At 57.8% G+C, this 230,686-nt stretch carries 199 protein-coding genes and 6 tRNA genes (2 of these 205 running past the window's edge); 127 read left to right on the forward strand and 78 right to left on the reverse strand.

The genetic code is table 11. The features are described from left to right. The 3 genes in view from EOI86_RS08495 to EOI86_RS08505 are tightly spaced (at most 39 nt apart) and all read left to right on the forward strand, a layout consistent with a single transcriptional unit that may run on beyond the window. Positions 1-140: the 3' end of a LysE family translocator gene (locus EOI86_RS08495; RefSeq protein ID WP_127764638.1), read on the forward strand. 472 nt of this gene lie to the left of the window's left edge; 140 of the gene's 612 nt are visible here — the last part of the coding sequence; its start codon lies beyond the left edge, outside the window; the stop codon is at positions 138-140. A gap of 39 nt (positions 141-179) precedes the next feature. Further along, positions 180-443, forward strand: a complete 264-nt coding sequence (locus EOI86_RS08500) for a hypothetical protein (protein WP_127764639.1) — start codon at positions 180-182, stop codon at positions 441-443. Then, positions 443-835 (forward strand): hypothetical protein, encoded by a 393-nt coding sequence (locus tag EOI86_RS08505; RefSeq protein WP_127764640.1) that lies wholly within the window; start codon positions 443-445, stop codon positions 833-835. The genes EOI86_RS08500 and EOI86_RS08505 overlap by 1 nt, the downstream gene beginning before the upstream one ends. 15 nt (positions 836-850) lie before the next feature. Here the strand turns inward: EOI86_RS08505 and parE are convergent, their stop codons facing one another. Then, positions 851-2,851, reverse strand: a complete 2,001-nt coding sequence (gene parE, locus EOI86_RS08510; RefSeq protein WP_127764641.1) for a DNA topoisomerase IV subunit B — start codon at positions 2,849-2,851, stop codon at positions 851-853. Between the two features lie 109 nt (positions 2,852-2,960). Here parE and yciA point away from each other — a divergent pair, with 109 nt between their 5' ends. The 3 genes from yciA (at position 2,961) to EOI86_RS08525 (ending at position 5,153) form a co-directional block, all read left to right on the forward strand. After that, on the forward strand, positions 2,961-3,350 hold the full coding sequence (gene yciA, locus EOI86_RS08515) for an acyl-CoA thioester hydrolase YciA (RefSeq protein ID WP_127764642.1): 390 nt from the start codon (positions 2,961-2,963) through the stop codon (positions 3,348-3,350). Positions 3,351-3,393: 43 nt separating this feature from the next. After that, on the forward strand, positions 3,394-3,759 hold the full coding sequence (locus tag EOI86_RS08520) for a hypothetical protein (protein WP_127764643.1): 366 nt from the start codon (positions 3,394-3,396) through the stop codon (positions 3,757-3,759). Positions 3,760-3,875: 116 nt separating this feature from the next. After that, the gene (locus EOI86_RS08525) at positions 3,876-5,153 is read left to right on the forward strand and encodes a M20 family metallo-hydrolase (protein WP_127764644.1); all 1,278 of its coding nucleotides are present in this window, start codon (positions 3,876-3,878) and stop codon (positions 5,151-5,153) included. A 50-nt stretch (positions 5,154-5,203) separates the two neighbouring features. Here EOI86_RS08525 and EOI86_RS08530 read toward each other — a convergent pair whose 3' ends face one another. The 6 genes from EOI86_RS08530 to EOI86_RS08555 form a co-directional block, all read right to left on the reverse strand. After that, positions 5,204-5,683, reverse strand: a complete 480-nt coding sequence (locus EOI86_RS08530) for a BLUF domain-containing protein (RefSeq protein WP_127764645.1) — start codon at positions 5,681-5,683, stop codon at positions 5,204-5,206. A gap of 81 nt (positions 5,684-5,764) precedes the next feature. After that, positions 5,765-6,244: a BLUF domain-containing protein gene (locus tag EOI86_RS08535; protein ID WP_127764646.1), complete on the reverse strand. Its 480-nt coding sequence runs from the start codon at positions 6,242-6,244 to the stop codon at positions 5,765-5,767. A gap of 273 nt (positions 6,245-6,517) precedes the next feature. Next, a complete protein-coding gene (glnA, locus tag EOI86_RS08540) occupies positions 6,518-7,927 on the reverse strand; it encodes a type I glutamate--ammonia ligase (protein WP_127764647.1) in 1,410 nt (469 codons plus the stop codon). 97 nt (positions 7,928-8,024) lie between these two features. After that, complete coding sequence (locus EOI86_RS08545; RefSeq protein ID WP_127764648.1) at positions 8,025-8,363, reverse strand: P-II family nitrogen regulator; 339 nt, start codon at positions 8,361-8,363, stop codon at positions 8,025-8,027. A gap of 292 nt (positions 8,364-8,655) precedes the next feature. Then, positions 8,656-9,831, reverse strand: coding sequence for a pyridoxal phosphate-dependent aminotransferase (locus tag EOI86_RS08550; RefSeq protein ID WP_127764649.1), 1,176 nt, complete (start codon positions 9,829-9,831; stop codon positions 8,656-8,658). A 147-nt stretch (positions 9,832-9,978) separates the two neighbouring features. After that, positions 9,979-11,211: a GGDEF domain-containing protein gene (locus EOI86_RS08555; RefSeq protein WP_161973750.1), complete on the reverse strand. Its 1,233-nt coding sequence runs from the start codon at positions 11,209-11,211 to the stop codon at positions 9,979-9,981. Positions 11,212-11,405: 194 nt separating this feature from the next. Between EOI86_RS08555 and EOI86_RS08560 the strand changes: the two genes are divergently transcribed. Beyond that, positions 11,406-11,482: transfer RNA gene (locus EOI86_RS08560), tRNA-His, on the forward strand. A 427-nt stretch (positions 11,483-11,909) separates the two neighbouring features. After that, on the forward strand, positions 11,910-14,132 hold the full coding sequence (locus EOI86_RS08565) for a hybrid sensor histidine kinase/response regulator (protein WP_127764651.1): 2,223 nt from the start codon (positions 11,910-11,912) through the stop codon (positions 14,130-14,132). Positions 14,133-14,506: 374 nt separating this feature from the next. Here EOI86_RS08565 and EOI86_RS08570 read toward each other — a convergent pair whose 3' ends face one another. Then, the gene (locus EOI86_RS08570) at positions 14,507-15,043 is read right to left on the reverse strand and encodes a hypothetical protein (RefSeq protein WP_127764652.1); all 537 of its coding nucleotides are present in this window, start codon (positions 15,041-15,043) and stop codon (positions 14,507-14,509) included. 212 nt (positions 15,044-15,255) lie between these two features. Between EOI86_RS08570 and EOI86_RS08575 the strand changes: the two genes are divergently transcribed. From EOI86_RS08575 to EOI86_RS08615, 9 genes are all read left to right on the forward strand, one after another. Continuing rightward, a complete protein-coding gene (locus EOI86_RS08575) occupies positions 15,256-16,731 on the forward strand; it encodes an NAD(P)H-hydrate dehydratase (RefSeq protein WP_127764653.1) in 1,476 nt (491 codons plus the stop codon). A 297-nt stretch (positions 16,732-17,028) separates the two neighbouring features. Then, positions 17,029-17,355, forward strand: a complete 327-nt coding sequence (locus EOI86_RS08580; RefSeq protein ID WP_127764654.1) for a hypothetical protein — start codon at positions 17,029-17,031, stop codon at positions 17,353-17,355. Positions 17,356-17,546: 191 nt separating this feature from the next. After that, positions 17,547-17,631 (forward strand) — tRNA-Leu (locus EOI86_RS08585). A 100-nt stretch (positions 17,632-17,731) separates the two neighbouring features. After that, complete coding sequence (gene tig, locus EOI86_RS08590) at positions 17,732-19,174, forward strand: trigger factor (RefSeq protein WP_127764655.1); 1,443 nt, start codon at positions 17,732-17,734, stop codon at positions 19,172-19,174. A gap of 154 nt (positions 19,175-19,328) precedes the next feature. Then, positions 19,329-19,970: an ATP-dependent Clp endopeptidase proteolytic subunit ClpP gene (gene clpP, locus EOI86_RS08595; RefSeq protein ID WP_127764656.1), complete on the forward strand. Its 642-nt coding sequence runs from the start codon at positions 19,329-19,331 to the stop codon at positions 19,968-19,970. Positions 19,971-20,320: 350 nt separating this feature from the next. Beyond that, positions 20,321-21,589 (forward strand): ATP-dependent Clp protease ATP-binding subunit ClpX, encoded by a 1,269-nt coding sequence (gene clpX, locus EOI86_RS08600; protein ID WP_127764657.1) that lies wholly within the window; start codon positions 20,321-20,323, stop codon positions 21,587-21,589. 252 nt (positions 21,590-21,841) lie between these two features. Next, positions 21,842-24,262, forward strand: coding sequence for an endopeptidase La (gene lon, locus EOI86_RS08605; protein WP_127764658.1), 2,421 nt, complete (start codon positions 21,842-21,844; stop codon positions 24,260-24,262). Positions 24,263-24,576: 314 nt separating this feature from the next. Next, entirely contained in the window at positions 24,577-24,849 is a 273-nt protein-coding gene (locus EOI86_RS08610) for an HU family DNA-binding protein (protein ID WP_127764659.1), read from the forward strand. 230 nt (positions 24,850-25,079) lie between these two features. Further along, positions 25,080-25,155: transfer RNA gene (locus EOI86_RS08615), tRNA-Val, on the forward strand. 14 nt (positions 25,156-25,169) lie between these two features. Here EOI86_RS08615 and EOI86_RS08620 read toward each other — a convergent pair. Next, positions 25,170-26,519, reverse strand: coding sequence for a globin-coupled sensor protein (locus EOI86_RS08620; RefSeq protein ID WP_127764660.1), 1,350 nt, complete (start codon positions 26,517-26,519; stop codon positions 25,170-25,172). A gap of 304 nt (positions 26,520-26,823) precedes the next feature. On the opposite strand from EOI86_RS08620, the gene EOI86_RS08625 reads away from it, so the two are divergent. From EOI86_RS08625 to EOI86_RS08750, 26 genes are all read left to right on the forward strand, one after another. Then, a tRNA-Asp gene (locus EOI86_RS08625) sits at positions 26,824-26,900 on the forward strand. 264 nt (positions 26,901-27,164) lie between these two features. After that, a complete protein-coding gene (locus tag EOI86_RS08630) occupies positions 27,165-27,530 on the forward strand; it encodes an NADH-quinone oxidoreductase subunit A (RefSeq protein WP_127764661.1) in 366 nt (121 codons plus the stop codon). A gap of 65 nt (positions 27,531-27,595) precedes the next feature. Next, positions 27,596-28,138: a NuoB/complex I 20 kDa subunit family protein gene (locus EOI86_RS08635; RefSeq protein WP_193555772.1), complete on the forward strand. Its 543-nt coding sequence runs from the start codon at positions 27,596-27,598 to the stop codon at positions 28,136-28,138. 54 nt (positions 28,139-28,192) lie between these two features. Then, a complete protein-coding gene (locus EOI86_RS08640; protein ID WP_127764663.1) occupies positions 28,193-28,822 on the forward strand; it encodes an NADH-quinone oxidoreductase subunit C in 630 nt (209 codons plus the stop codon). Next, positions 28,819-30,036 carry an NADH-quinone oxidoreductase subunit D gene (locus EOI86_RS08645; RefSeq protein WP_127764664.1) on the forward strand — a complete coding sequence of 406 codons (1,218 nt, stop codon included), beginning with the start codon at positions 28,819-28,821 and terminating at the stop codon, positions 30,034-30,036. Before EOI86_RS08640 ends, EOI86_RS08645 begins: the two co-directional genes overlap by 4 nt. Further along, on the forward strand, positions 30,033-30,671 hold the full coding sequence (gene nuoE, locus EOI86_RS08650; RefSeq protein ID WP_127764665.1) for an NADH-quinone oxidoreductase subunit NuoE: 639 nt from the start codon (positions 30,033-30,035) through the stop codon (positions 30,669-30,671). Before EOI86_RS08645 ends, nuoE begins: the two co-directional genes overlap by 4 nt. 11 nt (positions 30,672-30,682) lie before the next feature. Beyond that, on the forward strand, positions 30,683-31,978 hold the full coding sequence (gene nuoF / locus EOI86_RS08655; protein ID WP_127765193.1) for an NADH-quinone oxidoreductase subunit NuoF: 1,296 nt from the start codon (positions 30,683-30,685) through the stop codon (positions 31,976-31,978). 40 nt (positions 31,979-32,018) lie between these two features. Then, the gene (nuoG, locus tag EOI86_RS08660; RefSeq protein ID WP_127764666.1) at positions 32,019-34,088 is read left to right on the forward strand and encodes an NADH-quinone oxidoreductase subunit NuoG; all 2,070 of its coding nucleotides are present in this window, start codon (positions 32,019-32,021) and stop codon (positions 34,086-34,088) included. Beyond that, positions 34,081-35,115, forward strand: coding sequence for an NADH-quinone oxidoreductase subunit NuoH (gene nuoH, locus EOI86_RS08665; RefSeq protein ID WP_127764667.1), 1,035 nt, complete (start codon positions 34,081-34,083; stop codon positions 35,113-35,115). The genes nuoG and nuoH overlap by 8 nt, the downstream gene beginning before the upstream one ends. Before the next feature lie 53 nt (positions 35,116-35,168). Continuing rightward, positions 35,169-35,657, forward strand: a complete 489-nt coding sequence (gene nuoI / locus EOI86_RS08670) for an NADH-quinone oxidoreductase subunit NuoI (protein WP_127764668.1) — start codon at positions 35,169-35,171, stop codon at positions 35,655-35,657. A gap of 120 nt (positions 35,658-35,777) precedes the next feature. After that, positions 35,778-36,392 (forward strand): NADH-quinone oxidoreductase subunit J, encoded by a 615-nt coding sequence (locus tag EOI86_RS08675; protein ID WP_127764669.1) that lies wholly within the window; start codon positions 35,778-35,780, stop codon positions 36,390-36,392. Next, positions 36,392-36,703, forward strand: a complete 312-nt coding sequence (gene nuoK / locus EOI86_RS08680) for an NADH-quinone oxidoreductase subunit NuoK (protein WP_127764670.1) — start codon at positions 36,392-36,394, stop codon at positions 36,701-36,703. The genes EOI86_RS08675 and nuoK overlap by 1 nt, the downstream gene beginning before the upstream one ends. Positions 36,704-36,799: 96 nt before the next feature. Beyond that, positions 36,800-38,743: an NADH-quinone oxidoreductase subunit L gene (gene nuoL, locus EOI86_RS08685; RefSeq protein ID WP_127764671.1), complete on the forward strand. Its 1,944-nt coding sequence runs from the start codon at positions 36,800-36,802 to the stop codon at positions 38,741-38,743. 24 nt (positions 38,744-38,767) lie between these two features. Beyond that, positions 38,768-40,312, forward strand: a complete 1,545-nt coding sequence (locus EOI86_RS08690) for an NADH-quinone oxidoreductase subunit M (protein WP_127764672.1) — start codon at positions 38,768-38,770, stop codon at positions 40,310-40,312. A gap of 79 nt (positions 40,313-40,391) precedes the next feature. Next, complete coding sequence (gene nuoN, locus EOI86_RS08695) at positions 40,392-41,837, forward strand: NADH-quinone oxidoreductase subunit NuoN (RefSeq protein ID WP_127764673.1); 1,446 nt, start codon at positions 40,392-40,394, stop codon at positions 41,835-41,837. A gap of 37 nt (positions 41,838-41,874) precedes the next feature. Next, a complete protein-coding gene (locus tag EOI86_RS08700) occupies positions 41,875-42,645 on the forward strand; it encodes a biotin--[acetyl-CoA-carboxylase] ligase (protein WP_127764674.1) in 771 nt (256 codons plus the stop codon). 60 nt (positions 42,646-42,705) lie between these two features. After that, entirely contained in the window at positions 42,706-43,476 is a 771-nt protein-coding gene (locus tag EOI86_RS08705) for a type III pantothenate kinase (RefSeq protein ID WP_127764675.1), read from the forward strand. Positions 43,477-43,531: 55 nt separating this feature from the next. Then, positions 43,532-45,211: a ribonuclease J gene (locus tag EOI86_RS08710; RefSeq protein WP_127764676.1), complete on the forward strand. Its 1,680-nt coding sequence runs from the start codon at positions 43,532-43,534 to the stop codon at positions 45,209-45,211. Positions 45,212-45,243: 32 nt separating this feature from the next. Then, positions 45,244-45,648 carry a methylmalonyl-CoA epimerase gene (mce, locus tag EOI86_RS08715; RefSeq protein WP_127764677.1) on the forward strand — a complete coding sequence of 135 codons (405 nt, stop codon included), beginning with the start codon at positions 45,244-45,246 and terminating at the stop codon, positions 45,646-45,648. A 12-nt stretch (positions 45,649-45,660) separates the two neighbouring features. Further along, the gene (locus EOI86_RS08720) at positions 45,661-45,918 is read left to right on the forward strand and encodes a DUF1467 family protein (protein ID WP_127764678.1); all 258 of its coding nucleotides are present in this window, start codon (positions 45,661-45,663) and stop codon (positions 45,916-45,918) included. A 9-nt stretch (positions 45,919-45,927) separates the two neighbouring features. Beyond that, positions 45,928-46,485 carry a DNA-3-methyladenine glycosylase I gene (locus tag EOI86_RS08725; protein ID WP_127764679.1) on the forward strand — a complete coding sequence of 186 codons (558 nt, stop codon included), beginning with the start codon at positions 45,928-45,930 and terminating at the stop codon, positions 46,483-46,485. Positions 46,486-46,905: 420 nt separating this feature from the next. Beyond that, positions 46,906-47,472, forward strand: coding sequence for a hypothetical protein (locus EOI86_RS08730; protein ID WP_127764680.1), 567 nt, complete (start codon positions 46,906-46,908; stop codon positions 47,470-47,472). Beyond that, positions 47,472-47,963, forward strand: coding sequence for a GNAT family N-acetyltransferase (locus tag EOI86_RS08735; protein ID WP_161973751.1), 492 nt, complete (start codon positions 47,472-47,474; stop codon positions 47,961-47,963). Before EOI86_RS08730 ends, EOI86_RS08735 begins: the two co-directional genes overlap by 1 nt. Positions 47,964-48,116: 153 nt before the next feature. Beyond that, on the forward strand, positions 48,117-49,460 hold the full coding sequence (proS, locus tag EOI86_RS08740; RefSeq protein ID WP_127764682.1) for a proline--tRNA ligase: 1,344 nt from the start codon (positions 48,117-48,119) through the stop codon (positions 49,458-49,460). 5 nt (positions 49,461-49,465) lie between these two features. Further along, positions 49,466-50,713, forward strand: coding sequence for a lipoprotein-releasing ABC transporter permease subunit (locus EOI86_RS08745; protein WP_127764683.1), 1,248 nt, complete (start codon positions 49,466-49,468; stop codon positions 50,711-50,713). Then, positions 50,706-51,386 (forward strand): ABC transporter ATP-binding protein, encoded by a 681-nt coding sequence (locus EOI86_RS08750; RefSeq protein WP_127764684.1) that lies wholly within the window; start codon positions 50,706-50,708, stop codon positions 51,384-51,386. Before EOI86_RS08745 ends, EOI86_RS08750 begins: the two co-directional genes overlap by 8 nt. 6 nt (positions 51,387-51,392) lie before the next feature. On the opposite strand, the gene EOI86_RS08755 is transcribed toward EOI86_RS08750, so the two are convergent. After that, positions 51,393-53,996: a KAP family P-loop NTPase fold protein gene (locus tag EOI86_RS08755; protein WP_127764685.1), complete on the reverse strand. Its 2,604-nt coding sequence runs from the start codon at positions 53,994-53,996 to the stop codon at positions 51,393-51,395. A 196-nt stretch (positions 53,997-54,192) separates the two neighbouring features. On the opposite strand from EOI86_RS08755, the gene dnaE reads away from it, so the two are divergent. From dnaE to lpxB, 18 genes are all read left to right on the forward strand, one after another. Further along, a complete protein-coding gene (dnaE, locus tag EOI86_RS08760) occupies positions 54,193-57,684 on the forward strand; it encodes a DNA polymerase III subunit alpha (RefSeq protein WP_193555773.1) in 3,492 nt (1,163 codons plus the stop codon). 139 nt (positions 57,685-57,823) lie between these two features. After that, positions 57,824-59,086 (forward strand): acyltransferase family protein, encoded by a 1,263-nt coding sequence (locus EOI86_RS08765; RefSeq protein WP_127764687.1) that lies wholly within the window; start codon positions 57,824-57,826, stop codon positions 59,084-59,086. Positions 59,087-59,199: 113 nt separating this feature from the next. Continuing rightward, positions 59,200-60,420, forward strand: coding sequence for a YqiA/YcfP family alpha/beta fold hydrolase (locus tag EOI86_RS08770; RefSeq protein WP_127764688.1), 1,221 nt, complete (start codon positions 59,200-59,202; stop codon positions 60,418-60,420). 198 nt (positions 60,421-60,618) lie between these two features. Continuing rightward, a complete protein-coding gene (gene rpsB, locus EOI86_RS08775; RefSeq protein WP_127764689.1) occupies positions 60,619-61,479 on the forward strand; it encodes a 30S ribosomal protein S2 in 861 nt (286 codons plus the stop codon). Between the two features lie 218 nt (positions 61,480-61,697). After that, positions 61,698-62,624: a translation elongation factor Ts gene (tsf, locus tag EOI86_RS08780; RefSeq protein WP_127764690.1), complete on the forward strand. Its 927-nt coding sequence runs from the start codon at positions 61,698-61,700 to the stop codon at positions 62,622-62,624. A 97-nt stretch (positions 62,625-62,721) separates the two neighbouring features. Further along, positions 62,722-63,504 carry a UMP kinase gene (gene pyrH / locus EOI86_RS08785; RefSeq protein WP_127764691.1) on the forward strand — a complete coding sequence of 261 codons (783 nt, stop codon included), beginning with the start codon at positions 62,722-62,724 and terminating at the stop codon, positions 63,502-63,504. A 115-nt stretch (positions 63,505-63,619) separates the two neighbouring features. After that, positions 63,620-64,177: a ribosome recycling factor gene (gene frr / locus EOI86_RS08790; protein WP_127764692.1), complete on the forward strand. Its 558-nt coding sequence runs from the start codon at positions 63,620-63,622 to the stop codon at positions 64,175-64,177. A gap of 38 nt (positions 64,178-64,215) precedes the next feature. Continuing rightward, positions 64,216-64,944 (forward strand): isoprenyl transferase, encoded by a 729-nt coding sequence (locus tag EOI86_RS08795; RefSeq protein WP_127764693.1) that lies wholly within the window; start codon positions 64,216-64,218, stop codon positions 64,942-64,944. Further along, positions 64,898-65,740, forward strand: a complete 843-nt coding sequence (locus EOI86_RS08800) for a phosphatidate cytidylyltransferase (RefSeq protein ID WP_127764694.1) — start codon at positions 64,898-64,900, stop codon at positions 65,738-65,740. Before EOI86_RS08795 ends, EOI86_RS08800 begins: the two co-directional genes overlap by 47 nt. Positions 65,741-65,771: 31 nt before the next feature. Next, entirely contained in the window at positions 65,772-66,965 is a 1,194-nt protein-coding gene (locus tag EOI86_RS08805) for a 1-deoxy-D-xylulose-5-phosphate reductoisomerase (protein WP_127764695.1), read from the forward strand. Positions 66,966-66,996: 31 nt separating this feature from the next. Then, positions 66,997-68,112, forward strand: a complete 1,116-nt coding sequence (rseP, locus tag EOI86_RS08810; protein WP_127764696.1) for an RIP metalloprotease RseP — start codon at positions 66,997-66,999, stop codon at positions 68,110-68,112. A gap of 80 nt (positions 68,113-68,192) precedes the next feature. Beyond that, a complete protein-coding gene (gene bamA / locus EOI86_RS08815) occupies positions 68,193-70,562 on the forward strand; it encodes an outer membrane protein assembly factor BamA (RefSeq protein WP_240035597.1) in 2,370 nt (789 codons plus the stop codon). A gap of 101 nt (positions 70,563-70,663) precedes the next feature. Then, the gene (locus EOI86_RS08820; RefSeq protein WP_161973752.1) at positions 70,664-71,149 is read left to right on the forward strand and encodes an OmpH/Skp family outer membrane protein; all 486 of its coding nucleotides are present in this window, start codon (positions 70,664-70,666) and stop codon (positions 71,147-71,149) included. 9 nt (positions 71,150-71,158) lie between these two features. Then, positions 71,159-72,178 carry a UDP-3-O-(3-hydroxymyristoyl)glucosamine N-acyltransferase gene (lpxD, locus tag EOI86_RS08825; protein WP_127764698.1) on the forward strand — a complete coding sequence of 340 codons (1,020 nt, stop codon included), beginning with the start codon at positions 71,159-71,161 and terminating at the stop codon, positions 72,176-72,178. A gap of 6 nt (positions 72,179-72,184) precedes the next feature. Further along, positions 72,185-72,652, forward strand: a complete 468-nt coding sequence (gene fabZ, locus EOI86_RS08830; protein ID WP_127764699.1) for a 3-hydroxyacyl-ACP dehydratase FabZ — start codon at positions 72,185-72,187, stop codon at positions 72,650-72,652. Then, positions 72,649-73,452, forward strand: coding sequence for an acyl-ACP--UDP-N-acetylglucosamine O-acyltransferase (gene lpxA / locus EOI86_RS08835; protein ID WP_127764700.1), 804 nt, complete (start codon positions 72,649-72,651; stop codon positions 73,450-73,452). The genes fabZ and lpxA overlap by 4 nt, the downstream gene beginning before the upstream one ends. Beyond that, the gene (locus EOI86_RS08840; RefSeq protein WP_127764701.1) at positions 73,442-74,260 is read left to right on the forward strand and encodes an LpxI family protein; all 819 of its coding nucleotides are present in this window, start codon (positions 73,442-73,444) and stop codon (positions 74,258-74,260) included. Before lpxA ends, EOI86_RS08840 begins: the two co-directional genes overlap by 11 nt. An 8-nt stretch (positions 74,261-74,268) precedes the next feature. Continuing rightward, positions 74,269-75,435: a lipid-A-disaccharide synthase gene (gene lpxB / locus EOI86_RS08845; RefSeq protein ID WP_127764702.1), complete on the forward strand. Its 1,167-nt coding sequence runs from the start codon at positions 74,269-74,271 to the stop codon at positions 75,433-75,435. 80 nt (positions 75,436-75,515) lie between these two features. On the opposite strand, the gene EOI86_RS08850 is transcribed toward lpxB, so the two are convergent. Then, positions 75,516-76,814, reverse strand: coding sequence for a citrate synthase (locus tag EOI86_RS08850; protein WP_127764703.1), 1,299 nt, complete (start codon positions 76,812-76,814; stop codon positions 75,516-75,518). A gap of 180 nt (positions 76,815-76,994) precedes the next feature. Continuing rightward, positions 76,995-78,389, reverse strand: a complete 1,395-nt coding sequence (gene gltX, locus EOI86_RS08855; RefSeq protein ID WP_127764704.1) for a glutamate--tRNA ligase — start codon at positions 78,387-78,389, stop codon at positions 76,995-76,997. 170 nt (positions 78,390-78,559) lie between these two features. On the opposite strand from gltX, the gene EOI86_RS08860 reads away from it, so the two are divergent. Continuing rightward, on the forward strand, positions 78,560-80,671 hold the full coding sequence (locus tag EOI86_RS08860) for a ComEC/Rec2 family competence protein (protein WP_127764705.1): 2,112 nt from the start codon (positions 78,560-78,562) through the stop codon (positions 80,669-80,671). A gap of 29 nt (positions 80,672-80,700) precedes the next feature. On the opposite strand, the gene lexA is transcribed toward EOI86_RS08860, so the two are convergent. From lexA to EOI86_RS08890, 6 genes are all read right to left on the reverse strand, one after another. Then, positions 80,701-81,396 carry a transcriptional repressor LexA gene (gene lexA, locus EOI86_RS08865; protein WP_127764706.1) on the reverse strand — a complete coding sequence of 232 codons (696 nt, stop codon included), beginning with the start codon at positions 81,394-81,396 and terminating at the stop codon, positions 80,701-80,703. A gap of 166 nt (positions 81,397-81,562) precedes the next feature. After that, the gene (locus EOI86_RS08870; protein ID WP_127764707.1) at positions 81,563-82,780 is read right to left on the reverse strand and encodes a molybdopterin molybdotransferase MoeA; all 1,218 of its coding nucleotides are present in this window, start codon (positions 82,778-82,780) and stop codon (positions 81,563-81,565) included. Further along, entirely contained in the window at positions 82,777-83,304 is a 528-nt protein-coding gene (gene moaC, locus EOI86_RS08875) for a cyclic pyranopterin monophosphate synthase MoaC (protein WP_127764708.1), read from the reverse strand. The genes EOI86_RS08870 and moaC overlap by 4 nt, the downstream gene beginning before the upstream one ends. 85 nt (positions 83,305-83,389) lie before the next feature. Beyond that, on the reverse strand, positions 83,390-84,205 hold the full coding sequence (gene trpC / locus EOI86_RS08880) for an indole-3-glycerol phosphate synthase TrpC (RefSeq protein WP_127764709.1): 816 nt from the start codon (positions 84,203-84,205) through the stop codon (positions 83,390-83,392). Next, a complete protein-coding gene (gene trpD, locus EOI86_RS08885; protein WP_205032106.1) occupies positions 84,202-85,242 on the reverse strand; it encodes an anthranilate phosphoribosyltransferase in 1,041 nt (346 codons plus the stop codon). The genes trpC and trpD overlap by 4 nt, the downstream gene beginning before the upstream one ends. A gap of 132 nt (positions 85,243-85,374) precedes the next feature. Then, on the reverse strand, positions 85,375-85,974 hold the full coding sequence (locus EOI86_RS08890) for an anthranilate synthase component II (protein WP_127764710.1): 600 nt from the start codon (positions 85,972-85,974) through the stop codon (positions 85,375-85,377). Positions 85,975-86,224: 250 nt separating this feature from the next. On the opposite strand from EOI86_RS08890, the gene EOI86_RS08895 reads away from it, so the two are divergent. Then, on the forward strand, positions 86,225-87,400 hold the full coding sequence (locus EOI86_RS08895) for a divergent polysaccharide deacetylase family protein (RefSeq protein WP_161973753.1): 1,176 nt from the start codon (positions 86,225-86,227) through the stop codon (positions 87,398-87,400). Here EOI86_RS08895 and EOI86_RS08900 read toward each other — a convergent pair. The 3 genes from EOI86_RS08900 to EOI86_RS08910 form a co-directional block, all read right to left on the reverse strand. Further along, entirely contained in the window at positions 87,397-87,930 is a 534-nt protein-coding gene (locus EOI86_RS08900) for a GNAT family N-acetyltransferase (RefSeq protein ID WP_127764712.1), read from the reverse strand. The two genes, EOI86_RS08895 and EOI86_RS08900, sit on opposite strands and share 4 nt — an antisense overlap. A 60-nt stretch (positions 87,931-87,990) precedes the next feature. After that, complete coding sequence (gene trpE / locus EOI86_RS08905; protein WP_127764713.1) at positions 87,991-89,514, reverse strand: anthranilate synthase component I; 1,524 nt, start codon at positions 89,512-89,514, stop codon at positions 87,991-87,993. A 76-nt stretch (positions 89,515-89,590) separates the two neighbouring features. Beyond that, the gene (locus tag EOI86_RS08910; protein WP_127764714.1) at positions 89,591-91,492 is read right to left on the reverse strand and encodes a SurA N-terminal domain-containing protein; all 1,902 of its coding nucleotides are present in this window, start codon (positions 91,490-91,492) and stop codon (positions 89,591-89,593) included. A gap of 371 nt (positions 91,493-91,863) precedes the next feature. Here EOI86_RS08910 and tpiA point away from each other — a divergent pair, with 371 nt between their 5' ends. The 4 genes from tpiA (at position 91,864) to kdsA (ending at position 95,851) form a co-directional block, all read left to right on the forward strand. Beyond that, positions 91,864-92,628, forward strand: coding sequence for a triose-phosphate isomerase (gene tpiA, locus EOI86_RS08915; RefSeq protein ID WP_193555774.1), 765 nt, complete (start codon positions 91,864-91,866; stop codon positions 92,626-92,628). A 187-nt stretch (positions 92,629-92,815) separates the two neighbouring features. Then, positions 92,816-93,160: a preprotein translocase subunit SecG gene (secG, locus tag EOI86_RS08920; RefSeq protein WP_127764716.1), complete on the forward strand. Its 345-nt coding sequence runs from the start codon at positions 92,816-92,818 to the stop codon at positions 93,158-93,160. A gap of 133 nt (positions 93,161-93,293) precedes the next feature. Continuing rightward, on the forward strand, positions 93,294-94,937 hold the full coding sequence (locus tag EOI86_RS08925; protein ID WP_127764717.1) for a CTP synthase: 1,644 nt from the start codon (positions 93,294-93,296) through the stop codon (positions 94,935-94,937). Between the two features lie 59 nt (positions 94,938-94,996). Beyond that, positions 94,997-95,851: a 3-deoxy-8-phosphooctulonate synthase gene (gene kdsA / locus EOI86_RS08930; RefSeq protein WP_127764718.1), complete on the forward strand. Its 855-nt coding sequence runs from the start codon at positions 94,997-94,999 to the stop codon at positions 95,849-95,851. 49 nt (positions 95,852-95,900) lie between these two features. On the opposite strand, the gene EOI86_RS08935 is transcribed toward kdsA, so the two are convergent. Continuing rightward, on the reverse strand, positions 95,901-97,106 hold the full coding sequence (locus EOI86_RS08935; protein WP_127764719.1) for a serine hydrolase domain-containing protein: 1,206 nt from the start codon (positions 97,104-97,106) through the stop codon (positions 95,901-95,903). 263 nt (positions 97,107-97,369) lie between these two features. Between EOI86_RS08935 and eno the strand changes: the two genes are divergently transcribed. From eno to EOI86_RS08985, 10 genes are all read left to right on the forward strand, one after another. After that, positions 97,370-98,644: a phosphopyruvate hydratase gene (gene eno, locus EOI86_RS08940; protein ID WP_127764720.1), complete on the forward strand. Its 1,275-nt coding sequence runs from the start codon at positions 97,370-97,372 to the stop codon at positions 98,642-98,644. Between the two features lie 210 nt (positions 98,645-98,854). Then, positions 98,855-99,178, forward strand: a complete 324-nt coding sequence (locus EOI86_RS08945) for an FtsB family cell division protein (protein WP_127764721.1) — start codon at positions 98,855-98,857, stop codon at positions 99,176-99,178. 288 nt (positions 99,179-99,466) lie between these two features. Next, a complete protein-coding gene (gene pdhA / locus EOI86_RS08950; protein WP_127764722.1) occupies positions 99,467-100,510 on the forward strand; it encodes a pyruvate dehydrogenase (acetyl-transferring) E1 component subunit alpha in 1,044 nt (347 codons plus the stop codon). 85 nt (positions 100,511-100,595) lie between these two features. Next, entirely contained in the window at positions 100,596-101,987 is a 1,392-nt protein-coding gene (locus EOI86_RS08955) for a pyruvate dehydrogenase complex E1 component subunit beta (protein WP_127764723.1), read from the forward strand. 54 nt (positions 101,988-102,041) lie between these two features. Continuing rightward, positions 102,042-103,388 (forward strand): pyruvate dehydrogenase complex dihydrolipoamide acetyltransferase, encoded by a 1,347-nt coding sequence (locus EOI86_RS08960; protein WP_127764724.1) that lies wholly within the window; start codon positions 102,042-102,044, stop codon positions 103,386-103,388. A 59-nt stretch (positions 103,389-103,447) separates the two neighbouring features. Further along, a complete protein-coding gene (lpdA, locus tag EOI86_RS08965) occupies positions 103,448-104,860 on the forward strand; it encodes a dihydrolipoyl dehydrogenase (protein WP_127764725.1) in 1,413 nt (470 codons plus the stop codon). Positions 104,861-105,023: 163 nt separating this feature from the next. Further along, complete coding sequence (locus EOI86_RS08970) at positions 105,024-105,269, forward strand: hypothetical protein (RefSeq protein ID WP_127764726.1); 246 nt, start codon at positions 105,024-105,026, stop codon at positions 105,267-105,269. 47 nt (positions 105,270-105,316) lie between these two features. Continuing rightward, on the forward strand, positions 105,317-106,267 hold the full coding sequence (lipA, locus tag EOI86_RS08975) for a lipoyl synthase (protein WP_127764727.1): 951 nt from the start codon (positions 105,317-105,319) through the stop codon (positions 106,265-106,267). Between the two features lie 52 nt (positions 106,268-106,319). Next, a complete protein-coding gene (locus EOI86_RS08980; protein WP_127764728.1) occupies positions 106,320-106,772 on the forward strand; it encodes a type II toxin-antitoxin system RatA family toxin in 453 nt (150 codons plus the stop codon). Positions 106,773-106,985: 213 nt separating this feature from the next. Further along, positions 106,986-107,714, forward strand: a complete 729-nt coding sequence (locus EOI86_RS08985) for a helix-turn-helix domain-containing protein (RefSeq protein ID WP_127764729.1) — start codon at positions 106,986-106,988, stop codon at positions 107,712-107,714. Here EOI86_RS08985 and EOI86_RS08990 read toward each other — a convergent pair. Genes EOI86_RS08990 through EOI86_RS09000 form a run of 3 tightly spaced genes read right to left on the reverse strand, consistent with a single transcriptional unit; the run spans position 107,711 to position 109,915 of the window. Beyond that, positions 107,711-108,202, reverse strand: coding sequence for a CinA family protein (locus tag EOI86_RS08990; protein WP_127764730.1), 492 nt, complete (start codon positions 108,200-108,202; stop codon positions 107,711-107,713). The two genes, EOI86_RS08985 and EOI86_RS08990, sit on opposite strands and share 4 nt — an antisense overlap. Before the next feature lie 23 nt (positions 108,203-108,225). Beyond that, entirely contained in the window at positions 108,226-108,720 is a 495-nt protein-coding gene (locus EOI86_RS08995) for a phosphatidylglycerophosphatase A family protein (protein WP_127764731.1), read from the reverse strand. A 4-nt stretch (positions 108,721-108,724) separates the two neighbouring features. Continuing rightward, complete coding sequence (locus EOI86_RS09000; protein ID WP_127764732.1) at positions 108,725-109,915, reverse strand: bifunctional 2-C-methyl-D-erythritol 4-phosphate cytidylyltransferase/2-C-methyl-D-erythritol 2,4-cyclodiphosphate synthase; 1,191 nt, start codon at positions 109,913-109,915, stop codon at positions 108,725-108,727. Between the two features lie 117 nt (positions 109,916-110,032). On the opposite strand from EOI86_RS09000, the gene ccsA reads away from it, so the two are divergent. The 14 genes from ccsA to EOI86_RS09070 all read left to right on the forward strand — a co-directional run bounded on the left by ccsA (position 110,033) and on the right by EOI86_RS09070 (position 126,693). Next, positions 110,033-110,839, forward strand: coding sequence for a cytochrome c biogenesis protein CcsA (gene ccsA, locus EOI86_RS09005; RefSeq protein ID WP_127764733.1), 807 nt, complete (start codon positions 110,033-110,035; stop codon positions 110,837-110,839). A gap of 147 nt (positions 110,840-110,986) precedes the next feature. Further along, positions 110,987-112,024: a tRNA dihydrouridine synthase DusB gene (gene dusB, locus EOI86_RS09010; protein ID WP_240035598.1), complete on the forward strand. Its 1,038-nt coding sequence runs from the start codon at positions 110,987-110,989 to the stop codon at positions 112,022-112,024. Continuing rightward, the gene (locus tag EOI86_RS09015; protein WP_127764734.1) at positions 112,021-113,139 is read left to right on the forward strand and encodes a two-component system sensor histidine kinase NtrB; all 1,119 of its coding nucleotides are present in this window, start codon (positions 112,021-112,023) and stop codon (positions 113,137-113,139) included. The genes dusB and EOI86_RS09015 overlap by 4 nt, the downstream gene beginning before the upstream one ends. Before the next feature lie 6 nt (positions 113,140-113,145). Next, on the forward strand, positions 113,146-114,600 hold the full coding sequence (gene ntrC, locus EOI86_RS09020) for a nitrogen regulation protein NR(I) (RefSeq protein ID WP_127764735.1): 1,455 nt from the start codon (positions 113,146-113,148) through the stop codon (positions 114,598-114,600). 68 nt (positions 114,601-114,668) lie between these two features. Further along, positions 114,669-117,155 (forward strand): sensor histidine kinase NtrY-like, encoded by a 2,487-nt coding sequence (locus EOI86_RS09025; protein WP_127764736.1) that lies wholly within the window; start codon positions 114,669-114,671, stop codon positions 117,153-117,155. A 4-nt stretch (positions 117,156-117,159) separates the two neighbouring features. After that, positions 117,160-118,548 (forward strand): nitrogen assimilation response regulator NtrX, encoded by a 1,389-nt coding sequence (gene ntrX, locus EOI86_RS09030; RefSeq protein ID WP_127764737.1) that lies wholly within the window; start codon positions 117,160-117,162, stop codon positions 118,546-118,548. A gap of 90 nt (positions 118,549-118,638) precedes the next feature. Beyond that, complete coding sequence (gene trkA, locus EOI86_RS09035) at positions 118,639-120,015, forward strand: Trk system potassium transporter TrkA (RefSeq protein WP_127764738.1); 1,377 nt, start codon at positions 118,639-118,641, stop codon at positions 120,013-120,015. A gap of 64 nt (positions 120,016-120,079) precedes the next feature. Next, on the forward strand, positions 120,080-120,949 hold the full coding sequence (dat, locus tag EOI86_RS09040) for a D-amino-acid transaminase (protein ID WP_127764739.1): 870 nt from the start codon (positions 120,080-120,082) through the stop codon (positions 120,947-120,949). Continuing rightward, complete coding sequence (locus EOI86_RS09045; protein ID WP_161973754.1) at positions 120,939-121,646, forward strand: HAD family hydrolase; 708 nt, start codon at positions 120,939-120,941, stop codon at positions 121,644-121,646. The genes dat and EOI86_RS09045 overlap by 11 nt, the downstream gene beginning before the upstream one ends. A 152-nt stretch (positions 121,647-121,798) precedes the next feature. Continuing rightward, positions 121,799-122,050: an RNA chaperone Hfq gene (hfq, locus tag EOI86_RS09050; protein WP_127764741.1), complete on the forward strand. Its 252-nt coding sequence runs from the start codon at positions 121,799-121,801 to the stop codon at positions 122,048-122,050. Positions 122,051-122,122: 72 nt separating this feature from the next. Further along, positions 122,123-123,499, forward strand: coding sequence for a GTPase HflX (hflX, locus tag EOI86_RS09055; protein WP_127764742.1), 1,377 nt, complete (start codon positions 122,123-122,125; stop codon positions 123,497-123,499). Between the two features lie 209 nt (positions 123,500-123,708). Continuing rightward, positions 123,709-123,999, forward strand: coding sequence for a co-chaperone GroES (groES, locus tag EOI86_RS09060; protein ID WP_127764743.1), 291 nt, complete (start codon positions 123,709-123,711; stop codon positions 123,997-123,999). A gap of 92 nt (positions 124,000-124,091) precedes the next feature. Beyond that, positions 124,092-125,738: a chaperonin GroEL gene (groL, locus tag EOI86_RS09065; protein WP_127764744.1), complete on the forward strand. Its 1,647-nt coding sequence runs from the start codon at positions 124,092-124,094 to the stop codon at positions 125,736-125,738. 133 nt (positions 125,739-125,871) lie between these two features. Then, on the forward strand, positions 125,872-126,693 hold the full coding sequence (locus EOI86_RS09070; RefSeq protein WP_127764745.1) for an inositol monophosphatase family protein: 822 nt from the start codon (positions 125,872-125,874) through the stop codon (positions 126,691-126,693). 8 nt (positions 126,694-126,701) lie between these two features. Here the strand turns inward: EOI86_RS09070 and EOI86_RS09075 are convergent, their stop codons facing one another. Continuing rightward, positions 126,702-127,229 carry a P-loop nucleotide/nucleoside kinase family protein gene (locus EOI86_RS09075; RefSeq protein ID WP_205032107.1) on the reverse strand — a complete coding sequence of 176 codons (528 nt, stop codon included), beginning with the start codon at positions 127,227-127,229 and terminating at the stop codon, positions 126,702-126,704. Between the two features lie 327 nt (positions 127,230-127,556). On the opposite strand from EOI86_RS09075, the gene EOI86_RS09080 reads away from it, so the two are divergent. Then, complete coding sequence (locus tag EOI86_RS09080) at positions 127,557-128,429, forward strand: NAD(P)-dependent oxidoreductase (RefSeq protein ID WP_127764746.1); 873 nt, start codon at positions 127,557-127,559, stop codon at positions 128,427-128,429. A 26-nt stretch (positions 128,430-128,455) separates the two neighbouring features. Continuing rightward, positions 128,456-129,667: an adenylate/guanylate cyclase domain-containing protein gene (locus EOI86_RS09085; protein WP_127764747.1), complete on the forward strand. Its 1,212-nt coding sequence runs from the start codon at positions 128,456-128,458 to the stop codon at positions 129,665-129,667. Positions 129,668-129,714: 47 nt separating this feature from the next. Here EOI86_RS09085 and mazG read toward each other — a convergent pair whose 3' ends face one another. Further along, positions 129,715-130,509 (reverse strand): nucleoside triphosphate pyrophosphohydrolase, encoded by a 795-nt coding sequence (gene mazG / locus EOI86_RS09090; RefSeq protein WP_127764748.1) that lies wholly within the window; start codon positions 130,507-130,509, stop codon positions 129,715-129,717. 157 nt (positions 130,510-130,666) lie between these two features. Between mazG and EOI86_RS24945 the strand changes: the two genes are divergently transcribed. From EOI86_RS24945 to EOI86_RS09105, 3 genes are all read left to right on the forward strand, one after another. Further along, positions 130,667-131,095 (forward strand): YbaN family protein, encoded by a 429-nt coding sequence (locus EOI86_RS24945; RefSeq protein ID WP_127764749.1) that lies wholly within the window; start codon positions 130,667-130,669, stop codon positions 131,093-131,095. Positions 131,096-131,313: 218 nt separating this feature from the next. Beyond that, on the forward strand, positions 131,314-132,291 hold the full coding sequence (locus tag EOI86_RS09100; RefSeq protein WP_127764750.1) for a hypothetical protein: 978 nt from the start codon (positions 131,314-131,316) through the stop codon (positions 132,289-132,291). 142 nt (positions 132,292-132,433) lie between these two features. Further along, the gene (locus tag EOI86_RS09105) at positions 132,434-134,167 is read left to right on the forward strand and encodes a methyl-accepting chemotaxis protein (RefSeq protein WP_127764751.1); all 1,734 of its coding nucleotides are present in this window, start codon (positions 132,434-132,436) and stop codon (positions 134,165-134,167) included. Positions 134,168-134,227: 60 nt separating this feature from the next. Here EOI86_RS09105 and EOI86_RS09110 read toward each other — a convergent pair whose 3' ends face one another. The 8 genes from EOI86_RS09110 to EOI86_RS09145 form a co-directional block, all read right to left on the reverse strand. Continuing rightward, positions 134,228-134,989 (reverse strand): MBL fold metallo-hydrolase, encoded by a 762-nt coding sequence (locus tag EOI86_RS09110; RefSeq protein WP_127764752.1) that lies wholly within the window; start codon positions 134,987-134,989, stop codon positions 134,228-134,230. A 21-nt stretch (positions 134,990-135,010) separates the two neighbouring features. Beyond that, positions 135,011-135,805 (reverse strand): TatD family hydrolase, encoded by a 795-nt coding sequence (locus EOI86_RS09115; RefSeq protein ID WP_127764753.1) that lies wholly within the window; start codon positions 135,803-135,805, stop codon positions 135,011-135,013. A gap of 7 nt (positions 135,806-135,812) precedes the next feature. Next, on the reverse strand, positions 135,813-137,381 hold the full coding sequence (metG, locus tag EOI86_RS09120; RefSeq protein ID WP_338033044.1) for a methionine--tRNA ligase: 1,569 nt from the start codon (positions 137,379-137,381) through the stop codon (positions 135,813-135,815). A gap of 89 nt (positions 137,382-137,470) precedes the next feature. Continuing rightward, positions 137,471-138,568, reverse strand: coding sequence for a DNA polymerase III subunit delta' (locus tag EOI86_RS09125; RefSeq protein WP_127764755.1), 1,098 nt, complete (start codon positions 138,566-138,568; stop codon positions 137,471-137,473). Then, positions 138,558-139,229: a dTMP kinase gene (gene tmk, locus EOI86_RS09130; protein WP_127764756.1), complete on the reverse strand. Its 672-nt coding sequence runs from the start codon at positions 139,227-139,229 to the stop codon at positions 138,558-138,560. Before tmk ends, EOI86_RS09125 begins: the two co-directional genes overlap by 11 nt. Continuing rightward, positions 139,226-140,398, reverse strand: coding sequence for a D-alanyl-D-alanine carboxypeptidase family protein (locus tag EOI86_RS09135; RefSeq protein WP_127764757.1), 1,173 nt, complete (start codon positions 140,396-140,398; stop codon positions 139,226-139,228). The genes tmk and EOI86_RS09135 overlap by 4 nt, the downstream gene beginning before the upstream one ends. A 133-nt stretch (positions 140,399-140,531) precedes the next feature. Continuing rightward, a complete protein-coding gene (locus EOI86_RS09140) occupies positions 140,532-141,647 on the reverse strand; it encodes a septal ring lytic transglycosylase RlpA family protein (protein WP_127764758.1) in 1,116 nt (371 codons plus the stop codon). 72 nt (positions 141,648-141,719) lie between these two features. Beyond that, positions 141,720-142,955, reverse strand: coding sequence for a lytic murein transglycosylase (locus tag EOI86_RS09145; protein WP_127764759.1), 1,236 nt, complete (start codon positions 142,953-142,955; stop codon positions 141,720-141,722). A 211-nt stretch (positions 142,956-143,166) separates the two neighbouring features. Here EOI86_RS09145 and EOI86_RS09150 point away from each other — a divergent pair, with 211 nt between their 5' ends. The 5 genes from EOI86_RS09150 to EOI86_RS09170 all read left to right on the forward strand — a co-directional run bounded on the left by EOI86_RS09150 (position 143,167) and on the right by EOI86_RS09170 (position 146,730). Continuing rightward, complete coding sequence (locus tag EOI86_RS09150; RefSeq protein ID WP_127764760.1) at positions 143,167-144,768, forward strand: EAL domain-containing protein; 1,602 nt, start codon at positions 143,167-143,169, stop codon at positions 144,766-144,768. A gap of 54 nt (positions 144,769-144,822) precedes the next feature. Next, positions 144,823-145,062, forward strand: coding sequence for a hypothetical protein (locus EOI86_RS09155; protein WP_127764761.1), 240 nt, complete (start codon positions 144,823-144,825; stop codon positions 145,060-145,062). Between the two features lie 131 nt (positions 145,063-145,193). Further along, positions 145,194-145,283: transfer RNA gene (locus EOI86_RS09160), tRNA-Ser, on the forward strand. A 234-nt stretch (positions 145,284-145,517) separates the two neighbouring features. After that, positions 145,518-146,084: a GNAT family N-acetyltransferase gene (locus EOI86_RS09165; protein WP_127764762.1), complete on the forward strand. Its 567-nt coding sequence runs from the start codon at positions 145,518-145,520 to the stop codon at positions 146,082-146,084. Between the two features lie 154 nt (positions 146,085-146,238). Beyond that, positions 146,239-146,730 carry a DUF1203 domain-containing protein gene (locus EOI86_RS09170; RefSeq protein WP_127764763.1) on the forward strand — a complete coding sequence of 164 codons (492 nt, stop codon included), beginning with the start codon at positions 146,239-146,241 and terminating at the stop codon, positions 146,728-146,730. Positions 146,731-146,810: 80 nt separating this feature from the next. Here the strand turns inward: EOI86_RS09170 and EOI86_RS09175 are convergent, their stop codons facing one another. From EOI86_RS09175 to EOI86_RS09200, 6 genes are all read right to left on the reverse strand, one after another. Further along, positions 146,811-147,143, reverse strand: a complete 333-nt coding sequence (locus EOI86_RS09175; protein ID WP_127764764.1) for a hypothetical protein — start codon at positions 147,141-147,143, stop codon at positions 146,811-146,813. A 148-nt stretch (positions 147,144-147,291) separates the two neighbouring features. Next, entirely contained in the window at positions 147,292-147,777 is a 486-nt protein-coding gene (locus EOI86_RS09180; RefSeq protein WP_127764765.1) for a RidA family protein, read from the reverse strand. Between the two features lie 16 nt (positions 147,778-147,793). Then, positions 147,794-148,585: an ABC transporter ATP-binding protein gene (locus EOI86_RS09185; protein WP_127764766.1), complete on the reverse strand. Its 792-nt coding sequence runs from the start codon at positions 148,583-148,585 to the stop codon at positions 147,794-147,796. Beyond that, complete coding sequence (locus EOI86_RS09190) at positions 148,578-149,357, reverse strand: ABC transporter permease (RefSeq protein WP_127765198.1); 780 nt, start codon at positions 149,355-149,357, stop codon at positions 148,578-148,580. Before EOI86_RS09190 ends, EOI86_RS09185 begins: the two co-directional genes overlap by 8 nt. A 5-nt stretch (positions 149,358-149,362) precedes the next feature. After that, positions 149,363-150,346, reverse strand: a complete 984-nt coding sequence (locus EOI86_RS09195) for an ABC transporter substrate-binding protein (protein WP_338033042.1) — start codon at positions 150,344-150,346, stop codon at positions 149,363-149,365. A gap of 142 nt (positions 150,347-150,488) precedes the next feature. Then, positions 150,489-151,358 carry a TetR/AcrR family transcriptional regulator gene (locus EOI86_RS09200; RefSeq protein ID WP_205032110.1) on the reverse strand — a complete coding sequence of 290 codons (870 nt, stop codon included), beginning with the start codon at positions 151,356-151,358 and terminating at the stop codon, positions 150,489-150,491. 50 nt (positions 151,359-151,408) lie between these two features. Between EOI86_RS09200 and EOI86_RS09205 the strand changes: the two genes are divergently transcribed. Then, complete coding sequence (locus tag EOI86_RS09205) at positions 151,409-152,347, forward strand: homocysteine S-methyltransferase family protein (RefSeq protein WP_127764768.1); 939 nt, start codon at positions 151,409-151,411, stop codon at positions 152,345-152,347. 46 nt (positions 152,348-152,393) lie between these two features. Here the strand turns inward: EOI86_RS09205 and EOI86_RS09210 are convergent, their stop codons facing one another. The 5 genes from EOI86_RS09210 to EOI86_RS09230 all read right to left on the reverse strand — a co-directional run bounded on the left by EOI86_RS09210 (position 152,394) and on the right by EOI86_RS09230 (position 156,601). Continuing rightward, on the reverse strand, positions 152,394-152,813 hold the full coding sequence (locus EOI86_RS09210; protein WP_205032111.1) for a PaaI family thioesterase: 420 nt from the start codon (positions 152,811-152,813) through the stop codon (positions 152,394-152,396). A gap of 12 nt (positions 152,814-152,825) precedes the next feature. Next, complete coding sequence (locus EOI86_RS09215; protein WP_127764769.1) at positions 152,826-153,434, reverse strand: carboxymuconolactone decarboxylase family protein; 609 nt, start codon at positions 153,432-153,434, stop codon at positions 152,826-152,828. A 122-nt stretch (positions 153,435-153,556) separates the two neighbouring features. Continuing rightward, positions 153,557-154,672 carry a PAS domain-containing sensor histidine kinase gene (locus EOI86_RS09220; RefSeq protein ID WP_127764770.1) on the reverse strand — a complete coding sequence of 372 codons (1,116 nt, stop codon included), beginning with the start codon at positions 154,670-154,672 and terminating at the stop codon, positions 153,557-153,559. A 331-nt stretch (positions 154,673-155,003) separates the two neighbouring features. After that, complete coding sequence (locus EOI86_RS09225) at positions 155,004-155,597, reverse strand: GNAT family N-acetyltransferase (protein ID WP_127764771.1); 594 nt, start codon at positions 155,595-155,597, stop codon at positions 155,004-155,006. Between the two features lie 56 nt (positions 155,598-155,653). After that, on the reverse strand, positions 155,654-156,601 hold the full coding sequence (locus tag EOI86_RS09230; protein WP_240035600.1) for a homocysteine S-methyltransferase family protein: 948 nt from the start codon (positions 156,599-156,601) through the stop codon (positions 155,654-155,656). Between the two features lie 285 nt (positions 156,602-156,886). On the opposite strand from EOI86_RS09230, the gene EOI86_RS09235 reads away from it, so the two are divergent. Next, positions 156,887-157,507, forward strand: coding sequence for a TetR/AcrR family transcriptional regulator (locus EOI86_RS09235; RefSeq protein WP_127764772.1), 621 nt, complete (start codon positions 156,887-156,889; stop codon positions 157,505-157,507). Positions 157,508-157,658: 151 nt separating this feature from the next. Continuing rightward, positions 157,659-158,543: a hypothetical protein gene (locus EOI86_RS09240; RefSeq protein WP_127764773.1), complete on the forward strand. Its 885-nt coding sequence runs from the start codon at positions 157,659-157,661 to the stop codon at positions 158,541-158,543. Between the two features lie 84 nt (positions 158,544-158,627). Here EOI86_RS09240 and EOI86_RS09245 read toward each other — a convergent pair whose 3' ends face one another. From EOI86_RS09245 to EOI86_RS09265, 5 genes are all read right to left on the reverse strand, one after another. After that, positions 158,628-159,959 carry a TolC family protein gene (locus tag EOI86_RS09245; RefSeq protein WP_127764774.1) on the reverse strand — a complete coding sequence of 444 codons (1,332 nt, stop codon included), beginning with the start codon at positions 159,957-159,959 and terminating at the stop codon, positions 158,628-158,630. Between the two features lie 150 nt (positions 159,960-160,109). Further along, positions 160,110-161,417, reverse strand: coding sequence for an HlyD family type I secretion periplasmic adaptor subunit (locus EOI86_RS09250; protein WP_127764775.1), 1,308 nt, complete (start codon positions 161,415-161,417; stop codon positions 160,110-160,112). Continuing rightward, positions 161,418-163,151 carry an ATP-binding cassette domain-containing protein gene (locus EOI86_RS09255; RefSeq protein ID WP_127764776.1) on the reverse strand — a complete coding sequence of 578 codons (1,734 nt, stop codon included), beginning with the start codon at positions 163,149-163,151 and terminating at the stop codon, positions 161,418-161,420. An 88-nt stretch (positions 163,152-163,239) separates the two neighbouring features. Then, positions 163,240-168,141 (reverse strand): FecR domain-containing protein, encoded by a 4,902-nt coding sequence (locus EOI86_RS09260; RefSeq protein ID WP_127764777.1) that lies wholly within the window; start codon positions 168,139-168,141, stop codon positions 163,240-163,242. A gap of 406 nt (positions 168,142-168,547) precedes the next feature. Beyond that, positions 168,548-171,421 carry a FecR domain-containing protein gene (locus EOI86_RS09265; RefSeq protein ID WP_127764778.1) on the reverse strand — a complete coding sequence of 958 codons (2,874 nt, stop codon included), beginning with the start codon at positions 171,419-171,421 and terminating at the stop codon, positions 168,548-168,550. A 336-nt stretch (positions 171,422-171,757) separates the two neighbouring features. Here EOI86_RS09265 and EOI86_RS09270 point away from each other — a divergent pair, with 336 nt between their 5' ends. The 3 genes from EOI86_RS09270 to EOI86_RS09280 all read left to right on the forward strand — a co-directional run bounded on the left by EOI86_RS09270 (position 171,758) and on the right by EOI86_RS09280 (position 180,549). Continuing rightward, positions 171,758-172,768 (forward strand): N-acetylneuraminate synthase family protein, encoded by a 1,011-nt coding sequence (locus EOI86_RS09270; protein WP_127764779.1) that lies wholly within the window; start codon positions 171,758-171,760, stop codon positions 172,766-172,768. A gap of 364 nt (positions 172,769-173,132) precedes the next feature. Next, positions 173,133-178,955 carry a FecR domain-containing protein gene (locus tag EOI86_RS09275; RefSeq protein WP_127764780.1) on the forward strand — a complete coding sequence of 1,941 codons (5,823 nt, stop codon included), beginning with the start codon at positions 173,133-173,135 and terminating at the stop codon, positions 178,953-178,955. A gap of 142 nt (positions 178,956-179,097) precedes the next feature. Next, a complete protein-coding gene (locus EOI86_RS09280; protein WP_127764781.1) occupies positions 179,098-180,549 on the forward strand; it encodes an NAD(P)-binding domain-containing protein in 1,452 nt (483 codons plus the stop codon). A gap of 16 nt (positions 180,550-180,565) precedes the next feature. Here the strand turns inward: EOI86_RS09280 and EOI86_RS09285 are convergent, their stop codons facing one another. After that, complete coding sequence (locus EOI86_RS09285; protein ID WP_127764782.1) at positions 180,566-181,474, reverse strand: alpha/beta hydrolase; 909 nt, start codon at positions 181,472-181,474, stop codon at positions 180,566-180,568. Between the two features lie 15 nt (positions 181,475-181,489). Continuing rightward, positions 181,490-182,815: an OpgC family protein gene (locus EOI86_RS09290; RefSeq protein ID WP_161973755.1), complete on the reverse strand. Its 1,326-nt coding sequence runs from the start codon at positions 182,813-182,815 to the stop codon at positions 181,490-181,492. A gap of 371 nt (positions 182,816-183,186) precedes the next feature. On the opposite strand from EOI86_RS09290, the gene EOI86_RS09295 reads away from it, so the two are divergent. Further along, entirely contained in the window at positions 183,187-184,746 is a 1,560-nt protein-coding gene (locus EOI86_RS09295) for an OpgD/OpgG family glucan biosynthesis protein (protein WP_161973756.1), read from the forward strand. After that, positions 184,722-186,575 (forward strand): glucans biosynthesis glucosyltransferase MdoH, encoded by a 1,854-nt coding sequence (mdoH, locus tag EOI86_RS09300; RefSeq protein ID WP_127764785.1) that lies wholly within the window; start codon positions 184,722-184,724, stop codon positions 186,573-186,575. Before EOI86_RS09295 ends, mdoH begins: the two co-directional genes overlap by 25 nt. A 15-nt stretch (positions 186,576-186,590) precedes the next feature. Here the strand turns inward: mdoH and EOI86_RS09305 are convergent, their stop codons facing one another. From EOI86_RS09305 to EOI86_RS09320, 4 genes are read right to left on the reverse strand one after another with little or no spacing between them, the layout of a single operon-like run. Further along, entirely contained in the window at positions 186,591-187,133 is a 543-nt protein-coding gene (locus tag EOI86_RS09305) for a hypothetical protein (protein ID WP_127764786.1), read from the reverse strand. A 30-nt stretch (positions 187,134-187,163) separates the two neighbouring features. Beyond that, the gene (locus tag EOI86_RS09310) at positions 187,164-189,191 is read right to left on the reverse strand and encodes a motility associated factor glycosyltransferase family protein (protein ID WP_127764787.1); all 2,028 of its coding nucleotides are present in this window, start codon (positions 189,189-189,191) and stop codon (positions 187,164-187,166) included. Between the two features lie 59 nt (positions 189,192-189,250). Further along, positions 189,251-190,321 (reverse strand): malate/lactate/ureidoglycolate dehydrogenase, encoded by a 1,071-nt coding sequence (locus EOI86_RS09315; RefSeq protein WP_127764788.1) that lies wholly within the window; start codon positions 190,319-190,321, stop codon positions 189,251-189,253. Between the two features lie 26 nt (positions 190,322-190,347). Then, positions 190,348-191,463: a mandelate racemase/muconate lactonizing enzyme family protein gene (locus EOI86_RS09320; RefSeq protein ID WP_127764789.1), complete on the reverse strand. Its 1,116-nt coding sequence runs from the start codon at positions 191,461-191,463 to the stop codon at positions 190,348-190,350. A gap of 151 nt (positions 191,464-191,614) precedes the next feature. On the opposite strand from EOI86_RS09320, the gene EOI86_RS09325 reads away from it, so the two are divergent. Continuing rightward, positions 191,615-192,850 (forward strand): MFS transporter, encoded by a 1,236-nt coding sequence (locus EOI86_RS09325; protein ID WP_161973758.1) that lies wholly within the window; start codon positions 191,615-191,617, stop codon positions 192,848-192,850. Between the two features lie 64 nt (positions 192,851-192,914). On the opposite strand, the gene infA is transcribed toward EOI86_RS09325, so the two are convergent. The 6 genes from infA to EOI86_RS09355 all read right to left on the reverse strand — a co-directional run bounded on the left by infA (position 192,915) and on the right by EOI86_RS09355 (position 197,254). Continuing rightward, positions 192,915-193,133 carry a translation initiation factor IF-1 gene (gene infA / locus EOI86_RS09330; RefSeq protein WP_127764791.1) on the reverse strand — a complete coding sequence of 73 codons (219 nt, stop codon included), beginning with the start codon at positions 193,131-193,133 and terminating at the stop codon, positions 192,915-192,917. 207 nt (positions 193,134-193,340) lie between these two features. Continuing rightward, complete coding sequence (locus tag EOI86_RS09335) at positions 193,341-193,730, reverse strand: DUF6285 domain-containing protein (RefSeq protein ID WP_127764792.1); 390 nt, start codon at positions 193,728-193,730, stop codon at positions 193,341-193,343. A gap of 30 nt (positions 193,731-193,760) precedes the next feature. Continuing rightward, entirely contained in the window at positions 193,761-194,822 is a 1,062-nt protein-coding gene (locus EOI86_RS09340; protein ID WP_240035601.1) for a phosphotransferase family protein, read from the reverse strand. Between the two features lie 3 nt (positions 194,823-194,825). Continuing rightward, positions 194,826-196,025 (reverse strand): acyl-CoA dehydrogenase family protein, encoded by a 1,200-nt coding sequence (locus EOI86_RS09345; RefSeq protein ID WP_127764793.1) that lies wholly within the window; start codon positions 196,023-196,025, stop codon positions 194,826-194,828. Positions 196,026-196,072: 47 nt separating this feature from the next. After that, positions 196,073-196,420 (reverse strand): NIPSNAP family protein, encoded by a 348-nt coding sequence (locus EOI86_RS09350; protein WP_127764794.1) that lies wholly within the window; start codon positions 196,418-196,420, stop codon positions 196,073-196,075. A gap of 51 nt (positions 196,421-196,471) precedes the next feature. After that, positions 196,472-197,254, reverse strand: a complete 783-nt coding sequence (locus EOI86_RS09355) for a glucose 1-dehydrogenase (RefSeq protein WP_127764795.1) — start codon at positions 197,252-197,254, stop codon at positions 196,472-196,474. A 213-nt stretch (positions 197,255-197,467) separates the two neighbouring features. Between EOI86_RS09355 and EOI86_RS09360 the strand changes: the two genes are divergently transcribed. From EOI86_RS09360 to EOI86_RS09370, 3 genes are read left to right on the forward strand one after another with little or no spacing between them, the layout of a single operon-like run. Then, a complete protein-coding gene (locus tag EOI86_RS09360) occupies positions 197,468-197,818 on the forward strand; it encodes a RidA family protein (protein WP_127764796.1) in 351 nt (116 codons plus the stop codon). 30 nt (positions 197,819-197,848) lie between these two features. Next, a complete protein-coding gene (locus EOI86_RS09365) occupies positions 197,849-199,108 on the forward strand; it encodes a D-amino acid dehydrogenase (protein WP_127764797.1) in 1,260 nt (419 codons plus the stop codon). Positions 199,109-199,160: 52 nt separating this feature from the next. Further along, the gene (locus EOI86_RS09370) at positions 199,161-199,955 is read left to right on the forward strand and encodes a maleate cis-trans isomerase family protein (RefSeq protein WP_127764798.1); all 795 of its coding nucleotides are present in this window, start codon (positions 199,161-199,163) and stop codon (positions 199,953-199,955) included. A gap of 48 nt (positions 199,956-200,003) precedes the next feature. On the opposite strand, the gene EOI86_RS09375 is transcribed toward EOI86_RS09370, so the two are convergent. From EOI86_RS09375 to EOI86_RS09385, 3 genes are all read right to left on the reverse strand, one after another. Continuing rightward, positions 200,004-200,423, reverse strand: coding sequence for a RidA family protein (locus EOI86_RS09375; protein ID WP_127764799.1), 420 nt, complete (start codon positions 200,421-200,423; stop codon positions 200,004-200,006). A 120-nt stretch (positions 200,424-200,543) separates the two neighbouring features. After that, complete coding sequence (locus EOI86_RS09380; protein ID WP_127764800.1) at positions 200,544-202,112, reverse strand: FAD/NAD(P)-binding protein; 1,569 nt, start codon at positions 202,110-202,112, stop codon at positions 200,544-200,546. Positions 202,113-202,144: 32 nt separating this feature from the next. Further along, positions 202,145-203,779, reverse strand: coding sequence for an acyl-CoA synthetase (locus EOI86_RS09385; RefSeq protein ID WP_127764801.1), 1,635 nt, complete (start codon positions 203,777-203,779; stop codon positions 202,145-202,147). 304 nt (positions 203,780-204,083) lie between these two features. Here EOI86_RS09385 and EOI86_RS09390 point away from each other — a divergent pair, with 304 nt between their 5' ends. The 3 genes from EOI86_RS09390 (at position 204,084) to EOI86_RS24745 (ending at position 207,622) form a co-directional block, all read left to right on the forward strand. Beyond that, positions 204,084-205,433, forward strand: coding sequence for a diguanylate cyclase domain-containing protein (locus EOI86_RS09390; RefSeq protein WP_161973759.1), 1,350 nt, complete (start codon positions 204,084-204,086; stop codon positions 205,431-205,433). A 170-nt stretch (positions 205,434-205,603) separates the two neighbouring features. Further along, positions 205,604-206,263, forward strand: coding sequence for a DsbA family oxidoreductase (locus EOI86_RS09395; RefSeq protein ID WP_127764803.1), 660 nt, complete (start codon positions 205,604-205,606; stop codon positions 206,261-206,263). A gap of 165 nt (positions 206,264-206,428) precedes the next feature. Then, positions 206,429-207,622 carry a DUF2325 domain-containing protein gene (locus EOI86_RS24745; RefSeq protein ID WP_161973760.1) on the forward strand — a complete coding sequence of 398 codons (1,194 nt, stop codon included), beginning with the start codon at positions 206,429-206,431 and terminating at the stop codon, positions 207,620-207,622. A gap of 1 nt (position 207,623) precedes the next feature. Here the strand turns inward: EOI86_RS24745 and EOI86_RS09405 are convergent, their stop codons facing one another. From EOI86_RS09405 to EOI86_RS09425, 5 genes are all read right to left on the reverse strand, one after another. After that, positions 207,624-208,241 (reverse strand): class I SAM-dependent methyltransferase, encoded by a 618-nt coding sequence (locus EOI86_RS09405; protein ID WP_127764805.1) that lies wholly within the window; start codon positions 208,239-208,241, stop codon positions 207,624-207,626. Between the two features lie 126 nt (positions 208,242-208,367). Then, positions 208,368-210,758 (reverse strand): GSCFA domain-containing protein, encoded by a 2,391-nt coding sequence (locus EOI86_RS09410; RefSeq protein WP_161973761.1) that lies wholly within the window; start codon positions 210,756-210,758, stop codon positions 208,368-208,370. A gap of 556 nt (positions 210,759-211,314) precedes the next feature. Continuing rightward, complete coding sequence (locus EOI86_RS24540; RefSeq protein WP_127764807.1) at positions 211,315-211,563, reverse strand: hypothetical protein; 249 nt, start codon at positions 211,561-211,563, stop codon at positions 211,315-211,317. Between the two features lie 60 nt (positions 211,564-211,623). Further along, positions 211,624-215,106: a transcription-repair coupling factor gene (gene mfd, locus EOI86_RS09420; RefSeq protein ID WP_127764808.1), complete on the reverse strand. Its 3,483-nt coding sequence runs from the start codon at positions 215,104-215,106 to the stop codon at positions 211,624-211,626. A 61-nt stretch (positions 215,107-215,167) separates the two neighbouring features. Continuing rightward, a complete protein-coding gene (locus tag EOI86_RS09425) occupies positions 215,168-215,503 on the reverse strand; it encodes an FAD assembly factor SdhE (RefSeq protein ID WP_205032112.1) in 336 nt (111 codons plus the stop codon). Positions 215,504-215,706: 203 nt separating this feature from the next. Here EOI86_RS09425 and recG point away from each other — a divergent pair, with 203 nt between their 5' ends. Beyond that, positions 215,707-217,791 (forward strand): ATP-dependent DNA helicase RecG, encoded by a 2,085-nt coding sequence (recG, locus tag EOI86_RS09430; protein ID WP_127764810.1) that lies wholly within the window; start codon positions 215,707-215,709, stop codon positions 217,789-217,791. A 5-nt stretch (positions 217,792-217,796) separates the two neighbouring features. On the opposite strand, the gene EOI86_RS09435 is transcribed toward recG, so the two are convergent. After that, positions 217,797-218,543, reverse strand: coding sequence for a DUF502 domain-containing protein (locus EOI86_RS09435; RefSeq protein WP_127764811.1), 747 nt, complete (start codon positions 218,541-218,543; stop codon positions 217,797-217,799). 209 nt (positions 218,544-218,752) lie between these two features. Here EOI86_RS09435 and EOI86_RS09440 point away from each other — a divergent pair, with 209 nt between their 5' ends. The 4 genes from EOI86_RS09440 (at position 218,753) to EOI86_RS09455 (ending at position 221,014) form a co-directional block, all read left to right on the forward strand. Then, a complete protein-coding gene (locus EOI86_RS09440; protein WP_240035602.1) occupies positions 218,753-219,454 on the forward strand; it encodes a Crp/Fnr family transcriptional regulator in 702 nt (233 codons plus the stop codon). Then, the gene (locus EOI86_RS09445) at positions 219,444-220,058 is read left to right on the forward strand and encodes a hypothetical protein (protein ID WP_127764812.1); all 615 of its coding nucleotides are present in this window, start codon (positions 219,444-219,446) and stop codon (positions 220,056-220,058) included. The genes EOI86_RS09440 and EOI86_RS09445 overlap by 11 nt, the downstream gene beginning before the upstream one ends. 115 nt (positions 220,059-220,173) lie before the next feature. Beyond that, positions 220,174-220,249: transfer RNA gene (locus tag EOI86_RS09450), tRNA-Lys, on the forward strand. 237 nt (positions 220,250-220,486) lie between these two features. Then, on the forward strand, positions 220,487-221,014 hold the full coding sequence (locus tag EOI86_RS09455) for a hypothetical protein (protein ID WP_127764813.1): 528 nt from the start codon (positions 220,487-220,489) through the stop codon (positions 221,012-221,014). Positions 221,015-221,078: 64 nt separating this feature from the next. On the opposite strand, the gene EOI86_RS09460 is transcribed toward EOI86_RS09455, so the two are convergent. Next, positions 221,079-221,594, reverse strand: coding sequence for a flagellar basal body-associated FliL family protein (locus tag EOI86_RS09460; RefSeq protein ID WP_127764814.1), 516 nt, complete (start codon positions 221,592-221,594; stop codon positions 221,079-221,081). A gap of 210 nt (positions 221,595-221,804) precedes the next feature. On the opposite strand from EOI86_RS09460, the gene EOI86_RS09465 reads away from it, so the two are divergent. Continuing rightward, positions 221,805-222,515, forward strand: a complete 711-nt coding sequence (locus EOI86_RS09465; protein ID WP_161973762.1) for an ATP-dependent Clp protease proteolytic subunit — start codon at positions 221,805-221,807, stop codon at positions 222,513-222,515. Positions 222,516-222,530: 15 nt separating this feature from the next. Here EOI86_RS09465 and EOI86_RS09470 read toward each other — a convergent pair whose 3' ends face one another. The 3 genes from EOI86_RS09470 to EOI86_RS09480 all read right to left on the reverse strand — a co-directional run bounded on the left by EOI86_RS09470 (position 222,531) and on the right by EOI86_RS09480 (position 224,988). Continuing rightward, complete coding sequence (locus EOI86_RS09470; RefSeq protein WP_338033045.1) at positions 222,531-223,022, reverse strand: PAS domain-containing protein; 492 nt, start codon at positions 223,020-223,022, stop codon at positions 222,531-222,533. Positions 223,023-223,134: 112 nt separating this feature from the next. Beyond that, entirely contained in the window at positions 223,135-224,373 is a 1,239-nt protein-coding gene (locus EOI86_RS09475) for a M24 family metallopeptidase (protein WP_240035603.1), read from the reverse strand. Positions 224,374-224,526: 153 nt separating this feature from the next. Beyond that, on the reverse strand, positions 224,527-224,988 hold the full coding sequence (locus tag EOI86_RS09480; protein WP_127764817.1) for an Lrp/AsnC family transcriptional regulator: 462 nt from the start codon (positions 224,986-224,988) through the stop codon (positions 224,527-224,529). A 133-nt stretch (positions 224,989-225,121) separates the two neighbouring features. Between EOI86_RS09480 and EOI86_RS09485 the strand changes: the two genes are divergently transcribed. Next, positions 225,122-226,087 (forward strand): DMT family transporter, encoded by a 966-nt coding sequence (locus EOI86_RS09485; protein ID WP_127764818.1) that lies wholly within the window; start codon positions 225,122-225,124, stop codon positions 226,085-226,087. On the opposite strand, the gene EOI86_RS09490 is transcribed toward EOI86_RS09485, so the two are convergent. Then, the gene (locus tag EOI86_RS09490) at positions 226,009-226,479 is read right to left on the reverse strand and encodes a GNAT family N-acetyltransferase (protein WP_240035604.1); all 471 of its coding nucleotides are present in this window, start codon (positions 226,477-226,479) and stop codon (positions 226,009-226,011) included. The two genes, EOI86_RS09485 and EOI86_RS09490, sit on opposite strands and share 79 nt — an antisense overlap. 113 nt (positions 226,480-226,592) lie before the next feature. On the opposite strand from EOI86_RS09490, the gene EOI86_RS09495 reads away from it, so the two are divergent. Next, positions 226,593-227,675 (forward strand): mandelate racemase/muconate lactonizing enzyme family protein, encoded by a 1,083-nt coding sequence (locus tag EOI86_RS09495; RefSeq protein WP_127764819.1) that lies wholly within the window; start codon positions 226,593-226,595, stop codon positions 227,673-227,675. Positions 227,676-227,757: 82 nt separating this feature from the next. Here the strand turns inward: EOI86_RS09495 and EOI86_RS09500 are convergent, their stop codons facing one another. Next, entirely contained in the window at positions 227,758-228,147 is a 390-nt protein-coding gene (locus EOI86_RS09500) for a response regulator (RefSeq protein WP_161973763.1), read from the reverse strand. Between the two features lie 373 nt (positions 228,148-228,520). On the opposite strand from EOI86_RS09500, the gene EOI86_RS09505 reads away from it, so the two are divergent. The 3 genes from EOI86_RS09505 to EOI86_RS09515 all read left to right on the forward strand — a co-directional run. Then, entirely contained in the window at positions 228,521-229,330 is an 810-nt protein-coding gene (locus EOI86_RS09505; protein ID WP_127764821.1) for a DeoR/GlpR family DNA-binding transcription regulator, read from the forward strand. After that, positions 229,330-230,397: an ABC transporter ATP-binding protein gene (locus EOI86_RS09510; protein ID WP_127764822.1), complete on the forward strand. Its 1,068-nt coding sequence runs from the start codon at positions 229,330-229,332 to the stop codon at positions 230,395-230,397. Before EOI86_RS09505 ends, EOI86_RS09510 begins: the two co-directional genes overlap by 1 nt. 118 nt (positions 230,398-230,515) lie before the next feature. Further along, positions 230,516-230,686, forward strand: partial view of an ABC transporter substrate-binding protein gene (locus EOI86_RS09515; RefSeq protein WP_193555775.1) — the beginning only. 1,119 nt of this gene lie beyond the right edge of the window; 171 of the gene's 1,290 nt are visible here — the first part of the coding sequence; the start codon lies at positions 230,516-230,518; its stop codon lies off the right edge, out of view.

Below are 230,686 nucleotides of genomic sequence, written 5' to 3' on the forward strand. Positions count from 1 at the left end.
TCTTCGTCGGCTACGGCGCGTGTGCGTCCTTGGCGCGAGACTATGTCATTTCCCGTCCCAAGGTCTTGATGTGGCTGCGTCGTTCCTTTGCCGGCGCTTTCGGTATTCTCGGCCTGCGGCTAGCTCTCGCCGATCGGTAGATTGTTGACATTTATGTGTGTTGGTACCAATGTACATAGATGAGCAAGACGATTGAACGTGTGCAAACCGGTATCCGCATCGAAAAGCGGCTGCTGAAGGTTTTGAAGGGGCTGGCGGAACATCTTGATATGTCCGTCGGCGACCTTATCGAGGGAATTGCACTCCACAGTTTCGAAAACCAGCCACCGTTTTCTAAGGAAACATTGGCGAAGATCGAACAGTTGAAGAGCGTTTACGACCTCGAGCTTTCCGCCCAGGACAGCCACACGTTCAAGGAACCGGACGGCGGCGGAGATCTGTGATGACGATGACTTCGGAAAACCTGTTCGCTGCATTCGAAGCACAAACACTCGACCCTGCGTGTTTCAAACACCGAGATCACATTGCAGCTGCATTTGAAATGCTGCGACGGTACGATTTCGTGGAAGCAGCGTCGAAATACGCCGTGTCCCTGCGTGCAATGGCGGAGAAGGCGGGCGCACCCGAGAAGTTCAATGCGACAATCACCTTGGCGTTCCTGAGTTTGATCGCAGAACGCATGGAGGAGGGGGCGGATACCGATGATTTCGCCGCTTTCGAAAAAGCGAACAGTGATTTGGAATCAATCGATGTTATTGGCAGGTGGTATTCCAAGGAACGGATGACATGCGACGCGGCTCGGAAGATATTCCTGCTCCCGGACCGCGCGGCCTGATCGCGAAGCGGTCCGTTAAATGTCGATTTCCTCGACGAAGCGGGCGTTCTCCTGAATAAAGGCGAAGCGTAGTTCGGGCTTCTTTCCCATCAACGTGTCGACGGTCTTTGCCGTCCGACGGGCTTCATCCAAGTTTTCTTCGAAGGCCCGGTTGGGCAGGCCAACCTGGATCAAGGTTCGCTTGCCTGGGTCCATGGTTGTGTCGCGAAGTTGGTGCGGGGGCATTTCGCCCAAGCCTTTGAAACGGCTGATTTCGACCTTGGCGTTTGCTTTGAACTCCGACTTCAGCTTCACGTCCTTGTCGGCGTCATCGCGGGCATAAACCGTTTTCCCGCCCTGGGTCAGTCGATAGAGGGGCGGCACCGCGAGGTAGAGCCGGCCGGCTTCGATGATCGGGCCCATCTCGCGGTAGAAGAATGTCATCAACAGCGAGGCGATATGCGCCCCGTCCACATCGGCATCCGTCATGATGATGACGCGGTCATAGCGCAGTTTTTCAGGATTACAGTCGCTTTTGGTCCCGCAGCCGAGTGCCTGGGCCAGATCCTTGAGTTCCTGGTTGCCCTGCAGTTTGTCGGCGCTGGCGCTGGCGACGTTTAGGATCTTGCCTCGCAGCGGCAGGATCGCTTGTGTCTTTCGGTTCCGAGCCTGTTTGGCGGAGCCGCCGGCGGAATCGCCCTCTACCAGGAAAATTTCGGTTTCTTCAGGCCCTGAGGAGGAACAATCAGCCAGCTTGCCCGGCAGGCGGAGCTTCCGTGTCGGCGATTTGCGTTGCAGTTCCTTTTGCTGACGGCGCTTCAACCGGTCGTCGACACGTTCCAGGATGCGTTCCATCAAATCGTTGGCCGAGGCCGGATCTTCCGCCAGCCAATGGTCGAACCGATCCTTGATGGCGGTTTCGACCAGCTTGGCCGCTTCGGGAGAGGCAAGTTTCTCTTTCGTCTGTCCCTGAAACTGGGGTTCAGGGATGAAGACGGAAAGCAACACGCTTGCTTCCCCGACCACATCCTCGGCGGTGATCTGCGCCGCCTTCTTGTTTGCCACCAATTCGCCATACGCCCGCAGTGACTTGGCCATGGCGCCGCGCATGGCGGTTTCGTGGCTGCCGCCCTGGGATGTCGGAACCGTGTTGCAATAGGTACTGACGAAGCCGTCGCCATCCAGCGGCCAATGGACGGCCCATTCCGCGCGGCCGATTCCGTCATCAGCCTTCATCTCACCCGCGAAGGGGCGCGGGGTGACGGTCACGCGGCCGTTCAGTGTGGCGTTCAGGTAGTCTCTGAGGCCGCCGGGGAAATGAAGTTTGTCTTTTTCCGGGGTATCCGCTTCGGTTTTGCCTTTCAGCAGCGACGGATCGCACACCCAGCGTATTTCGACACCTTTAAACAGATAGGCTTTCGATCGGACCATCCGATAGAGGCGATGGGGCTGGAATTCAGCGTCCTGACCAAAGATTTCCCGGTCCGGATGGAACGTGACAGTTGTGCCGCGACGGTTGCTGACGTCACCAATTTCTGTGAGTTTCGTGGTCGCAAGTCCGCGTGAAAAGGTCTGCCGGTACAGCTTCTTATCGCGGGCGACTTCCACGCTCATCTCGTCCGACAGCGCATTGACCACGGAGATCCCGACCCCGTGTAGGCCGCCGGAGGTCGCATAGGCCTTGCCGGAGAATTTGCCGCCGGAATGGAGGGTGGTGAGAATCACCTCCAGTGCGGACTTGTCTTTGTATTTTGGATGCGGGTCGATCGGAATCCCACGACCGTTGTCGCGGATAGTGACGGTCCCGTCAGCGCCCATTTCGACTTCGATCCGGCTTGCATGGCCGGCGACGGCTTCGTCCATCGAGTTGTCGAGCACTTCGGCGACAAGATGATGAAGGGCACGCTCGTCCGTGCCGCCGATATACATACCGGGTCGGCGCCGCACAGGTTCAAGGCCTTCGAGAACCTCGATATCCTTTGCGGAATAGCCATTCGCGCTATTATCTGAATCGTCGCTTTGGAATAAATCGTCCATGGGGTCAGTATACCGGGCGCCCTTTGGCGCAACAAGCTTATCAAGTGGATTTGGCGGATCATATACACAAGATATTGTATTTCAACACCGAGAAGCGGGGAGGTCGCAAATGACTGATTCTGAACAGGAAGATCCACGGGGCGAGCTGGTCATCCGCACTTTGGCGATGCCGGCGGACACCAATCCAGCAGGCGATATTTTCGGCGGATGGTTGCTGGCGAAAATGGATATCGCCGGCGGCGTCTTGGCCCGGAACAAGGGAAGTGGGCGTGTCGCGACGGTGGCGGTCGACACAATGACTTTTTACAACCCGGTTTTTGTCGGTGATGTCGTGTGTTGCTATGCGGATATGGTGCGAATCGGGCGCACGTCCATGACGGTACATATCCAGGCCTGGGCGCAACGCGATGCGGAAGGCGCGCGCGTAAAAGTGACCGAAGGTGTGTTTACCTATGTCGCCATTGATGAGAACCGTAAGCCCAGGCCTGTAGAAGGGTAGGGGCGATACACAGACTGGCGAAACCAAACAGGATGATGACACGATGCGCGGTTTGATACTTTGTTCGGTTTGGGTGCTGATGTCGTTTCCGGCCGTGGCTTTGGCCGGAAAAGCCGATGTCCTCAAAGTGCAGGTCACCCAGCAGGGAGACAGCTACCGGTTCGATGTCACTGTCGCCCATGAAGACACGGGCTGGGATCACTATGCCGATGCCTGGGAAGTGGTCGGGCCCGACGGAAAGGTCCTTGGCGTTCGAACCCTGTTCCATCCGCATGTCGACGAACAGCCGTTCACGCGGTCGCTTTCGGGCGTGAAAATACCGGCCGGAGTGGATCAAGTAACCGTCCGCGCCCATGACAAGGTGGATGGCTGGGGCGGTGCCGAAGCCACCGTGAAAATTCCCCGCTAGAACGATGATGCCGACGGGCCGAAGCTTTGGGCGAACCCCCGTGCGCGATGAACTGTCCTCAATACGTTGAGCAATGCCAATCGCTTTGAACTTCGAGGTTCGATCCGTCAGGATTGATGGTTACTGGACGACGTTTTGGCGATGGGGGCGATATGCGGTATTCGGAACATGTGAAACAGGATCGGCTGTGGGACCGGTTGATGGATTTGGCGCAGATCGGGGCAACCGCGAAAGGCGGCGTGAACCGGCAGGCACTCACGCAGGAAGACGGCACGGCCCGTCGCATGTTGGCGGATTGGGCGTTGTCCCGGGGATTCTCGATTTTTCAGGATGAGATCGGGAATTTGTTTGTTCGCCGCTCGGGCCAAGACGACACCTTGCCACCCGTGACGACCGGCTCGCATCTGGATACCCAGCCGACCGGTGGCCGTTTCGACGGCGCTTATGGCGTGATGGCCGGGTTCGAGGCGCTGGAAGCGCTGGAAGATGCCGGCGCCTTAACAAAGCATCCGGTCGAAGTTGTCGCCTGGACGAACGAGGAAGGGGCACGGTTTCCACCGTCTTGCATGGGCTCCGGCGTCTATACTGGCCGTTATTCGCTGGAATGGGCACAGGCGATCCGGGACCCGGAAGGGATGAGTGTCGGGGAAGCGTTGGTGTCGGTGATGGCCAGGACGGAAGATGCCAGGCCACGCGACTTCGGGGCGCCGCTGGCCGCCTATATCGAAGCGCATATCGAACAGGGTCCGGTCCTTGTCACGGAAGGGGAAACCATCGGCGTCGTAACCTCTGTGCAAAGCCAGAACCTGTTTGAAATCGAAATTTTCGGGGAAGAAGCGCATGCGGGCACCACGCCACGGGCGAACCGGTCCGATGCGGTGCTCGCTGCCGTCGAGGTAATAGCGCGTCTTGAAAAAGAAGCCTTGGATGATGCCGATGCGATGCGTTTCACAGTTGGAAGGTTCATTGCGAAACCTGGCGCGCCGAACACGGTGCCGAGTCATGTGACATTCACGATAGACCTGCGACATCCGGAAAATGCGGAGATTGAGCGGATGTCGGACTTGATCGGGCGGCTGCCGGCGACTGTCGCGGGTGCGCGGCGGTGCCGGGCCCAAGTCAAGCGCTTGTCGGACTCGCCTGTGACGCCTTTTACGCCTGAGATTGTTGACTTGATCGATGAATGTCGGTTGGCGCTTGGTCTGCCCGGACGGCGGATGCCGTCCGGCGCGGGACATGACGCGATGTATATTCCCCCGCTTGCCCCCACTGGCATGATTTTCGTGCCCTGCGTGGATGGGATCAGCCATAACGAAGCGGAGGATGCTTTGCCGGAAGACTTGGCGGCGGGCGCGCGGGTTTTGGCGGATTGTCTTGCCGAACTGGCGGGCTGAACCAGCAGAAACGTGCGGCTAGGGCCGCATGAAACCGGGGTGGACCTGGACTAGAAGGAAATCTCGAAATAGTCGTCCTGCAGCGCTTCTTGCAGAAGGTCTTCCGATGCCTGCATTTGCGGCCGGTTCTGCGCCAGTGCGGCGAACAGCGCGACAGCAGCGCGCTGGTTCAACAGCGAGGGGATGATGGTTTTGCGGCCGTAGAGGCGCATGCAGAGTTCTTCTGAAAACGCTTTGCCGCTGACAAAAGCCATTGGATCTTCGGGGACGAGCCGGTCCTCAATCTCTCCCACGCCATAGAATGTCACGTCACGATGGCGGCGGTCCTGATTGATTTTCGAGAAGATAGTGGAGACGGCTTCCCGCGACCCCTCGAGGTAATGCATGAAATGCGTCGAGGTCAGCCCGAGCAGCCCGGTGACCTGCAAACGTTCGTTGTTTCGGCGCGAAGCGGCCAGAATCGGTTCGAGGTCCGTGAAGCGGAAAGTGTCTGCTGGCTTGCTGTAGTAAGCTAACCGTATTTCTTTCATTCAATTACCTTCGCCCATTCCGCCCCGGAAACTCTTGGGGAAGCTGTTCCGAAGGCTCAGGTCGCGTTTTCCAGCGGGTGCCTAGACCGCAATTTCGAAATAGTCTTCGTTCGCGCAATCGTCGATCAGCTGCTGCGACTTTGCCAGAATATCACATTTCCGGCTGGCTTTCAGCAGCAGGCGCTTCGCATTCTCGAAGCTCAAAAGCGACGGCAGAATACGAGGCATCTTGATCGCCTCGCGGCAGAAATCGACGCTGAAAGCGTCGGCGGAGATAAAATCGACAGGGCCGGCGTCGAACATGCGCTCGTTGATTTCTTCCATGCCAAACAGCACGACGTTGCGGAAATTGGGGTCGCACATAATGTTCGAAAAAGACTGAGAGACCGCCTCGCGCGGCCCTTCCATGACATACATGAAATGGGTCTGAGTCATCGCCATAACAGCGGAAATTCCAAAATTGCCGTTATATTCCCGGTTCTTATCGAGAATCCCTGCCAAGTTCGTCAGACGGAATGCGTCGGACGGCTGGCAATAAAGGGCAAGTCTCGTTTGCTTCATGGTCGAACCGGTAACTTAGATTTATCTAATTTGGACTTTGCCGAGAATACAGGCCAAAGATTTACAAAAGGTTACTCCGGTAGGCCTCCGTCATCCTAAAGGCTTGGGCACGGAATAACGCGTTTCTTCCCTGGTCATTTGCAGTGATGACAGGTTGCCGAAATCGTCTGAAGGCATGGGGATGCGACAAAGCAAAAGCCCCGCCGGTTTGGCCGGCGGGGCTCTCGGAAACGCATCCTTCACCCGGCTTCTGAACCGGGATCGGGAAGGGAATTACGCGCTGTAGTACATTTCGTATTCGACCGGATGCGTCGTGTGCTCCAGGCGGTACACTTCTTCCCACTTCAGGTCGAGATAACCGTCGATCATTTCGTCGGTCATGACACCACCGGCCTTCAGGAAGTCGCGGTCGGCATCGAGTGATTCCAGCGCTTCGCGGAGCGAACCGCAAACCGTCGGCACTTCAGCCAGTTCTTCCGGCGGCAGGTCGTACAGATCCTTATCCATCGGATCGCCCGGATGGATCTTGTTCTGGATCCCGTCAAGGCCGGCCATCAGCATCGCGGAGTAAGCCAGATAGGGGTTGGCGGTCGCATCCGGGAAACGAACTTCGACGCGCTTGCCCTTCGGGCTGGAGACGTACGGGATACGGCAGGAGGCCGACCGGTTACGGGCGGAATAGGCCAGCAACACCGGTGCTTCGAAACCCGGGATCAGACGCTTGTAGCTGTTGGTCGACGGGTTGGTGAAGGCGTTCAGGGCCTTGGCGTGTTTGATGATGCCGCCGATATAGTACAGGCAGGTTTCGCTGAGGTCGGCATAACCCGAACCGGCGAACATGTTCTTGCCGTCCTTCCAGATCGACTGGTGGGTGTGCATGCCCGAACCATTATCGCCAACAACCGGCTTCGGCATGAAGGTCGCGGTCTTGCCATAGGCGTGGGCTACCATGTGAACGCAGTATTTGTACTTCTGCATGGTGTCCGCGGTTTCGACCAACGTGTCGAACTTGATACCCAGTTCATGCTGGGAAGGCGCCACTTCGTGATGGTGCTTTTCCATGTCCAGGCCCATTTCGACCATGACGCTGACCATTTCAGCGCGCATGTCCGTGCCGCTATCGACCGGCGCAACCGGGAAGTAACCGCCCTTGGTCGCCGGACGGTGGCCGGTGTTGCCGTCTTCGAAATCGGCGAAGCTGTTGTAGGGGTCTTCTTCGGAATCGATCTTGTAGGCCATGAATTCCTGATTCGTGGACCACTTAACGTCGTCGAACACGAAGAATTCAGCTTCCGGTCCGAAATAGGCGGTGTCGCCGATGCCCAGCGATTCCATGTAGGACAGCGCCTTCTTGCAGATCGAGCGCGGGTCACGTTCATACGGCTGGCCGGTGGACGGTTCCAGAATGTCGCAGAACAGAATCAACTGCGGCTGCGCGGTGAAGGGGTCCATGACGGCCGAGCTCAAGTCCGGCTTCAGAATCATGTCGGACTCGTTGATGGCCTTCCAGCCGGCGATCGACGAACCGTCGAACATGATACCCTCGGTGAGGGTCTCTTCATCGATGGTCGTGATGTACTGTGCCGTGTGCTGCCACTTGCCGCGCGGGTCGGTGAACCGGAAATCGACGTATTTAACATCGTTTTCCTCGATCATTTTCATGACGGTCTGAACGTCTGACATGTTCTCGTCTTCCTCTTGTTAAGAACTTGCGTTGTTGGTGGGGCGGGAAACTGGCATCGGACCGGCTCACCGGTCTCGGTAGTTTCCGCATCCCGGTCTAGATGGCATCTGAACCGCGTTCTCCGGTCCGAATGCGGATGACTTCTTCGATGCTGCTCACAAAGATCTTGCCGTCGCCAATCCTCCCAGTCTGCGCGGCGTTTTGGATGGCTTCTACGGCACGCTCGGCAAGATTGTCGTCCAACACGATTTCCAACCTCACCTTGGGCAGGAAGTCGACGACATATTCCGCGCCCCGGTAGAGTTCGGTATGGCCCTTTTGACGCCCAAAACCCTTTGCCTCGGTCACGGTAATGCCTTGGATTCCAATCTCGTGCAGCGCTTCTTTCACTTCATCAAGCTTGAAAGGCTTGATGATCGCTTCGATTTTTTTCATCGGCGACCCGATCCTTCAGATGACAGCGGTGAGAGACTTTCCGCTGGTGCTACATGATTGGCGACCGAACAGGGGCTCGGTCGTAATACCCGCCTTTGCATCGCCTATGCCAATCTCTCGGATCATGTTTTACCCGCGATTACAAAGGGTTGAGGTGAGGTGGCCTTTTTTCCAGGCACCCACGTGTGATTAAAAAATATGCAATTGCGTATTTTTTGATCCCGGCAGTCGGAGGATACGTGATGACAAGCAGAACGGCGACAAAATTGTGCTGACGACAAGGGGATATACACTACCCCCGTGCCGCGAGAGCGTCGCCCATCCGTGACATGGCTTTACGGATATTCGCCGTTGAATTGGCATAAGAAACCCGAATGTAGCCTTCCCCGTGGATGCCGAAACTGGTGCCTGCGATGGTCGCGACGCCGGCTTCTTCCAGGAAGAGGTCTTGCGCCTCTGCGGCTGTCAGGCCGGTTTTCGTGATGTTCGGAAAGGCATAGAACGCGCCGGCCGGTTCAATGCAGGAAAAGCCGGGTAGGGCATTCAGCGCTTCCATCACCACTTTTCGGCGCTCGTCGAACGCCTTCACCATGGCACGCGCGTCGTCCTGTGGCCCTTCCAACGCGGCTATGCCGGCAAACTGGGCGGATGCGTTCACACAGGAATGACAATTGATCGCCAGCCGTGTGGCGACCGGCGCAAGGTCTTTCGGCCAAACGGCGAAGCCAAGCCGCCAGCCCGTCATAGCATAGGTCTTGGACCAGCCGTCCAGCATGATGGCTCGATCCTTCAAGTGATCGTAGCTGAGGATGCTGCGATGCTGCCGTCCGTCATACAGCATCTGGCTATAGATCTCGTCCGACATGATGGCGACGTCGGGGAAGTCGGCCAAACCGGCCGCCAGTTTGTCCATTTCTTCGGCCGGCGTGACGCCGCCGGTCGGGTTTGCCGGGCTGTTGACGATGATCAGACGCGTCTTCGGCGTGATCCGGGACAGAACCTCCTCGGCGGAAAAGGCGAAATTGTTCTCCTCCAGCAAGGGAATCGGGACGGCCTTGGCGCCGGTATAGTCTATGACGGAGCGGTAGATCGGGAAGCCGGGATCGGGATACATGATCTCGGCCCCGGGTTCGCCGAACATCATGATGGCGAAGAACATCGTGACCTTGCCGCCGGGAACGGCGACGACCGTATCCGGGTCCACGGTAACGCCATGGCGTTTGTGCAGGTCCGCCGCGACCGCCTCACGCAGCGGCAGGATTCCGTTCGCGGGGGTGTATCCGTGATGGCCGTCCCGCAGTGCCTTCACCGCGGCCTCGACGATGTGGTCGGGGGTCGGGAAATCCGGCTGTCCGATGCCGAGATTGATGATATCGGCGCCGGCGGCTTGCAGGCGTCCCGCTTTGGCCAGAACGTCGAACGCGGTTTCGGTGCCGAGGCGTTGCAGATTCGCGGCGAGATGAAGCATGACCTTCCCTGTCTTTCGTTATTTCTTCGTTGCGTCGGTATGTGGCGCGTTCGTTTCCGGAGAGGAACCCGGTCTAGATGAGGCCAGCGGCGACCGGTCCAAGCTCCGGGTTTCCTGTGAGCCACCGTTGAAAACAGAACAAATTTGCTAGTCGGTTGCGCCGACTTCTTCAAGTTCGAAGGTGTTCACACGGTTCCGTCCGGTCTGTTTTGCGCGGTACAAGGCCTGATCGGCCCGTGACAGTGCCTGGGACGCATTCTGATCGCCAGGCATGACGAAGCCGATCCCGACGCTGACCGTAACCGTGATATTTTGTCCGCCGAATTCCGTGATCGAATGTTCAACGGCCGAACGCAGTTTCTCGGCAACGATAGAGGCGCCGACCGTGCCGGTGTCGGGTAAGACGATAGCGAACTCCTCGCCACCGGTCCGTCCGAAGATATCGACGGTTCGTATGGACTCCGTCGCTGTCGTTACAATGTTCTTGATAACTTCGTCGCCGGCGGCGTGACCGTAGGTATCGTTGACCTTCTTGAAACGGTCGATGTCAAACATGGCGATGGTTAGTGGTGATTTGTAACGCCGCGCGCGGGCAAATTCGTTTTCCGCCGATTCCATCAGGGCACGCCGGTTGAAACAACCGGTCAGTGGATCCGTCCTTGCCATATTGTAGAGTTCTTCCCGGTGACGCACGAGAGTCCGGAAAAGTGGCCGGAAGACCAGAACGCCCTCTAACGCGACCACGGCTAGGAACGAGGCCAAAAGCCAGGAGATACGCTCCCGAAGCTTGCGGACGCGATCGCGACTCGCGTCTTCGTAGGCGGTCGCCACTTCGGTCAGCGAGTCCATGAGCTCGTCCTGCGCCGCCGCCAACAGGCGGATCAGGCCCTGGTTCTTTTCGTCGAGGAAGTTTTGCGGCAGTTCCAGAAAGTCTTCCGCCAGTGTCATGAAACGGCGGACGCGGTAGTCCAATTGCTCTGCTTCACCGAAGAACATTTCGTCGATGTCGTCGGAAAAGCCGCCTCCCGGCAGTCCCAATTGCGCGTCACCCATCAGAAGGGCCTCATGAGAGCTGCGCATCAGACCGATGGAAGACTGAATCAAGGGTTCCAGATATCGCCGTTGCTGCGGATTTGCCATGGCGTATTGAAAAGCAAGCCCGCTGATTCGCTGGGACAGGGTCGTTTGCCGAGTCGCGATCCGTACCAGGGTCGCGCTGCGGGCTTCCTCGGTGATGATCCGGTCAGAAAGAAAAAAAGTTCCGACACCAAAGGCGGCAATAAGGGCCAGTGCCGCAGAATAGATGGCGACATAATAGCCCAGGCCGTGGCCACGGCCGCCCCCGTCTATTTCCTTGCCGCCTATTTTCTTATCCCCCACCGTCAACGGTTTGCCTGACCTAAGACCGAAACGCGAGTTTCACATGTCAGAATAGGGTTCAGAACATCGCTTCAGGCACCGTTCCCCTTTATGTACTATAGCAAAGGTGACGCGACTCCCGTCCAGCGGCAATTCCTTTGTCCGAACCGCTTGACGGCGCAGGGGCTGCAGCGTAAAAGCCCGCCTCATCTGCGGTGGGTGTAGCTCAGTTGGTTAGAGCGCCAGATTGTGATTCTGGAGGTCGTGGGTTCAATTCCCATCACTCACCCCATTTTCCCTTTTGAACAAATAGATTTAGACAGGCGCACCTGCGGTCCTGAGAGGCTGGATGCGGCTGTTATTTGCCTGTCGCCAATTCCGAATTGCACGGCAGGATTCAGGTAAGTGCGAATAAATCGTTTAAGTCGTGAGTTGTCCTTTTCAGGCGATATTTCACCCTTTCCGAAATCCCAATTTCCCGACGAACAAGATACACGGAAAAATTATTTCGCAGCGTCGCTGTGCCAATTTTTTATTTTCGTAGGAGAAGTATGAAATTTAAAGTAGTTTGATCTAATGTAATAGGCGGCATTTACTTTTTGGGCACGCTTCACGTTCGTAAAATCTGTGTAGGAGAGATGCTTCGATGGTGATCAACAAAACCAACGCATATTGATTCGCCATCCGTGTCCCACTACCGCCGGAACCAGGGAGACCCCATGCGCCTGGACCTTTCATTCAGCAAGGACTCTGCCAGATACTCAATTGTGGCGCTTTCCGCCCTGACTTTCGCGTTGACGGTAGCCGTTGGCGGTTACTTCAGTTATCTGGACCGTGGCATCCGAGACTCAAACCAAGCGACTCACATCTATGTGGATGATGTGACATCGATTACGGATGCTCTATCCAACCTTCGTGATGCAATCGGGTACGGCGGTTTCATTCACCATTTTAAAAACTACGTCATCCGACGCGACGACCGTTACGCGGAACTCGCAGATGCGGAAATGAAGCATGCCCTGACGCTGGTTGAAAAGTTGTCCAATGCCTTCCTGGATGGAGGGGCCGCGGTTCATTTGTTCACGGTTCAAGCGATGATCCAGGAATATCAAAGAAACCTCGCCTTTGCGGTCGGGGAGGGAAAGGATCTTCCGATTGCGGAACTCGATACTCTGGTCAAGGTCGACGACGGTCCGGCGGTCAAAGCCCTATCGGAACTTGATAAGATCAGGGCCCGACGGCTGGCGCGCGATGTCGAAATCGGTGATGCATCCGCCAATCACCTTGCGGTGGCGAGTGAATTCGGGATTTTCTTCGTCGCTTTGATTGTCCTGTTTGGCGGCGTCACGTTGTGGGTGGTCCTGCGATCAAACAAAAAATTGCGTTTGGCGCTTAATGAAATCGATGTGCTGATCGAAGGGGCCCCTAACGCTATTTTATGCATTGATGAGGAAGGCATAATCCAACGCTGCAACGAAGATGCCTGCGCCTTGTTCGGTTATCCGCAGGAAGATCTGACCGGTCTGCATGTCGACAAGTTGGTGCCCCAGGAAGTGAACGCCGAACATCGGGCATTCAGGGAAAACTTCCTGCAAAACCCGCATTCGGGCCCGATGACGAACCGGGAAGGATTGAAAGCGGTCAGCCGGGATGGGCGGGAAATACCGGTTGAAATAGATTTGAGTGTCGTCAAGCAGAACGAGGGACAACAAGTTGTCGCATTCGTGCGCGATGTCTCGCTTTTGCAGCAGAAGAAGATGGAACTTCAGGAAGCAAACAAGAAAGCCCTGGAAGCAATCGATGCGAAGTCGCAATTCATGGCCACGATGAGCCACGAGTTACGAACGCCGTTGAACGCCGTGATCGGATTCTCCGAATTGCTGCAGATGAAGGCGGAAAAGGGCGCAACCCAGGAAGAACTTGCGAATTACGGCAGAAGTATTGGGCGGTCCGGCAAAGACCTTTTAACCCTGATCAACGACATCCTTGATTTTGCGAAGATTGACAGCGGGAACTTCGAGATTTCCGAGGCACCGTTTTATTTGTCTGAAGTGATTGGCAACATTCATTCTGGCTTTGAAGCGCGTGCGGTTGAATTGGGTGTTGATCTGCAAAGTAAAATCGAATCAATGAACAACGTCGTGCTGGGCGATCAAATGCGGATCAAGCAGGTCCTCTATAATCTGCTGGATAACGCCATCAAGTTCGGTAGGGGCGGCGTGGTGAATTTTGCGGCGCGGGCCATTCCCCAAAAAAATTCGAAACTGGTGTTAGAAGTTGCGATCACGGATCACGGCATCGGTATCGATCCGGTCCGATTGGAAACGATTTTCGATCCCTTTCACCAGGCGGACGCCAGCATCGCGCGCGAATTCGGTGGTACTGGGCTTGGACTTTCAATTTCGCGATCCCTTGCACGACTTCTGGGCGGCGATATCACGGTTCGAAGTGAACTTGGAAAGGGCAGCACTTTTAAAGCATCTTTCATGTTGCAGGATCTCAAGGCCCTGAATCCGCAAACATTAAGTCAAGCGCTCCGGAAGGCCGACGAACAGGACAATGATTTCGGCCTGACCATCCTGGCTGTCGACGATGTCGAACCGAATCTGGATGTTGTGGAAAACGTTCTGACAGATATGGGATGCATCGTCATTAAGGCGCGTAATGGGGAGGAGGCTGTAAAGTGGTGCCAGTCCTATCGGCCGGATGCGATCCTGATGGATATCCACATGCCGATCATGAATGGGTTGGATGCTGCAGCGAACATTATCAAAACTGTTGGCATCGATAACGCCCCCCCGGTTTTTGCCTGGACAGCAGATGTTACCTGTGGCGAGTTGCTCAAACAGTCCAAAACGCCTTGGCAGGGAATCATCACGAAGCCGACGGTTCGCAATGACCTGATTTTGGCAATGCGGCAAGTTGCGGCGAATGGACAATGATTGCTGCCATTGGCCCAGCGTTCGTTCCCGCGTGATGCCACGCTAGGTCCTGCTGGATTTGCGCTGACCCAATCAACTTAAATACACATTTAACGTAAATGAACACGACTGCAAAAGGCGGGAAACATCAATTTTTTTACGGTATTTTTGTAAAGTATCGGTTGGCCGCGTTTCATAGAACTTCGCGCGTCATTATTTCTACAAAGCCGGCCAAAAAAAACAGCGAACGAGGGGCCTACACTTAATCTCATCAGCCCATCGTTCGCCGTAAGTGCCCGAAAGGTCGGGCGGTTGGTCGATGACCAAGTGATAGGCGCTCAATGTGTCGTTGTCGTTACATTCAGGTAAACGGCGTGTGAAATTCGGCGGGCCGCTCAGCCCGGCATGGGAAGCGCGAATAACTTGCGGACGGCTGCTTCGATGATGGCGCTGTCTTTGATGTCGGTACCGCCGCCGGTGGAAGGCGCCAGCACGGCTCGAACCTCACCCAAACGGCGGCGGTTATCGCACACCGCGGCTAGGACGGTGCGGCTGCGCTGAGGTGCATCCAAGCGGCCGATCGGCTTTCCCTGACATAGTGATAGTGCGCTTAGCCCTTCCTTTGGTTGAAGGGCGATCCGCAAGGCGAATTCCCGGCCGTCCGGAACCGACCCGAAAGCGAACCGGACAGATCCGCCGCGCGATAGTTCGGTGGCGATGCCGTCCAGAATTGTTCTGACTTCGCCGGCGGTCGAATTCGGGATTGCGTCGAAATGAACAGGAAGAACAGGCGGCAGCCCTTGCAAATATTTGGCCTCGCCCAAGGTGTTTGGGAATTCCCGGGTGACGTCCATACCCTCGTCGCAGGCGGCCAGAGTGCCGGCCAGGAGGATGGCCGCTGCGAATGGCTTGAGATGTCGACACGTGATCACGGATCTGTTCCCTTTTCCCACGCATGGTCCCGGTGACCGTGTGCATCCGGTGACCCTATGGTGTCGACGGCATCCTGGAAACGATGCAGGCATCCGTCTCACGCAGGTTTGACGCAGCGCATTGACGGTCCTATGCGACCGTCGGAGAGTTATGGCGTTGCGCAGGAACACAAAACCGCACGGAACGGTAACGAGGATCGGAGACGCAAGGAATGGCTGCAGGTTTCGGACATGCCGGGAACGCCTTGCTGACGGTACAGGAAATGTACGCGGCGGATGCGGCCGCGATCGAACAGGGAATCGCGGGCACCACGCTGATGGAAAATGCCGGGCGGACGGTGGCCGAGGCCATTATGGAACGATGGTCCCCCCGTCCGACCGTCGTGCTGTGCGGGCCTGGAAACAATGGCGGTGACGGTTTCGTCGTTGCCCGTCTGTTGAAGGAGCGGGGGTGGCCTGTCCGTTTGGTTTCCCTGGTTCCAATCGGGCAATTCAAAGGAGATGCCCGACACCATGCCGATCTTTGGACCGGGGAGGTGGAGATGCCCGAAGCGGGGATCGGCGATGCTGCCCTGATCGTGGACGCCCTGTTCGGCGCCGGATTGACGCGGGATGTGGATGGCGCGGCGCGGTCCTTGCTGGAAGACAGCGAGGGGCGGGACATCGTCGCCATAGACGTGCCGAGCGGCGTGCATGGGGATACGGGTCAGGTCCTTGGCTACGCGGCGCAAGCGGCCCTGACGGTCACTTTCTTTCGTCGAAAGCCCGGGCATTTGCTGCTTCCGGGACGCGTCCGGTGTGCGGAGGTCGTCGTGACAGATATCGGCATCCCGAAGTCTGTCCTTGAGGGTATTGATCCCCAGCAAATCGAGAACGGCCCGGAACTTTGGGCTGAATCCTTGCATTGGCCGAATCCGACGGACCACAAATATGCGCGCGGCCATTCCCTCGTGGTGGGCGGGGCGATCATGACCGGGGCGGCGCGGATGTCTGCAAAGGCGGCGCAGAGGGCCGGTGCCGGCGCGGTGACGGTTGCCGCCCCCGCGGACGCGCAGACGGTATACAAGGTCACCCTGGAAAGCATCATGGTGGCATCCTACCGTGACACGTCCAGTCTTCAGGACATCATCGAGATGCCAAAGGTCTCCGCCGTGTTGATCGGCCCTGGGACCGGTATGGTCACGGCGACCCGGGAGCGGGCCTGCATGGTCTTGCGCACCGGCAAGCCGGCCGTTGTCGATGCAGACGCGATCAGTATTTTTGAAGGATCTTCGGAGTTATTGTTTGAAAGCGTGAACGGGCCGGTCGTGATGACCCCGCATGAAGGGGAGTTCGCTCGCGTCTTTCCGGATTTGCAGGGGGGGCGGTTGTTCCGCGCCCGGGCGGCGGCGGCGCGCTCCGGCTGCATCGTCCTTCTGAAGGGGTATGACACGGTGATCGCTGCGCCGGACGGGCGCGTTGCCATCAATGCCAATGCGCCGGCCGATTTGGCGACGGCGGGGGCGGGCGATGTTCTCTCAGGCATCATAGTTGCCCTTTTATCGCAGGGATTGCCACCTTTCGAGGCTGCCTGCGCGGGAGCGTGGATCCATGCGGAAAGTGCCATGGCCTTCGGCCCTGGCTTGATCCCCGAGGATGTAATTGCCGGTATACCCGCCGTGTTGAGCACCCTGAAATCGAGGCGCTAGTTTTGGCGGACCCTATTGGGGTATGTCCCGAATACTTGGCTGTATCCCAGTAAGGGCTTCTGCGAAGGTCACGAAAAATCAACACCCTAACGGCATTAATAAACCGTTTACTTATAGCGTTTAAAGTGGCGACACTTGATTCGTTGAGTTAGTCAAATATTGGGTGTAGCGTTTTTCTTGTCGTCTTTGCGAGGTCTTCGAATCGCACCGTTGCGGGGTGATCGTTGCCAGGCAGAAAGCCAGCAGACGCAATCCAAAGACGCGATTTGAAGATATGTTCTTAAGGGGAGCGTAGGTATGTCGGCAATGGAACTTTATGGACACCTCACCGGCCGTTCGAAAGCAGAAGCGATCGGAATGCGCAACGGCACGCGGTCCAGCTTCTTCGCGAGAAACCGCGATGCCGATCAAATGGTCAAAGCCGGAAGCCGTTTCTTCCGCCACCGTCCGGACCGGATGGTCGAGACCGCGACGGTTCTTTCCGTCGCTTCCGACGGGCTGGGAATTCCGCATGTGCGCTATAATCTGGATATCCAGAAGCTGCGCGGGACCACAAAGTTTTCTGATGGCCCGCGGTCGCTGGCGCTGGAAACTTTCATGTCGACGTATCGGGCAGAAAGCTGACCCAAAAGGGGGGAGTGCCCAGCTTATCAGGGGCTGACCTTTCCCATCCTTTCCAAATCGCGCGAAACCCGCGCATTCCTTAGCTTTTAAAAAAGCGCCCCCCGTCAGGCCTGAGGCTTTGACGACTGGGGGCCGCATTGCTATAGAACCGCGGCTTCGGCGGGGGCTATGCCCGGTCTTGGCGCGATATTGCGGGCGTGGCGAAACTGGTAGACGCGCCAGATTTAGGTTCTGGTGGAGAGATCCGTGGGGGTTCGAGTCCCTCCGCCCGCACCAGTAAGAGAGTTCCTTGTTGCGGTTTGCCGTCCAGGCCGGCCGGGATAAGGGCGCCGAGAAAAGGTCGATAAAGAAACACCATAGTCCAACGGGATTTCCAATGCAGGTTGATGAAACAAAGAACGAAGGGCTTAGCCGCGTATATTCGGTGACCCTGACGGCGAATGAAATCGGTGAGCGGATAGACGCACGGCTTGGCGAAGTCGGCAGCACGGTACGTGTTCCGGGCTTCCGTCCCGGCAAAGTGCCGTTGTCGGTGCTGCGGCAGCGCTACGGCAAGGCCGTCATGGGCGAAGTGCTCGAGAAAGCTGTCACCGAAACCAGCCAGGAAGTCCTCGACGAGCGGGAATTGCGGCCTGCGGTGCAGCCGAAGATCGAAATCTCGAGCTTCGATGAAGGTCAGGATCTGGTCTACACGATCAATGTCGACCTGATGCCCGAAATTACCCCGATGGACTTTTCCAAGTTGGAATTGACGCGCTTGAAGGCGTCGGCGTCAGATGCCGAGGTGGATGACGCGCTCGACCGCTTGGCAAAAGACTTCCGGAACAGCGAGCCTTTGAAGAAGGCCCGTGCGGCGAAGGAAGGCGATCTGGTCGTAATCGACTTCGTCGGCAAGATCGACGGTGAGGCATTCGATGGCGGTTCCGCCGAAGGCCACCGCCTTGAATTGGGTTCCAACACCTTCATTCCGGGCTTTGAAGAGCAGCTCGTCGGCGCCAAGAAAGGCGACGAAGTCGAGGTCAAGGTCGCTTTCCCGGAAAACTACGGGGCGGAGAACCTTGCGGGCAAGGACGCTGTCTTCGACGTGAAGGTCAATGAAATTGAAGAGTATGTCGACACCGTGATCGACGATGCCTTCGCGACGAATATGGGGCTGGAAAGCCTCGACCAACTCAAAGGCCATCTGCGTGAGCGGATTGAAGCCGATTATGGCAATGTGGCCCGCGGCCGGTTGAAACGGGACCTGCTCGACAAGCTCCACGAAGGCCACGAATTCGAGGTGCCTGAAGGCATGGTCGAGTCGGAATTCGAACAGATTTGGACGCAGTACGAACGCGCCAAAGCGGCTGGGGAGACCGACCCGGAGGACGAAGGCAAATCCGAGGACGATATCAAGGAAGAATACCGCACCATCGCGAAGCGCCGTGTGATGCTGGGCATGCTTCTGTCGGAAGTCGGCCGGGTGAACGAAATCTCGGTCGGTCAGGATGAAGTTAACCGTGCGATCGTTCAGGAAGCTCAGAAATATCCGGGGCAGGAGCAGCAGGTTCTGGAGTTCTATCAGAACAACCCGCAGGCCAATGCCAGCCTTCGCGCGCCGTTGATGGAAGACAAGGTCATCGATTTCATCATCGAGATGGCTCAGGTGACCGACAAGGAAGTCTCGGCCGAGGAGCTTATGAAGGATCCGGACGAAGACGGCGCGCCCGCCAAGAAAGCGGCGTCGAAGAAATCCGGTGCCAAGAAGGCTTCCGCCAAGAAATCCGCGGCGAAAAAGGCGGGCGCCAAGAAGGCGGCTGCAAAAAAAGACGCGGATTGACGATACGGATTTAAGGGCGGGGGATGCAATTCCGGTCCTCTGCCCCTAAATTCCTCCACAACGTATCTTCGCCGCCCGGATCCTCCGGGATGTCCTGGGCCTTCTCCGGCCCTTAGTATCAAGCGAAATTGTGACAAGGAGCTTCGTCTGAACCATGCGCGACCCTATCGACCTTTACATGAACACCCTGGTGCCGATGGTCGTGGAGCAGACGAACCGCGGCGAGCGTTCGTATGACATATACTCCCGTCTGCTGAAGGAACGTATCATCTTCCTGACCGGCGGCGTCGAGGACCACGTGGCCAGCGTGATCTGCGCCCAGCTTCTGTTCCTTGAATCAGAGAACCCGTCGAAAGACATCGCCTTCTACATCAACTCGCCGGGTGGCGTTGTCACCTCGGGCCTCAGCATCTACGACACGATGCAGTATATTCGCCCGGAAGTGTCGACGGTTTGCCTTGGACAGGCGGCGTCCATGGGGTCGCTGCTGCTGACGGCGGGTGCGAAAGACAAGCGTTTCGCCCTTCCGAATGCACGAATCATGATTCACCAGCCTTCGGGCGGGGCTCAGGGGCAGGCATCGGATATCGAAATCCATGCCCGGGAAATCCTGCGCACGCGTGAAAGACTGAATCAGATCTATGTCACGCATACCGGTCAGAAGCTGAAAACGATTGAAACCGCCATGGAGCGGGACAAGTTCATGAGTCCCGAAGAAGCCAAGGAATTCGGGCTGATAGACGAAGTTGTCAACAAACGGCCTGAAGGTGCGGATGGGGACGACGACGCGTCCTGATAGCAGGTTGTCGGTCAAGGGCGTCTTTGTGTGCGATCAAGGGCGCATCCAGGCCGATGGGGCGAGAAAGAACGCCCCGCGCAGGTTGCGAGACAGGCACGTTAAAGCTTCCTTAGTGATCCGGGTCATATGATGTAGCTGTCTGAATGGGCATAGTTCATCATGAAGATGCGTTATTAATCGCAGGAAAACCAAGGGGTTGATGATTCTAAGGCAAAACAGGCAAATTTTGCGTTGAGGGTCCACCTCGGCAATGGATATCATACGGATATGCTGGTTGCGGGCAGACTCCCCAGACGGCCCACCGGGTCACCACAGCACCGCAAGTACGCTGGAACGAGAGGCATTCGATGACAAAAGCCACAGGCGGCGACGGCAAAAACACCCTGTACTGTTCTTTCTGCGGGAAGAGCCAGCACGAAGTGCGCAAGTTGATCGCCGGGCCTACCGTGTTCATCTGCGACGAGTGTGTCGAGTTGTGCATGGACATCATCAAGGAAGACCACAAGACAGCGGTCTCCAAAAACGCCGATGGTGTGCCGACCCCCCAGGAAATTCGTGAAGTTTTGGACGACTATGTGATCGGGCAGGATCATGCGAAACGCGTGCTGTCGGTAGCGGTGCATAACCACTACAAGCGGCTCGCCCATGCGTCCAAGAACAGTGATGTTGAACTGGCCAAGTCGAACATCCTGCTCATCGGGCCGACCGGTTGCGGCAAGACGCTTTTGGCCCAGACCCTTGCCCGCATTCTGGACGTGCCGTTCACGATGGCCGATGCGACCACGCTGACCGAGGCCGGGTATGTCGGGGAAGATGTGGAAAACATCATCCTGAAGCTGCTGCAATCGGCGGACTATAATGTGGAACGCGCGCAGCGCGGCATCGTCTATATCGACGAAGTGGATAAGATCAGCCGCAAGTCCGACAATCCGTCCATCACCCGCGATGTATCGGGCGAAGGCGTGCAGCAGGCCTTGTTGAAGATAATGGAAGGCACGGTTGCCAGTGTGCCGCCGCAGGGCGGGCGCAAGCATCCGCAGCAGGAATTCCTGCAGGTGGATACCACGAACATCCTGTTCATTTGTGGCGGTGCGTTCGCGGGGCTCGAGAAGATCATCTCACAACGCGGCAAGGGGTCGGCGATCGGCTTCGGCGCCGATGTACGTGATGACGAGCAACGTGCTGTCGGCGAGTTGCTGCGGGAAATCGAACCGGAAGATTTGCTCAAGTTCGGTCTCATTCCCGAATTCGTCGGTCGTGTTCCGGTCCTGGCGACGCTGATGGATCTGGATGAGGCGGCGTTGGTAGACATTCTCACCTCGCCGCGTAATGCCCTGGTGAAACAATACCAGCGCCTGTTCGACATGGAGAATGTTCGGGTCGAGTTTACCGAGGACGCCCTGCGCGCCGTGGCCAAGAAGGCCATCATGCGCAAGACCGGCGCCCGCGGTTTGCGGTCGATCATGGAATCGATCCTGCTCGATCCCATGTACGAACTTCCCGGCCTGGAAGGTGTCGAAGAAGTCGTCATCAACAAGGAAGTGGTCGAAGGCCGCGCAGAGCCTTTGTACATTTATGCCGAGCGTCGTGATGACGTCGGTTCGACCGCGTCCTGACGAATCGTGCCCAAATTGTCTGCGCCTTTTGGGCGCTTTCGGTTCGTTTTTGGTTTTCCTTCACGGTTAGACTGTTCCCGACCGCAGGGCGGCGTGGTGTCAAGTCTTGAACTATCCCGCGGCGGGCCCAACTAAGCAGGGGCGCAACCAGGTTGTGTCGTTTGTCCGCTCCGGTGCCGAAGACGGGCCGGGGTATCAGGAAACAAACGGTGGCTTTTATGCGCCGTTGTCTTGAGAAGAGATATTAAGATCATGTTAGAAATGCCTCGTGGAGTTATGTATCCCGTGCTTCCGCTGCGGGATATCGTCGTCTTCCCCCATATGATCGTTCCGCTGTTCGTCGGCCGCGAAAAATCGGTTCGCGCGCTGGAAGACGTGATGAAGGACGATAAACAGATCTTGCTGGTCACTCAGAAGAATGCCGGTGAAGATGACCCCAAACCTGAAGATGTCTACGAGGTCGGTACCATCGCGACTGTTCTGCAGTTGCTGAAGCTGCCGGACGGCACCGTGAAAGTGTTGGTCGAAGGCGTTCACCGCGCCAATCTGGTCGAATTTTCCGACAATACGGATTTCTTCCAGGCTTATGCGGAGATGGTCGACGAAGCCCGTGCACCCGATGAAGAGTTGGAGGCGCTGGCCCGAGCGGTCGTCACGCAGTTCGAACAGTATATCAAGCTGAATAAGAAGGTTCCGGCGGAGGTCCTGATCTCGATCAACCAGATCGAGGATCCGGGCAAGCTCGCCGATACCGTCGCGCAGCATTTGGCGCTCAAGATTGCCGACAAACAGGAACTGCTGGAAATTTCTTCCGTGTCCGAGCGGCTAGAGAAGATCTATTCGCTGATGGAAGGCGAAATCAGCGTCCTGCAGGTTGAAAAGCGTATCCGCAGCCGCGTCAAACGCCAGATGGAGAAGACCCAGCGCGAGTACTATCTGAATGAGCAGATGAAGGCCATTCAGAAGGAACTTGGCGAAGGCGAGGACGGCAAGGACGAGTTGGCCGAGCTGGAAGAGAAGATCAAAGGCACGAAGCTGACCAAGGAAGCGGAGGAAAAGGCCTTCGCGGAGTTGAAGAAGCTACGCAACATGAGCCCGATGTCCGCCGAAGCGACGGTGGTCCGCAATTACCTCGACTGGATCCTGAGTATTCCGTGGAAGAAGCGCTCCCGCGTGAAGAAGGATTTGAAGGAAGCCCAGAGCATTCTGGATGTCGATCATTACGGGCTGGAAAAGGTCAAGGAACGGATTATCGAGTATCTCGCGGTTCAAGTCCGCATGAAGAAGGTCAAAGGTCCGATCCTGTGCCTCGTCGGTCCGCCGGGTGTGGGTAAGACCTCGTTGGGTAAGTCGATTGCCCGGGCGACGGGACGTGAATTCGTCCGTATGTCGCTTGGCGGCGTTCGGGACGAATCTGAAATTCGCGGCCATCGTCGGACCTATATCGGGTCCATGCCGGGCCGTGTCATCCAGGGCATGAAAAAGGCGAAGAAGTCGAATCCGCTCTTCCTGCTCGATGAAATCGACAAACTTGGCGCCGATTGGCGCGGTGATCCGTCATCTGCCTTGCTTGAGGTGTTGGATCCCGAACAGAACAGCACGTTCAACGACCATTATCTGGAAGTTGATTACGACCTGTCGGATGTCATGTTCGTGACGACGGCCAATACTCTGCGCATGCCCCAGCCATTGCTGGATCGCATGGAAATCATCCGCATCCCTGGTTACACCGAGGATGAAAAGGTCGAAATCTCCAAACGCCACCTGTTGCGCAAGCAGATGGCTGAGAACGGCTTGAAGAAGGATGAGTTTACGATTTCCGATAATGCGCTGCGCGACCTCATCCGTCACTACACCCGGGAAGCCGGCGTGCGTAGTTTGGAACGGGAACTGGCGAATCTTGCCCGCAAGGCGATCAAGGAAATCGTCGGTGAGGGCAAGGATAAGGTCGCCATTACCAGCAGCAACGTCGAGAAATATGCCGGTGTCCGCAAATACCGGTTTGGCGAGATCGAAGCCGATGATCTTGTCGGTGTCGTGACGGGCTTGGCCTGGACCGAAGTTGGCGGCGAATTGCTGAACATCGAATCCGTATTGGTCCCGGGCAAGGGACGGGTGACCAAGACCGGGAAACTCGGCGACGTCATGCAGGAATCGATTCAGGCGGCGGAGTATTTCATCCGTAGCCGCGCGGTTTCTCTTGGAATCAAACCGACCGCCTTCACCAAAAGCGATATTCACGTGCATGTCCCGGAAGGGGCAACGCCGAAAGACGGTCCGTCGGCTGGTGTTGCTATGGTGACGTCGATGGTTTCGGTGTTGACCGGAATTCCGGTGCGCAAGGATGTCGCCATGACCGGCGAAATTACCTTGCGCGGACGCGTTCTGCCGATCGGCGGCTTGAAAGAAAAGCTGTTGGCCGCGCTCCGGGGCGGCATCAAAACGGTGATTATCCCGAAGGATAATGAAAAAGACCTGGCGGATATCCCGGATAATGTGAAGAAGGGATTGGAAATTGTTCCGGTAGCAACCGCGGACGAAGTTCTTTCCACTGCCCTGACTGAAGAGCTGACGCCGATCGAGTGGTCGCCGGAAGACGAAAAGGCGAGTGTCGAGGCTGCTGCGGCAACCGGCGATGACGCCGATGATCTCACCGGAATGACGACTCACTGATTTTATGCCGGATCGGATCCTGTTACCCGATCCGGCGTACATTTTCGGCGCTTATTTTGCCATATATGACAAAAAGGTCGGGGCTTTGCCCCCGACCCTTTATGCTGAGAAAAAGCAAGCCTCGAATCTGTAGAATACTGTGTAAAAACCGCAGAATTCTGCGGCATTTCAGCGGTTAGAGATTGACGCTGTTTTCTGAATCCCCGTACTATCCGTGCCGTATCAGGGAAGAATTAGAAAACGCCCTGTGCGACTCACAGCGCGTATATCGCGCAGCATCTCACAACCCGCACTTTGCTAAAGGGGGCTCAACAGTGAATAAGAACGATCTGGTGGCGTCGGTCGCCGACTCGGCTGGTCTTTCCAAGGCGGATTCCGCTAAGGCTGTGGACGCTGTTTTCGACAGCATAACCTCATCCTTGAAAGGTGGTGACGAGGTTCGCCTCGTTGGTTTTGGAACGTTCAGTGTCGCAAATCGCGCGGCCTCTGAAGGCCGCAACCCCCGCACCGGCGAAACCATCAAGATTCCCGCGTCGAAGCAGCCGAAATTTAAGGCTGGCAAGGGTTTGAAGGACGCCGTCAACTAAGACGGACCTTCCATTGAACTGCCAACCGGCCGCCTTTTGGGCGGCCGGTTGTGTTTTTGGCCTATGCTTTGGCCTCTTCGCCGCATAGTTTTGGTCCCGTGACCAATATAGGCATGGCATAAAAACGCGAAAACAATATGGGAAATTCGTTCGGCGGGTGATTGATCCCCGGACCGCCATGGAGTACACCGCGTCCACTTGACGTCCCTGCGGACACGCGCGGACAGGTAGGGCGGTTAGCTCAGCTGGCAGAGCATCTCGTTTACACCGAGAGGGTCGGCGGTTCGATCCCGTCACCGCCCACCACATTCCCGGTCAAGTCATACTCCTTTTTTCAGCGATCCCAGCAGCGTGTCGATTCGTGCGTCCATTTCGCCAAGCGACTGTGTCGTTGCGGCCATGGCGGCGCTCAACGTGTCTGCGACGGCTTCCACGGATGCCGCTGCCGCGGCGACGTCAGCGATGACATTTGTGACCTCAGTGGTGCCATCGGCGGCTTGCGCTATATTTTGCGATATTTCGTCGGTGGCGGAGCTCTGCTGCTGAACTGCCGCGGCAATCGATTCGTAGCTGAGTTCCATTTCCTGGATAGAGCCGGACACGCCGGCGATCGCGTTTACGGCCGACGAGGTGCGGGATTGGATATCATCGACCTTGCTGCCGATTTCCTCGGTAGCATTTTGCGTCTGTTTGGCCAGGTTTTTGACTTCATTCGCGACAACAGCGAAGCCTTTACCCGCCGCACCGGCGCGTGCGGCTTCGATCGTCGCGTTCAGGGCCAACAGATTCGTTTGCGAAGCGATATCCGTGATAAGGCCCAGGATTTTCGCGATTTCGCTGGTTGAGTTCGACAATTCATCGACAATTTTTTGCGCACCTTGCGATTGTTCGACCGTATCCTTGACCGATTGCCGGGCATGGTCGATCTGACGGTAGATTTCGCTGATGGAGTTGGAGAGTTCCTCGCTGGCGGCGGCGACAACGGCTGCGTTTTGCTGCGATCGTGACGCAGAATCAGCCACGCGGTCGGATTGATTGGAAACCTTGGCCGCTTCCAAGGCGAGGGTGTCGACCTCGCTGCTGACACGGCCGGCTTGCGACTTAATGGCGTCCACACCCGACGAGACTTCGGTCTCAATGCGCGATGCGATCTCGCCGATGTCTTGGCGGCGTTTTTGTTCTCCGGCTTCCAGATAAACGGATATGGCCAAATCCATGTCCAGGAAAAGCGCCTTCAGAATCAGATTTAGATCATGGGCCATACGGTCGGAATGGCGACGATGACGTATGGCAAGGTGGTCGACCAGCCCGGTCAGAATAAAAGCATAGGCACCCATATAAATACTGGGACTGACGCCCAGTTTCATGTGGGCGGTCCCGATCTTTTTCGTGCGGTCCGTATAGGCCTTGTCGAACCGTCCCTTGAACAATTCATGCCAATGTTCTGTCTGGGCGACTTTCAGGACTTCAGGATCGTGCCCGTCCAGAATTTTCGCCGAACCGGGTTGTTCGCCCATATGTCGGTACAGCCCGTCCAGAATGGCCGGCAGGGCTTCTTTCAAAGTGGGGAGGACGTTGATCAGGTCCGCTCGATCAGTATTTGATATCCGCAAATTGCCGAGCGTATTTGCAAGCTTTTCACCTTCGGCTGGGCTGCCTTGATCGAACATTCGGTACTCCCACAAAAAAAAGGCCGGCGCGCCTTATCCCGAAAAATCATTGGGGAACAGAGCACTTCGGTCGGATTTAAACAGTATCAATAACGGAAATTGGAAACGCCGATTGACGCCTTCAGGTGAGGAGAAAATATCGCAATAAAAGTAGGGTTTCCAGCGAAACCTATTGGCGCGGTGACAAATGAAATATTTTTAACATTGTCGGGTGTGCATTGCTTGACACTGCCGGGGGGCAGCATTAGTAACGCGCATCGCTGCGGCGGGGACGGTCTCTGGACCGAAAATCGCCGATCAGAATGCGGGTGTAGCTCAGTTGGTTAGAGCGCCGGCCTGTCACGCCGGAGGTCGCGGGTTCGAGCCCCGTCACTCGCGCCATTCCCTGTCAAGCGCCAGACCGGAAGGCATCTCAGTGACCTTGATGTGCGCTGCTTTACGCCGAAATCTTTGCAGTGCAGCATTGGCGCGGTATACCTGTCCGACACAACTGATCCAACGCATGCATTTTCTGGCTTAAAGCCGAAATTTGTGTGACATTGCGATAGGTTATAGTTTGCTACCTGCCTTTCCGTTTCAGCCGTTGACGCGGCGGGCGGATTAGGGTTGGTTCCATCCATTGAGCTCGTTACCGGGGAGGGGCGAATGGAAGACCTGTTAAGCGAATACTTCGCAATCCTCGTTTTCTTGGGGATTGCCGTAGGTCTATCCGTTGTGATGATCGTCGCCAGTATGATCGTTGCGCGGCAGCATCCCGACTCCGAGAAACTGTCTGCCTACGAATGCGGGTTTGAAGCGTTCGACGATGCGCGCAGCCGTTTCGATGTCCGGTTCTATCTCGTGACACTGCTCTTCATCATTTTTGACCTCGAAGTAGCCTTCCTGTTTCCCTGGGCCGTGTCGCTCGGGAAAATAGGATTGTTCGGTTTCTGGTCGATGGTGGTGTTCCTCGGGATTCTAACCATCGGGTTCGTTTATGAGTGGCGCAAAGGTGCGCTTGAGTGGGAGTAGTTCGGGTCGGCGTGTGTTGCTTTGCCGGTTCTGACCTTCCGTAACGATTTGTGGAGATGGTTGCCATGTCCGTGACGTCCAATGTGGGGGCACCTGTTCCCCCTGGTGCGGACCAGGACGCGATCCTGAAGACGGTCAATGACGAACTCCAGGACAAAGGGTTTGTCATCGCCAATGTCGACAAACTGGTGAACTGGGCGCGGACGGGTTCAATGTGGCCGATGACATTCGGTCTGGCCTGTTGTGCGGTTGAGATGATTCACGCCTATATGCCGCGGTACGATCTGGACCGCTTCGGCGTCGTTGTGCGCGCCAGTCCGCGCCAGTCGGACGTGATGATCGTCGCCGGTACGCTGACCAACAAGATGGCTCCCGCGCTGCGCAAGGTTTACGACCAGATGGCCGAACCGCGCTGGGTCATTTCGATGGGATCCTGCGCCAATGGGGGCGGGTACTACCACTATTCTTATTCCGTGGTGCGCGGGTGTGACCGGATCGTTCCGGTCGACATCTATGTTCCGGGCTGTCCGCCGACGGCGGAAGCGCTGGTCTATGGCATCATGCAGTTGCAGAAGAAAATTCGCAGAACGGGCACGATAGCCCGCTGATGGCGGCGCTTGCCGGTAGCTGTGGATTTCAAGGCCTCGGATGGATTGGTCGTGATGGACGAAAAAACGGAAGCGGTGATTGAACTGGGCGAGTATCTCGCCGCGAAATTCCCCACCGAGATCGTCGAAAAGACGGTGGCGCTGGGCGAATTGGACGTGATTGTGGATGCGCAATCCATTACGCGTGTCGCCAAATTCGTGCGTGACGACGCCAATTGCCTGTTCAAGCTTTGTGTCGATGTGTGCGGTGCGGACTATCCGGATCGCGAAAAGCGTTTCGATGTGGTCTACAACCTGTTGAGTCTGAAGCATAACCTGCGACTTCGCCTGAAGGTTCAGACCGACGAGGAAACACCGGTCCCAAGTGTCTCGGGGATTTGGCCGTCGGCGAACTGGTTCGAACGCGAAGTCTGGGACATGTATGGCGTGTTCTTCACCGAACATCCTGATCTTCGTCGCATCCTTACCGATTATGGATTCGAGGGGCATCCGCTGCGCAAGGATTTCCCGCTGACCGGCTATGTGGAAATGCGCTACGACGACGAACAGCGCCGCGTTGTTTATGAGCCGGTCAAACTGACACAGGATTTTCGCAAGTTCGATTTTCTGTCGCCCTGGGAAGGTATGACGCCTGTTTTGCCGGGTGACGAGAAAGCGACGAAGGAAGAGGGAGAAGGGGCATGAGCGCCGAATCGATTGCCGAATCCCTCGGCGGGAAGCCAGAAGACCCGACGATCAAGACCCTGACGATGAATTTCGGGCCGCAGCATCCTGCGGCGCACGGGGTTCTGCGGATGGTGATGGAGATGGACGGGGAAGTTGTTGAACGGCTCGACCCGCATATCGGTCTGCTTCACCGTGGGACCGAGAAGCTGATCGAATACAAGACCTACCTTCAGTCGATTCCCTATTTCGACCGCCTCGATTACGTCGCGCCGATGTGCCAGGAACACGCCTTCGTGCTGGCGGCGGAAAAACTGCTGGGCTTGGAAGTGCCGGAACGCGGCCAATACATGCGTGTTCTGTTCGCCGAAATCTCCCGCCTTCTGAACCATCTTCTGAACGTGCCCGCCTATGGGCTGGACGTCGGCGCCATGACGCCGATGCTCTGGGCCTTCGAGGAACGCGAAAAGCTGATGGAGTTCTATGAAGGCGTCTGCGGGGCGCGTCTCCATGCGGCTTATTACCGGGTCGGTGGCGTTCATCAGGACATGCCGGCCGGGATGGCCGACCAGATTCTGGCCTGGGCCGACGCTTTCCCGAAGTTCATCGACGAAATGGAAAGCCTGCTGACGGAGAATCGCATCTTCAAGCAGCGCTCGGTCGATATCGGCATCATTACGCCGGAAGACGCTATGGCCTGGGGCTGCACCGGGCCGGTGCTGCGTGGGTCCGGCATTCCGTGGGATCTGCGCAAGGCGCAGCCCTATGATGTCTATGACCGGATGGATTTCGATATTCCCGTCGGCAAGAACGGGGACTGTTACAGCCGTTACTTGGTCCGCGTCGAAGAAATGCGCCAGTCCCTTCGCATTGTGAAGCAGTGCCTGGCGGAAATGCCGGAAGGACCGGTGATGACGACCGACGGGAAGGTCGGGCCGCCGGATCGGGGTGAGATGAAGCGGTCGATGGAATCGCTTATCCATCACTTCAAACTCTATACCGAGGGATTCCACGTTCCCGCCGGTGAAACTTATACGGCCGTGGAAGCGCCGAAAGGCGAGTTCGGGGTCTATCTGGTATCCGACGGTACGAACAAGCCGTACCGCTGCAAGATTCGCGCGCCGGGTTTCGCCCATCTGCAAGCGATGGACTACGTCTGCAAGGGCCACATGTTGGCGGATTCGGTGGCGGTGCTTGGCGCCATGGATGTTGTGTTTGGTGAGATCGATCGATGAGTGGCGAAACGTTTGAATTCACGGGCAAGTTCCTCTCGGAAGTGGAGAGGAACATTGCCAAGTACCCGCCGGAGCGGAAGCAGTCGGCGGTGCTCGCCTGTCTGTTCCTGGCCCAGGAACAGAATCACGAAGACGGACACTATGTGACCGAAGCGGCCATGCGAGCGATCTCCGAGAAGCTCGAGATGCCGTATATCCGGGTCATGGAAGTCGCCACCTTCTTCACGCAGATCAATCTGAAACCGGTCGGCAAGTTCCATATCCAACTTTGCGGCACCACGCCTTGCATGTTGCGCGGTGCGGAAGCCTTGATGGAAGCGGTGAAGGAAAAATTCGGCATCGGTCATGGCCAGACCTCCGAAGATGGGACCTTCACCCTGACCGAGGTCGAATGCCTGGGCGCCTGTTGCAACGCGCCGATGGTACAAATCAACGACGATTTCTATGAAGATCTGACGCCTGAACTGCTGATCAACGTGCTCGACACTCTCAAAGGAGGCGGGCAGCCGGCATTGGGATCGCAGATTGGCCGTGTAACGTCGGAGCCGGAAGGCGGCCCGACCGTATTGTTGACCGGCCCGGCACCGCAGACGGCGGATGCGCCGAATGCGCCGAATTCCGGTGCGGGAGACTGACGATGACGACATTGTTGGAAGACAAGGACCGCATCTTCACCAATCTCTACGGGTATCATCCGTGGAATTTGGAAGCGGCGAAAAAACGTGGCGATTGGGACAACACCAAGGCGCTGATCGAACTCGGGCGGGACAAGATCATCGAAGAGATGAAGGCGTCCGGTCTGCGCGGTCGTGGCGGCGCGGGATTCCCGACCGGCATGAAATGGTCTTTCATGCCGAAGGAATCGGACGGACGCCCGGCCTACCTAGTGGTCAACGCGGATGAATCCGAACCCGGAACCTGTAAGGACCGGGAAATCATGCGGAACGATCCGCACAAGCTGATCGAGGGTTGCCTCGTTGCGTCTTTTGCGATGAATGCCAATGCCGCATACATCTATATCCGTGGCGAATACCGTCATGAATACAAGGTGTTGGAGGCCGCTGTTGCTGAGGCATATGAAGCCGGCATGATCGGCAAAAACGCCTGTGGCTCCGGCTTTGATTTCGATCTTTACATTCATCACGGCGCCGGCGCCTATATTTGCGGCGAGGAAACCGCGCTGCTGGAAAGCCTGGAAGGCAAGAAGGGGCAACCGCGCCTGAAGCCGCCATTCCCGGCGATGTCCGGCCTCTGGGGCTGCCCGACCACTGTGAATAACGTGGAAAGCATCGCCGTTGCACCGACGATTTTGCGTCGGGGAGCCGCTTGGTTCTCCAGTTTCGGCCGGGAAAACAATGCGGGGACCAAACTGTTTTGCGTCTCAGGTCATGTGAACAAGCCCTGTAATGTTGAAGAAGCGCTTTCCATTCCGATGAAAGAGCTGCTCGAAAAGCATTGCGGCGGCGTTCGGGGCGGTTGGGACAATTTGCTCGCGGTGATTCCGGGCGGATCTTCCGTGCCCTGCCTGCCGAAGGATATCTGCGACGATGTGCTGATGGACTTCGACGCGTTGAAAGAGCAGAAATCGGGCCTTGGAACGGCGGCGGTCATCGTCATGGACAAGTCGACCGATATCATCAAGGCAATCGCGCGGTTGAGCTATTTCTACAAGCATGAGAGCTGCGGCCAATGCACGCCGTGCCGGGAAGGCACAGGCTGGATGTGGCGCGTTATGGAACGCCTGGTGAAGGGCGAGGCCGAGATTGAGGAAATCGACATGCTGTTCGACGTCAGCAAGCAGATCGAAGGACATACGATTTGCGCGCTGGGCGACGCGGCGGCATGGCCGGTTCAGGGATTGATCCGTCACTTCCGTGACGAGATCGAAGACCGGATCAAGAACCGCACGCGCGTCGCCATGCCGGCGGCGGCTGCGGAATAGAATTCTGGTGCGTACGGTTTTAAGCGAGGGGTAGGGCGGAATGCCGACACTCAAACTGAACGGCGAGGAAGTGGAATTCGAGAAGGGCATGACCGTCCTTCAGGTCTGCGAGCAGGCAGGCGTCGAAGTTCCGCGTTTCTGCTATCACGAACGGCTGTCGATCGCCGGCAACTGCCGTATGTGCCTTGTGGAAGTGAAGCCAGGGCCGCCGAAACCCGCGGCCTCCTGCGCGCTGCCCGCCGGTGACAATATGGAAGTCTTCACCGACAGTCCGATGGTGAAGAAGGCGCGCAACGGCGTCATGGAATTCCTGCTGATCAATCATCCGCTCGATTGCCCAATCTGCGACCAGGGCGGCGAATGCGACCTGCAGGATCAGGCCATGGCCTATGGCGTCGGCGGCAGCCGATTCCATGAGAACAAACGGGCCGTCAAAGACAAATACATGGGCCCGCTGATCAGCACGATCATGACGCGTTGCATCCATTGCACACGCTGCGTCCGTTTTTCGACGGAAGTCGGCGGCGTGGAAGATATGGGGCTGCTGAACCGCGGTGAGGGGGCGGAGATTTCGACCCTCGAAAAGGCGGTTTCCAGCGAGTTGTCGGCCAATGTCATCGATCTTTGCCCGGTCGGCGCGCTTACCTCGCGTCCTTACAAGTTCAACGCCCGTCCCTGGGAATTGAAGAAAACCGAATCCATCGATGTTATGGACGGTGTCGGCTCCAATATTCGCGTCGATGCCCGTGGGAATGAAGTCCTACGCGTTCTGCCTCGCCTGAACGAAGACGTGAATGAAGAATGGATCTCCGACAAGACGCGCTATGCCTGTGACGGCTTGGGCAAGCGCCGGTTGGACCGTGTTTTCGTCCGAGGCGAAAACGGCAAGCTGGCCGCGTCGGACTGGCAATCGGCCTTCTCTCTGATCACGGAAAAACTGAACGGTGCCGAACCGGGCCAAATCGGCGCGATTGCTGGCGATCAGTGTGATGTTGAAAGCATGTATGCGCTGAAGGACCTTCTGGGCCGGCTAGGCGTGACGAACATGGACTGCCGTCAGGACGGCGCCAAGGTCGACCCGAATGTCCGGTCCTCCTATCTGTTCAATAGCTCAATCGCCGGGATTGAGGAGGCCGACGCGCTGCTGATCGTCGGGTCCAACCCGCGCTGGGAAGCCCCGATCATCAATGCGCGGATCCGCAAACGCTGGCTCGCCGGCGGGTTGAAGGTTGCGCTGATCGGTGAGCAGAAAGATCTGACCTATGATTACGACTATGTCGGGGCCGGTCCGGACAGCCTGAAGGACCTTGCCGACGGCAAACATTCCTTCCTGGACATCCTGAAGAATGCCGAAAAGCCGATGATCATTTTGGGCCCGGGGGCTGTTGCGCGGGATGACGGGGACGCGATCATGGCCGCTGCTCATACCCTGGCCGACGCAACCGGCATGGTGAAAGACGGCTGGAATGGTTTCAACGTGTTGACGACGGCCGCCAGCCGGGTCGGCGGGTTGGATATCGGTTTCGCGCCGGGCAAGGACGGTTTGGATACCCAGGGCATTTTGGACGGTGCCGCCGATGGGTCGGTGAAGGTGGTTTATCTGCTGGGGGCCGACGAAATCGACATGGCCAAGTTGAAAGATGCGTTCGTCATCTATCAGGGCCATCACGGTGATGCGGGCGCCCATGCGGCCGACGTCATTCTGCCGGGCGCCGCCTATACCGAAAAACCTGGCATCTATGTGAATACGGAAGGCCGGGTCCAACTGGCACGGCGCGCAGTTTTCCCGCCGGGCGACGGTCGCGAGGATTGGACAATCCTCCGCGCGCTTTCCGCGGTCGTCGGCCAGACCTTGCCGTATGACAATCTTGGCGACTTGCGTCAGGCGATCCATGGTCAATGCGCGCATATGATCGAAATCGATAGCGCGCCCACGGCCGAATGGGGGGATTTCGGGACGCCGGGGGATATGTCCTCTGCCGCGTTCGTTTCGCCGATTGATAATTTCTATGTAACCGATCCGATCAGCCGGGCATCCGAAACGATGGCGGAATGCACCCGGGTGATCTTGAACGGAGAAGCGGAGCAGGGGACCGGCACCGATGGTTAATCCCGAAACCTGGTTCGAAGGCGTTTGGTGGTCGGACTATGTCCTGCCGACTGGGACCATTGTCTTCTTCATTTTGTGCATCGTCTTGCCGCTGCTGATTTCCGTGGCCTATCTGACGCTGGCCGAACGTAAGGTCATCGGCTGGATGCAGTTGCGAAAAGGCCCGAACGTCGTCGGACCGTTCGGCCTGCTGCAACCCTTCGCGGACGGGGCCAAGCTGTTCCTGAAAGAAACCATCATCCCGGCGGGATCGAGCCGTTTCCTTTTCATCTTCGCACCGATGCTGACCTTCATTCTCAGCCTTGTCGCCTGGGCGGTGATTCCCTTTGATGCGGGCTGGGTGCTGGCCGATATCAATGTGGGGATCCTGTATCTCTTCGCGATCTCGTCCCTTGGGGTCTACGGCATCATCATCGCGGGTTGGGCCTCGAACTCGAAATACGCCTTCCTGGGTGCGCTACGGTCGGCCGCGCAGATGGTTTCCTACGAAGTTTCGATGGGTTTCGTGATTGTCTCCGTCCTGCTGATCGTGGGGTCGTTGAATCTGTCCGATATCGTCGAGAAGCAGAAGACCGTCTGGTTCTTCATCCCGATGTTCCCGATGTTCGTGATTTTCTTCATCTCGGCGCTCGCCGAAACAAACCGCGCGCCGTTCGACTTGCCGGAAGCGGAAGCCGAGTTGGTGTCGGGTTATAACGTTGAATATTCAGCAATGACCTTCGCGCTGTTCTTCCTGGGCGAATACGCGAATATGATCCTGATGAGCGGCATGACGGCTGTCCTGTTCCTGGGTGGATGGCTGCCGCCCGTGGATATTGCGCCGTTCAACTTGATCCCGGGTGTGATCTGGTTCGCGCTGAAGATTGCCTTCGTATTGTTCTGTTTCCTGTGGGTACGCGCGACGTTCCCGCGCTATCGCTACGATCAGTTGATGCGGCTGGGCTGGAAAGTCTTCCTTCCCTTCACGCTGTTCTGGGTTGTCGCGACGGCCGGTGTGCTGGTTGCGTTCGACTGGTTGCCGAAATGATTTCGGTAAACCGGATCGGCAATGGTTTGAGTTAGGTGAGGTAGAGACCGCAAATGGCGACACTGGATAGAGTGGCCCGTTCCTTCCTTTTGGGAGAGTTGGTGAGCGGCATGGCCTTGACGTTGAAGACCATGTTCAAGCCGAAACACACCATCAACTACCCCTATGAAAAGGGGCCGTTGAGCCCGCGGTTCCGTGGTGAACATGCGCTGCGCCGGTATCCAAACGGCGAGGAGCGCTGTATCGCCTGCAAACTGTGCGAGGCGGTGTGCCCGGCCCAGGCGATCACGATCGAAGCCGAACCGCGCGCGGACGGCAGTCGCCGAACCACGCGTTATGATATCGACATGACCAAGTGCATCTATTGCGGTTTCTGTCAGGAAGCCTGTCCGGTGGATGCAATCGTCGAGGGACCGAATTTCGAATTCGCGACCGAGACACGGGAAGAGTTGTTCTACAACAAGCAGAAACTGTTGGAGAACGGCGAAAGATGGGAAGCGGAAATCGCGTCGAATATTGCTCTCGACGCGCCGTATCGATAAACACGCAACCATCTGATGGAATTAGGGTTTCGGCCCTGTTTCCAGGATGGTTTGACCGGATAGCGGGCCTGCGGGCCGAGTAAAAGGATCAAAGGCCCTAACAAGGTCTTGGGGGATAGGATGGTCGTACAGGCATTGGCATTCTACTTGTTCGCCGCCGTCACCGTGGCATGCGGGGTAATGGTTATTACCGCGCGCAACCCGGTGCACGCCGTCCTGTTTCTGATCCTGGCCTTCTTCAACGCCGCGGGGCTGTTCGTCCTGCAAGGTGCCGAGTTCCTCGCGATGATCTTGGTCATCGTTTATGTTGGCGCGGTTGCGGTGCTGTTCCTGTTCGTCGTCATGATGCTGGATGTGAACTTTGCCGAACTGCGCGCCGGTTTTGCGAAATACCTGCCGATCGGCGCGGTGATCAGTCTGATCCTGCTGGTGGAACTGGTTCTTCTCGGCGCGGGCTGGGCCTTCAATTCGGAAACGGCCGTGATCGCGTCATCACCGACACCACCGGCGGCTGATGTCCACAATACCGAAGCGCTCGGCATGCTGCTCTATACGAAATACGTTTATCTGTTCCAGGGCGCGGGCATGATCCTGCTGGTCGCCATGGTCGGCGCGATTGTGTTGACCCATCGGGTGCGCGCGGGCGTCAAGCGCCAGCGCATCGGCGATCAGGTCGCGCGCAGTTCCAAAGATGAAGTCAAAGTGGTCAAGGTACAGACGGGGAGCGGAATCTAATGTGGGAAATCGGCCTCGCTCATTACCTGACGGTCGCGGCGATCCTGTTCACGTTGGGATTGATGGGCATCTTCCTGAACCGGAAGAACGTCATCGTCATTCTAATGTCGATCGAGTTGATGCTGCTGGCTGTGAACATCAATCTGGTCAGTTTCTCAACTTTCTTGAACGACTTGGTCGGGCAGATCTTCGCGATTTTCGTTCTGACCGTCGCGGCGGCGGAAGCCGCCATCGGGTTGGCGATCCTGGTGGTTTACTACCGCAATCGCGCCTCCATCGCGGTGGACGACATCAACGCGATGAAGGGCTAGGACCGGGGCGGCACTGGCCGCAATCGGTTTGATTTTAACGTTTCGGTCCGGTTGGACCGCTGATGAGTAGAAGATAGGGTAGGGGATATCCCGGTCATGGAAGCAGCCATTGTATTCCTTCCGCTGTTGGGCGCGATCATCGCCGGATTTTTCGGCAAGGTGCTCCGCGACCTCGGCGCGCAGGTAATCACCTGCCTCTTCATCGTCATTGCGGCGATTTTGAGCTGGATCGTCTTCTTCCGCGTGACCGGTTCCGGATCGAGCGAAACCATCACGCTGTTCACCTGGGTGGCTTCCGGCGATTTCGTTTTCGACTGGGCTCTACGGATCGACTCGCTGACGGCGGTCATGCTGATTGTGGTGACGACGGTCAGCGCGGTCGTGCATATTTATTCCATCGGCTATATGCACCACGACCCGGCGGTGCCGCGCTTCTTCGCGTATCTCAGCTTCTTCACCTTCGCGATGCTGACCCTGGTGACCGCGGACAACCTGGTCCAAATGTTCTTCGGTTGGGAAGGCGTCGGCGTCGCTTCCTATCTGCTGATCGGCTTCTGGTTCCACAAACCCAGCGCCTGTGCCGCGGCGATCAAGGCCTTCCTAGTCAACCGCGTCGGCGATTTCGGCTTTGCGCTGGGCATCTTCGCGATGTTCGTCCTGACCGGCAGCGTGCAATTGGATGTGATTTTCGACGCGATGCCGTCCCTGACGGAAACGACGTTGGTCTTCCTGGGCATGGAGTTCGACGCCATCACGGTCGTCGCGCTGCTGTTGTTCATGGGCGCGATGGGTAAGTCGGCGCAGCTTGGCCTGCACACCTGGCTGCCGGACGCGATGGAAGGCCCGACACCGGTCTCGGCCCTGATTCATGCCGCGACCATGGTGACCGCCGGCGTCTTCATGGTTTGCCGTCTGTCGCCTGTCTTCGAATATTCCGAAACTGCCTTGATGGTCGTCACCATCGTCGGCGCATCGACCGCGTTCTTTGCGGCCACGATCGGCCTGACACAGACGGACATCAAACGGGTCATTGCCTATTCGACCTGTTCCCAGTTGGGCTACATGTTCTTTGCGGCGGGCGTCAGCGCCTATCCGGCGGCCATGTTCCACCTGACCACGCATGCCTTCTTCAAGGCGCTGCTGTTCCTTGGCGCCGGCTCGGTGATCCATGCCATGTCCGACGAGCAGGACATGCGCCGCATGGGCGGTTTGGCAAAGATGATCCCGCTGACCTACGCTTTCATGTGGATCGGATCATTGGCGCTGATGGGATTCGGTATTCCGGGCACGCATATCGGCTTCGCCGGGTTCCATTCCAAGGATATCGTTCTCGAAGCGGCATATGGGGCCCATACTTGGTTCGGCCAATACGCCTTCTGGCTTGGCATTATCGCGGCCTTCATGACAGCCTTCTATTCTGGCCGCCTATTGTTCATGACCTTCCATGGCGATCCGCGTTGCGATGAAAAGACCTTCGCGCATGTGCATGAATCGCCGGCGGTGATGTGGGCGCCCCTGGTCATTCTGGTCCTGGGGTCGCTGTTCGCGGGCGCTTTCTTCTATGGCGGCTTCGTGGGCCATGACATGAGCACCTTCTGGGGCAATTCGATCCTGATCCTGGATGAGCACAAAGCGCTGGAGAATGCCCATCACAGTCCGTTCTGGGTGAAATCCGCGCCGTTGGTTGTTGGGCTGATCGGGTTGGGGCTTTCTTATCTGATCTACTGCAAGTCGCCGGCCACTGCGCCGCGCATCGCGGAACGGTTGGGCGGTATCTATCGGTTCAGCTTGAACAAGTGGTACTTCGACGAACTGTATGACGCCATTTTCGTGAAGCCCGCCTTCGCGCTGGGCCGTATGTTCTGGAAAAAGGGCGACCAGGGTACCATCGATCATTTCGGTCCGGATGGAATTTCAGGCGCCACGGTCAAGGTCTCGAAGGGCGCTAGCTTGCTGCAGACCGGTTATGTCTATCATTACGCCTTTGCGATGCTGATCGGCGTCGTGGCGTTCGTTTCTTGGTACGTGTTCGCTGGCTGAACCAGCGTGGGGAGCGTTTGACGCATGTTCGAAGGATTTGGATGGCTGTCGATAACGACCTTCCTGCCGTTGGTGGGGGCGATCTTCATTCTCGTCCTGATCAAGGGCGAAGAGGAGGATGTCGCTAGAAACGCGCGGTGGGCTGCGTTGTTCACGTCGCTGGCGACTTTCGCTGCGTCGTTGATTGTGTTTGCCGGGTTCGACGGGTCGACCGCCGACTTCCAATTGGTTGAAAAGATCGCCTGGATTCCCGGCTTCAACATCAATTACGAGATGGGCGTCGACGGCATTTCCATCTGGTTCGTGCTGTTGTCGACCCTGTTGACGCCGCTGTGCATCCTGGCCAGTTGGGAAGCGATCAAGAAGCGCGTGCGCGAATACATGATCGCCTTCCTGGTTCTAGAAACCATGATGGTCGGCATGTTCTGCGCGCTGGACATCGTCGTCTTCTACATCTTCTTCGAGGGCGTACTGATCCCGATGTTCCTTATCATCGGTGTTTGGGGCGGCGCGCGCCGCATCTACGCGGCCTTCAAATTCTTCCTCTATACGCTGCTCGGTTCCGTTCTGATGCTGGTCGCCATCCTGGTGATGTACTGGCAGGTCGGCGCCACAAGCATCGAAGATTTGATGGCTTTCGGTTTCGACCCGCAATTGCAGACCTGGCTGTGGCTGGCCTTCTTCGCCTCCTTCGCGGTGAAGGTTCCGATGTGGCCGGTCCATACCTGGCTGCCTGATGCCCATGTGGAGGCCCCGACGGCGGGGTCAGTCATTCTGGCCGGTGTGCTGCTGAAAATGGGCGGGTACGGTTTCCTTCGCTTTTCGCTTCCGATGTTCCCGGAAGCCTCGGCCTTCTTTGCGCCATTGGTCTTCTGGATGTCGGTGATCGCTGTCGTCTACACCTCGCTGGTCGCGCTGGTGCAGCAAGACATGAAAAAACTGATAGCCTATTCCTCGATCGCTCATATGGGGTTCGTCACTGCGGCCATCTTCAGCGTCAATGAACAGGCTATTTCCGGCTCCGTCATTCAGATGTTGAGCCACGGCTTGGTTTCCGGCGCGCTCTTCCTGTGTGTGGGCGTGATTTATGACCGGATGCATACGCGCGAAATCGAACGCTATGGCGGCCTTGTCGAGCGGATGCCGAAATACGCGCTGATCTTCATGCTTATGACCATGGCGTCGGTCGGTCTGCCTGGCACCAGCGGGTTTGTTGGCGAGTTTCTGATCCTGGTCGGTGCGTATCAGGAATCAACTTGGCTTGCGGCTGGTCTTGCCACAGGGATGATCCTGGGCGCGGCTTATATGCTCTACCTCTATCGCCGGGTCGTTTTCGGCAAGCTTACCAAGGAAGATCTGATGTCCATCAAGGACATGAACATGCGGGAAATCGCTATCTTCGCGCCGCTGATCATCTTGGTGCTGTGGATGGGGATCTATCCGTCCACCTTCCTGGATCCGATCGAAGTGTCGGTTCAGAAGGTCGTCGCGGATTATCAGACCGCTTTGGCGGCCGGTGCGCCGGGTGTCGTGGATGTGGCCAGCGCCGCATTCGGTTGGGCCAAGTAGGGTCGATTATTGGGATTTATCCGTTTCACTGCCACGACTGAAAATGGCGCGAACGGAACTGGGTTGGGATTGAAGCAAGATGACTGAACTGCCTGTCATGATGCCAGCATCGCCGGAAATCTTTCTGGCTTGCGCCGCAATGGCGATGATGATGGTCGGCGTTTTCGTGAAGGCGGAAAACGCCTACCGGGTGGTCAGCACCTTGGCGATCGTGGCCTTGGTCTTCGCGGGCGGGTTGGTTCTGCATGTCGGTGGGGGCCGCCAGGAAGCGCTGTTCGGCTTCTTCGTGGTCGACGACTTCGCGGTCTTCATGAAAGTCCTGATCCTGATCGGTTCGGTCGTCGCGCTTATCATGAGCGAAGGCTATGTCCAACGGGAGAAGATGGACCGGTTCGAATTCCCCATCCTGGTGACCTTCGCGACGCTGGGCATGCTGATGATGGTGTCGGCGAACGACCTCTTGTCGCTCTATATTGGCCTGGAATTACAGAGCCTTTCGCTCTACGTCGTCGCATCCTTCCAGCGCGACTCCATCCGATCGACGGAATCCGGCCTGAAATACTTCGTGCTCGGCGCATTGTCATCGGGCCTGCTGCTTTACGGTTGCTCGCTGATCTACGGTTTCAGCGGCACCACCCAGTTCGATACGCTCGCGCTCGCTCTTACCGGTGACGACACGTCCAAGGGGCTGATCGTGGGCATCGTTTTCCTGATCGCCGCGCTTGCCTTCAAGGTCTCCGCAGTGCCGTTCCATATGTGGACGCCTGATGTCTATGAAGGGGCGCCGACCCCGGTGACTGCCTTCTTCGCCGTCGCCCCGAAAATCGCCGCCATGGCGCTTTTCCTGCGCACCATGCTGGGACCGTTCGGCGACCTCGTCGCGGATTGGGGCCAGATCATCTGGCTGGTGTCTGTCGCCTCCATGCTGCTCGGTGCTTTCGCGGCCATTGCGCAGAGCAATATCAAACGCCTTATGGCGTACAGTTCCATCGGTCATATCGGTTATGCCTTGATGGGGTTGGCCGCCGGCAATGAAGAAGGCCTGAAGGGCGTCCTGATCTATTTGGCGATCTACCTGATCATGAATGTCGGTGTCTTCGCCTGTATTCTCAGCATGAAGGTTCAGAACCGCATGGTCGAAAACATCACGGACCTTGCCGGCTTGGGTAAGTCGAACCCGGCCATGGCGGTCCTTTTGATGGTTCTGATGTTCTCAATGGCGGGGATCCCGCCCATGGCCGGATTCTTCGGCAAGTTTTTCGTCTTCATGGCGGCACTGAACGCAGAGCTCTATGCGCTAGCCATCATCGGCGCTGTCAGCAGCGTTGTCGGGGCCTTCTACTACCTGCGGATCATCAAGATCATGTATTTCGATGAGCCGGTTGAAGCCTTCGACAAGGTGGAAACCATGGGGCTGCGCGGCGTTATGATCGTCTCCGGCCTTTTGACTGCCGTGCTTTTCATCTATCTGCCGGGCATTACCGACCCGGCGACCGCGGCGGCGGCCTCGCTGTTCGGAGGGTAGGACCCAAATCGGTCCGCGCCCGGATGCGGGAACAACAATGACGCTGACCGACACACCTGTTCTACCATCGGGCTATGCCCTGCATCATTTGGAGTCGGCAACGTCCACGATGGACGAGGCGCGCTCATTGGTTGCCCCCAACCCTGATCTTGCGCAAGTCGTCTGGGCCGACACCCAGACCGGCGGGCGGGGCCGCCGTGGACGAAACTGGGTGTCACCCGCAGGCAATCTCTATATGACCGTTGCCGTCAGGAATGAGGTCCCGCTGGCCCATGCGGCGGAATGTTCCTTCGTCGCCGCTTTGGCGCTTCACTCCGCGCTAATTGACCTGCGCCCACCCTTGGCGGACAAGCTAAGCCTGAAATGGCCGAACGATGTTTTGATCGGTGGCGCAAAGGTTGCCGGTCTGCTGCTGGAGCTTGAAGCTGGCGGCCGTTGGATTTTGATCGGGTGTGGCGTCAATGTTGCCTCAAGTCCTGACGGGATGCCTTACCGAACCACCAGTTTATTGGCTGAGGATGCCTATGTTCCGGCCGGCCAATTGTTGCAGTCTTTCGTCGTGGAATTGCAGAAATGGCGAACACTGTGGCTCCACGACGGTTTTTCCCCAATCCGAAGCGCCTGGTTGAACCACGCCAAGGGATTGGGGGCGGAAGTGACGGCCAATCTAAGCGATCGATCCGTGACCGGCGTTTTCCAAGACCTCGATACCGACGGGGCATTGCGACTGCGCCGTCCGGACGGTGAGATCATGACGATTTCCGCAGGGGATATTATCTTCCCGAATTCCGCCGACGTTAGAGGCTGAGGCTTGCAGGATGGCCCGGGCACATCAATATGATCCATTCTGGAAGAATGAGGGCATGACATGCTGCTGCTGATCGATAGCGGAAACACGAACGTGGTTTTCGCCGTGCATGACGGTGAGAAGCCGCTGGCATCCTGGCGTTGTGGCAACGACCCGCGCCGGACGGCCGACGAATACGCCGTCTGGCTCAGCCAGTTGATGTCCTTGAATGGCTATACGTTCGACGACATAGAAACCTGTGTGGTCGCCAGTGTCGTTCCCGAAACACTCTTCAACCTGAAACGGTTGTGCGAAAAATACGTACCTAAGCCCACGCTTGTCGTAGGGGAAAAGACTACAAAACTGGGCATTGAGGTCCTCATAGACCGGCCCGAACAGGTCGGTGCCGACCGTCTGGTCGGGGTGATCGCTGCGCATGTGAAATATGGTGGTCCGTTGATGGTGCTGGACTTCGGGACGGCAACCTCTTTCGACATCGCGGACGCGGACGGTAACTTCCGTGGCGGGGTTTTGGCGCCGGGCGTGCATCAGTCGGTCGAAGCATTATATATGGCGGCACGGAAACTTCCGCGCGTTGAGATCGCACGGCCGGAAACCGTTATTGGAAAGGCCACCGTTCCGGCCATGCAATCCGGTGTCTATTGGGGTTACCTTTCCATGGTGGAGGGGTTGATTTCCCGGATTCAGAATGAATTCGGCGAACCGATGAAAGTGATCGCGACCGGGGGACTAAGTGCCCTGTTCGCAGACGCGACAGACGCTATCCATGTGACCGACCCTGACCTGACATTGACGGGATTGGTTGAAATTTATCGACGGAATAGCCGGTGATCGGGGGAAGGGCGCAGCCCTGTCTTTCCGCATCAAGGCCGGCGTTAAGAGGTTTATGAGCAAGCAAAATTACGAGGAGTCCGGCGAGCCCGGCTCCGACGAAATCATTTTTGTGCCGCTGGGCGGTACCGGTGAAATCGGGATGAACCTCAATCTCTACGGCCATGACGGCAAGTGGATGATGGTCGATATGGGGATCAGCTTCGACGACGGAAGAACACCCGGCGTCGATGTTATAATGCCCGATCCGGCCTTTATCGAGGAACGGCGCAAGGATCTTGCCGGCCTGGTGCTGACCCATGCCCATGAAGATCATTTGGGCGCGGTCCAGTACCTGTGGGACGGCTATGATTGTCCCATCTATGCAACGCCGTTCACCGCGGCCATCCTGCGCCGGAAATTGCACGAGAACGGCTTCACCAGTTTGCCGAAGATCATCGAAATTCCGATGTCCGGGCATTTCCAAGTCGGACCATTTGATATCGAGTTGATCACGCTCACCCATTCCATTCCCGAGCCGAATGCCTTGGTGATCCGCTGTGCGGCGGGGACCGTGATGCATACCGGGGATTGGAAGCTGGACCCTGACCCGAAAGTTGGGCCGAGCACCGATGAAGCGGCATTGATCCGGGCGGGCGAGGAAGGTGTCCTCGCCATGATGTGCGATAGTACCAATGCCATGAACCCAGGCTCCTCCGGGTCGGAAGGCGATGTTCGGGACAACCTCGTCGAACTGGTCGGAACGCTGAAGGGCAAGGTAGCTATTGCCTGTTTCGCGTCTAACATCGCGCGGATCGAAAGCGCGGTGAAAGCGGCGGAAGCCTGCGGCCGCAAAGTCGCCCTTATCGGCCGGTCGATGCACCGTATGACCGAAGCGGCGCGGGAAACAGGCTACCTCACCGATTTGCCGTCCTTCATATCGGATGAGGAGGTTCACCGCTTACCGCCAGACAAAGTACTGTTGATTTGTACCGGCAGCCAAGGGGAACCGCGCGCAGCGCTTAGCCGTATTGCGCGAGATGACCACCCCTATGTCTCATTGGGTGAAGGGGATTCTGTCATCTTCTCTAGCCGGGAGATTCCCGGGAACGAGGTCGGAATCGCGCGTCTTCAGAACCAGCTGACCGAATTGGGCGTCACCGTCATCACCGCGCGTGAACACGATATCCATACCTCCGGCCATCCCAACCAGGATGAATTGACCCAGATGTATCAATGGATCCGGCCCAGCATCGCCGTGCCGGTTCATGGCGAAGTGCGGCATCTGACCGCGCATGCGGAACTGGCGCAGCAGTGTCAGGTGCCGCATACCATTGTTGCGTTCAATGGCGATGTATTGCGGTTGAGCAAGAGTGACGGTGTCTCTGTCGTCGACGAGGTCTATGCCGGACGTCTGGCCCTGGACGGTGACCGTCTGGTGCCGTTCGACAGTCACGGCATTCGGGAGCGTCGGCAGATTGCCTGGAACGGATGCGCCGTGGTCAGTGTAACGCTGGACCGTAAAGGCGGTTTGGCAGCGACGCCGGCAGTGACCATTTTCGGCCTGTTCGATCCGGATGATCGTGACAAGGACGGTATTACCGCCGTCGTTGAGCGAGTGATCGGCAAGGCCAACGGTAAAGCCAAGTCCGACGACAAACAGATCGAGGAAGCGGTGCGGATCGGTGTACGCCGGGAATTGCAGTCGATCACCGGTAAACGGCCGCCTGTATCGGTTCATGTGACCAGGATATGATCCGGTCTGACGAATAGACGTGGAGGGATGAAATGATCGGACGGTTGAATCACGTGGCGATTGTCGTGCCTGACCTGGAAGAGGGGGCACGGGTCTATCGATCGACCCTGGGGGCCAAAGTCTCCGAGGCGGTGGATCTGCCGGATCACGGGGTCACCACGGTCTTCGTCGAACTGCCCAACACCAAGATCGAACTTTTGCACCCGCACGGGGAAGGATCGCCGATTGCCAAGTTCCTTGAGAGCAATCCGTCCGGCGGCATGCATCATGTCTGCTACGAAGTCGATGATATCATCGCCGCGCGGGACAAGTTGGAATCGGATGGCATGCGCGTTCTGGGCGACGGCGAACCTAAGATCGGGGCGCATGGCAAGCCTGTGTTGTTCCTGCATCCCAAGGATTTCATGGGCACGCTCGTCGAACTCGAACAGGTCTGACGGGGGTAGGTAATGGGTGTCGTTTCCGGCGTTGTCGTCTTCGTCATCATCTGGTGGCTGGTCTTTTTCACCATGCTGCCGCATGGGAACCGTCCCCCTGAAGAGGTGGAAGAGGGTATGGAGCCCGGCGCGCCGGAAAAACCGCGGCTCTGGAAGAAGGCCGCGATAACAACGGTTATCGCCTTAGTCCTGCTGGGCGTCTTCATGTTCGTTCAGGACCAGGGATGGATCACGTTCCGCGGCAACCCGTTCGACAAGCCTGGACAGTAAAGGGCGGCGGTGAGCAGCTATTGCGACTATGCCATCGGTGATCCCCTGCACGGGCCGTATCACGACCGGGAATACGGCTTTCCGATCAACGATGAAGCGGTGCTGTTTGAACGTTTGATTTTCGAAATCAATCAGGCCGGTTTGAGCTGGGCATTGATCCTTCGGAAACAGGACGGGTTCCGCGCTGCCTATCATGGCTTCGATGTGGACACGGTTGCTGCCTATGACGAGGCAGATGTTGCCCGGTTGCTGGCGGATGAGCGGATCGTCAGGAACCGATTAAAGGTCAACGCGGGCATCCACAATGCACGCGTCATTCAGGCAATGCGGGAGAGCCATGGCGGCTTCGCGGGATGGATCGCGAACCATCATCCGAAACGAAAGCCGGATTGGGTTAAGCTGTTCAAGAAGACCTTTAAATTCACCGGTGGAGAAATCACCGGGGAGTTCCTTATGTCGATCGGGTATCTTCCGGGCGCACATAGGGACGATTGCCCAGTCCAAGCCGAAATCGCCAAGCATGATCCGCCATGGCGTTCGGCCCCAGCCGGTTTTTGGACGGGTTGAGATAAGTTAATGGGCGGATTTTATTGTATATTTTAACGCCAATTGGGTGATCGTGGCGTATTGATGGCCGGGGATATTGTTCTTGGTGGGAGAGCGGGAGGGTTCGATTATGTGCGCAAATCTAGCCCCAAAAACAGACGTAGCGGAGGTTGTGCCTCCGCTACGTCATGGTGTCGTCGTTTCTTCGAATGCTGTCCCCCGGTATTCCGGGTGGATCGCATTTCACTCTACTCTCCAGGTTTCCCCCCAATGAACTTGGGCCAACGTCTTCATGCGTCTTTGTTGATTGGAGTGTACGGAGATAGGCGTGTTTGTCACGTATTTTTTGCAGCATTCTGCGGATTCGGCACGAAAAATGATAGTGTGCTGCAAAATAAATGAGCAATCTTTTCCGCTATGAAATGGATATTCCCTATTCCTATGATTGAAACGAATTGTCGCAGGTCCTTGGTTATCAAGCTGTTTCGCCGACGTCGCGAATTACGGCTGGTTTTGATCGGCCTTATGCTGCAATGCAGCATCTTTTTTGGCGGGATGGAGGCACTTGCGCAGTCAGATACGGGCGACGGGGCGAATCCTTTCACTAATTCGGGTGAAGTAGCGAATCCTCGCGCGCCGCGTAAGTCGTCCGGGGTCACGATTCAACTGACGAAGCGGCAATGCCGCCATGTCGTCGTCAGCCATGAAGCCTCAGCCGATGTTGCTTACAAGCCCGGTGTCGATGTGCGCGGCAACCCAGTGGCGCCGGCGGACCTTGCCAGTGGTTTCGAATGGATTACGCCGGACACCATAGAGTTCGGCCTGGCCTTCAACCCACTTGGGAATACGGGATTGGACCCGGATGACTTCGCGAATACCAGCGCCAATGTCGGTCATATCAAATACGATATCCTGTCGGGCAATCTAACCTTGAACGGAAGGCCGATCGCTGATCCTCTGCGCGCGATTATAGAGGCGCAATGTCGCGCGGCGGGGTTCTTGGATTGATGACGGAAAAGTTCGTGATACGGGATATGCGGTTGGAAGATCGGCCCGCGGTGGAAAGGTTCATGGCGGGGCTCAACGACTTCGAGATGAAGCTCAGCCCCGACCGCTCACCCGGTGCGGAGATAGCGGAAGCGCATGTGGATTTCCTCTTGGGCGAGGTGGCCCGCCTGGATGGGTTCACCCTGATCGCCGAGGTGGACGGACAGGCCGCTGGCTTCTTGCTCGGCTATGTCGACTCCCTGGGCGAAGGCGATATTCATCTTCGGCCTGAATTCAGGCAAAGCGGACATATCAGCGACGTCTTCGTCGATCCGATCTATCGCCGACGAGGTCTTACCCGCGCGATGCTGGATGAGGCCGAACGACGGTTCAAAGCAAAAGGCTTGGCGTGGATGGACCTAAGTTTCGTCGATGCGAACGACGGCGCGGAAATGACCTACCGTGCGGCCGGGTTTTCGCCTTTTGAGAGGATATTCGTCAAACCTCTTTAAAGGATGAAAAGCCTGTGTCTTCCATCGATCACAGGCTTGCGAATGATGGACACGACTGCCCGGTTTCCCTAAAGTCCGCGCAATTCTGAAACAGTCCCCGCACCGTAAACAGTTGTGCAACCGGCACGCGACGGTGCCCGATAGAGGTCAGCCATGCGTCTTTCCCCCGCCGTTCGGGTTTCCCGCTATTTTATGCCCACCATGCGGCATGATCCTTCCGAGGCGCAAATCGTCTCGCATCGCTTGATGCTGCGCGCCGGCATGATCCGCCAGGAAAGCGCGGGGATCTACAGCTGGCTGCCGCTGGGCTTCCGCGTGCTGAAGAAGATCGAACAGATCGTTCGAGAGGAACAGGACCGTATCGGCGCCCATGAAATCCTGATGCCGACCATTCAATCAGCCGACCTGTGGAAGAAATCGGGCCGGTATGACGATTACGGCAAGGAAATGCTGCGTATCGAAGACCGGCACGAACGGGAGATGCTGTACGGTCCCACCAATGAGGAGATGATTACCAGCATCTTTGGGGACCATGCGAAAAGCTATAAGAACGTGCCCCTGATGATGTATCACATTCAGTGGAAGTTCCGTGACGAGATCCGGCCCCGGTTCGGGATCATGCGCGGCCGGGAATTTCTGATGAAGGACGGATACTCCTTCGATCTGGATGCGGAATCCGGCCGCAAATCGTACAATAAGCAGTTCCTGGCCTATCTGCGGACCTATGCGCGGATGGGGTTGAAGGCCATTCCGATGGCGGCCGACACGGGGCCCATCGGGGGTGATTTGAGCCACGAGTTCATCATCCTCGCGGAAACAGGCGAAAGCGAAGTCTTTTGCGATAAAGCCTTGCTGGAATTCGATCTGACCAAGACGGCAATCGACATGGACGATGCCGACGCGGTGCAGGCCATGGTCGACAAGGTGACCGGACCTTATGCCGCGACCGACGAACAGCATGATCAGACCGCCTTCGAGGCGGAAGTCCCGGAAGACCGGCGCGTGACGGCCCGCGGGATCGAGGTCGGCCATATCTTCTTCTTCGGCGACAAGTATTCGAAACCTTTCGACGCCAAGCTGACGACGGCGGATGGCGAGCAGGTGCTGGTTCAATCCGGGTCCTACGGCGTCGGCGTGTCCCGCCTGTTGGGCGGCATCATCGAAGCGAGCCATGACGAAAGCGGCATCATCTGGCCGGAATCGGTGGCGCCCTTCAAAGTCGCGCTGATCAATCTGCGCCAGGGCGATGAGGGCTGCGACGGGGTTTGCGAAGACCTGTACGCGAAGTTCCAGGAAGCGGGCGTGGAAGTCATCTACGACGACCGAGACGACCGCGCCGGGGTGAAATTCTCGGACATGGATCTGATCGGCGTTCCCTGGCAGGTGATCGTCGGGCCGAAAGGCGTGAAGGGCGGTTTCGTCGAATTGAAGAACCGCAAGACCGGCGACCGCGAGGAACTCCCCGCCGACGCGGCGCTTGCGAAGCTGGCGGAGTAGGGCATTTGTTCGCACCCGTCGAACGGTTGGTCGCGTTCCGCTATCTGCGGGCCCGGCGCCAGGAAGGGTTCATTTCGGTCATCGCGTGGTTCTCGCTGGTCGGGATCGGCTTGGGCGTCGCCACGCTGATCATCGTTATGGCGGTGATGAACGGCTTCCGGCACGAATTGTTGAGCCGCGTTCTGGGCCTCAACGGCCATATCAGCGTTACCGCCTATCGGTCGGAAGCGATTACCGAATTCGACTTCCTGGCCGATGCGATCCGGAAGATCGACGGCGTGGTCGAGGTGACCCCGCTTGTCGAGGGGCAAGTGATGGCCAGCGCGAATAATCTTGCCTCCGGCGCGGTCGTTCGCGGTGTGCGGCGTGAAGATTTCCTGGGACGGGACCTTCTGCGCAACGCGATCAAGCAAGGGTCGTTGGATGGTTTCGACGAGGGACGCGGCGTTCTGATCGGCGGCCGAATGGCGGCCAGAATGGGGCTTGGCGTCGGTGACAGGATCACATTGATCTCGCCCAAGGGGTCGCCGTCGGCCTTCGGAACCGTGCCGCGCATGAAGACTTATTCGGTGGCGGGGATCTTCAATGTCGGCATGTATGAATACGACAACACCTACATTTACATGCCGCTCGCCCAGGCGCAGCTCTATTTCCGCTACCCGAACGCGGTCAGCGGCTTCGAAGTCATGGTGGAGGATGCCGACGGGGCGCTAGAGCTTCGGCGCGATGTCGCCGCGGAAGTCGGCAGCAAGGCCCAGGTGCTCGACTGGCAACGGGTGAATTCAAGCTTCTTCACGGCCCTGCAGGTCGAACGCAATGTGATGTTCCTGATCCTGACGCTGATAATCATGGTGGCCGCGTTCAACATCATTTCCAGCCAGATCATGCTGGTGAACGACAAGGCCAAGGGCATTGCCATCCTGCGCACCATGGGCGCCAGTCGGTCGATGTTGCTGCGCATCTTTTTCATGACCGGCAGTTCCGTCGGCGTGATCGGCACGGCGGCAGGGGCGGCGTTGGGCATATCCTTCGCGCTTAATATCGAGACCATCCGGCAATGGATCCAGGCGCTTTCCGGCACCGATCTTTTCAGCGCGGAGATCTATTTCCTGTCGCAATTGCCGGCGCGGATCGATTCCGGGGAGACGATCTCCGTCGTGGTCATCGCGCTTACGCTCAGTTTCCTGGCCTCGATCTATCCGGCCTGGCGGGCGGCGCGGCTCGATCCGGTGGAAGTGCTGCGCTATGAGTGACGCCGTTCTCTCTCTTCAGGCGGTCGACCGGGTCTATACCGGTATCGGCCAGCCGCTGCAGGTGCTGAAAGCGGCCTCGCTCGATATTCGCCCGGGTGAACTGGTCGGCATGGTCGCGCCCAGTGGGGCCGGCAAATCGACCCTGCTGCACATTGCCGGTCTGCTCGAATACCCCGATGGCGGGGACGTCCTGGTCGGTGGCCAATCCTGCGCCGCCATGGACGATAACGGACGCACCGGGGCACGCCGCGACAGCCTGGGCTTCATCTATCAGTTCCATCACCTGCTGCCGGAATTCACGGCGCAGGAGAATGTGGCCCTGCCGCAGATGCTGGCCGGCCGGTCCAAGCGGCAAGCCAATGACAAGGCCGCGCAGCTGCTGGATTCGGTTGGGTTGAAAGAACGCATGAAGCATCGCCCGGCGCGCCTGTCCGGCGGCGAACAACAGCGCGTTGCGATCGCGCGCGCCATTGCCAACGACCCGCTCGTCCTGCTGGCAGACGAGCCGACCGGCAATCTCGATCCCGGCACCTCGGCCGTCGTCTTCGACATGCTGCTGGGCCTCGTCCGCGACCGCGGCATGTCGGCGCTCATCGCCACCCACAACCCGGAACTCGCCAAACGCATGGACCGGGTGGTGACGTTGAAAGACGGCGGGTTGGTGTCCGTCTAGTGGTCCTTAGTCATTGTGTCGGAGATGGACGAGATCATCAATATGGTCATCCATGTTGTTACCGTTCTTCCGTAGGAAGGTCACGAGCACCTGCCGGGAGTTAGGGGTGAGATGCAAGGAATCAGCTGCTGTGGCATCATCTTCAAGAGTCTTCACTTTCAGAAGTGCGGCTTTCGAGGGATCGGTTAGGACCTGTCGATAAAGGACAGGCCACCGTTCCTCAAAGGCCGCCCACTTGCCGACGACCCTAGGAGGGATGCCAGCTTTGTCGGTTTCCTCAAGTTTCAACAAGCCACGGCGATTTAAGACGACCAGCAGCATCTGAATGCGGTTTAAGACGCGCTTTATGGTTCTCGGGCGAGGTTGGATGTAGTCAAGAGCTTCTTCTCGCGCCATTCGATATGCCATTGAGTCGGAGGCAAGTTGTATGTCTTTCCGCAGTTCGACAATTTCTGACAATTCATCTTGAGTAATGGTAGCGGTATCTGCTTTGGGTGAGTTTTGACCTGATACTGTTAGTTCTTTGTCCAAGTCGTATAGATTCCGACGTCTAATTCGTCTCCAAACAAATATGTAGATTCCGTAGGCGGAGACTATGCCGAACGCAATTGGAAGAAGTATGCCATTGGTTAAGAGTGCATAGATCCCCAGTGTTTCCAAATCGCCAGAAAGAAATAGCCCCCAAATGGCTTGAACGCCGATCACCAAAACAAAAAGTGAAAAACCGCCCAGGACAGCCCAACCTATGAACCTCAGGAATTGGTCGTTGCCATACTTTCCAAACAACTTGTTTCGGAATGTTTCCTTCGCATTTTCGGAACTCACCGATGCAGTTGAATCGGAGGCTGGCCCATTTATTTCTGGATTCGCTCCAAATAACGCGCGCCGCGCAACTTCTCGCCTGATTGGTGGCAGGTGAAATTCAAGCTGAACAAGCTTCCGCATGAACTCGTGCCCAAAACCTGGATCTGGCTCAGAGCCGACTTTATAGCGGTCATTCAGCACCAGCCTTTTTGCACGGGCAAGTTTTTCATACTTGACCTCCACGCATTGGCAGAGCACTTCCAAATCGGTCATGATAACGACCACGACTGGTGGAAAAGTCAGCAGTTGATTTATAGTCTCTAATAGGTCAACGGCTCGAGGGGGACGGCAACGTTCCAAGTCATCGACGAAGATGACGAACTTTCGGCCCATAGGTGTTACTTCCTCGATCAACCGTTGCAATTCGTTGCGCGCAAGGTCCAGCGAGCCGTGTTGGGCTCCAATAGAACTATGCTGGACATATTCTGAAACGGCGGGCCGCGCTGCTAGCCAACGATGCAAGCACTCCCACAATGAGCCAATCACTGCGGACGCGAAAATCGTAAAAAGGACCATAGATACTGGACCAAGCGAGATAGTAGTTTCGCCATTCTCTGGGGAACTGGTGTTATCGGTAGGACTCGTGAACTGATTTTGGAACCACTTAAGGATTTCCTCAATTTGTGCGGGGAACGCAAGGAAGCAGAACCCAAAAAAGGCAATAAGGACCGCAATCAATATGCTACGCCTTTTCCAACGCGCGCGGGTCGCAGCCTTAGGGGATAGAAAGCTGTCCCTGAGGGGACGTTTCATTCTGCTTAGCCAAGTGCGCGCTTGATCTGCCTCTCGCGCGACCGAGGCAATAAGCGCGCCAGGCAAACGCTCTGCATCGTCGTGGAGCCAAGCATTGAAGTAGAGAGTTTGGTGCGGAAGAACATCATGCCCTGCCTGTTCGTCCAACCGCTTCTTGACCAAGTTCGCGACCGAAGTCTTTCCAACACCCCAGGGAGCGTCGATAGCTATCAATAGAGGCTCATTGACCTTCTCGTTCCGGATTACGGCGGCAATTGCATCGGCATAGTCGCTATAGCCGTACAGGTCCTCCTCATCGCCTTTAATTGGGCGATCGCCTGTCGGCTCGGCGTGAAAACTGGGAATAGCTGTGGCTGTCGGCCTACCGACCTCAGGGCTCCCTGTTGATACTGATTCCGCTTTTAAGTGATGCTCCCGAAATGGACTTTCTTCGAAATCCGACCGAACCAATTGGGCCAAAGAGAAGGCTCTTACTTTGTCTGCCAATTCGATAGTACTTCTTGACGGCAAATTGTTCGGAACCGCTACCGTTACTTGAAACCGTCGTTCGCTGGTGCTGACGCGAGATTTTGCCAATGCCTCAAGGATGGCTGTGCAGCTTTCCATAGGGGAGAATTGTGCTTCACCAGTACCGAGTAGCGGGATCCAGACATCTATGGGGCTATTGGTAGAGTCTGCTGAGTGGTTCAGGTCAAATGCGTCGAGGCCCCCGGAAATGTTTTGGGTAAACCAGTCGGGAATTCCAGTTTGTCCGAATGAAAGTATTGTGACGATGAAAACTAAGGATCGAGTCGATCCTGTTTCAGGTTCGTGACTTTGAAGAATCCCATAACCACGCTTCAGATCTAAGGTTTCAGAAAGGTCCGGCTCTTCACCGAGGCTCCTCAGGATATGAGAAGATAGCAGCCCTGGTGTTCCGTTCATGTCTACGGGAATGAGAATAGCGTCGCCAGAAGGTGTTTCTGATCTTGTGATATTGAGTTCTTCAATCATGCTCAATAATACGACATTAACGGGAAAATGATCCAGAATAGTCTTGCAGTGGGATCGTAATTCAAGATCTGATTTCGGATGGAAGCGGCCTGACCCTCAGGTGTTGGTCTAGTTATCCACAGAAAATTCCGGTTGTACCCGGGTTGCACAGGCGGACCGGATTGGCAGGGGAATAGGACTCTGCCAGCTTAAGATCATGTCAAAAGCCGACTTCGTACATCTTCGCGTTCATTCCGCCTATTCGCTCTCCGAAGGGGCGATCCGGATCAAGGATCTGGTGAAGCTTTGCAGCGAGCAGGGCATGCCCGCCGTTGCGGTCACGGATACGAACAACCTGTTCGGCGCGCTTGAGTTTTCACTCGCCGCGCGCGGGGAAGGCGTGCAGCCGATCCCCGCCGTGCAGTTGAGCCTGCGGGCGCCGGACAAACGGCAGGCGAACAGCATGACCCAGGCGCCGCGCCCGGACCAGGTCGTGCTGCTAGCCCAGAACGATGCCGGCTACGCCAATCTGATGCGGCTTTCCAGCAAGGCCTTCCTCGGGACCGGTCCGGCCGAGGAGTCCCAGGTCGACATGGATGACCTCGCCAACTGGAACGAAGGGGTGATCGCGCTGACCGGCGGCATCCGCGGGCCGGTCGGGCGCTTGCTGCTGGAAGGTCAGGAGGACGAGGCCGAAGAGGTTCTGAAACGACTGGCGGAAATCTTCGAAGGCCGCCTCTACGTGGAGCTGATGCGCCACGGGCTGGCCGATGAGGACCGGATCGAACCGACCTTGATCGACATGGCCTACCGGCTGGACCTGCCGCTGGTGGCGACCAATGAATGCTTCTTCACCGACAAGAAGATGTACGAGGCGCATGACGCGTTGCTCTGCATCGCGGGCAGTACCTATGTGTCGGAGTCCAACCGCCGGCGCTTGACCGAGGATCACCGGTTCAAGACCGCCGCGGAGATGCGGGAGCTGTTCGCGGACATACCCGAGGCGGTCGACAATACCCTGGTCATCGCGCGACGCTGTTCCACCATGGTGGAGAAGAAGAAGCCGCTGCTGCCGGTCTATAACAAGCTGGATGGCAGAAGCGAGGCGGAAGCCCTGCGCGACATGGCGGTTGAAGGCCTGAAGCGGCGGCTTGAAGACCAGGTCTTCACCGAGGAGATGGACGCGGCAGAGCGTCAGGAAACGGCCGACAAATACAGGACAAGGCTGGAATACGAGTTGGACGTCATCGCCCAGATGGGGTTTCCGGGCTACTTTCTGATCGTTGCCGACTTCATTCAGTGGGCGAAGGACCGGGATATTCCGGTCGGGCCTGGTCGTGGGTCTGGTGCCGGCTCGGTCGTCGCCTGGGCATTGACCGTCACCGATCTGGACCCGTTGCGCTGGGATTTGCTGTTCGAACGCTTCCTGAACCCGGAACGCGTCAGCATGCCGGATTTCGATATCGACTTCTGCCAGGATCGCCGGGACGAAGTGATCCGCTATGTGCAGAAGGAATACGGCGAGGATCAGGTCGCGCAGATCATCACTTTCGGTAAGCTTCAAGCCCGCGCCGTGTTGCGCGACGTCGGCCGCGTCCTGCAAATGCCCTATGGCCAGGTCGACCGGATCTGCAAACTGGTGCCGAACAACCCGGCCAAGCCGGTGACCCTGCAGCAGGCGATCGATGGGGAGCCGATGCTGCAACAGATGAAGGTGGAGGACCCGGCGGTCAGAACCTTGATCGAGACGGCGCTGCCGTTGGAAGGGCTGTATCGTCACGCCTCGACCCACGCGGCAGGTGTCGTTATCGGCGACAGGGCGTTGACCGATTTGGTGCCGCTTTATCGAGACCCGCGTTCCGACATGCCGGTCACCCAGTTCAACATGAAATATGTCGAACAGGCCGGGTTGGTGAAGTTCGACTTTTTGGGTCTGAAAACCCTGACCGTGATTGCCCGGGCGAAGGAGTTGATCGACGCGCGCGACGACCGCAAGGGCGATCCTCTCGACATTTCGACGCTGCCGCTGGATGACGCGCGGACCTATCAAATGCTGTGCAAGGCTGAAACGGTCGGCGTGTTCCAGCTGGAAAGTTCCGGCATGCGGGACGTGCTGAAAAAACTGCGGCCTGACCGTTTCGAGGACATCATCGCCGTCGTGGCGCTGTATCGTCCGGGTCCGATGGAGAACATCCCGACCTATATCCGCCGGAAACATAAGGAAGAGATTCCGACCTATCCGCATGACAAGCTGGAACCTGTATTGCGGGAGACCTTCGGCATCCCGGTTTATCAGGAGCAGGTCATGCAGATGGCCCAGGTCCTGGCAGGCTATACATTGGGCAGCGCCGACCTGTTGCGCCGTGCCATGGGTAAGAAGATCCAGGCGGAGATGGACGCGCAGCGGAAAGCCTTCGTCGAAGGGGCGAAGGAGCACAGCCAAGTCGATGCGCCGCAAGCAAATGAAATCTTCGACCTGATCAATGCTTTCGCGGGCTATGGCTTCAACAAGAGCCATGCGGCGGCCTATGCGCTCGTCGCCTATCAGACCGCCTGGCTGAAGGCCAATTATCCGGTCGAATTCCTGGCCGCCTCTATGACGCTGGACCTGCATAATACGGACAAGCTGAACACGTTCCGCTCGGAAATGGACCGCCAGAATATCGAACTGCTGCCGCCGGATATATGCCATTCCCAGGTGCGGTTTTCCGTCGAGCAGACCGATACCGGGGAGCGCAAGGTCCGTTACGCCCTCGCTGCCTTGAAGAATGTCGGTCAACAGGCGATGGATTCCATCGTGCGGGAGCGGGAAGAGAAGGGGCAGTTCGCCGATCTCTTCGATTTCGCGAACAGGCTGGATACCAGATCCGTGAACAAGAAGGCGTTGGAGAACCTTGCCAAGGCAGGCGGCTTCGACAGTCTGAATCCCAACCGGCGGCAGGTTTTCGAATCCATGGATGTGATCGCGGCCCATGCCGCCTCCGCCTTGGCGGACCGGGAAAGCAACCAGGTTAGCCTGTTCGGTGACAGCATGGGCGCTTCGACGCGCCCGAAACTGCGCGACGTGTCCGATTGGCCGCAACAGATGCGCCTGAACCAGGAATTCGACGCCATCGGGTTCTATCTTTCGGCGCATCCGCTGGAAGCCTATGCCAAGACCTGCCGAAAACTGGGGGTCGTGAACTGGCGGGATGTGATCTCCGGGCGTTTGCGCAGCGGTCAGGTACTTCTATCGGGCATCGTCGGCGGCAGGCGCATCATGACGACGTCACGCGGGTCCAAGATGGCCTTCGTGCAGATGTCGGACTCGACCGGGTCCTATGAAGTGACGATGTTCCAGGAGGTTCTCAACAGCGCCTTGGAATTGTTGGACGCCGGGGAGCCGTTGGTGGTGACCGTCGACGTTCAGGTCCGGGGCGAGGGGGAGGAACCACGCCTTACCGCGCTGTCGGTCAAGTCGCTTGAGGATGAAGCGGCCCATGCAGCCGATGGGATGGAGGTCTATCTGGCGACGCCGGATTGCGTTGAGCACCTCTCCAATCTGTTGCATCAGCATGGCAAACGCGGCCGGGGCCGGGTGACGATTCAGTTGAAAGATCGTCCTGAAGGGGATATCGAAATCGAATTGGGCGAAACCTTTAAAATTGACGGCCGCTTGCGTCAGGCTGTTAAAGCAATTCCCGGTATTATCGACGTTCAGGACCTTTAACGCTCCGATTTTCCTTCTTTTGATTTGGTAAAGCGCGGACAGACCGGCATTTTACTCGGGTTTTCCGTGACGTTGGCTATTCTATTCGGTCACCGGCCCTCTATTTGATCCGTTACAGTGTTAGAAAGAGGAAACCCTCTTGGTCGGTCATAGACTGAAATCCTTACCGCGATATGTCATTGCCGATCAGCGTGTGGTCTGGCTCATGCTCGGCATGACGGTCACGGGCTACGTGGTGTTCATGTATCTGCGGCTTGGCGAGGATTTGTATCAATGGACCAAGACGCTCGCGCCATTCTCGGTCCGCCAATATTTGGACATGAGTAAGCGGTTCGCGCTGCAATACGGCCATCTCTTCTTTCTGTTGCCGATCCTCTATCTGTCTAAGTTCTTGCTGACCGGTGACCGGACCCCAGCGTGGCTGGAGAGTTTCATCCGAATCGCGCGCCCACACACCGTGCCGATATTCATATTTCACGTACCGTTTCTGTATTTTTTCGCATCGTTATGGCGCCATGATCCGAAAGATGGATGGGATCAAACGGCCCTGGCGGTTGCTACGATCGCAGCATGTATCGTGTTGGGACGGTTTTGTGCGTTTCTGAAGCCCGTGGCCTATCGCATCGCGCCGCCTATGTCGGTCTGGATCGACCGTATGTTTCCGGATCAGCTGGTGGCGCCGCCGGAAGCCCCGGAACGGGCGACCGGAAGCTTCAGCAATTTTTTGCATTTGTTGCAGATCCTGGCGATGGCCACGGTGTTCATCGGCCATTTTACCTATTCCGAATTCAGCGCGCTTGATTTGCCGGGCATGGCGGCCTGGCGTCGATGGGCGGTGCCGTTCTTTTTCATTACATCGGGCTATATGGCCATGCTGTCGATAGACAAAAGGCCGGCCAGCGTCGGGGAATTGATTGCGGGCCGCGTGTCCAGCCTGTGGATATTCGTTCTGCCGATGCTGATCTTGGTGCCGATTCTGGATCATATCGGGTATGGGTTGGCGCCGGGAATTTATGAGGCGAACGAGAAATATATCGATGTGGCGGCGGGCACAGGCGGGCCGGTGGATATGGCCGCTTTCCTGCTGACTTTTCTGAATAGCAGTCTCTTCCTGAACGAAATCATCGCCTACAAATTGGCCGGTTTCGGAACGTTGGAGGGCGGAGTGCGCGCCTATACGAACGATGCGTTCTGGTTTCTTTGTTACCTGGTGCCTTACATCATGATGCTCGTCATCGGTGTTAAGACGACCGGCTGGCGTCGAATTCTGTGGCTGGGTGGGTTGTTCCTCTTCTTCGGTCCGCCCATCATGCTTCTGGCGCCGCTCTTTTTCGGGGGCTGCCTAGTCTATATTCTGCATCGGGAAAAGCGGCCATCGAACCTCGACGAAACAACTGCGTAACGGCGGAAAAAAGCAGGGTCTTTTATCCGTGTGCTGCGCTTCGCGGCCTAGCGGCGATCCTTGCCGCAGTATTCTTGCTTACGGGCTGTGTCACAGAAAAAGGGCAACCGTCGTTGGTCCGCGACGGCGCGTTCGAAGCATTCACCGTCTACACGGATGACGGCCGCGACCCGTCGGAATTCTCTTCCACAGTAATTTTGCTGCTTCACGGGTATCAATCGGCGATGCCCAATGACGATTACGACGCCGTAGTCGATCTGTTCGGCGATACCCACACCGTCGTTGGCTTCAATTACGACTATGTGGATATAGAGGCCGACAAGACGGCGCTGGACGAAGTTTTCGAACACTATCTGAAAGGCCGCACGGTCATCGTCCTGGGAACGTCTCTGGGTGGGTTTTGGGCGGACTATGTCTTGATGCACTATCCGGTCGCGGGCGCGATTCTGGTGAACCCCGCGCTTGATCCGGGACCGGTTCTGCGCGCGACGCTAGGGACGCATCAGGGTGACCGGCGTCAGGCGCCTTTCACCGTGACTGAAGAGAATGCGGCGGCCTATGACGCTTTTGGATGGCCGGCAGGCGGCCCGCATGGCCCGCGTCTGGTCCTGTTGTCCCAGGACGATGAATTGCTCGACCCGTCTGAGGCGGTGGCGCGTTTCACGGGTGCGTCGGATACGACGGTCATCCAATTTGAACAGGGTGGTCACAACCTTGCCCTGGATCGACCGGATGTTGTCGACAGTTTGCGCAGCTTTGTCGCGCGTGTGGCGCCCGGCGAACGGGTCGACAGCAAAACCATATCGCTTAACCGGTTCGAACCCTTCGTGCCGTCGCAAATCTCAGAAGACGATCCCAGCCTTCGTGACGGCCTGCGGGTCGACTATTACTATGGGAAACTGAACAAGGTCGATGTCTTGCGGGGGTTGATCCGAACCCGCAAGGCTATCGTCGGCCAGCCGATACAAGCGCTTAACTATGTTGGAAACGAGGATAGCGTCCTTACCAGCCCCAGGGCCGATATGGTCGGCGCACGCATTCAAGGCCTGCTGGAGGTTCAGGAACCCGGTGTGCATTACCTTCGCGTGACATCCAATGACGGTGTGGAGCTTTGGATCGCGGGCCAATTGCTCTATCGGGACCCTAAAGTCCATGCGGACAGGGCATCGCCCATCCTCGGCGCAGACTTTCCCGAACCGGGTCTTTATCCCGTCGAAATCCTCTATTTCGAGAAGAAAGGGTCATCGACGCTTAAACTCGAATGGCGACAGCCGGGGGCGAACGATTTGAGCGTCATTCCGGCGGATGTCTTCCACCACGTCCCAAATCCCTAGTCCGACCTTCCTCAGAGGGCCTACCAGGCTTGCCATCGTCAGAACCAGGGTATATACCCCGCGCGACTTCACACACGGGGTCGGTTCGGTCGTGTCCATGGGAAAGTCCCTTGGCTGGAAACCTTACCATCCGGTGCCGCAATAGCGGCCTCAAGGCCCCGTGGAGGAACAACCGGAGAAGAGAAGGAGGCAGCCATCATGGCGATGCCATCATACACTATGCGTCAGCTCCTTGAAGCTGGCGTTCATTTCGGACACACCACCCGCCGTTGGAATCCCAAGATGGAGCCGTTCATCTTCGGTGAACGCAACGGTATTCACATTATCGATCTGGAACAGACCGTTCCGATGCTGCAGCAAGCCCTGCAAGCCGTGCGTGATGTCGCCGCCGGTGGCGGGCGCATCCTGTTCGTCGGCACCAAGCGCCAGGCGCAGACGATCGTGAAGGAAAGCGCGGGCAAATCCGGTCAGTACTTCGTCAATCACCGCTGGCTCGGCGGTATGCTGACCAACTGGAAGACCATTTCCGGTTCGATCCGCCGTCTGAAGGAAATGGATGAGCGCCTTGCCGGTGAGCAGAGCGGTTTGACCAAGAAGGAACTGCTCCAGCTGCAGCGCGACCGCGATAAGCTGGACCTGTCGCTGGGCGGTATCCGTGAAATGGGCAACCTGCCGGACATCCTGTTCATCATCGACACGAACAAGGAATCCATCGCGGTTCAAGAAGCCAACAACTTGGGTATCCCGGTCGTTGCGGTCATCGATTCGAATTCCAGCCCGGACGGCATCACCTATCCGATCCCGGGGAATGACGACGCGATGCGCGCCATCAACCTGTATTGCGACTTGATGACCGGCGCCATTCTTGACGGTCTTCAGGTTTCCTTGTCCTCGTCGGGTGTGGATATCGGCGAAGCGGCCACGCCGGTCGCGGAAGAAGTTCCGGCTGCCGCTGTAGAAGCGCCGGCCGCGGAAGCACCGGCTGCGGAAGCCGCGCCGGAAGCGCCTGCTGCTGAAGAGGCGCCGGCCGCCGAAGCTAAAGAAGCACCGGCCAGCTAACGGTACTGCTTGGATCGGCCTCGGTTTAATGCCGAGGCCGATGCCCATAAGCGGACCGACGTGCATAAGACGGTAACGAATCGTCTTTATCAGCCCACCCGGATACCACCGTTTCGTGGATCCGGGGCAGGGTTCGAAAGATCGTATGAAGCGGCTGTTTCCGGCGCGCTCTTTGGATGCGCCAGGGCCGTAAGAAGATAGAGAAAAGAGGAAAAACCATGGCTGCTATTACAGCTGCGCTCGTGAAAGAACTGCGCGACAAGTCCGGCGCGGGCATGATGGATTGCAAGAAAGCTTTGGCGGAAACCGATGGCGACATGGATGCGGCAGTCGATTGGCTGCGCACCAAGGGTCTTGCGGCCGCGCAGAAAAAGTCCGGCCGCGTCGCGGCTGATGGACTTGTTGCCGTCGTCACGTCGGGCACGAAGGGTGCCGCCGTCGAAATCAACGCTGAAACCGACTTTGTCGCGCGGAACGAAAACTTCCAGGAATTCGTTTCAACCATCGCCGGTATCGCGTTGGAAGTCGGCGGCGAATCCTCCGCGATCGAAGGCGCAGCGTATCCGGGAACCGGCCGTACGGTCGCCGAACAGCTGACGCACAACATCGCCACGATCGGCGAAAACATGAGTTTCCGCCGTGCCAAGGTGTTGGAAGTCTCCCAAGGTTTGGTTGCGTCCTACATGCATGGCGCGCTTGTCCCGGGCCTCGGTAAGATCGGCGTTCTGGTCGCACTGGAATCCAGCGCATCGGCCGATGTTCTCGAGGCATTGGGCAAACAGATCGCGATGCATATCGCGGCTGCCCGCCCCGAATTCCTGGCCATCTCTGACGTGGACCAAGGTGCGTTGGACCGTGAAAAGGCCGTCCTGACGGAACAGGCCCGCGAATCGGGCAAGCCTGAAGAAATCATCGAAAAGATGGTACAGGGTCGCCTGCGCAAGTATTATGAAGAGGTCGTCCTGACCGAGCAGGTCTTCGTGATCGACAACGAAACCAAGATTTCGAAGGTCGTCGAAAACGCTGCCAAGGAAGCTGGCACGGATATCAAGCTGACCGGCTTCGTTCGTTTCGAGCTCGGTGAAGGGATCGAAAAGGAAGAAACCGACTTCGCCGCGGAAGTGGCGCAGGCCGTTAAAGGCTGATCCATCGCGGATATGGGGCGGCCTGAATTGGCCGCCTCTTTTGCGATGTGCGGGTTGAGTGAACGAGAACGGCGGAACGACCGAGAGGGGATTCGGAATGACCTCGGCCAACGAACAGCTTGAGGCATCCATCGGTCAGGGGCCGGCGCCGGATAAGGCGCCGGCCCCTCTTTATCGGCGGGTGTTGCTTAAAATTTCCGGTGAAGCGTTGATGGGTGATCAGGATTTCGGGCTGGACCCGAGCATGGTTGGCCGTGTGGCGGCGGAAGTGAAGGAAGCCCTTGAGACCGGCGTGCAGGTTTGTCTGGTCATTGGGGGCGGGAACATCTTCCGGGGTGTTTCGGCGGCTGCCAGCGGCATGGAGCGTACGACGGCCGATTACATGGGCATGCTTGCCACGGTGATGAATGCACTTGGCATGCAGAGCGCGTTGGAGGCGATTGGGGTGCCGACCCGGGTGCTGTCGGCGATTCCGATGCAGACGGTTTGCGAGCCCTATATTCGCCGGCGCGCGGTCCGGCATATGGAAAAGGGCAGGGTCGTGATCTTTGCGGCTGGAACCGGTAATCCGTTCTTCACCACCGACACTGCCGCCGCATTGCGCGCTTCCGAAATGGATTGCGACGCGATGATGAAAGGGACCAAGGTCGATGGGGTTTACGATTCCGACCCAGTCAAAAACCCTGCTGCGGTTCGTTTTGAAAAACTTAGCTATATGGATGTGTTATCGCGCGATCTTAAGGTGATGGATGCGTCCGCGATCACGCTTAGCCGGGACAATGACATACCGATCATCGTGTTCTCGGTTCAGGAGCCTGGCGGCCTTGCCAGGGTGTTGCGCGGCGAGGGGCGGTATACGATAGTTACGGACCAAACTTAGAGTGCGGATAGTCACCTAATTCAGAGCTTTGGGGCCATAGGGGAGGCACCCGGATTTCAGGCGCGGCAAACGGCGCATCCGGGGCCACAAGAATACATTTTCGGGAGTTTCGTCGATGTCGGACTTTAGCCTGAAGGATCTTCAACGCCGCATGGATGGTGCGTTGGAAGCCCTTGCGCGTGAATTCATGGGGCTGCGGACGGGACGCGCCTCCACTTCCTTGCTCGAGGACATCAACGTCAATGCTTATGGCGGGGTGGTTCCCTTGAAGCAGGTCGCGGGCGTTAGCGTTCCCGAGCCGCGATTGCTGAGCGTTCAGGTCTGGGACCAGGGCGTAACCAAATCCGTCGAAAAGGCGATCAACGAATCCGGGCTGGGGTTGAACCCGCAGACCGAAGGGACCGTCATCCGCGTCCGCATTCCCGAGTTGAACGAAGAACGCCGTGCTGAGTTGACCAAGGTTGCGGGCAAATATGCGGAGCAGGCACGAGTGGCTATTCGCAATGTTCGGCGTGATGGACTCGAGCATCTGAAGAAATCCGAAAAGGACGGCGATATCAGCCAGGACGAGATGCACCGCGAGTCAGATCAAGTTCAGAAGTTGACCGACGAGCATATTAAAAAGGTCGACGACGCCTTGGCCAGCAAGGAAGAGGAGATCATGCAGGTTTGAGGCCGACGGTCGTTTACCTGTAGTTCCTTGGCAGCATAATGCACGAGACTCAGCCGCAAGATATTCCGACTCACCTTGCCGTCATCATGGATGGCAACGGGCGCTGGGCGCGTTCCCGCGGCCTGTTGCGAATTGAGGGCCATCGGAACGGCGTCAATGCCGTGCGGCGCACCATCGAAGGCGCTGCGGAAATCGGCATCCAATATTTGACGCTGTTCAGTTTTTCATCCGAGAATTGGCGACGACCGGAAGAAGAAGTCGGCGAGTTGATGAACCTTCTTCGCCGGTATCTGAAATCCGAAATCGCGGACCTGCATGCCAAAGGTATACGTTTCCGCGTGATCGGAGACCGGGCACGGCTATCAAAAGACATCGTCCGCTTGGTTGAGGAGGCGGAAAGCACGACCGCCGAAAACACCGGGATGACCCTGGTCCTCGCCTTGAGCTACGGCGGTCGGCACGACATCGCGGAAGCGGCCCGGAAATTGGCGACCTCCGTCTCCCTAGGCCTCATTCGTGCTGACGCGATCGACGAAACGGTCTTTGCCGCCCATTTGGGCACGGCTGGCATACCCGATCCGGATCTTTTGATTCGAACCAGCGGTGAACGGCGTATCAGTAACTTCCTGCTCTGGGAATGCGCTTATACGGAGTTTGTATTCCTGGATAAGTTCTGGCCCGATTTCGGCAAGGAAGACCTGCAACAAGCCGTGGACGAATATGGCAAACGCGAACGGCGTTATGGCGCAACCGCCGGAACCCGCTAGTAAATTCCGCGATCTAGTTCCCCGGATCGCCTCCGCTGCAGTGATGCTGCCGGCCGCCGGGTTTCTGATCTGGCATGGCGGCCAGGCATTTGCCGTGGCCGTTGTGGTCATCTGCGGATGGATGGCTTGGGAACTCGGACTACTGGCGCAGGCCGCCACGGTTATCGATAAGCTGTTGTTGGTAGGGGCGGAACTCCTCCCTTTGGCGCTGGTGGCTTTCGTTGCCTTTGATCAGGGACTGATCGCAGTACCCGTGGCTATCGCGGTTCTGGCCGGTATTCGCTTTGGTCTGGGCCGTTCTCTATCTTGGATCGGGATCGCTGGTGTCGCCTACATTGCGGCCGCCGGGATCGCCGCAATTTGGATGCGCCAAGCCGACGGTGGTGGCGATCTGTGGATTCTGTTGCTGCTGGTCGTAGTGGCCAGCGACGTGTCGGCCTATATTGTCGGCAGGATTGTCGGCGGACCGAAACTCGCCCCTGCGATTAGTCCGAAAAAGACATGGTCCGGTTCTATCGGTGCTTTGGCAGGCAGCGCTTCGGCCGCTGCGCTGTTCGGAATGACCGCCTCGCTTCCCATAATTCCGATGGTTGCGGCCGCGTTGTTGGTCTCCGTGGCATCCCAGATGGGCGATTTGCTCGAATCCTGGGCAAAAAGACAGGCAGGCGTTAAGGATTCAGGGTCTATTATCCCAGGGCACGGCGGCGCATTGGACCGTTTGGACGGTTTCCTTTTTGCGACGCCCATCCTGGCCTGCATCGCCCTCGCCGCGGGCGGACCGCCGGCGACATGGTGAGGGCGGAGACGGTTTTGAAAGATAATTCGGTATGACACAGCAAAAGTCGGTTTCGGTCCTCGGTTCCACCGGGTCGGTCGGTGGTAACACCCTGGATCTTGTTGGCCGATCGCCGGACAAGTACCGTGTCGCTGCCTTGACCGCCAATCGCGACGTCGAGGGCTTGGCCGCACAGATTGCGCAGTTCAAGCCGGAATTCGCCGTTATCGCCGATGCGTCGCTCTATGCGGCGCTAAAAGAACGTGTTGGTGGGACGGGTACCCAGCTTGCCGCCGGGCCGGACGCCCTGATCGAAGCCGGGCAATGGGCGTCGGATTGGGTTATGGCGGCCATTGTCGGTGCGGCGGGTTTGGCGCCTACGATGGCGGCTGTCCAACGCGGCGCGGCAGTGGCGCTTGCCAACAAGGAATGCCTTGTCTGCGCGGGTGATTTGATGATGCAGGCGGCACGGGCCGCAGGCGCACGACTTCTTCCGGCGGATTCCGAGCACAATGCTATCTTCCAGGTGCTGGAGGAGCGGAACCGGGACGGGCTTGAGAAGATTATCCTGACGGCGTCCGGCGGGCCGTTCCGCGACTGGACGACGGAAAGCATGGCCGCCGTGACGCCAAAACAGGCCCTCAATCATCCGAACTGGGATATGGGTGCCAAGATTTCCATAGATTCCGCCACGATGATGAACAAGGGATTGGAAATCATCGAGGCGCACCATCTGTTCGACATGCCGGAAGATCGGATTGACGTGGTCGTCCACCCGCAGTCGATCATCCATTCCATGGTTCAATATGCGGACGGATCGGTACTGGCGCAGCTTGGGTCACCGGATATGCGTGTTCCGATCGCGCACACGCTGGGTTGGCCCGACCGTATTCACGCGCCTGCGAACCGGCTCGATTTCACGGTTATGGGGGCTTTAACCTTCGAAAAACCGGACGAATCGCGATTCCCCGCCTTGCGGCTGGCCCGCCAGGCGTTGACTGCAGGTGGAAATGCGCCGCCGGTGCTGAATGCGGCCAACGAGATCGCGGTTGCAAGCTTCCTTGAAGGGCAGATTGGTTTCCTTGATATTGCGGCCCTGGTTGAAAAGGTTTTGACGGAAACGGTGCCCGCCGAGATCGGCAGCTTGGAAGATGCGATTGCCGCGGATGCGGAGGGCAGGGCCCGCGCTCGGGAATGTTTGGATAAAATGGCGCCTCCGCTTGCCGCGGTGGCGCAGACGTTTTGATAAAGACTAATTTCAAAAGGTTATTTTGATCATGGATCAATTGGTCGGCGATATCGGATACCTCAACTTCATTTGGGTTCTCTGTCTGCTGGTTTTCGTGCACGAACTGGGTCACTACGCCGTCGCGCGCTGGTGTGGCGTTCGAGTGGAGACGTTCTCCATCGGTTTCGGCAAGGAATTGTGTGGCTGGACGGACAGCCACGGAACGCGGTGGAAGATCAGTCTGTTGCCGCTGGGTGGATATGTGAAGATGTTCGGCGAGCATTCAATGCCAGCCGACCTGGAAGGCGGACCTGTCGAAATGACGGCGGCGGAGAAGGAAGTATCCTTCTCCCATAAGTCATTGGGCCGCCGGGCAGCGGTCGTCGCTGCGGGACCGTTCGCCAATTTCCTGTTCGCGATCGTGGTTCTTGCCGGCGTCTTCATGACGGTAGGACAGCCAACGCCGGGCGACTTCGTGACTGGGGGAATCGGTGGGGTCGTTGAGGATTCCGCGGCCGGCGAGGCGGGGTTCCAGGCCGGGGACCGTATATTGTCCATCGACGGCACGCCCGTTGGCGGGTTCGGGGATCTGCAACAGGCCGTTGTCGAGAGCGACGGCCAGGAATTACGGTTTGAGATTGAACGCGACGGGGCCGTTTCTTTCCTAACGGCGGCGCCACGCGAAGTGATGATTCCCGCCGAGGACGGATCGGAAGTTAAAACCTATCGGTTGGGCGTCCATGGCCCGGCGCCGATTTACGTCACATCAAGCGTTTTCGAAGCCGTCACAAAGGCAACTACGGAAATTTGGCGCATGATAACGCTCACCCTCGAATCCGTTGGTGAGATGATCACCGGTGATCGCGGAACGGAGGAACTGGGCGGTCCGGTGCGGATTGTTCAATTGTCGAATGATTTCGCGCAAATGGGTGCGCTGGCGCTGCTGCATTTCGCGGTCTTGCTATCCGTGAATCTGGGGCTTATCAACTTGTTCCCGGTCCCCATGTTGGACGGTGGCCATTTGCTTTTCTACGCAATCGAAGGCATCCGCGGAAAAGCGATGGGGGAAAAAGCTCAAGAATACGGGCTAAGAATAGGCTTGGCTTTGATTGTTGGCTTAATGGTATTCGTTACTGTGAATGATTTCATTCACTTGCCGTTGTAGTATACGACGAAATAGAAATAGAATCGTTACGACCGCGTTTATCTAACTGTGATCGCAGTCGCGGGTTTTGGGAGTAGGATGTGTACGTGCGTTTGCGTCGGCAGTTCCTGATCGCGGTGGTCGCCGCGGCCATTTTGGCCGTTTGTGCCGCTGGTGCCGGCCATCAGGCGCGTGCCCAAGTGCAGACGATCATTCCCCCGGCACCCGCCACGGGTGGGGAGACACAGCGGGTAACGCCGCAGCCGGTGCGCCCGGGCACCCCCGTCATCGAAGAAATTGTGGTGCAGGGATCTCAGCGAATCGAAACTGAAACGGTTCTTTCTTACCTTTCCGTCAAGGAAGGGGATCCGTTTGATCCATCCGCCATCAACCAATCCCTCAAGACACTCTTTTCGACCGGTCTGTTCGCCGACGTGACCATGCGTCAGGAGGGCAATGCCCTGGTGGTTCGGATCGTCGAGAACCCGATTATCAACCGCATCGCCTTCGAGGGGAACAAGCGCATCAAGGACGAAGCCTTGGATGCGGAGGTTCAATTGCGGCCTCGTGTCGTCTACACCCGGACCCGGGTGCAAAGCGATGTGCGTCGGATTCTAGACGTTTATCGCCGAAGCGGGCGCTTCGCCGCGACCGTTGAGCCGAAAGTCATTCAGCTTGAACAGAACCGTGTTGATTTGGTCTTCGAAATTTCCGAAGGGCCGGTCACGGACATCGAAAAAATCAGTTTCATCGGGAACAAATACTTCTCTGACAGTGATTTGCGCAGCGTCGTGGCGACCAAGGAATCGGCTTGGTACCGTTTCTTGAGCAGCGCCGATACCTATGACCCCGATCGCTTGACCTTCGACCGCGAATTGTTGCGCCGGCATTATCTGGCCAACGGATTCGTCGATTTTCGAGTCGTATCCGCGGTGGCTGAACTCAGCGAGGACCGTGAGAGTTTTTTCATCACGATCACTGTAGAGGAAGGGGAACGGTTCAAGTTCGGCACATTCAATGTCGTCTCTCAAATCGTCGATGTCGAAGCCGAACCGTTGAAGGAATTCATCGAACTTGAAACGGGCGAGTACTACGACGCGGATGCGGTGGACGATGCAATTCTGCGGCTGACCGACGCGGTGGGCGAGCAGGGGTATGCCTTCGTCGATGTTCGTCCCTTGGCGGAACGTGATCGTGAAAACCTCGTCATCGATTTAACCTTCCAAATTGGCGAAGCACCGAAAGTCTATGTTGAGCGTATCGACATCCGGGGCAACGTTCGGACATTGGACCGCGTCATCCGTCGGGAGTTCCAATTGGTTGAAGGCGACGCCTTCAATTCATCCCGCCTGCGGCGCAGCCGGGACCGCCTTCGCGCGCTGGGTTTCTTCAGTAATGTGGACGTAAACAACGTCCCAGGGACAACGCCCGACAAAACCGTAATTGAGGTGGATGTAACGGAACAGTCTACCGGGGAAATCACGCTCGGCGCAGGTTTTTCGTCTACTACCGGTGCTTTGGGTGAAATCGGCATCCGGGAGAGAAACCTGCTGGGGAAGGGCCAAGACCTGAACCTTCGCCTGATCGTTGCGCAGGAAGAATCGGGGCTGGATCTGTCATTCACCGAACCATATTTCCTGGACAAGGAATTGTCCGGCGGTTTTGACCTGTTCCACCGGGTCCGAGACAACCAGGACGAAAGTTCCTTCGATCTCCAGGAAACCGGTGGGGCGCTTCGCGTCGGCTACGACATCAACGATGATTGGCGGCAAGGGGTGTTCTATCGGTTGAGCCGGCAGGACATTCAGGACGTCGACGCCAACGCATCGCGTATCATCCGCGATCAGGAAGGTGTGTCGACCCGGTCGATCATTGGACAAACGCTGACCTATGACAAACGCAACAGCCGCGTTGATCCGACCGACGGGTTTATTGTCGCTCTCGGAACGGATTTCGCAGGTCTTGGCGGCGATGTCACCTATGGCAAGACGACCCTGGAAGGTACATTGTACCATCAGTTTTCGGACGATATTCTGGCCAGCATCAATGGCGAAGTCGGCTACATCGTCGGTATCGGCGATGATGTCCGGATCAACGACCGATTTTTCCTTGGTGGTGACAGCCTTCGCGGTTTTGAGAATGCCGGCGTTGGTCCGCGGGATTTGGCGACGGATGATTCCCTTGGCGGTCAGCAAATGGCCCGCGGGTCCGTTGAAGTCCTGTTCCCTGTCGGGCTACCCGAGGAATTCGGTATCAAAGGCGCAGTATTCAGCGATTTCGGTACCTTGACGGAGATTGACGATACCGGCGCGTCCCTCGTCGATACCGGGTCAATCCGTGCTTCGGTCGGTGTCGGTGTCAACTGGGTTTCGCCCTTTGGGCCAATTCGTGTGGACTTCACCCAAGCCTTGGTAAAGGAAGACCACGATGAGACTGAATTTTTCCGCTTTAGTTTTGGAACCCGTTTCTAGGGTTCAAGGAGTTTCAAATGTCACGGTCGATTAGGGCGTACCTATTCGCAGTTGGGCTTGTATTTGTTTTTGCTGTTTCCGGAGTTTCCCACGCGCAACAGATGCCTACGCCGGTCATCGCGGTGATCGACGTTGGGGCGGTTGAACGGCAATCCGTTGCCTGGCAAAGCCTCCGCGACCAGATTGAAGGCCGGCGGGCCGAATTCCAATCTCAGTTGGAATCAGAACAGCGTGCCCTGGAAGAGGAGCGCACCGCGCTGTTGTCGCAGCAAAATGTTCTGGCACCCGATGTATTCCAGCAGCGCCAACAGGAATTTCGGAAGAAACTTGGAGAACTGCAGGGCGTAGCGCGTCAGCGCAAGCAGGAGCTGGATCGATTATACGCCTCTGCCCGCCGCCAAATACGCGAGGCATTGCGCGAGGTCGTGGTTGAGATCGCGCAGGAACGCGGAATCAATTTGATGCTGAACATGTCCCGTGAAGATCGCACTGTTTCCTACGTGGATGCCAAGTTGTTGGTAAGCGATGAGGCCCTTGAACGGTTGAATCAGCGTATTCAAACGGTAGACCTGTCCAAACAGCAGTAAGGGTCCGTGATGGCTGATCCCCGTTTTTTCCAAAGGCATGGCCCTTTCACCCTCGGTGACCTCGCCAAGATTGGTGAGGCGGTTCTGCAGAGCCCTGAGAGCGGCAGCAAAGAGATTCGGGATATCGGAACACTGACCGATTCCGGAGAGGATCAGATCAGCTTCCTGGATAATCGGAAATACGTATCGGCATTCAGCCAGACGGAGGCCGGTGCCTGCGTTGTCGCACCGCGGGATGTGGAAAAAGCCCCGGCTGATTGCCGCCTGCTTGTCAGTGATGCGCCGTATCGCAGTTTTGCCCTTATCGTACAGGCTTTTTATCCATTGCCCGCCACCGTTCCAGGCATTCACCCATCGGCCGTCATCGCCGACTCCGCGAAACTTGGGGACGGTATATGCGTCGATGCAGGCGCGGTGATCGGGGAGGGCGCCTCTGTCGGGGCAAGGACGCATATCGGCGCGAACGCGGTGCTCGGCACCGGGATCACCATTGGCGCGGACGGGCGGGTTGGAGCGAATTCGACATTGGAATGCTGTGATGTCGGGGAACGCGTCCAAATTCATCCCGGCGCGCGGATCGGAACGCGTGGTTTCGGCTTCGCAATGGACCCGCGCGGACATGTGGAGTTGCCGCAACTGGGCAGAGTCGTCATCGGCAATGATGTTGAGATCGGCGCGAATTCCACAATCGACCGCGGCATGGGGCCGGACACAGTGATCGGCGACGGGACCAAGATTGATAATCTTGTACAGATCGGGCACAACGTGCGCCTCGGCAAGCACTGTGTCCTCGCAGGGCAAACTGGCATCGCCGGCAGCGCTGTCCTCGAAGATTTCGTGATATGTGCGGCGAAAGTTGGAGTTGCCGGTCACTTGACCATCGGCGCGGGGACCAGAATCGCTGCAATGTCCGGTGTAACCAAATCCGTCCCTGCGGGGTCCACCTTTGCCGGCGTGCCAGCCGGAGAACATAGAAATTGGCTGCGCAAGAACGCGCTGCTGAATCGCATGGTAAAAGAACAGGAATAACGAACGATGGCGGAATCGGATACGGCGACATCCCAAACCATTGAAATCAACGAAGTGATGAAGCGGATTCCGCACAGGTATCCGTTCCTGATGGTGGACCGCGTCGTCAATTTTGTGCCTTACGAAGGCGCGATTGGAATCAAGAACGTTTCGATCAATGAACCTCATTTCCAGGGACATTTTCCGGAACGTCCAATCATGCCGGGTGTCTTGATCGTCGAAAGCATGGCGCAGACCGCCGGCGTGGTTGTCGTTTCCTCTCTCGGCACCGATGCCGAAGGAAAGCTCGTCTACTTCATGTCGGTCGAAGAAGCGAAGTTTCGCCGTCCCGTCGAACCCGGGGACCAGTTGCAAATCCACGTCACTCGGAAGCAAAACCGCGGCCCGGTCTGGAAATTTGAAGGCCGCGCCACTGTTGACGGCACCCTCGTGGCTGAAGCGGTCTTCACCGCCATGATCAAGGACGCCGAATGACCGGTACCATTCACCCAACGGCGGTCGTCGACCCGGCCGCGACCCTTGGCGCGGAGGTCAACATCGGCCCGTATTGTATCGTCGGTGCCGACGTCACTCTGGGCGACCGGGTCGTATTGCATTCCCATGTCGTGGTCGACGGGCGGACCGAAATCGGGGAGGGGACGGAAATTTACCCCTTCGCGTCCATCGGTACGCCGCCGCAGGATCTGAAATACAAGGGTGAGCCCTCGCGTTTGATCATAGGCAAGAACAATCGGATCCGCGAACACGTGACCATGAACCCGGGCACCGAAGGTGGCGGCATGGAAACACGTGTCGGCGATAACGGTCTGTTCATGGTCGGCGCCCATGTGGCCCATGATTGCATTGTCGGCAATAGCGTCATCATGGCCAACAACGCGACGATTGCAGGTCATGTCGTATTGGAAGACTTCGCGATCATCGGCGGCCTTTCCGCCGTTCATCAATTCGTTCGAATCGGCAAACACGCGATGGTTGGCGGCATGTCGGGCGTTGAGAACGATGTGATACCATATGGCTCCGTCATGGGCGACAGGGCACGGCTTAGCGGTTTGAACATCGTCGGCTTGAAGCGACGGGGTTTCGGCAAAGATGATGTTCACGACCTTCGCACAGCCTATCGGATGTTGTTTGCCGATGAAGGTACAATGGGCGAGCGGGTGCAGGACGTGGCCAAGCTGTTCGAGGCGAATTCGGGGGTGATGGAAATCGTCGAGTTCATGGCAGGAAGTTCTTCCCGCGGTATTACCCAGCCAAAAAGCGGGCATGGTGACTAAGCTCGGCATTATCGCGGGCGGCGGCGATCTTCCTTTGCGGATTTGCGAGGAATGCGAGGAATCTGGCCGGCCCTTCTTCGTCGTGGCCATTGAACATCAGGCGGATATCGACCGCCTGTCCCGGTTTCCACATGCGGTCATTCGCATAGGAGCGGCAGGCAAAGCCCTGAAATTGTTCAAAAAAGAAGGCGTCCGGGACCTTGTCATGGCAGGCAAGGTCAGCCGACCGAGCTTGGCCCAATTGCGGCCTGATGCGGAAGCGCTGAAGTTCTTCGCAACAGTAGGCAAGGGCGCCGGCGGGGACGACGATCTATTGACCCGCGTCGCCAACTACTTTCAGGACAAACATGGGTTCAATGTCATCCCGATTGGCGAGGTGCTGGGCCCTACCGGCGTGGCGGCAGGGTCCTTGACCACGACGAAGCCCGATGCCGCCCAACAGGCGGATATCGACCGTGGCCTGTTCGTACTGAAAACATTGGGGCCCGCCGATGTCGGCCAGGCCGTAGTCGTTCAGGAAGGTATCGTGCTGGGCGTGGAGGCGATTGAGGGAACGGACGCCCTGATTGAACGGTGCGGAAACCTGAAACGCCCGGGACCCGGCCCAGTCTTGATCAAGATCGCCAAGCCGGGACAAGACAGTCGCGTCGACTTGCCGACGATTGGGGAGCAGACGGTTGAACGGGTCTCTGCCGCCGGGTTTTCCGGGATTGCGATCGAAACGGATCGCACAATAATCGTCGACCAGGCGCGTACTGTCGCCGCGGCCGACCGCGCGGGCATATTTCTTACGGCCATCGACCCCTGAACGCCATCATGTCGACGGAAGCATCCCCCGTGTTGTTCCTGGTAGCCGGTGAATCGTCAGGGGACGCTTTGGGTGCCCGCTTGATCCGCGCTCTTCGCCGTTTGACGGGTAATAGGGTGGAGATCCATGGCATCGGCGGCCCGCTGATGGAGGCAGAAGGGCTTCGCAGCCTGTTCCCTATGTCCGAATTGTCCGTCATGGGGCTCTTGGAGGTTTTGCCTCATGCCAGGCGGATCATGGGCCGGATGCGTCAGGCGGCCAAGGCGGTCGACGATTTGCAGCCCGACGCGGTCATTACCATCGACTCGCCAGGATTTGCCCATGGTTTCGTCACGAAAATCAAGACGCCTGGAATTCGAAAGATCCACTATGTCGCACCGACGGTATGGGCCTGGCGGGCAAAACGGGTCCATAAGTTCAAACGCCATTTCGACCATCTGCTGACATTGCTGCCGTTTGAACCGCCGTATTTCGAGGCCGTCGGGCTGAAGACGACATTCGTCGGCCATTCCGTCCTCGAATCCGGCCTGAAAGAGGCGGATGGGAATGTGTTTCGCCAAGCCCATGGGATCGGCCAAGACAAGACGGTGATCGCCGTGCTGCCCGGTAGCCGGTTCGGCGAAGTCAGCCGGCATATGGCACCCTTTCGGGCGGCAATCGAAGGACTGATGGCCAAGGGCAGGGACTTCGTCTGTGTTCTACCCACCGTGCCCCATCTGAGTGACCTCGTGACCGAATTGGCGGCCGATTGGCCGGTACCTATTTCAATCGTCATCGGGGAGGCCGACCGGTTTGGTGCGATGAAAGCCGCACAGGCCGCCGTGGCGGCGTCCGGCACGGTATCCCTGGAGCTGGCATTGGCCGAAACACCGGCGGTCATTGCCTATCGCATGAACAGCCTGACGCATTGGATCGTGCGACGCATGGTTAGTATCGATCATGCGAGCCTGATAAACATCATGGCCGTCATGGAAGGGCGCGACCCGCCGATACCGGAGCGGCTTCAACGCGACTGCCGTGGGGATCTGTTAGCAGCAGACCTGGACGCATTGCTTGGTCCGGAAGGGGAACGGCAATTGGCCGCCTTGGCGCCCGGGTTGGATGCATTACGGCCCCCTGACGGCGTAACGCCCAGCGAAGCCGCAGCGCGGGCGGTCCTGAAAGACATTGCCTGATCGGGAACGAATAGGCGGCTTGAAGAATCAAAAAGGGCGGTGCCGTAGCACCGCCCTTTTGTCTTGAAACCCGGAAGATCTTAACGCTTGTCGATCGGCGTAAAGGGGAGTTCCGTGTTGCCTTTGTAAAGTTGGCGCGGACGACCGATCTTTTGCGACGGATCGGTGATCATCTCATTCCACTGCGCCACCCAGCCCACAGTACGGGCCAAGGCGAACAGCACGGTGAACATGCTGGTCGGGAATCCGATCGCCTTCAGAATGATGCCGGAATAGAAGTCGACATTCGGGAACAGCTTGCGCTCGACGAAATAGTCGTCGTTGCGGGCGATTTGTTCCAGTTCCTGCGCCAGTTCGAGCAGCGGATCGTCCACGCCCAATTCGGCCAAGACTTCGTCGGCGCTCTTCTTCAGGACCGTCGCACGCGGGTCGATGTTCTTATAAACCCTGTGACCGAAGCCCATCAGGCGGAACGGATCGTTCTTGTCCTTCGCCTTTTCGATGAATTTCGGAATGTTGTCCTTGTGCCCGATCTCGGCGAGCATGTTGAGGACCGCTTCGTTCGCGCCACCATGCGCGGGGCCCCACAGGCAGGAGATACCGGCCGCGATGCAGGCGAACGGGTTGGCGCCCGAGGAACCGGCGATGCGGACCGTCGAGGTCGAGGCGTTCTGCTCATGATCAGCATGCAGGATGAAGATCCTGTCCATGGCCCGCGCGACAGTCGGGCTGATCTTGTACTGCTCCGCCGGAACGGAGAAGGTCATGTGCAAGAAGTCTTCCGCATAGGACAGGTCGTTGCGCGGGTAGATGAAAGGCTGACCGACGGAATACTTATACGCCATGGCCGCGATTGTCGGCATCTTGGCGATCAGGCGGTGTGACGCGATCATCCGCTGCTTCGGATCGGTGATATCGGTCGAGTCGTGGTAGAAAGAGGACAGAGCCCCGACAACGCCGACCATAACGGCCATCGGATGCGCATCGCGGCGGAAACCGCGGTAGAAATTCAGCAGCTGTTCGTGAACCATCGTGTGATAGGTGATGGTCTGCTCGAAATCTTCCTTTTCCTGCTGGTTCGGCAATTCGCCGCGCAGCAGCAAATAGGCGACCTCCATGAAGGTGCAGTTTTCAGCCAGATCTTCGATCCGGTAGCCGCGGTGCAGCAGAATGCCTTCATCGCCGTCGATATAAGTGATTTCGGATTCACAGGAACCCGTGGACGTGAAACCCGGGTCATAGGTGAAGTAACCCGTTTCGGCATACAATTTACGGACGTCGATGACCTTGGGCCCCGTCGTTCCGTCCATCAGGGCAAAATCGTAACTTTTCCCGGTGGGATGATCGACAAGGGTCACGTAGTTTTTATCTTCAGCCATTCCAGCCTCCTTTATCTCCGAAGTATGCCTCGGCCCCCCCACCCACACTTTCGGGGATAGTTCCGTGGCTGGTCGCAGCTATGCTGCAACGCATAAACAGCGACGCTTTTATACGCTGTGGCCCGTTCGGACGCAAATAGTGGCGCGGTGTTGGGATAGGGAAACAGTGTGTTTCGGTAGTTACGATTGTGCAGCCGCAGCACGGATCCGCGCCAAGCTCTCTTCCTTGCCCAATACCACCATGATTTCGAAGATGCTGGGGGAGATGTTCGACCCCGTCAGCGCCGCGCGAAGCGGCTGCGCAATCTTGCCCAGGCCCAATTCACGTTCCTCCGCCCAGCCACGCAAAGCCTCCTGAAGACTCTCTTCCGCCCAATCCTCATAGCTTTCAAGGAACTCAGCCGCATCGCCCAGCAGTTTCGGGGCATCGCCGGCCAGCAATTTGGCGGCCTTCGGGATCTCGAGCGGGAAGGTCGGTCGGCTCAAGTAAAATTTAGCACTTTCAGCCAGTTGAGCGACTGTTTTTGCGCGCTCTTTCAGCCCCGGCATGCCGGCTGTAAGCAGTGAAACGCCTGCATCATCGACATCGCCGATTTCCTTGGCGGCGAGAGCGGCGAGACGCGCGTCATCGGCTTGCCGAATATAGTGGCCGTTCAGGTTTTCAAGCTTTGCGAAATCAAAACGGGCAGCGGATTTACCGACGGCGGGAAGGTCGAACCACTCGACGGCCTGATCTTGGCTGATGATTTCTTCATCGCCATGTGCCCAGCCGAGGCGGAGCAGGTAGTTGTTTATGGCTTCCGGCAAGTAACCCATGTCGCGATAGGCATCGACGCCGAGTGCGCCATGGCGTTTTGACAGTTTGGCGCCGTCCGGCCCGTGGATAAGCGGGATATGCGCGAATGTGGGCACATCCCAGCCGCAGGCGACGAACAGCTGATATTGCCGGAAAGCGTTGGTCAGATGGTCGTCACCGCGGATGACATGGGTGACGCCCATATCGTGGTCGTCAACGACGACGGACAGCATATAAGTCGGCGTGCCGTCGGACCGAAGCAGGATCATGTCATCCAACTGAGCATTGCCGATGGTGACATCGCCTTGAACCTCATCGGCAATCGTCGTCTCGCCGGTTTGCGGCATCTTTAGCCGCACGACGGGGTCGACACCGGCCGGCGCTTCGGACGGGTCCCGGTCGCGCCAAGTGCCGTCATAACGCATGGGCCGGCCTTCGGCCTTCGCCTTTTCACGCATAGCCGCCAGTTCTTCCTGCGAACAATAGCAGAGGTATGCCTTGCCTTCCGCCAGCAACTCCTTCGCGACCGCGGCATGGCGGTCGGCGTTCTTCGACTGAAAGACGACATCGCCGTCGGGCATCAGACCTAACCAGTTCAAGCCGTCGAGGATTGCCTCAATGGCGTCCTGGGTGGAGCGGGCGCGGTCGGTGTCTTCGATGCGCAGCAGATATTTCCCGCCGTGATGGCGTGCGTAGAGCCAGTTGAACAGGGCCGTCCTGGCGCCCCCGATATGCAGGAAACCGGTTGGCGAGGGGGCGAAACGCGTGACGACCGTCATGGGATACTCCGCAGGGAACTTTGGGAACTGGGTTTGTGACCACCGAACAAACACCCGGAAAGACGGGTTCACGGCGACGCCGCGGGGTGTAGCATAGCCGTCCGGATCGGGAAATTGTTTTGAACCGGGGCCGTGCGGGTGTAACGCGAGGTGAGGGGTGAAGGGATCCGATGATCGGTTTCCGCGAGAGTTGGCTGAAGGACCGGGAGCGGTGGTTGCTCTGGACGCCCGTCTTTTTGGGGGCCGGGGCGGCCGCCTACCTGACAGCGGGACAGGAGCCATGGCCCTGGATCGGTGGCGCAGTTGGGCTATCTGCCGTGATTCCGTCGTTATTTCTGCGCGGACGGGACGAAACCTTTGCCGCAACGCTTGCCGCTATTGCCCTGTTTGCCCTGGGTTTTCAATTGGCCGCATACCGCTCCGAGAGCGTGGCGGGACCGGTGTTGGAGCACCGAACCGGCGCAGTCGAAGTAATCGGCATTCTGCGGGATCTGGAGAATCGCGGCGCACGCGCGCGCCTGACGATTGCGGTCGAAGGAATTGAGGGATGGTTCGGTACGTCCGTGCCGGATACCGTTCGTGTCACGATCGCGGATAGGTCGGTCGGGGATATTGCCGTCGGTGACCGAATGGCCGTGCGCGCCGTTTTGCGCCCACCGGGCCGGGCGACGCATCCACACGGGTTCGATTTTCGCCGTTGGGCCTGGTTTAAACAGCTGGGCGCCACCGGATACGCGATCGGAACCCCTCAGGTTCTGGGCATTTCCGAAGAACTCTCCCTTCAAACCGGTCTGCATGCGGTTCGACGCTCGATCGCGGCAAGGATACGGGCAGCGGTACCCGGCGAGGCCGGGGATGTCGCTGTGGCGGTCATTACCGGCGACCGTGGTGGTGTCTCGGAAGACACATTGAACGCCATGCGGGATTCCGGCCTTGCGCATTTACTGGCAATATCCGGCCTGCATTTGGGGCTGGTGGCAGCCACGATCTTCTTTCTCGTGCGGATGCTCTGTGCGCTCTCGGAATCCTTGGCGTTGTACCATCCAATCAAGAAATGGGCGGCGGGTGCGGCTCTGCTGGGAAGTTTCGCCTATCTGCTAATTTCCGGCGGCACGGTCCCGACGGTGCGGGCTTTCATCATGACTGGCTTGGTTCTTTTGGCCGTTATGTTCGACCGTCAGGCCATTTCCATGCGCCTTGTCGCCGTTGCGGCGACAGTCGTCCTGCTGCTGCGGCCGGAATCCGTGATCGGTCCAGGGTTCCAGATGTCTTTTGCGGCCGTTGTTGCCTTGGTGGCGGTGTATGAAACCTACGGCAAGCGGTTCCATGGCGCATTTGAAGGGTTGGGCCATGCCGCCGGGCCGGTTCGCTATGCGGCCGGCGTCCTGCTCACCACACTGATCGCGACCTGTGCCACTTTGCCATTTGTTTGGCATCATTTCGGACGGATCGCGACCTTGGGCATACTGTCCAACCTGTTGGCGGTTCCCCTGATGGCATTCCTGATCATGCCGATGGCCCTGATCGGTGTCGTCGCAATGCCCTTTGGCCTGGAGGGGCCGTTTTTGGGCATCATGGGCTGGGGAATTGAACAGGTTCTATGGATCGCGCGGATGGTTGCGGCCTGGGATGCCGCCCATGCCAGTTTTCCGACGCTGTCCGGCACGGCGGTGGCGACCATCGCCTTTGGTGGACTTTGGCTGGCGTTGTGGCGTGAACACTGGCGGATATTCGGGATAGCCTTCGTCCTGTTGGGTGTATTGTTGTTTCCGCTGCGCCAAATGCCGGACATCTTGATTTCAGAATCGGGGCGGCTGGTGGCCGTGCGGCAACAGAATGGGGACTTCAGCTTCAGCACCACGCGGAAGGAGAGTTTCGTACGCGACAGTTGGTCCGGTAGCTTCGGCATAGAGAACGTCGCCGCGGGCGCGCCTTCCTGGCCAGGGCCTGCGGGTCGGTGTGACAGCCTTGGATGCACCGTAACCCGGAACGGTACCATTGTCGCAATTACCTGGGATCCACGCAGTCTTGCCGCTGATTGCCGGCGGGCGGATGTCTTAATCGCGGGTTTTCCGGTACGGCGGCAGGCATGCACGGGGCCGGAGCGCGTGATCGACTTCTTTGCTCTGCGTCGTGGCGGCGCGCACAGCGTGGCACTTGAACAAGACGGTTTGCGGGTCGATATGGTCGACCCGCCGGGCCGGTCCCGGCCTTGGGCTCCAGACCCGTGGGAAGACGTCCCTTGGGCGGTGCCGGATCAGCCGGACTATTGGGAAGACTAAGCCGCGCCCTTTGAACAAGCCCTATGGCGTTAGTATCGGCGCAGCAGGCCGACAAGCCGTCCTTGAACATTGACCTGTTCGGGCCTGTAAATTTGCATCTGGAAGGATTTGTTGGCCGGTTCCAACCCCACTTGGCCCCCAAGGTGGCGGAACCGCTTAAGGGTCACTTCCTCCCGATCCACAAGGGCGACGACGATCTGACCTTCATCGGCTTTCTCGCCCCGTTCTATGATCACGGTGTCCCCGTCCAGAATACCGGCATCGATCATGGATTCCCCATCGACCTCCAGGGCGTAGTGATCGCCACGGCCGAGCAGGGCCGCTGGCACCTCCACATGGGCGGCATCGTCCCGCAGGGCTTCGATCGGCGTACCGGCGGCGATCCGTCCATAAAGCGGCAATTGCACGGAATCCGCCGACCCGCGGACCGTTGAGGCATGTGTGCCGATTTCACGCTGGCGAATGTCCTCGACGCGGCGGTTCCGGATCGGCAAATTCTCCGGTTCCGTATTCTCGGGAAGGCGAACAACTTCCAACGCGCGGGCCCGGTGGGGCAGGCGCCGAATATAGCCGCGTTCTTCCAAACCGGTGATCAGCCGGTGAATGCCTGATTTGGACTTCAGGTCCAGCGCCGACTTCATCTCATCAAATGAGGGGGATACACCGGTTTCCTGAAGTCGGTCATGAATGAACGTCAGAAGATCATATTGTTTGCGCGTCAGCATTCGGCCTCTCACCGCCCGATCGGCATCCTGGGACACGGCATCGGGGCATCTGTTTCGTTGACAATATGTTCATGCACCAGGCACGAACAAAAGTGGAACGCAAGGTTGTTCTACTTGTGTTCTTTTTCGATGTCAACGCCTTGGCCGCAAAGGTTTAGAGCCGGTTTTAGAGGCTCATCGCGCTGCCCGGAATGCGCAGGCAACGGACAGGCGCGCCTTTGGGGAGCGGTTCCGCGTGGGGTTCCCGTATGACGAGGCAGTCCGCCTGCTGCAACAAACGCAGCATGGAACTGTCCTGCTTCTCGAAGGGCGAGGCGGTGAGCGATCCGTCCGTACCCTGTATGAGTGAGGCGCGGAGGTAGTCCTGACGCCGGTCGTTTTGCTTCAGGTCCACGCCGCAAAGGGCTGTGAACTCTTGATCTTCCAGACTGGCGTTCTGGCCCAGCATGGCGCGTATCGCGGGCGCCATGAAGATCGTGGCGCAGACGATGGTGGACACCGGATTGCCGGGCAGCCCCAGCATAAGCGTATCGCCCATGGACCCGAAGATCAGCGGCTTGCCGGGGCGCATGGCAATCTTCCAAAAATCGACCTCCAACCCGTGTTCGCCGAGAACGGATTGAACTAGATCGTGTTCACCGACGGAGGCGCCACCGGTGGTGACCAGCATATCCGCGCCGCGCGCGCCGGCGGCCAATGTCTTCAGGGACTCGGCATCATCCGTGGCGATCCCCAACAGAACCGGTTCCCCGCCCAGAACTTCGACGGCGGCGGCCAAGGCCAGTGAATTGGAACTGACGATCTGATTGGGGCCGATCTGGTCGCCCGGCATCACCACTTCATCACCCGTCGCCAAGATGGCGATGCGTGGCCGACGGCGGACCATCAGCCAAGGCCGGTTCATCGCCGCCGACAGCCCGACATCGCGGGCGTTGAGGACCTTACCGGTCTTCAGCAGCGTTTCGCCTTCGGAAAAATCCAGGCCGGCGGCACGCACATAAGCGCCTTTGCGGGTGGTTTCCTTGACCGTCACCGTATCGCCGTCGCGGTCGGTGTCTTCTTGAATGACGATCGTATCGGTTCCGGGGGGCAGGGGTGCGCCGGTGAAGATCCGCGCGGCTTCGCCAGCCTGCAAAGGTGTATCATGAGACGCACCCGCCGGGATATCCGCGATAACCTTCAGCGACGCGGGGACCGAGGCGACATCAGCCGCGCGCACCGCATATCCGTCCATGGCGGACATGGCCGCGGGCGGTTGAGTCCGCCGTGACGTCACATCGGCAGCGAGGGTTCGCCCCAAAGCGTCCCTCAACGAAACTTGTTCCGCCGGTTGGACGTCGATTGCCGCGAGAATACGGCTAAGGGCTTCTTCGACCGGGATCACGAGCGGCCTCCCGCAGGCCTATCAGCTCGGTATTCACCGGACTTTCCGCCGGCCTTGTGCATCAGTTGGATGGCGTCGATGACCATGCCTTTATCCACGGCCTTGCACATATCGTAGACCGTCAATGCCGCCGCGGAGACCGCGGTCAACGCTTCCATCTCCACCCCCGTCTGACCGGTGATCTTGCAGGTGGCTTCAATCTCGACCGCGCTATCCGCCTCGTTGAGGGTGAGGTTCACCTTGACCGACGATAGCGCAAGCGGATGACAGAGGGGGATCAGGTCCGGCGTCTTTTTCGCCGCCATGATTCCGGCCAGTTGGGCGACGGCCAGGACATCGCCCTTTTTGAAGCCGCCTTCTTTGATTTTCAGAAGCGTATCCCGCTGCATCACAACGCGGCCCTGCGCTGTGGCGGTACGCGCGGTGGTTTCCTTGGCCGAGACATCGACCATCACGGCGTTTCCGTCGGCATCGAAATGCGTGAAGCGGTTTCCGGCGTTGGTGTCCGCATCCTTGGCACTCATGGCCATCCCCCCGGAGTCAAAGACAGAGATTTGAAGTTCTGAGACTGAATTTTGTCAGACTGTTATATGGTTCGGGTTGCGGTGATTAGGAAGCCTGCCGGGCCTCGTCATCCAGACCGAGCAGCGCGCGGGTGGCGGCGGTGACATCTTCCTGCCGCATCAGCGATTCCCCGACCAGGAAGGTCTTGGCGCCGACTTTGGACATGCGCGTAAGGTCCTCATGGCTGTAAAGTCCGCTTTCCGCGACAATCAGCCGGTCCGCATCTACACGGTCCGCCAGTTCTTCCGTGGTCGCAATATCGACCTCCAACGTCTTGAGATTGCGGTTATTGATGCCGATCAACCGGCTTTTCAGCAACAAGGCCCGGTCGAGTTCCGCGCCGTCATGCACTTCGACGAGCACGTCCATCCCCAGGCTATGGGCGAGGCTCTCCATTTCGGCAGCCTGGCCATCCTCGAGTGCCGCCATGATCAACAGTATACAATCAGCGCCCAAAGCGCGGGCTTCATAGACCTGATACGCATCCAGCATGAAATCCTTGCGCAGGGCCGGCAGCCGGACGGAGGTCCGCGCCGCGGTCAGGTATTCATCGCGGCCCTGAAAATACGGTTCGTCGGTCAAGATCGAAAGGCAGGCGGCCCCACCGGCCTGATAGGCGCGGGCCAAGGCAACCGGGGCAAAATCCTCGCGAATCAGTCCCTTGGAAGGCGATGCTTTCTTGATTTCTGCAATCAAGGCGAATTGCCCGGTGGCGTGTTTTGCTTCCAATGCCGTGATGAAACCGCGCGGGGCCGGGCCCTGGGCGGCCAGTTGCTCAATATCGGCCGGGGAGATGATCTCTTTCCGGCGCGCGATATGCTCGCGTTTGTCGGCGCAGATCTTGGCGAGAACGTCACTCATCCTTCAGAGCCTTTCGTGCCGACATAAGTCAGCATCTTATCCAGCACCGCGCGGGCCTTACCGTCGTCGATGGACCGTGCGGCAAGGTCAGCGCCGGCCTTCAAGTCGGCAGCCTTGCCGGCCACGACCAGAGCAGCCCCTGCGTTCAGCAGGACGATGTCGCGGAAGGGGCCCTTCGCCCCATCGAGGACGGAGAGGATCGCTGCCGCATTGGCTTCCGGCTCACCGCCTTTGAGGTCCGCCAGAGAGGCGCGGGGTAGGCCCGCGTCTTCCGGGGTGATCTCGAACGTCGAGACGGCGCCGTCTTTCAGCGCGGCAACATAGGAGGGGCCGGTCGTGCTCAACTCGTCCAATCCGTCCGCGCCGTGGACGACCCAGGCCGATTTGGTCCCGACATTACCCAATGTCTTGGCCATCGGTTCGATCCATTTCCGGTCGAAAGTCCCGACCAGAAGGCTGTCCACCATCGCCGGGTTAGAGAGCGGGCCGAGAATGTTGAAGATCGTGCGGATGCCCATTTCAACACGGGTCGGGCCCACATTTCGCATCGCCCCGTGATGCCGGGGCGCCATCAGGAATCCGACACCTGCATCTGCGATCGCACGTTCCACGTCGGACAATTCCGCTTCCAAATCGATGCCGAGCGCTGTCAGCACATCGGCGGAGCCGCTTTTGGACGTGAAAGCGCGGTTGCCATGCTTGGCCACCGGCACGCCCGCACCCGCCGTTACGAAGGCCGAGGCGGTGGAAATGTTGTAGGTGCCCGATGCATCCCCGCCGGTGCCGACGATGTCCATAGCGCCTTCCGGGGCCTTCACGCGCAGAACCTTTGAACGCATGACCCGGACCGCGCCGGTAATCTCGTCAACCGTTTCGCCGCGCACCCGCAGCGCCATAAGGAAACCGCCCATCTGGGACGGCGTAGCGTCACCGGACATGACGATGTCGAAGGCGGCCTCAGCCTGTTCCTTGGACAACGCCGCGCCGTCGGCGACGATCCCCAGGATTTCCTTGAAGTCCGAAATACCCGCACTCATACCATTTGCCCCGTTATCTGTACCGCCCATCTTGCTGTTCCAGGGCCGTTTTCCGGCCGGCGGCGTGTTCGTTTCTCCCAGTCGGCACTCTAAACCGGCTGTCACGATTGTGGTTGGCCCGTCACCTTGGAATCAAGCCGCTTTCGACCTTCGCCATGGTGTTTCGGTGAGGGTGAGGAAATTCCGCAGCAAGGCGTGGCCATGCTCGGTTGCGATACTTTCAGGATGGAATTGCACCCCGTGTATCGGCAATTCGCGGTGTTGTAGCCCCATGACCACGTCATCTTCGGTTTCCGCGGTTACCTCAAGGCAGTCGGGAAGCGTTGCGCGTTCCACGACCAGGCTGTGATAGCGCGTGGCTTTCAGAGGGCTAGGCAGGCCCGCGAACACGCCTTTGCCCGAATGACGGATTTCACCGACCTTGCCATGCATGATGCTGGGCGCCTGGACGACCTTGCCGCCGAAATGTTGTCCGAAGGATTGATGTCCGAGGCAAACGCCGAGCAGGGGGAAGCCGTGTTCCTCCGCGGCGGCGACAATATCCAAGCTGATTCCGGCTTTATCCGGATTGCAAGGACCGGGTGATATCACCACGCCCGACGGGTTCTGCGCCACGACATCGACCGCTGACAGGGCGTCATTGCGATGAACGACGGTCTCCGCGCCCAATTCGCCCAGGAAATGGACTAGATTGTAGGTGAAACTGTCGTAGTTATCGATCAGCACCAACATGATGGGTCACTCTCTTAGATGCGGGCGGCCGAAGCCGCGCCCTTTTGGGAGATTGGACATAGCCGGAAATCCACGACCGTTCAAACCCGTCAGCGGGTTCCTGTGCGGAAAGGTTCGATATGGCCCTTGAATCCAGTTAGTCTGGCGCGCAATTGATATGCAAATCGATCAAAGGATCGGCCCTTCTTACATGGCGCGCAAACGCACCCAAAGACACAATAAAGACCCGCAACCGCGGCGCACGGCCCGAATGCGGCGCGGCTTGGGCAAGCTTGCGCTGGTATTCGCCGGTGGTCTGGGGTTGGGTCTGGCCCTTGGGATCTGGCTGTCGGGGCCGTTGGGGCGCCCACAATCGACGGCTTTGCTGCCGCCGCTGCCGGAACAGCGGGCGGAGGGGGAACTTCGACCGGGCGACGGTCTGCCGGTGCGGATCACCCGGTCGGAACATGCGTTGAAGAATTTTAAATTCGAGGAACCGGTGAACCCGGTCGTTCCGGAAGATGCGCGGACACCGGTTCCCTTGCCGTCTAAACCGCAAACCGTAGAGCGGCAAACTGAACCCCGGCCGCCGCCGAAGCCCAAGGAAGCCGCAACGAACAACGTCGCCGCATTGCCGCCATCGACACCGCCAAAACCGGTTTCGGCCCCGGTTGAAGCGGTGGAGACCGCCTTGCCGCCCGCGATTCCCGATGCACCGGATGCGCCCGCTTGGATCAAGAATGCGGCGCTGTCCGAACCGGTTCTGGGTGAACCGATGATCGCCATAGTCATCGACGATTTGGGGATAGACCAGCCACGGACGGCGCGGACCATAGCGTTGAACGGGCTTTTGACGCTGTCCTTCATCCCCTATGGCTATCATCTGCGGGAACATGTGCGGGAAGCACGCGCCCAGGGCCATGAAGTGATGCTGCACCTTCCCATGGAACCGGTGAACCCGGATGTTGACCCTGGCCCGAACGCATTGATGGCGGGTATGAAGCCTGAAGTTCTGTCGCAGCGGCTGGATTGGGCACTCGATCAATTCGACGGTTATGTGGGGATCAACAACCACATGGGAAGCCGATTCACGGCGTGGGAGCCGGGCATGCGGATCGTGTTGGAGCGATTGCGGCGGAAAGGCTATCTATTCCTGGATTCGATCACCACACAGGAAACCAAAGGATACCGGCTGGCGCGCAGCATGGGGATTGCGAACGCTACGCGGGATGTCTTTCTGGATCACGACATGCGGCGCGAAGCCGTCGCCGCCGCGCTGGCGAAAACCGAAAGAATTGCCCGGGACAAGGGATATGCGGTCGCCATCGGGCATCCGCATGACGGTACCTTGGAGGAACTGAGGACGTGGCTGCCGACGTTGAAGGCGAAGGGCATTCAATTGGTACCGGTCAGCACCATCGTGCGCCTTACCAATCCAAGCGGTTAGGCGGTCTCTCCAGCCTGGAAATCACGGCGTGTCAGCGCGTATGACCTGCAGGGCCTGCCAAGATGCATTGCATCACCGATGAATTGCATCCCGATCTTCTCCGCGACCCGATGCGACCTCTCGTTTCTTGAATCGATATCGGCGGTGACTCGTTCCAAGCCGACCGTTGTGAAAGCGTGATGGAGGATCGGCCGCGCCGCCTCCGGCGCATATCCATAGCCCCAGGATGCCCTGTTCAGGCGCCACCCGATTTCAATCTCGGGCCCGAAACCGTCGCAAGGGATGAGGAGAATCCAGCCGAGGAAGGCATTCGGTTCCTGCTCGGGAAATATGGACCAATATCCAAGCCCTTCGCCAAAGTCAGCGTCGATACGTTCGCGCAGGAATTTCTCGTGAAGGGCGGCATCGCCCCAGGGACCGACGACAAATTTCGTTACTTCCGGGTCGCGGTCCATGGCAAGGCAGGCCTCGAAGTCGTCATCCGTCCGTGGCCTGATCAAAAGTCGGTCGGTTTCAAAACTTGGCAGCATGGAAACCCTTGAATTTTCTGTCCTCGGTTTCCGGTCTCGGCGACAAGGGCAGGATGCCGATCAGTTAGAGCCAATCGAGAAGCGGACGGCTTCCTCCGCGGCGCGGACAAGCGCCTTGGCCTTGTTGACGCATTCCTGATACTCCGAAGTCGGATCGCTGTCATAGACGATGCCGGCACCGGCCTGGACCGACATTGTGCCGTCCTTCACCACTGCGGTGCGGAGCGTGATGCAGGTATCCATCGCACCATCCGCGCCGAAATAGCCGATACAGCCGGCGTAGATGCCGCGTCTTTCCGGTTCCAACTCATCAATGATTTCCATGGCCCGAACCTTGGGGGCGCCGGAAACCGTGCCGGCCGGGAAACCGGCCATCAATGCGGTCAGCACGTCGATGCCGTCTTTCGCGTCGCCTTCGACATTGGAGACGATATGCATGACGTGGCTGTAATACTCGACGATATTCCTGTCGGTGACCGTTACCGAACCGATTTTGGCGACGCGACCGACATCGTTGCGGCCAAGATCCAGCAGCATCAGGTGTTCCGCCAGTTCCTTGGGATCGTTCAGCAGGCTCGCCGCATTTGCGTCGTCTTCCGCCTTGTTCGCTCCGCGCGGCCGGGTCCCGGCGATCGGGCGGATGGTTACCTTGCCGTCGCGCAAACGGACCAGGATTTCAGGGCTGGATCCGACAATGGAGAAATCGCCCGTCGAAAATCCGCCGAAATCCAAGAAAAACAGGAAAGGAGAGGGGTTGGTTCGCCGCAAAGCGCGATACAGCGCAAAGGGCGCCAGGTTGAACGGCGTTTCGAATCGCTGGCTCAACACCACCTGAAAGATATCGCCGGCGCGGATATAGTCTTTCGCCTTGGAAACCATCGCCTTGTAGTCATCCGCGGACATGTTCGAGACCGGTTCGGGCATTTCGTCCAAACTGGCCCGTGAACGGCTTCCATGGGGGACCGACCGTTCCAGCGCTGTGCAGGCCGCGTCCAGGCGGCTGACAGCCGCGTCATAAGCGTCGAAGGCGCTGACAGCAGAATTCGGGCGGACCGGTGTGACGATGGTGATGATGTCTTCGATCGTATCGAATACCGCCATCACCGTCGGGCGCATATAGAGCCCATCCGGCGTGTTCATCGCGGCCGGGTTGGTGTCGGGAATATTCTCGACCAGCCGGATCGTGTCGTAGCTCATATACCCGAACAGACCGGCGGCCATCGGCGGCAGTTCTTCCGGCAAGTCGATCCGGGACTCGTCAAGAAGCGACCGGAGAGAGTCAATGGAAGTGGCGTCTTCCGGCTCGAACCGATCGGCGTTTTCCAAAGCGCGGCGGTTGATTTCCGCGCTTGTGCCATTGCAGCGCCAGATCAGGTCGGGGCGGATGCCGATGAAGGAATACCGTCCGCGTATGGCGCCGCCTTCGACCGACTCCAGCAGGAAGGAATTGGGTTTCCCGGCCGCCAGTTTCATATAGGCGGAAACCGGCGTTTCCAAATCTGCGACCACACGCGTCCAGACGACCTGAGGCGCGCCCGCCGCATAGCGTTCCGCGAAGTCATCCGGTTCCGGGCTTATCTGCATGGCACGTCGAAGTCCTAGGCCCGGCCGGACCGTAATGTCAGGCGCGGGATAATGTACAAGCGATAGACGTGGACGATCAGTTGACCCCGCCGGGGAAATAAACCTGATCGACAACGTCCTGTTTGATGGTGACGTCGTATTCGTCTTCCAAAGCGTCCCGGAATTGGGCCAGCAAATCATTGCCGATGCCGCGGGACAGTTCACGTTCAAGCGCACTAACCTGCTCGGCCGTGCCGGAGTCGGTCATGTTGACTTCATTCACGACATCGAGGACGGCAATGGTGTACCCGTCGAAGGTGCGGCCCAGGAACACGTCCCCGATCTTGCCTTCGAAAAGCTGCGACCGGATGACCGAGGGCAGGGGGGCTGAGCCTGCACCTTCCCTGGTCAGCAAGCCGGTGGTCGACCAATTGTAGCCTTGTTCCTCGGCGACCGCTTCCACGGTGCGGCCTTCTTCCAGCTTGGCCTTGGCTGCTTCCGCTTGCGGCTTGGCACGCTCAAAACGCTGTTCCGTTGCCCAAGCATCGACGACGGCCGGACGGATTTCATCCAGCGGCGGAATCTGGCTTTCGGTGATGCCGTCTGTGCGCAGGACAAAATAGCCGTTGTTGGAGGTTTCAACCAACAGACTGTCCATGCCGGCATCCGTTTCATACAGAGTGGCCAGGAACTGGGCCGATTCCGGCAGGTCCAGCGGCTTCCCATCCGCATCGCGGCCCGATTGGCTGACCGCGTCGAGTTTTTGGACCTTTAGGTTCAACAAGGCGGCCGCTTCTTCCAGGGTCGCACCACCGCCAAGCTGGTCATCCAGATCGGTTGACAGCGTATAGACCACTTCAATCGCCTTGGACGCTGCGAGATCGGCGCGGATGGTGTCGCGGACTTCATCCAAGCTCTGTTGGCTGCCGTCCAGAATATCGGTCGCCTGCACCAGAAACCACCCGAACACCCCTTCGGTCGCTTCCGACGTTTCTCCTTTTTCGAGGGAGAAAGCCGCATCCTGCAACGCCGGGTCGGGCAATTGGCCGCGGGTCATCGTGCCAAGCTCGACTACATCAGAACCGGCGCCGGCCACTTCGGCGGCGACATCCGCGAAGTCTTCGCCGTCACGGATACGCTTTAGAGCGGCCTTGGCGGTTTCTTCATCGGGAAGCAGCATCTGTCGCAATGTACGGCGTTCGGGGACGGTGAATTCGGCGATGCGTGCCTGGTAGGCGTCTTCGATTTCCTGCTCACCGACTTCGATTTCGGCCTGAAGTGCCTGCGGATCCAGATGGATATAGCTCACCGCGCGCAGTTCGGGGCGGCGGAATTCTTCCTTGTTTTCGTCGAAATAGGCGCTGATTTCGCTGTCGCTCGGCTCACCCACATCCACGGTCTCGTCTATGGAAACCGTCAGATAGGTCGCGCTGCGCGTTTCGTTGCGCCAGGCATAAAGCCGTTCGGACAGCGACTTCGGGGCACCGGCGCCGGATACCATTGATTCCAGCAACTGGCGGCGCGCAATTTCCTGACGCACGGCGGCGACATAGGCCCGCTCGGTCAGGCCGGAGAATTGCAGAAATCCTTGATAAACGGCTCTATCGAACTGTCCGGTGCTGCCGCGGAAATTGGGATTGCTCTGTATCGCGCGGACGACAGCGCTGTCCGGGGCGGCGAGGCCAAGATTGTTGGCCTCCTGATCGACCAGGCTTTGCGCCACCAGTCCATCCAGCGCGCGGTTCGCTAACCCAAGGGCTTGCGCCGTTTCCGGTTCGATCTGACCCAGATTGGCCTGCCGCAAGCTTTCGTTATAGGCGCGCGACAACTGCTGGGCGGAGATCTCGTCCTTGCCGACATAGGCAGCGGTCGTGCCCAAGGTCGAGCCGCCCGTGACATAGTCGGCGATGCCCCATGCCCCGAAGCTGATGATAAGGACACCGAAGATGAAAATCTTCGCAAAGGTCGAGCTTGCGGTTTTCCGCATGGCGGCGAGCATGCCGAAATCTCCCGAGATTGTTTTGGCGGGCTGCACTTCATTCCCTGTTGCGCATGTCCGGTTTCATTAAGCCGAATAGTGCGCGGGCGAAGGTAAGCCACCCGTACCGTCGTAAAGGCCGCGGATCATAGAAGGCGGCTTATGCCCCTTCAAGCCATGTTTTCCCTTAATTTCACGATAGTTTAGCCGCATGGCGCCAGGACTTTTCCCCGGATGTTTGGCGTGAAGAATAGAGCAGTGTTTTTTGGGCAGGTCGATCACTGTGGAAGTGCCCCACCGACGGTGCGGTGCTATGGCCAAACCGGAGGGCGCGTGCTAAGGCGCGGCAACGTTGAATTTTGCCTACGACCATCTTTAGAAGGGGAATGACCATGGCGCGGGATCGCCGTTTCTTGATTGCCGGAAACTGGAAGATGAACGGTCTTCTTCAGGACGGCGTCGATCTGGCGAAGGCAGTCGCGGCCGGGTCCGACGGACGCAAAGCGGAATTGCTTGTTTGCCCGCCGGCCACATTGATCAAACCTATTGTGGATGCGATCGGCGGCGCGGCGGTCGCTGTTGGCGGCCAGGATTGCCATTATGAGGATTCCGGCGCCTTCACCGGCGATATCAGCCCGACGATGTTGAAAGACCTCGGCTGTGGTTATGTGATTTTGGGGCATTCCGAGCGCCGAGCCTATCACGGCGAAAGCGACGCCGAGGTCAAGGCGAAGGCCGAAGCAGCCCACGATGCGGGGCTTGTGGCGATCATCTGCGTTGGAGAAACGGAAGCCCAACGGGATGCGAACGAGACCCTGACCGTGATTTCGACCCAGCTTTACGGATCTGTGCCTGAAGCGGCCACACCCGACAATACAGTCATCGCCTATGAACCCGTCTGGGCCATCGGTACAGGTCGCACAGCCACGCCGGAACAGGCACAGGATGTGCACGATCACATCCGGACCTATGGCATGGCGACCTTTGGGCCGGACAATTGGGATGGGGTTCGTATTCTGTACGGCGGCTCGATGAAGCCTGGAAACGCGGGTGAACTATTGTCCCAACCGGATGTGGACGGCGGCCTGATTGGTGGCGCCAGTTTGAAGGCCGATGACTTCCTGGGCATTGCGGACGCCGCCGACTCGCTTATGTAAGCTATGTGGTAACCGCCATTTACTGCGGCTTGACTGTCGCGTAAGGGGCGGTATCGCGATTCCCGTTGATCATGTCTGGTCAAGCCGGGTCTGTTCCTATAGAAACCCGCGCTGTTGGCATGTGCCGCGAAACACCCTGGGACGAAATCCCCAGGGGATGAAACTCTAGAAGAATTGCTGGCGTATCATGGAAACGATCCTCCTCGTTATTCACCTGTTCCTGGCCATAGGTCTGGTTGTCGTCGTTCTGATGCAACGGAGCGAAGGCGGTGCCTTGGGCATCGGCGGTGGCGGCGGTGGCGGTGGAGCCGGTGGCGGTATGTTCAGCGCCCGCGGGACGGCCAATGCCTTGACCCGTGCGACGGCGATCTTGGCCGTCTGCTTCATGACAACCAGCCTGATGCTCGCGATCATTTCCGGGCACTCCCGGACGGGCAGTTCGATACTCGATTCGGCCCCGGCAGCGTCGCAAAGCCAGGATCAGGCCCCCGCGTCGACGGATAGCCAGCCTCTCGTTCCGCTCTCTGACTAAGCGGTTTGAACTTCTGAAACGCGCGGCAAGGCTGGGCTTTGCCGCGACGGCAGGCGAGTGCCATCGTCCGGATTCGCCCAAGCCTTTATTTTTTGATTAGCCGGACGGTCAAACTTCGTTAGTGTGCAGGTCCATGTCGGCACGTTTCATCTTCATAACAGGCGGCGTGGTCTCCTCTCTCGGGAAAGGTCTAGCCTCGGCGTCCATGGGCGCTTTGCTGCAGGCGCGCGGCTACAAGGTCCGTCTGCGTAAGCTCGATCCTTATCTGAATGTCGACCCCGGCACGATGAGCCCCTATCAGCATGGGGAATGCTACGTCACCGACGATGGTGCGGAGACCGACTTGGATCTCGGCCATTACGAACGGTTCACCGGCGTCGCCGCGCGGAAAAGCGATAACATCACGACGGGCCAGATCTACTCGGACGTCATCGCGAAGGAACGCCGGGGGGACTATCTTGGCGGGACCGTGCAGGTCATTCCGCATGTCACGGACGCGATCCGGGATTTCGTCCTCAGCGATATTACCGACGAAGACTTTGTGTTGTGCGAAATCGGGGGCACGGTCGGCGACATCGAAGGTCTGCCGTTTCTGGAAGCCATCCGTCAGTTGCGGAACGAGTTAGGCCCGAAGCGTTCCTGCTTCGTCCATGTGACCCTGTTGCCCTATATCGGCGCGGCAGGTGAATTGAAAACCAAGCCGACACAGCATTCGGTGAAGGAACTACTCTCGGTGGGGATCCAGCCGGATATCCTGATGTGCCGGGCCGAACAGGACATTCCGCAGAACGAAAAGCGTAAGATCGCGTTGTTCTGCAACGTCAAGGAAAGCCGGGTCATCTCCGCCCTTGATGTCGACACAATCTACGACGTTCCTAATACCTATCACCGTGAAGGCCTGGACAATGAAGTGCTTCGGTATTTCGAAATGCTGGGCGAGGACGAGGAAGGCGATGTCGACCTTACCCGTTGGACGGATATCGTCGACTGCGTACGTGGACCGGAAGGTGAGGTTACGATCGCGGTTGTCGGCAAGTACACCGTACTGATCGACGCGTACAAATCGCTTAACGAAGCGCTCACCCATGGCGGTATCGCCAACAATGTGCGCGTGAATATGAAATGGATAGAATCCGAGATCTTTGAAATGGAAGATCCGATACCCTATCTGGAAGGCGTGCACGGGATTCTTGTCCCAGGTGGATTCGGCGAACGCGGCGCGGAAGGCAAAATCGAAGCGGTTCAATTCGCACGCGAACGCGAGGTTCCTTATTTCGGTATATGCTTCGGCATGCAGATGGCGGTGATTGAAGCGGCCCGGAACCTTGCTGGCATCAAGAATGCCAGTTCGACGGAATTTGGCCCGACGGATGAGCCTGTCGTCGGTCTGCTGACCGAATGGATGAAGGGCAATCAACTGGAAAAGCGGGGCATCGATACCGATATGGGCGGCACCATGCGCCTTGGTGCCTATACCGCAGCCTTGCGACCGGGCAGCCGGGTGTCGGAAGTGTATGGGGGCGCGACGGAAATTCAGGAACGGCACCGACATCGCTATGAAGTGAATGCATCCTACATGGCGAAATTGGAAAAGACGGGCCTCGTCTTCTCCGGAATGTCTCCGGACGGGGAATTGCCGGAAATCGTCGAATTCCCGGATCATCCCTGGTTTATTGGCGTGCAGTATCACCCTGAATTGAAATCGAAGCCTTTCGATCCGCATCCGCTGTTCGCAAGCTTCATCAAGGCCGCCATAGACCAGTCACGTCTGGTATAGTAACGCCGAATTCAGGGGCGTGTGCCGATATGGCTCGGCGAGAATCAAAGGAAATGACCATGACTGCCGCTTCGCAGACCGTCTCAGTCGGTAACGTCACCTTCGGCAACGATCTTCCTTTCGTTCTGATCGCCGGCCCTTGCGCGATGGAAAGTCGCGATCACGCGATGGAAATGTCCCATGCGATCAAGGAGATCACCGACGATCTCGGCATCGGCTTCATCTATAAGTCTTCCTTCGACAAGGCGAACAGAACGTCGCTGACGGCACCGCGCGGCATTGGATTGTCAAAGGCAATGGATGTCTTCAACGAGGTCCGCGAAACCTATGGCTGTCCAATTCTGACCGACGTACACGCCGCTGAACAATGTGCCGCGGTCGCCGAAGCGGTCGACGTGCTGCAGATCCCGGCTTTCCTGTGTCGGCAAACGGATCTTTTGGTCGCCGCTGCCGAGACCGGGCGCGTCGTGAACGTCAAGAAAGGTCAGTTCCTGGCGCCTTGGGACATGAAAAACGTGGTCGCCAAAATCGTGGGGGCGGGCAACCCCAATGTTCTGGTTACGGAACGCGGCGCCAGCTTTGGCTATAATACGTTGGTGACCGACTTCCGCGGCCTGCCCATTATGGCACAGCAGACCGGCAAGCCGATCGTCTTCGACGCCACCCATTCGGTGCAGCAGCCGGGCGGGCAGGGGACCACTTCCGGCGGTCAGCGCGAATTTGTTCCCGTCCTTGCCCGTGCCGCCATTGCGGTCGGCGTCGCCGCCGTTTTTATGGAAACCCACCAGGACCCGGACAACGCCCCCTCGGACGGCCCGAACATGGTCCCCCTCCATGAACTGCGCGACCTGCTCGCCACTTTGAAAGCCTTCGACAAAGTCGCCAAGCCGGCGCTGCGCCAAGCGGCGGAATAACCTGGAACACGACGGTTCCGTGATTTGATTGCCTGTTTTCGCGGGTAGGTTATTTATGGGCCTTCACGATTGTGGCGATCAAACCGTCGAACTCCGGACGCAGCGTAAACCTGTCCTCGATGCAGAAATCTGTACTCGCGTTGCTGCTATTCATACAGGATAGCGCGATCTTCAACAGCGCCTCTTCCGCAGGGATGCCATCTTCTGCCATGCCCATCCATTTTTCGACGAAGGCGGTCGTGTCGGATTGATGAACGATCACTGTGTCCCAATCGGGGATGACGAACAGCGATTGGTTCCCGAGCCCCCAGGCGAAATACGTTCCGGGCGGCAATCCCGTATCTTCAGGTGATGGCAGCCACCAAAGAAATCCGTGTCCGCTTCTTAACCCTTCAATCCCCGTTTCGACTGCCTTGCCCGTAATATTGGCGATCCAATTCTCGGGTATGACCTGCTGGGAACCCATTTTGCCGTTGTTGAGATACATCCGGCCGAATGCAAGCAGGTCACTCGCGCTCATCCTGAACATGGCAGCGCGATGGCGGGAAACCGCAGGATCGGCGAGGTAGTGAACGCTGGTCGAGGAGAATTCGGACATCCCAAGCGGTGTGGCCACATCCTTTTCGAAGGCTTCGGCGACAGACAGGCCGGTTCGTGTTTCGAACACGGTTGTCAGGGCGTTGTAATCCCAATTGTTGTACGCCCAGATCGTTCCAGGTTGGTTCTGCTCTTTACCCAAGCGCCGGTCGATATCCTCGGTAAGTCCAGCGGAAGCGGCGGCGCCATGATTGATGCCGGACATGCTCCTCAGCAAATGCAGGACGGTTGCCTGCTTTTGCAGGGCGGTTAGGGGGATGGGGACATCGTCAATGCCCAGCTCTTCTAGTGACGCATCCAGGTCAATCTGCCGAGGACCGTCGCCGACATGTTGCCCGACGACGGCGCTGAGCATGGCTTTCCGCATCGAGTGAATCTCGTATGGCACATGCGTGTCGCCCACCGTTGCGACTATCTTGCCGCCCGTGGATACAATGAAGCTATCCGTACTCATGCGGGTTACATAGTCGATGACGGCGTCAATTTCCTCGGATCGCCATCCAAGGGATTGGGCCTCATTCACCGTTGCTCGAAAGGTTTCTACGTTTCGGGGTTGGAAAGCGGGCGCTGCAACGGCGGTGCTCGTCGGGAAGGCGCAGAATAGCGCCAACAAGGTATAGGCTATTCCCGCTGATCTTGTGCGGACTGTACCGAACATCCCCATGCTCCCCCCAAAATTCAATGCCAGGGATCAATAGCTGGGGAACGGTCAATCAAGATTCAACGATTGCCGACGCAATTTGAGCGCCAGTCGTGATTGTTGACGGCAGGAGGCTGATGCTCAATTCGGCGGCCATGTCGGAAAACTGTTTCGGATGCCGCAGCATGGTTTTGCGTCGTGTGGCGTTGCAACACCGCGCCAAACGACGTAGTGAAAGCCGCACAAATTTTCCGACTTTATCCTTCCTTGAGGAGTTTCCAATGACCGCCATTGTTGATGTCTTCGCGCGCGAAATCCTGGATAGCCGCGGCAATCCGACCGTTGAAGTGGACGTGCATCTTGAGGACGGGTCCTTCGGCCGCGCGGCGGTTCCAAGCGGCGCCTCGACGGGCGCATATGAAGCGCATGAACTGCGCGATGGCGGCAACCGTTACAACGGCAAGGGCGTGCAGCAGGCCGTCGATGCGGTGAACGGCGAGATTTTCGATCTTCTGTCCGGCATGGAAGCCGAAGAACAGGTGAAGATCGACGCTATGATGTGCGAGTTGGACGGCACGCCGACCAAGTCCCGCCTTGGGGCGAACGCAATCCTCGGCGCGTCGCTCGCCATCGCAAAGGCCGCTGCGGATGCGGCGAACCTGCCGCTGTACCGTTATGTCGGGGGATCCTTCGCCAAGACGCTGCCGGTACCGATGATGAACATCGTCAATGGCGGAGAGCATGCGGACAATCCGATCGATATTCAGGAATTCATGATCATGCCGGTCTCCGCGACCAGCATCGCCGAAGCGGTGCGCGCCGGATCGGAAGTGTTCCAGTCGTTGAAGAGCCGCCTGAAAAAGGCCGGCCACAACACCAATGTCGGTGACGAAGGCGGTTTCGCACCGGCGCTCGGCTCAGCAACCGAAGCTTTGGATTTCATTTCCGGCGCGATCGAAGACGCCGGTTACAAACTGGGCGACGACATTGTGCTGGCGCTCGATTGCGCCTCGACAGAGTACTTCAAGGACGGCAAGTATGTTCTCGCAGGTGAGGGGCTGACCCTGGACGCGGCCGGGCATGTAGATTACTTGGCCAAGCTTTGCGCCGCCTATCCGATCAAGTCGATCGAAGACGGCATGGCCGAAGACGATTGGGACGGTTGGAAAGCGCTGACGGACAAGCTTGGCGGTTCAGTTCAACTGGTCGGCGACGATCTGTTCGTGACTAATTCGGAACGTTTGGCGCAGGGAATCGAGAAGGGGACGGCCAATTCGATCCTGATCAAGGTCAATCAGATCGGAAGCCTGTCCGAAACCCTTAAGACAGTCGAAATGGCGCATCGCGCCGGTATGACATCGGTGATGTCGCACCGGTCCGGCGAGACCGAGGATGCGACGATCGCTGATCTTGCGGTCGCCACCAATTGCGGACAGATCAAGACGGGATCGCTCAGCCGCTCCGATCGACTGGCCAAATACAATCAACTGATCCGTATCGAAGAAAACCTGGGCCCGGCGGCGCATTATGCCGGTGCCGACGCATTCAAGCTGTAAATAGCACACTGTCTATCACCCTGTTCTTCCCCTCCATACGTCAGTAAGAACAAAGCAAAGGCGTCCCCGGTAGATGTGCTGGGGACGCCTTTAATTTGATGTTATTCCGCAAGCGGGACACTCCGTCCGGGAAGAACTTCCAAAGACAGCATTAAGCCCCTGAATATATTGCCTGTTGACCCCTGAATCTCCCTGTGTTTCTTTGACCTTATGGCAGTGATCCAAGAATTGCGCAGACGGTCCAAGCAGGTCGTGTTCCCGGTGATCGGGGCATGCGTGCTTGGCTATTTCACCTATCACACCGTTCAGGGTGATCGGGGTCTGCTTGCCTATGGCCGCCTCAACCAGGAAGTGACCCGGGCGAAAGCGACGCTCGATTCCCTTCAGCGCGAGCGGGAGAGTTTGGAGCGCCGGACGGACCTGCTGCGCAACGAAAGTCTAGACTTGGATATGCTTGAGGAGCGGGCCCGGCAGTCCTTCGATCTGGTTCATCAGAACGATTTGGTCATCTTTCTACCGGCAAAATCGAACTAAGTCACCAATCGGTGATTTTTATCAATTCGATAAATTTATACCCATAAAACAAAAACTTAATAGCTTTTTCATGCTGTGTCGCTACCTTGCTTGCAAGTGAGTGCAGGCAACCCTTTCTTGAAATCGGTACAGCAAAGCGGTACTCATCTACATCTAATGAACGGCGGTCTGTTTGGCCTATCGTTCATCGGCGTTGAAACGACGCCACCGGATGTAATCGTCAGTCCAACGGGTGATCGTGCCCTGGACTGTCATGCAGACGGCGCAACGGCATCAGAGAGGAACGTCATGGCGAAGAGTCCGACGGGCGCGAAGACGGCCAAGAAGTCTGCGGCGAAAAAAGCCGCCGCGGGCAAGAAGCCGAACATCGATATCGACCAGGTAAAAGAAGACTATCGGACGATGTTGCTCATCCGCCGATTCGAGGAAAAGGCCGGTCAATTGTACGGCATGGGTCTGATCGGCGGTTTCTGTCATCTCTATATCGGCCAGGAAGCGGTCGTGACGGGCATCCAGGGCGTGGCTAAGGACGATGACGGCGTCATCACCAGTTATCGCGACCATGGGCACATGCTGGCCGCCGGGATGGAAGCCCGCGGGGTCATGGCGGAACTGACCGGACGCGAGGGTGGCTATTCCAGGGGGAAGGGCGGCTCTATGCACATGTTCTCCAAGGAAAAGAACTTCTTCGGCGGTCACGGCATCGTCGGGGCGCAGGTGCCGATCGGGACCGGCCTGGCATTCGCCTATAAATTCCGGGACGAGAAGCGCGTCAGCCTGACCTATGTGGGGGACGGCGCGATGAACCAGGGGCAGGTCTATGAGGCCTTTAACATGGCCTCGCTTTGGAAACTTCCCGTGATCTACGTGATCGAGAACAACCAATACGCCATGGGAACATCTGCTGACCGTCACTCGGCGAGCGGCAAGAACCTGCATGATCGTGGCATGGCGCACGGCATTCCCGGGCGCGAAGTCGATGGTATGGACGTGATGAAGGTGCGCGAAGCGGCCGAGGAGGCGATCGAACACTGCCGTGCCGGCAAGGGCCCGTTCATTTTGGAAATGAAGACCTATCGGTATCGTGGGCATTCCATGTCCGACCCGGCCAAGTACCGTACGAAGGACGAAGTGAACGAGATGCGTCAGCATCACGATCCCATCGATCATGTCCGCAATATGCTTCTCGACGGCGGTTATGCCACGGAAGAAGACTTGAAAGCGGTCGATAAGGAAATCAAGGCCATCGTCGCCGACAGCGCCGAATTCGCTCAGGAAAGCCCTGAACCGGATGCGTCCGAGCTGTGGACGGATATTTTGGTCGAAGCCTAGTGCCCCGCCGCTCCGATCCCTCGGCAGGAAGCCGAAGGACGCGTGCAGGCGACTGAAGAAAGAAATCGGGGTAGGGAGAATTCATATGCCCATTCAGGTCCTCATGCCGGCGCTGTCGCCGACCATGACCGAAGGCAATCTCGCCAAATGGCTCGTCAAGGAAGGGGACACCGTCTCCTCCGGCGACGTTCTGGCGGAAATCGAGACGGATAAGGCGACCATGGAGGTCGAAGCCGTCGATGAAGGCACGATCGGCAAATTGCTGGTCGATGAGGGCAGCGAAGGCGTGGCGGTGAACACGCCGATCGCCATTTTGCTCGAAGAAGGCGAAGACGCCTCTGCCATCGGCGATGAAGGGACTTCGGCAAAGGCCGATAAACCGGCCCAGGAAGAGTCCAAGCAGGAAGCCAAGCAAGAGGAAACCCCGAAGGTCGTCGCCGCGGATGCACCGGGCGCCCCTGTCGTGGATCCCGAACCGGACTGGACCGGCGCGACGGTCAGCACAACGGTCCGTGAGGCCTTGCGCGACGCAATGGCCGAGGAAATGCGTAAGGACGAAGAAGTCTTCGTCATGGGTGAGGAGGTCGCCGAGTATCAAGGCGCCTACAAAGTCACGCAGGGATTGCTGGACGAATTCGGCGGCAAGCGCGTGGTTGATACCCCGATCACGGAACACGGTTTCGCAGGCCTCGGCGTCGGCGCCGCCTTCATGGGGCTGAAGCCGGTGATCGAATTCATGACCTTCAACTTCGCCATGCAGGCGATTGACCACATCATCAACTCTGCCGCCAAGACGCTGTATATGTCCGGTGGCCAGATGGGTTGCCCGATCGTGTTCCGCGGCCCGAACGGCGCGGCATCCCGTGTCGGCGCACAGCATAGTCAGTGCTATGCCAGCTGGTATGCTCATTGTCCGGGCCTGAAAGTGGTCGCGCCCTATAGCGCCGCGGATGCCAAGGGATTGCTTAAATCCGCGATCCGCGATCCGAACCCGGTCATCTTCCTGGAAAACGAAATGCTCTATGGGCAAAGTTTCGAGGTTCCGGATACCGACGATTGGACCGTGCCGATCGGCAAGGCGAAGGTCGTGCGTCAGGGCAGCGACGTGACGATTACGGCCTTCTCGATCATGGTCGGGCATGCGCTGAAAGCGGCGGAATTGCTGGCGGAGGAAGGGATTGACGCGGAAGTCATCGATCTACGCAGTCTGCGCCCGCTCGATACCGAGACGATCGTCAATTCGGTGAAGAAGACCAACCGTCTTGTCAGTTGCGAAGAAGGCTGGCCGTTCGCCGGCATCGGCGCGGAATTGGCGATACAGATGATGGAACAGGCCTTCGACTGGCTCGACGCACCGGTGACGCGCGTGACCGGCAAGGACGTCCCGATGCCTTATGCGGCCAATCTCGAGAAACTGGCCCTGCCCCAGGTGGATGACGTGATTCAGGCGGCCAAGGCCGTTTGTTATCGCGACTAAGGGACCGAACCAATAACGCCGCGCCCCAACCGCGCGGCACGGGAGAAGAAGAGCATGCCGATCGACATCCTGATGCCGGCCTTGTCGCCGACAATGACGGAAGGAACGCTGGCAAAATGGCACGTCAAGGAAGGGGACGAGGTTTCCTCCGGTGACGTCCTGGCGGAAATCGAGACCGACAAGGCGACCATGGAAGTCGAAGCGGTCGATGAAGGCGTCATCGCGAAAATCCTGATCGAAGAAGGCAGTGAGGGCGTCGCCGTGAACACGGCCATCGCCATCCTGGCGGAAGAGGGGGAAGACCCCGCCGAAGCCGCTAAATCCGGCGGCGGTGGTGGCGGTCCCGCGCCTGAAGCGGCGGCCGAAGCGCCAAAGGACGAACCTAAGAAAGAATCCAAGGAAGAACCGAAGGAAGCGCCGAAGGCCGATGCAAAGCCAGCCTCTGCCCCGGCATCCGGCGGGTCCCGTGTCTTCGCCAGCCCGCTGGCAAAGCGGATCGCCGCAGATGCGGGGATCGACATCGCCGCGATATCGGGCAGCGGCCCGCATGGCCGCGTTGTGAAGGCAGATGTGGAATCCGCGATTGCGTCCGGCGGAACGAAAGCCGAGGCCGCACCGGCCAAGGAAGCCCCCGCAGCGGCGGCCAAGGCCCCGGCGGCTGCCGCAGTTGCGCCGCCCGTTATCTCCGCCGACGACCCGATCTTCCAGATGCTGCCGCCGCATGAGGCTGTTCCGAACACGAACATGCGCAAGACGATCGCCAAACGGTTGACCGAATCCGCGCGCGACGTGCCGCATTTCAACGTTCTGGCAGACGTTGAAATCGACGCGTTGCTCGCCATGCGCAAGCAACTCAACGAGCGCGATGGCGCGGACTACAAGATCTCCGTCAACGACATGGTCATCAAGGCGACAGCACTGGCGCTCACCCGGGTTCCCGATTGCAACGTCGCCTATACGGATACGGCTGTCTTGAGGTTTGCCCAAGTCGACATGGCAATGGCCGTGGCGATCGACGGTGGTTTGATCACGCCGATCATCAAGGATTGCGCGGCGAAGGGCTTGGCCACCATTTCCAAGGAAGCCAAGGAATTGGCGGGCAAGGCGCGGGAAGGCAAATTGAAGCCCGAGGAGTACCAGGGCGGTACCTTCTCGATCTCCAATCTCGGTATGTTCGGGGTGAAGAGCTTCAATTCCATCATCAACGCGCCGCAAGGTGGAATCCTCTCCGTCGGGGCTGGTGAACAGCGAGCCGTGGTCAAGGATGGTGCGCTTGCCATTGCCACGGTGATGACGCTCAGCCTTGCGGTCGATCACCGTTGTATCGACGGCGCCGCAGCGGCCGGTTTCATGAAGGAATTGAAGGCGATCTTGCAGGATCCCATCGCCTTGATGCTGTAACGAAAAATCCGGCTGCATGATCCGGCCGAACGCAAATACATCCCGAACGGGAGGGAAACATGGATAAACAATCCTTCGACGTCGTTATCGTCGGTGCCGGGCCCGGTGGGTATGTAACGGCCATCAGGTCCGCTCAATTGGGGCTAAAGACCGCCGTTGTGGAAGCGAACCATCTGGGCGGCATTTGCCTGAACTGGGGCTGCATCCCGACCAAGGCGTTGCTGCGAAGCGCTGAAATCTACCACTACATGAACCACGCGGACGCTTACGGGCTCAGCGCCGGCAAGCCGGGATACGACCTTGAAAAAATCGTTTCGCGCAGCCGTGGTGTCGCCAAGCAGTTGAATGGCGGTGTCGGTCACCTGTTGAAGAAGAACAAGGTTCCGGTCTTCGACGGTTGGGGCAAGTTGGCTGGCGGTTCTGCCGGTGCCCGCAAGGTGACGGTTGAGAAGGACGGCAAGGTCTTCGCGGAATTGACCGCGAAGAATGTGATCCTTGCGACCGGTGCGCGGGCGCGGCAACTGCCTGGACTGGAAGTGGACGGGGAAACCGTTTGGTCCTATCGCGAAGCCATGGTGCCGAAAGCGATGCCGAAGTCTTTGATCGTTGTCGGGTCCGGTGCAATCGGGATCGAATTCGCCAGTTTCTACCGGACCTTCGGTGCCGAGGTGACCGTGGTCGAGGTGATGGATCGGGTTCTGCCCGTCGAAGATGCCGAAATTTCGAAGATGGCGGAAAAGGCCTTCAAGAAGCAGGGGATGAACATCATCACCGGCGCGACGGTAAAGGGATTGAAGAAGGATGGAAAGTCCGTAACCGCCAGCGTCGAAAAGGGCGGCAAGGTTACGGAGATAACGGCGGAAAAGCTGATCAGCGCCGTTGGGATCGTCGGTAATGTCGAAAATATCGGCCTTGAAGGCACGAAGATCAAAGTCGACCGCACCCATGTGGAAATCAACGAATGGTGCGAAACCGGGGAAGCTGGCATTTATGCGATCGGCGATCTAGCGGGACCGCCCTGGTTGGCGCATAAGGCGGAACATGAAGGTGTCATCTGCATCGAGAAGATCGCAGGTGTGAAAGATGTCCATCCCTTGGATACCGGCCGTATACCGGGCTGCACCTATTGCCATCCGCAAGTGGCGTCGGTCGGCCTCAGCGAGCAGGCGGCCAAGGACAAGGGATATGATGTGAAGGTCGGGCGGTTCAGTTTCGTCGGGAACGGCAAGGCGATCGCGCTTGGTGAGCCGGAAGGGCTGATCAAGACCGTTTTCGACGCCAAGACCGGGGAACTGCTGGGCGCGCATATGATCGGCGCAGAGGTCACCGAGTTGATCCAGGGTTATTCCGTCGGCATGACCTTGGAGACGACGGAGGCCGAGCTTATGCACACCGTCTTCCCACACCCGACATTGAGCGAGATGCTGCATGAATCGGTTTTGGATGCCTATGGGCGTGTCATCCATATGTAGGGAGCCATGCAGGGTAGCGCATCGACCGGAGTGACAGCGGAAACCCGCCAATTATCGACGTATTTTAACTATTCTGAAACGATGTATCCCCTTAGATGTAGGGGCGCCGGAAGCGCCTCTGACGGACAGAGCGAGCGTGACCTGAGAAACCGATGGATCCCGTATGGAAGGCAACCTGCAACCCGCTATGTCGAATGATCACCCGAATATCATCAGGGTCGACCACGAACTATCCTGGTCACCAGCGGGATGGGAGCATATTGTCGTCATTATTACCGACATTCCGCTTGATCCCTCCGCATCGAACCATGACGCCCAGAAACTTCATTCCGTTGCCGACCATGTCGGCCGCAGCTTGAAACAAAAAGGCCAAGGTTTTTCTCGTTTGGTGATCAGAAATCAGTTTTGATACCGGCGGACTTGGCGGACTGAAACCGCAACGAAAGTAGCCGAGCCATGGATAAGACGTTGGAACCGAAACACCGGCACCCGGAAAAGCGCAACCGGCCGGACAATCCCATCCAACGGAAACCAGCCTGGATCCGCGTCAAGGCGCCGACCAGTAAGGTCTACCGTGAAACACGGGATATCGTTCGTTCCAAGAAATTGCACACGGTCTGCGAAGAAGCGGCATGCCCGAATATCGGCGAATGCTGGTCGAAGAAACACGCGACCATGATGATCATGGGCGAAATCTGCACCCGGGCCTGCGCCTTCTGCAACGTGACCACCGGCAAACCCAACGCTCTTGATTCCCTTGAACCTTTCAATGTCGCCGCCGCCGTGGCGGAACTCGGCCTTGAGCATGTGGTAATAACTTCTGTCGATCGGGATGACTTGGCGGATGGTGGTGCGGAGCATTTCGCCCAGGTGATCACCGCGATCCATGAGAAGACACCCGACACAACGGTTGAGATTCTGACGCCGGATTTCAAAGGCAAGAAAGGCGTTTTGAAAACTGTCGTGGACGCCAAGCCCGATGTCTTCAATCACAATTTAGAAACCGTTCCGCGCCTTTATCCCAACATTCGTCCGGGTGCGCGGTACTTCACATCGCTTTCCTTGTTGGAGCAGGTGAAGGAAATTGACCCATCCATGTTCACCAAGTCGGGTATCATGGTCGGCCTCGGCGAAACACGCGAAGAGGTGGGGCAGGTGATGGACGACCTGCGGGCCGCGGACGTTGATTTCCTGACCATCGGTCAATACCTGCAGCCGACGCCCAAACATGCTGCGATCGACCGTTTCGTGACGCCCGACGAGTTCGAGGCCTATGCAAAAATGGCCCGCGGAAAGGGGTTCCTTCTGGTTTCCAGTTCGCCACTGACACGTTCTTCCTACCATGCCGGGGATGATTTCCAGCAATTGCGGGCCGCGCGGCAGGCAAAATTGGCCGCTGCCGAATAGGTGTGAGATTTCGGCTTTTTCATCCGGCGACTCGTTCTAGAACCGCTTAATCATGCCCCGTCACGCCGAACGCCGTCCGCTGCCTTACAGTCCTGAGCAACTTTTTGATCTGGTTGCCGATGTAGACAGGTATCCGGAATTCTTGCCTTGGTGCACCGGTGTTCGTGTCCGGCAACGTTCTGACACTTTGCTGATTGCCGATTTAGTTATTGGCTTCAAAGGAATATCAGAACGATTTACCAGTCGTGTCGAACTGGATCGTCCAAATTTGGAGATCAGGGTTTCCTATGAAAAGGGACCCTTTAAGTATCTCAAAAACAACTGGAAATTTGAGCCGGCAGAAGATGGGTGCGTGGTCGATTTCTTTGTTGAATTTGAGTTTCGGTCCAGGATTCTGGAAAAATTGATCGGTATGGTTTTCACCGAAGCCGTTCGTAAGATGGTCACGGCTTTCGAGAATAGAGCCGATGCTCTCTATGGGAATACCGCATCGGGCGATACTTAGAGAAAACTTCATTTGTAGTTTTCTAACAGTGCGCAACGATCGCCGAATTCCACATACCCATATATTGTGTATACAATTTTCCCAGCCACAAATAATAAGTTTCGACTTCGTAACAAACGTGCGTTATCACTAAATCGCTAGGTCTGATACCTAGAATTTGCTACACAAAGCCCAATTGAGGCAGACGCCTTTTGGCATCGTATCGGACCATCCATGATTACCGCTGCCCAGATCCGCGCCGGCAGGGCGCTGCTGAACGTCAAGCAAAGCGAATTGGCGAAGGCCGCCGGAGTCTCACTCGCCACACTCAATAACATCGAACGCGGGGTCGGCGATCCGCGCAGCAGCACCTTGCAAGCCATTGAACGAGCACTGAAAGCGGCCGGTGTGGAGGTAGATGAGGACGGCATTCACGAGACGGTAACGCTGGTCAAATACGCGCGCCCGAATGCATTAGACACCTATTTCGGAAGTCAGTGTGTTTTAGAATGCTTATCGCCCAAAGCTCTTATGAAGGTTGAGCAAATCACGGCGTATGTCCGACATGGCGGTGCGGGTGAACCCGACGATGCACGGGCCAGGGTTTGTTTCCTGATCGGCGGCAGCGGGCGGTCCCTGCTGTTCGACCAAGTAGAATTCACCACGGCGACGAGCCCACGATTGGCTGAAGTTGCGGGGATTCTATTGGCGGCCACAATCCGTTTGCGCGACAGCCTGTATTTCATCGACCGGGTCACGGAGGACACGACCGCCCTCAGCCTGGACGAAGCGATCCAACTGCTACACGCCTATCCGGCCCGAAAACTGGATACGCCCCGCGACTTCTTTTCGATCTTGGGCAATTGGGAGGAAAAATTCGCGCGATACGCCGATAAAGAGGGGCACCCACTCAGAGACCTCATGGGATTGTATGGGCCAGCATCTGCCGGAATCGACGGCTAGGCGCTATCCAACACCCGCACAGCAAGGGACAAAGCTTCAATGACCGCCTGGCGACGCACGGCATTGCGGTCGCCGCTGAACCTGAATTCAAGGGCAATCGGCTCACCGCCGCGTTTGCAGGAACCGATATAGACCAGCCCGGCGGGTTTGCGTTCCGACTGTCCCGGCCCAGCGACGCCAGTAACGGCGACAGCGATATCGGCGCGGGAATGCGCGACGGCGCCGGCCGCCATTTCACGGGCAACCTCGCTGCTGACGGCGCCGACATCCGGGAACAGCGCCGGCGTAACGCCAAGCATCTCCATCTTCGCCTCGTTCGTATAAGTGACGAAGCCGCGTTCGACGACGCTCGACGATCCGGCAATGGCCGTCAGGACACCCGTTATCAGACCGCCCGTGCAGGATTCGGCCGTGGTCAGCGTCAAACCGCGTTCCTCGAATTGTTTCAGGACCGATTTGGCAAGATCCGTGAGCTCGGAATCGAACATCTCTCTCTCCTATGGCCCTTCGGTCAAATTATCGCCAGTTTCTTTAACAGCATCATTGCCAGAATGCCGGCGACTCCTGCAAAGACACCAGCCAAGACGTCGTCGAGCATTACGCCGAAACCGCCGCCCATATGGCGGTCGATTAGGTTGATCGGGAAGGGCTTCACAATGTCGAACGCCCTGAACAAGACGAACGCCACGATCCAGGCCACCCAGGTGAGCGGCGCGTATAGGGCCATGATGCCAAGCGTAAGCCAGACACCGACCACCTCATCCACGACGATTTCACTCGCATCATGCCCCTGAGTGAGGATGTCGAACCTGTTTGCCGCCCATGTCCCAACGGCAAGCAGAATGATTGCCGCCGGAATGAGCCATGTGGGCGGAACCGCCTGGATCATGAACCATGCGAAAGGCAGGGCTGCGATGGTGCCCCAGGTGCCGGGGGCGGGCGTGAGATAACCGGAGCCGAACCAAGTCGCGATCAGAATGCCGGGATCGGTAAGGGAAGGGCGCATCGTTTTATACCCGGACCGAGGCGACAGCTTGGGCGGCAATCCCTTCGCCGCGGCCCGTGAAACCCAGCTTTTCGGTCGTGGTCGCTTTGACGCTGACCTGGTCTATATCGACCCCGAGGATTCCGGCGATTGTCATACGCATAGCCTCCTTATGGGGACCGATCTTCGGTTTTTCGCAGATCAATGTAACGTCAACATGGGTCACAGCACCGCCGCGTGCTGCAACCAGGTCTGCTGCATGGCGCAGAAATCTATCCGACGCTGCACCCTTCCACTGCGGATCGCTTGGCGGAAAATGATCCCCGATATCGCCCGCGGCAATCGCCCCCAGGATTGCATCTGTCAACGCGTGAAGCCCGACATCTGCATCCGAATGCCCGGCCAGGCGCGCCGTATGGGGAATGGAAACACCGCACAGAGTGACCGCGTCGCCCGGTTCGAAACGGTGCACATCGAAACCCATTCCTGTGCGAACCGATTGCGATGCGATCATTTTTCGATCCGCTTCCTGAAAGTCTTCCGGCGTCGTGATCTTGGTGTTTTCGGCATCGCCATCGACGGCGTTCACGTCAGCACCTGCTTGTTCCATGACGGCTGCATCGTCGGTTAATTCGGCGCCGGTGGCGGCTCGGTGGGCATCGAGCAATACATCGAATCGGAATCCTTGCGGTGTTTGAACCCGTCGCAGGACGGTACGGTCGACGGTTTCGCGCACAATGTGACGGTCTTCGTCGACCCGCTTGATCGTGTCGGTGACGGGCAGAACCGGGATCACAGCAGCGGATCCGTTCCGTAAAGCGACAATCACCCGTTCGACCATTGTGACTGAAACGAACGGCCTGGCGCCGTCATGAACCAGCACCAGGTCCGGCGGACCGGCCGACGCCAAGGCTTCAAGCCCGCATAGGACGGAGGCTTGGCGCGTCGCGCCTCCAAAAACGGGGGGCAGAACACCTGTGATCTGACCAACCTGAGACTCAAAATCGGGGACATCGCCATGGCCGATAACCGGCAGCACCGTGTCGATGCAGTCGAAGCTCGCCAAGGCCTGAAGTGTGCGCTTTAGCATGGGTATACCGGCGATCGGCCGATACTGCTTCGGCAGCCCGCCGCCGGCACGTAGGCCACGGCCCGCCGCCACCACGAGGCAGGCGACCTTCGGCTTGGCCGTTGTTCCGTCCGGTCCGATCAGCATCGGTGCTTTGTTCCCCGTTCACATCGTATTCTGCGTATTCTGCGGCATTCTGACCAACGCGCCCCGAACCTTTTCTTGCCAATGGCAGAGGCTGGTTAAGGGTGCTATACGCCTAGCATGCTCGCAGTCCCACCCTTCTGGCTTCATCTTGCGGCGATCGCAAGCCTCTTACCCGTCGGTGCGGTGTCACTGAAGGGTCGGACAGGCACACCCTTGTTTTGGCTGCTCGCGCTCGCTTCCGCGGTTTCGATGCTGGGATGGCTATACATCCGGATGGGGCATGGATGGGCGCTCGATTTCGCGGCCTCTCTTGATGTCATTATCACGGTCACACTGGTCGCTTTCCTGGTCCTTTCGGCCGTGTCGAAGACGGTCGCCGCCTTAGGGCCTTTGGTGCTGCTCTATTGCCTGCCACTCGGCATCCTGGCGCTGCTATTCGGGTCTATCGGTTGGGGCAAGGTGGAGCATGTTCCCCCGAACGATTGGTGGTTTTGGCTTCATATTGTCATCGCTGTGACCGCATTCGCTTTGGCGACGTTGGCGGCAATAGCGGGCGCGGCTGTGTGGATTCGGGAATGGATGCTTAAGAAACGCCGACAATCCGGTTTTGTATCCGGCCTGCCGGCAATGTTGGAGGCGGAGGCTGTCCAATTCCGCCTATTGCAGGGATGCGCGGTGTTCCTGGCCGCCGTCGTGGCCACCGGCATGGCCACATCCTTTGAAACCCATGGGACCGTTGTACCCGTCGACCACAAGAGTTTGCTGACGCTGATCGCATTTTTCCTGGTTCTTTTTCTATTGATTGCCCATCGATGGCTGGGCTGGCGCGGCCGCCGCGCGGTCCAGGTTGTGCTTGCAATCCAATTGCTGCTGGCCCTGGGGTATCCGGGCGTAAAATTCATCACCGATGTTTTGGCCGGCTGATACGGTAGCCGGCTGATTTGTTCGCTCGGAATGCCGCCGCAATCTCCATCATATCAAAGTAGCAGTTGCCAATTGCCCAATATTTAGGCAATGCTTCCGCGCTGATCGAAGAACAGGCATAACTGTCATTGTAGCGAGGTTGGGCGAGTGCCGTTATCCCCGATAAATCTGGGGCCGGTGACGATTGACGAGCCGGTCATTCTGGCGCCCATGTCCGGCGTCACGGACCTGCCTTTCCGGCGGCTGGCACGCCGTTTGGGCGCGGGGATGGTTGTGTCCGAAATGGTCGCCAGCAACGAAGCGCTCCGCCATACAGATGCCACCTACAAGCGTTTGATGCGGTCCGAAGCGGGCGAGGTTCAATCCGTTCAGATTGCCGGTTTCGATCCTGAGGCAATGGCCGATACCGCCCGTTTTGCCGCCGATCTCGGGGCCGACATCATCGACATCAATTTCGGCTGCCCGGCCAAGAAGGTAACAAACCGTTTCTGCGGTTCCGCCTTGATGCGGGATATGCCCCAAGCGGCCCGGATCATGGAAGCGGTCGTCGCCGCCGTCGACCTGCCTGTGACGGCGAAAATGCGGACCGGATGGAACGTTGAAAACCGGAACGCGCCCGAATTTGCCGCCATGGCCGAGAAGATCGGCATTCGGATGATCACTGTGCATGGCAGGACACGGGAACAGAAGTATCAGGGCGAGGCTGATTGGGACTTCATCCGTGCGGTGAGGGAGGCGGTTTCGGTGCCTTTGATCGTTAATGGGGATATCAAGACCCATGAAGACGCCGTATTAGCCCTGGCGAAGTCGGGGGCGGATGGCGTGATGATTGGACGCGGGGCTTATGGTCGCCCATGGCAACCTGGACTTATCGCTCGCCAATTCAAAACAGGGATTGCCCCCGAAGCGCCGCCGCTGAAGGATCGAGAGGAACTGGTCCATGAACACTATGACGCCATGCTGGAGCATCACGGTTTGGACCGTGGGCTGCGCATGGCGCGCAAGCATTTGGGTTGGTACGCGGCCGGATTCCGAAATGCTACGCGGTTTCGGGACGCTTTGATGAAGGCGGAAGAGCCAGCTTTGGTGCACGGACTTGTCGCCGAGCTATTCCGGGCGGCGGAGCAGGACGCGAGTATCTCCACCCCCAACACGACTCCCTTACCGCAGGATATCGCCGCATGAATCCGGTTGTCGAAAAACTGGCTAAGTTGACGCGCCTCAGCGCAAAAACCATTTCCGGCGACTCGATTTTATTCGCCTTGCCGGACCCGGTCATCGTCGTCGAACGCACGGATGACTTGATCTTTCTAAATGCCGCCGCCGAGCAATTTTTCCAAGGTAGCGAGGCAACCTTACTGGGCGCGAACCTGCAGGACCTTTTTCCGCATGACTCTCCGATCCTGTCGCTGGTGCAGAAAGTACGGCGCCAGGAAAGCAGCATGACGGAATATGGCATTCACGTCTTCACGCCGCGCATCGGCCAGCATCTGTTGAGTGTGGACGCGGCACCGTTGAACGATAGTGCTGACGAAATCGTCCTTGTCTTCAAGGAAGACAGAATTGCGAACAAAATTGACGACACGATCACCCAGAAAGGGGCCGCACGCTCGATTAGCGCGCTTTCATCCATGCTGGGTCATGAGGTGAAAAACCCGCTATCGGGAATCCGGGGGGCGGCTCAGTTGCTGGATACGATCGTCGAGTCCGACGACCGCTCGCTCACCCAACTGATCATCCGGGAAACGGACCGTATCGTGAAACTGGTCGATCGTTTCGAAGTGTTCAGCGAAGGCCCGATCCTGGACCGCGATAATGTCAATATTCACAAAGTGTTGGATGAAGTTCTTGAAGTCGCGAAAGCGGGGTTCGGACGGGATGTGAAGTTTACGACAGACTATGATCCCTCTTTGCCGGCCGTCTTCGGCAATCACGACCAACTGGTTCAGGTCTTTTTGAACCTGGTGAAGAATGCGGTTGAAGCCGTCGAAGACCGAAACGACGGAGAAGTGACGGTCGTGACAGCGTTCCGCCACGGCGTGCGGCTGGCTATACCGGGATCGGAAAGCCGGATGTACCTGCCGATGATGGTAAGTGTCCGCGACAATGGCGTGGGGGTGCCCGAAGACCTGCGTCCGCATCTGTTCGATCCCTTTATTACCACCAAGCGCAACGGCAGCGGCCTTGGCCTGGCGCTGACGGCCAAGCTGGTCGGCGACCACGGCGGCATCATTGATGTCGAAAGCAAACCACGCCGGACCAGTTTCAATGTGATGCTTCCTTTGGTGCGTGGGGACTGACCGGACATGACCACACCGGCAACGATCCTTGTCGCGGATGACGATAGCGCAATCCGCACCGTTCTTACCCAGGCGTTGAGTCGCAAGGGCTATGAGGTCCGCACCACAGGCAATACCGCAACTTTGTGGCGCTGGGTCAGCGATGGCGACGGCGATCTGGTTATTACCGATGTCGCGATGCCCGACGGCAACGGGCTGGACCTGCTGCCGCAGATACGAAAGCGGCGGGATGATTTGCGCGTCATCGTGATGAGTGCGCAGAACACGTTGCTGACGGCCGTGAAAGCCGCTGAGCGCGGGGCCTTCGAATATCTGCCCAAGCCGTTCGATCTGCCGGAACTGTTGGATGTCGTCGACCGGGCCCTGACGGCCGATCTGACGCGTTCGGAAAAAACCGGCGTGCCGGCCGGAACCGACGATAAACTGCCGTTGATCGGCCGTTCCCAAGCCATGCAGACGGTCTATCGTGCCATCGCGCGGCTGACGGCGACCGACCTATCGGTCCTGATTTCCGGTGAATCCGGCACGGGTAAGGAATTGGTCGCCCGTGCGCTTCACGAATTCAGCAAGCGCCGCAGCGGCCCCTTTGTGGCGATCAACATGGCGGCGATTCCCCGGGACCTGATCGAAAGCGAGCTGTTCGGCCACGAAAAAGGTGCTTTTACCGGTGCGGCGACACGATATGCCGGTCGTTTCGAGCAGGCCCAGGGCGGCACGCTTTTCTTGGATGAGATCGGTGATATGCCCATCGAGGCCCAAACCCGGCTGCTGCGTGTTTTGCAGGAGGGGGAATACACCACGGTTGGCGGACGCACGCCGATCCGCACCGATGTCCGCATCATCAGTGCGACCCACCGTGACCTGCGACAACAGGCGGCCCAAGGTCTGTTCCGCGAAGATCTGTATTACCGGCTGAATGTCGTGCCGATCCGCTTGCCTCCGTTGCGAGAGCGACGCGAGGATATTCCCGATCTGGTCGGGCATTTTCTGACTTCCATGGCCCGTGAGGGCTTGGAATCGAAAAGCCTCACGCCCGCGGCAATGGCGGTGCTGCAACGTTATTCCTGGCCGGGGAACGTGCGCGAGTTGGAGAACCTGATTCGCCGACTCACCGCACTTTACGCACAGGACGCCATTGATGCGGCCGATGTCGAGGCTGAACTGGCTGATGCCCCTGTTGCGGCTGCCCACAATCTGGATGGCGACCGTGCCGAAAGTCTGTCGGAAACGGTTGAACGGCAATTGCGACGCTATTTCGATTCCCATGGCGATGCCTTACCGGCCCAGGGCCTGTATGACCGTGTCCTTCGGGAGGTCGAACGACCCTTGATTTCACTCACCCTGGCGGCGACCAACGGGAACCAGGTAAAGGCGGCGGATCTGCTTGGCCTGAACCGAAATACGCTGCGCAAGAAAATACGTGAACTGGATATACCCGTCGTGCGTGGGATAAACTCCTGATCATGATACCCCGAGTGCCCCCTAAGGGGCGGCTGTCCTCCTGACCGCAAGATAAAGGGAAGCGCTTCGTGTCAACGAGCCAATCAAGCGATTCCTGGGATTCCCGCGGTGATTCCCGCGGTGATTCCCGTGGCGACTCCCCCGGTGACATCCCGCCCGTTACCAAGGAACATGACCCGGGCTCTGACGCCGGGCAGGTTCCATCAAACGCGTCCGGCGAAAACGAGGAATCAACGCCGGAACGTGCCGGAGAAACAGCCGTTGGCCGATGGGGAGCGCGGTTCAGCCATGTTTTCCGTTTTCTCGATCATCCAAAAGTCTCCCGCTTCCTAGCGGGACTACTCGCGGTTCTTTCGATCGCGGCTGGTTTGTCCACCTATTGGGCTTTTTCCGGGCGCGGAGAGAACCTGGCCCAGGATCCTGAACACCTGGTAGGGCTGATCTATCTCGATCTCGTTCTGTTGCTGTTGCTGAGCGTTATTATCGCCCGGCGTCTGGTTCGTTTGTGGTCCGAACGCAAGCGCGGGGCAGCAGGCGCGCATATGCATGTACGGCTGGCGGCCATGTTCGGCATTTTCGCCATCGCGCCAGCCATCATCGTCGCCGGCTTCTCTCTACTGTTCTTCAATTACGGCCTCGAATCCTGGTTTTCGGACCGGGTCCGCACAGCGGTGTCGGAAAGTTCCGCGGTTGCCGAAGCCTATCTGGACGAACATTTGCGAACGATTGAGGCAGACGCTCTCTGGATTGCCTCCGCAATCAGCCGCGATGCGCCGGTGCTCGCGGCGAACCAGAAATTGCTGACACGCCTGCTGGACTTCCAGGTTGGCACCCGGAACCTGTCGGAAGCGCTCGTCTTCGAAGAAAACGGCAGGATTCTGGCGCGCGCGGGTTTCACCATCGCGCTGGAGTTCGAACCGATCCCGACCAGCGCTTTCGAAGATGCAAGCGACGGGAATGTCGTGATCCTTCGGAACGAGGCCGATGATCGGGTTCGGGCCCTGGTTCGGTTGGATACCATCATCGACACCTTCCTGATCGTTGGGCGCGCCATCGACCCCACGGTCCTTGCGCATGTCGCCGCGACGCAAGGTGCGACGAAGCAATTTGAGCAGTTGGAAAAGGAACGGTCGCGGTTCCAGGTTTCTTTCGCCCTTTCCTTCGTACTTGTTGCCATGCTTCTGCTGCTAACCGCCGTTTGGGTCGGGTTGAACGTGGCGAATGGACTGTCCGAACCGATCAGTCGGCTGATCGCCGCGACCGAACGGGTCCGGGGAGGGGATTTGACCGTTCAGGTCGCCCCATCGGCCAAGAATGACGAGGTCGATGTCCTCGGTCGGGCCTTCAACCGGATGACCGAGCAGTTGCAGAGCCAACGGAACGAGCTTTTGCAGGCTAATATGCAGGTCGATGAAAGGCGACGGTTTATCGAAACGGTACTAACCGGGGTTTCCGCCGGTGTGGTCGGGTTGGACCGGCACGGGCAGATCGAATTGGCGAACCGGCGCGCGTCTGAACTTCTTGGCGTGGAGCTGGATCAATTCATCGGCCATGACATGGCGGAAATCGCTCCAGATATGATGCAGATCATAGATGAAGTCCTGTCGAACCCCGAAACTGACTTCGTTGAAAAGGAGATCAAGGTCGAAGGGGACGGCATGACGCGCAGTCTAATCGTTCGGTCCGGTCCGCTCACGCAGGGGGACGGGGGAACCGGCTATGTCATGACACTGGACGACATTACAGCCTTGGCCAGTGCCCAGCGGACCGCCGCCTGGGCCGACGTCGCGCGCCGCATCGCACATGAAATCAAAAACCCGCTGACCCCCATTCAACTGTCCGCGGAACGCCTGAAACGCAAATACCTGAAGGGTATAACGAACGATCCTCATGTCTTTGAAACCTGCGTCGATACGATTATTCGTCAGGTCGGCGATATCGGACGGATGGTCGATGAGTTTTCAAACTTCGCCCGCATGCCGGCGCCGACGATGCAGGACGTGGACCTGACCGACCTTTGCCGTCAGCAGGTTTTCCTGCAGCGGAATGCCAATCCGGGGATCGACTATGCGCTGACCATGCCTGACGACCCGATCCACGTCACGGCGGATGGGCGCCAGGTCGCGCAAGTGCTGACGAACGTGCTGCAGAATGCGAAAGAAGCCATCGACGCGCGCCCGGGCACGGATCTTCCCGGCGGCAGAATCGCCGTAAACTTGCACTCAGTTGCATCCACGCAGGCAGGAGCGGGCCGGGATGCTGGGCGTGAGATCCGGATTGATGTCATGGATAACGGCAAAGGCCTGCCTTCCGATGATCGGGACCGGCTTACCGAGCCGTATGTAACTTTCCGCGATAAGGGAACGGGGCTGGGTTTGGCGATTGTCAAAAAAATCATGGATGATCATCGCGGCACGCTGACATTGACTGACGCGCCGCAAGACTTCGCCGATGGAGCGGGCGCACAGATCATTTTGGGCTTCGTTGGCCGGACAGCGTCCGGGGAAGCCGCAAAGACCGATACCAGCCCAGATCCGAACAAGGGTTCCGACTAACGCCATGGCCCATGAAATACTGATCGTCGATGACGAGGACGATATTCGCGAACAGATAGCCGGGATCCTGGAGGACGAAGGCTATCAGACACGCACTGCCGGTAGCGGCGAGGCGGCCTTGGAGGCTGTGGCGGCGCGGTTGCCGTCGCTGGTGATCCTGGATGTCTGGCTGACCGGAAGCGCCTATGACGGACTTCAGGTGCTGGATCTGCTGAAACGCGACCATCCAGCGCTGCAAATCGTGATGATCAGCGGCCACGGCACGGTCGATATGGCGGTCAATGCGACGAAAAAGGGCGCCTATGACTTCATCGCGAAACCGTTTCAGACCGATGTCCTGCTGCACACGATCGAACGGGCGCTGAACGACATCAAGCTGAAGCGCGAAAACGAAGCGCTAAAAACACTGACCGGCGGTGCCGAAGCCGAATTGATCGGCATTTCCAACGCAATGCAGGAAGTGCGCAAGACAATCGACCGCGTGGCCAACACGGATAGCCGGGTGATGATTACCGGTCCGGCCGGGGCCGGGAAAAGCGCGGTGGCCCGCCTTATACACAAGCGGTCGCAACGCGACGACGGCCCTTTCGTGGTACTCAATTGCGCGACGCTGGACGAAGACAATTTCGAAGCCGCCCTTTTCGGGCGTGAGCCAAATGGCGAGACAGCCCGCATGGTCGGACTGCTGGAGCAGGCGCATATGGGGACCTTGCTGCTGGACGAGGTCGCGGATATGCCGCCCGCGGTCCAAGGCAAGATCGTCAGGGTTCTGCACAGCCAACGTTTTCAAAGGCTGGGCGGAAGTCACTGGGTCGACGTTAATGTCCGGGTCCTGGCCACGACAAACCGCGACCTTCAGGAAGCGATGCAGGCGGGGCAATTCAGGGAAGACCTTTACTACCGGCTGAACGTTGTTCCCTTGACGATACCACCGCTTGAAAACCGTCGTGATGACATCCCGCTGCTGGCCGAGCATCTGATGCTCCGTTCCGCAAAGTCCAAAGGGCGGGCGGCACAACCTTTGTCGGCTGAGGCGGTCACTGCCTTGCAAGCTCATGACTGGCCGGGCAATGTCTGGGAATTGGCGAATGTGGTCGAGCGCTTGCTGCTGTCGTCCCAGGTCGGCGAAATGATCAAAGCCGACAGCGTCGCCAAAGCCATCGGCGAAGACGGCGTCGACGTGCTGCGGTGGGAGCGTGCGCAAGAGGTCATGAACCAGCCGTTGCGGGAAGCACGGGAAGCCTTCGAACGCGAATATCTTCTGTTTCATCTAACCCGGTTCGGCGGCAATATCAGCCGAACGGCCGAATTCGTTGAAATGGACAGGGCGGCCTTGCACCGGAAGCTCAAAGGACTCGGTGTTCATAACGTTCTGCGCGGCGGCAAAGAGTAAGCGCGTCGGCCACGGCGAAATGTTGGTCTGGCAATCGCGCCTTCCCGGCGCTACACAGATCATCTTGGGCGGGTTTCGAGGCTCTACATTATGAAAGTTGTTATCTGCGGGGCCGGTCAGGTCGGGTTTCACATTGCCCGCTACCTTTCCAGTGAACAGAACGACGTCACCGTCGTCGATCAGTCACCCGAATTGATCGGTAAGATTAACGATTCACTCGACGTGCAGGCCTTTGTCGGCCATGCCTCGCACCCCGATGTGCTGGCGCGGGCAGGGGTGGGCGACGCGGATATGCTGATCGCGGTTACCTTCGCTGACGAAGTGAACATGATCGCGTGCCAGGTCGCGCATTCGCTGTTCAATGTGCCGACCAAGATTGCGCGTATCCGGCAGCAGGATTATCTGCGCGACGAATGGGCCAATCTGTTCGCCCGGGACCAGTTGCCCATCGATGTCATCATTTCACCGGAAATCGAGGTGGCGCGCGCCGTGCGCCGGCGCCTGCACGTGCCGGGTGCGTCGGATATCATCGAATTGGCCGATGGACTGGTCCGCGTGATCGGCGTGCGGTGCCAGGAAAACTGCCCGGTCATACACACACCCTTGCGGCAATTAACCTCGCTGTTTCCCGATCTGAACATCACCGTCATGGCGATTGTTCGAAACGAAACCTTGATCATTCCGAAGTCGACGGACCAGATGTTGCCTGGGGACGAGGTCTATTTCTGCACCGAGTCGGGAAAACTGGATCGGGCCATGGCCGTCTTCGGACATGAAGAGGGCGAGTCGCGCCGGGTCATCATCATCGGCGGCGGCAATATCGGCGTCAATTTAGCGAACGATCTGGAAAACCACGACAAATACACCGTTCGCGTGATCGAACTGGATAAGGCGCGGGCCCGGAAGGTCGCCGAATTGCTACCGACGACGACGATTATCCAAGGTGATGCGCTGGACAGCGAAATCCTCGAAGAAGCCAATGTTGCCCATGCGGAAGCGATTGTTGCCGTCAGCGATCATGACGAAACCAACATCCTGGCCTCTCTATTGGCCAAGCGCTACGGCGTCGACCGCGCCGTCGCACTGATCAACAAGTCCAGCTATGGCCCATTGATCACCACATTGGGGATCGATGTCGTCGTCAGTCCCAGAGAAATCACCGCATCGACCATCCTGCAGCATGTCCGCCGCGGGCGAATTCGCTCGGTCCATACGTTACGCGACGGATTTGCCGAAGTGATCGAGGCGGAGGCGTTGCAGACCTCACCGCTGGTCGGGGTTCCGTTGAAGGAGGCAAAACTGCCTGACGGTGTGATTCTGGGCGCGGTGATCCGAAACGATTCCGATGTCATCATTCCACGCCCGGACACAGAGATTTTCGAAGGCGACCGCGTCGTCCTGCTTGCCGCGGCCCATGCGGTGAAGAAAGTTGAAAAGATGTTCGCCGTGCGCCTGGAATATTTCTGATCCTTGGTCTAACCAAAGGTCCTGCAGGACGTTCAAACCTGCGCATTTTTCGAAAGGAGTTACCATGCCCCGCTACTGTTATGTAAATGGCCGTTTTCTGCCGCATCGCGACGGCGCCGTGCATATCGAAGACCGGGGCTATCAATTCGCTGACGGGGTGTACGAGGTTGTCACCATCGCCAACGGCACCATGGTCGACGAGGACCCGCATCTCGACCGGTTGGAGCGTTCCTTGAAGGAACTTCGCATGCGGATGCCGATGGCCCGTGGCGCGATGAAACTGAAAGTGCGGGAACTGGTTCGCCGCAACGGGTTGAAAGACGGCTTGGTCTACATGCAGGTCACCCGTGGTGTGGCGCCCCGCAACCATGCTTTCCCAAGCGATAAGGTTCCGCCGGCCATCGTCATGACGACGAAAAAGATGGACTTCGCGAAAATGAAGAAGTTCACCGACGGGGTTACCGTCGTCAGCGCGCCGGACATTCGCTGGGGCCGCTGTGACATCAAGACGGTAAGTCTGCTGCCCAATTGCCTTGCCAAGCAGGCGGCGACCGAAGCGGGCGCTTATGAAGCCTGGCTGGTCGACGAAAAAGGCAATGTGACCGAGGGGTCCTCTTCCAACGCTTGGATCATCACCAAGGATGGGGTGTTGGTGACCAAACCGGCCACGAACGAAATCCTGAACGGGATCACACGCCAGACCATCTTGGATCTGGCCAAACAGGATGGCGTGCCGTTCGAAGAACGCGAATTCACGCTGGAGGAAGCGTATGAGGCGAAGGAAGCCTTCGTCTCCAGCGCGACGTCGTTCGTCACGCCTGTGGTGAAAATCGACGACCATGTGATCGGCAATGGTCACCCTGGATCACTGTGCGAAAAATTGTTGGGCACGTATCAAGACTATGCCGCCGGGCGAAGAAGCCGTGCCGCGTAACGTGGCGGCCCCGGAAAGCGACAATCCCGAAATTCCCGCGGACCTGCCGACGCCACGAGCGGTCGTCTTCGATTGGGACAATACACTGGTCGATACCTGGCCGGTGATCCATGCGTCCTTCAAGACGACACTTTTGGCGATGGGTCAGGAGCCCTGGACGCTTGAGCAGACAAAAGACCGGGTGTCCAAGTCGCTGCGCGATGCTTTTCCGGAATTGTTCGGGAACAGATGGGAAGAGGCGCGTGATATCTATTACAGCGCCTTCGAACGGGAGCATCTTCAAAGCCTGATGCCCCTGGATAACGCACTTGGCACGCTTGATCATCTGCAGGGCAGGGGAAAACCCATGGCGTTGGTCAGCAATAAGACGGGTCGCTACCTGCGTCGGGAAGTCGACCATTTGTCCTGGAACGGGTATTTCCGGTCCGTCGTCGGCGCGGGTGACGCACCCCATGACAAACCCGACCCGGAAGCGTTGATCATGGCCCTGGCACCGATCGGTCTATCCGTGGGGCCGGACATTTGGTTTGTCGGGGATTCGCGGAGCGATTTGGAACTGGCGCGCAATGCGGGTTGCACCGGAATTCTGGTTCATCCGGACCCCGACCGGGCCAAGACTGCTTTTTCTGATTGTCTGCCGCGATGTCAGGTGGCGAACCTGGATCAATTAACCTATGTTCTAGAGACAGTCGGATGACGCTTCTTTTTTACGCTGTCGCATCGATAATGTTGCAGTGCAGCGTAAATTCTCCTACAAAGAGGTTCGAAGCGTTGGCACCAGCCCTGTCGGTGCATGTCCGGCGCAGAACCAAGATCGATGGCCCAACAAGAACATAAGGGGGCGTTGCAATGTCGTCCGATAAGAACCAGAATTTGCAGGATGTATTCCTGAACAGCGTACGTAAGCAAAAAATGCCGGTCACCGTGTTTCTGGTGAATGGTGTAAAACTTCAAGGCATTATCACTTGGTTCGACAACTTCTGTGTCCTGTTACGCAGAGATGCGCATTCACAGCTCGTCTACAAGCACGCCATTTCAACGGTGATGCCGTCGCAGCCCCTGTCGTTGTTCGAGGGTGGCGAAACGGGCGCGGACGAATAGTCCGCGTTTCCGGCCGCAAGGTCGCGCGTATCGCACGTTCACTTTCCGGGACCGCTTCCGCGGTGGGTTGTCATGGCCGCTCCACGTAAGGGCGCGGGCAAGAAGCGCGAGCCCTGGCGCGGCGAAGGCAGTCGGCGGACGATCGTCCTTCATCCCGATATTCGAATTCACGGCGAAGACGCGTCACTCAAGCGTTCGCCGGCCGCGCGACTGGAAGAAGCCGTCGGTCTGGCGCATGCCATCGATCTGGAAATCGTGCATTCGGAAAGTATCAAGGTGGACAAACCCAAACCGGGCACCTTGTTTGGGATGGGCGTTATCGAACGGTTCCGTGATCTGTCCGACGCACTAGAGGTGGAGCTCATCGTCGTCGATGGGCCATTGTCGCCGGTTCAGCAACGAAACCTCGAACGGGAATTCGGCAGCAAGGTTATCGACCGGACTGGGCTTATCCTGGAGATTTTCGGGGCACGCGCCAATACACGGGAAGGGACCTTGCAGGTCGAACTCGCGGCGCTCAGCTATCAGCGGTCCCGCTTGGTACGCAGCTGGACCCACTTGGAACGGCAACGCGGCGGGCTCGGCTTCATCGGCGGACCTGGCGAAAGCCAGATCGAGTTGGACCGACGACTGATCGACGAACGCATCGCCAAACTGAAGCGCGAACTGGAACAGGTGAAGCGGACCCGTGCGTTGCATCGCGAGTCCCGACGCAAGGTGCCTTACCCGATCGTTGCTTTGGTCGGGTATACGAATGCCGGCAAATCGACCCTGTTCAACAGACTGACGAATGCCGAAGTCCTGGCGCAGGATATGCTTTTCGCAACATTGGACCCCACGATGCGGTCAATCGCCCTTCCGTCAGGGGCGAAGGTAATTTTGTCCGATACGGTCGGGTTCATCTCCGACTTGCCAACAGATCTTGTTGCCGCCTTCCGGGCGACGTTGGAAGAGGTCATTTCCGCCGACCTGATTTTGCACGTTCGGGACGCAGCAAACGAAGATACCGAGATTCAAAAAACGGATGTTGAGGCGGTCCTGGCCTCCCTGGGTCGTCCCGATGCCGGCGACCGGGTCGAGGTTCTGAACAAAATCGACATGTTGAGCGGCGATGAACGATCCGCGGTTCTATCCCGCGCGGCGCGCAACGATAACATCATCGCGGTTTCCGCGGTTACGGGCGAGAATTGTGAGAACCTTTGCAAATTGGTTGATGACAGATTGTCTGCTCAGAATGAGCCGATCGAGACTGTCATCCCGTCGGAAGACGGCGCGCAACTCGCCTGGCTCTACCGTCATGGGGACGTGCAACAGCGCGAGGACCGTGACGAAGGGGTCTTCGTGCGGGTCATGATGCCCGCCCACGAAAGGGACCGGTACCTGAAGCTTTACAAAGAGGGCGCGTCTGATACCGTCCCGGCCGGTTCGGAGCCTTCCGAACAGGCGTGAGCATCCTCCCTCCGCAACGTCAGACCCGGCCGCAAGCCTTTGCCGGATCAACGAATTTAACCTCCCCGGGTTGACACTGAAAGCCTTCATACGTATGTCCCTAGCACTCAATGCACTTGAGTGCTAACAGCGGGGTATGTTCGTTTGTCTGCGCCGCGTAGACAATCGACACCAGATGAATCATCCGAGCCTCTAAAGGGAGAGCGTAAATGAAATTCCGTCCCTTGCATGACCGTGTTCTGGTCAAGCGCGTCGACGCCGAAGAAAAAACCGCCGGCGGCATCATTTTGCCGGATTCGGCGCAGGAAAAGCCTTCGGAAGGCAAGATCATCGCCGTTGGCGGTGGTTACAAGGCCGATGACGGCACCGTCCGTCCGCTGGATGTGAAGAAGGGCGACCGCGTCCTCTTCGGCAAATGGTCCGGCACCGAAGTCAAGGTCGGCGGCGACGACCTGCTGATCATGAAAGAGTCCGACATCATGGGTGTGATGGAAGGCTGATCAGCCAACTATCCCCACGGACTTTCTAAGGACGAATTCATCTTTCAAAGACGAATTCAAGGCAATGAAAGCTAGGAAGGAAATATTCCGATATGGCAGCCAAAGACGTAAAATTCTCGACCGACGCACGCACGAAGATGCTCAAGGGCGTCGACGTGTTGGCCGATGCGGTCAAAGTCACCCTGGGCCCGAAAGGCCGTAACGTCGTCATCGACAAGTCCTTCGGCGCACCGCGCATCACGAAGGACGGTGTGACCGTCGCCAAGGAAATCGAACTGAGCGATAAGTTCGAAAACATGGGCGCGCAGATGGTCCGCGAAGTGGCCTCCAAAACCAACGACATCGCCGGCGACGGCACCACGACCGCGACGGTCCTGGCACAGTCGATCGTCCGCGAAGGTGCCAAGGCGGTTGCCGCCGGCATGAACCCGATGGATCTGAAGCGCGGCATCGACCTGGCGGTCGAAGCGGTCGTCGCTGACATCCAGAAGCGTGCGAAGAAAATCAAGACCTCCGAAGAAGTCGCCCAGGTCGGCACGATTTCCGCCAATGGCGATGCCGAAGTCGGCAAGATGATCGCGGAAGCGATGCAGAAGGTCGGCAATGAAGGCGTCATCACCGTCGAGGAAGCCAAAGGTCTGGAAACCGAACTGGACGTCGTCGAAGGCATGCAGTTCGACCGCGGTTACCTGTCGCCGTATTTCGTTACGAACAGCGACAAGATGACCTGTGAACTCGAAAACCCGATGATCCTGATCCACGAAAAGAAGCTCTCCAATCTGCAGGCGATGCTTCCGGTTCTGGAGCAGGTCGTGCAAAGCAGCCGTCCGCTGCTGATCATCGCGGAAGATATCGAAGGCGAAGCGCTGGCGACCCTGGTGGTCAACAAGCTGCGTGGCGGCCTGAAGGTTTCCGCCGTCAAGGCTCCGGGCTTCGGCGATCGTCGCAAAGCCATGCTGGAAGACATCGCGATCCTGACCAACGGTCAGGTCATCAGCGAAGATCTCGGCATCAAGCTGGAAAACGTCACGATGGACATGCTGGGCACCGCCAAGCGCGTTACCATCACCAAGGACGAAACGACCGTCGTCGACGGCGCCGGCAAGAAGAAGGACATCGAAGCTCGTTGCGGTCAGATCCGCAGCCAGGTCGAAGCGACGTCCTCTGACTACGATCGTGAAAAGCTGCAGGAACGTCTGGCGAAGCTCGCCGGCGGTGTTGCGGTCATCCGCGTCGGCGGTGCGACCGAAGTCGAAGTGAAGGAACGCAAGGATCGTGTCGACGACGCCATGCACGCCACGCGCGCTGCCGTCGAAGAAGGCATCGTCCCGGGCGGCGGCACCGCGCTGCTGTATTCCGAGCGGGCCCTGCGGAAGCTTGAAGGCGACAACCACGACCAGGATGTCGGCATCGACATCGTTCGTCGCGCCATCCAGGCACCGGTTCGCCAGATCGCCGAAAACGCAGGCACCGACGGTGCGGTCGTTGCCGGTAAGCTGAGCGAAAGCAAGTCCATCACTTGGGGCTATGACGCGCAGAAGGGCGAGTACACCGACCTGGTCAAGGCCGGCATCATCGACCCGGCCAAGGTCGTTCGCGCCGCGCTGCAGGACGCCGGTTCCGTTGCCGGTCTGCTGATCACCACCGAAGCCATGGTTGCCGACAAGCCGGAAGACAAGTCTTCCGCGCCGGCAATGCCCGATATGGGCGGCATGGGCGGCATGGGCGGCATGATGTAAGCAGCCCGTTTGCCTATAGTGCGTTTCCCGGAAGGGCGGTTGCGGCGACGCAGCCGCCCTTTCGATTTCCTGCGGGCTGTGCTACGTCCCGCCCATCCCTGTAACACTCTCCAAGATTGCTGATACCCCGCCCATGCACGACATCGACCCTGACCGCGTCATAGACGCCTTGCGTGAGGCCGCCGCGCTGGATGTCATGCCGCGTTTCAATGCCCTGCAGCATCACGAAGTGATGGAAAAGAAGCCGGGCGATGTGGTCACGGTCGCCGACCTAGATGCCGAACATCGGTTGACGGCCCTGTTGCCCGGTCTGCTACCGGGATCCGTCGTGGTGGGTGAGGAAGCCTATGCGAAAAAACCAGCCATCCTTGATTTGCTGGAACAAGACAGGCCGGTCTGGCTGATCGATCCTGTCGACGGCACCAAGAACTTTTCCGAAGGCAACCCGATGTTCTGCATGATGGTCGCCTTGGTGGAGAAGGGTGAAACGCTGATGAGTTTCATCCATGACCCAACGCAGAATCGCACGGCGGTCGCGGAACATGGGGCAGGGGCCTTCCTGGTGCAGAGCGGCAAAGACGAGGTTCGGCTTCATACTCCTGAACAAAAGCCGTTCGCTGAAATGATCGGGCAGATAAATTTCGGCTGCTTCCAGGAATCCGACCGGAGCGCAAAACGCGACAAGTTCGTGAAGATTTTCGGAACGGTGAATCGGCTGCGCTGTGCAGGACACGATTTTCTGGCCCAGAGCCTCGGCGAGCGGGATTTCGCCCTCTACAATCGGCTGTGGAGTTGGGACCATGTGCCCGGCGTTTTGCTGCTGCGCGAAGCGGGTGGGCATGTGGAGCGGATCGATGATTTGCCTTACCGCCCGGAAGATCGCGTCCGCTCGCTGCTATCCGCCGGCAGCAAAGAATGTTGGGAAGACCTGCGGCACGTTCTCTGCGCAGATTGAATGCCCGACTAGGGTGCTTTTCTCTCCCTCTCGGGCTGCGGATGGACGACTTCTATTTCCAAACCTTCTTCCGCCCGCGGTTCTTCAAAGAATTTAGTGACCTGGTGAAAGACGTTGGCGGTATCGAAAGCCGCGCGTTCCGGCTGTTCCTGACGCCTCATTGCAATCTGACGCAGACATAGATCGTCATCCGCTTCTAGATAAACAAGCCTATGCGGCGAGCCGATTTCCGTTGCCGTTTCGCGATGCCACGCGCGCTGTGACACGGTGTTTGCTGGGAAGTCCAGGATGACATTCGTCCCGGTTTTCAGAATATCCCGAACATGATTTCTAACGAACGGTCCGATGCGGCGGGAAAAATCCAGATAGTCCTGAAAAGAGGATATTTTTCCGGGGAAATGAGATGCCAGCCAAACATCTTCCGATATCAATACGGCGTTGTGACGCCCCGCCAGTTCCTTTGCTTTATGGGACTTCCCGGCACCCATTTTACCGCAAAGGAAAACCAACAGGCCGTTATCGGAGACTTTCGACACGTCTATTCACGCTCAACTGTGGTTTGAACCGGGAACGGCGGTGAATGGCCGTCGTGTGGTGTCGTGTGGTAGAGTCGGTAAAAACACCAAATGGTCACACGGTGTAAACTGTCGGTTAAGTCCGCCCAACCGCTAAATTCAAGCATAGCCTTGATCCTGATGCGAACATGACTACCTTTCCGGCATCTATCCCAACCTTGACGACTTGGCAAAGCGATAGAGGGGCGTGCGGTTCTTCCTGAACCGCTCTAATATATCTGCGGAAAGATCAGATCATGAACCGAGCGGCGGTCGAGCATACGCCGCGCGACAGGGGAGAATTATACCATGGCAAAAGTGGCATTTATCGGTTTGGGCGTGATGGGGTATCCGATGGCTGGATACTTGGCCAAAAAAGGCGGGCATGATGTAGCCGTCTATAACCGGACAACCGAGAAGGCCGAAAAATGGGCGGCGGAATACGGCGGCTCCTTCAAGACAACACCGCGCGAAGCGGCCGAAGGCGCGGAAATCGTGTTCTGCTGCGTCGGCAATGACGATGATCTGCGCTCCGTCATTTTGGGCGCGGACGGCGCGTTGGCTGGCATGAGCACAGGGGCGACCCTGGTCGACCACACGACCGCCAGCGCGGAAGTCGCACGCGAGCTTTATGCAAAAGCCAAAGAAAACGGCATCGGATTCATCGACGCGCCGGTTTCGGGTGGCCAGGCCGGGGCCGAAAACGGCGTTCTGACCGTGATGTGCGGTGGCGATGCCGATGTTTACGAGAAAGTTGAACCGGCCATCATGTGTTTTGCGCGCGCCAGTCGACTGATGGGCGCGAGCGGTGCCGGACAATTGACCAAGATGGTCAACCAAATCTGCATCGCCGGGTTGTTGCAGGGTCTCTCCGAAGGCGTGAATTTCGGGATGAAGGCCGGTTTGGACATGGATGCGGTCATCGACGTCATATCGAAAGGTGCCGCGGGGTCATGGCAGATGGAAAACCGTGCCGGTACCATGTCGAAAGGCGAGTTCGAATTCGGCTTCGCAGTCGATTGGATGCGTAAGGATCTGGCGATTTGCCTCGGCGAAGCCAAGAACAATGGCGCGCGCCTGCCGGTGACCGCGATGATCGATCAATATTACGCGCATGTTCAGGCACGGGGCGGGAACCGCTGGGATACATCCAGCCTCGTCCATTTGCTGATGAACGACTAACGGCGATTACCCGGACAGAGGGGCGTATGGCAGCTGTTATAGAAGACGCATCGATCACCGCGATCAGCAGTTGGATCATCGATTCCGCCCTCAGCGGGATCGATGCCGACCGCCTTGTGCGGGAGTTTTGCGAGAAACTGAACGACGCGGGTATTCCCGTTGCGCGTGCCCATGTGGCCTGCAGCTTCCTGCACCCCATGTTCCGGTCCTTCAGTGTGACCTGGAGCCGTGTTCGCGGTGTCGAACGCAACCGCTTTGCCCATGCCAGCGCCAAGACAGAGGCTTGGCTTCTGAGCCCGTTTAAAGCGTTGCTGGACGGCCAACAGAACGAAATGCGCTTCCGCATATATAAGAAGGAAGGGTTGAATCGTTTTCCGATCCTGGCGGAGTTCCGGGAACAGGGGTTTACGGACTACCTCACCACGGCGATCGCCTTCACCTCACCGCTTGAGAAGTCCTGGTCACATATGGATGGCGCTTTGACCAGTTGGCTGACCGATGCGCCCGGCGGGTTCACGGATTCGCAATTAATGGCGCTGTCCCGCCTGCTTCCGCGGCTCGGCGCGGGGTTGAAGATGTATGTCCGGGAGTTGACGACCCATAACGTCGTTTCCGCCTATCTCGGCAACCATGCGGGTGAGCGGGTCTTGAACGGCCAGGTGCAGCTCGGCGCCGGTGAAGAAATCAACGCGGCGATTTGGTTCAGTGACATGCGGGGATCGACGGCGCTAGCCGACCAAATGCCCGCACGGGAGTTTCTGGCGCGGTTAAACCGGTATTTCGAATGTACGGCGGGCGCGGTGCTGGACCACGGCGGTGAGGTCCTTCGGTTTATTGGCGATGCGGTCTTGGCGATTTTTCCGATTGTCGGGCCCGGCGGCGCGGAACGGGCGACGCGGATGGCGGTTGCGGCCGCCCGGGACTCTTTGATTCGGCTGGACCGCGCGAATGCGGAACCCCGGCCGGATGGCGAACCGCCGATTGCGTTCGGGTTGGGCCTTCATGTGGGCGACGTGCTCTATGGCAATATAGGGGTGCCGGAACGGCTGGAATTCTCCGTTGTCGGCCACACAGCGAACGAAGTGGCGCGGCTCCAGGATTTGTCCAAAACGCTTGAACGGCAAATCGTTGCCTCGAACGCCTTTTCGTCGCTGGTGGAAACGGAATGGGAGTCCATGGGCAGTCACCAATTGCGCGGCGTCGCCGAACCGCAACAAGTCTACGCCCTTAGGATCTGACGCCAAGTAGGGATGAAGTGTGATCGAACTGTCGTGCGGGCAGGGACCTAAACCTGTTTTTCGGTCCTTTTCACTGCATCCCAGCGCGCATCCATCTCGTCCAGGCTGCAGTCTTTCAATGCACGGCCTTCCTGCTTGAAGGAGGCTTCCACGGCCCGAAAGCGGCGGTTGAACTTATCATTTGTGCTGCGTAGGGCCTTTTCGGGGTCAACGCCGACGAACCGGGCGAGGTTGGCGACACAGAACAACAGATCGCCCACTTCATCCTCCAGCCGGTCAGGACCGCCATCGACACGGATCTCGTGTTGTATTTCCTCGATTTCCTCCTCGATATCGCGGAAAACCATATCGACAGTCGGCCATTCAAACCCGACGCGTGCCGCGCGTTTTGAGAGCTTTTCGGCACGAATTAGCGCGGGAAGGGCGGTCGCCACCCCATCCAGCGCGCTTTCGTCCTGGCCTTTTGCCGCACGTTCCCGCGCCTTTGTGTCTTCCCAGGATACCTTGACAGCCTCAGGCGTTTCCGCGCTTTCATCGCCAAAGACATGGGGGTGACGCCGGATCATTTTCTCAGCGATGGCGCCTGCCACGTCGTTGAAGGCGAAATCTCCGGATTCTTCAGCCATGCGTGCGTGGAAAACGACCTGCAGCAAAAGATCACCCAATTCGTCCTTCAAATCCGCCATATCGCCGCGTTGGATAGCGTCGGCGACTTCATAGGCTTCCTCAATCGTATACGGGGCAATGGTTTCGAAGTTCTGTTTCACGTCCCAGGGGCAGCCGGTCTCCGGGTTCCGTAGCGCGGCCATGATTTCAATCAAGCGGTCTATATTTCGATTCATTGGGACGCCTCATCATGCTGCAACCGGGTTCATTCAGTGCCTTAGCGGGATTCCGGGTTCTTGATCCACCGCCTGCATTCTTAATTATCTGCTAATGTTCTCCGGATAGGGTGTCCGGCGAATGGAAGTGTGTGCACGGACCGAAAGGCTCATCCAGATGACCGACGTGACAAATCAACCGGCGAAGGTCGATTGCCCTTTGAGGTCCCGGATCGTCCTTAACGCGTTGGGCTATTTCTTTTTCGGTTTGGGGATTGTCGGGATGTTTCTACCCGTGATGCCGACAACCGTCTTCTGGATCCTGAGTGCGGTCTGCTTTGCGAAAAGCAATCCAGCCTTGTATCGGCGGATCGTTGCGCACAAACGGTTTGGGCGAGGCGTCCGGAACCTGGTTGAGATGGGCGTCATTTCGCGCCGAAGCAAGATTGCCGCTGTAACAGGGATGACGGTCGCAGCTGCAATCGTTCTGTTCACAGTCCCATCCGGCATATGGATAACAGTGGCGCTATGTTTGATCGGGGCAGGTGCCTGTTTTGTTGTCAGCCGCCCAGAACAGGTAGTGCTTGATAAAGCCGGTCGCTCTTGATCCTTGATTTTGTGTTGCTGCTTTCTGTGTGCTGCAAGGTGTGGCGCAGGTGCCTTATTGGTCAGGTGTTTTTTCCGACGTTTGTCTCAGCAAGGCACCAAATAAAATCGCGATAATATATATTATGGAAAATACCTTACTATAGTGAAGCGGCGAACCTGCCTATACGTTCTTAAAAACACCGCCCTACAAAGATCATAAAAGCCCGGTTGAAAAATATGACATCTATCGCCGACGTCTTCCATTCGGACCAAAATCTCATCGCCTACAGGATCGCCCGTACGGACTGTTACCCAGTCACGATCCTAAGCGATGCGGAAACTCCAAAAAACGTATCGATCCAGGACTTTGCCTTCCTTCTTCAAAGTAGCAGTTACGTAAAAATAGACGGCATCGGAATTGTCCAAACAGACCAACCCGGTTTGTATCGTGTTTACAGGTTGAGCGACGCGGCCTGTGTCCAATGGATTGTCTATGATGACGACCTCATCACCTTTGCGGCTTCTGTGGCGGCGGTATTCTACCACGCCGCCAACGAACCAGCGGAACTAATGACAAATGATTGGAACTCGCGAAGAAAACTCCACGAGTACTTCCTGAACCATGCGATAACGGGAAAAGTCGGCGGCGTTTGCATTACGGCAGCCAACTCTTTCGCACAATTGTGCCGGGAAATCGGATTAGACGCGGTTTTATGGGAATTTCAGGATGTTGGGACGGAATACAACCCTGTTCGCTCCCACGTAATGTCCGAAGTCCGTGACTCTGCTACCGGCAAGCGACTCCTAGTCGATATCGATCGTAAATACATCCTGCAAAACGATCGAAGCCAGCCGCTCAGCTGCCTGGAATACGTTGAATATTCGGTAAATAATCAGCCCTACGATGTGGTTCCCATATCAAAAGCGAAAGTGGCAGGTTTCGGCCCGACCGCTCGCATACCCAAAGTGCTCGATTTCGAAGAGGAATTGTTCGAACTGACGGATGATGCATACCGTGAAGAAATTGTTCGAAGCATCGGAAAGTCCCTCTTAATCAAAGGAACGCGATATTACGGGGCAAACGATATCTTCACCCTGCCCGGCCTGCCTGACCGTATCAAAGACTTCCTTTCTTCCAATGCCGCGGCGGCCATCTCGGGAACGGAACGCATGTTCCTTGAATCTGTGCAGCAATATCCGGAAGCGGATTTTTGAGCGGCAAATTTTCCGCGGGCGTCTTCACTGTCGACGGCGACGCGTATGGGATCTAGCGGCCCAATTCCAAAACGCACATTGAAACATCCTACTAAGCTAATTAGAACGCTTCCGATAAAGGTCACGCGCCCGGGAGCACCAAATGTCATTGAAAAAATTGGTCCTATTCACTTTCGGATTCTTAATTATTCTCGCCTTGGTCAACGCGGCAACGTCATCCCTGCTCCAATCCAGAACGTCGCAAGCATTGTTGGTGATCGAAGACGAAATACTCGTCACGGACCAAAAGGTTATGGAATTGGTCCAGGTGATCGAGGAAATGCGTTATTCGACGGCGCAGGTCCAGCAATGGTATACGGACATCTCGGCCACACGCGGTCTAGACGGGTTGAATGACGGTATCGAAGAAGCCCAGGCCTACGCCGAGACGTTTCGCTCTGACGCCCAGATAGCGCTCACCCTAGCCCGTGAGCTCGGCGACGAGACCATGGCCAACGCCATTTCCGAAGCAATTCAAGCATTCGATCCCTACCAGGAGATGGGTGAGACGATGGCTTTGGCCTATATCGAAGGTGGCCCGGAATCCGGCAACAAGATCATGGGGAACTTCGATGAAGCCGCGGCAAAAATCGGCGATGCCGTAGCGGCGATGCGGGAGAACGTGAAATCTTTGATAGAGCGGGCGGATGGCACAATGGTCGCCGCGTTGTCGTCATTGGAAACAGACAGTGCCGTTACCAAATATGTGACACTCGGAATCGCCGGTTTGATCATACTGGTCCTGGCAATTTCAGGATATTTTGCCACGCGGAAAATCGTTCCCCGAATTGTCCATGTCTCCGAGGTGCAAAGCCAATTGGCAGAAGGCAAATTGGAAGCGTGGGTGCCTGAATACGAAAACCCACCTGAAGTCGCGGCGCTTTGTAAGGCGATGTACAAGTTCAAACAGGAAAGCCGGGCCGCCAACAAATTCCGTGAAGAACAGGACCAATTCCGTATCGATACCGCGCGGAAACAAAAAGAAACATTGGACGGGCTTGCCGATCAGTTTCAATCCGCGGTCGGCGGGGTGATCCAGGCTTTGTCCTCGTCGGCATCCCAATTGTCCTCTACTTCCATGGAAGTTAGCGATATTGCCAATCGAACCGCATCACGCTCGTCGAATGTCCGAAATGCGGCTAGCGATGCCGGCCAGGACATTTCAGCCGTGACGGACTCCGTCTCAGAGGTAAACAAGGCGGTTGAGGAGGTCTCTTCCCAGGTGACCGAAACGTCTCGTCTGACGAACAACGCGGCCCAACAAGCCGCGGCCGCGGGTGAGAAAGTCGCGGCGTTGAACGCCGCAAGCGCCAAGATCAATGACATCGTGTCCCTGATTTCGGACATTGCCGAACAAACCAACCTCCTCGCCCTTAACGCAACGATCGAAGCGGCCCGCGCGGGCGATGCAGGCAAAGGCTTCGCCGTGGTAGCAAACGAGGTCAAATCCCTCGCCTCTCAAACCCAGAAAGCGACAGAAGATATCAGTTCGCAGGTATCCAACATGTTGAACGAAATCGCCGCGTCGACGACCGCTGTTGAACAAATCACGCTGGCGGTCAACCAAACCAACGCGACCATGACGTCGATTGCCGGTGCGGTAGAAGAGCAAGCGGTAACCACCAGCGAAGTTGCTCGGGCGGCCAAGGCCGCCAGCGAGCGGATCAACAGCGTGATTGTCGATATCGGGTCGGTTTCCAAAGACGCGACGTCAACCGGCGGTGCGACGGAAGAACTGCAGGCCTCCGCCGATGAGTTGTCCCGCAACAGCGATCTTTTGACGACGGAAACGGAGAATTTCATCCGGCATATTCGAAGTGTCGACAGCGCCGCTTAGGCGAGGTGTCGGGGCGACTTGTTCACTGGTCGCCCTGCCCCGTTCGAAGCCCGTTTTCGCCTAGACCTCGACCTCGATGACCATACCGTCATAGGCCGGTTCGATACCGTCCGGAAGTTCCCGAACCAGTGTGTCGTAATCCAAATCGATATGCATATTCGTGAGAATACCGCGTTTGGGTTTCAGCGCCTTCATCCAGTCCAGGGTCCGGTCCAGATGGGCATGGGACGGGTGCGGTCGTCGCCGCAAGGCGTCCAGGATAAGAACGTCCAGATCGGAAAGCATTTCCATCGCCGCCTCGGGCAACTCGTTTACATCCGGGACGTAACCAATCCGTCCAAACCTGTATCCGAGGGCCTGAATGGGGCCATGTTCGACCGTGAAAGGTTCCATCGTAATCGGACCGACGGTCACGGGTCCGTCCAACACGTGTGACTCCAGTATCGGCGGATAGCCGGCAATCTGGGTAAAACAATAATCGAAACGGCGTTTCAGCGTGTAAATTGTCTCGTCGTCGCCATAAATAGGCAGCAGCCGGCCGCGGTCCCGGATATAGAAGACCCGTAAATCATCCACGCCATGCGCCTGATCCGCGTGGGCATGGGTGAAGAACACGGCATCCATTCGCTGAACATCGGCGTCCAAAAGCTGTTCGCGCATGTCCGGCGCCGTATCGACCAACAACACAGTGTCTTCTTGTTCCACCAGAATGGAACACCGGCGCCGTCGGTTCTTGGGATTCGTGGGGTCGCAATCGCCCCAGTCATTGCCGATCCTGGGCACCCCACCGGAAGACCCGCATCCCAAAATCGTAACCCGCATCGAAGCCGAACCCCGGACTTGTTACGCCGCTAGAGCGGACGGATTTACCTTTTTGAAAAGACTCAGGAAATTCTCCGTCGTCCTTTCTTCCAATTCGCTCAGCGGCACGCCTTTCAAATCGGCCAACCGCTCGGCCGTATGAACCACGAAAGCCGGTTCATTCTGTTTGCCGCGGTTCGGCACCGGCGCCAGATACGGCGCGTCCGTCTCGACCAACAGTTTGTCCATTGCGACCTCGGCGACGGCGTCGCGCAGCGCTTCGGCGGTCTTGAACGTGACAATGCCGGAAACGGAAATGCCGAATCCCATGGATACCGCTTCCCGCGCCAGCCAAGCCGAACTGCTGAAACAATGGATCAGGCCCGGATAGGCCCCTTTTTCGTATTCGTCCCGCATGATCCCGATCGTGTCTTCATCGGCGTCGCGCGTATGCACGATTAGCGGCAATCCTGTCTCCCGTGCGGCGGCGATGTGCGCCCGGAAGCTTTTCTGCTGGGCTTCGCGCGGACTGTGCTCATAGAAATAGTCCAGGCCGGTTTCACCTATCCCGACAACCTTCGGATTCTGGGCCAGTTCGACCAAACGCTCAGCAGTTACTTCCGGCTCTGACTCCGCCTCATGCGGATGGATCCCGACGCTGCAGTAAACATTGGGGAACCGTTCGGCGATTGCCAGAATCGTCGGGAATTCGGTTACTTTAGTGCAGATGGTCACCATCAGTCCGACGCCGGCGCGGCCGGCGCGTGCGACGACCTCGTCAAGGTCGACGCCGTTGCGGTCCAGGTAGTCCAGATGGCAATGGCTGTCGATCAGCATGTGTCCCCTACTCTTCCGGTTCAAGATAGCGCGGAAATACCGGCGCGGGTTTCGGCAGTTCGGTGCCGGGCGTCAAGGAAGACGAAAGTGCGGCAAAATCCCGTGCGTCTTCATCGACCGCCAGTTGGTCCAACATCCGGGCGGCGGACTCCGGCACGACCGGTTGAGCATAGATCGCCAACATGCGGATCACGTCGGCCAACACGTATAATACGGTCGCCATCCGATCGGGATCGCTCTTTCTCAGCGCCCACGGTGCCTGTTGGTCGACATAGCGGTTGGCATCGCCGACCACTTTCCAGGCGGCTTCCAGGGCCTTGTGTATGGCCTGGTCCTTCATCGCCGCGCGCATCGCGTCGGCCACGCCGGTCGCAGCATCGGTCAGGGCTTTGTCTTCATCGGTGAAGTCGCCGGGTGTCGGGACAATGCCGCCGCAATTCTTGGCGATCATGCTCAAAACGCGTTGGGACAGATTTCCGAAATCGTTCGCCAAATCGCTGTTGATCCGGTGAACCATGCTGTCCTTCGAGAACGACCCGTCATTCCCATAGGGCACTTCACGCATCAGGAAGTACCGGACCTGGTCCAGGCCGAAGGCGTCGACCATCGACTGCGGCGTGATGACGTTGCCGAGCGATTTCGACATCTTCTCGCCTTCGATATTCAGGAAGCCATGCCCGAAAACGCGTTTCGGCAAGGGAAGCCCCGCAGACATCAGAAAAGCGGGCCAATAAATCGTGTGGAACCGCATGATGTCCTTACCGACGATATGCAGGTCGGCCGGCCAGAAGGTTTTATAAGACTCACCATCCGTATCAGGATAGCCGACGCCGGTGATGTAGTTCGTCAACGCGTCGAGCCAGACATACATAATATGTTCCGGATCGTCGGGAACCGGGATGCCCCAGTTGAAACTGGTGCGGGATATAGACAGATCAGTCAGCCCCTGTTTCACGAAATTGACGATCTCATTCCGGCGGTAGTCCGGTTGAATAAAGCCCGGATTGTCGGCGTAGAGCTTCAGCAACTTGTCTGTATAGGCCGATAACTTGAAGAAATAGCTGGGTTCTTCCACCCATTCCACCTCGGCGCCGGAAGGGGCAAAAAGCTTACCCCCCTCACCCTTCGTCAATTCGTCCTCACCGAAAAAGGCTTCATCGCGGACCGAATACCAGCCGGCATATTTACCAAGGTAAATATCGCCATTGGCGTCGATTTTACGCCACAGGTCCTGCACGCTCTCATGATGGCGCGGCTCTGTCGTTCGAATGAAGTCGTCATTCGAGATGTTGAGGTCGCGTGCCATATCCTGGAACGAACCGGCTATCTCATCGCAGAATTCCCGCGGTTCCTTGCCGGCGTTGCGGGCGGTCTTCTCCACTTTTTGACCGTGTTCGTCAGTCCCGGTGAGGAAGAAGACCTTGTGACCGTCAAGACGCATGAACCGTGCGATTACGTCAGCCGAGATGACTTCATAGGCATGGCCCAGATGGGGTTTGCCGTTCACATAGGAGATCGCGGTCGAAAGATAATATCGGTTCATGGTCCGGTCCGTTTTTGCCGGCCTTTCAGGGATGTCCCCAAAAGCCGGCCATGGATCGATGCACTGCGTACCGATCGATACGGCAGAGCATCTTGGGATTAAAGGTAAACTGCTGCGTTGGTTTAGCGAGCCTGCGCGGCCTGCTCAAGCCGGATGAAAGCATTAACCAGTACATGCTTTCGACCAAGATGGGCGGGCGCGCCTGCTTTGTCCAGGAAACCCATGATATCGCCCCTGGCATCAGCCCATTGGGAAATCCGTTCCGGCAGTACCAGACGCGCCCAAACGCCGCCGTCACCTGGCAGGATATCGTCCAAGGGTCGTCCGACGGCGGCAGCCTTGATAGCCCGTTGCAAGGCTTGGTCGATCATTTGGGACAGGATCGCGAAGGCGTCCTCGGCCCCCTTTTTCGCCAATTGGTCGCCCATCTTCATGACCAGCGACATATCAAGACGATGCGCATTTGAAGCCAACTCGACCAAGGCACGATAGAGATCGACGGCCCCTTGGTCGGCAAAGTGAATGGCGCGGCCGGGACTGCCGTCTCCAAGGGCGGCTAGAACCGATTTCTCCTCGTCGGACAAAGTCGGCCGAAGATCACCCAGGAGCGATACGATCCCGTTTTTCGGCACCCGGGCGAGCTTCAGGGCGCGGCACCTGGACCTGATCGTCGGCAACAAACGCCCAGGCGCATGAGAGATAAGTAAAAACAATGCCTTGGAGGGCGGTTCCTCTAGCGCTTTCAGAAGTGCGTTGGCGCTATTATGATTCATGTCGTCGACGCTATCGATGAGGATGACCTTCCAGCCGCCTTCCGCTGGCGTCATATAGGCGAAATCGACGATTTCCCGCGTATGCTCGATTTGGATAACGGTCTTGTCTTCCCGCTTGGTCAGCAATCGGAAGTCGGAATGTCCGTTGGAGGCCATCCGCCGTGCGATCGGTGAATTGGGATCGGTATCCAGGCTATCAGGCTCTAGCGGTGTGTCTCCGAACAAGCCACCAGCCTGTTCGTTGCTGTTGGATTGAGACAATACGAAACGCGCGGCTTTCCATGCCAGGGTCGCCTTACCGACGCCGCGGGGGCCGGAAATCAACCAAGCATGCGGAAAGCGGGACGAGTTCCATGCCTTCAGCAGGGTCGATTCAGCGGCTTCATGGCCGATCAGAGAGTTTGAAGTGGCGGCCGATGTGACGACCGCGCCGTCGTCAACTGGCAAGGTCCATTTCCAAACGGCTGGTAACGGCGCCGGAAACCATTTCCGCTACGAAATCTTCGGAATAGGTCGCGTCGACGACCACGCATCGGCCCGGATCGCTGCGAACGATCATCAGGAAAGCTTCGCGAAGGCGGCGGTGGAAAGCGATATCCATCAAATCGTACCGCGTCGGGGCATCGCCCCGTTCAGAGATGCGTTTCAAGCCGATTTCGGGATCCAGGTCCAGAACGATCGTCAGGTCCGGTTTCCGCCCCTTCAAGGTCAGGGCGGAAAGCTGTTCGATAACGGAGGAGCCGAGTCCTTGGGCAACACCTTGGTAAGCCATGGTGGAATCGGTGAAACGATCGCACAGGACCCATTTTCCGGAAGCCAGGGCCGGTTCGACCACACGTGACATGTGATCGCAGCGCGCCGCGAAGTGAAGCAATGCTTCAGTCATCGCGGGCCAACCCTTATTTTCAGGATCCAGCAACAGCGCCCGTATGGCCTCCGCCCCCGGCGAACCACCTGGCTCGCGGGTTTCTACAACGTCCACACCCCTTTTTTTCAAGGCCTTTGCCAGCAGAGACAATTGTGTAGACTTACCGGCGCCCTCTCCCCCTTCGAAGGTGATCAAGCGCCCGCGTGGGCCACGGGATGCTGTTCCGCTCCCGTCTCTCATTCAGATTCCCCCCAAACGAGGAAATTGACGGCTGCCGTGAGCCGGCCGACCGGACCGAGTTGCTCGATATCAGCGCCCGCTTTCAAGGGAACCTCCAGCGTTTCAACACCCGGGGCCGTGACGACCAGTGACGCAACCTGAGTGCCGGCGGCGATCGGTGCTGCGATCGGCTCGTCATATCTTACGGTGACCTTCAGATCGTTGCGGGCGCGCCGGCGCATCGTGAGGGAGACATCTTCCTCTACGACGAGAGGAACCGTGCCACTACTGCCGAGCCAGACCTTGGCATCCATGACGGTTTCACCCGCATTGAACAGGGCGTAGCTGTTCCACTCGCGGAAGCCCCAGTTCAGCAGCTTTTCAGACTCCTGGGCTCTTTCGGAAGTCGAGGACATGCCATTGAGAACAACGACCAAGCGGCGCCCATCCCGCACGGCAGAGCCGACAAGCCCATACCCAGAATCCTCTGTGTGCCCGGTCTTCAAACCGTCAGCTCCTATATCCTTATAGAGGAGAGGATTCCGATTTTGCTGCTTAATGCCGTTATAGGCGAATTCTGTTTCCGCGAAGTAGTGATACATTTCGGGAAAATCGCGAATGATAGATATTGCTAATACGGCCAAATCATGGGCTGTCGTGTAATGTTCCGGATCCGGCCATCCGCTGGCATTCTTGAATTGGGTTCCCGACATGCCGAGTTTATGCGCGGTCGCGGTCATTTCCCGGGCGAAAGCGTCCTCCGTACCGGCAAGCCCCTCAGCCACGACGATTGTGGCGTCGTTGCCGCTTTGAACCACGATGCCGCGGATCAAGTCTTCGACGCGCACCTGTTTTCCAACTTCGACCCACATCTTTGAGCCGCCCTTGCGCCATGCTTTTTCGCTGACCGACAAGGTATCGTCCAACGACAAACGGCCGTCTTTCAGGCGCTGCATCAGCAAGTACACGGTCATCATTTTGGTCATCGATGCCGGATACATCCGCTCGTTGGACATCTTGTCCAACAAAACGGCGCCGGTTTCGAAGTCGACCAAATAAGCGTGGTCGGCTGTTGTCTCGATCGTTTGGGCCTTGGCATGCCCAACGGCGACGCCAATGACCAGGACGAACAACAGAACAGACGTCACGACGGTGCGTGAAGTGTTACCAATGGTATTTAAAATAGCCATGGCCTGCCTTTCCATGGACATGAACAAACGGGTAGGCCTCCCAGCCTTCACCGTTCGATCACTAAATTGCAATTAAGACGTAAATTGAGCAAGGGGGCCTCCTAGAACAGCCAGTCACATCTGAAGACCTTCCTCAATTCGCCGTGACGATTTTCGCATCCGGATAACCAGCGCCGATCACCTGTTTCAACAGGGAATCCGCCGCTTCCACGGTTTTAGCGGGGCCGACGCGGATGCGAAAAAGAGGTACCGTTGAAGTTAACACCTGTTCAACATGCACATCTCCTACACTGGATAAAAGGATCTGCGCGCGCTGCGCATTGACGTATTGACTGAAAGCGCCGGCCTGAACGAAGACCGTCGGGCTGCCGACCACCACTTGTTGCGTGATCGCGCTATCCGAGTCCGGAACCACATCCGGCCGAGCCGATGCAAGTGTATCAGTGGATGCCGGGGTCACTTTGAACGCATCGCTGGGTGGCGGCGCCGCCGTAGATCCCGGGGGTGGCGGCAGTTCTGTTCCGCTGACCGAAACGGTCGGCGCGGCAGTCGGCAATGGTGGCGCCGTACCGGAAGCCTCGCCGGTCCCGGCCAGCTGCTCGCCCCCTTGCATGAACGCCGCCAATTGACGGCTGTCCTGCTCCACAACCTCTACCCGGACAAGAGCCGTGCCCTTCTTTTCGAATCCCAGAAGCTGCGCGGTCCGACGGGAGACATCGATGATCCGGTTCTTGGAATACGGCCCGCGATCATTGACCTTCACTTTCAGCGACCGGCCGTTTTCCAGATTCGTGACCCGCACGATACTCGGCAAAGGCAAGGTTCGGTGCGCGGCGGAAACCTTGTTCATATCGAAAATGGCGCCGTTGGCGGTCGTCTTTCCGTGGAAGTTCGGGCCGTACCACGACGCTATCCCCTCCTCCACATACTTGTAGTCGACATGCGGATAGTACCAATTGCCGTTGATACGGTATGGCTTTCCGACCTTGTAGCGGTCACCATTTCCGGCGGCGGCACCGGCGCTGGACGGGTCGCTTGGGGACTCGTTCGCGACCTCTTTCGCGGCATGCGACAGGAATTGGACCTCGGCGCAGGCTGTTGCCAGGGCACAAACCGCCACTATCGCCGATATCCGGACAATACGCGGCGAATTTATGACCCTTCGCCAAGTCGTTTCGTTCTTCACGGCTTTTCCGGCCCTTTCCCGCATTCCCAGTCCAACGGCATCCAGCTTTTTGATACGCGACATCAAAGTGTAAAAACTTCCCGATTCCGGTCGCACTGCCAAGCGGCCGCTACGCGACCAGGGCCGGTCCCTAGTTTACCCTTGGTCCGCGGCGAGAATATCCACCATTTCCGACGACGGATGTCCGTCAGGCGGCAAGCCGCGAGACCGTTGATAGGCGCGCAGTCCCTTCCGGGTCATCGATCCCGCAACACCGTCCGGCTCACCCACATCGAATCCAAGGCGGTTCAGGTTCGTTTGCAGCGATATCACATCCCCGCGGGATAGCGGTTTGTCGCCAGGTGGCTGTGTTGCGACCAAACGCCCGCGATCGACGAACCTGTCGGCGAGATAACCAACCGCCGAGGCATACAAGATCGATCTGTTCCAAACCAAGGTGCTGCGGAAATTCTGGTAGACCAGGAAGGCGGGACCTTTGGCGCCCGCCGGCAGAATGACAGACCCTTCGATATCGGCTTGCGGCAAATCAGCACCGTTAGCGCGCCGCACGCCGAGCGCCTGCCATTCGGAAATGTGCTTCTTGATCGTGAGCTGCGTGAGATCATGGTCAAAACCCGGTGGCAGCTTCACTTCCCGTCCCCAAGTCTCGTCGCCTTTCCAGCCGACTGAGGCCAGATAGTGGGCCGCAGAGTGGAACACGTCGGGAAGACTGCCCCAAATATCGATCTTGCCGTCCCCGTCCCCATCCGTGGCATAGCCGGTGAAGGTCGACGGCATGAATTGGGTTTGCCCCATGGCGCCAGCCCAGGATCCGCTCATCTTATCTGGCGCGATATGGCCCTCATCCAGGATCTGCAATGCATTGAACAACTCGGCGCGGAAAAAATCGGCGCGTCTTTCATCATGCGCCAATGTGGCCAAGGCCGAGATAACAGGAAAACCGCCGGTATAGTCGCCGTAATTTGTTTCCAGGCCCCAGAACGCGACGAGGAAGCGCGGCTGAACGCCGTATTTTGCCTCCACTTCCGACAACAGGGCGGCGTGCTTGTTCAGCAGCTTTTTGCCCCGGTTGATCCGCTCGTCGGAAACGGCGCGGTTCAGGTATGTCCAAAAGGTCTGGGAAAACTCCGGTTGTTTCCGGTCATATTCAAGGACCTTGGCGATCGGCGCGACATCCTTGAAGGCTATGTCCAAGGTTGCGGGGGATATCCCTTTTTGCACCGCCTCAGCCTTCAGACCTTGAAGCCAGACATCGAAGGGCTCGGCAGCGTGTGCCGCCGGACCGATACAGAGGACAGGCAAGAAGGCGGATAGAAAAAGAGACGAAACGCGCAGTTTTCTGGCATGCGCGAAGGACAGGGTATGTTTCATTCCGGACACCGGCGGGGCTGTTTGATCAATATGGTCGACATAGTCATGCTTTTCACCCCGGCGATAGGCCCGATTCGGAGGCAACACCATAGGAACCGCCGCAAATCGTCGACATTTCGGGGGAACTCCATTAGGTTCTGCTTGCCTCGCGGGGCGCGCGCCCCGTCCCTTCATCCTAGGACCTTTTACCCAGCGTAAGAACCGGAAATCGATGGCCCAAATACTTACCAAGAGCGGCGAGATCATCGATACGGCAGAAGCCTCGAACGATCCGTTCGTTCAGTTTCTCATCGATATAGGGGGCCGCATCGTCTCTTCCCAGGGAAATATCGAAACCTGGTTCGGTATGCCGGCCGATGAGTTTCACGGCACGTCCCTTTCCGAGTTGTGTCTGCCGGACTCGCAAATTCTGGTTTCCGAGATTCTCTACAAGGCGGCGATGCAGGAAACCATGGAGGAATTGGTCCTCTTCATCGCCGGCGCAAAGCGCGAGGTGCTTGGGTGTCGCATCCTGGGCAATCCTTTTCCGCGCGACACCCGATACTACCACCTTGAAGTGACAATGGACCCTGCCTTGGAACGTGCCGCCAACGTTCCGGATACGAAAGCCGGCTTGGTCGACAATGTCATTCGCGCGATGGAGCACAATGAAGGCGAAGACCTGGGCATGACTTTCGTCAGTGTCGGCGATGTACAGGGACTGACCGACGAACTCGGCATTTCTCAAACCGAGTTGGATACCTTCCGGGAACAGGTTAATAGCCGATTGCTGCAAGCCAGTATCGCCGATGAAATCAACGAAGTTGATCCGGGCAAATATGGGCTGGTCCACGAAGCAACGGAAGACATCAACAGTCTGACGACGGACTTGCGGAGCTATATCGGCGACGTGGACCCGCTAGAACGCGTCTTGTCGGTCGGTACAGCCACCGTTCCACTATCGTCGGACCGGCTGGATGAAGCGGAAATCCGGTCGGCAATCAGTCACGCGGTCGACGAGTTCTTCGAGGCGGGACTGGAAGCCGTCATTTTCGACACATTGGACGACAGTCATGCGGCTTGGATCGACAAACAGGCCAACCGCAAGGAACTGCTTGCCGAGGCCCTGAACAAGAACGCGTTGACTGTTGCGTATCGTGTTGTCGTCGATCCGGCGGCTTGGGAGGCGGAGCATCTTCTGGCGGAGTTCCGGGTAGATTTGGAAGATGACGGGCTTGGGGTCACTGAAATCGTCGCGCTTACCAAGGACGATCCGACACTTCGCAAACAAGTCGACCTGGAACAATGCCGGGACATTGCCAAACGGTCGGACCTGGGCGCCGCCGCCGTGGCAATGCAGATTGGCATACGGTCCCTTTTGGACCCAAAGCTTTTGCGTTCCTTGTTGAACATTGCCCAAAGCGGGATGAAGCGAACCGTCATATTGCGGATCGAAGGGCTCACGCCCGACCTGATCCCCCGCATCCCGGCGCTGCAGACTTTGCGCCGGTCGGGCTTCAAGCTGGCGCTGTTCAGTTCGGAAATCGGTGCGATCACGGCAGAGCGCCTGGGAAACCTGCCGGCGGATTACTTGCTATTGGACCCTGCCCTTGTCCGGGATACGGAAATGCTGGGCCGAAGCATTCCTTCCCTGAAAGGTTTGTCCGAGCGCTGTGCCAGAGCGGGTATCAAAGTCATATTCAATGGTGTGACGAACGGTGAAGCGGTTAAACTGCTTGCAGGTGTTCCCGGCGCCCTGGTGGAAGGCCCCTACTACGGCGAACCGATACACGGGCCTGAGGCCGCCGCCATGCCGGTGCGCGGATTTGCCTGATGTCAAAACATTCGGGTGCGGTTGAAGCGGCCAGCCCCCGGTGGAGACAGTAGAATGAGTAAGTGGATATTGGTGGCGGCGATCCTGCAGGGCGGCGTTTGGGTGCCTGGCGACGAAGACGGATTCACGAACCGCCACTTCGAAACCCTGACCGCCTGCACGGTGATGCGCGACCAACAGAATCGACTGGGCCGCAATCTTTACCGTCGGTTTGAATGTATCTCCCCCGGTGATCGTCACAGCCTGCTTCCCTCCTCCGATCCAGTCGCAGCCTTGGAACGCCCCAAAGGCTGACTGCTGGCCGCGAACAAACGTTCCGCGCCGCCCCTACTGGTGCTGGACGAGACCCCCGGCGTTTGCTAGACGGGCGCCTTCCGGTGGCGGAACGCACCGCCGGGAAACAATGGGGACGTGCTTCCCCTTGAGGAGCGGTGGCCGAGTGGTTGAAGGCACTGGTCTTGAAAACCAGCAGGCGGGAGACCGTCTCGTGGGTTCGAATCCCACCCGCTCCGCCATAACCATCTCCTATCAAAATTTATCATCGTCTTGCCGCAAGAACCGGGTGTCGGTTGACCTGTGCCCTGGATCCAGCGCGCTTAGACAATGGTCTTCTCGCGAAAGGATTGCCGGATGCCGATTGAAGGTTACTCAAATGTTGCCAGAAAGCGGTCACGGTGCGAGCGCCTCAAAGAAATGCGCGATGGCACTTTTTGTTTTTCTATAAGTCTGAAACGCAGGAAATTGAGCAATTGAAAGCGATCCAAACGGACCGTCTGGTTATCAGGAATTTCCGGGTGGGGGATGCGGAGGCCTTGTTCGATTATTTGCAGGAGCCTATTGCGAGTTGCTTCTTCTCGCTAAAACTCGCCGATCTGGCGGCAGCCGAAAGTGAAGTTCTGAAACGCGCTAGCGATGACGAGTATGCCGCCGTTTGCCTCCAAGAATCAGGTCACCTCATAGGCGATCTGTTCATCCATCCAGATGCTGCTTTGCCAGATGATCCAGAAAAACCTCAACACCCAGACACAGTTTCTGTGGGCTGGAATTTCAATCCACTGTTCAGCGGCAAGGGCTATGCGTTCGAAGCGGCACAGGCCATGTGTGCCGAGCTATTCAAGCATCAGAGCATTAGGCGCATCTACGCATATGTTGAGGATCACAATGCCTCATCGCGGCGGCTCTGCGAAAAGCTTGGCATGCGAATGGAAGGTCTATTCCTGGAATATGTGACGTTCCAAAACGACAGCGTCGGAAATCCAATCTACGAAAACACCATGCAGTACGCCATTCTGTGGCATGAATGGAAACGACGTTGAAGCACCCGCGGCGGCCGCGTCAGCGTAATCTCGGGAAAAAGCCGCCACTCCGCGCTCCACCACTGCCCCCTTCCCGCAAGAACCGGGTGTCGGTTGGCGTGTGCCCTGGATATATCGTGCATCGACAATGGTTTTTTCGTGAAAGGATTGCCGGATGCCCAATATTCAAATCACCCCGATGGCCACGAATTACGCAAATGGAATATGGAACGGCGGGACTGATGCCTACGGTATGGTGCCGGAACGACGTGTCTCGGACGGTGACGGCATTCCCTGCCGGCATTGCCTGACGGATGTGCCGGCGGGCGAGGCCTATCTGATCCTCTCATATCGTCCTTTTGGCTCCGTCCAACCCTTTGCGGAACAAGGACCTATCTTCCTCCACGCAGACCCCTGTCCAGCCTATGCCGAAGGCGGGGCGCTGCCATCGAGATACGTGGCGGGGCAGCCGATGATCCTGCGCGGCTATGACGAACGTGACCGGATCGTCTACGGCACCGGCAAGGTCACCGACCCCACCGACATCACCCGCTATGCGGCGGAACTTCTGGACCGGGAGAAGATCGCCTATGTCCATGTCCGTTCTTCGACGAACAACTGTTTCGCCTTCCGCATTGACCCGGCCCAACCGGCTGACGAAGCGTAATTCCGATAGGTAAGCAGCGACAGGGCGTGTCTATCCTTAGCATCGTCGCGCCCTCAAGCTCGCATGCCTTTTGGAGAGGCTCAGTGCAGGGCCAGGATCCCGTCGATGGTGACACTCGCTTGTAAAGGCAGTTGGACGACCCCGACCACAGTAGGAGAGATCGTTTCTGCTCCCTCCGGTACGACTAAGTGCAGCAGGTTCGTTATACGTTCGACCGGCTCAAAGCTGACGCCGTCCTTGGTTCTGACAAAGATACGAAGTTGAAGCCAAGCTTTGGGTATTGCTTCCGTCTCGCACACGGCGTCCACGACGGCGGCGACGAGGTTCAGGGCAGCCACGTTCAAAGCGTCGTCGAGTGGCTCAACATCATTCAGTTCAATCTGCTTTGCAGAGGTTGCGGCGCCATTGCTCAAGCAAGCCTGTCCTGAAAGAAAGAACCTCCCGTCCGATTGACGCCAAGGCACGAAGCTTGGCATCGGCCTGGGTACGGGCGGAATTGTCATTCCCCGGTCGGCCAGCAACATAGCCAACCGCATTCTGTAATCAATTGCATCTATGGTGTTAGCCGACACGGAAAATCGCATCCACTTCAACCGCGGCATTCTTCGGCAATTGCATTACCCCGACCGCGGTTCGGGCATGTGCACCGGTTTCCGCCCCAAAAATATCGTGGAACAGGTCGGACGCCCCATTGATCACCATTGGCACGGACGGAAAGGACGGGGTGCAATGCACGAAGCCCCCTACCCGCATGCATCCTGACACAGGATCGAGACTTCCGCCGAGTGCGTGGCGCAGAACAGCCAGCAGGTTCAAACCGCAAATCCGCGCGGCGGCCTGCCCCGCGGCAAGATCATGGACCTCGCCCAGCTTACCGGTATGGGTGACGGGTCCGTTCCATTCGCAAACTTGACCGGACAGGAAGACCAGATCCCGATCCCTGCGCCAGAGTGCGAAGTTGGCGACCGGCACTGGCAGTTCCGGCAAGTCAATACCGAGTTCCTTGAGCCGGGCTTCAGCACTCGATGCCGTTCCGCTTTCAGTCATGGGGTTTTCCTTATTGTCATTGTTGCGGTTCACCGTTTGCCACTGGCGCCGCGCTATGGCCCCCATGCAGCGCTTCGCTCAACCCTCGTCGAATATCGTTGAATGACGCGTCTGTCGGGTCACGAGGGTGCGGCAGTGAAACCGCCAAATCCGATACCACACGGCCCGGACCGGCCGACATGACGATCACCCGGTCCCCCAACAGCACCGCTTCCTCGATCGAGTGCGTCACAAACAGCACAGTGAGTCCCGTTTGTGCGCAGATCGTGAGTAATTCCTGTTGGAGCCGCTCTCGGGTCATGGCGTCCAAAGCCCCGAAGGGTTCGTCCATCAGGACGAGTTTCGCGTCATTGGCCAGGACCCGAGCAATCGCCACGCGCTGACGCATGCCGCCGGATAGTTGGTGCGGCCAGACTTCGGCGAATTCGTTCAGGCCAACCATGTCCAGGTATCGGTCGGCCAGGTCGCCGGCACTCCGCCGGCCCATTCCCCGCGCCCTGGGGCCGAAAGCAACATTCTGACGAACCGTGAGCCAGGGAAACAAGGCATAGTCCTGAAAGATCATACCCCGTTCCGGTCCTGGTGAGGATATCGGTTTTCCGTGAAAGATGATGTTGCCGCCGCTCGGTTGCTCGAACCCGGCGACCAGACGAAGCAGAGTGGATTTTCCACAGCCGGAAGGGCCCAGCAGACAAACCAACGCCCCTTGTTCGATCTGCAACGAGGTTGTCGACAGCGCAACGACTTCCCGCGCCGGCAAGGTGAAACTCTTGGTAACGTCCCTCAGTTCAAGGAAGGCTTCAGTCATTACCATCCTTCCAGCGCAGCAGACGACGCCCTATCAGCAGCAATGCATAGTCGGAAAAGAATCCAAGCGCGCCGATGGTGACCATCCCGCTCAAGACAACGGCGGTTCTGGAAAGTTGGCGGGCTTCCATGATGACCGCTCCCAGACCGGTGCGGACGCCCGTCATTTCCCCGATGACGATCACGACCCATGAAATGCCGAGGCTGAGCCGCAGGCCGGTGAATATCGACGGCAGCGCGGCCGGCAACACGACCTTGCGGAACATCGCGGTCTTGCCGACACCCAGCATGGCCGCCGCTTCCGTCAGTCTTGGGTCGGCATTACGGACACCGAAGACGGTGTTCAAGAGGATCGGCCAAAAGGCGCCAAGAAAGACCAGAAAAAAGGCTGATTTCGGACCAATACCGAACAGGATCAGCGCCAATGGCAGCCAGGCGGTGACCGGTATCGGGCGCAGAATCTGGAGTGTCGGATCGACAATTCTCCGCACAAGGTCGACCCGTCCCAGCAGAAGACCAAGCGGAATGCCCGCGGCGGCCGCCAGCCCGAAGCCGCCGAATACACGGTACATGCTGGCCCAAGCATGTTCCAACATTGTCGCAGAATAGGCATCGTCCCAAACACCGCCGACCAGCATGTCCCACCATTGCATGGCCACTTCGGTCGGGGGTGGGATTAGGCTGTATCGCTGACCGCTGACCGCAATCTGCCAAAGCAGGAGGCAGACTACGGGCAGCCCGAGGGCGACAACAGCACGCCCCAGAAAGGTCATTGGTTTCACGCGTCTTTCTTGAGTGCGGCGGAAAAGCTGCCGTCCATCATATCTGAAAAGTTCGGGACGTCTCTGATTTGCTTGAGCGCTTTCATGTGTTCCGCATAGATCGCCGCCCGCTTGATCAACTCGGGCGAGAGTTCCCAATTCAACTCGACATTCGGCAGACTTACCGCGACAGCTTCCGGCTTCATCCCGAAGATTTCGACAGCCGCCTCCGCCGTTTCTTTCGGCTTCGTCATGCAGAACTCACTGGCATCCTTGTGAACCTTCATCATCGCCGCCACGACCTCTGGCTTTTCTTCGATCAAGGCCGGGTGGGTTGCGAAGATCACGTTCAGGGAACCCATTGGTGTTGAGTAAGGATATTCTACAATTTTTCCTACTCCTGTGGAAACGGATATCCCCGGACCAGGTTCGGCGCCGACATAGGCATCGATATCGCCCGACGCGAGTGCCGAATGCATTTCCGAAAAGAAGACGCGGACCGGTTCTATTTCCGAGTATGCGATCCCTTCCATCTTCAACCGCTCCATGGTGAAGATCTCCTGGGTTGACCCGGGCCAGATACCGACCTTTTTCCCTTTCAGATCCGAAATACTGTCGATGCCGCTGGAAGCCCCGGCAACCACCGCCATCCCCCCGTTGCAGAGGCCGGCTATGACCTTAAGGGGTTCCCCCGCTGCGGCACCCGAAATGGCAGCCGCTATCCCGAACCCGCCAAAATCGACGGATCGTGTGACGACAGCGTTCTTACAGTCGGTCGGGCTGTTGAATTGGACCACTTCCACTTCGATACCGGTCCCGTCGAAACGGTCGTACAGGAACTGGGATATCGCTGGGATCGTCTTCAAGGCTGCGACTTTGACACTCATGCTTTGGGCCAAGGCTTGAGTCGTCGTCATTCCTGAACCCAAGAGGACACCCGCGGCACCCCCATATTTCATCAGATCGCGTCGTGTAAGTTTCATGTCTCTCTCCGTGCGCATTTAGTAATGGCACGATTACTCAACACGCAAACACGCGATCCTCGCAAGCAAAAACGATATTTTTTCGACTATTTTTTGAACACTGCCTATTTTTGATGATTTTTTGGGCATAACGGGCCAGCTGAAACACTTAAAGGCCGACTTAACCGCTGTTCCCTGACGGCCCCAAAAACAGAACCAGCATCTCCCGAGCCATCCGGTAGTGAGCATCCTGCCAGTCCTTGTCGGACAAGTCCGTTTGCCAAATCACCCCAAGTGTCGGCGCGTTGGAAATGTGAAAATAGCTCAAACTCACCATGACGACGTAGAGATGCAGTGGGTCGAGACCGGCCCGTATCGCCCCTTCCGCCTCGCCCCGTACGATCAGAGCGCGGATTTGCTGAATGACTGGTGACGCCGTACTCGGTGTTTGTGCGGATTTACGCAGAAACGTCGCATCCATGAGGTTTTCCGCGGACAACATGCGTATCAATTCGGGGTGACCGGCAAAATGGCCATAGGTGAAATCGAACATCTGCAGCAAACCGTCCAATGGCGGGTGACCGGACAAATCGAGTTTCAATTCCTCGGACCGAAGCTGACTGAGAACATGGTCGAGGGCCGCAACGTACAGCCCCTCTTTTCCACCAAAATAGTGATAGATCATTCGGTTGCCGATATCGGCGTCTTTGGAAATCGCTTCTGTCCGCGCACCACTAAATCCAAATCTGGAAAAATGATCGACGGCGACAGCTAGAATCCTAGCCTTTGTTTCCGCGGCGTTTTCAGCCCGTGGACCAAGCGGCGGTCCAAGCCGTTTTTTCCTTTTCTTCGGGGCTTCGCTTTGCCCTTTGCTTTTCTTGTTCATCATCCAACCGCCGTGATTACCTGATACCTTCCTGGATTGTACAAAGGTTCTCGGGACCTTGCATGCATGAGTTTTACGGGAACCACCAGCCCCCTCTTCTATCCTAGATACCAAAGACAATTCACCATTTCTCCATAGACCGAAAATCTTGGTTGCATGTGCCATATCATCGGCGGTACCTGCGGCATATCCTGTTTGGTAAATGGAGTTTCGTGATGTCTGCGATTACACTTCTTGACGGCGGCTTCAGCCGCGAACTGGTTCGCTTCGGTGCGGAACTACGGCAACCGGAATGGTCGGCCGGTGCATTGATCGATTGCCCCGAAGCCGTCCGCAAGGCCCATGACTCTTTTTATCGCGCGGGCGCCGAGATCGCGACCACGGGAAATTACGCAGTGGTTCCGTACCATATTGGTGAGGAACGCTTTGCCCGGCGTGGCTTGGAATTGGCTGACCTTGCCGGGCGTCTTGCCCGCGAAGCAGCAGACAACGTTCACGAATCTCACCCGGGCGCGCGCGTCGCCGGCTGCCTGCCGCCGGCCTGCGGATCCTACCAGACAGACCGTTTCAACCCTGACCAGGCGCGCAAGATCCTGGCGCCCCTGGTCGAGGGCCTGACGCCTTATGTGGATTTCTGGCTGGCCGAGACGATGAGTAGTCTGGCGGAGATCCAAGTCACTGCCGAAACCGCCGCGGAGACGGGAAAACCGCTCTGGATCTCATGCACCTTGCAGGACGACGACAATGGCGATGCGGACCGGCCTCCCCTGCTGCGATCCGGGGAAACGGTCGAGGACGCGGTGGCGCTGGCCGTCGATCTTGGGGCGGAGGCACTTCTGTTCAACTGCTCGGCGCCGGAGGTGATGGAAGACGCAATCCTGACCGCCCGCCGAAAACTCGCCGTGCTCGAGCGCGAACTGCCCTTGGGCGTCTACGCGAATGCCTTCGTCAACAAGGCAGGTGAAGGAGAAGCCAATGAAGGTCTTTCCGACATGCGTGCCGACCTTAGTCCCGAAGGCTACCTGACCTGGACGGATCGATGGGTGGCCGCGGGCGCGACCCTGATCGGCGGTTGTTGCGGCATTGGGTCAGACCATATTGCGGCGATGCACGATCGCTACAAACCGGAGCAACGGGCAGGTGCCGTCGCCTAATCCTTCGGGGTATTGGACAAGGATTGGTCCGCCAACATTTCCCAAATTAGGCAGACTTGGAGCGACGGAGCCGGAAAGTTCCGATGCCTGTAGCGATCACTTCCCCGGTTTCGTCGACTATGCTGCCTTCGCAGAAGAACGTGTTCCGCCCGCCGCCGTTCACGTTGGCCTCCGCTTGCAGCACCAAACCTTTCGGCCGGGACAAAAAGTTGGTCGTAAGGCTGAGCGTCATGGCGAACCGTTTTTCTTCGCCGGGCGGGGAATAACTTCCGGCAAATCCCATCGCTGTGTCCAACAGTGACGCATAGACACCGCCATGCGGTATGCCGTGACGGTTGGTGTGACAGTCGCGTATCGGCATGGTGACGCGACACCGCCCCTGCTCCCACTCCGCAATCTCATAGCCGAGCAGTTCTTGATAGGGGTATAGGGAGCCATCGAGCGGCTCTTTGTCGGCTTCCATCATATCTTCAGCGCCCTAGCTGTGCGACCAGTCGTCGGGATTGTCGGAATTGTTCGGGGAAAGGCCTAGAATATCTCCGTCGGTTGAGCAACCAAGCCCAAGGACCGTGCGGTTCGCATAGGCGAAATAGGCCGACACCTGATTGATCTCTAGAATCTCGCCGTCCGAGTAACCGCAATCCCGCAAGCGGCCGATATCCGCTTCGCTCAGACTGGCGGGGGCAGCCGTGAGTTTCTTGGCGTAGCGGACGGCCTCTTTTTCCTTCGCTTGCAATGGCAAGGCATCGATGTCTTCCGCCATCACGGCTTGCCAAATACCATCTGCCTTGGCGTCGTCCCGCAATAGGCGTTTCAGTCCGGCAAAGTGGTGATGCACGCAGTAATCGCACCGGTTCTGATGACTAACCCAGACCCCGAGCGTTTCAAGAAACCACTTCGGAACCTGGTTCGCCGAATGATGCAGCACGTACTTATACAGGGCCATATGCCCTTCCATGCTGTGCGGACGAAGACTGTGCGACATCATGATATTGTCGACATTGTTGTCTGGGCCTTTGACGCGGTCATAGAGCTGTTTCAGGCGGCCCTTCGCCTGTTCGTATGGAACCGTTGCTATCCAGGTCATGACAATGCCTCCCTTTTTCCAAGGAGGCCGGGCCTCCATCCGTATTACCGGATTGCCCTGTTCCGATGGGGAACGCAATATTGCGGCGCTTCAATCCAATGTGAGCCTGAACGGCAGGAAGATCAGGCGGGTTCCGGTTTCAAAATATCGGCCGGCCAGGTCGCCCGCACCCGCGCGCCAACCCCCTTGTTGCGGGAAATGTCCAGTTTGCCGCCGCGCGCCTCGATAAAGCGATAACAGATGTACAAACCAAGCCCGTGGGACTTATCCGTGTCCGAGGAATGCATAGGATTCGTAACCATGAAAGGCCGTCCGAACCCCTTGATCACTTCATCGGGGATCGGATCCCCTTCGTTGTCGACCTGCAGAAACGGGTCGCCATTCGCATCACGGTCCCAGGTGACGGTTACCACCCCGCCCTGCGGTGAGTGACGGCAGGCATTGGATATCAGGTTCGTTTGGATCTGCGTCGCCACCCTGGGGTCGGCGAGCACGGTTCCTGGTACACAATCCCCGCTGACAACATCGATCGTGAGGTTCTTTTCCCTGGCGATCCAATCAAAAGTCTTGGCCACCGCCCGAGTTTGTTCGATTGGATCGTACCGTTCTAACTGAAACTTGTACCCGGTCGCTTCCATGATCGAGAAGTCGAGAATGTCATTCACTAGCGTCAAAAGGTGCCGCGCGCTGCCATTTACGCTTGTTAGGTAATCGGCGTAGCGCGAATTGCCGATGGGTCCGAACATCCCATCATTGATGATGTCCGTGAAGCCAATGATCGAATTCAAGGGCGTTCTAAGATCATGACTCATCGCGGCAAGGAAGTTGCTTTGTATCTTGCCTATATCCGCCAAGTTTAAATTGGCTTCCCGAAGATCTTTTTCCATCGCGACCGTATCGCTGACGTCGGTCTGAAGCGAGACAAAACGGGTTTCCTTCCTGTCTTCTGAAAGGAAAGGGACAATAGTGGTGTCGACCCAGAAAAGGTCCCCATTGGCGGAACGATTTTGTATCCGCCCACGCCAGACCTCTCCCTTCTCGATGGTTCTCCAAAGGTCCGCGAAGAAATCATCCGAATGTGCCCCCGACCCGACAATGCTGTTCGGTTTTCCGATCAACTCCCGCTCGGAAAGGCCGGCATAACGGGCAAACTCAGAATTGACGTGGACCATCTTCCCGTCACCGTCGGCAATACTGACCAGGCAATGCTCATCAATGGCATCGAGAAGCAGCCTCATGTCTTGGGTCACGTCTTTTGGCACAGCTCTATTCGCCTGCCGGCAGGTCGCAAGCGGTTAAATGGCGGTCTGGGGACATACTAATCCTGGTTCCTTCATTCGGGTGGGCTTGTCGAAATAACGCGGCGTTTTTGAAGACCCTGACCGATGGTCAACTAATGCGGGAGCATTATCAGCAAGATTAAACCCGAATTCTCCTCCAGAATCCATTGCTAGGGATATTCCGCCCAACCAAAGCCATGCCACCAAGTTTTTGCGGCACCACGTTTTGGCGGCCGCCGAACAAGTTTTCGCAGGATCCCTCGTCTTTGCGGCGGCCGCTTACCCAAATTTATGCCACCTGCCGAAGCCTTCCCGGGCGCCGCATTAACAAGAGAGTCTCCGCCTCCCCATCCCAATCTTCTTTGACCATGGGCCGGGCCGCCTCGACTTCGAAGCCCAAACTTCGGTACAGTTTGATGGCGGCGGTATTGGTGTCGAAGGCGATCAATGTCTGGTCACGGTTTCCATTGATTTCCGCCATGCCGCAGAGCCTGGTTCCGATGCCCCGGCCTCGGAATTCGGGATCGACTGCAAGGACGTTCAAATATTCGGTGCCGACCGCTAGATCTTCCAATTGCTGCATCGGTACGAACATCGGCGGCATCTCAGAATAATCGGACGCTTCGGCGGGTGCGTCGATGACGTATCGAATGGCACAGCCGACAACGTCCCCGTCCACTGTGGCGACGATTGCGTTCCTATAGCTGAAAGCCCCCTCTTCCCGCGCGGCGCGACTGGCACCGAACGCCCAAACATCTTGGTCAGCCGGCTTTATCTTGTTCCAATAATAGACCGGCACGCCTTCGCCGGCGTAGTCGATCAAACGGGCGAGGTCGGCGGCATCTTCCTTGACTGCCTGCCGGTAACGAATTGTGCACATCATGGCTTACTCCAAAACTTTCTTTGTAACGGGTTGCGGTTTCCGATGAAAAACGGTGCTTAAACCGAGATATGCCGCGCGATTTCACCCACATGACGATGATCAGTACCGCAGCATCCGCCGAAAACCTTCAGGTTAGGCAAATGCGACTGAAGTTCTTTGTACTGCCGGCCCAGTTCCGCCGGGTTCCCGGCGTCCAGCTCTTCGGAATTGTCCAACTCCGCATGGCTCAGCCTGGAGGCGTTGGCCCGCAAACCCCAAACACGTTTCTTCCACGGCGCATCCTCAAGGATCGCGCCAGAGAAATGGGTCGGATGGGCACAATTGATCATGAAATATGCGGGGCCGTTCCCTGTTTCGGCATCGACCTGTTCGATCGCGTCGCCCAGGGACTGTCCGGTTGGTAGGCGGCCATCTGTCTCTACCGTGAAGGAAATCGCGGACGGGATTCCGGCAGCTTGTGCCGCACGCACAATCCCGATGGCTTCTTCCACGTAGTTCAGCGTCAAGATCGACACTAAATCGGCTTCCGTGTCGGCAAATGTACCGATCTGGGTCGCGTGATAGTCCTGCGCCTCATCCACCGACATCCGGTGGGACGGGTCATAACCGTCGCCGCGCGGGCCCATATCGCCGCTCAACACGAACGGATTCTCCGGGGTTTCGAACGTCGCGCGTATCTCCGCCAAAAGGCTGATTGCATCACGGTTCACTTGATCGAGCGCTTTTGCACTATAGCCCAACCTGTCGCCCCAATCCGCGCTCGCACGCCAAGTCGGCGAGGCCAAAACGAACCCTTTCCCGCTTTCGATGGCGATGCGTGCGTATGGACTATAATAGTCACGGATAGTCTTGGTGCCTTCGGCGGTCCGCAACAGATCGAAAGCCGCGAAATAGGGCAAATCAATCCCCTGGATAAACACCAACGTGGTTTCCAAACCACCGTCGGTCAGCATCGCTTGCCCGCGCAACTGCGGAAGACCGTTTCTGTATTTTGCTATCGTCACAAATTGCTCCTCACTATCCTTACAGCCCAAAACCCTCCCTAATTGGAGGCTAGGTGCTGTTCCGTTTCGATGGCCAGAACGTGCCTTTTTGGAACCGAAAGAGATAGAAAGCTTGCGGTAAACCGGTAAAAAACCGTTATTTAACTGTTAAATCAATTGTTTAGAATGGACATGCTGTTACAGCGCCACTATCCAAGCTTCGAAAACCGCACCTGCGGTACAGTAAATCGTTAAACGCGGTGTTGGGCGCAATGCCGTACGCCTTATTGTTCTAAGGAGGCCGATGTGAAGAAAGGGCAAGAAACCAAGAGCCGCATCATGGATATCGCCGAAGCGGCCATCCTGGCGAAAGGGTTTGGTGCTACCTCAATCGAGGAAATTATTGAAGAAGCGGGCATTACGAAGAGTGGTTTCTTCTACCATTTCTCGGACAAGAACGCGCTCGCGAAGGCACTTCTGGAACGATATATCAGCATTGAGGATGAATTGTTCGATGGGCTGTTCGACCGGGCGCAAGAACTGCATGACGACCCTCTGCATGGGTTCTTGATAGGTTTGAAACTATTGTCGGAATTGATGGCCGATCTGCCGAATGGTCATCCCGGATGTCTGATTGCGACCTATTGCTACAACGAGCGTCTGTTCGACAAAGAAGTTAGGGAGTTGAGCCAGCGCGCAATGTTGTCCTGGCGCAAACGATTTCGCAAAGCGTTCGATAAAATCGCTGAAAAATACGATATGCGTGACGATGTGGACTTGGACCACTTGGCGGATATGGTTTCCGCCACCTGCGAAGGCGGGATCGTCATGACAAAAACGCTACGCGACCCGGATGTCCTTCCGCAACAAATCCTGATGCTTCGGTCCTACATCAAACTACTGTTCACCGAACGGAAACCCAACTAGACACCGGTTTCGACATGGATGAATAGAAACCTTTAGTTACTTTTTCATAGACAACAACGCCTTTGAATACATCATCCTGTTGACTGTTTCCGCGACCCGGCCACGACATTGGAACCACTATCCGTTTCAATTTAGTCCCAGGGGATCGGCCATGTCGGATACAGTCACAACCGGTGCAAATCCACCATCTTTCGATGTCATTGAGAAAAGTGTTTCCGTGAGCCGCTACCGCCATGGCGGCACCGCCCTGCCCTTTGTTGTCCTGCCCGACATCTACCAACCGGACGACTGGACCGCGCTGACGATTGACGCGGCCCGATCGGGTTTGGACCGCTTCCCGTCGATCCGCCGCGTTTCCGATGTCGGTTCAGGGTCGGGGATCATCCCACTCGCCCTGTCCCGGTCCTATCCGGACCGAAACTTGCTATTTGCCTGCTATGACATGAAACAGTCCGCGGGCCGTAACCTTGGGCTGAACTATCAACTGTTCGGACTATCGAACCGTCGCCCGAGTTTTCATCATCTAGATGTTCGTCAAGGCGGTATGGCCCCCGGCGATGACGGACCGCCGGATCTGGTTACAGCCAATATTCCACAATTGCCGTGCATCGCTGACGATGATTGGGATCCGCACAAAGATCCCGACGACTATCACACACTTGCTCCGCAAGAATGGGATGACCCGGTCCGCGCCTTTGGACTGGGATTACTAATAGACGTCATTGAAGCCGTTCGAATGACCCAGCCTGGCCGGTTTTGCGTTGCCTTTTGCCGGTCCAGCCGTGTTCCGGAAGCTGCCTTCGACGCTTTTCTATCAACCGTTCATGGCTCTGTGATTGATCTTGGCCCACGGCATTCGGTCCGTGACTGCAGCACGCCCTTTTCGATCCTGGCCGTTGTTGAGGAACGTTTCGGTCTAAAAGGTGCGTATGACTGGAAAGGCCGGACGGTCGGGGCGCTGGACTTGCGGGAAACTTCCCCATTGCGGGAACAGGTCCATATTGGATTACGGAGCTGCTTGATTCAGGTCGAGTAAACGACGCCCACGGCATCGGTTAAAAGAAGCTGGTCGCTTTGCGGGCGCGTTGAAAGATTGGCTTGTCTTCCTGTCCCTTTACCGTCAACGCAGGCTCGACGCTGGTCCGGTATAGGCAACGACCTCAACATCCGCCAGGGACAAGTTCGAAATGAAGCTCAACACCGTGAAAGCGTTGATTGCAACATCCCGCTTGGCTGCTGTCGCATCCGCTTGCGCGTTCAACAATCCCGTCTCACCGGCGAGGACATCAATCAATGACCGTTTGCCCAGCTTGCGCTCTTCCCGCGCCAGTTTCAGGAATTCAGATGCCAATTCCGCCTGCTGGTTCAGCAACAAAGCATTGGAGCGCGCCGTGCGAAAATTCTGCCAGGCGTTGCGAACCTGTTCTTCGATTTCCGTAAATACCTGATTGGATCGACGGAAAGCGGCTTCCTCGGTCAATTCAGCGGCACGCACAGTGTTTCGTGCGGTCCAGCCCATGTTGAACGGGAAATTCAGCTCGACCTTGGCAATGGCTTCGGTTTCGTGCCCATCGACACCATCCACACCATGCTTGCTTATAATCTCACCGATGGCGTTGAAGGTTGGATAATAAGATGACGCCCTGGTTGCTTCAGCGGTCTTCTTTAAGACGTCCGCGCCGAGCCTTGCAGCCTTTACGCGCAGGTTCCCGGCTTGAGTCATTTCGACCGCGTCGTCAACCGATGCTGGCAATACTGTGGTGGGAACAAGTGGGACGTCCTTACCGGCGCTCGGCCCCGGAAAAGTCCCGAACACTCGCTTGTAAAAGTTCCGCGCCAGTTGAAGCTGTCCTTCAGCAGCCACAAGGCGCGTCCGCGCACCCGCCAACTGCGATTGAACCTGTAATAGATCGGTCACCTGACCGCCACCAGCATCGACACGGTCTTTCTCGACCGTCTGCTGTTTTAGGATGTTCTGTTCGGATCTGCGTGCATAATCCACAAGTTCCGTGGCGCGGATGATGTTCAATTGGGCCGTCAGGGCCTGCAAAAGCAAATCCTGCACCGCAATCTTCTGAAAAGTCTCCGCGGACCGGCGTTCCAGCTTGCTGCGCTCAATATTTGCATCCGTCGCGCCAAAGTCATAAATCTTTTGGGTCAGGGTGATTGTTGCCTGACGCGGATTCAATTGCGTGCTGTCCGCTTGGTTATTCGACTTCCCCTGCCGGCCGACAAAAGCATTCACGTTAAGCGTCGGGAAGTAGGCGCCCCATGCTTCACGCACGCGCTCATCTGCAGCCTGCAAATCCAATCCGGCCACTTCGACCAGGTTGTGTTTTTGAAGTAAGGTGGCCAATTGGTCCTTGAAGTCCTGGGCACTTGCCGCACCGGGCCAAGACACGGACGCGAACACAGCCGCAGCAATCAACAATTTGGCCGATTTCGTCTTCACGAAAACTCCCCTTTACTTGCATTCAAGCCCCAATCGCCTGAATCACTAAGTATTTACAAGTATTTGACCACGACTCTTGCCCAGCATCAATAAGGGAATGCTGGTACTGCATAATACGACGCGTTGGTTAACACTAAATTACCGGTTTTTCTACCGTTCAAGCAACGCTCTTCGCCCTTCACTGACCAACGGCGCAGTAATGTAATCCATGACGGTTCGCTCGCCGGTTTGAATATTTGCGATTACCTGGGTTCCAGGGAAAAGGTCGTACCGCGTGGAATCCGCTTCGAAGAAGGATCGCTCAGCGCTGATACGTACCCGGAAATACGGTTCACCCTGCTCGGTCGTCAGGCGATCGGGACTGATTTCTTCCACCTTGCCCTCGATATTACCGAAGCGCGCCAATTCGGCTGAGTTCAAACGGATAACAGCCCGTTGTCCGGGCCTGACATATCCCGCCTCATGCGGTGCAAGCCTCGCTTCCACGATGAGCGTGTCGCCCTCGGGCACGATTGTAAAAACCGTCTCCCCGGGTTGAACCACCCCGCCGACCGTCGCCACGGCCATTTCTTTAACAATACCGGAAACCGGCGCGCGAATGGTCGTGCGGTCCAGCGTATCTTCGAATTTTCGCAGCCGTTCGGTCAGTTCCGACAACTCCGTTTCGACAGCGGCCAATTCAGTGCGCGCGGCTTCAATGCGCCGCAACCGGGCTTCCTCCAACTCGCTCTCCGCAGCCGCAAGCGCCGCCTTTGCGCCCTTTATCGCTTCGCGATCATGCGCGATTTCCCCTTTTATCCGCTGCACTTCCCGCTGCAGTTCCAGATGGCTGTACCGGTTGGTGATCCCTTTCGCCAACAGCTCGGCGCTGATCTGAAACTGTTCATCGACCAAGGCCAGGCTTTCTTTCGCACTAGCGTAATGGGTTTCAATCGTTCGGATTTCCTGCCGGCGCTGTTGGACCCGTTCTGACAGCGTTCCCGTCTCGGCCGCCGCCTGTTGCCTGCGCGTTTCGAACATATCGCGCGCATTCGCCACTTGTTGGGGCGCCTCGTCTTCCAATTCACTCGGTATTTCCAGCGTTTCAGCGCCTTTGATTTCCGCCACCAATCGGATGCGGTCTATTCGGCGCGTCCGAAGACGGGCGTTCAGTTCGGCCAGATCCGCGTCGTTCCGCGTTGTCGACAGGGACATCAACGGTTGGCCCTCACTCACGCTCTGTCCTTCACGGACCAGGATCTCTTCGACGATGCCGCCTTCAAGGTGCTGTATCTGCTTTACACGACTACTAGGTTTCACCTCGCCGACCGCGACGCTGACGATCGCCAAAGACGAGTTATTGGCCCAGACCACGAAAGCAACGCCGAGCAAGGTGAGCAGCACGATCAATAGGGCCACGCCTTTTGACATGCTTTCTTCGGCCTGCGGCGGCAACGGTTTGGTCCAAGCGACAGCCATTTATCCCTGCCCTCCTTGCGACGCGGCGGGTAGGTCGTTGTCTGCCAAGGCCGGTTTCACCTGTGTGTCGCGGCCCTTGCGGCCCGGCCCCTTCTTAAGGGTGGGCCTCGGTTTCTCATCCAAATCCAACAGCCAATCGGCTTCGCGGATGATTGCGGGGTCGCTGGAACACACGATGATCGTCCGTCCGCTGGCGGCGAAGCTTTTCAGCAATCCACCGATGGCAGCTTTTCCGGGTCCATCCAGCCCCTCCAAGGGTTCGTCAAAAATAACCAGTTTTCCGTCGGTGGTCAGGGCGCGAGCGAGCGCCAGCCGTTTTCTTTCACCTGGCGCGAAATGTCTGCCATTGTCCTCTACCGGTGTTTCCAATCCGGCCGGCATGCGCGCAACCAGATCCCTAGCCTCCGCCGCTTGAATGGCCCGGTTCAGGTCCGGTCCGTCCAGACTGGGATTCAGGATGCGAAGGTTGTCGGAAATGGTCGCGTTGAGAAGCGTCGTATCCTGGGGCAGATAACATGTCTGGGTTCGCCACCAGGGCATGGCAACTTGGCGCAGGTCCACACCGTCCACCAAGATGGCGCCCCGCAGTGGATCGCGAAGCCCCATCACCAATTCCGCAAAACTGGATTTACCGGTCCCATTGGCGCCATGGACGATAAGAATGTCGCCGGGTTCCAAACTGAACGTAACGCCTTCAAACAGCGGCGCCGTCGTGCCGCCATAGGCAAAGGTAACGTCATCGAAGGTAAGACGCCCGGCAAAATCTCCCAGCATGGCGCCCGACTTCGCCTCCCGCGGCATTCTCTCCAATTGACGAAGTCGCGCCAATGTTTGAGAGGCCCTTGCGAAGGTCCCTGCGGAAAAGGCCGCGCGCGAAAATCCGGCGACGGTTCTGGCAGACAGAATATTGGCGGCGATCAGGATTCCGACATCGATTTCACGTCGCACCACCAGGACGGCACCGATGCCGACCACCGCGACCGTCGTCACCGCCGTCGTGGCGTTGCTGATCGTCGATATCATGCCTCGATTATGGGCCAGCTTGCGCGCCATGGCTTGCTGCGCACGAACCGTGGTTCGCCAGCCATGCAACACGAAGGAACGCCCTGTGAAGGCCCGCACGACCCCAGGAGCGGATACGATATCGTCCTGGATCGGACCAATAGACGGGCGGTCGCTGCCTGATCTTTCCCGGGCCGCATGCTTTTCGGCCATTGCCGATGCGATCGCGCAAAGGGACAGGAACAAGCAGGCAGATATGGTAACCCCCGCCAGCATCGGATCGATGATCAGCAACGCAATGATCAATACGATGGTGAAAGGAACGTCCAGAACCGTATTGATCGAGGGCGCGCTAAAGGCCCCCTGCACGACCTCCAGATCCATCATCAACCGGCGTTTGGTGGCAGTCTTGACCGACTCCGAATGACCCAGGCGTGTGTCGGTCAACGCCTCGCCCAATTTGCGCGCCAACTCATCATCAGCCTTGACCGAGACGTTGTTCGCGATCCGCAGCCGTGCCCAGCGAAGCAGGAATTCCATAACGATTGCCATCAGCGCGCCGGACGCCAAGGTGAACAACGTTCCATCCACCCCAAAAGCGACGTAACGGTTCAGCACCTGCATGACGTAGATCGGGGGCACCAGCATCAGGATGCTGATCACGAAGGACGACAGCAACAACAACGCTGCCACACCCGGTCGAGACAGCAATCGTGCAATCAGTTCAATCATAAATCTCGACGATGCGGCTGTTGTTGTCGGGGCGGGCTACCTGTCTACCACAAACAGACCAGTGCCGCCCAGTCCGGTTTGAAAAGCCCTAGAACGCAAAATCGCCGGACGACAGGTCCGTATCGACAATACCGTTCATGACAATTTCCAAGTCCGCGTTGGCATCACCGTCAATATCGATTTCAAGCGACTCGGTTCCGTTCACGAACCGCGACGAAGCAGTGCCGCCGCCGGTAAACGCGCCCGCACCATTGTAGAAGAAGTTGCCGACACCGAAGGCGGTGATGTCTAGCTTGTCGGTACCCACTTCGAAATTCGTGATGGTTTCCGCCCCATTCCCGACCCCGTCGGCAACGGCATCCGCGAAGGCCGTGAAAAAGATGAAATCGGTGGCACCGGTCGCACCTGAGAAAATGTCGTCGCCCAGGCCCAAGGTGATATCGCCAGCCGTACTATCCACGATGTTGATCGTATCGTTACCGGCGCTGCCGAAAATGATGTCGACTTCGGTGACATTTACTGTGTCGCCGCCCGTCAACAACTCAAGCGTATCTCCGCCGCCGACAGCCCCGTTGTAGTTCTCGACGCCTGAGATACGCACACTATTCGGCGATCCAAGTAGTGTGACTGTATCGTTGCCACCGCCGGTAAAGATGATATCCCCGATGCTCCCGCCGACGTTCTCCAACGACAGATTTATACCGGCGGCCGTGTTCCCACTTATCTTTTCGAAATCTTGGATCGTTGCCTGGACGTTTGTGCCGTCCTGGAGGATCAATTCATCCAGATCGCCACCGGCCCCGTCACCGTTGTAAATGGCACCGCTTAAGATATCGCCCTGTACGGTAACGATGTCGTCGCCGATTCCACCGTTAAACTGTTGCAGATCCTGGACGGAGATGATGTTTCCGCCATTCGATAGGGCCAGACTGTCGGAATCACTCTGCGAGCCTAAATCGAACAATGTATCGGTGGCGATATTGGTTTCCACGAAGATCGATTCAGTCGTTCCGTCGACACCGAAGACTTGTTCAAAATCGAGGATTGTAGCGGAATTCGTCGATCCGGGCACAAGCTGCAACGTATCGAAACCGCCCTGACCGTTAAACGTGTTTCCGGCCACCAAATTGTTCAGCACTTCGATCGTATCATCGCCCGTGCTGCCATTAACGCTCTCGATATTTGTGACCGCTACATCGTTGTTTACATTGGCGAGATTCAGAACATCGAACCCGGCGCCCAGATTGATCAGTGTTTGGAAGGAAACGTCGATGCCACCTTCCAAATTCAGCGTGTCTGCCGAAGCACTTCCGAGGATCTCTTCAAAATGAGCGATATTCGCCGAGTTCACGCCGTCGAGAAGCCGAAGAACATCGGCGTCACCATCCGCACCGCCGCTATAAGCAGACCCTGTCAGCAGCACCGATCCCAGCGTGATGTCGTCCGTTCCCCCCGACCCAATAAAGTTCTCGACATCGGTCAATGTGTTGATCGTCGATCCCACTACGAAACTGGCATCGACCGTATCGATGCCGCCGCCGAGGGCGATTTGGCCAGCATTTGATGTTCCCAGGATAACGTTGTCATTCCCGGTGCCGCCGAAGATGTTGTTGAGATCGAAAATCTTGACGGAGTTCGCGACGCCATCGGCTAGATTGACCTGGTCCCCATCGCCGAAAAGGCCAAGGTCGATTTCCAACCCGACCTGCGCATCGAAGAAGGTCACTATTTCAAACGGTCCGCCATTGACACCGGTGAGCAGTTCCACGCCGGCGAAGACCGAAAAATTATATGTGCCGCCGTTCTGGTTCAGGATGACTTCGTCAGACCCGGCACCGAGATCAATGCCGCTGGTTAAGGTGTCGTCCAAGAATATCTGGTCGTTGCCAGCACCGCCGAAGATGAACTCCGTATCCAGGAATGTAGCAACGTTGCCGCCGCCGGCCAGGGTGACGTCGTCAGTTCCGACCCCCATGTCGATCAGAATTGGCGTTCCGCCGACGGGCGCTTCGAAAACCACGGACTCGTTGCCGGTATCGCCAATAACCTGATCGAAGTTGACGATGGTCGCGCTGTTGATGGACCCCAGGGCCAAGGTAAGTTGTCCGCCCCCGCTTCCGCCATCAAACACAGATCCTGTCGTTAGGTCCGACAGCATCGTCACATCGTCGAAAGAGGCACCGCCGGTAAACTGTTCGATGCTATCCAGGCTGAAGAAGCCCGTGCCGCCATCGCCATTGATGACATGATCGAAGTCGCCCGTGGAAATATCGGTTATCGTTACGCTGGCGCCTGCGTTCAATACGGTGATGACATCGTTGCCGAAACCGCCGTCGGTGAACTCGACATTGGTGATGGTCAGGATGTTGCCGCCGTCCGCAAGGTTCAGAATGTCTGAACCCGCACCCAAATCGACTTCGACGGGCGATCCCCCGACCGTGTTTTCGAAGGTCAGGTTTTCGTTGCCGGCGCCGCCGAATATCTGTTCGAAATCAAAAATCGCGGCAACGTTGGAGGAACCACCGAATAATGTCAGAACATCGGCGCCCGCGCCGCCGTCGTAGACCGAACCGGCAAACAGGTCCGACCCCAAGGTGACGTTATCCACGCCAGCGGATCCTTGATATTGTTCGATGCTTACAGCCTGGCCAATCGTGAAGTTGCCTGCCCCGGTCGCATCCAGCGTGTCAAACCCGCCCCCCAGATCGAACAAACCGGCGACATCTGACAGCACCCCGACGTCGTCATCGGCGGTGCCGCCAAAAAGCGTTTCCAAATCCTGCACCCGCAAGATGTTGAATGCACCATTGGCAAGGCGGAGGACGTCGAGGTCGGGAACGTTACCAAGATCGAACAAGGCATCATCGGTAATGACTGTTTCCAAAGTCAGGTCGTCCGTCGTTCCAACCACACCGTTGACGGTTTCGAAATTGACGATGGTCCCGACATTCACCCCACCGGCCAAATTGAGGATATCAGTGTCTCCCGGCCCGCCACCATCGAAGATGTCGCCTGCCGCCAGTGTGGTCAGAAGGGTGATTTCGTCATTCCCCAATGACCCGATGTAGGTCTCTACGTTGCTGACATCTATCTGAAACGTCAGGTCCGACCCGGCGCCGCCGAAATCGACGATATCGGCACCGCCCAATAGATCGATCGACCCGCTGAAGGTGTCCCCGGTGGTATTTGCGAAGGTAACCGGGAAGACGGCATCGATGCCGCTGTCGTCGACGATGGTCAATGTATTGTTCACCGCGTCGCCCAGCACATTTCCGTTGAAGCTGCCGCCTAGCGCATCAAAGTTGACGGCGCCCGGCCCTTGGATCGTGATATTGTGCGTGTCACCGCTATTCAGGACGAAGTTGAAGAAGACGGTTTCAACACCATCGACCGTGAACGTATGGGGGCCTGCCGTATCAAGAACGGCGAATTGCGGCGATGCGGGGCCGTTATCGATGAAACTGTCACCGTCCGTCAAACCCGTGAACCGTACGACCTCATTCGCCAATCCGAAGGTGAACGTTTCGGCCCCTGCAGTCAGCGGGAAGGTCGGGACAGACGACTGGACCGGCGGCGGGTCTTCGGGGGTTGGATCGGTCACAACCGGCGGGGGGTCATCAGTGCCCCCAGTATCCGTCGGAGACGTCGCCGGCGGTGGTGGCGGTGGCGGCGGTGGTGGCGGTGGTGGTGGCGGTGGAGGTGGCGGTCCCGGCAGAATGGGGCCAGGTCCTGTGGGCCCCGGTCCAGGCCCTGTGGGCCCCGGTCCAGGGCCATCGCCCGGCCCGTCATCGCCCGGTCCGTCATCACCCGGTCCGTCATCACCCGGTCCGTCATCGCCCGGTCCGTCATCGCCCGGTCCGTCATCGCCCGGTCCGTCATCGCCCGGTCCGTCATCACCCGGTCCGTCATCGCCCGGTCCGTCATCGCCTGGCCCGTCATCGCCTGGCCCGTCATCACCCGGTCCGTCATCGCCCGGCCCGTCTTCACCCGGCCCGTCTTCACTCGGCCCGTCTTCACCCGGCCCGTCTTCACCCGGCCCGTCTTCACCCGGCTCGCCGTCTACATCTTCTTCACCATCCTCTGCAGCGTCTTCCTCGCCTTCGGCGGCGTCCGCATCGGCATTCTCGCCCGCGTCGCCTTCCTGACCGTCCTCATTGCCTTCTTCATCTGCCCCGTCTTCGGCGGCACCCTCGCCTTCGCCGGATTCTGTGTTCTCACCGGTTCGATTGCCAGTGCCGCTTGCGGGCAGGTTCTGGTTGGCGGGAAGCGATACAGGCAGATCTCGCAGGGCGGCGCCAAAACGGGATTGGATTTCGCCCAGGGATTGCGTCGTCGGCGAGCTCGGCGGCGCGAAGGGGTCGGATGTGTTCGTGTATGAGTTCGGGGTGGTGAGCGAAACCGTGCCGCCCGGTGTGGTGACGGTCAATTCGCCGACCTGCTGGCCCGGCTCCTGCAGCAGGACGACTTCATCGTCATCCCCCGCGCCGGCCGTGCCCCGGATACCGATCGTCGCCGTCGGCGTGACGATCGACATGTTGTTTTCGCCGGATTTCGCGACCTGGCCACTGACGAAGGAGAACGCCCCCTGCGCCAGGTTCATCACCATATTGCTGTCGGCGCCGCCGGCGTCATAGACAAAGCTGTCGATGGTCAGGCGGGCGTCCGCGCCCAGCGAAAAGGAACTGCCGTCTTCGAATTGCAGGCCGACACCACTACCGGCGGCGGTTTCGAACGTATCGTCTTGGAATACCGGGGTGCCGAGTTCCGCCTGAACCGTTTCACCCGACGCGCGAATGATCGTCGCTTGTCCAGTCAGGTTCGAAACAGTCCCGATACTGGCAGCGCCTTGCGAGAGTTGGACCTGCCCTGCCGGTTCGGAGAATTGGGATCCTTGAGAGGATAGCGATTGAGCGATCTGGACATGGTCGTTCTGACCCCGATCGAATTCTGACGGCGCGCCGCGCTCTTCCCCTAAGATGATGTCAGGCATTCTACCCTTTACTCCGAACGTTCATCCGGTCCGCTCGATCCGCCCGAATACACACCGTTCCGGTGTGTGATGCGCGGCTCGTCTTACCGGTTATGACCCGCCCCCAATACGAAAATCATCATAGGTAACGTGGTTATTTATTTGCAAATAAATTGCCAAATAATAGACCTTTTTTACCTAAAACACCGAACTAACGCACAACTCTACCGCAGTCACGGTAAGAAGATACCAACAAATGGATTACCTTCCCTTGTGACTAATACTTAAGACGCACTAAATTCTGTTGGATGGAATAGCCGATAGCCACCCGTCCGGGACGACGAGTGTCGGCGAAATACATTAACCGAAGCTTAAGTTTATGGAGAACGACGCCTGGTCGTTGCGGAGGACCCTGTATTTCCGGAAATTAGGTCTGCGCGATTGTCTGCCCGAAATCCGAATCGGTGAGATCATTGGCGGTAATGCCATTCATAATGATCTCCATGTCCGCAACCGCATCGCCGTTAAGGTCGATCTCAAGTGTTTCCGTGCCGTCGACAAAACGCGCTTCGGTATTGCCGGATTCAGAGAACCCAGCGGCGCCGATATAGGCGAAGGTGCCTTGTATTAGGGTGGAAATGTCGATCTCGTCGGTTCCGGCCTGGAAATTGGTGATCTGCTCCAATTCACCCACGTCGGCATCGGTTTGAGCGACATACTCGAAAATATCACTGGCCACGCTCGCCCCGGTTGCAACATCACCTCCATCACCCAGAGTGAATATCGTGCCGCTGGCACCGATATTGATGATCGTGTCGTTACCGACGCCGCCAAAGACAAATTCGACCCCATCCACGTTCGCAAAGCTACCGATACTGTCGATCGTGATTGTATCGGCCCCAGTCCCGGTAAACGTAATATCGGTGTTCACCTGACTGCCTGCTTCGAAGATCAAATCGATGCCGGTCGTGGAATTCCCTTCAATCTTTTCGAAATCGTTGATGACTGCGCTGTTGGCCGTGTCGTCAAGCAAGATGAGCGTATCAATATCGTTACCGCTGCCACCGCCGTCATAGTCCGAAGTAGAGTCAAGCGCGGTCAGAAGTGAAACGAAATCATCACCATCGCCGCCCTGAAAATTTTTCAGGTCGAGCACGGTTACATCATTCCCACCATTGCCCAGACTGAGAAGATCGGCGTCGTCGAAGTCCCCCAAGTCAATGATCGGACTGTTTCCGACTGTCGAATTCAAAAACAGGGATTCCGACGTTCCAATGACACCGTTGATAAACTCGAAATTCACAACGGATGCTGTATTCGACGAACCCGATGCCAGATTCAGCGTATCAGTGCCGGCTCCACCATTAAAAAAGCCGCCCGAAAGTGGATCGGAATTCATCGTGATAGTATCCGACCCGCCGCCCAAATTGACGTCTTCGGCGCTGGAATCCAAGAGTTCCAGAATGTCCGCACCGGCCCCGCCGGCGATGGTTTCCGTATTCGCGACTGTAATGTTGTTTCCGCCATCGGCGAGACTTAACTCATCGAACGCGCCGCTGCCGAGATCAAAACTAACACCGAACGCCTCGTTGCCCATGACAACGTTCTGTGTCCCGCCCAGCGCGCTGGACACCAACTCGACTTCGCCTAAAAGCAGGTTCACCTCGACGTCGGTGTTGATGTTCACCGTGTCAAAACCGCCCCCCATATTGGCGCTTATGAAGGAAATGCCGCTTATGCCGGAACCAATATTAAATGTGTTATCGGTGTCGTCCCCGGTAAAATTCGCGTCGAGCGGCCCACTATTTGTATTGAAGATCACCGTTCCAGTTCCGGCGATCGCGATGCTGTGAAGTTCCGAGCCGGTCATATCACCGAATTGAACGTCTTCGATGCCGTCGACCGTGAAGCTGTGGGACGTCACGTCGTTTATTAAGATCGCTTGGGCGCCGGTATTGGTGACATCGATAATGCTGTCGCCACCTTCGAGGGTTCCCACGATCGTTACAGCCACTTCGCCCCCGATGACTTCAATGCGGTCTGGTGCGGCGGTTAGAGTGACCGTCGAGCTAGAATTGACTTGGATAATGTTTTCTTCACCAAGGCTGCCACCGCCATCACCACCGCCATCATCGATAACAGGATCCGGTGGCGGAGGGGGTGGTGGCGATGGTGGCGGTGGCGGTGGCGGTGGCGCCAGCCCTGGCGGCGCGACATTTGGCACTATCGGCGGCGGCGGCGTTGGTGCTGCTGCAAGTGAGTCGTCGCCTGAAGTTTGCGGGAGCGCCTCTCCGGTCGACTCACCCTCGCCGCCTTCACCCTCGCCGCCTTCACCCTCGCCGTCTTCACCGTCGCCGTCTTCACCGTCGCCGCCTTCACCCTCGCCGTCTTCACCGTCGCCGTCTTCACCTTCGCCGTCTTCACCTTCGCCGTCTTCACCCTCGCCGTCTTCACCCTCGCCGTCTTCACCTTCGCCGTCTTCACCTTCACCGTCTTCACCTTCGCCGTCTTCGCCCTCGGTGTTTTCGCCCTCTCCGGCATTTCCCTCAGCGCCACTGCCGGCTCCCCCGCCGCCATTGTTTCCGTCAGCGCCGGTGGGAAGATTCTGGTTGGCGGGTAATTGGACGGGCAATTGGCGCAGGGCACCACCGAACTGGGATTGAATTTCGCCCAGCGAGCGTGGAGCCGGGGGCGTCGGGGGTGCAAGAGGGTTCGTGGTATTTGTGTACGAGTTGGGCGTGGTCAGCGAAACGGTACCGCCCTGGGTCGTGACCGTCAGTTCGCCCAGCTGCTGTCCGGGCTCCTGCAGCAGGACGATTTCATCATCGTCCCCCGCGCCGGCGGTGCCGCGGATCCCGATCGTCGCAGTCGGCGTAACGATCGTCATATTGTTGTCGCCCGATTTCGCAACTTGCCCACTGACGAAGGAAAACGCCCCCTGCGCCAGGTTCATCACCATGTTGCTATCGGCGCCGCCGGCATCATAGACGTAACTGTCGATCGTCAGTCTTGCATCTGGCCCGAGGGAAAACGTGCTGCCGTCATCAAATGACAGACCGACACCGCCGCCGGCAGCGGTTTCGAATGTGTCGTCCTGAAAAACCGGCGTGCCGACTTCAGCTTGAACCGTTTCGCCCGTGGCGCGGACAATCGTCGCCGCGCCGGTCAGGCTTGCCACGCTGCCAATACTGGGCGCACCTTGGGCCAACTGGATATGAGGCGTGTGGGAATCGTTTTCGTGCAATGCCTGGACCGATAGAACGGCATCCTGTTCACGGTTGGAATCGTTGTCTGTCGGCATCCCACAAGTCTCCGCGCGTGATCATGGCTCAGACACGCACAGCTGGGTCCACGCAAATCGACGTAGACTTTATTACCTGCCACAGCACGGAAGTTTCCGTAGCCCCCAATACAGGTAAGACTTTACCGTCGGCAGGGTCCTAAACGCAATTCTTTGTCGTCAACAGCCAGAGACAATTGTTACCGTTCAAACTGCCTGCCATGAGGTCCCGGCTTGAGCGGTGCAAGAATCGCCCGAAACTCTTCGCGTCGGCTTTGTCAGCCGCCGAAGCTCGCAGCCGCACTCTCCGGCTTTGTAAATAATTTCATTTTTAAAAATGTTTGGAAGGTTTTTCTTATGTCACACTTTAAAGGGTTCCCAGCGGATCGGACCTTTATCGTCGCCGAAGTCGGCAACAATCATGAAGGGTCCGCAGCCGTAGCGGCCGATCTGGTAAAGGAAGCGGCGAAAGCCGGTGTCGACGCGGTAAAGTTCCAGACTTTCCGAACGGAAGAATTCATCAGTCCCAGGCAGGAGGAACGGTTCGCCCGAATGCAGCGATTCGAACTCTCTGAGGCGGAATTTACCGATCTGGCTGAACTTGCCCATTCCTGCGGCCTCTTTTTCATGTCTACCCCGCTGGACCATTCCAGTGCCCGGTTTCTGGGGGGCATCGTAGACATCATGAAAGTCGCGTCCGGCGATATCACCCACCTGCCCTTGATCCGGGAGGTTTCACAGCATGGCATGCCAATGGTGATCTCGACTGGAAACGCCACCTTACCGGAAATCGACATTGCCATGGAGGCCGCCCAAACCGCCCGACCGGAGGCGTCCCAAGATGCGGAAATTGCGCTGCTTCACTGCGTATCCGCTTATCCCACACCAGATGAAGAGGCTAATTTGGCGGCTATGTCGACGTTACGGCAGCGCTACGGATGTCCGATAGGGTATTCCGATCACACGTCTGGGATTTCCGTGGCTGTGCTTGCGGTCGCCGCCGGAGCCAGAATCATCGAAAAACATTTTACACTTGATAACAATTACTCGGATTTCCGGGACCATCAATTGTCGGCGGATCCCGCCGCGATGGCGGAAATGGTTGCGGAAATCCGGCAGGCCGAACTCGTTCTTGGGACCGGCGAAAAATCCCCCCGAGCGTGCGAATCCCCATCCCGGATTGAAATCAGACGGTCGATCGCCATCGGCAAACCCGTCGCAGCAGGCACAGTATTGACCGAAGAACATTTGGTATGGTTGCGGCCCGGCGACGGTCTTCAACCGGGCGACGAAACTAGTATTCTGGGGCGGAAAGCTGCGCATGATTTGATGCCCGGCACATTTCCCAAGGTTGACGACTTCCTTTAATCCATCTCTAAGTACCGCGAGATCCTTAAATATCGATAAAATTTTAACTAAATTTTCGGGAGACTTTAACAATATTCCGCTGATGTTTGCGTTTTCCAATAGGAATAAGCTTCCAAAAACCGTATTCTAACATCGATAATAGTCGACAGCGTACGGAATGGATCCCCCCATTTCCAAACATGTCTTCAACCTTTTTTGGGGCCAAAAGGTTGAAATCCAACAGGCGTTCCTACGCCAAAAACTCTTGAATTATCGGGGGATCTGGCGACTTTCGCATTGTGACCTGCGTCACGGCGCATTTTTTAAAACTGCCTATTATTGAGTACTGGGTCGATAGAGACATAAAATTCGAAGGTAAGCGGTTATGGCCACCAATCAGAGCAACGGACAGGACGCTGGCGCGCATGCTGGCAAATCCGTCGCCGATCTAACGCCGGACTATGTGTTCGATGGCACGTCGGCCGCTATTGTGGTTCCGGTCGGCGATGCACTGCTAAATGCCGAATACAGCCGCAGCGGGCCCGACCTACTCTTGGAAACGCCGGACGGCCAACTGATCCTGGTCACAGACTATTTCGCTCAGGAAATCCCACCCGACCTCTTCACCCTTGCCGGGTCTCGCATAACCGCGGATGTCGCCGCAAAACTTGCCGGACCGCGCGCGCCTGGCCAAGTCGCGCAAAATGGCGAACTTTCGACCCTGGAAGAACCGATCGGGACTGTCGACACGACAAAGGGTGTTATCACGGTAATCCGAGCGGACGGTACACAGGTCACGCTGAATGAAGGCGATGCGCTGTTCCAAGGCGACACGTTGGTCAGTGGCGCGGATTCCGCGATCGGCATCATCTTTTCCGACAAAAGCACCATGTCGATGGCGGCAAACGCCCGCATCATCCTGGACGAATTGATCTATGACCCGCAGGACATGGCTTCCAACAGCCAAGTCTTCAACGTCATCCAAGGCGCCTTCATGTTTACCGGCGGCGCTATAGGCAAAAGCGATCCGGAAGACGTTTCCGTCAAAACGCCGGTTGCCACGATCGGAATCCGCGGCACGAAATTCGGCGTCAATGTCGACGCCTTGGACGGATCGACAAACGTCACCATTTTCGAAGGCGCTGTCTTCGTTCAAAACGGCGGCGGAAGCGTGCTGCTGACCGGTATCGGCGAAACCACGCTAATTTCTTCCTACACCCTGCCCCCGTCCGATCCGGAACACCTGTCGCTGGAAGAAATCCAACGCATTTACGGCGACGCGATCGGATTCCATCCGGTCCGTCAGGAAATACCCGACGACCATGCCTCCGCCGACGATGACGACTTACAGGACATTGCAGACGACCTGGACGATATTGACACGGCCGCTGGCGGTGACGAACAAGGCAACGAAGGCGCCAGCGACGAATTTGGCGATATTGGGAACCAGGGCATCGGCGAGAGCGGGCTGGACGGTACCCCGCCTGGCGCCGCAGGCGAAGGCGATGGTGATCCTGGCCTTTCGGGAATCGGCAGTGGCGGTGGTGACGGCAGTGGCGACCCTGATGACGGCGTCCTTGGCGGCGGTACCGGTGGCGGGAGTACCGGAGGAGGCGGATCGACGGTCACTGCGCTCGATCCCGGCGAGGGTGATGAAAACGGGCACTTCAAGAATTTGCCGAATCTTTCTCCGGGGAATTTTTCTGTCAGCGCCCCTCCCGGAGGGGGCGTCCAACAACTCCATTTGAATGCCTCAGCGCTTGGAAGTGCCGGGAATTCAAGCCTTACGCTTCAAAGTGGCACAACCAGTGACAGTGTAAATCCCGACCTTCAGTCAGCCGTATTGTCCAGTACGGACGGTAGTATGAACCTGACCATCAACGGGTTTGAGGAACTGGCGATCACGTTGGGCGGCGGTGGCGACACAATCGACATCGGCGACCTTAGCGGCACCAGCATCATTCCGGACACGATCACAATTTTCGCCGGGGACGGCGACGACACGATCACCACCGGTGAAACGGTCGATACGCGCCTCGTCATCGACGGCGGACTTGGGAACGACGACATCAAAGGCAGCGAGTTCGGCGATACGATTCACGGCAATACCGGTAACGAAGAAGAACTGGCCAACCAAGAAGGTGTCGATGGCAATGACACCATTGATGGCGGCGCCGGAGACGACACGCTGTTCGGCGATGGTGGGGATGACACGATTGCCGGCGGTGTTGGTAACGACATTATCGAAGGCGGTGCCGGAAATGACGTTTTGTCCGGTGGTATCGCCGTCGTAACCGAAGAAAACGGTGACACGCGCGTTATCGGTACCGATGGGATCGAGTCGGCAACGGACGATGGCGCCGATACAATATCCGGTGGCGACGGCGACGATCAGATTTTTGGCGGCTCGCTTGCCGACACACTGAACGGCGATGCCGGCAATGACGATATACAAGGTTCCGGCGGCGATGACATTGTTCGCGGTGGCGCCGGCGATGACCTCCTCGACGGCGGCAGCGGATCCGACACCGTGGACGGTGGCGAAGGCGACGACAGGGCCATCTTCGTTGTCGGCCAGGAGCAGACCGACGGCGTGAACGACGCCTATGACGGTGGCGCGGACAGCGACACGATTGTCATCAACTACGACACGGAAGCCCTTGAAAACCCGGAATTCAGGCAGGCTATCCTTGATATCCACGCCATGCTGGGCAACGCCGCATCGGGGTCACCTGAAGAGTTCGACACCGCGCCATTCCAGCAGCTTGGCCTGGACATTCAAAACTTCGAAACCGTTGAACTGGACGGCCCCTCCTTTGCTGTGCTGCCGGAAGATGGACTGAGCGTAGAAGAAGACGGCTCGATCCTGTTGAACCTGGCGGTTGTCGATGTCCTGCCGGGCAAGTCCGTCAGCATCACCATCGGAAACCTGAACGGGGCGTCCCTCGTCGATGGCGACGGAAATCCTGCCGGTACGGAAAATGGCGACGGTACCGTCACCCTCACCGTCGATCAGTTGCAGGGCCTGACAGTCGAGCCCGCCGCGGATTCCTCCGACGACCTGGACCTTGCCGTCACGGTCACCACCGTTGATGAGTTCGGTACCGTCGAAGCCGTCGGCGAAACCCTGGATGTCACGGTCACGCCGGTTGCCGATCTGCCCGACGTGACAGCCGCCTCGGTCGAAGGTGCTGAAGACACCTCGATCGCTTTGAATATTTCCGCAACGGTTACGGACCAAGATGGGTCCGAGGCCATATCTCCCCTCGAAGTCACAACGGGATTCAACGAAGGCGAATCTGGCGTAATCATCACCGGTTTTTACCCCAACATGGACTCCCCGATCGTCTTATCCGGCTTTGAGCCCGGCACGACATTCAACGCAGGAAGCCTCGTGGATGGCGTGTTGTACTTGACAGTGGAGGACCTGCCCGGGCTCAGCCTCCAGCCGCCCGCCGATTTTTCGGGCGACATGGAGCTGACCATTTCCGTCACATCCACAGATTCAGATCCGGATAGTGATGAAAGTGATACGGCAACCGCCACGCAGAGCTTTGTCGTCTCGGTTGCCGGCGTTGCCGACGCACCCACCCTTTCGGCTGAGAACGAGGAGACGGCGGAAGACAGTGGCATCGAGCTCAATATCGGGGCATTTCTGACGGATTCTTCCGAAGCACTATCCGAAGTCACCATTTCGAACTTCCCGCCGGGTACGACATTCTCGGCCGGCACCCTCACCGGCGGCATTCTGACGATCGCAGCGGCCGATCTGGCGGGCTTGGAGATGACGCCCCCCCTCAACTTCTCCGGCGACATCAATCTCACTGCATCCGTCACGTCCCAAGACGGCGATGACAGCAAGACGACCACAACGAATTTCACCGTTACTGTGGAAGGCCTCGCCGACTTGCCGACTCTTGAGTTGAACGATACGGCCGGTGAGTCCGCGTCGCCGATCCCGGTCGATATCTCAAGCACATTGACAGATTTGGACGGGTCGGAAGAGCTGACGATCACGATTTCAGGCCTGAATGGTGCGACGCTCAGCGCCGGGACCACCAACGAGGACGGTTCGGTCACCTTGACCGAGGCAGAGCTGGAGGGCCTGACGATCACGCCCGCCCCGGGAACAACGGGTTCAATCGACCTGACGGTAACGGCAATCGCGACCGAAAAGGAATCTCATGACAGCATCTCGGTCAGCGGCACGGTCACGGTTACGATCACCGACACCGAGACTGGAACAGGCACGGTGGTCCTGCAGCCCGGCCAGGATCTGGACCTCGTCGCACCGGCTGATGATGGCCCCCATAAGTTAACACTGGACGCCGGATTCAATGGCGCCACGACGGGCGACGATTGGGTGATCGCCCAGGACGCGTTGGGCCGGGTCACCCTGACCAACACCCTCACCGGCCAATTGGTCACCGCCGACGGGTACGAAGAAATCGATATCGATTTCGGTCCGGGTGAGGATACGGTCGAACTGCGCGATCTTTCCAACACAGACCTGACCAACGATACGCTGACCCTGAACATGGGTGACGGCGACGATACGGTTACCGTCGGCGAAGACGTCAACCGTGACGTCGAACTCTATGGCGGCGCGGGCAATGACGACCTGCAGGCCAGCAATGGCGACGATCTGATCGACGGCGGCATAGGCGACGACACCGTCGATGGCGGTGAAGGCTCGGACACCTATCTTTGGGCGGAAGGCAATGGCGTCGATAGCTATGCAGACACCGGCAAAGAAGGCACGGATACGGTTGTGGTGCAGGCCGCTGCTTTTGACGGCATTGGCGACGGTTTCAGCGCAGCACAGTCTGGAGTAGACGCAATCGGGCGCGATGCAGATAGCGACGGCGTTGTAGATACCGGAAGCCCGCTGCTCATCGCGCTATCCGACAGTAGCGAAACGGTGGATTTCTCAGGCCTCGATTTCCTGAACAGCCAGACGACAATCGATTTGGGCGGTGGCGACGACACCGTCACAACCGCGATCGGCGATGGCGATGCCGTGACCTATACGGGCGGCGAAGGTCAGGACACCCTGAACCTGTTGCTCACGGCAGGAAGCCTGAACCAAGTGATCTCTTCCGGTCAACTCGGCTTGCTTCAATCCTATATCGCGTCACCGGACGAAGCGGTTCTCACCCTGACCACGCCAAATATTGTCGCGCAAGGTTTCGAAACCGTTCGTATCGGCATGCTCGGCAGTGATGGCTCTGTTGTCGACGTCTCCGAAGCGTTGGCCAATGCCACGGCCGACAATGAAGGTTTCGGGGAAACCATCTTCGGGACCAACGGGGCGGATCTTATCTTCGCGGGCGGCGGCAACGACGTTGTGCGCAGTTTCAATGGCGACGACGTGCTGTTCGGCGGCGACGGCGAGGACTACCTGAACGCGGGTAACGGCGAAGACTATGTCGATGGCGGTACCGGAAACGATATTATTGACGGCGGTTCGGGCAATGACCGCCTTTTGGGCGGCGACGGTGCCGATCTGGTTTCCGGCGGACAGGGCGACGACTATATTTCCGGCGGCGACGGCAATGACTTCGTAGCAGGGTTCCAAGGCGATGACATCGTTGAAGGGAACGACGGCGACGACAATATTTCCGGCGGTAGCGGTCAGGATTCCCTCTATGGCGGCGATGGAAATGATCGCCTCGCGGGCGGGTCCGGTGACGACTACCTGATCGGCGGGGATGGTATCGATGTTCTCGACGGCCAGACCGGGGACGACGTTCTTATCGCCGACGATTACGAAGACCAGCTTTTCGGTGGAACGGGCGATGATGTTCTGGTGTCCACCATGGATGAACTGCCGGAATCGCGGGTTTCCAGCGGCGCCCAGGGCAATTTCTCTGGTGTCCGGGACGGTGGCGAGGGTGTAGACACTTTCCAGCTCAACTCCGACGAGCTCGGACCGCACGCGCTTTCAGGGGATGAATTCTCAAACATTCGGAACATCGAGATATTGGACCTATCGGGTGTCGATGAACTTCAGCTTTCGCTGAAGGTTGAGGATGTTGTCACCATGACGGATGAGGATAACGACCTGACGATCCTGCTCGGCGAAAACGTCACCAGTGTCGAAATCGACGATGAAACCATCCAGTTGGAAGGCGGTCAGGCGATATTCGAGCAGGACGGGGTCCAAATCACCCTTCAGCAACAACAACCGCCGCCGGAAGCCTCGTAAAGGCAGCTGTCCAGCGCGGGCTTCCGATTGCCGGCGGACGTTTTCGCACCTCAAAACATACCCCCTCCTCGCTTGACGATCAGGCAGCAACCGGCAACCCTGATGCACGGTATCCTCCCGCCTTTTCCTGCGAGTTTCATCCATGACAAGTACGACAAAGCCGCAGCACTCAGAAGAAGGGCTCGCGGCGCTCGCTGACCGGGTTCGGCAAGACCTGGACACTCTTTCTTTTCCTTTCAAACCTTGGATGCCGGAGCCGGTTCAAACCCCAGGCACGCAGTCTTATGACGTCGTCATTGTCGGCGCGGGCCAAGCCGGCCTGTCTATCGCTATCGGTCTGATCCGGGAAAACGCAGGCAAAGTTCTGGTGATCGATCAGGCGCCGGAAGGAAAAGAAGGGCCATGGACGACGTTCGCGCGAATGCCGACCCTGCGCTCGCCAAAATACCTGACCGGGCCGGATTGGGGCATTCCCTCCCTCACCTTCCGTTCTTGGTTTCTTGCCCAATGGGGCCAGTCCGCCTGGGACGGTTTGGACAAGATACCGAATACGCAATGGCAGGATTATTTAACCTGGCTGCGTGTGGTGACCGGCATCCCGATATGGAACGACTGCAGACTCGCCTCTATTACGCCGAACGGGCTCGGCTATGCCCTAGCCGTGGATCACACCGGCGCGCCCATGACGCTCAATGCGCGAAAGGTTGTCTTGTGCACAGGCATCCAAGGCGGCGGGGACTGGCACATTCCTAGCATCGTGCAATCGAATTTGCCAAAAGGCGCCTACGCTCATGCATCTGAGAACGCGATTGATTTCGCTTCCCTCTCAGGGAAGCGTGTCGCGGTATTGGGGGCGGGTGCATCCGCATTCGATCAGGCGGCAACCGCATTGGAAGCGGGCGCGCAATCGGTACATCTTCTGACCCGGCGAAACCAATTGCACCGTGTGCAAACGTACAAACACCTGGAACAGTCGGGGTTCCTCGGCGGATTTCATCGCCTGCCCGACGAATGGCGATGGCGGTTCATGAATTATATCCTGACCCTGCGCGAACCCCCGCCGCGGGAAACCGTTGCGCGCGTCACACGACACGCCAATTTCACATTGGTTACAAAAGCTTCCTTGGACGACATATCCCTTCGGGACGGAATCGTCGCGATTGAAACGCCGAAAGGGCGTATCGAAGCGGATTTCCTGATTTGTGGGACCGGCTTCACGGTCGATCTTGCCCTTAGGCCGGAACTTTCTTCTTTCCATGAGAAAATCGCCAATTGGGGGGATCGATACGCCCCGCCGGCGGACGAGCAGAACACCGCGTTGGAGAAATATCCCTATCTGGGCCCTGGGTTCGAATTCACTGAAAAGGAACCGGGCACAGCACCCTACCTGGTAAACCTCCACCTGTTCACATTCGGATCAACGTTATCCCAGGGCTTCAGCGGTGGGGGAATGAACGGCTTGAAATACGCTCTACCGCGCCTGCTGGACGGCATCGTAAGCAGCCTTTACGCCCAGGACGCGGCCCACCATTTCGCAGCGCTGAAGGAATACGATACACCTGAATTCGATTTGGACGACATCAAGACCCTCTGACCGCCTCGTGCCCGCCTCAATCAGCATCGACGGCGGACGCAAAAGCCGCATCGATGAACCGTAAGCCCCGGTCCAACTCGCGCCGCCACAATTTCCAGGAGTGATTGCCGTCGGTCACACGCAGTTCCGCCGGGATTCCTATCGCCCGCAAACGCAGGAAGGTGAGGAACGCCCCCTCATACAGGGTAAAATAATCATCGTCCCCAACGGTTAGCAGGATTTTTGGGCTGATATCGGCGTGAACCAGCCGGGGAAGAAAAGCGAACACGTTCTCCCGGTTGAAATTCGCCGCGCGGAAGGGGGTTCCGAAAGCCCCGCGGAACAACTTGATCTGCGTTTCGGATACCGGATCGTCCGGCAAGGCGTCGTCCACGATCGCACCACTGAAACTGACCGCCGCGGCAAAACGGTTCGGATGTTTCACCGCAAAGCGGATCGCCCCGAACCCGCCCATGGAAAGGCCCGCCATGGCCCGCGCAGCGCGACTGTTATCAGCCTTATAGCGCGTTTCAATATGACCGATCAGGTCGTCAAGGATCGCGGTTTCAAATGCGCCCGGTCCCCCATACGCCGTTGAATCGATATACCAACTGTCTTCCCCATCCGGCATGACGATGATCATCGGTCTGATATCGCCCGACGCGATCAGCCTGTCCGCAGTTCGTCCCGCGCCGCCGACATTAGGCCAGTCCAACTCGCTACCGCCCAGACCGTGAAGAAGATAGACGACCGGGTATGGGCCACCCTTGTCGTATCCATCCGGCAAATAAATCGAATAGGCCATTTGTCGGCCTAGTGCGTCGCTTTGGAACAATAGAGATTCGTGTAATTTGGAGCCGTCAGCCCAACCCGGCTGCGACGACCACAGCAACAACAGAACCGTCACGGCAAAGCGGCATAGGCTTGCATGGATTCGGTTTCCCATGCGGGGCCGTGCCCCCTATTCCGCCGGCACCGGACGGGCGCCCTGACTAAAATCGGTTTGAGGCTTGTCCCCGGCTTTACCTTGGACAGATTCGAAAACCGACGCTTTGCCGACCCGATGCGCACTTGCCTGGGCCGAGTTCACATGCCGGTCCACGGCGCGCCAGGGCTGCGTCTTATACCAGCCGATGAAATAGGCAACGCCGACCAATATTCCCATACCGCCCAAATTCACCAGGGTCAGTTGCCACCCGTCCCGGCCGATCACATCCAGGATCATGCCGGCGATGCGGCTGAGGAACATCGACACCACGAAGGTAACAAGCGCCTGCTGTCCGACTTTACGGATCGGGTTAAAGATCGGCGCGTAGAGGAAGCTTTCCCGCCCTTTCAGCATTGCGACCGCAAGATAGGCGAGTGCCATGAAGTGGATGTACCGGCCAAAGCCGAAATCCGTCTTGCCCAGCAATCCCAGATCCAAACCGATATAGGCTCCGCTGTCCGACAGAACGTCATACAGCACCATGACTTCCGGAAAAGCCTTCCAGGCCGCACGGTTCCACACCAAGAATCCCAATACCACAATCGCCAGGGCGGTTATGACCAACGGCCTCGTAACCGGCGGTGCCGTGATCCACTTTCTGCTGAGTGCGAAACCGGTGAAGAACAGTAATTGCCAACCCAAAGGATTAAAAAACCAGACCAATTCGTCGTTGAAAGGTGCTGCGGGTAGGTCCCATTGCTGATTGAACTGAAGGACGTAAAGGCCAAGGACGAACGCTATCGCCAAGCCGGTATGCACCCGCTGCGCCAAGACGACCAACGGCATCATCAACAGCACGCCAATATACATCGGCATGATGTCGAAATAATTCGGCACATAAGTCAGCGTGAAAAGTCCGACGAGCTGCTGTCCGGGATTCTCAAAGAACGGGTTCAGGGCCAGACTGCTGACGTAATCTTCCTCGACCGCATAGAGGTTCGCCACATAGACCGCAACGGCGATTGAGAGGAACATCATGATATGGGCGATATAGAGGGTGAAAACGCGATAAACGACCCGGGCTGTTCCCATCCAGAATCCAGCGCGGATGAATGTGCCGCCGAAGGCAATGGCAGCCGCGAAGCCCGAGCAGAAAACGAACATTTCCGTCGCGTCACTCGGCCCGAAACGGGCGGGAATAAAATTGGCCCAATGGTTCCAGGGCACATGGGCAATAAAAATGATCAGCATCGCGATGCCCCGGAAGAAATCCAGGCGCGGATCGCGAATGCGACGTACCGGATGATGGGCCGCTTCGGTCTGCTGCCCGCCGGACGAATGATGCTCGCCGCTGTTCATCTGACCCCGCATCCTTCCAATTGGGTATCGGCCCGGGATTTGTCCGTACGCACATCATAAAAAAGTGCGACAAGCGACCCGGAATATCCACACGCTTTCTACTGTGTTTGCCGGAAAACCCTAGCAAAACCAACTAAAAGAGCGTCACGAATTTGTGACAAGACGTGTCTGCCTTCGCCTTACTTTTGCCGCTTTTATGCCGGATATATGGCAGGATACGATCGCGGCGTCCGGGCCGGATATTCGATGAAAAGGGTGTAACCGGACCAGCCGACGATCGATGATAGATCGTATTGGATAGGAACTCTTTCAAGCCGGCAATGACGCCTCGTTCCCGGTTAGTTGATCCTGAATGGCCATTTGGGGGTTGTATGTTGAACCGTCGCGATTTTGCGAAAAGCTTGGCCCTGGCGGGCACGGGCAGCTTTTTGCTGCCTGGCCTGGCCGGAATGGCCATGGCTGCCCCGCGTACCGGGGCAGCGGTTCGTGATTTCGACACATTGAAGATCGTCGCCCAGCGCCTTGCCGCGGCGCCTTACGACCCACCACACGTCACCACATCAGCTTACCTACGCGAATTAACGCCGGACCAGTTCCAGCAAATCCGATTCCGACCCGACCGTGCGCTTTGGCATGATGGCTCGGATTTCGAAGTGCACTACCAGAAGCCCGGCGTATATGCGAACGACCTTGTCGAATTGACCGAGCTGGCTGCCGGGAACGCGCACGCGATACGGTACGACCTGTCTGATTTCGACCTGTCCGGCCTGCCCGCCTTGCCGAAGGGCGCTGCGCGGGAAGACGCCTTGCATGCGGGTGGTTTCGCCGGTTTCAAGGTCCTCTACCCCCTGCACGAGGAACACCATTGGAAGGACGAGTTGATCGTCTTTCGCGGCGCCAGTTATTTCCGCTTTCTTGGACGGCATCAGCAATACGGGCTGTCCGCCCGTGGAATCGCGATCGACACGGCAATACCACGCCAAGAGGAATTCCCCGATTTCCGCGCCTTCTGGTTGGAACGGCCAAATCCCGGCGACCGGCAGCTGCGGGTACTCGCGCTGCTCGACGGGCCGAGTGTTTGCGGAGCATACAGGTTCACCATCACACCGGATGACGAAACGGTGGTCGAGGTCGAGGCGGAACTAACCCTTCGCAACACCGTCGAAAAGCTTGGATATGCTCCGCTTACAAGCATGTATCTGTATGGTGACGCGGAGCGCGCCACACAGACCGGTGCCGCTGGCATGAAGATCCATGACTCGGACGGTCTGTGCATGCGACTGGCCGACGGGCAAACCATTTGGCGCCCCCTGACCCGCCGTCGTGGTGTTACCGTTACCCAGCATTTCGCCGAAAACCCGCAAGGGTTCGGACTGCTTCAGCGGGAAAAAGATCCCGACGTCTTTGCGTCGCCGGACAAGCGCTATCATATGCGTCCGGGCTATTGGGTTGAACCGGTGATCCCGTTCGGAAAAGGCCACGTACAATTAGTGGAAATCGAGAGCATCGACGTCGATTTCGACAATATTGCCGCTTTTTGGGTGCCTGAAGACATGCCAGTCCCCGGCCAGCCATTCCAGCTGCATTACCGCATCACCTCGGTGAACGAAAATCCGCCTATGTCCCAATCGATGGGGTATGCCCAATCGAGCCGCATGAGCGCACTGGACACAGGGAAAGAACGGCCCTATTTGAGGGCCGCCGTGCAGTTCCGGGGGGTGCCGCAAGGCGAACTCGACGAAGCCTCGGCACGGGTTTCCAGTCCACATGGAACGGTGACGGACACTGTTCTGAAACGCCGTTCAGACGGTACCGTCGAATTGACTTTTGACCTGCAAAGCCAAAACGCCGAGCGGGCTGAAATTTTTGCTTGGCTGGAACGTGATGGCCAGCCCTTTACTGAAACATGGAGTTATCTGTGGACGGTGTAGCCCCTCTCGCTCGACGTCTTGTTTTCGCTGTACCCGTTTTGTCCATGACAGCGGCAGCGGTCACATTCATGTATCAAGTTCTGTGCCCCATGGGCATGACGCCGGCTGAATGGGGCATGCTTGTCTTGTTCTCGCTGTCCTTTGTTTGGATCGCGATTTGGTTCTGGAACTCGATGCTCGGTTTTATCATTCAAGCCTTCAGCCCGAATCCGGGCGAGGCATCCTCGCCAATCCTCGCCAATTTGGATCGCGGCGCACCGGTCCGGGCAAAAACGGCGATCGTGATGCCGATCTACAACGAAGAGCCCGAACGCGCGTGCCGCCGTCTTCAAGCTACATTCCGGTCGATCGAACAGACCGGGTACTTGGACCGGTTCGAGTTTTTTCTGCTCAGCGATACCACCGACCTATCCATCGCCGATGAAGAACGTCAGTGCCATGCGCATTTGTCGGAACTGCTCGGCACCGGAAAGATCCATTACCGCCGCCGGGAAAAGAACACGGGGCGTAAGGCCGGAAATATCGCGGAATTTGGCCAGCGCTGGGGCAAGGACTTCGACTTCATGGTCGTGCTCGACGCCGATAGCGTCATGTCCGGTGGATTGATCGCCGACCTGGTTCGCATGATGCAAGAAAACCCGGATGCGGGTATCATCCAGACGGTTGCCCGCCCCATTCTGTCCGAAACGTTATTCGGCCGCCTGCAACAATTCGGCGGTCGTGCCACAGCGGAAATCGTCAATACCGGGGTTGGCTTCTGGCAGATGGGCGACGGCAATTACTACGGCCATAATGCAATTATCCGCACCGCCCCCTTCTTTGAAAGTTGCGACCTGCCGATATTGAAGGGCAAGGGGCCTCTATCCGGCGAAATTATGAGCCACGACTTCGTCGAGGCCGCCTATATTCGCCGCGCAGGGTACAAGGTTTGGAACGTTCCGGTCGGGGAAGGCAGCTACGAAGAAATTCCCCCGACCTTGCTCGACTACGTCAAACGGGATCGCCGCTGGTGTCAGGGAAATCTGCAGCATTCACGCGTCCTGATCGAAAAAGGCTTGTCGCCGTTGAGCCGTTTCCACATGGCATCCGGCATCATGTCCTATGTCGCCTCCCCGCTCTGGTTTTTGTTCCTGCTGGCAAGCGTCGTGAACCTGCTGGACCAGAGCAATCCGAACCTTGCCTATCACGGTCCAGGATCGGGATTGTTCACGCTGGTACCGGGCGACTGGAATGTCATGGCCATCACACTTTTCTGTACAATCATGGCCATGCTGATCCTGCCGAAGTTTCTCGGTACTTTCCTGCTTGCTCTGAACGCACGGGAAAGGGCCCGTTTCGGCGGTGCAGTGGGACTGTTTGCGAGCGGTCTGGCCGAGACCGCGATGTCGGTCATCATGGCGCCGGTGATGATGGTTTTTCAGACCGGTTTCGTCGTGTCGATCCTACTTGGTGTATCGGTTAAATGGGATCGTCAGGCCCGCAACGGGCATAGCGTGGCCATAGCTGAAGCCCTGCGGCGGCATGCCACCAACCTTGTCTTTGGCGGCGCCCTTCTAGCCCTGGTGCTAACCCTCGCCCCGCAATCGCTGCTTTGGTTCTTACCGCTGATTGTCGGCCCCCTGCTATCGCCGCTGATTACAACGGTTACCAGCAGCCGGCGGTTGGGAAATGCCTTCGCCCGGTTTGGATTGCTGATGACGCCTGAGGAAACTGCGCCGTCCATAGAAATTGCGCCGCTCCGCAAGCCTGATCCCGCCTGGGCCAATATCATTGGGCGCGCAGGGGCAGGACCTATCTCGGTCGCGGCAGTTGGGACTGCGGCAACCTGATCCGGACAGTACCGCCTAGCGTTCTGTTTCAGGCCGCTTGAACAACCCATTCATGAGATCGATCATGACAAGACGGAATTCCTCGTCCTGCGCCGCCGTTTCCACACGCACCCAACCGTGTGCCTCAGCAAGGCGCTGACCGCCACGGCAAAGGACAGAAACGATCTTCAGTTCTTTTTCACCGCGCACGCCTTCCGGCACCGTGCCGCCGCAGAGCGACGAACCGCTGACACCCGACCCCGCACCCATCATATGGATGACGCGAACTGCGCTTTTTGCAGCTCCATGGTTTGCCGTAAAAATGTTCTTGGTTCGCTGATTGGCGGCATCGTTCATCAAATCGAGGGTGATGCTTTCATACCCGCTGGCCGATGCAATCGCGCGCGGCAGTATTTGAACCAGGATCGGTCCTTTCTGCGCGGCTTCGGGCAGATACCGCATGGTCCCGTTGTTATCGACATACATTTCGACCACGCGCGGAGTCGCTTCGTCGCATGCACTCAACAATCCCGCTATTCCAATCACCACCAAGAAGGCACGCAACGGTTTGACCGTCATAGGTTCGCTCCTTTGCTTATACTTCCCCGTCTATTTGGGGATTTCACTCTCCAAGTCACGGGAATTCTGTTCAGCCCGCCGGACCGAGTCGGAAAGGATTTCGCGCATACGAGGCGCCAGAAACCGGGTCGCCGTTTGCCGATCGCCGTTCGGCAAATGGCGCAGGACCGTGTAGGACAATTGCAGCATGCTGGTGATCGATCCCGCGAAGCTTGCCTGAATAGCCCCCATGGCATCCATCCGCGTGGCGGATAAGCCATCCTCGATCATCGGATAAAGCCCATCTATCAGCCCGTCCAAATCCAAATCAGGCCGCCGCAATAAATCTTCCACACCGGTCCACCACTGCAAAAGCGCCTGTCGGTAGGCCAGAAGCTTGGTTCGACAGAGTTCCGGATCGGGATCCGCTGCTGCGCCCAGTTTGGCCAAGACACTGTCCACGGCGGCCGTCGCTTCACTTCCCGCAAAACTCAAACCCACCGGATCAATCGGGTCCGCCCCCGCGATCCGAACACCATCGCTGCAATTATGAAAATTCGTTCCATCATAGGCTCGGATCAAACGTTCGAACCCTGTCCGGGTCAGTTGGAACTGGCGGCTTGTGAAAACCGTGCCGCCTCGATTGCCGGGCGCTTCGATCTCAAGCCCGTCCATGCCCCGGCCGGTCTTCCAGAATTCGTCCTCGACCAGATTATAGGCCGACTTCTCACTATGATGGACGTCGCGCGCACGGGAACCGAGATCTATTCCAAACAGGTAAATATCGCGCACCCCCAAGGCGATCGCCGCCCGGCATGCCAGATTAGCCACTGTAGGGCCTGACAATCCGATCACCTGTTCGGGCCTAGCGAACAAGCGGCTTCCCGCATTGCTGTCCCGGAAATAGAAAATGCGATTGGGAAAGAAAGCGCTGGTTCGCGGGGACACTGTCCAGGATGCCAGTAGCGTTATCTTCGACAGATCATGGTCGCGGGTCAGCAATCCCAACCCTTCGTCGATCGTCACCGTGTTCTCGATTTCACAATGCAGGTCGGGCGTAACCCCATGGTTCAGCGCCACGCCAAGCCCCGTTCCGGCGCTGATGACAACCGCCCCATCCCGCTGAAGCCGCGCCACCTGGTCCATCGATTTGTCCGCGCTTGGGCCGCTACCGACGACAAGGACCGGCGGTATTGGGCCCTTCGATGGAGGTTGATCCACCAATAGACGCGCCGGTCCCGCCAGATGATGCTGAACCGTATGGGTAAGCATTCGGATTTCGTCTTCGAAGAAACCCTTGGCCATTTCCAGGATTGGTCCTCTTTCCTGGATCTGCCGAATGACGTCCGGCAGCGGCGCTACATCGTAGTGCTGGAACATATAGGCGCCGTCGATACGGATGTAATTGGGCCCGCGCAGCGCCGTTTGAACCTGCTCGGCCAAGGTCTGTGAATCCTGCCCGATGCAGAACCAGATCCGACCGCCCCGCCGGTTCAATTCATCCGCCAGCGCCTTCCAGTCCACAATGTGCAAGCTGTGCCGCAGGAACTCCGGAAACGGGTCGACCACGACGAGGTCTCTGATGGCTAGTGCGTCGACCAACATCGGCAGGTGAAGGCCAAGTCCCAGACCGAAGCAAACAAGGTGCCCGGCATCCTTTTCGGGGAACCATTCAAGACTTTGGCCGTCCACATGGTCCAGCAGCGCTTCAGCAAAACGGGCCGCGATGAACTCGCCCTGTTCATGCAACTTCGCGGCAAGGCGTTTGGATTCGAGGGGACGCGGCGTGAACCGGCCATCCCGTCCGAACTGGTCCTCCTCGAACAGGAAATTAGAGGCCGCGAAACTGATGCGCCGGACAGGATTGGCAAGAAACTCAGAAACCTGCGGGTCGACATACGCCGACGCCCCAGACGGATAGAGCAATCGACCGCCAAGGTCGATATTCCATCCTTCCTCCGGTCCACCAACAAGCGAACTGGCCGTTCGCTGGTCATCCGCCAACCACGCAAACAAATCCGGCGGCAATATGGGCCGCATTGCCGCCAGATTGGCTCGTTTGTCAGGTAGACGTGTCATGAACAGACTATCCGACGAGTCTGCCCATCAGGTCTAACCGGGAAACCGTGTTATCTGCGTCACGCGACCTGACGTTCGGTATCTTCGCGCTTCTGACCAAGTGACTCGCCCGCTTCAAGAATACCGGTCCAGGTGTTGTCATCCAATGGGATGCCCTCCTGGCCACGTTTTACGCGCGCGGCGCGTTCCGGGTCGCCGGCAACCAGCACCGGTTTGGCCGGATCCTGCGGGGTCGCCGATTTCACATAGTCGATCGTCGCCTGCAATTCCCGCGAGAACGTGTCGGAGGAGATCAGCTTGTTCGGATCGAAGACAATGCCGAGCATATTGTTGATGATGCCGTCCATACGCTCCCGGGCCGGCTGAATCGTCTGTCCGCCGCTCATCATACCGCCGAGCAATTCGCACATCAGCGCCAAGCCCGACCCCTTATGCTCGCCGAAAGGCAGCAACGCACCGCGCAATTCGGGGAACATGACGCCAGGATCGGTGGTCGGCACACCATCGGGGTCGAGTAGATTGCCCTCTTCCATCTGAACGCGCTTGTTGTAAGCGACGCGCACTTTTCCCAGCGCCAATTTACTGGTCGCCATGTCGAGCACGATTGGGTCCTGCTTTCCGGCCCCCGGCACCGCGATGCAGACCGGGTTTGTGATGAAACGCGCCTCTCCGCCGCCGAAAGGCGCGACACTGGGACGATGATCCGAGACATTGACGAAATGGATCGACACCATGCCTTCGGCAATCGCCTGTTCGCCATAGGAACCAACCCGGCCTATATGGAAGGCGTTGGCCAACGTATAGAGAGCGACGCCGGTTTCCTTCGCCCGCGCGATCGCCCCGGCGGTCGCTTCCTTCGCGACGCGCTGGCCGAACCCCTTCTTGGCATCGTATTGCAAGATGGCGCCGGCATCGTTCACGCAGGAAACCGCCGTGTTCGGGACAACCAGCCCTCTATGGAAACAATCGATGTATTTCGGAATCATACCCACGCCGTGGCTGTCATGGCCGGACAAGTTCGCCATCACCAGATGATCGGCGACGATGTCGGCTTCTTCGGCAGTGCTGCCGGTCAGCCGCACAATTCCGGAAATGGTAGATTTCAGTTTATCAGCCTGAAATGTCGGCACGGTTTTTCTCCCACTCAATCAAACGATTATAGGTTCTTCATACGATAGTCGCGGATAACGTCCGGATCCGGTTCCATACCCAGTCCGGGCCCATCCGGCACGCGGAAACAGCCATTAGCGTCCGGCTCGATCAGGTCACCATACAGGCATGCCTCAACGGTCAGGAAGAACCGCTCGGCCCAACCATCTGGCACAACGGATGCCAGCAAATGCAAAGTCGCCAGATAGCCGGTCCCGAAATAAGGTGAATGCGGCATGACCGTCACGCCGAATTGCTTGGCCTGTTCGATGGTCTTCAGAAATTCGGTGATACCGCCCACCTTGGTGACGCTGGGTTGCGCATATGTTACCGCGCCAGCCTGGAACATCTTTCGGAATTCCATTGCCGTGCAGGCATTTTCACCGGCCGCCAGGGGTACACCGGTCAGCTTTTGAAGTTTGGCCAGACCTTCGAAATCTTCCGGCGGAAAAAGCGGTTCTTCAATCCAATACGGATCGTAGGCCTTCATCTCCTCAATCACCTGGGCCGCTTCCTCAAACTGCCAGGGACAATTCGTATCGACCGTGATGGGGATATCCGGGCCGGCGACCTCGCGCGCGGCTTTCAAGGGCGGGACCGATACCTCATGCAATTTCAGCACACGGTAACCTTGGTCCAGCGCCGCCTGCGCGCGGTCGCCCACGATATCGGCGTCACCGTACCGGAACAAACTGGCATAGCCCTCGATCAATGACCGGGACCGGCCGCCCAAAAGTTCGAAAACCGGCTTACCGGCCGCCTTGCCGGCAATGTCCCATAAGGCGATATCCAAACCGCTCAAGGCAAAAACCGTGATGCCGTACCGACCCCAAAGGTGCATGCCCTTTTGAAGGTCCAAATTGATTGCGCCGATATCAGACGCATCGCGGTCAATGACCGTCGGGGCGATCATGTCTTCGACAACCGCCTTAAGCGGGCGAATGCAGTTATAGCTGAACGCCTCGCCCCACCCGACAAGGCCGCTCTGGGTCTCCACGCGGATCAGCAAAACAGAGAGCTTTTGCCATTTATTCCCGGCCCATCCTTTGGACGTCCCGCCGTCTTTTCCGAAGGGACTGAAAGGAATTTCGAGAGGTATCGCCTCGACGCTTTTGATCCGCATGACGCCGCCCCCTGTGTATTTTCTGAAAAACTTCGTTGATGGCGGCGCTATTGAAAGGGGTTGCGAAACACTCCACAAGCTATGTTTCGTTCAACAAAGCCGGTCCTGCGCGTCACCGCCCTTTCCCAGGAATTTTCCAGGAATCACGTTCATGTCAGCGTCCGCAGAAACATCCGCCGCATCCCGCTGGGACATCGTGACGGTCGCCATGATGGTCGGGATCCTGGCCGGGATGCAAATCGGCAAAGTGGCGCCCGCCCTGCCCGTGCTTCGAACGGATTTGGACCTGGACCTGGTTACGGCGGGTTGGGTTGCGTCTCTCTTCACTTTGGCTGGCGCCTGCGGCGGAGCTTTAATCGGCGCTTCCGCGGACCGTATCGGACCCCGCCGCGCCGCTCGGTTCAGCTTGCTCATGCTGGCCATCGGGTCGCTTTGGGGTGGATTTTCCAGCAGCCTGATCGAAATCATGTTGAGCCGGTCGGTCGAAAGCCTGGGCTTTATCGGCACGGCGGTGTCCTGTCCGCGACTGATCGTCGGCGCGGTTGCCCCGAAGGACCGAAACCTCGCCCTCGGCATCTGGGGCACCTTCGTGCCCGGCGGGATGACCATCGCCATGCTGATGGCGCCCATTGCGATGCCTGCGATCGGATGGCGCGGCATATGGATCCTAAACGGTTGCCTGGCCCTTGCCATGATCGGCGTCCTGGCTTGGAAAACCCGCAACGCCAGTTGGACACCGCCCGATGCCGCTGCCGCACCCATCCCACCCCTTCAAGGGTTGATGCGCTGTGTCAGTCAGGTCGGTCCCTGGCTGCTGGCGCTGACCTTCTTCGCCTATTCCATGCAGTACCTGTCGGTCACCGCCTGGATGCCAAGCTTCCTGATCGATGCGCGCGGTCTGGAATACGAAACCGCCAACTATTTCGCGGCCATCGTGGTGGCGGCCAATATGATCGGTAATGTGCTGGCCGGCATTTTACTGGCCCGTGGGATGACGCGGCAGACCGTTCTTCTGGCAGCCTTTATCGGCATGGCGATTTGCGCGGCGGGACTCTATGGCCCCTGGTTGGAGACCGGCCCGCGCATCGTTTCCGCCTTCCTGTTCAGCGCTATCGGCGGGTTGATACCCGGCGCCTTGATGGCCGCGACACCGGTTCATGCACCGGCAACAAATCTCGTCGGTGTTGTGAACGGATTGATGATGCAGGGGTCGAATATCGGTGCATTGACAGGCCCGCCCCTGATTGCCGGTATCGTTACCCTCAGCGGCGGCTGGCATGGCGCCACGTGGCATGCGCTGATCTTCTGTGTCGTGGGATCGCTGGGGGCGCTTCTGCTCGGTTGGCGCGAACGCAAAACCGCCCGCTTTGATACGCATCAAGCGTAAGTTGAGGACCGGACGCGAAAAAGGGGCCAAAAGGCCCCCTGTTCATACGGTCATATGGTCCGGATTACTTATGTCGGAAAGTAATACGGCCCTTGGTCAGATCGTAAGGGGTCATTTCCACATCGACCTTGTCGCCGACCATGACGCGGATCCGGAACTTACGCATCTTGCCCGCAGTATGGGCGATGATTTCATGGTCGTTTTCCAGCTTCACGCGGAACATCGCGTTCGGAAGCTTTTCAACGACGGTACCGGCAAGCTCGATCAGGTCTTCTTTAGACATTCGTTACCCAGAAAATTGTTTCATTCATGAAATCGAAGGAGCGGAAGCCCGGTCGATCGCCCGGTTCCGTCCGGAATCTCCAGCGGAGACCCGGGTGTATGGGCCAATTGGCCGAATTATGCAAGATGCAGCGTATGTTGGAATGACTCAAAAGATCTGTGAAAGATGATTGCAGTCGCCATTTTTCCAAAAACGATTACCCCCACCCTAGCCACGCCGGGACCAATCCGCCTCCGCCGCCGCCAAGTATTTCGGATTGCTCATTGACGTCCTGGCGCGGACATCCCGTATCAAGGCATCGTGTAAGGCCCGTGCGGCAGCCCCTTCATCGTATTTACCCGCCCGGATCAACTGGCAAAGCTCTTCCGCTCTGGCTTCGGGTTGAACATCGTTGTCCACGAACTGGGCCAAGGCCGCCGATTGCTGCTGTTCCAGCCGAGGCAGGAAATCGATTTCCCGTATCGATGTCTGAATCGCTGCAATCGCCATCAACACGGTCAGCCGCTGTTCTTCGGGAACATTGGGCAATATTTCCGCCTTCAGTTCGGCAGCGACCGTGTCCAAAAGGTCCTTTGTCCCAGGCGTATCGGGTATCATTCTGCTCTCTCGCTCCCAGCCATGCCGCGCTCAATGCACCGCATCGACAAGCCCAATTTCCGGCGGTGTCATGCGCAGGATTTCGTATTCGACTTCGGCCGGGCGACGCCCAGTCAAAACGATATCCAGCGTCCGCTCGCCCCCTTTCAAGAATCGATGCCCCTGTTGAACCGCGATGACGGCCCAACGGATATGGGCGAAGACCTCCCAGAAATAGACGCGTTTGGGATCAACCTTGCACCCCGATACCCGTTCATATCCGCGATAAAAGGCCGCGCGGGACCCTATCCCACCGGCTGGCTTGTCGCGCTGCCCGAACCGCCAGCACATGGCACAAAACCAACCGATATCCTCATGCGGCTCACCCCAACCGGCAAACTCCCAATCCAGAATTCCGGTCAGGCCCTGGCCGTCGACCATGTAATTTCCGGTACGGAAATCATGATGCAGCAGCACCATCTCTTCCGCCGGAAGTCGATTGATCTCCAGCCAGCGCAATCCCCATTCTAGCGCACTGCGCGGCTCACCCAGCGCATCAAGATGTCGCCGGAACTCATTGAGGGAATCCACTTCTTCCGGTGCAGGCAGAAACTCAAACGTGTGGCTCGACGGTGTGATCGAATGGATGCGGGCCATCTCTTCGCCCAAACGTTCAGCCAGTGCCTCCCGATCCCCGCCGATATCAGGATCACGCGTCACCCGCTGCCCCAAGGCGGTACCGCCGATCCGGCGCATCACCACAAAGGGTTTACCGATGACGGAAACATCTTCGCAGCACAGAAGCGGTTCCGGAACCGCCACCCCCGCTGCATAGGCCGCGGAAAGCAGGTGGAACTCGTCCGCGCGGCTATGGCTGACCGCGACACCGGACGGCGCATCGGTCCGCACTACGGTTTCCAGGAAACCCGCGCGTTCCCCGCCTTCGATGTGAAGATCGACAAGCCAGTTTTCCTGAATAGCCCCGCCGCTAAGTTTGCGGCAGTCGCCGACCGATACACTCTCTGCGCCAAAGGACGCACGCACGAAGTCACCCAGGGCCGTTCGGCCCTGTTCTCCGGTCAAATCCCGGTCACTAACACCCTTGCCGGTCAATCGTTACACGCCCCAACGCCAGAAATCCTGCCGTTCGGCAGTGTAGAAACGGTTCAGCACCATGCTGTGCACTTCGGAAGCCCCATCGACGAGGCGCGCCTGGCGGGCATAGCGGTAGATCCATTCCAGGACCGTGTCCTTGCTATAGCCGCGAGCGCCATTCAACTGTAACGCCGTGTCGACGGCTTGGTGCAGCGTGTCGGCGACCTGGATTTTCGCCATGGAGACTTCCTTGCGGGCCTTGTCGCCCTGGTCCAGTTTCCAGGCGGCCTTCATGGTCAACATCCGGCCGATTTCGATATCCATCGCCGCCTTGCCCATCATCAGCTGCACACTCTCACGGTCAGCCAACTTGATGCCGAAACCTTCCCGGCGTTCGATATATTCCTGCGCGATCTCCAGCGAGCGCTTGGCGAGCCCCAGCCAGCGCATGCAATGGGTCAGACGTGCCGTGCCAAGGCGGATCTGCGTCAGCTTCAAGCCGTCGCCAACTTCCATGATCCGGTCTGCATCGTCGATTTCCAGCCCATCGAACTCGATCTCGCAATGCCCGCCATGTTCTTCCGGTCCCATGATCTCGATCCGGCGGATGATCTTCCAACCCGGCTGGTCCTTGTGGAACATGAAGGCCGTCAGGCCCTTGCGCGGATCGTCGGAGGTTTTAGCCATCAGGATGAAATGGGTCGCGACTTCCGCACCCGTGATGAACCATTTCTTGCCGGTGACGATCCATTTATCGCCCTTCTTCTCCGCCTTGGTGCGGATCATGCTGGGATCCGACCCGCCGCCCGGGTGCGGTTCGGTCATGACGAAGGAAGAACGAATCTTGCCGTCGATGATCGGCTGCAACCATTTGTCTTTCTGGTCTTCCCGGGCGACCTTGTTCAGCACGAACATATTGCCATCGTCGGGCGCGGCCGCGTTGAAACACACCGGCCCGAAGATCGAACGATTCATTTCCTCGTAGCAGGCCGCCATGCCCTGTGTGTTAAGCCCAAGACCACCGCGTTCCTTCGGCATCTGGGGTGACCACAGACCCGCTTCCTTGGCCTTCGCCTTCATCCCCTCCAACGCGTCATGGGCGATGTTCTCATGCGCGTCATAGGCGCTCCGGTCGCTTTCGAGCGGAATGATGTGCTGGTCCACGAAGGCGCGATAGCGCTTGCGCAGGTAGTCGACCTCCGGCGTCAGGATAAAGTCCATAGTCTCACTCCCATAAGCTTTTCTAAAATGTTAAAAATAACACCTAACTATTTGCTGTAAGGCGCATTTTCAGAGAGCTTATCAAGATCGAAGAAGGAGGTGGCGGAGAGGATCTTATTCTCCATATTGATCAGCAACGGGGTCGCCGCTTTCAAATAGACAGCCCATTCGGGATCGGCCCCCATCTTGGCACGGCGGGCGGCCCGGTCCGCAAGGTCATCGAACGCCCACATATGAACCACCTGGTTCAACGGACCGATATCCATGGACGTGTACCAGCCCACCATCCTTTCCAGCGTACGCAGTTGAACCGGCAGACCCTTTTCCTGATAGATGGCCAGGAAATCGTTCAGCTTGCCCGGATGGCAGGTATAGGTGCGGTGATCGACGATCATGGTCTTTACTCCCTCAATTTCAGTTCGTTTCGTTTGTTGTCAAAAAAAGCCTCACGGCACCGATAGGACATGGCCGCCATCGACCGTGATCAGCGATCCCGTCATGTAGGCGGATGCATCGCTGGCCAGCAACAACAGCGGTCCGTCCAAATCATGTTCCTCACCGAACCGCCGCATCGGCACGCCCTTGCGCATTTTGTCCCCGCCCTCCCCGGTCAGGAAGTCACGGTTGATCTCGGTAATGATATAGCCCGGCGCGATCGCATTGACCCGAATGCCGTAACGGGACCATTCCAATGCCATCGCCTTGGTTGCCTGGACAAGGCCGGCCTTTGCCGCGGCATAGGAAACCAGCTGCTTCAGCACTCGTTCCGCCAGGATCGACGCGATATTGATAATGCTGCCGCCGCCGCTCTCGGCCATGTGCTTGGCAACCGTCTGCGCGACGAAAAAGGCGCCCTTCAAGTTGGTGTCGAGGACAAAGTCCCAGTTTTCCTCCGTATGCTCCATGGCGGGTTCAGTCACGGCGACACCGGCATTGTTCACAAGGATATCGATCTTGCCCGTCAATTCGACGGCGTGGCTCACGGCCTCCGCAATCGAGGTCATATCGACAACGTCCAGTGCGACGACATAGGCGGTGCGACCCAACCCTTCAATTTCCTTGGCCAAGGATTCCAGTCGGTCGGTCCGGCGGGCGGCGAGCACCACGTCCGCACCGGCCCGTGCCATCGTCATGGCGAAGCGTTTGCCCAGGCCGCTGCTGGCGCCGGTCACAAGGGCCACTTTGCCCGCCAGTGAAAATGTGCTGCCGATCTCGCCGGTATCCGGCATTTGAGCCTCCCCGCTTGTTTCCTGAACGCTGATTCATTTTTCGCTGAAAGGATATGCCCTATTCGCCCTAATGGGCAAAGCGCATCGCCATGATTCCCACCGCCTTGCGGTAAAAGGTTTCGTTCCGCCGCGGCTGGTTTGAAAAGATCGACGTCGCCGGAATTTGCTCTAACCTGACCGCAATGAAGCCAAATCAACAAAGGAGAATGAAAGATGTCCATCACCCGCTACCAGACCGGCGCACGGATGAGCCAAGCCGTGGTCTATAACGGCGTCTGCTACACGGCCGGGCAAGTTGCCCTGGATGCCAAGGGCGCATCGGTCACCGATCAGACGAAGAATATCCTGGATCGGTTGGACACGCTGTTGGCGGAAGCCGGCACGGACAAGACGAAAATCCTGTCCGCGACGATCTGGCTATCCGACATTTCCACATTCAACGAGATGAATGCCGTTTGGGATGCCTGGGTGCCGGAAGGCCACGCACCATGCCGCGCCTGCGTCGAATCCAAACTCGCCGCACCGGATTTCACCGTCGAAATCGGTGTCATCGCCGCCGCGTAACCGTATATGGAAAAGGGCTGAGGGGGTTTCATGCGCATCGTGGTTATCGGCGCTGGGGTCGTTGGAACGACGCTGGCCTATGAACTGCTGAAGGACGGGCACGAAATCACCGTCCTAGAACGCAACGACAAACCGGCGGAAGGCACAAGCTATGCCAATGCCGGTTTGATCGCCCCCGGCCATTCCTTCACTTGGGCCTCCCCAAAAGCACCCAAGATACTTCTGAAGTCTCTTTATTCCGGGGGGCAGGCCCTTCGGTTCAAACCGTCGGCGGATCCCGACCTGTGGATCTGGATGCTGAGGTTCCTGGGCGAATGCACCGCGTCCGCCGCGGAGCGCAACACACTGATCAAGCATGCGCTGTGCGTGTATTCACAAAGCCAGTTGGAACGACTGACCGAGGAAACCGGCGTCGGGTATCACCATATCGACAAGGGTGTCCTGTATCTCTATCGCAACCCGGACAGTTTCGCCGCGGGGCGGGAACATATGAAGCTTCTGGCCGATGACGGCCAGCAGGTTCAAAACCTGAGCGGCGAGGAAGCCGCCGCGGTCGACCCCGCCCTGGAAGCATCGAAACATCTGATCGCAGGCGCGGTTTACTGCCCGACCGACGGCAGCGGCGATGCCCGTCTGTTTACCCGCAACCTCGCCGACTACGTCACCGGCAAGGGGGTCACGTTCAAATTCGGTACGGAAGTCCGCAAAGTCGTCACCACTGGCGGAAAGGCCACCGCCGTTGAAACGGATCAAGGCGCGTTCACCTCCGACGCCGTGGTCTTCTGCACCGGCGTGCTGGGGATGGACCTTTTGAAACAGCACGGGCTTGGCCTGCCGATTTATCCGGTCAAAGGCTATTCGATGACCGTGCCGCTGGATGTCGCTTCCCCCGCCGCCAACCGGGCACCGACCGTGGGCGGCGTCGACGAAGACAATCTGGTCGCCTATGCCCGGATCGGCGACCACATGCGCCTGACAGCGGTCGCGGAGTTTTCCGGCTATGGCCGCAGCTTCAACGACAAGGACTTCGACAGCATGCTGGCCTCGGCGCAATCACTGTTCCCCGGCGTTGGCGACTATGCCAAGGCGGAGAAATGGGCCGGCCTGCGCCCGATGACACCGACCGGCATCCCATACATGGACAAGACCAGGACGCGGGGCCTCTACGCCAGTGTCGGCCATGGACATATGGGTTGGACAATGGCGCCGGGTTCGGCCCGCCTGATGGCCGATCTGATTGGGGGCACAAAACCTGCCCTACCGATGGAGAATTTCGCCCTGCCGAATTGATGCCAGTTCTGGATTCGGTGCTATAGTGTGCGTGTTGAAGAAGGATTGAGCCATGCCAGACGCCGCCTTGGAACTCCGCCCCGTGATGCCGCCGGTCCGCAAGATGGACTACAAGGTGGGCAAGAAACTCGGCCACCGTGCCCGGATTGGGGCCGTGGTCCTAGCCAGCGACGAGACGATGGAATTCGAGTTCCGAACGGTGCTGAACAGCCTGGACGATGGTGTCGCGCTCTATCATGCGCGCATTGAGAATTCCCCGGAAATCACCCCCGAGACGCTCCGTGCCATGGAAGGCAAGATCGCGGGAACAGCGCGGCTCTTGCTACCACAGTCCCCGATGGACGTGGTTGCTTATGGCTGCACCTCGGCCTCCGTCGCGATCGGACCGGAACGCGTGTCGGAACTGCTGCTGGAAGCAGAACCGACGGCCAAGGTGACAAACCCCGCCACCGCGGCGGTAGAGGCCTTGCGGGCTATGGGCGTCCACCGGCTCGCGATCCTGACGCCGTACCAGGAGTCGGTGAACGTCTTCTTCGGGGAGTTCTTCGCCGATCAGGGATTCGAGATCGCCGCCTTCGGGTCGTTCCTGGAAGACAATGACGGCGCCGTCGCTGCCATCGACCCGGCCAGCGTGTCGGAAGCGGTGATCGAGCTCGGACGCGATCCGAATGTGGACGGGGTATTCGTCGCCTGCACCAGCACGCGGCTTTTGGAAATGGCCGCCGAAACGGAACGCAAACTGGGCAAGCCGGTCACCAGCAGCAACCACGCCATCATCTGGCACAGCCTGCGGCTGGGTGGCATCGACGACATAATGCCCCAGTTCGGGAAGCTCTATACGCTCTAACGGTCGCGCTGCCTTATCCACCAGAACCGGTTCGCGTCTGTCGTCCGTCTACTTTGTCGATGGGGAAATGAAGCGGTCTTCTGGAATTTCCGCCGTTGCTGTGATTTCTATCATCAAATTTTGGTCGTACAGCCGGTTGACCTCCACGGTCGTCGTGACGGGATAGGGCGGGCTGAAATAGGCTTGGCGGATTTCGCCGCAGGCCATGAAGGCCTCAATATCAGTCGTATGTTGGACCAGACTGACTATGTCCTCCATCCGGCCCCCAACATAGGCGAGAGTCTGTCGGATATTCTCAAGCGTTTGGCCTAGTTGGGCCGGCATGTCTTCGGCGCCAACGACATTGCCTGCCGGGTCGAGTGCCACCTGGCCTTTCAATCGCACGACGTGGCCCGCACCATGCACGACGCCCATCGAAAATGCCCCGAATGGCTGCCAAACTGCCGGCGGATTGAAGTATTCGGCCATATGTCCTGCCCTTGAAGCGCAATACCCAAACCCAAACGTGTTAGCTGGTGGGTCTTTCCTTATCCCGCAGGATATTTTTCATTTTCCGGTGCTTTACCTGACTTGCATCAGAAGTGCCGCTCAACTCATGTAAAGTCGTTCTAAAATACGACGAGCGAAGCTGGCCATCAAATAGGCCGAACTGGTGAAGAAACCGGGGCCCCAGAGCCACATGTTGCAGGCATAGACGTTCCTGGCTCCGCGCAATCGGAAGGTCTCCATATCGATATCGGCCCCGGGCATCTGTTCACCCGCCAGCTCATACCCCCGCATCAAGCCTGACCGGGCAAGATCGGCGGTGAGCGTGGATTGCCCTGGATCATGGACCATGCGGTTCACCCCGCCACTGGCGTCAATCACCACATCGGCGCGGTCTTCGCCGAACCGATGGCCGACACTGAACCCCGATCCATCGTCAGTCACCTGTGGCGGTTCCACGCCCGCCCGCACGGTCAGCACACCCGCCTCATGCAAGGCGAGCAGACGCTCTGCCGTCGGCACCGGGCATGGCGCACCGAAGGTCAGGAAGGCCGTTTCCATCTCAGCCCGGTAGCGCTTTTCCGCTTCCGGCGTCATCAGGCGCTCGGCGAATCCGTCCCAGATGTCCAATTGCGCGTCCGAGAACATGTCGACCAGGAAGTTGCCCGTGCCGCCGCCCCGCGCCCCGGTGATGTCGTCAGCCAGGATATCCCCTGCCCGCGCGTTCAGGGCATCTCCGTCATGACACTCGGCATAGGGGTCGACGATACGGTGCCAATCGATGTCGGCACCGTGCCGATCCGCTTCCGCCCTTATCATCCCGGCCAGGGCATCCAGCGAAAGTCCACCCTGCTCCCCCGCGACGCGGCGAAACTCAGCCAAGGTGAAATGCTTGCGGTTGATCGCCATGGGGCGAAGCGATTGCATCTTCTTTAAACGCCCGCCACGCGATCCCAGGACGACACGCCGATTATTCGGCCCCGGCACAAAGGAAAGGATTCCGTCAGCCCGCCGTTCGAAGGCACAACCCGTTCCCGGCGCGTAGAGCCGGTTGACGATGTCATAGGCGCTGAGCGAGGTGCCCAGCACATAGACCGCCGCATCCAGCGCGATCGCGTCGAGGTCTTTCGCGGACACGTGGGTCGGATAGAAGCCATGGGTATCGCCGACCAACGCGCCGAACCGGTCCAGGTCCGGGCATCTGCCGGTCGTCAACAGGACAGCATCCGCCGCGACCATGCCCCCCGGATAGGCGATTTCCACCCCGGCGCCGGTTTCCTTCAAGCCCGTGGCTTCCGCCGGGATCAAGTCCAGGTGGATCCCCTTGATCGCGGCAATGGTCCGGGCGGTCCGCACGACGTTTTCCAGGAATTCGCCGTACAAGGCGCGCGGCAAATGGCCTTTCTCGTCGATCTCTCCAGCCGCACCGGTATCGCGCAGCCAATTGATGAAGGCCTGTTTGTTCTCCGGCACCAGACACATCGTGTCGGTCGTATTGTTGATCAGGTAGTCCGGGCATTCGTCCGTTTTATAGGGATAGCCGGGTCCGAAAGTACCGGATGCCTCGAAAACCGTGATCCGTTTCACCGGATAGCGGTCGACAAGCTGAAACAGGGCGCTGGTCCCTGCGAACCCACAACCGATCAGGGCGATATGTTCTGGGCCCGGCATGGGCCGTTCTCCTAAACTACCACACGGAACCGTCACTCACCGGTCTTTTCCAGATCCCGCAAAACGAACTTCTGGATCTTGCCGGTCGAGGTTTTCGGCAGCGGCCCGAAGGTAACCTTGGTCGGGGCTTTGTAATGCGCCATATGCGAGCGGCAATAGGCGATGACGTCCTCGGCCGAGACCTTGCCCTCCGACTCCGCTTTCAAGGTGACATAGGCGGACGGAGTCTCACCCCATTTCTCATGCGGCGCGGCGACGACGGCCGCTTCCATGATGTCGGGATGCTTATACAGCACCTCTTCAATCTCTAGAGAGGAGATGTTCTCCCCGCCTGAAATGATGATGTCCTTGGACCGGTCCTTGACCTCGATATAGCTGTCGGGATGCATCACAGCCAGGTCGCCCGTATGCAGCCACCCGCCCTTGAAAGCGGCGTCGGACGCGGCCGGGTTCTTCAAATACCCTCGCATCACCGTGTTGCCGCGCATCACTAGCTCGCCGATCGTCTCCCCATCCGCGGGAACGTCCTCCATGGTTTCGCTATCGACGACACGCTGCTCTTCCAATGTGACAAGGGCGACGCCCTGGCGCGCCACCTTGGACGCTTTGTCTTCCATCGACAGATCGTTCCATTCGTCCTGCCAGGCGCAGATCGCGCTGGGGCCATAGCATTCGGTCATGCCGTAGAGATGGGTGACGTGAAAACCCAGCTTCTCCATATTCGAAATCACGGCGGAGGGCGGCGCCGCGCCCCCGGTCGCCACTTCGACAACTTGAGGAAATTCGCATTTCACATCGGCGGGCGCGTGGATCAGCATCGTCAGCACGATCGGTGCGCCGCACATATGGGTCACCTTGTTGTCGCGGATAGACGGGAAGATCAGGGCCGGGTCGACCGCGCGCAGGCAAACATGCGTTCCCCCGACCGCGGTTACCGCCCAGGTATAGGACCAGCCATTGCAGTGAAACATCGGCAGGGTCCAAAGATAGACGCTGGTCGGGGTCAATCCGAAGGACACCGCATTCCCCATCGCGTTCAGGTAAGCCCCACGATGGTGGTAGACCACGCCTTTCGGATTGCCGGTCGTTCCGGAGGTATAATTGAGACAGATCGCCTGCCATTCGTCCTCCGGCAGCGACCATTCGTAATCCGCATCACCTTCCTCAAGAAAGGCGTCGAAGTCCTTTTCACCAATCAGTTTTCCACCTTTGGCCATTGGATCGTCGATATCGATGACAGGCAGCGTCTTGCCGAGTTGGGCCAGCGCTTCCTCCATCACCGGATTCAACTCCTTGTCGCTGATCACGAACTTGCTTTCGCCATGTTCCAGGATGAAGGCGATGGTGGGTGCGTCCAGGCGGGTATTGATGCTGTTCAGAACAGCGCCGATCAGGGGCACGGCATAGTGTGCGGCCAGCATTTCTGGAATGTTCGGCGCCAGGATGGAAACCGTGTCGCCCTTACGAATGCCCCGTTTGACCAGCGCCGATGCGAACCGCGTCACCATCGCGTGCAGGTCGCGATAAGTAATCCGCCGGTCGCCGTGCACAACCGCGATCTTGTTCGGATAAACGGTCGCCGCCCGTTTCAGGAAGGTAACCGGCGAAAGCGGGACATAGTTCGCCGCGTTCTTGTCCAAATCCTTGTCGTAGATTGAAGACGTCATGGCCTTAATTGCACCTCCCAACAAAACGCCGCGCCTCTGCGACGCGGTCGAACTCACTTTGGCGCACTATCGGAAATCACACCGGGAAGGTCCAGAGGCGTCGACAGCCCCCATACCCCCAAAAAGATCGGCGAAGTGTCGACAGCGGTTCAATATCGGCATCGACGCAATTGCACACGCCCCGCGTTCGACTATTCTAATACATCACCCGCGCATCCGATGGATGGCGGGAGGGGGCCTAAACGTTGGGGGCGGCCGCCGTGACCGCTTTGCGGTCCAGGGGTCCGCGTTGTTGGGAGGTTTCATGGCGCGAACCGCGCATATATTGCTCGCCGAGCGCGACGAGGAAACGGCAGCCGGACGGCAAGCCGCCTTCGACAAGGAAGGCTACGACGTCAAGGTTACCACCGATCCGGACATGGTCGCCGAAGCGGTCCGTGTTCAACAACCCGATATCGTGCTGCTGGGTCGCTTCAAAGGCGAAGGCACGCTCGAAATCCTCGAAGCCTTGAAAGCCGACGATGATACCAGCAGCATTCCCGTAATGCTGATCGGCATGCGGTCTGACGAAGCATTGCGAAACCGGGCCGTTGAATTGCGCGCTGCCGATATTCTGGAACGCGATCGCAGCAGCAACGAGATGATCCTGACGCGTCTGCAAAGTGTCCGGCGTCTGGCCGCAATGCGTAGCGAATTGTTCCGCCGCGCGGAAACCTGCGCGGAGTTCGGCATTGAAGCAGACCTCTCGCAGGTCGGCGTCTACGACCATGCTGAAACGGCGCATCTCTTAATGGTTTCGGAGTCCAGCGAATACCAAGCCGACCTTTACGACGCCCTGCTGGGCAAAGGCTTGGACGCGATCATCGAACAGGCGCCCTACCGCGCGGCAAACCGACTGGACGACCAGGACTTCGACGCCGTCGTAATCACCGCCACGCTCTACGATGACCGCGAAAAGGTGCTCTATCTCTCCTCCCATATTCGAAACAACACACGGCTGTTCAACATGCCGATGCTGGTGGTGAAGGATGAAGATACCGATCCGCCCGAAATGAATCTGTATCGCGGGGGCGCCAACATCGTCCTGCCGCACAACAAGGACTATGGCGCACTGACGACCTATACCTTGCTGATGGTTGACCGCCGGCGGCTTTGGAATTCGGTCACCGAGCCTTTCCGGACGCTGATGACTGACAAGATCATCGACGCCGATTTGGGTTCCGTCCACAGCGCGACGTTTTTCGAGGCCCATTTGAAGCGCGAAGTGAAGCACGCGCTGGAACGGGATTCCCATCTGTCCGTCGCCGTAGTTTCTATTCCGACCGCCGTCAGGATCGAAAAAGACTATGGACGGGAAAACGCGGAACTGCTGCTAAGCCGGATAGCGAATTGGCTCTCAGGTATGGTGAAAGCATCCGACGCGGTTGGCCGCCTTGGCGCCTATCAATTCGGGATCATCATGCCGGCAACCCCGGAAAAGGAAGCCAACCAGGTCGCCTTCCGCATTGCCGGCATCCTCCAGAACTCGGAATTCGCCTTGGGTGAAGAAGTTATGGAAGCAATCCACGTGCTTGTGGATTGCGGTGTATCCACCATCCAACCTTATGACACGCCAAAGAAAATGCTGACCCGGGCACGGCAGGCCATCGGCTGATCCGCCACACCGGCAACAGGTTCAATACTGCTTTTCCACCCAGGCGACCCTCCTCGCGCATCTGTGAGAGGACGGATGGGGGTTGTCCAGGCAAGTTTGAACACAACGTATATGGCATGACCGGACATGCGAAATGACCGGATCAATGCCGAACTCCGATGGAGATAACCATGTTAGTCGATATATTTTCCGATCCGATCTGCCCCTGGTGTTTCATCGGCAAGAAGCGTTTGACGGAAGCACTGGCCCTGCGCCCCGACCTTCCGGTCACCATCCGCTGGCGCGCTTTTCAACTGAATCCCGACATGCCGGCGGAAGGCATGGATAGGCAGACCTACTTGAACGTGAAGTTCGGTGGTACCGACCGCGCAAGCCAGATCTATGGCCGCATCCGTGACGTTGGTACATCCGTCGGTATCGATTTCCAGTTCGACAAAATCGAAATGACCCCGAATACAGTGCCGGCGCACCGTTTGATCCGCTTTGCGCAGCGTCCGGACATCGACAAGGCGAATGAGGTTACCGATCTTTTGTTCGATGCCTATTTCCTGAACGGCGAATTGATCGGCAAACTCGATACCCTGCTCGACATCGGTGAAAAGGCCGGCATCGATCGCGCGGCACTGAAAGCCTATTTCGAGACGGATGAGGACGCCGACGAGATTTTGGCAGAAGATCAACATGCCCGGCGCCTGGGTATCGGCGGCGTCCCCTGCTTTATTGTCGATGGAAAATACGCGCTCTCCGGTGCTCAGGAAGCCGAGAGTTTCCTTCCCATCTTTGACATGGCCGCGCAGGAAGCAGCTCAAGAACCAGCCACCCCCGCCTGATCGCGAACGACATTGTTTTACTAATTGTTTATAGGGCCGGCTTTGTGCCGGCCTTATGCTGTCTGAACCAAGTTTTTATTGATGCGAATGATTATCGTTTGCGTGAATTACTCAAGCTGATTTACACTTGCGAACGCTTCGCATTCGTAACACATGAGGCTCTCCATGCTTCGCATCAGATCAGCCAAACGCAAAAAACTATGGGACATCAATTCGGGATGGCACTGCTCCATCATCGGAACGTGCCTGACCACGGAAGACCTGCGCGCCCTCGCCCGAAAACTTCATGTAGAAACGCCTGAGGACAGCGGGGCTGATTTCCGGCTGCACGGTCATTTTGTTCAAGCCTGTGGCCAAGGCGGCACAACGGCGAAACTACTACAGAAACTGCTGGACCGACGCCATTCGGCCGCCATCCGCCGTTTCGGCAAGGCCGAGACCACAGACGAGTTGGAAACGTTATGGAATGTCGAACGTAAAGGCCGGGATATCCCCGGTGCTTTCTGGGCCTTGATGAGCCACCCCCAATTGGAAACGGGTCTGGGCACGCGCGCCTATGGCCATATTCATATGCTCTCCCACCTGATAGGGGCATCGAACCGCGCCGATTTGGACACGTTGCGCTCGCTGGAGGCTGAGATAGATACCCTGACAAGTCGGCTGGACAACGAGACCGCCCGTCACGCCCGCCGAATGGAGGAAAAGGATCGGGAAATCGCGGACTTGCAAAAACAACTGATCGCTGCGCGTGCCGCAAAACTGGATTTCACCGCCCCGCCCCCTTCAAAAGAAGCGGCAAATTTGAACGCCGACCCCGACGCGGACGAAGCCCGGCAAATCCAGGAAATCACACGCGCCAGGGATGACGCCCAACGTACAAACGAGGTTTTGCAGGAAACCGTCCACTCCCTGAGGGAAGAAGTTCAAGCCCTGGAAACCGCGCTTCTGAACACGGTGCCATCAGACGAAACCGACCAAGACCAGGGCGGCTTCACCGCGGGCGACTGTCGCTTCGATCTGCACGGCAGATGCATCCTCTATGTGGGCGGGCGATTGGCGAACGTTCACCGGTTGCGTGAGTTGGTCGCGCAATGGAATGGCGAATTGCTGCATCATGACGGTGGCATGGAACAGTCGCTGGACGAATTGCCAAGCTGCGTGTTCCGTGCCGACGCCGTGGTCTTCCCGACCGATTGCATCAGCCACAGCGCCGCCTTGAAAGCCAAACGCCTGTGCCGGCAAAGCATGAAGCCTTATGTCCCGTTACGGGGTTCGGGCGTCTCATCCTTCGTGGCGGGCTTGCAGGGAAAAATCGACGCCTTCTGCCCCCGCGACCCGGGTTTGATGGCGGCCGAATAGATCAACCAGCCTTCCGGAAGGCGAACCGCGTCCAGGTAACGCCGGCGGCTTTGTTGAGATCTTCGCGGGATCCCGAAAGGCGCTCGAAAACGCAATCTAGGCCTTCCTTTTCACCGAGGGCCTTTGTCTCTTCCGGCGAAACGTCGAACATGCGCCGACCGGTTGGGACCGGTCCGTGACGCAGGGACATGATCAGAACCCCGTGCGGCGCGACCAGGGAGGCGACGATGGGCATCGCCGCCGCGCGTTCCGCCTCATCAAGATGCATCCACACGGCCGACAGGATAACGACTGAAAAGGCCCCCACACGGTCGGCGACCGACGACAGGTCCGGCAGATGATCATCAATCCATTCGATATCGGGCGATGGGTGGAGCGCCTTTGCGCCGTCGCGCAGTTCCGCGACCGGTTCGACCGCCGTAACACTATAACCCCATTCCGAGAAACCAGCGGCGTCCCTGCCCGTTCCCGCGCCGATATCCAACACGGCACCTGGTGGTTCCGGCAGCAGGTACCAGACCCGCTCATAGATTTCCGAGAATTGCATCTTCTCATAGCGAACAAGAAGATCGGCGGCTTCCTCGGCGTAACCGACGGTGCTGGGATGAGTTGTTTTCATGAGGACAACAGTGGGGCCCTTTCCCGCTTTCGGCAAGAAGGGGCCGGACGAATCCCGGTCCTATTTGCCTTCCCACTGGCTTGAAAGCCTTTCGTTGAATGGATGAACCAATAGCCGGGGCATGCATCACGCCAATCGGGAATCAATCTCTTCCTCATCGCAGATAACGGCGCTTTCCCGTTGGAACCGGCTCATCAAATCGGTGAAGTCGTCATCCTGTTGATCAACCTTCTCTCCCTCATCCATGCCAACAAAGTCTCGAAAAACGCGCATAACATGGTCCACACCAGCGTCGGTCACCGTTCTCAAATCGTCGTCAAAATATGCACCTTTGTTATAGGCACCGGTGATAATTTCGTAGGACGGGAAATAACTCACATTCTCATGCGCCGAACTGATGTCTTCCGCTGCGGCACGGAGAACCGACTTACTGTAGGTCGTCGAGAGAAGGACATGCTGGTTTTCATAAGTGGCGATAAGAGGAACAGGCGACACGGTCAAAATGACTTGGGCCCTATCGTTGACCGTCTTCAAACCAGCAAGGAAGCCGTTCAGATCATCAACGACTTCCGGATAGGTGAAGTTGACAAATTCATGTTGTTCCGCGTCGAAGCGTCCTCCGGCCACCCCAGGGGCCAGCGGATACACCGCGCCGTCCTGACGTGAACGCCACGCTTCCGTGAGGCCCAAAGTAAAGATCAATATGTCGGATTGCTCGAACAAGTCACGTACCGCGGCTAGGTGGCGTTGCCGGTCCGCCAGCATTTTTGCAGCGCTGCCAAACCCATCGGGCTCTACTGTTGGACGGAACGGGTCAACAACCGGACCGCCATCCGCGCCTCCATCTTTAGTCCAGCAATCGTCAACAGGTTGGAACTTGCCGTAAGCCCGGTTGAAAAGCTGAGCCAACTGACGCGCAGTATAAATATTCCCAAAGCGCGCGGAGAAAACCCCATATTGGGCATGCCGCTGCTGCTCTTCGGACAGGTTCTCTGGTGCAGATTCGGAGACGTAAAAATTGTATCCATGGGCTTTCAAATAGCGCGAGATATGCTGCGCGAAACAGCTTCCAGCCGTCGCTATCCTTGTCGTCTTGTGGACCCGTAGATCGGATCTCGACAAGGGTCTGAACCAGGATCCCTCGTTGATCGGAAAGGATCGACGCCAAAACTGATTGTTCCTGCAGTCGTCATAGGGCGTCACTCGTTTCCCAGATCCTGATTGAGTCTCGTCAGCAACTACCCCTGCTGTTTTCCTGCTTAGTCGCGCCGACAATAGATCGAACTCCGGGGGAAGCAGCGCCTGACAAGCCTCCTTGGAGTGGCCATCAGCGTCGTATCTCTTAAAAGAATGTTCGATAAACTGCCGCAAATTGAGAACGCTCGGATAGGATTGTTCTCCTGAAACAAACTCCAAACGGATCCCGCCCCCCGAGGGTCCTCCGAATCCCGGATAGATCGGCCATTTGTTCGGATTGAAAAATGGCTCGAACATCTCGGGACTCGGGATTCTCAAATGGATATCCTGAAATACGATGCCGTCTCTTTCCGCCAAGGCTCTCGCAACATCCACAAGTGCGAAAAGTTTCGGATGAAGCGGATCATGGACGAAGCGACCTTTTTTCACCCACCGCTGGAATAAATCCCCAAGGGGCAGCCCGATGGCCGTTCCTTGTGCTTCGAGAAATTTTTTCCCTGCCTCCCAATACCGATACCAACCCAATGTCTCATAGGTTTCCCGGGAAAAAAGGCTTGCGGTCTGTTCTACATCCAGACCGTTTACCCACGCATATAGGACAATCGACGAGTTCATATCGCGCAAGGGAGACAACAATTGTTTCCCGTCGATGTCTCCCATGAGCACATCCGGCATGTAAGCCTTGAAGAAAATATTCGGAAAAGTGAGCAGTTTGGAATCCGGGTGCCGGTTTTTCTCAATCGATGCCCGGACCTCATCCCCGATATGATCTTGGATATAAATGGTGCCACAATCCTCCAATATCACGGGGAGGACTTGGTCATAAGGAACATAGTCCGCGAGTTGCAAACCCGACGTTCGGCCAATTTTCCACAAATGCCCAGTCAGTCTCGCAAGGGCGATGGCTTGGCAATTGCCGATGAAAACGATGTTCCTTTGAAAATCGGCCATTGACTTGTTCTCTCCAAATCGAAGGAACATGGACCCGGCCATCAAGTCCTGTACGGCTTTTTGCCTCAGCCGTTCCGTTTCATACTGTTCGCGCAGCGCCTGTATCTCTTCCACTGCCTCATCTGAGAAAACGGACGGCGCGTTGATATCAAGGTCGAAAATCTGCGCATTGCTTCGAACGTATTCAATATCGAATAAGGCTAGATCGAACTTCTTCGCTTCGACGTTCAGTTTGACGCCGATCTCCCAAATAACGCGCGAGAGAGGTTCTTTCTTCTTCGCAAGATGAACAAGGGTCAAAGCCGCTTCGGCTTTTCCTTCTTCGGCCAGCTTAATTGAAGATTCGAGCACGAAATTTTCGATCGACACATGCGCCCCACTTCGCATCGATCCGCCCTGAACCTGCTTCGACGCGCAAATTGGGAAATCATATTCTGCGTAAGTTTCCGACCGTCACAGTATCGACCATGATTCGATGGTTTGTAAGATCAACATTGAAAGTAGGAATATTGGTATCGGCGTAAATTCCCGATCAAGCACTTTGACCCGATATGGCATCTAAACGGGGGGGGATGGCGCCAAGAGATGCTTGGGATGTTAAAGGGCTTTAGAAGAAACCGGCACGTTGCCGATGGGATACCATCGCTCTTTTCCCGGCCTGGTTCCACCTCCCAACATCTTCGTCAACGTGATCATGATTTTATTGACGCCGCGCAGGCGACGGTCCGGGGATTCCCAGACTTTGCCGATGATCCGCTGTTAGTCGGGGCGCAGTTTGGCGGCGACGTCTTGTTCCTGAAGGAACCCGATCAACCCTCCGGGATTGGTAAATCTCGCGACAGCGAAAATCACCGAGGCGATGGCAAGAACTGCCACCGTTCTGGCCGTCCGAAATTGGGGCTTGGGAATAGGTAGTGACTGTTCGTTAGGGGGCATCGCCATGACTTGGACCATGCCATTCGTTTAAGCCTTCAGAAGGCTTGTGAGCCAACGGATCAATTCGAACATTCCATCGGAACACGAGAACAACGAATGCCAATCCCACGACCGGTAAAGCAATGAGCTTGTCACCCAAGTAGAATAAGACGGCAGCAAAAGTGAAAAGCACAAGTACGGCAATCGCGAGGCCGAGCCGGATTCTTTTTCGAAACGTCGCCTTCTGCTCACTTTTCATTACGCCCCCGATACATTGGTAAATCGTAGGGCAATCATATACTTAAACGTTACCGGGCTACTACCCCACCATCTTCGCCAATGTCACCATGATATTGCTGACGCCGCGCAGGCGGCGGTCTGGGGTTTCCCAGGCTTTGCCGATGACCAGTTTGTGGTCGGGGCGCAGTTTGGCGGCGCCGGCCTGTTCCTGAAGGAAGCCGATCAGGCCTTCCGGATTGGCGAACTTGTCCTTGCGGAAAGTGACGACCGCACCCTTCGGCCCGGCATCCACCTTTTCAACGCCTGCGCGGCGGCAAAGTTGCTTGATGCGCACGACCTTGAGCAGGTTTTCCACCGGTTCCGGCAGCGCGCCGAAACGGTCGATCAGTTCGACCGCGAAACCGTCCAGTTCCGCCTTGTTCTGCAAGTTCGAGAGACGGCGATAGAGGCCCAGGCGCACCGGCAGGTCGGTGACATAGTTGTCCGGGATCAAGACCGCCGCGCCCAGCGTAATGGTCGGCGACCAATTGTCGTCCACATCCTCGTCGATATGCGCCTTGGCGGCGGCAACGGCCTCTTCCAGCATGCGCTGGTAAAGTTCCACCCCGACTTCCTTCACATGGCCGGACTGTTCCTCGCCCAGCAGGTTCCCCGCACCGCGGATGTCCAAATCATGGCTGGCCAGGGTGAAGCCCGCGCCCAGGCTGTCGAGCGTCTGCAACACATCCAGGCGCTTCTTGGCGGATTCCGTGGGCTTCTGGCCCGGCGGCAGGGTCAGGTAGCAATAGGCGCGGATCTTGCCCCGGCCGATCCGCCCGCGGAGCTGATACAATTGGGCCAGGCCGAACATGTCGGACCGATGGATGATCATCGTATTGGCGCTTGGAATATCCAGGCCGGACTCGACGATATTGGTCGACAGCAGCAATTCGAACTTGCCGTCGATGAAGTCGCTCATCACTTCTTCCAACTGCGCCGGCGGCATCTGTCCGTGGGCGACAGCCACTTTCAGATCGGGCAACAGCTTCTTCAAACGGTCCTGCACGCGCGGCAAATCGGCCAGACGCGGGCAGACATAGAAGACCTGACCGCCGCGGAAGCGTTCGCGTTGAATCGCTTCCCGCACCACGACCGGGTCGTAGGGCGTGACGAAGGTGCGCACCGCCAAACGGTCGACCGGCGGGGTTGCGATGATGCTCATTTCCCGCACCCCGGTCAGCGCCAGTTGCAGCGTGCGCGGGATCGGCGTTGCCGTCAGGGTGAGGACGTGAACGTTGCTCTTCAACTGTTTCAGGCGTTCCTTCTGGCCCACGCCGAAATGCTGTTCCTCATCCACGATCAGCAGGCCGAGATCCTTAAAGGTGATGGATTTGGCCAACAACGCATGGGTGCCGACGACGATATCCACATCGCCCGATGCGATCCCCTCCTTCACCTCATTAGCCTTCTTGCCCGTCACCAGGCGGGAGAGTTGCTCAATCCGGATCGGCAGGCCTTGAAAGCGTTCCAGGAAGTTCTTGCTGTGCTGCCGGGCAAGCAAGGTGGTGGGCACAACGACGGCGACCTGCAACCCGTGCATCGCGGCAACGAAAGCGGCCCGCAGCGCGATTTCCGTCTTACCGAAACCGACATCGCCGCAGATCAACCGGTCCATGGCGCGGCCCGACGCCATGTCTTCCATCACATCGGTGATCGCGCGCAACTGGTCGTCGGTTTCTGAGAAGGCGAAACGGGCACAGAATTCGTCGAAGGCCCCCTCGCCCGGCGTGACGGCTTCGGCGCGTTTCAGCTCTCGCTCGGCCGCGACCTTCAGAAGCGCGTCGGCCGTTTCCTTCATCCGCTTCTTCAGCTTGGCCTTGCGGGCCTGCCAGGCAACGCCACCCAGCTTGTCCAACTGCACCGCCGCGTCTTCCGACCCATAACGGCTGAGCGTATCGATGTTCTCGACGGGGACATAAAGCCTGTCATCGCCGGAATAGAGGACACGCAGGCAGTCATGCGGCGCGTTGTTGACGGTCAACGTTTCCAGCCCGTCATAGCGCCCAATACCGTGGTCGATATGGACGACGACGTCGCCGACCTCCAGGCTCGACACTTCGCTGATGAATTCGTCCGCGCGGCGGCGGCGGCGCGGCGGCCGGGACAGGCGCTCGCCCAATATGTCCTGCTCCGTCCACACGGTCAGGGAGTCGGAGGCAAAGCCGTGATCCAGTTCCAGCACGGTGAAAGCGGCAGTGCCTTCTTTCAGGGCCAGGGCTTCTTCGAGAGTATCGACTTTTTCCAAGGCCGGCAGACTATGCTCGTCGAACAAAGTCTTTAGGCGCGTGCTGGCGCCATCGCTATAGGCGGCGATCAGCAGGCGGCCCGAATTGTGCTCCTCCAACCGCTTTCCGACCTCCTGGAACAGGTCCTTCTTGGGGTCGGACCGGGCGGCGGCGAAGTCGATGACAGACCGCGCGCCGGCATCCCGCGACGTTCCGTTCTCGGTCGCGTCCGGCAAGGCGAAGGGCGATGTCACGACAGTCGAACGCCTGTCCAGATAGCCGTTCCATTCCTCTTCGGTCAGGAACATCCGCTCCATCGGCGCGGGTTTGTACGGCGGCGACCCGTCCATCGAGGGCTGACCGGCGGTCTTCGGCATCAAATCGACGCGTGCCTGATAGTAGTCGGCGACGGATTCCAGCCGTTCCGTCAACGCGGCGGGAACATCCGCTTCCAGCACCAGGGCCGGTTCGTCGAGGTAGTCGAACAGGGTTTCCAGTCCATCGTGATAGAAAGGCAGCCAATGTTCCATGCCTGCATGGTGGCGCCCTTCAGAGATCGACTCGAACAGCAAATCGTCCGGCCCGGCCGGGCCGAAGGCTTCGCGATAGTTCTGTCGGAACCGGGCGATCGTCTCGCTGGTCAGCGGCGCTTCGCCGACCGGGCGCAGCATGGCGCTGTCGATTTCGCCGACCGTGCGCTGGTTGCCCGCGTCGAATTGGCGGATCGTCTCCAGATCGTCTCCGAAAAAATCGAGGCGCAAGGGAAATTCCGCACCGGCGGGATACAGATCGACGATCCCGCCGCGCACCGCGAATTCACCGTATTCGCGCACCGTTCCGGTCCGGTTATAGCCGTTATCCGCCAGGAAGGAATACAGGTTGTCCTGCTTATAGGTCCCCCCCTTCTTCAGCATCATGCTGGCGCTTTCCAGCGCGGCACGGGGCGGCACGCGCTGGGCCACAGCATTCAAGGTGGCGACGACGATTTTCGGCGTGGCCGGTTCCGCGGCGATCCGGCACAAGGTATCGACCCGTTCGGCCATTACGTCGCCGCGCGGGGAAACACGGTCATAGGGAAGGCAATCCCATGCCGGGAAGGTCAACACCGGCAGATCCGGCGCGGCGAAGGCCAGCAATTGACGGGCGCGGGACAGATGAACGTCGTCACGAACGATGAACAGGACTGGACGGTCTATCGCCGCAGCGGCACGGCCGGTCAGCAACGCATCGAAGCCGTCCGGCACGCCGCCCAGGTCCTTGCGACCGACGGATGTGAGTATGGAGCTTAAATCGAACACGATATCTTCCGCCGCTCCAACCCGGCGGCGTACCCTCAATTCTTGTCAGTAAAAACGCGGATCAGGACTCCCGACGGCTGTATGCCATCAGGCGCGCCATCATCCCCTCATCCAGTTCAGGCCAGTGCGGCGCGTCGCGCACCAACATCGCATAGAGTTCCTGGTCCGGCACGGTCATGACGGTCTCAAAAGCGTCGAGTTCCTCATCGGTCAGTTCCGCCAGATATTTATCGGCGAAACCACCCATCAGGATGTCCATTTCCTTTATCCCGCGATGCCACGACCGAAAACGGATACGCTTCAGACGGCGCACGCGCTCGGTCTCTTCGCCCGATTCCGGATCGACCCGGTTGTCGTTGCTGGCGGATGAGCCGGTATTGTCCTGTCCGTTCGACACGCGTTGCTCCTTCATCTCGGCACTGTTGTGTTTCGCCCCGCGTCAGGCCGGTTGGGTACATCGGCGACAGCCTCAGGGCAAGCTGCTATCCGGCGAACCGTTTCCGCAGACCGCTGCCCCCGGTATTCGCACCTGACATTCCGGTCGCAGTCGCAGATAATCCGCTTCGTTTAAAGTTTGATCAGAAACGAGTGCGGTCAATCGTGCGCCCTGAGTTATTATTCCCTATTTTCGCACCCTTGAGCAGCCTTTCCGGCGTTGGCCCGCGTATCGCGAAGCTGCTGGAAAAGGCGGCGGGTCCCCATGTGGTGAACCTTCTTTGGCATTTACCCCGGGAAGTCGTGGACCGCAGCTTCTCGCCGCCGATCGCGGAAGCGCCGGCGGGGCGCATCGTCACCATCAAGGTGACCGTCGACAAACACTTCCCTCCCCCCGACAAACGCCGGCCCTATCGTGTCGCCTGCCGCGACGATACAGGCGCCCTGACGCTCACCTTCTTCCATGCGGATAAGGGCTATCTGGAGCGGGAACTGCCGGTCGGCGAGCAACGCATCGTGAGCGGGCGGATCGAGTATTTCCGATCGGAAGCGCAAATCGCTCATCCCGATTTCATCACCCGCCCGGAACAGGCCGACAGTATTCCAAAGATCGAACCGGTCTATCCGTTGACCGCTGGATTAACCCCCAAAGTTCTGCGCAAGGCGGTGCTGTCCGCGGTTTCGAAGGCACCGGCATTGCCCGAATGGCTGGACCCGGAATATCTACGACGCAAGGACTGGCCGTCTTGGCATGATGCGATCGAGGAAGCCCACAACCCGCAAACCGGGGCTGATGTCAGCGCGATGGCGCAGAACCGCCAGCGCCTCGCTTTCGACGAATTGCTAGCCAGTCAATTGGCGCTGGCGATCACCCGCGCCAAGGCAAAGAAACTACCCGGCCGTTCGATCGAAGGGGACAAACGGATCAGGGCATTGGCAATGAAGGCCCTGCCCTTCAAATTGACCGGCTCCCAGGTCGACGCCCTCAAGGAAATCGGCGCGGATATGGCGTCCACCAGCCGGATGCTCCGGCTGCTGCAAGGCGATGTCGGCAGCGGTAAGACGGTCGTTGCCTTGTTCGCCATGCTGAATGCCATCGAATGCGGCGGTCAGGCCGCCCTTCTCGCCCCGACGGAGATTCTCGCCCGGCAGCATTTCGAGACGATCGAGCCCTTGGCCAAGGCGGCCGGGATACGCATCGCCGTGTTGACCGGCCGTGACAAAGGCAAGGCGCGCAAGGCGTTATTGGAGGAGTTGGCGGTCGGCGACATTCAAATTCTGATCGGCACGCATGCGATCTTTCAGGACGATGTAACCTTTAAGGACCTGATGCTCGCCGTCATCGACGAGCAGCATCGATTCGGGGTGCACCAGCGCCTGGCCCTTGCCGGCAAGGGACGCGGCGTCGACATGCTGGTCATGACAGCGACGCCGATCCCACGCACCCTGATGCTCAGCGCTTATGGCGATTTGGATGTCAGCCGCCTGCCCGATAAGCCGCCGGGGCGGAAACCGGTCGATACGCGGTTGGTCCCCAATGGGCGGTTGGACGACGTGGCCGAGGGAATCGGCCGGGCCGTGAAATCGGGCGCGAAGATCTATTGGGTCTGCCCTCTTGTCGAGGACAGTGAGGTTCTCGACCTCGCCGCGGCGACGGAACGGTTTGATGATTTGAAGCACCGTTTTGGAGAGGATGTGGTCGCCCTGGTCCATGGCAAGATGAAAGCCAAGGAAAAGGACGCCGCCATGGCCCGCTTTATCGACGGACCGGCACAAATCCTGGTCGCCACGACCGTCATCGAGGTCGGCGTCAATGTCCCGGAGGCGACAATCATGGTGATCGAACATGCGGAACGATTCGGATTGGCACAGTTGCACCAACTGCGCGGCCGTATCGGCCGTGGCGCAGCGGCATCCACCTGCCTGCTGGTATATGGGGCAAACCTGACGGAGACCGCCGAACGCCGCTTGAAGACCATGCGGCAAACCGAAGACGGGTTTGTCATCGCGGAAGAAGACCTGCGATTGCGCGGCGCCGGTGAGCTATTGGGCACGCGGCAAAGCGGCATGCCGGTCTTCAGATTGGCGGATCTAGCCGTACACGGCGACCTTCTGGCCACGGCGCGGGATGACGCCCGCCTGATCATCGAACGCGACCCGGACCTCTCCAGTGAACGCGGCAAGGCGCTGCGCATCCTGCTCTATCTTTTCGAAAGGGATGCGGCCGTCGCCACCCTGCGGTCCGGCTAAGCCGGTTAGCCGTCGCCCTTTTCCGCGTTGTCCTGGATCTGCTTGGTTGCCGCGGCCTCGCGTTTTGCCAGTTCTTCGAACTGTTCCTTGGTCAAGGTGGCGGGCTGGCCCTTATCACGATCGATCGGCGCGTAGGCAGGCGTCACGATCCCGGCCGAAATCACCATCTTCACCGCATCTTCCACCGGCATCTTAAGCACGATGATATCCCGGCGCGGCACGAACAATAGGAAGCCGGATGTCGGGTTCGGCGTGGTCGGTAGGAACACATTGATATGATCGCCTTCCAGAAGATCGGCGACCTCTCCATCCGTCGCTGCCGTCAGGAAGGCAATCGCCCAAATCCCGCGACGCGGATATTCAACCAGGACGGCCTGCCGGAATGCATCGCTCTGCGACTTCAGGACCGTTTCGATGATCTGTTTGCTGCCGTTGTACAGTGTGCGGATGACCGGCATGCGGTTCAGAAGATATTCCCACAAACGGATGACCCAGCGCCCCACCATGCCGGCCGTGAGCGCACCAACCAGGGTGATGAAGACGACGAGAATTAAGATGCCGAGGCCGGGAATGCCGATCTCTACACCCACGACATCCTTCATATAGGTGTCTGGATTGTATTTCGTGGGGATAAGCGGAACGATCTGATTGTCGACGAATTCAATCAGCCACCACGCGACTGTCGCGGTAATAAAAATTGGTGCGAGAACAAGCAGTCCAGCGAAAAAATAGGCACGTAATTTTGCTAACAAGTATGTTTCTCCGACACAGGCGGCAAAAGTTCACGACACAAAGCTCACCGCCCGGCTCCCTATCGTCCGAACGGTTCGTCAGATCATATAATGGGCTATATGCTGCTTTGCACAATAATTTCTATTCGGTGCCACGGTAGTCTAATCTATCGCCAAGCCGGTGAAGCTGGTCTAAGTTATACACCATTAGTTTGGATGGGAGAAAATTGGTGGGCGCGACGGGGGAGATCCGTACGCTAAGCGGCATAAAATTGTTTGCCGGCCTCGATCCTGCGCGTATGCAGGATATCGAGTCCCGCTGCCGCTGGCATACCTTCGCGAAAGACGAACAGATCATCGACCGTGAAGACGAGTCGAAGGACGTCTATTTCATTGTATCCGGCAATGTCCGGGTCGTGAATTATTCGTTATCCGGTCGCGAGGTGGCCTTCGAGGACATCCGTTCCGGCAGTATTTTCGGTGAACTGGCGGCTTTGGACGGCGAACGCCGGTCAGCGAACGTCGTCGCCCTTACCATGACCGACGTCGCCACGCTTACGCGGAACAAGTTCGAGGAAGTTCTGGCCGAAAACCCGGACGTTGCCATGCGTTTGATGCATCGTCTGGCCCAGGTCATTCGCGCTTCGACCGACCGAATTATGGATCTCAGCACCTTGGGTGCGAACAACCGCGTCTACGCTGAACTTTTGCGCCTGGCCCATGAAGGGGTCCTCGACGAAAACAGCGCCGTCATCAAGCCCGTGCCGATCCATGGCGACATCGCCAGCCGGGTCAGCACGACGCGGGAAACGGTTGCCCGCGTGCTTAGTGATCTGTCGAAAAAGGGTCTGGTGACCCGTGAGGGCAGCCAACTTCATCTGCACGACGTCATGCGCTTGCAGGAGATGGTTGAAGAATTCCGTGGCGATTGATTTTACACGATTTTTCCGGTTTCTGACTGCCCTTTTGACGCTGTCATTCCTGCTGACTCCGGCAACGGGTGCCTCCGCCGCCGATTCGGACGAGGTCGCCCGCATCGTGACACGGGTGGCGGCGCAATTGCCCGACAATGCCGTGATCTGGGCCCAGCCGTCGCAGAATTCGGACCTGAACGACAGGTTGGCTGAAGAATTCCGACTGGTGATCGACCATATCGGCCGTGCACCAACGGGCGACGGTACGGCACCGGTTTATTCGCTCGTCTTCGACGCCGATGTGATGGGAACGATAGATCAATCGGATACTTCAATCGGCAAGATCGAGGGCAACGCGGAAGGCAAGCTTGATTTCCAGCTCAAACTTTGGTCCTCCGGTGGCGGCAGCTCCCTGTTTCAGGGCCAAGGCACATCCGGAGAAGTCAATTTGCGCGGCTTCCGCATGAACGCGGCTCTGCATTTGGACGACAAGGTAATTTGGCAAGGTTTCGCTGCGACGAACAGCAATAGCGGCGACCCGTTCGATGCGCTGGCGCCCCTTGTTCAAGTCCTGATGGACCGCTTGGATATCGACTCCGACGAGGTCATTCCCCTGCACTGAGCGGGACATTCCGACGCTCATGCAAAAAACGCCTGTCATGGCGTTGACCACACCCGTTTGCCCGACTATGTTCCGCCCCGCTTCGCACGCAGCGCCGCCCGCGGCGCGTTACGGAGAGCCCTTAGCTCAGCTGGTAGAGCAACTGACTTTTAATCAGTAGGCCGTTGGTTCGAACCCAACAGGGCTCACCATCCACAGGTGATCGTGGATGCGAATTTCCTCCCTCAGAGAATCCACGACCAACGTATGTTTCGGACAGTCGCCCGGCGATCTCGACGATCATGCGAAAATTTAGACAATCTCGTGGACGATTAGCGCCGCAGTTCGGTTTACGGTATCCGAATAGCTGGTCAACTATCCCCTTCTAGCGATAGATAATGGTATCACCTATCCGAAAGGTGGTTGTTTGGGGGAACGGAGAGACTGTGATGTCGGGTTTTGACTTTCGCAAGATGGCGGCGGACGCGAAGGCTGCCATGGAAGAGCGCAAAGGAGAGCGCGAGTCGGCCCCGAACAAGGTGAAGGCCGAACGCGAAAGCTATGTGAGCCTGGCGGCGAAACCCCTCATTGAAGGCATTTTGCCGCTGCTTGAAAAAGCGTCGAAAGACTTCGCCGAAGAAGGAATACACTCCAGCATCCTCACCGTTTTCGGATCCGAAGGGCACGCGGAGCAGGACCCCATGGTGAAGTTCCAGTGCAAGGGCCCGCCGAACGAGGACAATGTCGCTTCGCTGGAAGCCCGGCCGATTTTCTTTACCTCAAACGGCAGCCGGATACGGCTTGGCGTGGGCGATCACCGGTTCAGCCGGAATGCCGACAGAATCATTGCCGAGGACAAGACGGGCAATATCGAGTCTCTCGTCAGAATTGGGCTGGAGAGAGCCATCGAGTTCTACATGGAAGAATACGAAAAGGACCGATCGAAGAACGGCGGCAACCGAAACGGCGCGCTTTGAACCGGTACACTTTATCGGCTGGACGTACCGCGGCCGACAACAACGACGCAGATCAATCTTCCCGTCAGCTGCCGTTGAACAACGGGCTGCGCGTCGGGTCCAGCCGCCGGCCGTCGCAAATGACCGATGGGGCGTCATTGAAGGCCTGAGACGGCGGAATCTTCGCGTCGATGAATTTCACCACCGCCGGACCGGTCGGTTTCAGAACGTCAAACAGCGCTTTGCGCAGTCGACGCCGTTCGAACGACTCGATCACGTCCTTGCCCTGAGAGCTTTTCTCGATCTGGGAAGCCATCACGTTGATGCGGTCTCGCACCAGCGGCATGTATTTGCATACCCGGACGGCATCTTCCGAATTGTTCATCTTGAGTGCGGCGACCAGTGTCTGTTTTTCCCCGTTGCTGCCTTTCAGCGTGAACGCGGGCGTAGACAACCAAACCTGTTTCTGGCCGCGTTCTGCGGCACCGCTCAACTGCAGCTCTCCCCCACCGCCTCTTGGTGTCACGAAATAGACCAACACCAATGGAATCGCGATCGAAAAGAACAACAACCCCAATGCAAGGACTGTGTTGCGATTCATTCTGTCCCCCTCACCGTCTTCTGACGTACGAACCGACGATACGGGCAAACTGCTTAACAGTGTATGAATTACTGCACGAATGCTCAGTATCCGGCCAATTCGCCGAAATCGACGCATCCGATTCGGTTAGTATTACAGTTTAATGACGTTGTAACCGAATTGACTTTTTCCATAAAAAGCGCACTATGTGCGCCTATAAGGAGAAGGTCGATGACGATTTCCCCACACGCTCATGTTCCATGCCCGAACGACGGGAAAGTTAAGACGATGCCCAATAAAAACGCGGCGGTCTTCCCTCCCATTGCCAGGCACATTGTAAGCGTGGCCATAGCTGTTCTTATGATCCAGTTTTTTCCGACAAGTGCCATTGCCGGTATCGAGTCGGACGACGAGCATTTGAAAATCGGCGGCGATATACGGGGGCCGGACTTGATGCCCTTCCTCATGGCATTTGGCACGGCGATTAAAAAAACCGCGGCCACCGGCAAGCCACTGCGTCTGGAACTGAATTCAGACGGCGGCGATATTGAAACCGCGTTCTTCATGGCTGACGCGATTGAGGCGGCCCAGCAGTCCGGCCGCATCATTCAAGTCGAAGTCCCAGAAGGCGGCAGATGCAACTCAGCTTGCGTCGTCATCTTCGCCGCAGGCAAAAAGCGATGGGCCGCTCCCGATTCCGAATTCCTGCTGCACGGGGTTAGTTATGCCGGCTTCTCCGAAAGTCCCACCATCGCGCTGACACGGCAAAAGTATGTGGAGAATTTTCACAAGGCTATCGAAGGTGCCGACTGGCAATTCGGCCAGTTCGTCCGTCGGCACGGCATCATCGAAAATGATCTGAACATGAGTTTTTCAGGCCGACAGTTATACGAAGCATTTGGAAGCTTCATCACGTCCCTGAACACGGTACGGTCCGATTGACGCCTTACGCTCCGGTCAAATATCGACACCGGAACGCGCGACATTTTCGCCATGCAGGGCATATCCGAACAACATATCGACAACCTCGCCATTTCGGGACAACGGCGTCACGGCCACGTCATAGAATTTCTTGACCCCGCCGCGGGTTTTGAAAGGAAGACGTTCCGTGACCGGTGCCTTGTCGGCCACCGTGCGTTGGTACATTTCGATCAATTTTCCCTGACTGCCGATTTCACGGATTTCGGACAACAGATAGCCGGTGAAGTCCTTCTTCGTATTCCGGACAATATCGGTTCCGACAAGGCGATACCGGAAGTCATGTCCCTGCCCCAAGACATCGACCAGGAAAACAAAGGGCAGCATGTTGGGAATATCCACCGGGTCGAGGTCCAGCCGACTTGGGAAAGTTCTCCCACTCTTTTTTGAATCCCAATAGCTTAGGAATTCTTCCAAAGAAGGCGGTTTAAGAGATCGGCGTCGCGCGGGGCGCGCTAGCATGGTGTTCATAGGCAACAGATAGGCCAATAGTGGTAAAAGAACCACAAACTAATCCACTTTTTTCCTTGTCACCGCAGGCCAAACCGCCGCCAGCGCCTCTTAAGATATTGATTATGTACCCCTATTTTCCGCCGCCAATGATGTTTTTTTCTGGTCCGAAGGGAAAGCCGGTGATGTTTTCCGCCCCGTCCTCGGTAACAATCAAAATGTCATGCTCACGATAACCGCCGGCGCCGGGCAGGCCTTCGGGCAACATGATCATCGGCTCCATGGAAACCACCATGCCGGGCTGTAAGACCGTATCGATATCCTCACGCAATTCGACGCCCGCCTCACGACCATAATAATGGCACAAAACCCCAAATGAGTGGCCGTAGCCGAAAGATCGATACTGCAATAGGTCCCATGCCCGGTACATCTCGTTCAACTCGGCCGCGATATCCATGCAGCGCGTGCCGGGTCGGATCAGTTCCAACCCTCGCCGATGGACGGCACAGTTCTTTTCCCAAAGGTCCAAATGCGCGTCGCTTGCATGGTCACAAAAAAGCGTTCGTTCCAAGGCCGTGTAATACCCGAATATCATCGGGAAGCAGTTTAGGCTGAGAATATCGCCGCTTTCGATTTTCTTGTTCGTAACCGGGTTATGAGCGCCATCCGTATTGATGCCCGATTGGAACCAGGTCCAGGTATCCATCAACTCCACGAAGGGGAATGAATTGGCGATCTCCCGGGTCATTGCATTGGTCGAGGCGATCGCGACCTCATGCTCCGGCACGCCGGCGGCGACCGCTTCCGCACAGGCCGCGCCGCCGAGATCGCAGATCCGCGCCCCTTCCCGGATAAGCGCGTGTTCTTCCGCCGATTTGATGGTCCGCAGCCACATGGTCTTCTGGCTGATATCCACCAGTTCCACGCCGGGAAGCGCGCCGCTCAACTGGCGTTCGATATCCAGGGAAACATGGTCGAATTCGATACCCAGGCGCTGGATTCGGGGCGTCAACTGACGCACGGCTTCAAAATAGTTGTCCTTGCGCCAGTCTGTGTAGGTGATGTTGTCGCCGTAGGTGCGCCGCCAGGGCTGCCCGCCGTCGATGCCCGCCGAAATCGAGGTCGCCTTGTCCGGCGTTACAACGAAGCCGTATTTTCGGCCGAAATTACAATACAGCCACCCGGAATAATAGGCGATGTTGTGGTAGGAGGTGAACAGACAGGCGTCGATATCCTGTTCCGCCATGGCCGCACGCAGCCTATCCTGACGCCCCTGCATTTCCGCATCGGAAAACGGCGACCATTCCTTTTCGCCGTTGTGCCATGCCACCGTCCGCGCCATGCCCTCCGCGGCCCCTACCCCATTCGCCATCGCGTCGCTCCCGCTTGCATAAAGTCCGGATGCAGGGAGTGTTCTGTCGCGTCACCAAAAATCTGCGACAATCCGCGACGGAATCGTTCAAAGACGCGACATAGGACGGTGTATTGTCCGGCGGCGTTTCAACCGGTGATCGGCAACAGATAATTACAACGGGACGGTCAAACCGGCTTTCACCGTGTCCATCACAACCGTTGTCTCAAAACGCTGGATTGATTTGGACGCATAGAGGACCCGGTGAATGAAACCTTCATAGGTCTTCATGTCTTCCGTCACGACGATCAAAACAAAATCGCTGGCCCCGGTAACGTAATAACAGTGCTGAACCTCGGGCAATTTCATCATGCGGCGCTTGAAGTCATCGACGATGTCGGGTCGACCGTGCTGCAGTATGACTTCGACGATCACGGTTAGTTTGCGGCCGACCTTTTCGGGGTCGACGACAGCAACCTCCCGCGCGATCACTCCTTCGTCCCGCAGCCGCTTCAGGCGCCGTTGGCACGCCGTCGCGGATAGTCCCACACGTTCAGCCAAGGCTTCCGACGTTCTGTTCCTGTCTTCCTGAACCAAATTCAGTAACTTGACGTCAAACACATCCAATTCACTCATCGGCGCACCTTTTCTGCAACACCCCCAATTTTATGCAGTTTTTTATCACTAGATCGATATATTTCGCAGAATTTAGGCATGAAAAGGATTCTATTCCTGTCCTTTCACCGATCAATGGACAGGGAACCAAGCCATGACCTTCATTCGAACGCAGACCTCACCCGCCATCGGCTTCATGGCTGGCATCGGTGCAGCATTGATTTGGGGGGCATGGCCGGTTCTATCGCGCGATGCGGTCATCGATGGCTTCGCGCCGTTGGACATCGCCATGCTGCGGTTTGGCATCGCCGGCCTTGTTCTCGCCCCGTTGATCCTGCGCAATGGGTTCGGCGGCCTTGGCGCAGCACGCGCCATGGTTCTGGCGGCGGGCGCCGGCGCCCCCTATGTGTTTGTCACTGTAACCGGCCTATCCCTCGCCCCTGCCGGTCATGGCGGAGTGATCATCCCTTGCACGATGCTGACGGCCTCCACTGTGGGGGCATGGATATTCTTGAAGGACCCGCCGTCATCAACCCGTTTGGTCGGGTTGGCCATCATCTTTTGCGGCATTGGTTTGACCGCTTGGTCCGGCATGAGGCTGAGCACCGATATCTGGTCACCGGATGCATTGCTGGGTGACGGACTGTTCATGATCGGCGGTGTCCTTTGGGCTACTTACACCGTCGGCTCCCGTTGCTGGAGGGCTGAGCCTTTTCAGGCCACGGCGGCCGTTTCGGTCCTCTCGATGATTATCGTTCTGCCGATATGGCTGATGGCCGGCGGGGACGCGGTGATGCAGGCGCCTCTTCCCGCGCTGGCATGGCAGGCCGGTTTCCAAGGCATTCTGGTCGCGATCGGCGCTTTGGTTTTCTACACCAAGGCCGTGGCTGTCTTCGGTGCGGCCCGCGGCGCGCTGTTCGCCATACTGGGGCCGGTCTTCACGGTGCTGTTGGCAATCCCTGTGTTGGGAGAGGTCCCTTCAGGTCTGGCGGTGGCCGGCCTTATCTTCTGCACATCCGGCATGGCCGTCGCCTTCGGCGCCTATGGTTTGGCCCTGAGTGCCTTGCGGAAAAACACCCTGTCGAAGCCGTCTTCCGTGCCGCGCGCCGTTTCCTCGTAGCCCAAGCGGGGATAGAGCGCCAGGTTCTCTGTCATCTTCGCATTCGTATAGAGTTCAATCGCGGACAGCCCTTGGGCCAAGGCGGCCTGTTCGGCAAAATCCAGCAGGCTGCGTCCAATGCCCCGCCCTTGGTAAACGGGGTCCACGGCAACATTCTCGACGTGCAGATGGTCGCCCCGACGATACTGCACGACATACCCAGCAACAGCACCCCCGGATTCGGCAACGAAAAGCTCACCCCGCGCCAGATGAGTGTCGAAATCGGCCACCATCGGTGCAGGTTTTCGGCCGATGCGCGGGATATACATGGCATAGGACGCTGCCGCGCAAGCCCGTATGCCATCCAAGTCGCCCGCCGCCGCTTTGCGCATGATCATCTTGCCGTCGGCCATCCCCACTCCGTCACAAACACTGTTTTGCACGATTTGGGCTGGTCAAATGGTCCCATCGAGCGAATTCTAAACACAATAAATTAAGACTTATCACGGTCCTCGGGGGGATTTTCATGCGCGTTTCCGGTCTGTCCACCATTGTTGTCGATGTCCCGCTGCCGAAACAGATCCGGTCTGCGATCCACACGATCAAATCCGCCACCTGCGTTCTGGTCACGGTGGAGACCGATGAGGGGATATCCGGCGAAGGCATGGCCTTCACGATCAATGGTGCCCGGATCCGCTCCGTCGAGGCGCTGATACAAGACCTGGAACCGATGATCCTGGGACGCGATCCCCACGACACCGCCGCGATCTGGCAGGAAATGTGGGACGCACTGAACTTCGTCGGACAGAAGGGCATCCCCATTATCGGGATGTCCGCCGTGGACACCGCATTGTGGGACATCGTCGGCAAGGCAGCCGGCAAGCCGCTGCATAAATTGTTCGGCGCGGCGCGGGACAGTGTTCCCGCCTATGCCAGCGGGGGTCTTTGGATGTCGCTCTCCATCGACGAGTTGCAACAGGAAGCGCGCGAATTCATCGCCCAAGGCCATCACGCCATGAAAATCCGCGTCGGCAAAGGGAACGTCGCCAGTCATGTGGAGCGCGTTGCCGCGGTGCGCGACGTTATCGGACCGAACATCAAACTGATGGCTGATGGAAACCAAAGCCTAACCGCGAAGGAGGCCATACGGCTCGGCCGCGAATTGGAGCGTTTCGACCTGACTTGGTTCGAGGAGCCGGTGCCGTGCTGGGATTTCGAGGGCCACGCAGCCGTGCGCGCCGCCCTGGATACGCCGCTGGCATCGGGAGAAACCGAATATACGCGCTATGGCATGCGGCAGATGATCGAGGCCAAGGCTTGTGACATTCTGATGCCTGACCTGGAACGCATCGGCGGTTACACGGAATTCCGTCGGTCCGCAGCTTTGGCGGCGGCCTTCGACATTCCGGTGACGCCGCACCTGTTCACGGAATACTCGCTTTGCATGGCGGGCAGTCTGCCGAACTGTTTCATTGTAGAACATATGCCTTGGTTCGCGCCGATCTACACCGAAACCGTCGAGATCGCGGAGGGTGAAATCGCGATACCCGACAGACCGGGCCACGGCTTTAGCTTCAATCCGGATGCCGTCGACCGATTCAGGATGTAGCGTTTCGATCCCATTTGCCTGTTTCAGGCTCACCCGCTCAGAAGAAAGCGCACCATGCCACAGGGGACGGGCGCGCAGTTGTTCATCGGTCCAATTTTGAAAGAACGTCGATGAGATCGCTGGCTGAGAAGCCTTTTTCCAGGGCGCCTAGAACCGTTAGACCCCTGGCCGACGCAAGCATGGCTGTGTTGACCAGATATTTCCCTTCGTAACCGCTCATCAAGATGAGCGGTATTTTGTCGGCCCGCTGGCTCAACTGGTTGAACAGTTCCACACCATCCATTTCCGGCATGACGATGTCGGAAATGATGCAAACCGCGTTGGTTTCATCCAGGATATCGAGACATTCCCGTCCATCAGCGGTCCGAACCGCACTGAAGCCAGCTGCCTCGACCGTCCTTTGAACAAATTCCGAAATGTCGGGATCGTCATCAACAATGATGATTTTAACGTCGGCGTGAGTGTTCATCATGGTTTCGTTCATGTTCCCGTAAAATACCATCGCCCTGTTCACGCAGGCAACGGCCCCTTACCCGGCGGACCTTGGATAACGGCAAAGCCGCTATCCAATACACGAGCAAGTTTTCGCTTTTAAATGCAATGCACCGAAGTTCTACGCGGTGCCGGTGAAAATGGATGCCCTTCCAGCCCACCGGAACGCACGCGGTATCCAGCCGTGTTGATGACATCCGGTTTTCATACTCACAAGCCGGGGAAAACGTTACGCGCAACAGGCCAGGTTTCGCCAACAAGCGAAAATGAAACGATCCCATCCCCAACTTTTATGACGAAGAGTTTCATTTGAATGTCATGACTCCGTCATATGAAACCTGTATAAGTTTCATATGAAATCTTATGCGACCGAGCCACTCAGCGCGAATGCCGACACGCTCTCGGAAAGACAATCCGAGATCGCGGAACTTGTGCGCGCGACCGGCTTTGCCGGGATTGATGAATTGGCGGACCGTTTTTCGGTCAGCACGCAAACCATCCGCAAAGATGTAAACGGGTTGTGTGACAAGGGATTGCTGCGCCGGGTGCATGGTGGTGTTCAGTTGGCCAGCGTCGGAAACCTTGAATACCGGATGCGCAAAGTGTTGCGCTATTCCGCCAAACAGCAGATCGCCGCCGCCGTCGCGGACACCATTCCGAACGGATCGTCCGTGTCGATATCAATCGGCACAACACCCGAAGCCGTGGTTTCCGCGATGCTAAGCCATACGAATCTGAAAATTCAGACCAACAACCTGAATATCGCGATGATCGGCAATACGGCCGGGTCATTCGATGTCAGCATCCCAGGCGGCCTGATCCGCCGTGGCGACGGGGACATCATCGGGCCCGCCGCGGTCGCCTTCTTTGAAAGCTACAAGGCCGATTTCGGCATCTTCGGCGTCGCCGCCGTGGATGCGGATGGCGGTCTGCTCGACTTCTATGAAGAGGAAGTCGCCGCCCGACAGGCCATCCTTCGAAACTGCCGAACCTCAATTCTGGTGCTCGATCACATGAAATTCGAACGTAACGCCCATGTCCGCGGCGGCCACATCGCCGATGTCGACCATGTCTTCTGCGACAAGGCCCCGCCGCCCGGCATTGCATCCGCGCTTGCCGAAGCGGGCGTGACGGTCACCATATGCGGAAAGGAGTCGAACTGATGTCGACACCTGACGGCAAATCGATATCGCTCAGCGGCATCACCAAATCCTGGGGCGATCCGCCGGCGGTCGACCATGTGGACCTTGAAATCGCGGCAGGCCAATTCACCGCCCTGCTCGGCCCGTCCGGCTGCGGAAAATCGACGACCCTGCGCATCATCGCCGGATTGGAATTCCCGGATTCAGGAACCGTGACCATCGGGGGCGAAGACGTCACCGCCCTGCCCCCGGCGAAGCGCAATATTGCCATGGTGTTCCAGTCTTATGCGCTGTTTCCGCATCTCTCGGTCGCGGAGAACATTACTTTCGGCTTGCGGACCCGCCGGGTTCCGGTGGGTGAAAGGGGCGAGCGCCTGAAACGCGCGGCGGACCTTCTTGAATTGACGCCCTATCTTGACCGTAAGCCTTCCCAGCTTTCCGGCGGGCAACAGCAACGCGTCGCGCTGGGCCGCGCCATCATCGCGGAACGCCCGGTCTGCCTGATGGACGAACCGTTGTCGAACCTGGATGCCCGCCTGCGGCATGAGATGCGGAGCGAGATCCGCGCCCTGCAGCAAAAACTTGGCTTCACCATGGTCTATGTCACCCATGACCAGGTCGAGGCCATCACCATGGCGGACCAGGTCGCCCTGATGAACAAAGGACATGTGGAGCAAGCAGCCTCCCCGCGGGAGATCTATGACCGCCCGGCGACCGTTTTCGCCGCGCGTTTCATCGGCACCCCGCCGATGAACCTGATCCCCATACAGGCCTTCGGCGAAAAGGCCGGGACGCTGGCATCGCAAAACTACCTGATCGGCATCCGGCCAGAGGTCATGCATCTCGACGCCGACGGCCCGCTGAAAGCGACGGTGGTCGAGGCGGAGTTCCTGGGCTCGGAAACACTCGTCACCTGCGAGGCCGTCAACAGCCGATTCGTCGTCTCCGCATCCGGCGGCACTGAGGTCGGCCGGGGCGAAAGCGTCGGAATAGGATTCAAGCAGTCGGACATGCATCTGTTCGACGGCGACAAAGGGGCACGCTGCGATGGGGAACTTTCCGCCGTCGCCGCCGCACTGTGCGGATAACAATACAAGGTTGGAACGGCTGAAAGCGCGGACCGCACCCGACAAAGATAACAGCCGAGTTGGTCGATAACAGTTTGGCCTGCAACAGCCGGAATTCCGGCGGGAAAAGGAGAGAGAAATGTTTATCAGTCCGATCAAAAGGACCCTGGGCGCCGCGGCGATTGCAATGTGCGCGTCGACTGCGGCTTTTGCCGAAGACGTGGAACTGCAGTTCTACTTCCCGGTCGCTGTCGGTGGCGCCGCCGCCGATACCATCCAGGCGCTGACCGACGAATATGTCGCGAACAAC

The organism is Hwanghaeella grinnelliae, from assembly GCF_004005845.1.
Lineage (GTDB): Bacteria > Pseudomonadota > Alphaproteobacteria > UBA8366 > Aestuariispiraceae > Hwanghaeella > Hwanghaeella grinnelliae.

What these genes read in the sequence shown, in the direction of transcription:
- dat (WP_127764739.1), top strand. Translation starts at nt 120,080, where the DNA reads ATGCCCCGCTACTGTTATGTAAATGGCCGTTTTCTGCCGCATCGCGAC.
- pyrH (WP_127764691.1), top strand. Translation starts at nt 62,722, where the DNA reads ATGACCTCGGCCAACGAACAGCTTGAGGCATCCATCGGTCAGGGGCCG.
- EOI86_RS09460 (WP_127764814.1), bottom strand. Translation starts at nt 221,594, where the DNA reads ATGAATCGCAACACAGTCCTTGCATTGGGGTTGTTGTTCTTTTCGATC.
- ntrX (WP_127764737.1), top strand. Translation starts at nt 117,160, where the DNA reads ATGGCCCATGAAATACTGATCGTCGATGACGAGGACGATATTCGCGAA.
- frr (WP_127764692.1), top strand. Translation starts at nt 63,620, where the DNA reads ATGTCGGACTTTAGCCTGAAGGATCTTCAACGCCGCATGGATGGTGCG.
- EOI86_RS08635 (WP_193555772.1), top strand. Translation starts at nt 27,596, where the DNA reads ATGTCCGTGACGTCCAATGTGGGGGCACCTGTTCCCCCTGGTGCGGAC.
- EOI86_RS09280 (WP_127764781.1), top strand. Translation starts at nt 179,098, where the DNA reads ATGACAAGTACGACAAAGCCGCAGCACTCAGAAGAAGGGCTCGCGGCG.
- EOI86_RS09370 (WP_127764798.1), top strand. Translation starts at nt 199,161, where the DNA reads ATGCCAGACGCCGCCTTGGAACTCCGCCCCGTGATGCCGCCGGTCCGC.
- EOI86_RS09275 (WP_127764780.1), top strand. Translation starts at nt 173,133, where the DNA reads ATGGCCACCAATCAGAGCAACGGACAGGACGCTGGCGCGCATGCTGGC.
- EOI86_RS24540 (WP_127764807.1), bottom strand. Translation starts at nt 211,563, where the DNA reads ATGAAAAGTGAGCAGAAGGCGACGTTTCGAAAAAGAATCCGGCTCGGC.
- EOI86_RS09140 (WP_127764758.1), bottom strand. Translation starts at nt 141,647, where the DNA reads ATGTCGCGTATCAAAAAGCTGGATGCCGTTGGACTGGGAATGCGGGAA.
- EOI86_RS09355 (WP_127764795.1), bottom strand. Translation starts at nt 197,254, where the DNA reads ATGCCGGATACCGGCGAGATCGGCAGCACATTTTCACTGGCGGGCAAA.
- EOI86_RS09305 (WP_127764786.1), bottom strand. Translation starts at nt 187,133, where the DNA reads ATGACGGTCAAACCGTTGCGTGCCTTCTTGGTGGTGATTGGAATAGCG.
- clpX (WP_127764657.1), top strand. Translation starts at nt 20,321, where the DNA reads ATGACAAAAGCCACAGGCGGCGACGGCAAAAACACCCTGTACTGTTCT.
- EOI86_RS09505 (WP_127764821.1), top strand. Translation starts at nt 228,521, where the DNA reads ATGAAATCTTATGCGACCGAGCCACTCAGCGCGAATGCCGACACGCTC.
- glnA (WP_127764647.1), bottom strand. Translation starts at nt 7,927, where the DNA reads ATGTCAGACGTTCAGACCGTCATGAAAATGATCGAGGAAAACGATGTT.
- mdoH (WP_127764785.1), top strand. Translation starts at nt 184,722, where the DNA reads ATGGAGTTATCTGTGGACGGTGTAGCCCCTCTCGCTCGACGTCTTGTT.
- EOI86_RS09255 (WP_127764776.1), bottom strand. Translation starts at nt 163,151, where the DNA reads ATGATTGAACTGATTGCACGATTGCTGTCTCGACCGGGTGTGGCAGCG.
- nuoK (WP_127764670.1), top strand. Translation starts at nt 36,392, where the DNA reads ATGTGGGAAATCGGCCTCGCTCATTACCTGACGGTCGCGGCGATCCTG.
- EOI86_RS08630 (WP_127764661.1), top strand. Translation starts at nt 27,165, where the DNA reads ATGGAAGACCTGTTAAGCGAATACTTCGCAATCCTCGTTTTCTTGGGG.
- EOI86_RS09190 (WP_127765198.1), bottom strand. Translation starts at nt 149,357, where the DNA reads ATGACCTTTCTGGGGCGTGCTGTTGTCGCCCTCGGGCTGCCCGTAGTC.
- EOI86_RS09345 (WP_127764793.1), bottom strand. Translation starts at nt 196,025, where the DNA reads ATGGACTTTATCCTGACGCCGGAGGTCGACTACCTGCGCAAGCGCTAT.
- groL (WP_127764744.1), top strand. Translation starts at nt 124,092, where the DNA reads ATGGCAGCCAAAGACGTAAAATTCTCGACCGACGCACGCACGAAGATG.
- EOI86_RS08820 (WP_161973752.1), top strand. Translation starts at nt 70,664, where the DNA reads ATGCCTACGCCGGTCATCGCGGTGATCGACGTTGGGGCGGTTGAACGG.
- EOI86_RS09195 (WP_338033042.1), bottom strand. Translation starts at nt 150,346, where the DNA reads ATGCGCACGGAGAGAGACATGAAACTTACACGACGCGATCTGATGAAA.
- EOI86_RS08935 (WP_127764719.1), bottom strand. Translation starts at nt 97,106, where the DNA reads ATGTTCGGTACAGTCCGCACAAGATCAGCGGGAATAGCCTATACCTTG.
- EOI86_RS08895 (WP_161973753.1), top strand. Translation starts at nt 86,225, where the DNA reads ATGCGGCGCGGCTTGGGCAAGCTTGCGCTGGTATTCGCCGGTGGTCTG.
- EOI86_RS09150 (WP_127764760.1), top strand. Translation starts at nt 143,167, where the DNA reads ATGGCCCAAATACTTACCAAGAGCGGCGAGATCATCGATACGGCAGAA.
- EOI86_RS09200 (WP_205032110.1), bottom strand. Translation starts at nt 151,358, where the DNA reads ATGGCACATGCAACCAAGATTTTCGGTCTATGGAGAAATGGTGAATTG.
- EOI86_RS08690 (WP_127764672.1), top strand. Translation starts at nt 38,768, where the DNA reads ATGTTCGAAGGATTTGGATGGCTGTCGATAACGACCTTCCTGCCGTTG.
- EOI86_RS09285 (WP_127764782.1), bottom strand. Translation starts at nt 181,474, where the DNA reads ATGGGAAACCGAATCCATGCAAGCCTATGCCGCTTTGCCGTGACGGTT.
- tsf (WP_127764690.1), top strand. Translation starts at nt 61,698, where the DNA reads ATGGCTGCTATTACAGCTGCGCTCGTGAAAGAACTGCGCGACAAGTCC.
- EOI86_RS09105 (WP_127764751.1), top strand. Translation starts at nt 132,434, where the DNA reads ATGTCATTGAAAAAATTGGTCCTATTCACTTTCGGATTCTTAATTATT.
- EOI86_RS09290 (WP_161973755.1), bottom strand. Translation starts at nt 182,815, where the DNA reads ATGAACAGCGGCGAGCATCATTCGTCCGGCGGGCAGCAGACCGAAGCG.
- EOI86_RS08705 (WP_127764675.1), top strand. Translation starts at nt 42,706, where the DNA reads ATGCTGCTGCTGATCGATAGCGGAAACACGAACGTGGTTTTCGCCGTG.
- nuoG (WP_127764666.1), top strand. Translation starts at nt 32,019, where the DNA reads ATGCCGACACTCAAACTGAACGGCGAGGAAGTGGAATTCGAGAAGGGC.
- lexA (WP_127764706.1), bottom strand. Translation starts at nt 81,396, where the DNA reads ATGCTGACGCGCAAACAATATGATCTTCTGACGTTCATTCATGACCGA.
- EOI86_RS09015 (WP_127764734.1), top strand. Translation starts at nt 112,021, where the DNA reads ATGAATCCGGTTGTCGAAAAACTGGCTAAGTTGACGCGCCTCAGCGCA.
- fabZ (WP_127764699.1), top strand. Translation starts at nt 72,185, where the DNA reads ATGGCGGAATCGGATACGGCGACATCCCAAACCATTGAAATCAACGAA.
- EOI86_RS09495 (WP_127764819.1), top strand. Translation starts at nt 226,593, where the DNA reads ATGCGCGTTTCCGGTCTGTCCACCATTGTTGTCGATGTCCCGCTGCCG.
- infA (WP_127764791.1), bottom strand. Translation starts at nt 193,133, where the DNA reads ATGTCTAAAGAAGACCTGATCGAGCTTGCCGGTACCGTCGTTGAAAAG.
- EOI86_RS09250 (WP_127764775.1), bottom strand. Translation starts at nt 161,417, where the DNA reads ATGGCTGTCGCTTGGACCAAACCGTTGCCGCCGCAGGCCGAAGAAAGC.
- EOI86_RS09335 (WP_127764792.1), bottom strand. Translation starts at nt 193,730, where the DNA reads ATGATACCCGATACGCCTGGGACAAAGGACCTTTTGGACACGGTCGCT.
- EOI86_RS08620 (WP_127764660.1), bottom strand. Translation starts at nt 26,519, where the DNA reads ATGTTCGATCAAGGCAGCCCAGCCGAAGGTGAAAAGCTTGCAAATACG.
- EOI86_RS08645 (WP_127764664.1), top strand. Translation starts at nt 28,819, where the DNA reads ATGAGCGCCGAATCGATTGCCGAATCCCTCGGCGGGAAGCCAGAAGAC.
- EOI86_RS09375 (WP_127764799.1), bottom strand. Translation starts at nt 200,423, where the DNA reads ATGGCCGAATACTTCAATCCGCCGGCAGTTTGGCAGCCATTCGGGGCA.
- trkA (WP_127764738.1), top strand. Translation starts at nt 118,639, where the DNA reads ATGAAAGTTGTTATCTGCGGGGCCGGTCAGGTCGGGTTTCACATTGCC.
- EOI86_RS09365 (WP_127764797.1), top strand. Translation starts at nt 197,849, where the DNA reads ATGCGCATCGTGGTTATCGGCGCTGGGGTCGTTGGAACGACGCTGGCC.
- EOI86_RS09310 (WP_127764787.1), bottom strand. Translation starts at nt 189,191, where the DNA reads ATGACACGTCTACCTGACAAACGAGCCAATCTGGCGGCAATGCGGCCC.
- EOI86_RS08850 (WP_127764703.1), bottom strand. Translation starts at nt 76,814, where the DNA reads ATGGCTGAAGATAAAAACTACGTGACCCTTGTCGATCATCCCACCGGG.
- EOI86_RS09455 (WP_127764813.1), top strand. Translation starts at nt 220,487, where the DNA reads ATGTCGGGTTTTGACTTTCGCAAGATGGCGGCGGACGCGAAGGCTGCC.
- EOI86_RS08565 (WP_127764651.1), top strand. Translation starts at nt 11,910, where the DNA reads ATGCGCCTGGACCTTTCATTCAGCAAGGACTCTGCCAGATACTCAATT.
- EOI86_RS08730 (WP_127764680.1), top strand. Translation starts at nt 46,906, where the DNA reads ATGATTGAAACGAATTGTCGCAGGTCCTTGGTTATCAAGCTGTTTCGC.
- EOI86_RS08910 (WP_127764714.1), bottom strand. Translation starts at nt 91,492, where the DNA reads ATGCTCGCCGCCATGCGGAAAACCGCAAGCTCGACCTTTGCGAAGATT.
- EOI86_RS08675 (WP_127764669.1), top strand. Translation starts at nt 35,778, where the DNA reads ATGGTCGTACAGGCATTGGCATTCTACTTGTTCGCCGCCGTCACCGTG.
- EOI86_RS08755 (WP_127764685.1), bottom strand. Translation starts at nt 53,996, where the DNA reads ATGATTGAAGAACTCAATATCACAAGATCAGAAACACCTTCTGGCGAC.
- lpdA (WP_127764725.1), top strand. Translation starts at nt 103,448, where the DNA reads ATGGATAAACAATCCTTCGACGTCGTTATCGTCGGTGCCGGGCCCGGT.
- EOI86_RS09405 (WP_127764805.1), bottom strand. Translation starts at nt 208,241, where the DNA reads ATGAAAACAACTCATCCCAGCACCGTCGGTTACGCCGAGGAAGCCGCC.
- EOI86_RS09155 (WP_127764761.1), top strand. Translation starts at nt 144,823, where the DNA reads ATGAGTAAGTGGATATTGGTGGCGGCGATCCTGCAGGGCGGCGTTTGG.
- EOI86_RS08710 (WP_127764676.1), top strand. Translation starts at nt 43,532, where the DNA reads ATGAGCAAGCAAAATTACGAGGAGTCCGGCGAGCCCGGCTCCGACGAA.
- groES (WP_127764743.1), top strand. Translation starts at nt 123,709, where the DNA reads ATGAAATTCCGTCCCTTGCATGACCGTGTTCTGGTCAAGCGCGTCGAC.
- EOI86_RS09070 (WP_127764745.1), top strand. Translation starts at nt 125,872, where the DNA reads ATGCACGACATCGACCCTGACCGCGTCATAGACGCCTTGCGTGAGGCC.
- trpD (WP_205032106.1), bottom strand. Translation starts at nt 85,242, where the DNA reads ATGAGTGCGGGTATTTCGGACTTCAAGGAAATCCTGGGGATCGTCGCC.
- EOI86_RS09000 (WP_127764732.1), bottom strand. Translation starts at nt 109,915, where the DNA reads ATGCTGATCGGACCGGACGGAACAACGGCCAAGCCGAAGGTCGCCTGC.
- EOI86_RS08505 (WP_127764640.1), top strand. Translation starts at nt 443, where the DNA reads ATGACGATGACTTCGGAAAACCTGTTCGCTGCATTCGAAGCACAAACA.
- EOI86_RS09265 (WP_127764778.1), bottom strand. Translation starts at nt 171,421, where the DNA reads ATGCCGACAGACAACGATTCCAACCGTGAACAGGATGCCGTTCTATCG.
- rpsB (WP_127764689.1), top strand. Translation starts at nt 60,619, where the DNA reads ATGGCGATGCCATCATACACTATGCGTCAGCTCCTTGAAGCTGGCGTT.
- nuoL (WP_127764671.1), top strand. Translation starts at nt 36,800, where the DNA reads ATGGAAGCAGCCATTGTATTCCTTCCGCTGTTGGGCGCGATCATCGCC.
- EOI86_RS09480 (WP_127764817.1), bottom strand. Translation starts at nt 224,988, where the DNA reads ATGAGTGAATTGGATGTGTTTGACGTCAAGTTACTGAATTTGGTTCAG.
- nuoI (WP_127764668.1), top strand. Translation starts at nt 35,169, where the DNA reads ATGGCGACACTGGATAGAGTGGCCCGTTCCTTCCTTTTGGGAGAGTTG.
- dnaE (WP_193555773.1), top strand. Translation starts at nt 54,193, where the DNA reads ATGTCAAAAGCCGACTTCGTACATCTTCGCGTTCATTCCGCCTATTCG.
- EOI86_RS08750 (WP_127764684.1), top strand. Translation starts at nt 50,706, where the DNA reads ATGAGTGACGCCGTTCTCTCTCTTCAGGCGGTCGACCGGGTCTATACC.
- EOI86_RS09185 (WP_127764766.1), bottom strand. Translation starts at nt 148,585, where the DNA reads ATGACTGAAGCCTTCCTTGAACTGAGGGACGTTACCAAGAGTTTCACC.
- EOI86_RS08795 (WP_127764693.1), top strand. Translation starts at nt 64,216, where the DNA reads ATGCACGAGACTCAGCCGCAAGATATTCCGACTCACCTTGCCGTCATC.
- tpiA (WP_193555774.1), top strand. Translation starts at nt 91,864, where the DNA reads ATGGCGCGGGATCGCCGTTTCTTGATTGCCGGAAACTGGAAGATGAAC.
- trpE (WP_127764713.1), bottom strand. Translation starts at nt 89,514, where the DNA reads ATGCAGATAAGCCCGGAACCGGATGACTTCGCGGAACGCTATGCGGCG.
- EOI86_RS08525 (WP_127764644.1), top strand. Translation starts at nt 3,876, where the DNA reads ATGGTTACTGGACGACGTTTTGGCGATGGGGGCGATATGCGGTATTCG.
- EOI86_RS08640 (WP_127764663.1), top strand. Translation starts at nt 28,193, where the DNA reads ATGGACGAAAAAACGGAAGCGGTGATTGAACTGGGCGAGTATCTCGCC.
- EOI86_RS09220 (WP_127764770.1), bottom strand. Translation starts at nt 154,672, where the DNA reads ATGAGGCTGCTTCTCGATGCCATTGATGAGCATTGCCTGGTCAGTATT.
- trpC (WP_127764709.1), bottom strand. Translation starts at nt 84,205, where the DNA reads ATGAGTGACGTTCTCGCCAAGATCTGCGCCGACAAACGCGAGCATATC.
- EOI86_RS09135 (WP_127764757.1), bottom strand. Translation starts at nt 140,398, where the DNA reads ATGGCTATTTTAAATACCATTGGTAACACTTCACGCACCGTCGTGACG.
- EOI86_RS08545 (WP_127764648.1), bottom strand. Translation starts at nt 8,363, where the DNA reads ATGAAAAAAATCGAAGCGATCATCAAGCCTTTCAAGCTTGATGAAGTG.
- nuoN (WP_127764673.1), top strand. Translation starts at nt 40,392, where the DNA reads ATGACTGAACTGCCTGTCATGATGCCAGCATCGCCGGAAATCTTTCTG.
- EOI86_RS09500 (WP_161973763.1), bottom strand. Translation starts at nt 228,147, where the DNA reads ATGATGAACACTCACGCCGACGTTAAAATCATCATTGTTGATGACGAT.
- EOI86_RS08700 (WP_127764674.1), top strand. Translation starts at nt 41,875, where the DNA reads ATGACGCTGACCGACACACCTGTTCTACCATCGGGCTATGCCCTGCAT.
- EOI86_RS08535 (WP_127764646.1), bottom strand. Translation starts at nt 6,244, where the DNA reads ATGAAGCAAACGAGACTTGCCCTTTATTGCCAGCCGTCCGACGCATTC.
- EOI86_RS08955 (WP_127764723.1), top strand. Translation starts at nt 100,596, where the DNA reads ATGCCCATTCAGGTCCTCATGCCGGCGCTGTCGCCGACCATGACCGAA.
- EOI86_RS08995 (WP_127764731.1), bottom strand. Translation starts at nt 108,720, where the DNA reads ATGCGCCCTTCCCTTACCGATCCCGGCATTCTGATCGCGACTTGGTTC.
- EOI86_RS09145 (WP_127764759.1), bottom strand. Translation starts at nt 142,955, where the DNA reads ATGAAACATACCCTGTCCTTCGCGCATGCCAGAAAACTGCGCGTTTCG.
- EOI86_RS09205 (WP_127764768.1), top strand. Translation starts at nt 151,409, where the DNA reads ATGTCTGCGATTACACTTCTTGACGGCGGCTTCAGCCGCGAACTGGTT.
- EOI86_RS09320 (WP_127764789.1), bottom strand. Translation starts at nt 191,463, where the DNA reads ATGCGGATCAAAAGCGTCGAGGCGATACCTCTCGAAATTCCTTTCAGT.
- tmk (WP_127764756.1), bottom strand. Translation starts at nt 139,229, where the DNA reads ATGAGAGACGGGAGCGGAACAGCATCCCGTGGCCCACGCGGGCGCTTG.
- EOI86_RS09395 (WP_127764803.1), top strand. Translation starts at nt 205,604, where the DNA reads ATGTTAGTCGATATATTTTCCGATCCGATCTGCCCCTGGTGTTTCATC.
- EOI86_RS24745 (WP_161973760.1), top strand. Translation starts at nt 206,429, where the DNA reads ATGCTTCGCATCAGATCAGCCAAACGCAAAAAACTATGGGACATCAAT.
- lon (WP_127764658.1), top strand. Translation starts at nt 21,842, where the DNA reads ATGTTAGAAATGCCTCGTGGAGTTATGTATCCCGTGCTTCCGCTGCGG.
- proS (WP_127764682.1), top strand. Translation starts at nt 48,117, where the DNA reads ATGCGTCTTTCCCCCGCCGTTCGGGTTTCCCGCTATTTTATGCCCACC.
- EOI86_RS08890 (WP_127764710.1), bottom strand. Translation starts at nt 85,974, where the DNA reads ATGTTGGTGCTGATCGATAACTACGACAGTTTCACCTACAATCTAGTC.
- EOI86_RS09325 (WP_161973758.1), top strand. Translation starts at nt 191,615, where the DNA reads ATGTCAGCGTCCGCAGAAACATCCGCCGCATCCCGCTGGGACATCGTG.
- EOI86_RS09485 (WP_127764818.1), top strand. Translation starts at nt 225,122, where the DNA reads ATGACCTTCATTCGAACGCAGACCTCACCCGCCATCGGCTTCATGGCT.
- EOI86_RS08970 (WP_127764726.1), top strand. Translation starts at nt 105,024, where the DNA reads ATGGAAGGCAACCTGCAACCCGCTATGTCGAATGATCACCCGAATATC.
- EOI86_RS08805 (WP_127764695.1), top strand. Translation starts at nt 65,772, where the DNA reads ATGACACAGCAAAAGTCGGTTTCGGTCCTCGGTTCCACCGGGTCGGTC.
- EOI86_RS09115 (WP_127764753.1), bottom strand. Translation starts at nt 135,805, where the DNA reads ATGCTGATCGACAGCCATTGCCATCTGGACTACCTGGACCGCAACGGC.
- EOI86_RS09225 (WP_127764771.1), bottom strand. Translation starts at nt 155,597, where the DNA reads ATGATGTGCACAATTCGTTACCGGCAGGCAGTCAAGGAAGATGCCGCC.
- EOI86_RS09215 (WP_127764769.1), bottom strand. Translation starts at nt 153,434, where the DNA reads ATGACCTGGATAGCAACGGTTCCATACGAACAGGCGAAGGGCCGCCTG.
- EOI86_RS08530 (WP_127764645.1), bottom strand. Translation starts at nt 5,683, where the DNA reads ATGAAAGAAATACGGTTAGCTTACTACAGCAAGCCAGCAGACACTTTC.
- EOI86_RS09465 (WP_161973762.1), top strand. Translation starts at nt 221,805, where the DNA reads ATGACGATTTCCCCACACGCTCATGTTCCATGCCCGAACGACGGGAAA.
- EOI86_RS09100 (WP_127764750.1), top strand. Translation starts at nt 131,314, where the DNA reads ATGACATCTATCGCCGACGTCTTCCATTCGGACCAAAATCTCATCGCC.
- EOI86_RS08840 (WP_127764701.1), top strand. Translation starts at nt 73,442, where the DNA reads ATGGTGACTAAGCTCGGCATTATCGCGGGCGGCGGCGATCTTCCTTTG.
- ccsA (WP_127764733.1), top strand. Translation starts at nt 110,033, where the DNA reads ATGCTCGCAGTCCCACCCTTCTGGCTTCATCTTGCGGCGATCGCAAGC.
- EOI86_RS08960 (WP_127764724.1), top strand. Translation starts at nt 102,042, where the DNA reads ATGCCGATCGACATCCTGATGCCGGCCTTGTCGCCGACAATGACGGAA.
- EOI86_RS08550 (WP_127764649.1), bottom strand. Translation starts at nt 9,831, where the DNA reads ATGCTTCATCTCGCCGCGAATCTGCAACGCCTCGGCACCGAAACCGCG.
- lpxD (WP_127764698.1), top strand. Translation starts at nt 71,159, where the DNA reads ATGGCTGATCCCCGTTTTTTCCAAAGGCATGGCCCTTTCACCCTCGGT.
- EOI86_RS09240 (WP_127764773.1), top strand. Translation starts at nt 157,659, where the DNA reads ATGTCGGATACAGTCACAACCGGTGCAAATCCACCATCTTTCGATGTC.
- tig (WP_127764655.1), top strand. Translation starts at nt 17,732, where the DNA reads ATGCAGGTTGATGAAACAAAGAACGAAGGGCTTAGCCGCGTATATTCG.
- EOI86_RS09510 (WP_127764822.1), top strand. Translation starts at nt 229,330, where the DNA reads ATGTCGACACCTGACGGCAAATCGATATCGCTCAGCGGCATCACCAAA.
- mce (WP_127764677.1), top strand. Translation starts at nt 45,244, where the DNA reads ATGATCGGACGGTTGAATCACGTGGCGATTGTCGTGCCTGACCTGGAA.
- EOI86_RS09350 (WP_127764794.1), bottom strand. Translation starts at nt 196,420, where the DNA reads ATGATCGTCGATCACCGCACCTATACCTGCCATCCGGGCAAGCTGAAC.
- yciA (WP_127764642.1), top strand. Translation starts at nt 2,961, where the DNA reads ATGACTGATTCTGAACAGGAAGATCCACGGGGCGAGCTGGTCATCCGC.
- rseP (WP_127764696.1), top strand. Translation starts at nt 66,997, where the DNA reads ATGGATCAATTGGTCGGCGATATCGGATACCTCAACTTCATTTGGGTT.
- EOI86_RS08900 (WP_127764712.1), bottom strand. Translation starts at nt 87,930, where the DNA reads ATGCTGCCAAGTTTTGAAACCGACCGACTTTTGATCAGGCCACGGACG.
- EOI86_RS08800 (WP_127764694.1), top strand. Translation starts at nt 64,898, where the DNA reads ATGGCAAACGCGAACGGCGTTATGGCGCAACCGCCGGAACCCGCTAGT.
- pdhA (WP_127764722.1), top strand. Translation starts at nt 99,467, where the DNA reads ATGGCGAAGAGTCCGACGGGCGCGAAGACGGCCAAGAAGTCTGCGGCG.
- EOI86_RS09170 (WP_127764763.1), top strand. Translation starts at nt 146,239, where the DNA reads ATGCCCAATATTCAAATCACCCCGATGGCCACGAATTACGCAAATGGA.
- ntrC (WP_127764735.1), top strand. Translation starts at nt 113,146, where the DNA reads ATGACCACACCGGCAACGATCCTTGTCGCGGATGACGATAGCGCAATC.
- EOI86_RS08575 (WP_127764653.1), top strand. Translation starts at nt 15,256, where the DNA reads ATGGCTGCAGGTTTCGGACATGCCGGGAACGCCTTGCTGACGGTACAG.
- EOI86_RS09470 (WP_338033045.1), bottom strand. Translation starts at nt 223,022, where the DNA reads ATGAACACCATGCTAGCGCGCCCCGCGCGACGCCGATCTCTTAAACCG.
- lpxA (WP_127764700.1), top strand. Translation starts at nt 72,649, where the DNA reads ATGACCGGTACCATTCACCCAACGGCGGTCGTCGACCCGGCCGCGACC.
- EOI86_RS09380 (WP_127764800.1), bottom strand. Translation starts at nt 202,112, where the DNA reads ATGCCGGGCCCAGAACATATCGCCCTGATCGGTTGTGGGTTCGCAGGG.
- EOI86_RS09390 (WP_161973759.1), top strand. Translation starts at nt 204,084, where the DNA reads ATGGCGCGAACCGCGCATATATTGCTCGCCGAGCGCGACGAGGAAACG.
- nuoH (WP_127764667.1), top strand. Translation starts at nt 34,081, where the DNA reads ATGGTTAATCCCGAAACCTGGTTCGAAGGCGTTTGGTGGTCGGACTAT.
- gltX (WP_127764704.1), bottom strand. Translation starts at nt 78,389, where the DNA reads ATGACGGTCGTCACGCGTTTCGCCCCCTCGCCAACCGGTTTCCTGCAT.
- eno (WP_127764720.1), top strand. Translation starts at nt 97,370, where the DNA reads ATGACCGCCATTGTTGATGTCTTCGCGCGCGAAATCCTGGATAGCCGC.
- EOI86_RS08985 (WP_127764729.1), top strand. Translation starts at nt 106,986, where the DNA reads ATGATTACCGCTGCCCAGATCCGCGCCGGCAGGGCGCTGCTGAACGTC.
- lipA (WP_127764727.1), top strand. Translation starts at nt 105,317, where the DNA reads ATGGATAAGACGTTGGAACCGAAACACCGGCACCCGGAAAAGCGCAAC.
- EOI86_RS08945 (WP_127764721.1), top strand. Translation starts at nt 98,855, where the DNA reads ATGGCAGTGATCCAAGAATTGCGCAGACGGTCCAAGCAGGTCGTGTTC.
- hflX (WP_127764742.1), top strand. Translation starts at nt 122,123, where the DNA reads ATGGCCGCTCCACGTAAGGGCGCGGGCAAGAAGCGCGAGCCCTGGCGC.
- moaC (WP_127764708.1), bottom strand. Translation starts at nt 83,304, where the DNA reads ATGAGTGCCAAGGATGCGGACACCAACGCCGGAAACCGCTTCACGCAT.
- EOI86_RS09490 (WP_240035604.1), bottom strand. Translation starts at nt 226,479, where the DNA reads ATGGCCGACGGCAAGATGATCATGCGCAAAGCGGCGGCGGGCGACTTG.
- clpP (WP_127764656.1), top strand. Translation starts at nt 19,329, where the DNA reads ATGCGCGACCCTATCGACCTTTACATGAACACCCTGGTGCCGATGGTC.
- EOI86_RS08720 (WP_127764678.1), top strand. Translation starts at nt 45,661, where the DNA reads ATGGGTGTCGTTTCCGGCGTTGTCGTCTTCGTCATCATCTGGTGGCTG.
- parE (WP_127764641.1), bottom strand. Translation starts at nt 2,851, where the DNA reads ATGGACGATTTATTCCAAAGCGACGATTCAGATAATAGCGCGAATGGC.
- EOI86_RS08735 (WP_161973751.1), top strand. Translation starts at nt 47,472, where the DNA reads ATGACGGAAAAGTTCGTGATACGGGATATGCGGTTGGAAGATCGGCCC.
- EOI86_RS09270 (WP_127764779.1), top strand. Translation starts at nt 171,758, where the DNA reads ATGTCACACTTTAAAGGGTTCCCAGCGGATCGGACCTTTATCGTCGCC.
- mazG (WP_127764748.1), bottom strand. Translation starts at nt 130,509, where the DNA reads ATGAATCGAAATATAGACCGCTTGATTGAAATCATGGCCGCGCTACGG.
- EOI86_RS08580 (WP_127764654.1), top strand. Translation starts at nt 17,029, where the DNA reads ATGTCGGCAATGGAACTTTATGGACACCTCACCGGCCGTTCGAAAGCA.
- EOI86_RS09385 (WP_127764801.1), bottom strand. Translation starts at nt 203,779, where the DNA reads ATGACGTCTTCAATCTACGACAAGGATTTGGACAAGAACGCGGCGAAC.
- EOI86_RS09360 (WP_127764796.1), top strand. Translation starts at nt 197,468, where the DNA reads ATGTCCATCACCCGCTACCAGACCGGCGCACGGATGAGCCAAGCCGTG.
- EOI86_RS09210 (WP_205032111.1), bottom strand. Translation starts at nt 152,813, where the DNA reads ATGATGGAAGCCGACAAAGAGCCGCTCGATGGCTCCCTATACCCCTAT.
- lpxB (WP_127764702.1), top strand. Translation starts at nt 74,269, where the DNA reads ATGTCGACGGAAGCATCCCCCGTGTTGTTCCTGGTAGCCGGTGAATCG.
- EOI86_RS08520 (WP_127764643.1), top strand. Translation starts at nt 3,394, where the DNA reads ATGCGCGGTTTGATACTTTGTTCGGTTTGGGTGCTGATGTCGTTTCCG.
- EOI86_RS09110 (WP_127764752.1), bottom strand. Translation starts at nt 134,989, where the DNA reads ATGCGGGTTACGATTTTGGGATGCGGGTCTTCCGGTGGGGTGCCCAGG.
- EOI86_RS09085 (WP_127764747.1), top strand. Translation starts at nt 128,456, where the DNA reads ATGGCAGCTGTTATAGAAGACGCATCGATCACCGCGATCAGCAGTTGG.
- nuoE (WP_127764665.1), top strand. Translation starts at nt 30,033, where the DNA reads ATGAGTGGCGAAACGTTTGAATTCACGGGCAAGTTCCTCTCGGAAGTG.
- EOI86_RS09295 (WP_161973756.1), top strand. Translation starts at nt 183,187, where the DNA reads ATGTTGAACCGTCGCGATTTTGCGAAAAGCTTGGCCCTGGCGGGCACG.
- EOI86_RS09080 (WP_127764746.1), top strand. Translation starts at nt 127,557, where the DNA reads ATGGCAAAAGTGGCATTTATCGGTTTGGGCGTGATGGGGTATCCGATG.
- kdsA (WP_127764718.1), top strand. Translation starts at nt 94,997, where the DNA reads ATGACTGCCGCTTCGCAGACCGTCTCAGTCGGTAACGTCACCTTCGGC.
- hfq (WP_127764741.1), top strand. Translation starts at nt 121,799, where the DNA reads ATGTCGTCCGATAAGAACCAGAATTTGCAGGATGTATTCCTGAACAGC.
- EOI86_RS08990 (WP_127764730.1), bottom strand. Translation starts at nt 108,202, where the DNA reads ATGTTCGATTCCGAGCTCACGGATCTTGCCAAATCGGTCCTGAAACAA.
- EOI86_RS09180 (WP_127764765.1), bottom strand. Translation starts at nt 147,777, where the DNA reads ATGACTGAAAGCGGAACGGCATCGAGTGCTGAAGCCCGGCTCAAGGAA.
- secG (WP_127764716.1), top strand. Translation starts at nt 92,816, where the DNA reads ATGGAAACGATCCTCCTCGTTATTCACCTGTTCCTGGCCATAGGTCTG.
- EOI86_RS24945 (WP_127764749.1), top strand. Translation starts at nt 130,667, where the DNA reads ATGACCGACGTGACAAATCAACCGGCGAAGGTCGATTGCCCTTTGAGG.
- EOI86_RS09260 (WP_127764777.1), bottom strand. Translation starts at nt 168,141, where the DNA reads ATGCCTGACATCATCTTAGGGGAAGAGCGCGGCGCGCCGTCAGAATTC.
- EOI86_RS08980 (WP_127764728.1), top strand. Translation starts at nt 106,320, where the DNA reads ATGCCCCGTCACGCCGAACGCCGTCCGCTGCCTTACAGTCCTGAGCAA.
- EOI86_RS09475 (WP_240035603.1), bottom strand. Translation starts at nt 224,373, where the DNA reads ATGGCGAATGGGGTAGGGGCCGCGGAGGGCATGGCGCGGACGGTGGCA.
- EOI86_RS08500 (WP_127764639.1), top strand. Translation starts at nt 180, where the DNA reads ATGAGCAAGACGATTGAACGTGTGCAAACCGGTATCCGCATCGAAAAG.
- EOI86_RS08860 (WP_127764705.1), top strand. Translation starts at nt 78,560, where the DNA reads ATGATCGGTTTCCGCGAGAGTTGGCTGAAGGACCGGGAGCGGTGGTTG.
- EOI86_RS08925 (WP_127764717.1), top strand. Translation starts at nt 93,294, where the DNA reads ATGTCGGCACGTTTCATCTTCATAACAGGCGGCGTGGTCTCCTCTCTC.